The sequence below is a fragment of the Pseudomonas sp. NFPP28 genome, assembly GCF_900115535.1.
GTDB classification, from domain to species: Bacteria; Pseudomonadota; Gammaproteobacteria; order Pseudomonadales; family Pseudomonadaceae; genus Aquipseudomonas; species Aquipseudomonas extremorientalis.
The window spans coordinates 55983-230193 of sequence record NZ_FOWT01000011.1 but is presented as its reverse complement, the minus strand read 5'-3'; the positions used below and the strand labels follow the sequence as shown (position 1 = coordinate 230193).

Sequence of the window (174211 nt, the reverse complement as noted above, 5' to 3'; positions counted from 1 at the left end):
TCAAGTGATTATTTTCAGAAGTTTTCGAAGATTTCTTCAACAACTTCAACCACTTGCGCTTCCGATCTCTCGTTAGCGGGAGGCGAATTCTACAGCGTTACACGCTGCTGTCAACACCTCTTTTTCTCCGCTTTCGACCGAGAAGATCGAAACGTTAATAGAGCCAGACAACACTGCCCTATCAACTGCTTCTGGGCCTCGATGAACTGAAGCAAGTCGCTGTCGAATTCTGCGTAACTCTTTGTTTACCAAGGAGTTTTCCGTTTCGACTGCGCCGGAAGTGGGGCGAATTATAGACTTCCAGAATCTGCCGTCAACCCTTAATTTGGTTTTTCTATCAAAGAGCCTGAAACACTCAAAGTCCGTCCTGTATAACGCATCAAAAAGGATAATTGAGCAATATATTGCTCATCACCAAACAGTTGAGCATCATAGCGCTCTTGCTTCTTTTATATGACTTCGGACGAATTCCCCAATGACCACCTCCCCCCGCAGCCTGGCCTCGACACTGTTCCCTGTCGGCCTGCTGTTGATCGCCATGGCCTCTATCCAGTCCGGCGCCTCGCTGGCCAAGAGCATGTTCCCTGTCGTTGGCGCACAAGGCACAACGGCACTGCGCCTGATTTTCGCCAGCGTGATCATGCTGCTTTTGTTGCGCCCGTGGCGCGCCAAACTGACCTCCAAGTCCTTACGTACCGTCATCGTCTACGGGATGGCGTTGGGTGGCATGAACTTTCTCTTCTATATGTCATTGCGCAGCGTGCCCCTGGGGATTGCGGTCGCCCTGGAATTCACCGGCCCCCTCGCGGTGGCCATTTACGCCTCTCGGCGCGCAGTCGACTTCCTGTGGATTGCCCTCGCCATCATCGGCCTTCTCTTGTTGATCCCGATGGGCGAGGCCAGCAGCGGCATCGACTTGCTGGGGGCAGCCTACGCGCTGGGAGCAGGCGTCTGCTGGGCACTCTACATTCTGTATGGTCAGAAAGCAGGGAATGACAACGGCGTCCAGACCGCCGCCCTCGGGGTGATGATCGCCGCATTGTTTGTTGCACCTATCGGCATCGTCCACGCAGGCAGCGCATTGCTGACTCCCGCACTGATCCCGATCGCCATCGGCGTCGCCATTCTGTCCACCGCCCTGCCCTACACCTTGGAAATGGTTGCACTGACGCGCCTCCCTGCCCGAACCTTCGGCACTCTTATGAGCATTGAGCCGGCTTTCGGCGCGCTTTCCGGCCTGTTATTCCTGCACGAGCACTTGTCCTTCGCCCAGTGGCTGGCAATCACTTGCATCATTTTGGCCTCCGTAGGTGCCACGGTGACGATGCGCAGCGAACCAAAGCCACTGGTTGCCTCGGATTGAAGTCTGATTGAATGTAGCTCTGGTATTTGCCGCACATTTAGGCCATGTTTAGGCCGTAAACGAATGTCATTCATGGAGAACTTCGACAAGGACAGCGCGAACGCTACACCCGAAAGCGAGTAGAGCCGGCCTCTGGCATTGCAAGGCGGCTATTAAGGATAGGAATGAAGCGAATTTTAATACTGTTAATGGTCATGGCCGTTGCTGGTTGTGCCGCGACCACCAAGACAGAAGTGAAACGTGGCAAAAAAGGGTTGCATATCAACTGTTCCGGCCTGTCTTCTTCCTGGGAGCAGTGCTACACCAGTGCGACCAACTCCTGTGGCGCCAAGGGCTACCGAGTAATCGCAAAGTCCGGTGACAATTCTGAGGAACCTGGGGACTACCCATTCGGCCTCAACCCTGCCGGCTACACCAGCCGCAGTATGATCGTCATCTGTAAATAATCGAATGAGCAGTCATCTCTGACTGCTCCTATCAAATCCGGATACAAATCCGGCCCTTCGCGACACGGCGTCTAAACTCCTGCTCGACCATCGAGCCAACGGAGTTCCCATGACACACAACAAAAAAATCGTATTGGTAGTGGGCGCCGGTGATGCAACCGGCGGCGCCATTGCCAGACGCTTCGCCCGCGAAGGCTATGTGGCCTGCGTCAGCCGCCGCAGCGCCGATAAGTTACAGCCGCTGGTGGACAGTATTAACGCAGTGGGCGGCGAAGCCCACGGGTTTACCTGTGATGCGCGTAAAGAAGAAGACGTCATCGCGCTGATCGAACAGATCGAAACTGAGCTGGGCCCGATTGAAGCCTTTGTGTTCAATATCGGCGCCAATGTGCCGTGCAGCATCCTGGAAGAAACCGCGCGCAAGTATTTCAAGATCTGGGAGATGGCCTGCTTCTCCGGTTTTCTGAACGCACGCGAAGTGGCCAAGCGCATGGTCACGCGCAATCGAGGCACCATCCTGTTTACCGGCGCCACCGCCGGATTGCGCGGCGGCGCAGGTTTTGCCGCCTTCGCCGGGGCCAAGCACGGGATTCGGGCCCTCGCGCAAAGCATGGCGCGGGAACTGGGTCCCAGGAACATCCATGTCGCCCATGTCGTGATCGATGGCGCCATTGACACCGACTTCATTCGCGACAATTTCCCGCAGAAATACGCACTCAAAGACCAGGACGGCATCCTCAGCCCCGAGCATATCGCCGATAACTATTGGCACCTCCACAGCCAGCCACGCGATGCCTGGACCTTTGAACTGGACCTGCGCCCCTGGAATGAACCCTGGTAAGCACGCCCCCATAACAATAAGCAGCGAGCATCGACCATGCGTAAAAACCTGGAATTCTTCTTTGACCTGGGCAGCCCCGCCACCTACCTGGCCTACACCCAGCTACCTGCATTGTGCGCGGCAACCGATACACAGCTTGTGTATAAACCCATGTTATTGGGCGGCGTGTTCAAGGCCACCGGTAACGCCTCTCCAATCACCGTTCCTGCAAAGGGTCGCTACATGCTCGATGACCTGGCGCGTTACGCCCGGCGCTACAACGTACCGCTCCGGTTCAACCCGCACTTCCCCATCAATACGCTGGTGTTGATGCGAGCGGTCACCGGCATCCAATTGCACCAGCCTGAGCGTTTCCTGGACTTCGTTGATTGCCTGTTCCATGCCCTTTGGGTCGAAGGCCGTCACTTGGGAGACCCCGCCGTCGTGGCTGCCGTACTCACTGAATACGGATTTGCCGCCAATGAAATCCTGAATTTGGCCAATGACGAAACCGTTAAGGCTGCCTTGAAGGACAACACCGAACAGGCCGTTCAACGCGGCGTGTTCGGTGCCCCCAGTATGTTTGTAGGCAACCAGCTGTTCTTCGGTCAGGACCGTCTGGAATTTGTGCGCGAAGCGTTGAGTTAGAGCTTGATGGCCAAAACGCCCTGGCACGTTACTGCCTGGCAGGTAATCAGATAGCCGCAGTGCGTACTTGCAACCACTCCAGCGCGGCACCGCTGAGCAATGGGCTCAAACGCTTGCGCACCTCAGTGTGGTAAGCGTTGAACCACTCACGCTCGTCTGCCGTGAGCAACGATGGCAACAGGCAGCGCGTGTCGATCGGGCACAAGGTCAGGGTTTCGAACTTGAGAAACTCACCGAACTCGGTCTTGCCCGCTTCGCGGTTCAACACCAGATTCTCGATACGCACGCCCCAACGGCCTGGACGGTAAGTACCCGGTTCAATGGAGGTGATCATCCCCGCTTGCATCGCCGTTTGCGGCGCGGTAGCCGCCTGGTAGGCAATCACTTGTGGGCCCTCATGCACGTTGAGGAAATAGCCTACACCGTGGCCAGTACCGTGGCCGTAGTCCACGCCTTCCGCCCAGATCGGCGCGCGGGCAATCGCATCCAGCAGCGGCGACAGGATCCCTTTCGGAAAGTGGGCACGGGACAAGGCAATCACGCCCTTGAGCACCCGGGTGCAGTCCCGCTTCTGCTCGTCACTCGGCGTGCCGATCGGCACCATCCGCGTGATATCCGTGGTGCCGCCCAGATACTGGCCACCCGAATCGATCAGCAGCAGGCCATCGCCTTCGATCAGCGCGTGCTCTTCTTCAGTGGCGTGGTAATGCGGCATCGCGCCGTTGGCGTTGTAGGCCGCAATGGTGTTGAAACTCAACGACACATAACCAGGGCGGCGGCTGCGTGCAGCGGTCAGGTGTTCGTCGATGGTCAACTCAGTGATGCGTTCACGGCCCAGCGCACTGTCCAGCCAGGCGAAAAACTCGCACAGCGCTGCGCCATCCTGCTCCATGGCTTGGCGGATATGTTCTGCGTCGGCCAGGCTCTTGCGGGACTTGGCCAATGTGGTCGGGTTGAGGCCTTCGACCAGCTTGACGCCGGCATCGAGATTCTCCAGCAAACCCGCGGTAACGCGCGCCGGGTCGACCTGCAGACTGGCGCCCGCCGGCACCGCGCGCAATGCATCCGCCACTTCGCTGTAGTCGCGCAGCGTCACGCCATCCTGCTCCAGCACAGCCCGCAACTCGGCGTCGACTTTGCTCAGTGCCACAAACAGCGTGGCCTGGTGTTGATTGATCAACGCAAAGGACACAAACACCGGGTTGAACGAAACGTCACCACCACGCAGGTTGAACAGCCAGGCAATGTCATCCAGGGTCGCGATGAAATGCCAGTCGGCGCCCTTCTCTTTCAAGGCAGCACGCAGCGAAGCGAGTTTTTCAATACGGCTGACAGTAGCCTGCGGTGGCAGGTGTTGATAGATCGGCTGGTTCGGCAATGCCGGACGGTCATGCCAGACTTCATCAAGCAGGTCGATATCGGTACGCAAGCGCGCGCCGCGCTCCGCCAGCTTACCGGCCAGGGTACGCGCCGAAGCCACGGCCATGACCGCACCATCCACCGCCACCACACCACCTTCCGGCGTTTGCTCGGCCAGCCACTCCAGCGGCCCGGGTTGGCCCGGCTGCAGCTTCACCAATTCGATGCCGCTGCCCTTGAGTTCCTTGGTCGCCTGTTCCCAGTAACGGCTATCGGCCCACACACCGGCGAAATCCGCAGTGACAATCAGCGTTCCCACCGAGCCATGAAACCCCGACAGCCATTGCCGCCCCTGCCAGTAACCCGGCAAGTACTCGGACAAATGCGGGTCGGCCGACGGCACCAGCAGGGCATGAATACCCTCGCGGCTCATCAGTTCACGGGTATGCGCCAGGCGCTGGGGAACCGTTCCATGGGTCAAGGGCTGCGTACTCATTGTGTCTCCTGCTAACCACGAATAATTGTTATGTGTCGCGATAAATGAATCAGACCGCCCAGAACGCCGGTGCGCTGGCGAGGGCCGCCTTGATCAGTTGCACCGCATGGTCGATATCCTGTTCAGTGGTAAACCGGCCGAGGCTCAAGCGAATGGTGCGGCTGGCGCTGCGTGCATCATGGCCCAGGGCGAGCAGCACATGGGACGGTGCATTGCTGGCCGAATTGCAGGCCGAGGTCGCAGAAAACGCGATCCCCGCGCTCAACGCCGCGGCGTTGAATTCGCCTTCACTGAACGTGAGGCTCAGGGTATGGGGAATACGCTGTGTAGCGCTGCCATTGAGGCGCACACCGGCCACCGACTCCAACTGGTCGAGCAGGCGCTGGCGCAGAGCCACAATCACCGCCTTTTCTTCAGAGAAAGACGCCGCCGCCAAGGCGAACGCGGTGCCCATGCCAGCAATCTGATGGGTCGCCAGGGTGCCGGAACGCAAGCCGCCCTCGTGGCCGCCACCGTGAATCTGCGCCAGGACCTTCTGCTGCGCCCGCGGACCGACGTACAAAGCGCCGATACCTTTGGGGCCATAGAGTTTGTGCGCGGAAAACGACATCAGATCCACCGGCCACTGCGCCAGATCGATCGCCACCTTACCCGCCCCTTGCGCCGCATCCACATGCAACAACGCGCCGTGTTCACGCACGCGGGCACCGATGGCAGGGATATCGTTGAGGGTGCCGAGCTCGTTGTTCACCAGCATCAACGACACCAGGAAGGTGTCCTCGCGCAAGGCTTCGCTGACGGCATCGGCGCTGATCAAGCCATCGGCGTCCGGCACCAGGTAGGTCACGGCCACGCCGGCTTCCTGCAATTGTCGCGCGGTATCCAGGGTGGCCTTGTGTTCGATCTGGCTGGTAATGATATGCCCACCCGCCACGCCCCGCGCCTGGGCCACGCCTTTGATCGCAAGGTTGTTGGATTCGGTGGCGCCGGAGGTCCAGACGATTTGCTCCGGGTTGGCACCGACCAGCCCGGCCACCTGACGACGCGCCTGTTCGACCGTCTGCCGGGCCGCCTGGCCGAACGCATGGGAACTGGACGCGGGGTTACCGAAATTGGCGTTGAAGCCCAGACACTCGACCATCACCTGGATGACCCGCTCGTCCACCGGGGTGGTGGCGGCATAGTCGAAATACAACGGACGTTTATTCATGACGTTAGAAACTCGCAGAGCAGGTTCCCGAGAGCAGCGTCTCAGGGGCACGGACCGGGACAGAGGTCGTCAGGTTTAACCGATCACACGCCATTAAAGAAGGACCACTTTATGTAAATGTGCGTAGGAACGCTCCTGAAATTCAGCTTAACAGGCTGAAGTCGCTCCATGGCAAACAAAAAGCCCGAGGATCCTTGTGGATAACCTCGGGCTTTTTGTCGCTGGGCGCGGGTTCAACTGGGACGACCATGCAGGGTCACGCTGCGTTCGGCATTCATTTCGCCCTTGCTATCAAAGTCGAAGGGTTTCTGTGGCTGGCCGGTCAGCGCGGCGCGCTGCTGTTGATATTCGTCAAACGACAAACCACGACGGCTCAATGCTTCAAGGGCCAACTGCTTGGTTTCTTCTGCGGTGTAAGGACGCAATTCAGGCGAAGGATGAGTCGCACATCCGGCAAGGACTGAGCTGACAATCAATAAGGAAACAGCGAGGAATCGGTTCATGGTGGTGGCCCTGCAAAGGAGGTTTCGAGTCAATGAACACAGGCTACTCCCGCCCCTTGATGGTGAAAAATCACCTGCCTTGATAGTTGCTATCAACCGCCAACGCACCTTCGATAGCAGCGCCTTTATATTTCCTTATGATCTATAAATATGGAAATACGTTCATTTACGGAATAAATACAACCCTCTATAACGGGACTACACCGCCTGGCACTGTTGCCCACGCAACTGTTGCCCTGGCAACAGCCAATCAACAAATCACCAGGCAGCCAACACCGGCATTTTTCAGCAGTGAGCCTGCAACCCGCGTCGATCAAGGCTTGCACCCGTTGGTACAGCTCTTGCTCAAGCGGTTGCACTCCACCTGCTATGAACCACTGTTGAAAAAGGAACTGTTCATGACCCGTCCCCTGAATGTTGTTGCCCTCTCCGGCGGAACCTGGCGCCCGTCCCGTACCCTGGTGTTGACCCAGGCGGTGCTGGCTGAGCTGGCTACCTTGCTGCCGATCCAGGCCACCCTGATCGAGCTGGGCGATATCGCCCGGCCGCTGGGCGGTGCGCTGTCCCGTGATGAACTGCCCGCAGAAGTCGAAGCGCAACTGTTGGCCATCGAACAGGCCGACTTGCTGATCGTCGCCGCGCCGGTCTATCGCGGTTCCTACCCGGGCCTGCTCAAGCACCTGTTCGACCTGGTCGGCCTCAATGCGCTGATCAACACCCCCGTGCTCCTGGCGGCAACCGGCGGCAGCGAACGCCACGCGCTGGTCCTCGACCACCAACTGCGTCCGCTGTTCAGCTTTTTCCAGGCGCTGACCCTGCCGATCGGTGTGTACGCCACCGAGGCCGACTTCACCGACTACCAAATAACCAGCGAATTACTGAAAGCCCGTATTCAACTGGCGGCAGAACGCGCAGCGCCTTTGTTCGCCGCGCACTCCCCCTCTCTGCTGAAAATCGCTTAAGGATTGGTCATGGATGTTTTCTGGTTTCTGCCAACGCACGGCGACGGTCATTACCTGGGCACCACCCAGGGTGCACGGCCGGTCACCCTCAATTATCTGAAACAAGTCGCCCAGGCAGCTGACAGCCTGGGCTACCACGGCGTGCTGATTCCTACCGGGCGCTCGTGCGAAGACTCCTGGGTCATCGCCTCGGCCTTGGTGCCGCTGACCGAACGCCTGCGTTACCTGGTGGCGATTCGTCCGGGCATCATTTCGCCGACTGTCTCGGCGCGCATGGCGGCGACCCTCGATCGCCTGTCCAATGGCCGCCTGCTGATCAACGTGGTGACCGGCGGCGACCCCGACGAAAACCGTGGCGACGGCAGTTTCCTCGACCACGCCGAACGCTACGAAGTCTCCGACGAATTCCTACGTATCTGGCGCCGTGTGTTGCAGGGCGAATCGGTGGATTTCGAAGGCAAGCACCTGCGCGTGCAAAACGCCAAGGCCCTTTACCCGCCGGTGCAGAAGCCTTACCCGCCGCTGTACTTCGGTGGATCCTCCGACGCCGCCCACGACCTCGCCGCCGAGCAGGTGGACGTGTACCTGACCTGGGGCGAACCACCCGCCGCCGTTGCGGAAAAACTCGCGGATGTGCGTGAGCGCGCCGCACGCCACGGGCGCACCGTGAAGTTCGGCATCCGCCTGCATGTGATCGTGCGCGAGACCGAAGAAGACGCCTGGAAAGCCGCCGACAAGCTGATCGAGCACATCAGCGACGAAACCATCGCCGCCGCGCAAAAATCCTTTTCGCGCTTTGATTCCGAAGGCCAACGCCGCATGGCCGCCCTGCACGACGGGCGCCGTGACAACCTGGAAATCGCCCCCAACCTGTGGGCCGGCGTCGGCCTGGTGCGCGGCGGGGCCGGCACCGCGCTGGTGGGCAACCCGCAACAAGTGGCCGAACGCATCAAGGAATACGCGGACCTGGGGATCGAGAGCTTCATTTTCTCCGGCTACCCGCACCTGGAAGAAGCCTATCGCTTCGCCGAGCTGGTGTTCCCGTTGCTACCGGAACCCTATGCCAGCCTTGCCGGCCACGGCATCACCAACCTCACGGGCCCCTTTGGCGAAATGATTGCCAACGATGTGTTGCCGACCAAAGCTTGAGATCAATGAGGAACACCGTGTGACCGCCAAACCCCACAGCGTCCTGCCGTCCCCCTTGCAGACCGCCAGACTGCTGGCCGCCGACTTCGCCCTCACCGCCGTCGAACGTGACGAACGCGGCGGCACGCCCAAGGCTGAACGCGACGCCCTGCGCCAGAGCGGCCTGCTGGCCCTGAGCATTCCCACCCAGTACGGTGGCCTCGGCGCACGCTGGAGCGACACCCTGGGTATCGTGCGTGAATTCGCCAAGGTCGACAGCTCCATCGCCCATGTCTTCGGTTTTCACCACCTGATGCTCGCTACCGTGCGCCTGTTTTCACGCCCGGACCAATGGCAACCCTGGTTCGAACAGACCGCGCGCAAAAACTGGTTCTGGGGCAACGCCCTCAACCCGCTGGACACGCGCACCGTGGTCAAGGATTTCGGCGGCTGGCGCGAGTTCTCCGGCAAAAAGAGCTTCTGCTCCGGCGCCAGCGACTCTGAAATGCTGATCGCTTCGGCGGTGGACGAATCCGCCGGTGGCAAACTGCTGATCGCAGCGATCCCCAGCGGGCGCAGCGGCATCACCTTGCACAATGATTGGAACAATATCGGCCAGCGCCAGACCGACAGCGGCAGCGCCAGCTTCGAACGGGTGCGCGTCGAAGAATCCGAGCTGCTGCTCGATCCGGGACCGCTGAGCACACCCTTCGCCTGCCTGCGCCCGTTGATCGCCCAACTGACGTTCACCCACATGTTTCTCGGCATTGCCGAAGGCGCCTTCGAGGAAGCGCGCAATTACACCCTCACCGAAACCCGCGCCTGGCATAAATCCTCGGCCGAAGATGTGCGCAGGGACCCTTACGTACTGCATCACTACGGCGAATTCTGGGTCGCACTGGAAGGCGTGCGCCTGCTGGTGGAGCGCGCTGCCGACCTGCTCGACCAGGCCTGGGCCAAAGGCCCGAACCTCAGCGAAACCGAACGCGGCCAGTTGGCCATTGCCATCGCCACCGCCAAGGTCGCCGCCACCCAGCAGGGCCTGGAGCTGTGCAGCCGCCTGTTCGAAGTCACCGGCGCGCGCTCCACGCACGCATCGCTGCGCCTGGACCGTCACTGGCGCAACCTGCGCACCCAGACCCTGCACGACCCGGTGGACTACAAACTCCACGAACTGGGGGACTGGGCGCTGAACCACTCCCTGCCGATTCCAACGTTCTATTCCTAAGAGAGGTGCCCATGCAGCTGTTGACCCTACCGCCCTCGCCCGCCCTCGCGACCTCGATCCGCGCCACGGCCCAGGTCTTCGAAGACCCCAAATCCCAGGCGTTGCTCGACCACATCCAGCAAGTGGCGCCCAGCGAAGCCAGCGTGCTGATCATCGGCGAGACCGGCACCGGTAAAGAGCTGGTGGCACGCCACATCCACAACCTCAGCGCACGGCGCAACCGGCCGTTCGTGGCGGTCAACTGCGGGGCGTTCTCCGAGTCCCTGGTGGAGGCCGAACTGTTCGGCCATGAAAAAGGCGCCTTCACCGGCGCCCTCAGCGCCAAGGCCGGCTGGTTCGAGGAGGCCGACGGCGGCACGTTGTTTCTCGATGAGATCGGCGATTTGCCGATGGCGATCCAGGTCAAACTGCTGCGGGTCCTGCAGGAACGAGAAGTCGTACGCCTGGGTTCGCGCAAGAGCATTCCGATTGATGTGCGCGTCTTGGCCGCAACCAACGTGCAGTTGGAAAAAGCCATCAACGCCGGGCATTTCCGCGAAGACCTCTATTACCGCCTCGACGTGGTCAGCCTGGAGCTCAGCCCGCTGCGCGAGCGCCCCGGCGATATCCTGCCGCTGACCCGACACTTTATCGAAGCCTACAGCCAGCGCCTGGGGTATGGCCCCATCACCATCAGCCGCGAGGCCGAGCACAAGCTTAAAAGCTACAGTTGGCCGGGCAACATCCGCGAGTTGGAAAACGTAATCCACCACACCCTGCTGATCTGCCGGAACGGCGTGATCGAGCGCGACGACCTGCGCCTGTCTAACATGCGCATCGAGCGCCAGGACGACAGCCAGCACGGCAGCGACAACAGCGCTGAAGCATTGCTTGCGCGGGCCTTCCAGAAACTGTTCGAGGAACAGGCCGGCGCCCTGCATGAAAAGGTCGAAGATGCCCTGCTACGGGCCGCCTACCGTTTCAGCCATTACAACCAGGTCCACACCGCCAACCTGCTCGGCCTGAGCCGCAACGTCACACGTACGCGCCTGATCAAGATCGGCGAGCTGGCGGTGAACAAGCGCCGGCCCGGAGAAAACGTGCAAGGCGAGCGCATGCTGCACCTATCCATTTAGGCGGCAGTGCAACGCGTTGTCGTGGCTGCGCTCGAAACTGCGCAGCACCTGGAACGAACCAAAGGTCACGGCCGTGGCCTGGTGGGCGCGAATCAATGTCCAGAAATCTTCCTCGCCATGCTCAAAACACTGGAAGGCCGCCTCGCCGTCTTCACGCGAGTGCCATTGCAGGTAATTGAGCACCCGCCGTCCGTCATCGCTGACCAGCACACTCGCATTGATAAAGCCGCCATGGCCCTGGGCCAGGCGTTCGCTCTGAAGGGTCAGGGCGGCCACCAGGGCAGATTGTTGCCGGGGTTCGATCTGAAACTCGATCAATTGAGTGAAGCTGCGATTCTTCTCTGATACCTGCATGAACACTCCCCTTCCTCTGTAGGCAGAATCTTGCGATTCGATGCCATGCAGGGTAAAACCTCTAGTTAAGTCAAGGTCAAGCGCTTATCTGGAGTTTTTCATGCTCAACAAGGAACTCACTGTCGGCCAACTGGCCGCCCGCAGTGGTGTGGCGGTCACGGCGCTGCACTTCTACGAAACCAAGGGGCTGATCAAGAGCAATCGCAACGCCGGTAATCAACGGCGTTACCCCCGGGATGTACTGCGGCGCGTGGTGGTGATCAAGATCGCCCAGCGCCTGGGCATTCCGCTGGCAACGATTGGCGAAGCCTTGCAGACATTGCCGGAGGGGCGCACGCCCAACGCCCAGGATTGGGAGCGTTTGTCGGCGCTGTGGCGGCAAGACCTGGATGAGCGCATCAACAAGCTGACGCTGCTGCGCGACAAGCTCAATGGCTGTATTGGCTGCGGATGTTTGTCGATGGAGGCGTGTCCATTGCGCAATCAGGATGACCAGCTTGGTGAGCGCGGGCCGGGGGCACAGTTGCTGGAACCGACACCCCCTGCATGACCTGCGGCCCCAACACTTCGTCGACTGCCCACAGGCCACACGGAACGTGGCCTATAGTGAAGAGGCCGTTTCTCTACAACCACAATCAAGGAGAGCGATATGAGCGTTGAACCTATTCCGGAGGGCTACGCCAGCATCACGCCTTATATGGGCATCGACAAAGCCAGTGAAGCCATCGAGTTCTACAAAAAAGCCTTCGGCGCCACCCAGGTCATGCGTCTGGACATGCCGGATGGCAAAGTCGGCCATGCCGAGCTGCGCATCGGCGATTCGGCCATCATGCTGGGCACGCCCTGCGACGAAATGGCCCTGCGCAACCCGGCCGAACACACCAGTGTCGGCTTGCATCTGTATGTGAGCGATGTCGACGCGCAGTTCAAGCAAGCCGTTGCGGCTGGCGCCAGCGTCGTGTCCGAGCCCAAGGACCAGTTCTATGGCGACCGCTCCGCCAGTGTGAAGGATCCGTTCGGTCATCTGTGGTTCCTGGCGACCCACAAGGAGGACCTGACCGAAGCACAGATCCGCGAACGTGCCGAGGCCCTGTTCAAACAAGGCTGACCCTTTGCAGGAGCGAGCAAGCCCGCTCCTGCATCACACTTCATGAACACCCCCTCCACGTTTTTGCCCTTGCCCCGAATGCCGCGTGATTCCAAGATGCAAGCATTCATCACAAGGAGTCATTCCATGTTCGCCGGATTCCAGAAAGACCAGTGCCACGTCAACGGCGTGGACATCAGCTACCGCAAAGGTGGTACAGGTCCCGGTCTGCTCCTGTTGCACGGGCATCCGCAAACCCACGTCATCTGGCACAAAGTCGCCGACCAACTGGCTGAACACTTCACCGTGGTGGCCGCCGACCTGCGCGGCTATGGCGACAGCAGCAAGCTGCCGGCCAATGACCATCACACCCATTATTCGAAACGGGAAATGGCCCGGGACAACGTCGAACTGATGCAGGCGCTGGGCTTCGACAGGTTCTCGGTGCTGGCCCACGACCGTGGTGCCCGCGTGGCCCACCGCCTGGCCCTGGACCACCCAGCGGCCGTGCAACGCATGGTGCTGCTGGACATTGCCCCGACCCTGTCGATGTACGCGCAGACCAACGAAGCCTTCGCCCGCGCCTACTGGCACTGGTTCTTCCTGATCCGTCCGGCGCCCTTGCCGGAAGCCTTGATCGAGGGCAACCCGGAGCTGTACCTGCGTAGCGTGATGGGCAGTCGCAGCGCCGGGCTCAAGCCGTTCACTCAGGAAGCCTTCGCCGAATACTTGCGTTGCCTGAAATTGCCGGGCGCCGCCACGGGCATCTGCGAGGACTACCGGGCTGCCGCCGGCATCGACCTTGAGCACGACCAGGCGGACATCGACGCCGGCCATCACCTGAGCCTGCCGTTACTGGTGATGTGGGGTGCCGAAGGCACTGTCGGGCGCTGCTTCGAGCCGCTCAAGGAATGGCAGAAAGTCGCCACCGACGTGCGTGGCAAGGCCCTGCCGGCCGGCCATTACATCGCCGAAGAAGCCCCTGAGTTGCTGCTGGGCGAAGTCCTGACCTTCCTTCGCTGAGCAGCGCTGTAACCCCGGTTCTTCCGCATCCTCGGCATTATCTGCCGGGAGGGCACCGATCGGCGCCTTCGCTGCTATCGCGTTCACCGCCGGCAAGCAACCGGGCCTGCCGAAAGGTCTGCCCAACCGGTGCTATTCTGGCGGCTCATGCCGCCAGCCCCGTTTGTGATGACTAACAAGAAAGATACCGTGCCCCTACCCGAAGACCTGCGGGTGTTCCTGACCGTGATCCGCAAGGCCGGTTTCGCTGCGGCGGCCGATGAGCTGGGCTTGTCGCCAGCGTATGTCAGCAAGCGCATCCAGATTCTCGAAACCACCTTGGCCACCCGCCTGTTGCACCGCACCAGCCGGCGCATTGCCCTGACCGAAGACGGTGAACGGGTGCAGCGCTGGGCGGTGCGCATCCTCGAAGATTTCCAGCAACTGTCCGATGAACTCTCCGACGCCCATGACCGCCCGCGTGGCCACCTGCATCTGTGCAGCAGCTTCGGTTTCGGTCGCAACCATGTGGCCCCCGCCGTATCGTTGCTGGCTGAGCAGTACCCGGACCTGGAAATCCGCCTGGACCTGTTCGACCGCGTGGTGGATATCGTCAGCGAAGGCTTCGACCTGGAGATCCGCGTGGGCGACGACATCCCCGGCCAGCACATCGGCCGTCGGCTGGTGAGCAACCGGCGCGTGCTGTGCGCCGCCCCGGCTTACCTGGAGCGGCGCGGCACACCGCAACAGTTGAGTGACCTGGAGCAGCACGACTGCCTGATACTCAAGGAGCGCGATAACGCGTTCGGCATCTGGAACCTGGAGCGCGACGGCATCCAGGAAAGCGTGCGCGTACGCGGGCCGCTGTCGTCGAACAATGGCGAAATTGTGTTGCAGTGGGCATTGGATGGGCGCGGTGTGCTGCTGCGCTCGATGTGGGATGTGAAGCCGCTGTTGGAGCAAGGCAAGCTCGTGCAGCTACTGCACGGTTATACCCAGAGCGCCAACGTGTGGGCGGTGTACCCGACACGGTTGGCGTATTCCGGGAAGCTGCGGGCCTGCGTGGAGTTTTTGCAGGAGCATTTCAAGGGATTGTCGATCTAGCTCAGCCAGGGGTTGGCTTGCAGGTGCCGGCGTTCGAAGGCCTTGATCTCCTCACTGCGCTGCAAGGTGCTGCCGATGGCATCCAGGCCCCGCAACAACGCAGTCTTGCGCAGGGTATCGATCTGGAACGGGATCACCTGGCCATCCGCCAAATGGATCTGCTGGGCTTCAAGGTCGACACTGATCTGCGCCTGGTCCGCCTGGCTGACGGTCTTGCCCAGCTGCTGCAACACCGCCTCATCCAAGGTGATCAACAACACCCCGTTGCGCTGGCAATTGTCATAGAAAATCCCCGCGAAGCTGCTGCCGATCAGCGCGCGGATGCCCATCTGCTTCAAGCCCCATACCGCGTGTTCCCGGCTGGAACCGCAGCCGAAGTTCGGCCCGACCACCATGAAACATGCGCCCTGCCAGGCCGGCAGGTTCAGCACGAACTCGGGGTTGGGCTCGCCGGACGGCAAGAAGCGCAGGTCGAAGAACAGCCCGCGGTCCAGGCCGCTGCGGTCAATACCCTTGAGAAACTGTTTGGGCATGATCACATCGGTATCGATGTTGGCCGCCAGCATCGGCGCGGCCTTGCCGGTGACCAGGGTGAAGGGTTGCAGGCTCATGGGTGCGCTCCAAAGTGGCGGATATCAGTGAGGCGGCCGGTAATGGCAGCGGCGGCGACCATCGCCGGGCTCATCAGGTGGGTGCGTGCGCCCGCGCCCTGGCGGCCTTCGAAGTTGCGGTTGGTGCTGGACGCACAGCGGTCGCCGGGGGCGAGCACATCGTCGTTCATCGCCAGGCACATCGAGCAACCCGACTGACGCCATTCAAAGCCGGCGTCGATAAAAATCGCTGCAAGGCCTTCGGCTTCGGCCTGGTCGCGCACTTCGGTGGAGCCCGGCACGATCATCGCCCGCACGTGTTCAGCGACGCGCTTGCCACGCACCACGCTGGCGGCGTCGCGCAGGTCTTCGATGCGGGCGTTGGTGCAGGAGCCGATGAACGCATGGCTGATGACGATCTCGCTCAACGGCATACCGGCTTCCAGGCCCATGTAGTTGAGGGCGCGGCGCATGTCCTGGCGCAGGATCGGGTCGCTGACGTCCTGCGGGTCGGGCACGCGGGCGCCGATGGGCGCGGCCTGGTCGGGGCTGGTGCCCCAGGTGACCATGGGTTCCAGGGTGCTGGCATCGAGGTGCACTTCCTGGTCGAACACCGCATCGGCATCCGAGTGCAGTTGGCGCCAGCCCACCAGCGCCTGGTCCCACAGCTCGCCTTTCGGCGCACGCGGCTTGCCCTTGAGGTAGGCGAAGACTTTTTCGTCCGGCGCCATGAACGCGCCGCGCGCGCCCGCTTCCACCGCCATGTTGCAGATGGTCATGCGCGCCTCGACGCTCAGCGCATCGATGGTGGAACCACGAAACTCAATGGCATAGCCCGTGGCACCGGAAGCGCCGATCTTGCCGATCAGCGCCATGATCACATCCTTGGACGTCAGGCCGGGTGCCAGGTCGCCCTCAACCGTGACCCGCAGGGTCTTCAGGCGCTTGTAGACCAGCGTCTGAGAGGCCAGCAGGTGTTCGATCTCCGAGGTGCCGATGCCGAAACCGAAGGCACCGAGGGCGCCGTAGGTGGTGGTGTGGCTGTCACCGGCGGCGATCACCATGCCTGGCAGGATAAAGCCCTGCTCCGGGGCGATTACGTGTTCGATGCCCTGGCGCTTGTCGAGGATGTCCAGCAGCTCGATGCCGAAGTCCCGGCAGTTCTCCGCCAGGTAGGACACCTGCCGCGCCCCGCCTGCATCGGGCATCGCCGCGACGCGCTTGGGCGTGGTGGGGTTCACATGGTCGACCACGGCCAGCGCCGTGCCTGGGCGCCACACGTTGCGCCCGGCCTCGCGCAAGCCGCTGAAGGCCTGGGGGCTGGTGTATTCGTTGATCACCTGGCGGTCGATATAAAGCAGCACATGGCCCTGGTCATCCAGGGGGCACACCGTGTGGGAATCGATGTGTTTGTCGTAGAGGGTTCGGGCAGTCATTTTTCTGGGCTCACTTTTGTCGGCGCTCAACGGTATGCGCCCATCCTACGCAGCCGCCTCGCCCCATCAATGGCGCCTGGGTGATGGCTTGGAACATGTTTCGTGTTCGATCAAGGCAATAAAACGCCCCGAATGTGAACCTGAAACATTTTCTTTCATATCCGCCTTAGGGATTTCTCATTCTCATCCGTCTTAACTTAGATACAGCCCGTCGCGTCAGCAAAAGCTACGACTGGCCTTTTCCGGGCCTCCATTGCCCTCCTCCGATCAAGACCCTCATTCACATGTCGAAGAAGTCACGCTCCAAACTCTGGTTTCTCGTACATAGCTGGCTGGCATTGCCTATCTGGTTCTTTGTACTGATCGTCTGCGTCACCGGCACCCTGGCGGTGGTCAGCCAGGAGATCGTCTGGCTGGCCAACCCGGATATCCGTGCGAGCAAGCCCTCGGACGATGCCGAACCGCTGAGCTATGACCAGGTGATCGCCGCCATCAAGCGCGATGAACCCCAGGTATATGTGCAGTCGATCAGCCGGCCCGACGAATCGCATTTTGCATTGAGCGTCGACCTCAGCTACCCCGACGGACGCTCGGTGGAGGTCTACGTCAACCCGTACACCGGGGCGATCCAGGGCATCAGCCCCTCCTTCAACTTCCAGCAGTTCACCCGCGCCCTGCATGGCTGGTGGCTGGTGCCGTTCACCAATGGCTACAGCTGGGGCTGGTACCTGGTGTCGGCACTCGGCATCCCGCTGCTGGCGTCGCTGGTCACCGGGCTGGTGGTGTACAAGCGGTTCTGGAAAGGCTTCCTGCGCCCGACTCTGCGGATCCGCCACGGCGCGCGGATTTTCTGGGGGGACTTCCACCGCTTGAGCGGTATCTGGTCGATCTGGTTCATAGCAGTCATCTCCGTTACCGGCATCTGGTTCCTGATCCGGGCGATTTTGGGCGACAACCAGATTTCGATTTCCACCGAACCGGTCATCCCGGTGATTGCCCGGGAGAAGGTGCCGATGTCGGCGCCCGGCGTGCCGGCCCCCATGATTCCGGTGGACGAGGCGATCAAGATCGCCACCCAGCGCATCCCTGGCCTGGAGGCAAGCTTCATCAGCCTGCCGCTCAATGCCTACAGTCACCTGCAGATCGGCGGGCGGGGCTGGTACCCGTTGATGTTCCAGACCGCGCAGATCAACCCCTATGACGGTGAAGTGGCTGCGGCGCACCTGCTGTCCGACCGTTCGAAGCTGGAGTTCGTCACCGAATCCATGCGCCCCCTGCACACCGGCGACTTCGGCGGCATCTGGATCAAGCTGATCTGGGCCTTCTTCGGCCTGATCATGAGCATGATGGTGTTGAGCGGCCTGCTGATCTGGACCAAGCGCACCGCCCTGGCCACCCTCAATGCCTTCAAGCGTGAAGTCAAGGCACAGCACAAACCGGTTTCCCTCCCCGCCCGGCAGGCGCAAACCTCGGAGGCCAACTCATGAGCAAGGTCGCTGCGGTAAAACCATCGCCTCTGCGGGCGCTCTGGCTGAAATGGCGTTTCCATCTCAATGTGCTGCTGTTGCTGGTGCCGCTGGGCTTCATGCCCAAGTACTTCGCCGATGCAGCGCTGTTTCGCGGCGACACCGGCATCGGCGAACGGGTGGCCGGCGACGTACAGGTCGGACCCTGGAGCCTGAAGCTTGCCGAGTTTCGCAATGAAGGCCCGCGCCCCGACCCGGCCGGCCCGATGAAATTCTTCAACGCCGCCCTGTGCGACAGCTGTGCCAACCAGGTCAAGGCCACCTACCTGCGCATCGGCAAGCCGCGCAGCCTGCGCGCTGCCGGGGTGATCTTCTTCGGTACGCCCTACCGCATGGGCGCCGGCCTGCCGATCCCGGAACGCACGCCCGTCGACGCCGAACTGTGGGTGACCATGGAAGGCTGGGACGGCAGCATGCATCAGGGTTCCATCCCGTTGAGCCAGGCTTCGCCTGCCACGATTGCCTGGCTGAACAAGCAAGGAGTTAAACCATGACTTTGATGCGACTGACCCGCGCCTGCGGCGTCCTGTTGATGGGTGCGGGGTTCAGTACCGTCGCCCTCGCCCACAACCCGATGTGCGAGTGCAAGGAAATCCCCGGTGAGCAGATCCAGTGCAAGGGCGGCTTCTCCGACGGCAGCGGTGCACCCGGCGTGACCCTGGACGTGATCGGCTACGACGAAACCATCCTGGTGCCCGGCAAGCTCGGCCAGGACTCGACCCTGACCTTCAAGAAACCGTCCGCCGAGTTCTACGTGCTGTTTGATGCCGGTCCCGGCCACGTGGTGGAAATCGACCAAGCGGATATCCAGCCGCAATGAGTACCACACAGGTTGTACGCCCGGCCGGTGCCGGTCACGAAACCCTCTACGTGCTGCTGTTGTGCCTGATCATCCTCGCGGTGGCCGGCTCGGTAATAGCGCTGCACGGTGAATCCCAGGAAGTCGCGGCGGTGCCCAGCCACCAATTGGACGCGCGCCGCGACCTGAGCGCCGCCGAGCAAGGCATTTACGCTGACCTGCGGGTGACCCTGGATGAAATCCAGCTGTTGCAGCAGGAACAAAGCGCGCTGCCCAGCCCGGCGCAACTGGCCGAAGAAGGCTTTGCGCCGTTTGCCCAGGACGCCAGTTCGGTCAGCCGCGGCGATCACCGCTGGCAACTGTTGGAACCCTCGGCCTACCTGGGCTTGAGCCAGGCGCCAGCGACCAGCGGTTCATTACTGATGCGCGTGCACGGTGCCGAGCCGGACATCTGGCTCAATCGCCAGGCCAACCTCGCCGCTCCCTCCGACCTCTCCGACCAGGCGCTGATCGCAGCCGGCTGGCGGCAGGTGGTCGCGCAATTCGATGCCGGCGTCACCCGCCAGCACCGTCACTGAACGAGAAGACCGATTGCCCATGTCTATTTCATCGCGCCTGTTGCTGGTTGGCCTGTTCAGCCTGATGCTCGCTCCCCTTGCCAATGCCGAGGCGGCCAAGCGCCTGCGTATCGGCATCACCCTGCACCCTTATTACAGCTACGTGGCCAATATCGTCGGCGACAAGGCCGAGGTGGTGCCGCTGATTCCGGCCGGTTTCAACCCGCATGCCTACGAGCCACGCGCCGAAGACATCAAGCGCATCGGCACCCTGGACGTGATCGTGCTCAACGGCGTCGGCCACGATGATTTCGCCGACCGCATGATCGCTACCAGCGAGCGCCCGGACATCCCGGTGATCGAAGCCAACGCCAATGTGCCATTGCTGGCCGCCACCGGTAACGCCGCACGCGGTGCGGGCAAGGTGGTCAACCCGCATACCTTCCTGTCGATCAGCGCATCGATTGCCCAGGTCAACAACATTGCCCGCGAACTGGGCAAGCTCGACCCGGACAACGCCAAGACCTACACCCAGAACGCCCGCGCCTACGGCAAGCGCCTGCGCCAGATGCGTGCCGATGCCCTGGCCAAATTGACCAGCGCACCCAACCCGGACCTGCGCGTGGCCACCGTGCATGCGGCCTACGACTATCTGCTGCGCGAGTTTGGCCTGGAAGTCACCGCCGTGGTCGAACCGGCCCACGGCATCGAGCCAAGCCCCAGCCAGTTGAAGAAAACCATCGACGAACTGCGCGCCCTGGACGTGAAGGTGATCTTCTCGGAGATGGACTTCCCGTCCACCTACGTCGACACCATCCAGCGTGAATCCGGGGTCAAGCTGTACCCGCTGTCGCATATTTCCTACGGCGAATACAGCGCCGAGAAGTACGAAGTGGAAATGACCGGTAACCTCAACACGGTGGTCCGGGCAATTCAGGAGTCCGGAGCATGACGGCGGCGGAACAGCTGAAGGCGGTCAGCGTCGGCCCGACGCTCGAGTTCGACAAGGTGTCGTTGACCCTGGGTCGCACCGCGATCCTTGATGCGGTGAGTTTCCAGGTACAGCCGGGCAGCGTCCATGCGCTGGTCGGCCCCAACGGCGGCGGCAAAAGCTCGCTGATCAAGACCCTGCTCGGGCAGACACCCCACCAGGGTCGGCTGAGCCTGCATTGGCCGGCCGCGCCCGGCACTATCGGCTATGTACCCCAGGCCCTGGAGTTTGACCGGGGCTTGCCGATGACCGTGGATGATTTCATGGCTGCCATGTGCCAACGGCGCCCGGCGTTCCTGGGCCTGTCCAGGCACTACGCCGGCGCGATCGGGGACGCACTGGAGCGCGTCGGCATGCAGGACAAACGCAAGCGGCGCATGGGCGCGCTGTCCGGCGGTGAACGCCAGCGTGTGCTGCTGGCCCAGGGGCTGATCCCGGCGCCGCACCTGCTGGTGCTGGATGAGCCGATGTCGGCCCTCGACGAAGCCGGTATCCAGGTGTTCGAGCGCCTGCTCAATGACTGGCGCCTGGCCGGGATCACCGTGCTGTGGATCGAGCATGACCTGGAAGCCGTGGGCCGCCTGGCCGACCGCGTCACCGGCCTGAACCGCCGCGTGCTGTTCGATGCCACGCCCAAGGAGGCGCTGACCCCGGATCGCCTGCTGACCCTGTTCTCCACCCACCCTCGGAGCCCGGCGCAATGAGTTATGAAGCCTTTCGCTTGATGGTCCAGGGCTGGGCCTCTTCCGGCTACCTGCCGGAGGCGCTGGCCTACGGTTTTGTGGTCAACGCCCTGCTCGCCGGTCTGCTGATCGGCCCGGTGCTGGGCGGCCTGGGCACGCTGGTGGTGGTCAAGCGCTTCGCATTTTTCTCCGAAGCGGTTGGCCATGCCGCGTTGACCGGCGTGGCAGTCGGGATCCTGCTGGGTGAACCCTACACCGGGCCGTATGGCGCACTGTTCGGCTACTGCCTGCTGTTCGGCATCCTGCTCAACTACCTGCGCAACCGCACGGGCCTGGCGCCGGACACCTTGATCGGGGTGTTCCTGTCGGTGTCCCTGGCGCTGGGGGCGAGCCTGTTGCTGATCCTGGCCGGCAAGATCAACGTGCATATCCTCGAGAACGTGCTGTTTGGCTCGGTGTTGACGGTCAACGGCAACGATCTGCTGGTGCTGGCGGTTGTCGGTGCGCTGGTAATGGCCCTGGCGCTGCCGCTGTACAACCGCATCATGCTGGCCAGCTTCAATCCGCAGTTGGCCGCTGTGCGCGGCGTCGCCGTGAAAACCCTGGACTACCTGTTCGTGATCCTGGTGACGCTGATCACCGTCGCGGCGGTCAAGGTCATCGGGGCGATCCTGGTGGGGGCGCTGCTGGTGATTCCGGCGGCTGCGGCGCGCCTGCTGAGCCAGTCGCTGAAGGGCTTCTTCTGGGTCTCGGTGGCGATTGCCACAGTCAGCACCCTGTGCGGGATCCTGCTGCCGATCATCTTCGACCTGCCCGTGCCGTCCGGCGCCGCCATCATCCTGGTCGCCGGTATCGCCTTCGCCCTGGCCGCCATCGCGCGCGGCACAGTGCCCAGCCTCAAAGGAAATCTTGGATAATGCGCCCTGTACTTCGTCCATTGGCTCTGGCCATCACGTGTTTCATCAGCACTTCGGCCCTGGCGGTCGACGGGGTAGAGCCCAAACCTCTCAAGATCCATCAGGGATTGGGCCACGTCGCACTGAGCAAGGCCACTTCGGTAAAACAGGTGAAGATCCTCGCTTCGCTGCCGATTACCTACGGCCTGGCCGAGGTGCTGCTCAAAGGCACCAACGTACAGCTTGAGCGCGCCGCGCCGGCCAACTTGCCAGGTTCACGCCAGGTGTCCTACTTCACCGGCCGTGGCGCGCCGGCCCTGAGCAAATTGGCGCTGGACGCCGACGCCGCCATCGGCCTGCGCTCATTGTGGGCCGATGACCCGCTGTACCCGGTGGCGCGGCGTAGCAATATCCGTATCGTCGAAGTCGACGCCGCCCGCCCGGTGGATGGTGGCTTGCCCGGCATCGCCGTACAGCCGGGCGTTGCCGATGGCCTGAACAGCCAGCCATGGCAGTCAAGCAACAATATGGGGCGCATGGCCGACGTACTGGCTGCCGACCTGAGCCGCCTGGCCCCGGGCGCCAAGCCGAAGATCGACGCCAACCTCGCCGCCCTCAAGCAGCGCCTGCTCAAACTCACCGCCGACAGCGAAGCGCGCCTGGCCAAGGCGGATAACCTGAGTGTGGTCAGCCTGAGCGATCACTTTGCTTATCTGATCAGCAGTTTGAACCTCGAAGCGCTCAGCACCGATGCACGGCCGGATGCCGACTGGACGCCCGAGGCGCTACAGAAACTCACGGCCGAGCTGAAGGACAACGATGTGGCGGTGGTGCTGCATCATCGCCAGCCGAGTGAGGCGGTGACGGCAGCGGTAACGGCAAGTGGCGCCAGGCTGCTGGTGCTGAACGTGGACGGTGCGGAACCGGTGGCGGAGCTGGAGACCAATGTGGACCAGGTGATCAAGGCGCTGACCCCATGACATCCACACCGACATGAATCGCATCATGCCGCCAGAACTCCAGGTCGCAGTCGATCAACCGCTGGTGCTGGTCATAATTGACCCGGGCGATACGCAAGCCCGGGCTGCCCACCGATACGCGCAACGCCGCAGCAGCCTCCACCGGCAGTGACGTCGGCACGATCTCGAAACGCACCCGCCCGTAGTGCAGGTCGTACTTGCGTGCGTACAGCTCGGTCATCGACTGATTCAAATCACACGCCAGGATCCCCGGGAAATACTGCGGGTTCAGGTAGTGCTCCACATACAACACCAGGCGTCCATCGATGCGCCGACCCCGGCAGATCTGGATCACGCTCGACAGTGCCGGCAGCTGCAACCAGGCGCACACCGCCGCCGACGCCGGTTGCAGCCGCGCGGAGATGACCTCGGTGGACGCCACCCGCCCCTGGTCGCTGACCATCGCGTGAAAGTGGCTGCGTTGCATCAGGTTGTAGGCCAACCGTGGCGGCGAGACAAACCAGCCGCGTCGCTCCTCGCGATAAATCTGACCCTGCGCTTCCAGTTGTAACAAGGCTTCCCGCACGGTAATCCGGGTGGTACCGAACAACTCGCTGAGCTTGCGCTCGGCCGGCAGTTTGCTGGCAGGCGGCAACAGGCCGTGGTCGATCTGCTCTTGCAGCGCCAGGCCGATGGATGTCACCGCCTTGATTGCCTCATCACGCATCAACGTTACCTATCTGGACTAGACCAGCACCGACAAGGTGCACAAACCGCTCCGTAAATGGGCTTGCACGGTTGAGTGCCAGCCTAGGTAGTACAGATGACCGACAGATGACAGTCCGTGTGCAGCCGTCGCAGCACACCCTGCAATACGTCGGCCAAGTCCCTTCCCCACGGGCACTTGAGCATGGTCTACGCTGACTCTGCGACAAGCGACATCAGCATTTTAAAAACGACATCGACATGAAACTGTCATCCATCGAGCCTAGATTGGCTCAGGTATTGCTCTGACCTAGACCAACAACACCGCAGAAACAACCGCCGCGTTGAAAACGCCCAAAGGAGCTTCGGATGAAACAGCTTTTCCTGGCATCACTGTTAGGCTCGACCATTGCCATGTGCACCGCCGCCATGGCCGCTGATACCGATCTAAAAACCCTGGAAGCTGCCGCCAAGGCAGAAGGCGCTGTCAACAGCGTCGGCATGCCCGATGACTGGGCCAACTGGAAAGGCACCTGGGAAGACCTGGCCAAGACCTACGGCCTCAAGCACATCGACACGGACATGAGCTCGGCCCAGGAAATCGCCAAGTTCAAGGCTGAGAAAGACAACGCCAGCGCCGACATCGGCGACGTGGGCGCGGCGTTCGGGCCGATTGCGGTGAAGCAGGACGTGACCCAGCCGTACAAACCGTCCACCTGGGCCCAGGTCCCGGATTGGGCGAAAGACAAGGACGGTCACTGGGCCCTGGCCTACACCGGCACCATCGCGTTTATCGTCAACAAGAAGCTGCTGCACGGTTCTGACGTGCCTACCAGTTGGGCTGACCTGCAAAATGGCAAATACAAGGTCTCCATCGGTGACGTAAGCACTGCGGCGCAAGCGGCCAACGGCGTACTGGCAGCCGCCATTGCCAATAAAGGCGACGAAAAGAACATCGCCCCCGGCCTGCAATTCTTCACCAAGATAGCCCAGCAAGGCCGCCTCTCACTGTCCAACCCGACTATCGCCACAATGGAAAAAGGTGAAGTCGAAGTGGGTGTGGTCTGGGACTTCAACGGCCTGAGCTACAAGGCCAAGATGGCCAACCCGGATGACTACGTGGTGTTAATCCCATCGGATGGCTCGGTGAAATCCGGCTACACCACCCTCATCAACAAATACGCCAAGCACCCGAACGCCGCCAAGCTGACCCGCGAGTACATTTTCAGCGACGCCGGCCAACTCAACCTGGCCAAAGGCAATGCGCGTCCGATCCGTGCTGAAACCGACCTGAAACTGCCGACCGAGATCGCCAAGAACCTGATCCCGGGCGAGCAGTACACCAAGGCCAACCCGCAGCCGATCAAGGATGCCGATGCCTGGGAAGCCACGTCCAAGAAGCTGCCTCAGCTGTGGAACGAGCAAGTCATCGTAGAGATGAAGTAAGCCTGCCACCCCACATTGGACTCCACTGGAGATCCAATGTGGGAGGGGGCTTGCCCCCGATGGCGGTGGATCAGTGACAGATATTCAAACTGACACACCGCTATCGGGGGCAAGCCCCCTCCCACACTTGAACCCAGATGCATCAGGAATATCGAGCCAAGTCCATCGTTGCGGAGCGCCTCCCCCCATGAAGCACAATGTCATCCTTGTCGTGCTCGACGGCCTGAACTTCGAGGTTGCGCGGCACGCCATGGGGCACTTGCAGGCCTATGTCGGCGCAGGACGCGCAGCCCTGTACAAACTGGAATGTGAACTGCCCGCCCTGTCCCGCCCGTTGTACGAATGCATTCTCACCGGTGTACCGCCGATCGATAGCGGCATCGTGCACAACAACGTCTCGCGCCTGTCCAACCAGCGCAGCATCTTCCATTACGCCACCGACGCCGGCCTCACTACCGCGGCGGCGGCTTATCACTGGGTCAGCGAGTTGTATAACCGCACGCCCTTTCTCGCCGCCCGCGACCGTCATACCGACGACCCGGCGCTGGCGATCCAGCACGGGCATTTCTACTGGAATGACCACTACCCGGATTCCCACCTGTTCGCCGACGCCGAAAGCCTGCGCCTCAAGCACGCGCCGAACGTCCTGCTGGTGCACCCGATGAACATCGACGACGCCGGCCACAAGCACGGCCTCGACACCCCGCAGTACCGCAACAGCGCACGCTCGGCCGACATCATCCTGGCCGATTACCTGCACACCTGGCTCGACGCCGGCTACCAGGTAATGGTGACCGCCGACCACGGCATGAACAACGACCGTTCCCACAACGGCCTGCTCCCCGAAGAACGCGAAGTGCCGCTGTTTGTGCTGGGGGCTGCGTTCAGCCAGGACAGCCGCGCCGCACCGAAACAGACCGAGCTGTGCGGCACCGTCTGTGAGCTGCTGGGCGTGCCTCACGACAAACCTGTATGCCGGGAGCTGTTGAAATGATCCGAGGCAAATGGCTGGCGCTGCTGTGCCTGGTGCCTTTCGCACTGTTCTTTATCGTGTTCGAAATCGCCCCGCTGGTATGGGTGCTGATCAACAGCCTGCAAACCGAAGAGGCTGGCTGGGGCCTGGAAAACTTCACGCGCATCTTCAGCTCGAAGTTCTACCTGCAAGCCATCCAGTTCAGCCTGGAGATCAGCTTCTACTCCAGCGTGTTCGGCATCATCATCGCCACCCTCGGCAGTTACTCCCTGCGTCGGGTGGATTCGCCGCTGCGCAACTTCGTCACCGCCTTTGCCAACATGACCAGCAACTTTGCCGGCGTGCCCCTGGCCTTCGCCTTCATCATCCTGTTGGGCTTCAACGGCAGCATTACGATCATGCTCAAGCAGGCGGGGATCATTCAGGACTTCAACCTGTATTCGAAGACCGGGTTGATCATTCTCTACACCTATTTCCAGATTCCCCTCGGTGTACTGCTGCTGTACCCGGCCTTCGATGCGCTGCGCGAGGACTGGCGTGAGTCGGCGTCGCTGCTGGGTGCCAACGGTTGGCAGTTCTGGCGACACATCGGCTTGCCGGTGCTCACCCCGGCCCTGCTCGGCACCTTCGTGATCCTGCTGGCCAACGCCCTTGGGGCCTATGCCACGGTGTATGCGCTGACCACCGGCAACTTCAACGTGCTGCCGATCCGCATCGCGGGCCTGGTCTCCGGTGACGTGTCCCTCGACCCGAACCTGGCCAGTGCCTTGGCCGTGGTGCTGGTGGCGCTGATGACCGTGGTCACCGTGGTCCATCAACTGCTGCTCAAGAGGAGCTACCATGTCTCGCGCTGAAGCCGGCCCGGCCTCCCTCTACCACCGCGCGGTGGTGTGCCTGTTGTTTGCGATCCTGGTGCTGCCGCTGATCGGCACCTTCGTCTATTCCATCGCCAGCAGTTGGTCGGCAACGATCCTGCCCGCTGGTTTCACGGTGAAATGGTATGTGCAGCTGTGGAGCGACCCGCGCTTCCTGATGGCCTTCGGGCAATCGTTGCTGGTGTGCGTGGGCGCCTTGGTGCTGTCGGTGGTGCTGATTTTGCCGCTGCTGTTCGTGGTGCATTACCACTTTCCCAAACTCGACGCGCTGATGAACATCCTGATCCTGCTGCCCTTCGCGGTGCCGCCCGTGGTGTCGTCGGTGGGCCTGCTGCAATTGTATGGCTCAGGTCCCTTTGCGATGGTGGGCACGCCGTGGATTTTGATCGGCTGCTACTTCACCGTGGCACTGCCGTTCATGTACCGGGCGATCACCAACAACCTGCAGGCGATCAACCTGCGCGACCTGATGGACGCCTCCCAGCTGCTTGGCGCCAGCACCTGGCAGGCGGCGATCCTGGTGGTGCTGCCCAACCTGCGCAAAGGCTTGATGGTGGCACTGTTGCTGTCGTTCTCGTTCCTGTTCGGTGAGTTCGTGTTCGCCAATATCCTCGTGGGTACGCGCTACGAAACCCTGCAGGTCTACCTGAACAACATGCGCAACAGCAGCGGCCACTTCACCAGTGCCGTCGTGATTTCCTACTTCTTCTTTGTGCTGGTGCTGACCTGGGCCGCCAATATCTTGAACAAGGACAAAAGCCAATGAGCTTCGTCAGCGTCCAACACCTGCAAAAAAGCTACGCCGGCACCCCGGTGTTCAGTGACATCAACTGCGAAATCGCCAAGGGCGAGTTCGTCACCCTGCTCGGCCCGTCCGGTTGCGGCAAGTCCACGCTGCTGCGCTGCATCGCCGGGCTGACCTCGGTGGACAGTGGCAAACTCCTGCTGGATGGCCAGGACATCGTCCCGCTGAGCCCGCAGAAACGCCATATCGGCATGGTGTTCCAGAGCTATGCGCTGTTCCCCAACATGACCGTGGAACAGAACGTCGCCTTCGGCCTGCGCATGCAGAAGGTCAACGCCGACGACAGCCACAAGCGCGTGCAGGAAGTCCTGCAACTGGTAGAACTCAAGGACCTCGCCGGTCGCTACCCGCACCAGATGTCCGGCGGCCAGTGCCAGCGCGTGGCCCTCGCCCGCTCATTGGTCACGCGCCCGCGCCTGTTGCTGCTGGATGAGCCGCTGTCGGCACTGGATGCGCGGATTCGCAAGCACCTGCGCGAGCAGATCCGCCAGATCCAGCGCGAGCTGGGGCTGACCACGATCTTTGTGACCCATGACCAGGAAGAAGCCCTGACCATGTCCGACCGGATCTTCCTGATGAACCAGGGCAAGATCGTGCAGAGCGGTGATGCCGAGACCCTCTACACCGCGCCAGTGGACGTATTCGCCGCCGGTTTCATCGGCAACTACAATCTGCTGGATGCCGACAAGGCCACCCAATTGCTGCAACGCCCGATCAACAGCCGTATCGCCATCCGCCCGGAAGCCATCGAGCTGAGCCGCAATGGCGAGTTGGACGCCTTGGTTCGCAGCCACAGCCTGCTGGGCAACGTGATTCGCTACCGCATCGAAGCGCGCGGCGTGGAACTGGTGGTGGACGTGCTCAACCGCTCGGCCGACGACTTGCACCCGGATGGGCAACGCCTGGCACTTTCCATCGACCCCAGCGCCCTGTGTGAAGTAGCCTGAGCAGCGACGATTATTGAGAGAGCGTGACGGATGGCATTGGTAATTTTTGATCTGGACGACACCCTGATCCATGGCGACTGCGCCACCCTGTGGAGCGAGCAGATGGGCCGCCTGGGCTGGGTCGACCCTGAGTCGTTCATGCGCAGGAACAACGAATTGATGGCCGCCTACAGCCAGGGCCAGCTGAAGATGGAAGACTTCATGGACTTCAGCCTGGAGCCGATGATCGGCCGCACGCCGGAGGAAATCGAGCACTTGGTGGAGCCGTGGGTCGAGGATGTGATCGAGCCGCTGATCTACAGCGACGCCACCAAGACCATCGCCCGCCACCGTGCGAATGGCGACCGGATCCTGGTGATCTCCGCCTCGGGCACGCACCTGGTTACGCCGATTGCGGCGCGGATCGGCATTGATGAGGTGCTGGGGATTGAGCTTGAAGTAAAGCACGGCGTGTACAGCGGCCATACTCAGGGTGTGTTGACCTACCGTGAAGGCAAGATCACGCGTTTACTGGAATGGCTGGCGCAGGAAGGTGAAACGCTGGACGGTGCGTATTTCTATTCGGATTCGCGCAATGATTTGCCGTTGTTGCTGAAGGTGGAGCATCCACAAGTGGTCAATCCGGACCCGGTGCTGCGCGAGCATGCCGAAAAAGCCGGCTGGCCGATCCATCACTGGATCTGATTGAACCGAGATCAACATCTGGGAGGGGCGGTGCGACGATTCGACTTGCCCCGATGGCAGTGTGTCAGATGAAGAATTCTTCACTGTCCCAGCGCTATCGTCGCATCGCCCCTCCCACATTGACCGCATTCAGCTCAAACTTGCGTCGATCACCAACACCAGCTTTCCGGAAATCCGGTTCGTCGCAAGCTCGGCAAACGCCGCTTCGGCATCCCTGATCGCAAAGGTCCTCGCCAGTTGCGGGCTCAGCCGCCCTTCAACAAACAGCGGCCATACATGCTGGCTCAAGTCGCTGAGCAGGTCGGCCTTGAACTGATCACTGCGGCTGCGCAAGGTCGAGCCCAGCAACTGAATGCGCTTGCCCAGTACCTGGGCCAGGTCCAGTTGCGCGTCACGCCCGCCCATCAAGCCGATCAACACCCAACGACCATCGAGGGCCAGCAGCTTGAGGTCCAGCGCCGCATAGTTGCCACCGACCGGGTCGAGGATCACATCGAACGGCCCGAAATCCCGCAACCCCTCGATGCCGTCGGTACGCACCACGCCGCCCTGTGCACCGAGCTCCTCGCAATAGGTCAGGCGCTCTGCCGAGCCGACGCTGACCCAGCACGGACTGCCAAACGCCTTGCACAACTGGATCGCCGCCGAGCCCACGCCGCTGGCGCCGGCATGCAGCAGTACCTTTTCACCGGGCTTGAGGCCCGCCAACTGGAACAGATTCAGCCACGCCGTGCTGTACACCTCGGGCAGCGCCGCCGCTTCGACCAGCGACAGGCCTTCCGGAACCGGCAGCACGTGGCGCGCATCCACCACCACTTCCTCGGCCATGCCGCCACCGGCGAGCAGTGCGCAAACCCGGTCACCGACTTGCCAGGACGAGCCGGCGCCCACTTCGCTGATCACCCCGGAACACTCCAGGCCCAGCACGTGGCTGGCACCCGGCGGCGGCGGATAGAGCCCCGCCCGCTGTAATAAATCGGCGCGATTGAGGCCCGCTGCCGCCACACGAATACGAACTTGCCCTACATCGCAAGTAGGACCGGGTTCTTCCAACCACTCCACATGACCGTCAACGCCTTGCAATGCTTTCACAGTGCCTCCATAGTGAGTCTGGACTGAGCCCGTAGCTGTATCGCCGGGCTTTTTGCATTATGCGACCGGACCATATGGAACCGGCTCCCTCAAAGACGGCCTAATATGCGTTATCAATTGCCCCCGCGTCGAATCAGCATGAAGCATCTGTTCCCCAGCACCGCCCTCGCTCTATTCATTGGTCTCGGCTTCGCGTCGATGTCGACCAATACGTTCGCAGCCAACAGCTGGGACAATCTTCAACCTGATCGCGATGAGGTGATTGCCAGCCTTAACGTCGTCGAGTTGCTCAAGCGCCATCACTACAGCAAGCCGCCGCTGGACGACGCTCGCTCAGTGATCATCTACGACAGCTACCTCAAGCTGCTGGACCCGTCGCGCAGCTACTTCCTGGCCAGCGATATCGCTGAGTTCGACAAGTGGAAGACCCAGTTCGACGACTTCCTCAAGAGCGGCGACCTGCAGCCCGCGTTCACCATCTACAAGCGTTACCTGGACCGCGTCAAAGCGCGTCTGGACTTCGCCCTGGGTGAGCTGGACAAAGGCGTCGACAAGCTCGACTTCACCCAGAAGGAAAACCTTCTGGTGGACCGCAAGGACGCACCTTGGCTGACCAGCACCGCCGCGCTTGACGACCTGTGGCGCAAACGCGTCAAGGACGAAGTGCTGCGCCTGAAGATCGCCGGCAAAGAGCCCAAGGCCATCCAGGAGCTGTTGACCAAGCGCTACAAGAATCAGTTGGCGCGCCTGGACCAGACCCGTGCCGAAGATATCTTCCAGGCCTACATCAACACCTTCGCGATGTCCTACGACCCGCACACCAATTATCTGTCGCCAGATAACGCGGAAAATTTTGATATCAACATGAGTCTATCGCTGGAAGGCATCGGTGCCGTCCTGCAAAGCGACAATGATCAGGTCAAGATCGTGCGCCTGGTACCGGCAGGCCCGGCCGACAAGACCAAGCAGGTCGCTCCGGCCGACAAGATCATCGGCGTGGCCCAGGGCGACAAAGAGATGGTCGACGTGGTCGGTTGGCGCCTGGACGAAGTGGTCAAGCTGATCCGTGGGCCGAAAGGCAGCGTGGTGCGCCTGGAAGTGATTCCGCACACCAATGCACCGAACGACCAGACCAGCAAGATCGTGTCCATCACCCGTGAAGCGGTGAAGCTCGAAGACCAGGCTGTGCAAAAGAAAATCCTCAACCTCAAGCAGGATGGCAAGGACTACAAGCTGGGCGTGATTGAGATCCCGGCCTTCTACCTGGACTTCAAGGCCTTCCGTGCCGGCGATCCGGACTACAAATCCACCACCCGCGACGTGAAGAAAATCCTCACCGAACTGCAGAAGGAAAAAGTCGACGGCGTGGTCATCGACCTGCGCAACAACGGCGGCGGCTCCCTGCAGGAAGCCACCGAGCTGACCAGCTTGTTTATCGACAAGGGCCCGACCGTGTTGGTACGCAACGCGGATGGCCGTGTCGACGTGCTGGAAGACGAGAACCCGGGCGCCTTCTACAAAGGCCCGATGGCCTTGCTGGTCAACCGCCTCTCGGCCTCGGCCTCGGAGATTTTCGCCGGCGCCATGCAGGACTACCACCGCGCCTTGATCATCGGCGGCCAGACCTTCGGCAAAGGCACCGTGCAGACCATCCAGCCGCTGAACCATGGCGAGCTGAAACTGACGCTGGCCAAGTTCTACCGGGTTTCCGGGCAGAGCACCCAGCACCAGGGCGTACTGCCGGACATCGATTTCCCGTCGATCATCGACACCAAGGAAATCGGCGAAAGCGCCCTGCCGGAAGCCATGCCGTGGGACACCATCCGCCCGGCGATCAAGCCGGCGTCGGATCCGTTCAAGCCGTTCCTGACGCAGTTGAAGGCTGACCACGACACCCGCTCCGCCAAGGATGCCGAGTTCGTGTTCATCCGCGACAAGCTGGCCCTGGCCAAGAAGTTGATGGAAGAAAAAACCGTCAGCCTCAACGAAGTGGACCGTCGCGCGCAGCATGCCGACATCGAAAACAAGCAACTCGTACTGGAAAACATCCGCCGCAAGGCCAAGGGTGAGGATCCACTCAAGGAGCTGAAGAAAGAAGACGAAGATGCGCTGCCGACCGAAGCGGAAAAAACCAAGCCGGAAGACGACGCCTACCTGGCCGAGACCGGCCGGATCCTGCTGGACTACCTGAAGATCAGCAAGCAGGTGGCCAAGCAGTAAATGATGGCGATTTAATGTGATCGCTCCTTGGAGTGTCATCATATAGACATCATTCTGTCGTGAAATGAAGGACCGCAGGTTTCAAGCCTGCGGTCCTTTTTTTTCGATCGAGATCGCCATGACCATGACCGAACAGCTGAATGCATTGGGCTCTATCTTGGCTCAAGGCAGTTTGCACAGCCTGTTCCAACCGATCATCTGCCTGTCTGAACGGCGCATTCTCGGCTACGAAGCCCTCAGCCGCGGCCCGTCCAACAGCCCGCTGCACTCCCCCGTCGCCCTGTTCTCCGTGGCCAGCCAGGCCGGACGCCTGAGTGAACTGGAGATCGCCTGCCGCGAAAGCGCGTGCCGGCGCTTCAGCGAGCAGAAGCTACCGGGCAAGCTGTTCCTCAACGTCTCGCCTCAATCCCTGATGGAAACCGCGCACCAACCGGGACGCACCCTGCAACTGCTGCATGACTACGGCATTCCACCGAGCCAGGTGGTGATCGAACTCACCGAACAAACCCCCACCAACGATATCGACCTGTTGCAAACCGCCCTGCATCACTACCGCAACATGGGCTTCTCGATTGCCCTGGATGACCTGGGCGCCGGTTATTCCAGCCTGCGCTTGTGGTCGGAGCTGCGTCCGGATTACGTGAAGATTGACCGGCACTTTATCGACGGTATCCATCAGGATGCGCTCAAGCGCGAGTTTGTCGGCTCCATCCTGCAGATCGCCAAGGCGTCGCGCGCCCAGGTGATTGCCGAAGGCATTGAGTTGCACGAGGAGTTGGCGGTGCTGACGGAAATGGGTGTGGACCTGGTCCAGGGCTACCTGCTCTGCCGACCGCAGGAGCAACCGCCGCAGGAAGCCCGCCTCATGCTGCCCAAGCCCGACAGTTCCAATGTGGCACTGAACGATGAAGGCAGCGACCTCAGCGCCCTGCTGAGCGAACAGCCGGCGGTGGACCAGGACACCGCCACCGCCCAGGTACTCGAAGCGTTCCGCCGCCAGGCCAACCTCAATTCCCTGGCGGTGCTGGACGGGCGTGGGCACCCGATCGGTATCGTGCACCGGCATTCGCTGTCGGATGCGCTGCTCAAGCCGTTCGCCACCGACCTGTTTGCACGCAAGCCCATCAGCCGCTTGATGAGCACCGACTTCCTGGCGGTGGAGTTGAGCCAGTCGCTGCAACAGGTCAGCCGCCTGCTCACCAGCCGTGCGCGGCAACGTATCGAAGAAGACTTCATCATCACCCTCAATGGCGATTACCTGGGTCTGGGCCGGGTGATCGATGTGCTCAAGCTGATCACCGAACGGAAAATCCAGCAGGCGCGCTACGCCAATCCACTGACTCTGCTACCCGGCAACGTGCCGATCCAGCAGTGCCTCACACGTCTTCTGCAACAGCAGCGCGAGTCGGTGATCTGCTACGTGGATATCGACAGTTTCAAGCCGTTCAACGACATCTACGGCTATGGGCGTGGGGATGAGGTGTTGCTGTGCCTGGCGCAGTGCCTGAACGACCGCGTCGATCCCAGCCGCGACTTTGTCGGGCATATCGGCGGTGATGACTTTTTGCTGGTGCTCGGCCCGCAGGACTGGCGCAAGCGGCTCAACCAGCTGCTGGATGACTTCCACACCCAATGCCGGCGCTTCTACCGCGCCGAGCATCTGGAGGCCGGCTGTTTCGTGGCGTTGAACCGCCAGGGCGTGCGCCAGGAGTTTGCACTGCTGTCGCTGTCCATCGGGGTGGTGCATTTGTATCCACAGGCCTGTGGACAACTCGATGCCAGCCAGTTGGCGGAGTTGGCGTCGCAAGCCAAACACCATGCCAAGGATATGGCCGGCTACAGCATCCATGTGATCGACAGCATGGACGCACTGCCCCAGGCGCTTTAAGCCTCGGCGGACTCGGGATACTCGTATTCAAACACGCGCACCACTTCCGAAGCGTGCCAGGAGGCGGCGGCCACGCCATCGGACGGCCCGCTGAAACGCCCCAGGCGCTCTACGCACTCGAAGAAACCGGTACGCGGCAAACGGCTGGCACCCTGGCTGATCACCAGCGAGCTGCGCAATGGCTGCTCGGCCTTGGCGTCCAGCGCTGCCAGGTGTTCCAGGGCAGCGGCCAGGGTTTGCATGGCCGGAGTGGGAAATTGCAGGCGCTCCAACAGCGCGCGGTAGGTCAGCAAATGGCGCTGGCGGCGCGCCTGGTCCAGTTCGTTGAGTAACCCATCCCAGTGTTGACGGCTGATACGTAGGCTCAAGATTCATCCCTCCAACCTGCAACGCCCAATTCCCAGGCCAGGCTGCGGCGGATCGCGGCATCCGGCTGGCGTTCACCACTTTCAATCAATCCAAGATATGACGGGCTGATGCCCACGGTGCGGGCCAGGGTCTCGATCGCCAGGCCTTTGGCTTCGCGCAAGCCGCGCAGGTCGGCGAGCAGGCGCAGATCCTGCGCAGGGGCGGCTTGGGCAGTCGATACGGAAGGAGGTGGCGTAGGCTGTTGCTGACCGGCCGCTTTTAGCAACGCCTGGTACTGATCCCATGGCAACACCGCGTATTCGGGTTCGCCATTGCGTGAAATTATCTGAATATCCATGACTGCCCCGTAGGATAGCTGCACTTACTAAGTAAGCTCTTTCCTTAGGAGTGTAATCCTAACAGCCACAAAGGTCGCAGGGGATAGCCAGGTCATGGGTTTTTTTGCGGGTTTTCCTGGGCCAGCAGCGCGGGCGTCGCAGGCAGCCGCTCAACCACGGCGAGCTTTTCCGGACGCTGGGCGTCGCGCCAGGCGCGAAACGCGCTCAGTTCGCCGTCCAGGGTTTTCATGACCCATGCCAGCACGGCAATGTCGTCGAGCATGCCGAACATGGGGATAAAGTCGGGGATCGCATCAATCGGGCTGAGGAAATACATCAGCCCCGCCACCACCGAGATCAGCGCCTTGGGGCTGATGGCCCGGTACTCACCGCGCCAGTAAGCCAGGCACAGGGCCTGGAGCAACCTGAGATCATCCTTGAGCTTGCCCAGGCGATTGCCTTGGTTCGAGCCCTTGGCAGCGACCGCGAACAATAGCGTAGGCAAGCGCCCGCGACCCAGAAGGCGTGCGGCCATGGGCAGGAAACGGGTGAAATTGAACGGTGGTTTCATTCGTCACTCCAGTTCCATATGACATAAAAGGTTATCCACACAAATTGTGGATAACCTTGTGAACAGAGCCTGTTTTCCGGGCTGAAAGCCACGTAGTACAAGGCTTGCAGTCAGATCGGGCGTTTTTTGCGCACTGAAAAAAAACCCAAGATTTCATTGACTTGGCGTTGATGTGCGGCTACCCGTACTCGAGTCTTATATCAGACTGTTGCAGGTTGCAGACGTTCGTTTGAATTCGCCAGGCTCTGATGTGGGAGAGGGCTTGCTGACCACAGAAACAACAACGCCCCGTCGAGACGGGGCGTTGTATGTTCAGGCGCCGATTACTTCTTGGCGGCTGGTGCAGCAGGCGCGTCAGCCTTGGCTGGGTCCTTGATGGCCAGCAGTTCCAGGTCGAAGACCAGCACGGAGTTGGCTGGAATCGCCGGGCTCGGGCTCTGTGCGCCGTAGGCCAGGTCGGAAGGAATGTACAACTCGACCTTCTCGCCCACGTGCATCAGTTGCAGGCCTTCGACCCAACCCGGGATCACACCGCTGACCGGCAGGTCAATCGGGCTGCCGCGATCCACGGAGCTGTCAAAGGTGGTGCCGTTGGTGAGCTTGCCGGTGTAGTGAACAGTCACCACGTCGGTCGGCTTGGGCTGGGCGCCATCGCCCTTCTTCACGATCTTGTACTGCAGACCGGAAGCGGTGGTGACGACGCCGTCTTTCTTGGCGTTATCTTCGAGGAATTTCTTGCCGGCGGCTGCCGACTCTTCGCTCATCTTGGTCATGCGTTCTTCAGCACGCTTCTGCAGTGCGGCAAACGCTTCAACCAGTTCGTCGTCTTTGAGCTTCTGCTCTTTTTTGCCGACCGCATCTTCGATGCCCTGGGCTACCGCTTTGGAATCCAGGTCATCCATGCCTTCTTGGGCAAGGCTCTTGCCCATGTTCAGGCCGATACCGTAGGAAGCTTTCTGCGCCGGGGTTTTCAGCTCTACGCTGGTCTGCGAATCACAACCCGCAAGTACCAGGCTAACCAGGGCCACCGCCGCCGCCAACCGATGCTGTTTCATGCTATTTCCTTGTTCATGCGCCAAAAGGGCATTCGAATAAAGTCGCGAGCTTATCAGGCGGCCACGACCAATGGCTACCGGCATGTGAGCAGGAAACTTCCGATAAGTTCACGTGTTTAAAAGCATTTTCATTCATGATGCAGGGCCGCGATGCATCGTGGAGCCACCTACTACCAGGCTCATGGCCACTTGCCGCCCTTGTGGCGTAGTGGCATAACAACGCGACCACTCGACAAGGCCGAGACAAGGATAGCCATCTTGCGCATTTTTTCCCGTGTTTTACTCCTGATATTCGCCCTGTTGGCCCTGGTGCTGGCCGTGGTGCTCTATTACACCATCAACCCCAAGCTGCCGGACTACGTGCCTGTGGAGCAGGTCCACTACCAGGACCAATGGAGTGCCGCCGACCGCCAGACCTATTACTTCACGCCCCAGGGCACGCAAGTGAAAGGCCTGCACTACGACTGGTTCACCGCCCTCGAACTGCCGTTTTCCGAGCGACGTTTTGCCACGCCCGACTACCTGGCGCGCTTCGGTTTCCTGGTCGACCCCAGGCAGGTGCCCACCGTGCAAAACCCCGGCAACTTGCCCGTGGGTTTCGCCCGGCATAAAAACGCCGGCAGCAACGTTGAATACCTGGATATCACCTGCGCCGCCTGCCATACCGGCGAGCTGCACTTCAAAGGCCAGGCCCTGCGCATCGACGGCGGCTCGGCCCAGCATGTACTGCCCTCCAGCGTTCCGACCCTGCGCGGCGGCAGTTTCGGCCAGGCGTTGGTCGCCAGCCTCGCCGCCACCTACTACAACCCGTGGAAGTTCGAGCGTTTTGCCCGCCAAGTGCTCGGCGATCGCTACGACGCCGAACACAAACAACTGCGCCAGGACTTCAAGCAATCGCTGAACCAGTTCCTCAAGGTGGCCTGGAATGACACCCATCGCGGCCTCTACCCCACCGAGGAAGGCCCGGGCCGCACCGACGCGTTTGGCCGTATCGCCAACGCCAGCTTTGGCGATGCGATTTCCCCCGACAATTATCGCGTCGCCAACGCGCCGGTGGACTACCCGCAGTTGTGGGACATCTGGACTTTCGATTGGGTGCAATGGAACGGTTCGGCCCAGCAACCCATGGCGCGCAATATCGGTGAGGCCCTGGGTGTCGGCGCCACGCTGAGCTTTTTCGACGCCGCCGGCCAGCCACTCCAGGGCGATGCGCGTTACCCGTCCAGCGTCCGCGTGCGTGACCTCAACCTCATCGAAGAAACCCTGCAACGCCTCAAGCCGCCGACCTGGCCCGAGGAGCTGTTCGGCGCCATCGACAAGCCCCTCGCCGCCCAGGGCCGTGCACTGTTCGCGGAAAACTGCGCCGGCTGCCATGTGCCCAGCGTCACCCAGGAACACGGCCGCCCGGTGCAGGCGCTTAAAATGCTGCCGGTGGACTACATCGGCACCGACCCCGGTACTGCCAGCAACATTGCCGACCAACGCTACGACCTCAGCGCCCTGCAATGGGACCCGGCGGAACTGGCCACACTCAACGTCGAGCTGCACCCGACGCCGACCGAACCGCTGGACCTGAAAAAGATGTCCGTGGCCAAGGGACTCGCCTACGTCACCGCGTTTGTCGAAGAGCATGCCTACCGTGCCGCCGGCGTGACCCCGGCCGAGCGTCCGCGCCTGGATGGCTACGGCTTGCCCATCGGCGTGCGCGAGCTGCGGGCCTATAAGGCGCGGCCATTGGCTGGCGTATGGGCTACGCCGCCGTTCCTGCACAACGGTTCGGTGCCGACGATCTACCAATTGCTCTCGCCTCAGGACGAGCGCAGCACCACCTTCTATAAAGGCACCTTCAACTACGATCCGCGTCATCTGGGCTTCGAAACCGGTGCGTTCAAGAACGCCTTCCTGTTCGATACCAAAATCACCGGCAACCACAACAGCGGCCACGAATTCCGTGCCGGGCAACGTGGCAATGGCGTGATCGGCCGTTACCTGCAACCGCAGGAACGCTGGGCGCTGCTGGAATACCTCAAAGTGCTGGGCGGCCCGCTGGAGCAACAACTGCCATGATGATTCGATCCCCCTACGACCGACCTTCCCTGCTCGCCCGCCTGTGGCTGCGCATGGGTGCGTTTCTCGGCAAGACCTTAGTCTGGCTGGTGGGCCTCGGCCTGCTCGGCTGGCTGGCCGCCACCGCCTGGTATGCCTGGCAGCACAGCGGGCCGGTGTCGCCGAATGAGCAGGTTCCGCCCGGCGAAGCGGCGATGACCCAGGGCATCATCCAGACGGCGGTGCGCATCGTCGACCAGCACCGCGAAGGGACGCGCTACCTGCGCGACGCCCACGCCAAGGCCCATGGCTGCGTGAAGGCCGAAGTCAGCGTAATGGCCGACCTCGATCCGGCGCTGCGCCAGGGCGTGTTTGCCGAGCCGGGCAAGACCTGGCAGGCGCTGATGCGGCTGTCCAACGGCAACGCCTACCCGCAGTTCGACAGCATCCGCGATGCACGGGGCATGGCGCTCAAGCTGTTGGACGTGCCGGGCAAGCAACTGCTGGCCGACCAGCAGACCCGCACCGAACAGGACTTCGTGATGTTCAGCCACCCGAACTTCTTTGTCAGTGATGTCGCGGAGTACGCACAGAACATCGGCGCCCAGGCGGATGGCAAGAAAGTCCTGGCGTTCTTCCCCAAGGTCGACCCGCGTACCTGGCAGGTCCGTCACCTGTTCATCGCCCTCGCCACCCTGGCGCCGGCACCGGCGAGCCCGACACAGACCACGTACTTTTCGGTCTCGCCCTACAAGTTCGGCGCGGCCAACGCCAAGTTCCGCGTGGCCCCCGACCCACAGAGTTGCCCGGAATACGCACTGCCCAAACAGAATCAGGACCTGCCGAATTTCCTGCGCAGTGCCTTGAGCCAGCAGTTGTCTACCGATCGCGTGCCGGCGTGTTTCGTGCTGCAGATCCAGCGGCAGAACCCGCAGAAATTCATGCCCATCGAAGACACCAGCATCGAGTGGAAGGAAAGCGACGCGCCGTATGAGACGGTGGCCAAGGTGCGGATCCCGGCGCAGGACTTCGATACCCCCGAGCAGAACCTGGCGTGCGACAACCAGTCGTTCAACCCCTGGTTCGGCGTAGCAGAGCATCGCCCCATCGGCGGCATCAACCGCTTGCGCAAGGCGGTGTATGAAGCGGTCAGCGATTACCGCCACAGCCGCAACGCCCCGTAAAAAGTGCGTAACAATAGGCCCGCCCGCATAAGGATTGCGTCGGGTCTATTGAGCCGCTTTCGCCCCGCCTCTACCGTGAAGTCCTACTCCATCACCTGTAGGAAACCACCGTGGAAAGCTCAACCCTCGGCATGCTCGTACTCACCCTGATTGCAGTGTTCGGCACCGCGTCTTTTTGTTTCGAGCACTTGGCGACGCGTCAGACCCGCAAGAAAAAAACCGGCCAACGTTGACCTTCAGCCAAATCACTCGACCTCGGCAGCCTTGGCCAGTAACCATTGACGAAAACTGCGCGCAGCCGACGGCGGGTTGCGGTGGTGGGGTTGCATCAGATGCAGGCGGCCCCGGCTGTGCATGGTATGAGGCAAGGCCATTTGCAGGCGCCCGGACGCCAGATCGTCTTCCAGCAGACTCTTCCAGCCCAGTGCGACGCCGTGGCCCATCACCGCCGACTGCATCAGCAGTTGATAGCTGTTGGTCCGCAACGCGTGGCGCGGGGTGTAATAGTCGGCACCGGCATCGGTGAACCAATCGGCCCAGGTCAGCCAATCGTGGTAGTGGTCCTCCACGATCAGCAAGGTGTGGGCATGCAGCAAATGGTGTATATCGCGAATCGGGCCGTGGTGTTCGAGGTAGACCGGGCTGCACACGGTGATGACCTGCTCGCTGTCGAACACCGGCGAGAGCTCGAGGCCATGGGGCGCGGCCAGTTCATCCAGGTGATAGAACAGGCCCAGGTCATATTCACTGACGTCCAGATGGCTGGGGCTTTCGCTGCACAGGATGCGAATGTCCAGGTCCGGGTGTTCGCGCTGGAATTGCGGTAACAGGCCGGCGAGCCAGATCGTACTGATGGTGGGGGTGCTGGCCAGGGTCAACTGGCGGTCGGCGCCACGCCGACGCAACTCGGCGGACTCGCGATCGAGCTCGCGCAACAGACGCTGGATGGTACGGAAGTAACGCACACCGGCGGGCGTCAGGCTCAGGCCCTGGGCCAGTCGATAAAACAGCGGGCGGGCCAGGTCCTCTTCAAGGCGCTTGACCTGACGGCTGACCGCGCTCTGGGTCAGGTTCAGTTCATGGGCGGCCTGGGTAAAGCTCAAATGGCGGGCAGCCGCTTCGAACGTCTGCAAGCAGTTGAGCGGTGGAAGATCGACGTTTCGGCGCGACATGAACAGTTCCATTGGCAATGGCGAGCCCGAGTTGCCCCAGGCCCGCAGCGATCACGATGGCAAGCATCCTGCCAGTTGCCCGCTTACAGCGCGACCCTCGCCACGCGCTTGCTCCATTGCCGACGATGTTCCAACTGGCCCTGTTCCCAGGCGGTCTGCTCCGCTTCGATGTAGAACCACTCGGCATCGGCGTGCACGCTCAAATGGCTTTCCACCTCCACGGTCCACTGGTCACGGCCGACGCGGTAGTGCCATTCGATATCCGCCCGCGTCGACAGCGGGTCCCAAGGCAAGGTGCGATATTGCTCGGTGCAACGCTGGTCCACCGACAAGCCGTGATCGGTAAACCGTACCGCGCCCAGGTCGTCTTCGATCTTCACGCAGACTTCGCCACTGCCCACATCTTCGATCAGGGTGCGTTTCGGCGCAGCGGCGCGTAGGACTTCCATCGCCACCGGCGTCGCCGATTGCGGCGCCTCGAACGGGCAGTCCACCGCCGCACCGATGAACACCGGCAGTTGCAGGCTTTGCAGGGCCGGCAGCAAGGTCAACGTCGTGAGCTCGCGACTCGGCCACAGCAAGGGGAAGCTCGCAGTGCTCAGGGCCAGGCGCAGACGGTAACCGGCCGGCAGGCGCATGCCGATGTGATCGAGGTTTAGATGCACATCCATCGGTTCATCCGGGACTACAGGTGTTACGCGGGAGAAGTCTTCACGCAGCGTGAGATTAAGCACGCCATAACTGATCTGCGTCACCTGCCCGTCCGGTGCCACGGCATTCAGCCGGGCGACCAATTGGCCGCAGGCCGTGTCACTCGCCAGGCGCAGCTTGAGGCGAGCATCGCCCAGCAACGCCAATGGCTCGGTCAGCGGTTGGGAATCGAAGCACAGCGAGTGGGCGTCATCACGGCGCTGATCCGTCGGGCCGTCCGGGCCAAACCAGATGGCGCAGTATTCGCCCTGGTGCAGGCCCGTGGTCAGCGGCGAGCAAATGCTGCGCGTCGTGACCAAAGGCTGTGCTCCAGGATTCAGGCCATGTTCGCCCAGGCTGAAATCGGTCCATTGCACCTGAGGGTCCGGCCAGCCGGCGGTCTGTACCCAGACGCCCGGCCGTTCGGCATAACTGCCCTTCGGCGGCAGAATATCCTGTAGGTAAAAGGTGCACGCCGCGTCATCCATCACGCCGTTATCCACACCTTTGAGCCAGTGATCCCACCAACGCTTGGCCTCCTGCAGAAAGCCGATGGCCGGATTGGGCACCGCGAAATGCGGGTATTTATGAATCCACGGGCCGAGCATGGCCTTCTTCGGCCCCGGCAGGTTTTCCATCAGGCGCGACACGGTATTGCGGTAGGCATCGCCCCAGCCGCCCACCGCATACACCGCAGCCTTGATTTGCGCATAGCCCTCGCACACCGAGCCATGGCGCCAGTAGTCATCGCGGGTCTGGTGCTGCAGCCAGGTTTCGGCGAGCAACGGCATGGCGTCCAGGCGTTGGTGCCAGAGGCTTTTCCAGTCCTCGACCAACAGCGGATCGGGCACCGCCGCGCTGAAGTTGAGCATGGTGGCGGCCCAACCGAAGTTCTCCATCAGCAGGTTGCCGCCCTTGTAGTGGATGTCGTCGGCAAAGCGGTCATCGGTGGAACACAGCGTGATGATCGCCTTCAGCGCCTCGGGTTGGCGTGCCGCGACTTGCAGGCCGTTGAAGCCGCCCCAGGAGATGCCCATCATGCCGACGTTGCCATCGCACCAAGGCTGCCGGCACAGCCAATCGATCACTTCAAGGGCGTCTTCCTGTTCCTGCAACAGATATTCATCGGCCATCAGGCCCTGGGACTCACCATTGCCGCGCATATCGACGCGTACACACACATAGCCCTGCCCCGCCATCCACGGGTGGGTCAACGCATCACGCACGGCGGTGCCATCGCGCTTGCGATATGGCAGGTATTCCAGGATCGCCGGGAAGGTCTGCGGGTCGGCGACTTCCGGCAGCCAGATGCGTGCGGCCAGTTGGGTGCCGTCCCTCAAGGGGATCAGGCAGTGCTCGATTTCGCGCACGGTGTAAGCAAATTCAGTAACGATTTCCATCAGTAACTCCAACAGCAGTTCAGTCGATCAGCGGGCGAAATCGGGCACAGGGCTGGCGCCACGCAGTTCCGTTTCAGGTGTCCGCTGAAGGCGTTTCACGTCCAGCAAGGCGGGGTTTTTCAACCAGAAGATCAGCGAGGTACTGGCCAGCAACACCAGGATCATGCCCGGCAAACCGCCGAGGTTAGAGAGCATCTTCACCCCGTCCACCCCGACAAACGCGACCATCACCCACGACACCGTCCCGATGATCAGGCCCCAGACAATCTTCAACAGTGGGTTGCCGTCGAGGTCGGAATCGGCAGTCACGCCCTTGCTGCACAGGTTGGCAATCACGTCGGTGCTGGAGTCTGCCGCGGTCACAAAGGAGATGAACGCCACGAACAGCAGGAACGCGATCATCAGGCCGCTGGCTGGCAGTTGCTGGAACATCTGGTACAGCACGTGTTCCACGCCCTGTTCGTTGAGCACACGGTTGAGGCTGCCGTCGCCCAGCGCATCGAAATACAGGCTGGTGCCGGAGAAGATGCAGATCCACACCGCCGTGAACAACGCCGGGTAGAGCATGTTGATGTGGATGAACTCGCGCACGGTATAGCCACGGCCGATCTTGCCGAGGAACAGCGCGCTCACCGGCGCCCAGGCAAACCACACCGACCAGTAGAACACCGTCCAACTGTGCGGCCAGGTGTCGCCACTGGCAGCACCGGTGAACAGGCTGCGGCTGAAGAAGGTGTCGAGGTAGACGCCGAGGGATTCGACGCCGAGGCTGAACATGTACAAGGTCGGCCCGCACAACAGCACGAACAGTCCCAGGGCCAGCATGATCCAGGTATTGAACGAAGACAGCATCACAATGCCTTTTTGCAAGCCACTGGCGGCCGAGGCGACAAAGGTGATGACGATGATTGCAATGATGATGGCCAGGCGGAACGGCGTGGTTTCACCGCCGATGTATTGGGCCAGGCCACCGGCCAGGGTCAGCGCGCCTGTGCCCAGGGACGAGGCCATACCGGCGACCAGGGCGAACATCGCCAGGGTGTCGATCAGCCCGGCATAGCGCCGAACACGCACTTCGCCGAGCAACGGCTCAAGCATGGCGCCGATGGAGAAACGGCTGCGGCGGTTGTAGAACACCAGGGCAAACACCAGCGAGGGCACCAGGTAGATCGCGTAGGGCGTGATGGTCCAGTGCAGGAACATCGTCGACATGGCAAAGCTCTTCGCCGCCGCGCTGCCGGGCTCAATCGGCAGGCTGGTGGGTGGGCCGTACAAGTGGTAGAGCGGTTCGGCGGTGGTCCAGAACAGCACACCCACCGCCAGCGTGGTGCACAACGCCACCATGAACCAGCGCCATTTGCTCAGCAAAGGCTGCGCATCTTCACCGCCGATACGCACCTTGCCCAGCGCGGAGAAGTAGACGATGGCGGTCAGCACCACCATGGCAAACGAGCCGGCGCTGAACAGCCAGGAAAAGTTTTTGAGGATCAGGTTGTTGAGCTGTTTGCTGATCGCCAGGAACGCATTCAGATCAATGTAGCTGGCGATCACCGCCGCCAGCAGGATCAGGAAAGTTGGCCAGAACACCAACGGACGCAGTGGATATTTCATCTAGAGCCATTCCCCTTGCAGACTATTTTTATGTTGGAGAGCGGGCACCGCAGCCTCCTGCTGCCGATGACTCGCCTGGAAGTCTTCGCGTGGCTATAGATAAACGTTTAAGCCGCAAGGGACGCAATCGACCAATGTGCATGGGGGTATTCCCTCACGTCATGACGCACCAGCACAGTTCAGGGCGAATAGGCAGTGCACAACGTCAAGGCAAGGGAGGTCAAATCGCGGACGAAAAAAAGCCCGCTCAATGAGCGGGCTTCCTGGGGTGACCTGGCGTTCAGTGTTCCAGGTGACCGAATATGGCGCAGCGGACGGGACTCGAACCCGCGACCCCCGGCGTGACAGGCCGGTATTCTAACCGACTGAACTACCGCTGCGCGTAACACATGAAGCGAATGGTGGGTGATGACGGGATCGAACCGCCGACATTCTGCTTGTAAGGCAGACGCTCTCCCAGCTGAGCTAATCACCCTTCGTTTCGGTGTGGCGCGCATTCTACGGAGCGACCTTAAGTCTGGCAAGCACTTTCTTAAATCTTTTTTTTGATAGCTTCCAATGGCTTAGGCAGGGTTGGCCTGGGACGTTATCAAGAGAATAATGCCCCCCTTTGTATAAAGGAGAGACTCACCCCATGTGGTTCAAGAACCTGCTTATCTATCGCCTGACCCAAGATCTGCCTGTTGATGCCGAGGCGTTGGAAGCGGCCATGGCCACCAAGCTGGCGCGCCCTTGTGCCAGCCAGGAGTTGACCACTTACGGTTTCGTCGCGCCGTTTGGTAAAGGTGAAGACGCTCCCCTGGTTCACGTCAGCGGCGACTTCCTGCTGATCGCCGCGCGCAAGGAAGAACGTATCCTGCCGGGCAGCGTGGTGCGTGACGCACTTAAAGAGAAAGTCGAAGAGATCGAGGCCGAGCAAATGCGCAAGGTCTACAAGAAGGAACGCGACCAGATCAAGGATGAAATCATCCAGGCCTTCCTGCCCCGCGCCTTCATCCGTCGTTCGTCGACCTTCGCCGCCATCGCGCCAAAGCAGGGCCTGATCCTGGTCAACTCCGCCAGCCCGAAACGCGCCGAAGACCTGCTGTCGACCCTGCGTGAAGTGATCGGCACCCTGCCGGTGCGTCCGCTGACCGTGAAGACAGCACCGACGGCGATCATGACCGACTGGGTCACCACCCAGAAGCCGGCCGATGACTTCTTCGTCCTCGACGAGTGCGAACTGCGCGACACCCACGAAGACGGCGGCATCGTGCGCTGCAAGCGCCAGGACCTGACTAGCGAAGAGATCCAGCTGCACCTGACCACCGGCAAAGTCGTGACCCAACTGTCCCTGGCCTGGCAGGACAAGCTGTCCTTCATGCTCGACGACAAGATGACTGTCAAGCGCCTGAAGTTCGAAGACCTGCTGCAAGACCAGGCGGAACAGGACGGCGGTGAAGAAGCCCTGGGCCAGCTGGACGCAAGCTTTACCCTGATGATGCTGACGTTCGGCGACTTCCTGCCGGCGCTGGTTGAAGCACTGGGTGGTGAAGAGACCCCGCAGGGTATCTAAACCGTGTGAAATTCAAAATGTGGGAGGGGGCTTGCCCCCGATAGCATTCTGTCAGTTAAAACACCTATGACTGACAGACTGCAATCGGGGCAAGCCCCCTCCCACATTTCATCGAATCCAACAAAAAAGGACATCCCATGCGCGCTCTCGCCGCCTTGAGCCGCTTCGTCGGCAATACCTTCGCCTATTGGGTGTTGATTTTCGCCGTCGTCGCTTTCCTCGAACCTGGTTGGTTCATCGGCCTGAAAAGCGCCATCGTCCCTCTGCTGGGCCTGGTGATGTTCGGCATGGGGCTGACCCTCAAACTCGATGACTTCGCCGAGGTCGCCCGCCATCCCTGGCGCGTCGCCCTGGGCGTGGTCGCGCACTTTGTGATCATGCCGGGTGTGGCATGGCTGCTGTGCCAGGCCTTCCACCTGCCACCGGAAATTGCCGTCGGCGTGATCCTCGTCGGTTGCTGCCCAAGCGGCACATCGTCCAACGTAATGACCTGGCTGGCCCGTGGCGACCTGGCGTTGTCGGTGGCCATCGCCGCCGTCACCACCCTCCTCGCCCCACTGCTGACGCCAGCATTGATCTGGCTGCTGGCGTCGGCCTGGCTGCCGGTGTCGTTCATGGAGTTGTTCTGGTCGATCCTGCAAGTGGTGCTGCTGCCGATCGTGCTCGGCGTACTGGCGCAACGCGTGCTCGGTGAGAGGGTCCGCCATGCGGTCGACGTGCTGCCACTGGTGTCGGTGGTGAGCATCGTGATCATCGTCGCGGCGGTGGTTGCCGCCAGCCAGGCGAAGATCGCCGAGTCGGGCCTGCTGATCATGGCGGTGGTGATGCTGCACAACAGCTTCGGTTACCTGCTGGGTTACTTCACCGGCCGTGTGTTCAAGTTGCCGTTGGCACAGCGCAAGTCGCTGGCGCTGGAAGTGGGCATGCAGAACTCCGGGCTGGGCGCCGCGCTGGCCAGTGCGCATTTTTCGCCGTTGGCGGCCGTGCCCAGTGCACTGTTCAGCGTCTGGCACAATATTTCCGGGGCGTTGCTGTCGACCTACTTCCGCCGCATGAGCGAAAAGGAAGACCGTCGCGTGCTGGAGAACACGCCGCAAACTTGATCAGCCGGGCACTTTTCGGCACTCTACCGAGCTTCGCGGGGACGACCCTGCGACGCTCCATAGCGCAGAATCCGGGGACGACCCCATCTATAGAAGGGGAATCACCATGTCCTGGATCATTCTGTTCTTTGCCGGGTTGTTCGAAGTCGGCTGGGCCGTCGGCCTGAAGTACACCGACGGTTTCAGCAAGCCGTTGCCCACCGCCCTGACGATTGCCGCCATGGCCATCAGCCTCGGCCTACTAGGGCTGGCCATGAAGGAACTGCCGCTGGGCACCGCCTATGCGATCTGGACCGGTGTGGGTGCCGTGGGCACTGTGATTGCGGGGATTATCCTGTTTGGTGAGTCCATGGCGTTGTTCCGCTTGGCCAGTGTGGCGTTGATCATCTGCGGGCTTATCGGCCTCAAGCTCAGCACCTGAGCCACTACCGCAATCGGGGGCAAGCCCCCTCCCACATGTTGACTGTGTTCACACATCAAAGGTGGGAGGGGGCTTGCCCCCGATAGGGCCGGTACAGCCAAAACCAAAACTACCTGACACTCCCCCGCAACCCGCCTACCACTTCCTGCAACCTCGCAGGCGTCGGCCCCTCCACCGGCTCCCCCGCCACCAACACCACTCGCGACCAGATCCGATGAAAGAAGCCCTTGTTCGGATCGCGGCTGAAAAAACTCCCCCACAACCCCTGCAACGCCATCGGAATCACCGGCACCACCGTCTCTTCCAGGATGCGCGTCACGCCACCGCGGAATTCGTTCATCTCGCCATCGGCCGTCAACTTGCCCTCCGGGAAGATGCACACCAATTCCCCTTCCTTCAGGTACTGCGCAATCCGCGTGAAGGCCTTTTCGTAGATCTGGATATCTTCGTGACGCCCCGCAATCGGAATCGCCCCGGCGGTACGAAAGATAAAGTTGAGCACCGGCAAGCGGTAGATCTTGTAGTACATGACAAAGCGAATCGGCCGACGCACCGCGCCGCCAATCAACAGCGCATCGACGAACGACACATGGTTGCACACCAGCAACGCCGCGCCTTCATCCGGAATCGCCTCCAGGTTGCGATGCTCCACACGGTACATGGAATGACTGAGCAGCCAGATCATGAAACGCATGGTGAACTCGGGGACGATCTTGAAGATGTAGGCGTTGACCGCGATGTTGAGCAACGACACCACCAGGAACAGCTCGGGAATCGACAGCTTGGCCACGCTGAGCAGCAGGATCGACACGATTGCCGAAACCACCATGAACAGCGCATTGAGAATGTTGTTGGCCGCGATGACGCGCGCGCGTTCGTTCTCGGCGGTGCGCGACTGGATCAGCGCATACAGCGGCACGATATAGAAGCCGCCGAACACGCCCAAACCGAGGATATCGAACAACACCCACCAGGCCTGGCCGTAGCTGAGCACGGCGAGCCAGTCGTTGGCCTGCACGTTCTGCGGGAAGCCGCCGGAGTGCCACCACAGCAACAGGCCGAACACCGTCAGGCCGAATGAACCGAACGGCACCAGGCCGATTTCCACCTTGCGCCCGGAAAGCTTTTCGCAAAGCATCGAGCCCAGTGCGATGCCGACAGAGAACACCGTCAGGATCAGCGTCACCACGGTCTCGTCGCCGTACAACCATTCCTTGGCGTAGGCCGGGATCTGCGTCAGGTAGATCGCACCGATAAACCAGAACCACGAGTTGCCGACAATGGAACGCGAAACGGCCGGCGTCTGCCCCAGGCCCAGGCGCAGGGTGGCCCAGGATTCGCTGAAAATGTTCCAGTTCAGGCGCAACCCCGGGGTCGACGCCGCCGCCCGGGGAATACTGCGACTGGCCAGGTAACCCAACACCGCCACGCCGACAATCGCCGCTGCCACCACCGGCGCATAATGGGTGGACGACATCATGATCCCGGCGCCAATGGTGCCGGCCAGGATCGCCAGGAACGTGCCCATTTCCACCAGGCCGTTGCCGCCCACCAGCTCATCTTCATGCAGGGCCTGGGGCATGATCGAGTACTTCACCGGCCCGAACAGCGCCGAGTGGGTCCCCATGGCAAACAGTGCCAGCAGCATCAATTCCAGGTGATTGAACAGGAAACCGGTGGCGCCCACGGCCATGATCACGATCTCGCCGATCTTGATCGCGCGGATCAACGCATCCTTGTTGAATTTCTCGCCAAACTGCCCGGCCAGCGCCGAGAACAGGAAGAACGGCAGGATAAACAGCAAGGCGCAAAGGTTGACCCAGATGGAACGGTCGCCGTCGATGGTGAGCTTGTAGAGAATGGCGAGGATCAGCGATTGCTTGAAGATGTTGTCGTTGAACGCGCCCAGCAACTGGGTGATGAAAAACGGCAGGAAACGCCGTGTGCGCAGCAAGGTGAATTGCGAGGGGTGGCTCATCGTCCGTGTTCCTGCGTGGCCTAATAGTTATCAGGCCACGACTTTACCTAACTCCGCTTACTTATTCCCTAGTCCCGCAATGCACGGCGAAACAAAAAGCTCACCTTTATAGGCACCCTGCACCGTGCGCTTGGCGACGATCAGCCACATCAGCGCCAGCGCCATCACCAGCACACTGCCGAAGACGCTGAAGAAACCCAGGTGCAACAGGCTCGCCAACTTCAACGTGGCCAGCGCGTACACCCCCAACGGAAAGGTGAAGCCCCACCAGCCCAGGTTGAACGGGATGCCTGCGCGCAGATAACGCAGGGTGATCAACACTGCGATCAGCATCCACCACAGGCCGAAGCCCCACAGGGTAATACCGGCCACCAGCCCCAGGCCGTTGGCCATTTCACCCACGCCCGGCAAGCCGTTGGCCGCGAAGATCGCCGGCGCATCGCCCCCCAGCAGCAGCATGCCCAGCGCACCGGTGCCGATGGGCCCCAGGGCCAGCCAACTCGACGCGGCCATATTGGCATGGGGCAGTTTATGCAAGGCCATGCGCAGCATCAGGATGGTCAGGATGCTGAACGCCACCGGCAGCGAAAACGCCCACAGCACGTAGCTGGTCACCAGCATCACCAGTTGCGAATGCGCATCTGCCAAGTGCGGCGCCAGCAGGCCACCGCTGGCGGCAGCGACTTCGGCGGCAACCACGGGCAGCAGCCACACGGCGGTCATCTGGTCGATGCTGTGTTCCTGGCGGGTAAACATCATGAACGGGATGAGTACGCCACAGGCCATGGCCATGGCCACGTCCAGCCACCACAAGGCCTCGGCCAGCGGTATCACGTCGCTGCCCCAACGCGGCAAGCCGAACAGCAGCAAACCATTGAGAATCGTCGCAAGGCCCATGGGAATCGTGCCGAAGAACATCGACACCGTGGAGTGCCCGAAAATCCGCCGCGCCTCGTGGAAGAACATTACCCAACGGGCCGCATACAGCACGCTGAACAACACGAACAGGCCGATGGTGAACAACCACAGCGCTTCGGCGATGGCGTGCAAACCTGGCAGGTTGACCGGCAGTTGCGCCAGAGCCAGCGCCAGTACGCCGGTGCCCATGGTCGCGGCAAACCAGTTGGGGGTGAACTGGCGAATCACTTCCCGTGGACGGGCCAAGTGACTGAAGGGTTTGTAGCTGAGGGTATTCGTGCAGGGCATGATGGCGTGCCTCTTTCTCGTATGAGGTTGAGGCCATCATAGAACCTGATCGAATATCTATATAACGGGTAATATCTCTAACTGTTATCTGTTTTACCAATATATGCGCAGTAACCATTACCGTCAGCTGTCCGTGGTCACCCGCACCCGCGCTGAATCCTGCCACAACAATGCGACGAGTGCGCCGAGCGCCAGCAGGATGAGGACCGCGCCGTAGCCGTCGGTGGTGGCGATCAGGCCAAAGCTGCGAATCAGGTTGCCTGCCAGCAATGAAGGCAAACAGAACGCCAGGTAGCTGAGCACATAAAACGCCGACATCAGCCCCGCACGTTCATGGGGCAAGGCCAGTGGCACCACACTGCGCAAGGCGCCGAGAAAACCCGCACCAAAGCCGCTGCCGGCGATCAGGGTAGCGATGAAGAACAGTGCCAGGCTGGCGCTGTGCACGGCGGTGAGGATCAGCGTCACGCCGATGGCGAGCAAGCCGGCGCCCAGACGCAGCACCTTGTCGGCCGCACGATTGCGCAGGGTAAAGATCATCAGTGCGCCGCTCAGGGTCAGCACGGCCACCAGGCCGCCACCGATCAGGTTGGAAGTGGAGCCGGTGGCCGCACGCACCAGCGATGGCGCAAGGGACAGGTAGAACCCGCCCATTGCCCAGACGGCGATATCCACCGGCAACGACAGCCACAATGCCCGGCGCGCCTGGGGCGGTACGTGCAACGTCGGGCGCAGCGACGCCAGCGCGCCGGGGATGCGGCTCACGGTCTCCGGCAAACGCCATACGTAGAGGGCCTGCAACAGCATCAAGGCCAGCAGCGCCCAGTAGATCAACTGGGTCGGCAACGGCGCGTACTCCACCAGCAGACTGCTACCCATCGCCCCGCAGGCCATGCCCAGAAGCGGCGCCACGCTGTTGACCAGCGGGCCCTGCTGGCGGTCGGTGTCGAGCAATGCCGCGCCCAGCACGGCGGTGGCCATGCCGGTGGCAAACCCTTGCAGGGTACGGGCGGCAATCAACCAGGTCACGCTGCCTTCATTGATAAACAGCAACATCGCCAACATATTCAGAAGCAGCGCAGCAAAAATCACCGGCTTGCGCCCCAGGTGGTCCGACAATGAGCCAACGGTCAGCAGTGCCGCCAGCAGGCTCAGGGCGTAGACCCCGAAGATCAGCGTGAGCATGCCTGCCGAAAAATGCAGGCCCTCCTGATACAGGTGATACAACGGCGTCGGCGCACTCGAAGCGGCCAGGAAGGTCAGCAAGGTGATCGCGAGGAACACCAGGCTGGAACGATGGGAAACAGGACTGGACATACGCACGCTCCGCTAAAGCTAATATTTTGCTTTTGCAGAGTGTGCTACCGGCCAGCGCTTAAAGCAAATTCTTTGTGTTAAGGTCACCAGCATGGCGATTAAAGAAGGCCTTCGCCCGGGGGGCCGCAGTGCCCGGGTCCAAGAATCAGTGCACAACGCGGTGCGCGAACTGCTGGAAACCCATGAGCGCTCCAGCGTCACCGTGCCGATGATTGCGGCGCGCGCGGGGGTTACGCCCTCCACCATCTACCGACGCTGGGGCGATCTGTCCGTGCTGTTGGCGGACGTGGCACTGGCACGCATGCGCCCCGACAGCGAGCCGGCCAACACCGGCAGCCTGCGCGGCGACCTGCAGGCCTGGGCCGAGCAGTACCTGGATGAAATGAGTTCGGAACCGGGTCGCAACATGATGCGCGACTTGCAGTGCTTGATCACGCCGGGGTACTGCGTGAGCATTCTGAGCGGGCAGTTCCAGGCGATTATCGAGCGCTATCCGGACGAGATGCCACCGAACGTGGACCATCTGATCAACCTGATCGCAGCGCCGACGGTGTTTCGCATTCTGTTCTCGAACGCGCCGCTGACGGTTGAAGAGCTGCACGGGCTGATCGAACTGGCACTGAAAGCCTGACATTACTCAAATACAAATGTGGGAGGGGGCAAACCCCCTCCCACATTTTTGACCGCGTTTACGTACGCATCCCGCGCCCACTCACCAGCAACCGTGCACAACCGATATACAGCACCACGGTGGCAATCAACATGAACGTGATCGCCACGCTGATCTTGATATCCGACACACCCAAAATGCCGTAGCGGAAGGCGTTGACCATGTGCAGCACCGGGTTGGCCAGCGACACGGTCTGCCAGAACGGCGGCAGCAAGGTGATGGAGTAGAACACCCCGCCCAGGTAGGTCAGCGGCGTGAGCACGAAGGTCGGGATGATCGAGATATCATCGAAGTTGCGCGCAAACACCGCGTTGATGAAGCCCAGCAGCGAGAAGATCGTCGCCGTCAGTACCACCACCAGGATGGTGACCCCAAGGTGATGCACCTGCAGGTGGGTGAAGAACAGCGACAGCAAAGTCACGATCACGCCGACCATCAGGCCCCGCAGCACACCGCCCAGGGTGTAGCCGATCAGGATGGTATGGGGCGACACCGGCGACACCATCAGTTCCTCGATGGAACGCTGGAACTTGCTGCCGAAGAAACTCGAGACCACGTTGCCGTAGGAGTTGGTGATCACCGACATCATGATCAGGCCCGGCACGATGTACTCCATGTAGGTGAAGCCACCCATGTCGCCGATCTGCCGGCCGATCAGGTTCCCGAAGATCACGAAGTACAGGACCATAGTGATCGCCGGCGGCAGCAGGGTCTGCGGCCAGATCCGGGTAAAGCGCTTCACTTCGCGGTAGACGATGGTTTGCAGTGCGACAAGGTTGGGTTGCAGTTCGGAACTCATACCGCCACCTTCGTCAGATTTTTCTCCACCAGGGACACGAACAGCTCCTCAAGGCGATTGGTTTTATTCCGCAGGCTCAGTACTTCGATGTTCTGGGTCGCCAACTGCGTGAACAACGCGGTGATGCCCACGGCCTTGTCCACCTGCACTTCCAGGGTGTGGCTGTCCACCAGGCGGCTCGGGTAGCCGAGCAACTGTGGCGCCACCGACAGGTTGTTCTTCAGGTCAAGCAAGAAGGTCTCCACATGCAACTGGCCCAGCAGGTTGCGCATGCTGGTGTTCTCGACGATGGTGCCGTGGTCGATGATGCCAATGTTGCGGCACAGTTGCTCAGCCTCTTCCAGGTAATGGGTGGTGAGGATGATGGTGATGCCCTTCTCGTTCAGCTCGGTGAGGAAGGTCCACATCGAGCGGCGCAGCTCGATGTCCACGCCCGCGGTGGGCTCATCGAGGATCAGCAGGCGCGGTTCATGCACCAGTGCGCGGGCGATCATCAGGCGACGCTTCATGCCACCGGAAAGTGAACGCGAAGGCACATCGCGCTTGTCCCACAGGCCCAGTTGGGTCAGGTACTGCTCGGCGCGTTCCTTGGCGATTTTCGCCGGGATGCCGTAGTAGCCCGCCTGGGTCACCACGATATCGAAGGTCTTTTCGAACTGGTTGAAGTTGAATTCCTGGGGCACCACGCCGATGGAGCGCTTGAGCGCCGCCGGGGATTTGTCCAGGTCGTGGCCGAAGATATTCACCGTGCCGCTGGTCTTGTTGACCAGGGTGGAGAGGATACCGATGGTGGTGGATTTGCCGGCACCGTTGGGGCCGAGCAAGGCGAAGAAGTCACCTTCGGCAACGTCCAGATCGATACCACTCAGGGCCTGGAAACCGTTGCCGTAGGTTTTGGTTAGCTGCCGGATGGACAGAGCGGAACTCATATCGGAATACGCACCAAAGAAGGGAATAGAAAGAGTAGATGGGGGCGCAGCCCAGGTAGTTCAACGGCGGCGCATGACAAGCATGGTGCTTGTCCGCGCCGCACAAGTACAGTCACCCGTATTAATAGTGGGTATTAAGTCAACGCGGTCATGACCGCTTTGCGGTAGGCCGGGCGTTGCTGCAGGCGCTGGTACCATGCCTCGAGATGGGGCATCGCAGGCCGTTCGATAGGCATTTCAAACCAGGCGTAAATAAAGCTGCCCAACGGAATATCGCCCATGCCGATCTCGTTGCCCGACAGATACGGCTGTGTGGCCAGGGCTTGATCAACGGTTTGGAGTACATCGATGCAGGCCTGGCGACCGGCGTGGATGTTGTCCCAGTTCTGTTTTTCCGCCGGGGTGCGCAACACGCCCCAGAACACGATCTTGAACGGTTCGGCGAAGGTGGAGGTGGTCCAGTCCATCCACTTTTCCGCATTGGCGCGAGCCTTCAGGTCGCTCGGGTACCAGCTGGAGGCCTGCCTGGCGCAGAGGTAGCGCACGATGGTGTTGGACTCCCACAGCACAAAGTCGCCGTCCTCGATCATCGGCACCCGACCGTTGGGGTTCAGCGCGCGGTACTGCGGCGTGTCGACCACGCCAAAAGCCCCGCCCGCATCAATTGCTTCATAGTCCAGGCCGAGTTCCTCGGCGCACCACAGTGCCTTCCTGACGTTTGATGAATTTTTACGACCCCAGATCTTCAGCATGACCGCGCCTTTATTGTTGATGAACATGGCTTGATGAAGGCAGCAGCATACGCCGGTTCACGCGCGGCTCAAATCGCTCTGCATATCACCCAGCAGGGGCGGCATTTCCTCGGCAAACAGGTGGGGGTAACACTGCTGGATATGCGCGAAGAAAAACGCCTCGGGCACGTCGGGAAATTGCCCATGGTCGACCACATACTCCATCGAGCGCAGGCCCTGGCGGTTGAACGCATGGAAGACGCTGTCGTGAATTCCATCGAAGTCCAGCGGCGGCACATCGAAGAGATCGCACAGCTGCTGGTTGAATGCGGGCGTGGCCTTGACCCAGCGATGGTTCAGGTAAAGCTCGGTGTAACCGTGCATGGCGAACACATCACTCTTGAGCAAGGCGATCAGGCGCGGTGTCGACAGGTGATTGCGTACATCCGCCAGGCCGATGCGCGCCGGGATGCCGCAGTGTCGGGCGCAAGCTGCGAGCAAGGTGGCCTTGGGCACGCAATAGCTTTCGCCGGTGCTCAACGCGAAGCTGGCACTCAAGGTGTCTGGATCACGGCTGAAGGTGTAGGGGTTGTAGCGAATCGCCTCACGCACGGCGTAGTAAAGGCTGACTGCCTGGTCACTTGGAGCCGCGTGGGTTCCGCGATGTTTTTCGGCGAACTCCACCACCGCAGGGTGGTCACTATCGATGAAGCGGCTGGGACTCAGGTACGTATCCATGAGCTTTATCTCCGAAGGAAGCCTGGAGTCTAACCACAGGTCTGCCGGGGAGATAACGACGAATCGGCCAAATCTCGTTACACCCTGATCACCCCGCTTGTTCGGATGCCGACTAAGCTCCCTGGTGGTTTCGCCCCTGGTTTCACGGAGGATTGAATATGCTGTTGTTGTGGATACTGGTGCTGGTGGTCGGCATTGCCTACCTCGCACACCGCCGCGTCGCCCCCCTGCCCGCCCTGGGCGTGGTCGCCGTCTACCTGCTGGCGATGGGCGCCTGGGGCCACGCACCGGGTTGGCTGCTGCTGGTCTTCTGGGTGCTGATCGCCGTGGTGGCCGCGCCCCTGCTGTTGCCTGACCTGCGCCGCCAATACTTCACCAAGCCACTGTTCAATTGGTTCCAGAAAGTCCTGCCGCCGATGTCCGAGACCGAGCGCGACGCCATCGACGCCGGCACTGTGTGGTGGGACGGCGAGCTGTTCAGCGGTCGCCCCGACTGGGACAAGTTGCTGGCCTATCCCAAGGCCCGACTGACCGAAGAAGAACAGGCCTTCATCGACGGCCCCACCGAAGAACTGTGCGCCATGGTCAGCGACTGGGAAATCGGCCAGGCCATGGACCTGCCGCCCGCCGCCTGGGAACACATCAAGACCCACGGTTTCTTCGCCTTGATCATTCCCAAGGAATACGGTGGCAAGGGATTCTCCGCCTATGCCCACTCCCAGGTCGCAATGAAGCTCGCCACCCGCAGCGGCGACCTGGCCTCCACCGTGATGGTGCCCAACTCCCTCGGCCCGGCCGAGCTGCTGTTGCACTATGGCACCGAAGAACAACGCAACTACTACCTGCCGCGCCTGGCGCGTGGCGATGATATCCCGTGCTTCGCGTTGACTGGCCCGCTGGCCGGCTCCGATGCTGGCGCGATGCCCGACACCGGCGTGATCTGCAAAGGTGAATGGGAAGGCAAGGAAACCCTCGGCCTGCGCCTGAACTGGGAAAAACGCTACATCACCCTTGGCCCGGTTGCGACCTTGCTCGGGCTGGCCTTCAAGGCCCATGACCCGGATCACCTGCTGGGTGACGAGGAAGACCTGGGCATCAGCCTGGCGCTGATCCCCACTGACACCCCAGGCGTGGAAATCGGCCGGCGCCACCTGCCCCTGGGCGCCGCGTTCATGAACGGTCCCAACTCCGGCAAGGACGTGTTCATACCCCTGGAGTTCCTGATCGGCGGCCAGGAAATGCTCGGCAAGGGCTGGATGATGTTGATGAACTGCCTCTCCGTGGGTCGTTCGATTTCCCTGCCGGCGGTCGGCACCGGCGCGGCCAAGTTCACCAGCCTGGTGACCGGCCAGTACGCCCAGGTGCGCGAACAATTCAACGTGCCACTGTCGGCCTTCGAAGGTATCCAGGAAGCCCTCGCCCGCATCGGCGGCAACGCCTGGCTGATGGACAGCGCGCGCATGCTGACCGCCAATGCGGTGGACCTGGGGGAAAAACCGTCGGTACTGTCGGCGATCCTCAAGTACCACCTCACCGAGCGCGGCCGCGAGTGCATCAGCCACGCCATGGACGTGCACGGCGGCAAGGGCATCATCATGGGCCCGAACAACTACCTGGGCCGCAACTGGCAAGGCGCGCCGATCTTCATCACCGTGGAAGGCGCGAATATTCTGTCGCGCAACCTGATGATCTTCGGCCAGGGCGCGATCCGCTGCCACCCATTCGTGCTCAAGGAAATGGCCCTGGCCGGTCGCGAAGACCATGACCAGGCGCTGAAGGAATTCGACGGCCTGCTGATGCAACACATCGGTTTTGCCGTGAGCAACGCCGCCAGCACCCTGGTGCTCAACCTCGGCGTCGGCCATTTCGAAAAAGCGCCAGGCAACCGTTTGAGCCAGGGTTATTTCCGCGCACTCAACCGCCAGGCCGCCGCGTTCGCACTGCTGGCCGACCTGAGCATGATGCTGCTGGGTGGCGAGTTGAAGCGTCGTGAACGCCTGTCGGCGCGCCTGGGTGATGTGTTGAGTCATATGTACCTGGCGTCGGCCGCACTGAAGCGTTACCACGACCTGGATTCGCCGGATCACCTGGAACCGCTGTTCGCCTGGGCCATGGAAGAAAGTCTGGGCGAATCGGAGCGCGCACTGGATGAGCTGCTGAGCAACTTCCCGAACAAGGTGCTGGGCTGCCTGCTGCGGGTGATCGTGTTCCCGTTCGGGCGTCGCCATACCGGGCCGTCCGATGCGCTGGACGCCGAAGTGGCCGCGGTGATCGGCCGCGCCAAAGGCGATCCGACCCTGGAAGAGTTGCTGGCCGGCTGCTACCGCCCGCAATCGGCGGAAGACCCGGTGGGTGCCCTGCAACATGCCTACGACCTGCTGGGCGCCAGCCATCCGCTGCAAAAGAAACTGCACACCGCGCTCAAGAGCGGCCAGATCAGACCTGCTGCCGGCGAGCATGCCATTGATGCGGCATTGCACGCCGGCGTGCTGCAACCCGCCGAAGCGCAGACCCTGCGTGACGCTGAAGCAGCGCGGCGCAAGGTGATCGACGTGGATGACTTCAGCAAGGAAGAGTTGACCCAGGCTGAGGGTAAAGTCCGCTGAGTCGAGTGGTCATATAAAAACGGGCGCGAGGGGCATATACTCTCGCGCCCGTTTTTGCTTTAGAGGACTTATCTCGTGTCCAACGTCGTTGCCGATCATCTCGTCTTGCTCGACCACTTGCGCAGCATCCTGGTTGCCGTCGGCGAAGCCGAACAGGTGCCCGAGGAAAGCCATTCCCTGTTCCTGGAGCGCTTCGACGAACTGCGCGCCCTGCTGCCAATCGACCCGATCGAAAGCCAGTACCTGGGCCAGGACCTGATGAGCCAGGTCATCCTGCGCTACCCACAGATCGCCCACCTGGTGCCACGCGACCTGCTGTGGTTCTTTGGCGGTGACTGCCTGCACTTCATGCCCGATGAAGAACTGGACCTGTACCAGGCCCTGGAAGAGCGCCGCTTCGAAGCCGAACAGAACGACGAACCGTTCGACTGGAACCAGGAAAAACAGCTGCTGGCCATGCCCGACGACCAAAGCAAGCACTGATCAGCGATCCGGAATGGGCCGTCGCAATGTCGGCTCCTTCGCCATGCACTCCACTAGATAATCAATAAACACCCGCAACTTCGGCGGAAGATAGCGCGTGGGCGAATGCAGCAACCACGCCTCGCCATGATAGGACGCGATAAAGTCCCACGCCGGCAACACCTGCACCAAACGCCCCTCCTCCAGCGCATGGCGCGCCGTAAAGTACGGCAGGCTGCCAATCCCCACATGCTGCAACACCGCATCCAACCGCACCCCGGTGTGGTTCGCCGCATACCGCCCGCGCACCACCACCGTCACCGCCTTGCCCGCCTGGCGGAATTTCCAGCGCGAGTCCCCTGGCGTTTCCCCCAGGTAGATACAGCTGTGTTCCAACAGATCATGGGGATGGCCCGGCACTCCATGCTCGGCCAGGTACTGCGGCGTCGCGCACAACAAATGCTCGATGGGCAGTAACTGCCGGCCAACCAACCCCGGCGGCGGGCTGTCGGTGATGCGGATGCTCAGGTCGACATTGTCATCAATCATGTCCACCTGCCGATCCTCCAGGAGCAACTGCACGTCGACCTTGGGATAGCGCCGCAGGAACTCCGGCATATGCGGGTGCACCACAAACCGCCCCACCGCCTTGGGCACGCTGACCCGCACCAGCCCTTCAGCTTCGTGGGTGAACTGGCCGCTGATCTCCATCACCGAACGCGCCGCGTTGACCATCTCCTGGCAACGCTTGAACACCTCTTCCCCGCCCTCGCTCAGACGCAATTTGCGCGTGGTGCGTTGCAACAAACGCGTGGCCAGGGCCTTTTCCAGGCGCGAGATGCTGCGGCTCACCGAGGACGGCGAAGCGCCCAGTTGCCGGGCGGCTTCGGAGAAGCTGCCGGTTTCCACCACTTTGACGAAGATCGCCATCTCGCCCAGCAGTGGCAACGGTAGATTGATGCTCATGGTGCACAGGTCCATTGATAATTGAGCGGATTATCACCCATCTGCGCACTATTTATACTGCCCGCAGAACCCTGATGCGGATGTAGATCATGACCGAACGCCTGTTTTTCACCCACGACCACCTGACTGCCGAACTGGAGGTGCTGAGTTGCACGCCCCACGAAGACCAGTTCGCGGTGATCCTGCAGTCGACGATTTTTCATCCACAGGGCGGCGGGCAACCTTTCGATACCGGTTGGCTCGGTGAAAGCAGCGTGCTGCGCGTGACCCAGGAAGCCGATCATGTGGTGCATTACGTCGACCGCCCGCTGGCGCCGGGCCCCGCCACCGCACGGGTCGATGAACAGCGCCGGGCGTTGCACACCCGTCTGCATTCCGCCGGGCACTTGATCGGCAACGTGGGCGAGACCCTGGGCTGGATGCCCATCAAGGCTCATCACTGGCCAGGCGAAGGCAAGATCACCTTTATCCGTGGTGAAGCCGCGCAGAGCATGGACGCCGAGACGATCCAGCAACAGGTCAACCAATGGATCGCCGCGGACTACCCGCGCCATATGAACCTGGAAGACGGTACCCGCCAGGTCGGCTTTGGCCAGTTGCCTGCGTATGCCTGTGGGGGTACTCATGTGCAGACCTTGGGTGAACTGGGTCGGGTCACCATCCTGGCGTTATCGGAGAAAAAGGGCGCGTTGTCGGTACGCTACGAAATCACCTGAACCAGCCGCATTCACCCTTGTGGCGAGCGGGCCTGTTGTGGCAAGCCCGCTCACCACAGAAAATCGGCTTGTCAGAACAAACTTCCCTACACCTCAACCGCCCCCGCCCGCCCCGACTCCACCACAAACGACTTCAGCGTCGACACCCTGGCCGCCGGATCACGCGGGTCGGTAATCACGCGCAAGTGCGTGAGCATCCTGCCCGCCTCCACCTCCACCGACACATACCCCCGCTGGCGACTGTCAAAGAATTTCACATGAGGGTTAAGCGGCAGGATCTTGCTGAACGCCTCAAATGGCGGCCCGTCGGACGTCACCGACGTACCGACGAACTCCGTGGCGACCACAGGCGAATCCGGGTTGTTGCCATCGGCATGCAAGTCCGTCACCCAGAACGAATGGATATCGCCGCCCCAGAACACCGGATTGTTGACCCGGTTGCGCTCGAGGGAAGCCAGCATCCGCGAACGATTGGCCATGTAGCCATCCCAGCCATCGGTCCAGCGCCCCGGCTTGTGGTTGGTCAGGTCGCGCTGGGTCAACGGCGCCACCAGCAAGTCCTGGGCGATGATGTCCCACTGTGCCTTCGATTGGGCAAAGCCCCGGTCCAGCCAGGCCTCCTGCTGCCAGCCGAGCAGGGTGCGGGCAGGGTCGCGCAAGTCGTGGCAGAGGTTATCGGCGATATGCCCCTGGTGGCTGCCATTGGCCAGGACGCACGGTTGTTCGGAGCGATACTGTCGGCCGTCCAGCACGTGGAAACGGGCCAACCGGCCGTAATCCATACGCCGATAAATGCGCATGTCCGGCCCTTTCGGCAAGCTGCTGGCACGCAGCGGCATGTGCTCATAAAAGGCCTGGTACGCCGCCGCCCGTTGCTGTAGAAACTGCCCCACCGGGATCTTCGGGTCCTGGGACCAGCGATTGGCGTAATCATTCTGCACTTCGTGATCGTCCCAGGTCGCCACGCTCGGTGCAGCAGCGTGAAGGGCCTGTAGATCAGGATCGGTTTTGTACAAGGCATAGCGGTTGCGGTAGTCGCTGAGGCTCACCGCGTTGCCGCTGCCATGGGGACGAATGATCTTGCCCGAGTCCGCTGCGTAGGAACTGTCGTAGATATAGTCCCCGAGAAAAAACACCAGGTCGGGTTGCTCCTGCGCCAGGTGGCGATACGCACTGAAATAGCCACGCTCCCAATGGGAGCACGAGACAAACCCCAAGCGTGCCGACACCATGGCATGCACCGCCGGTGCCGTGCGCGACTGCCCCACCGGACTTTGCGCGCCGAGCCCTTCGAACTGGTACCAGTACGACCTGCCCGGCTCCAGGCCCGCCACCTCCACATGCACCGAATGCCCCCAGCGCTCGCTGGCCATGACCTCGCCCTGGCGCACCACGCGGGTCATCGCCGCATCGTGGGCAACCCGCCAACGCACCGGCACCGGGCGGCTCAAGCCACCCCGGCCATCGCCAGCATTGAACAGCGGCGCCAGGCGCGTCCAGATCACAAACCCGTCAGGCAATGGATCGCCGGAGGCCACGCCCAAAGTGAACGGGTAGTCCACCCCGGCACTGCGCGCAAACGGGCTGAGGATCGAAAAGGTGGTGGCAACGGCCAGCCCGGCGAGGACCCGCCGCCGACCGTGATCGACGTCGCCGCTCACGGCCGAAACTCCCAATCCTCACGCAGGGTGGCGAACACCAGCATGTCTTCATGCACCCCATTCTTGAGGAACGCCCCGCGCAGGCAGCCTTCGTACTGCAGACCGATTTTCTCCATGACCCGCGCCGATTCCTTGTTGCGACTGAAACACTGGCTGCCCACACGGTGCAGGCCCAGTTCGCCAAAGCCGTAGTCCATCAGCGCGGTCGCCGCCTCGGTCGCATACCCCAGGTTACGTGCATCCGCCGCCGTCCAGCCGCCAAGGTGCCCATAGTGATGAGCCGCATTGATGCGCAGGCTGGCGATGCCGATCAGTTCGCCGCTGTCGCGCACATGCACGCCCAGGCTCAACAACCCCACCGAGCGAAATTTCTCCTGCATGCCGTCGATAAAATCCTGCGCCGTTTGCAGGGTATAGGGCGACGGAATGCTCGCCGTGTTATCGGCGATCTTCGGCCCGTTGGCGAGGGTGCACAACGTCTCGGCCTGGTGCTTTTCCAGTGCTTTCAATAGAAGTCGCGGAGTTGAAAGACATGGCAATTCGCTACTCATCTTTGGGGGCCCTCGATGTAAAGTTTTTGAGAATGCCCCTGTCGGGTTTCAATTCTGTTACGTCACAAAAATGACCCAAGAGTCGCCTGTAATACCCGTCCTAGAGGCCTCAAAACGTCAATTAAAGTTAACCAATCGGTCATTTTTGGTTGTTAGCGTGTCGCCCCTAATTCAATAACGGGGTAGCGGAATGAGAACCTGGGACGAACCGAAAAAACGCAAGGCGCACATCGAACTGATCCCGATGATCGACGTGATGATGTTCCTCCTGGTGTTTTTCGTACTCGTGAGCCTGAACGTGATTCCGGCCCTCGGCATGAAGACCCAACTGCCGAGCGCCAGCAGTTCGCAGCAGCTCAAGCCGCAGAACAAATTCATCCTGACCCTGGGCCTGGAAGGCCAGTTGCAACTGGATGGCAAGGACCTCACGGTCGATGGGCTGGTGCCGGCGTTGAAAGCGGCCGAAAAGCCTGACACCAAGTCGACCATCATCGTGAACAGCGACAAAGGCGTCGAGGTTTCGCGCCTGGTGGAGGTGATGGACACCCTGCGTCTGGGTGGCTTTACCTCCGTGTCCATTGCCACGCGTAAGTCCTGATCATGTACGTATTGTTTCGTGCGCGTCAGCTGCTGGGCAGCGTCCCGGCCCTGATCGCTCTGGTGCTGATTGCACTGGGTATCCAGTCCCAGACCTTGAAGGTCGAACCGGTGTATGACGAGTCCGCCGTCGAGTTGGCGCTGGTCGAACCGGAGCCGGAGGTGATCCCGGAACCGGTGGTGGAACAAGAGCCGCCACCGCCGGTGATCGAGGATGAAGAGGCCGAGCCGGCCCCGCCGCCGCCGCCGCCCAAGCCGCTGCCAAAACCCAAGCCTGAGCCCAAACCCAAGCCCGTGCCCAAACCCGTGGTGGCCAAGCCAACGCCTGCGCCGACGCCGCCACCGGTCGCCGCCAAACCGGCGCCTGCGGCCGTGGCCCAGGCCGCGCCGACACCCGCGCCGCCCGCCCCTCCCAAGGTCGACGGCCAAGCGCTGGAAGGCAGTTACCTCAAGGGGCTGCGCAACGAGTTGGACACCTACAAACAGTACCCCACCGGGCGCCAGGCCTCCCTCGAACGCCCGAGCGGCGAAGTGGTGGTCTGGTTGCTGGTCGACCGCCAGGGTCGGGTTCTCGACTCCGGCTTGCAAACCCAGGCCTCGAGCATGTTGCTCAACCGGGCCGCCACCAACAGCTTGCGTCGCATCAAGCAAGTCAAGCCGTTCCCCGAGCAAGCCTTCGGGGGCCGCAATGAGCAGCGCTTCACCGCCACCTTCAACTACAGCGTGCAATAAGCACCCGACACCAGGACGACAGAGATGAGGTTCACACGGATTCATCTGGCACTTGTTGCCGCAAGCATGGGCCATGGAATGGTCATGGCCGATACCAGTGACAGTGACGTCGGGACCATTGGGGTTCAGGGCAAGGCCACGGCAGGTGGCGGCTACATGGTGCAGGAAGAAAGCATCAAGGGCCGCTCCACCGTGACCAAGGAAGCGCTGGATAAACAGACCGCCACCGGCAACGCCGTGGACAAGCTCAAGTACACCCCGGGCTTGAACATTTCCAGCGAAGACAACACCGGTCTGTCGGGCTTTCGCTTTACCATGCGCGGCCTCAACTCCGACCAGGTGGGGATGTCGGTGGACGGCATGCCGATCAACGACTCCGGCAACTACGCGTTGTACTCCAACCTGCTGGGCGACCCGGAAAACATCGAGCAGATCTTCGTCACCCAGGGCTCTTCGGAAGCCGACGGCCCGCACATCGGCTCCAGCGGCGGCAACATCGGTATCGTGACCATTCGCCCGACCAAGGAAACCGGTGCGTTCGTCAAACAGATCATGGGCAGCAACGCCACCCGCAAGACCTTTGCCCGCCTCAACACCGGCGAGATCAACGGCCTGAGCAACTGGCTGTCGGCCTCCCATACCGAAGGCCAGATGTGGCGCGGTTCGGGTGCCGTGCGCGCGGACAAAGTCGAGTGGAACAGCTTCTTCGACGCCGGCGATGGCAACACCGCCAACCTGATCCTCAAATACCACGAGCAGGACAACAACAGTTACAGCCAACTGACCAAGGCCCAGTTCCAGCAGAACGGCCGCAAATACGACCCTTACCCCGCCACCCCCACCGTGGGCAGCAACGGCAAGTACAACAGCTACTACGCCCTGGCGCAGAACCCGTTCCAGACGTTTACCGCGGTGCTCAACACCCAGTTCAAACTGGCCGACAACCTCGCGCTGTCGGTGATCCCGTATTACTACTGGGGTAACGGCAGCGGCGTCGGCTCGTCCAGCTATGCCCTGAACCGCGGCTCGAACCAGGGCGGCGTGTTCGACCTGGGCAACCTGCCCACCGGCGCTCAATACAACGCCGACGGCACCCCGAACAGCGGCGTGTACTATCGCCCTTCACGCACCCAGACCTGGCGTCCGGGCATCACCACCAAGCTTAACTGGGACCTGGGCGATCACAGCCTGCAAGTGGGCTACTGGTACGAGCGCGCACGCCAGAGCCAGACCCAGCCGTTCATTCCGCTCAAGGCCAGTGGCAAGCCGGTCGACACCTGGCCGGACGCTAACGAGGCGGTGGTGGATGCCAATGGCAACACCATCCAGGGTCGCGACCGCTTCACCATCACCCCGGCGCAGAAGGTCTGGGCCCAGGACACCTGGTACATCAACTCGGACTGGACCCTGATCGGCGGCCTGGCCTATATGAACGTCAAGCGTGACGGCACCAACCATGGCAGCCTCACCGAGCAAGCAGAAAAACGTAACCAGACCTACAACAAACTGCTGCCCAACGCCGGCCTCAAATACCAGGTGGATGAACGCGACCAGGTGTTCTACAGCCTGTCGCGCAACATGCGCATCCCGCAGAACTACGTGCTGTACGACAAGGGCGCAGGCTCCATCGACGCCAAGCCGGAAACCAGCTGGAACCACGAACTGGGCTGGCGCTACACCGATGAAGACATGACCGTGGCCGCCACCTTGTTCTACATGCAGTTCAAGGATCGCCAGGTGTCGTCGCGCGATATCAACGGCGACTTCGCCGACATCAACGCCGGCTCCGTCAACAACAGCGGCCTGGAACTGGAGTGGAGCGGCCTGTTGCCCAATCACTTCAACTACTACACCTCCTACACCTACACCAAGGCCGAGCAGCAAGACGACTTGACCGTGTACAACGCTGGCAAAGCGATCGTACTGCCCACCAGCGGCAAGCAGTTCGCCAACGTGCCGAAAAACATGCTGGCCGCCAACATCGGCTACGACGACGGCCGCTTCTACGGCACCTTCGGCGGCAAGTACACCAGCAAGCTCTACGGCGATTTGACCAACGACGAAGCCATCTCCGGGCGCACCGTATTCAACGCCGGCGCCGGTATCTACCTGCCGGTGGACAAGAAAGTGGTCAAGGACGCGACGCTGCGCCTGAACGTCGACAACCTGTTCGACAAGAAGTACCTGGACGGCGTGTACACCACCAAGACCAACGCGGCCACCTACGGCGGTTTCCGTGACGGCGACCCGGCCTACATCGTGGGCCTGGAACGCACCGTGACGGTTTCCCTGGAAGCCAATTTCTAATTGCGAGGTAAGTGAACATGGACATGAACCTGCTCCACGACATCACCTTCTATGTGATGTATGCCGCGATGGCCATCGCGATCTTCATCACCATCGAGCGCGGGATTTATTTCGCGTATGTACGCCGCCAGGCCCATGCACTCACCGAAGTGCTCGGCGCCAACGTGCACAGCGAACGCGACCTGCCGGAGAGCCTGACCCGTCGTGACAGCCTGCCGTTGAGCATGGTGCTGCCGGTGCTGGCACAGAAGGCGTCGAACGGCTCGCGCAAGGACCTGGATGACGTCATCGAGACCCAGTACCTGACCACCCGCGCGCCGCTGGCCCGCAGCCTGTGGATCATCGAAACCATCACCACCGCCGCGCCGCTGTTGGGTTTGCTGGGTACCATCCTCGGCATCATCGACACCTTCAAGGCGTTGGCGACGGCAGGCGTGTCGGACCCGGGCCAGATCTCTGGTGGCATCGGTACGGCCCTGTTCGCCACCGGGTTGGGGATCGCCATTGCGCTGTTCTGCGTGGTGTTCCACAACTTCTTCCAGGACCGCCTGGAGCGCATCAACGACCAGCTGAAAATCCTGCTGATCTGCGCCGCCACCGGTGCCCGTGTGCAGAATGAAGTGCCGCACTTGGTACCGACGCCGCTGCACAGCCGCACCGCATAAACCTGTGGTGAGCGGGCTTGCCCCGCGTTGGGTGGCGCAGCCACCCCATATCCAGGCACCTCGGTCTTTCTGGGACAACGCGGTGGACTGTTTGGGGCGGCTGCGCCACCCAGCGCGGGGCAAGCCCGCTCACTACATCAGTGAAGAGAGTGTTATGTCCGTCTCCTTGAAATTGCGTATCGCCGGCCTTGCCGGCTTGCTCCTCAGTCCGCTGGCCCAGGCGGACTTTTCGATTCCGGGGTTTGAACTGGTACACACCGTACAGGTGGACACCGCCCTCGGCACCGACGACCTGCGCCAGCCCGGCCCGGTATGGAGCGAACTGTTCGACGGCGCCAAAAGCCGCATCGATATCGGCCAGTTCTACGCCGCCGATCACCCCGGCTCGGTGATGGACCGTGTGATCGAGCGCCTGGAAGCCGCCGGCAAACGCGGTGTGAAGATTCGCTTTTTGCTCGAAGAAAAAGGCATCAAGTTGTCGGAGGCCTCCACCCTGGAACGCCTGCGCGCGATCCCCAACCTGACCTTTCGCGTCTTGCCCTACGCCCGTGTAAGCGGCGGGATCATCCACGCCAAGTACCTGGTGGTGGATGGCAAGCAGGCGTTTGTCGGCAGCCAGAATTTCGATTGGCGCTCGCTGGAGCACATCCACGAAACCGGCCTGCGCATCACTGATCCGACGGTCGTGGGGCAGGTGCAGGCCATCTTCGAACAAGACTGGAAAGCCCAGCAGGCCTTGGCCGACAACCAGCCGGTGCCACTGCCCGTCGTGGGTAAAGAACCACCGCGCACCGGCAACTACCTGGTCGCCAGCCCGCAGCGCTACAACCCGCGCGGCGTGGGCGACTCGCAGCTGGAACTGCCGCGCTTGTTGAGTGAAGCCAAACAGGAAGTGCGCGTGCAACTGCTGGACTACGCACCGTTGTCCTACGGACCGGACAAGACCCGTCCGTACTACGCGGTGATCGACAACGCCGTGCGCGCGGCGGCGGCGCGTGGGGTGTCGATCAAGCTGATGGTGTCCAACTGGAACACCGACAAGCTGGAACTGCCCTACCTCAAGAGCCTGGCGGTGCTGCCCAACGTGCAGATCAAGATCGTCACCCTGCCCGAGGCCAGGCAGGGATTCATTCCTTATGCGCGGGTGATCCACAGCAAGACCATGGAGATCGACGGCCAGGTGGCGTGGGTCGGCACCAGCAATTGGCTGGGTGGCTACCTGGATAATTCGCGCAACCTGGAAGTGGTGATGCGCAACGAAGCGATGGCCAGGCGTGTCGGGGAGTTGCATGAGCAGCTGTGGGATGGGCCATATGCCAAGGCATTGGATGTGACAGCTGAATACGCGGCTGCGCACCCGGGTACTTTGTAATACACCATCAGTTGCGGACATTTGAATTCTTGAGATTGGCAGCTAGCCTTCTCAGGCTCCGGACGCAGCTTTAGCGGTGCTGCGGCTGGAGCCCACTGACATGAGAGCATTGCCATGAAAACCGCACCCTTTCGCACCTTGTGTACATTGCTTCTGCTTATTCCACTCAGCGCCTGCGTCAACAGCCCGCCAACACTCACTCTGGTGACCTTTGCCGACGGTACACGGGGCCTCAAGACGCCCGTGGATACTGGCGCACCGGGGCCTTCCCAAGGCGACCTGTTTGTCTTCGCTCAACCCCTGATGGATCAGGATCGCCAGGACATCGGACACAACAATGGCTATTGCGTCACCACGCAGCCTGGCGTTCACAGCCAATGCCAATGGACACTGATGTTCGTGGATACCGCCGGGCAGATCACGGGCACCCTTGTCGTCGGCGGACAGGAGTACGAAACCGGCTTATCCACCGTCGCACTCCTGGGCAGTACCGGCAAGTATGCCGGCTTCACTGGCCATATGACTTCCGAACCCATGCCCGACGGTACATTCAAGCAAACCTTGTATCTGACTCCTCGCTGAACCCGCAAAACGCCGCTCATCAACGCGCGGCGTTTTCTTATTGAAGTAGGACATTTCACTGATCCGCACCTCCCATCTCACGCCTTCACAGTGTTAGTGTGTGGAAATGTTTCTGACAGATCGATCAGAAACCTCCTACTTACTACCTGCAAAGGAATGCGTCTCTCCATGCACTTTCCACTCAAGCAATTGGCGGCTGCCACCCTGTTTGCGGCGAGCCTTTCGGCTGTTACCTGCCCCGCCTTCGCCAACATCACGCCCGAGCAAAGCACGGCGATTCTCAAGAACTTCAACGAAACGTCCGTCACCGATTTTCGCGGTTTCCTCGGCGCGCTGGCTAAAGGCGACCTGGGCAAGACCAGCGACGTCGGCCCGGCAATCAGTGCCTTTCTCGACAACAAAACCCTGAGCGCCGACCAGCAGAACGAAATCAATCGCCTGCTGGGCATCTACACCCGGGTGAAGTACGGCAAAGCCGCCCTCGAAACCCTGCGCGAGCTGGTGGAAATCCCGACCTTCAACGTGGATGGCCTGCCGCAGTACAAGAACCCGGAATTCATCAAGATCGCCGGCAAGCTCCAGGACCTGGCCAAGGCCTTTAACCTGAACTTCCGCAACATCGACAACCGCGTGTACGAAATTTCCCTGGAAGGCAGTGGCGACGAAGTCGTCGGTATCCACGCCCACGCCGATGTGGTGCCGGTGACGCCGGAAAATTGGGTGCTCAAAGATGGCACCAAACTCGACCCGTTCAAGGTCACCCTGATCGGCAACCGCATGTATGGCCGTGGCACCGAAGATGACAAGAACGGCATCGTCGTGGCGATGTATGCCATGAAGGTGATCAAGGAAGAAAAGCTGCCACTGGCGCGCAATTTCAAGCTGCTGGTCGACACCACCGAAGAAACTTCCGGCGACGCGACCCCCTACTACTTCGAAAAGAACCCGACACCGCAATACAACCTGGCGCTGGATGGCGGCTACCCGGTGGTGATTGCCGAGAAAGGCTACGGCACGGTGATGGCAACCTTCCCGCGCCGCAAGGGTGAAGGCAAAGGCGCGGAAATCATCGCGATGACCGGCGGCATGGCCACCAACCAGATTCCGTCGGCATCGGTGGCGACCTTCGTCAGCGACAAGCCTGCCGAGTTGGCCGCCAGCCTGCAAAAGGCCGGCAGCGAATACGCCAAGCGCAACGGCGGCGATTTTGCAGTGGCCGCCAAGGTCGACGGCAAAGACGTCAAGCTGACCGTCACCGGCGTGTCCGCTCACTCCTCCGAGCCGGAGTCCGGGGTCAACCCGGTGGCGCGCATGCTGGAGCTGATCCACAGCGTCGACGGCAAGATCGCCCTCAAGCACAACCACATCACAGACGCGGCGCGGTATGCCTCCGACAACTGGGGCCTGGACTACCTGGGCGGCAAGTTGGGCGTGGGCTTCTCCGACGAGTTCATGGGGCCACTGACTACCTCGCTGACTTTTGTCGGCCTGGATGAAAAAGCCTTCAAGCTGGCGGTGAACCTGCGGGTGCCGAAGGGCAAGTCGCCAGAGAAACTCAAGGCCGAGATCGCCGACAAGCTGAACGCCTGGGACAAGAAAGCCAAGGTCAAGGTGGACTTCGCCTACTCGGTGGCCGAGCCGATGTACCGCAACCCGGAAGGTGAATGGGTCAAGGCACTGCTGGCAGTCGCCACGGAAAACCTCGGCATGGAGCACAAGTTCGGCACCTCCGCCGGCGCAACCTCCGTGCATGAACTGCCCAACGGCGTGCAATTCGGCCTGGCGCGCCCGGAAGTCAAGTACACCGGGCACACCGACGGCGAGTTCAAGACCGTCGACCAGTTCCTGCTCGACCTGCAGATCGTCACCGAAATGATGGGCCGTATCGGTCAGCTGCCGAAGCTCTGAGCCCAAAGCACTGATGCAAAGGAGCCCGCCGCAACGGCGGGCTCTTCAGGCTTGCAGCCTCAACATATCCTCGAAAAAACCACCGACCGGTTCCGTGGGATGGCACAGCTGGATTTCCAGCACCCAGGCCATTTCACTCGGTGGGATGTCCAGATCCGCCAGTTCCTTGTTCTCGAACAACGCGTGGGGGAAATCCGCCAGGCGATGCCCCGCAAGGTTGCGCGCCAGCCTCCAGCCTTTTGCCACGGCGCTCTGCTCGGCGAAATCATACAGCTCTCGACCGGTGAGGCCTCGCAACCAGGCGTCGCGGGTCTCGTCGAACACCTCGTGCAGCGCGGTCGTGCAGGCCAGGTGCAACGGCGCGTCACCGAACACAAAGGTATCGCCGTAGTCGCCTTCATAGCCGTCCCACACCGGGCCCAAATCAACCACGACGATATCGCTGGCGCGCAGCCTGCGCTGGCGGTCGATCCCTTCGCGGGGTGGGCGGACCGTGTCGGCGCCAAAGCGGATATAGGTCGGGTGCCAGGTGTGCGATGCGCCCATGGCCTGCAGTTGTTCGGCGGCCATGTCGAGGGCTTCGCCGGTGGTCATGCCCACCCGCAGTCGGCTGGCAATGGCCGCCAGGGCGCGGATGGATTGGTCACGGGCCGCCAGCATGCCGTCAAACGAATAACGGGGGCCGACTTTTTCCCAGATCGGGTCGAACGCAGGTGTAGGCGCTTGCGTGCCTGCGCCACCACTGGGCACAAAGGCTTCGGCGACAAACCGGTGAGCCGGCAAGCCCGCGTCTAGGCACTGCTCGCGGACCTGGCGGATCATTGCGCCGTTGCCGCACGCGTACACCTGGGCAACTTGCCAACGATGCCCATGGCTCAGCGCAACGTCCTGCACGCGCCCCTGCGAAGCCAGCACCGGGTGCCAGTGAAAACGCGGGTGATCGATGACGGACTGGTCCAGGAACACGCGATCATAGAAGTCTGCCGGCTGCGCGCCGCCCCAGTACAACGTCACCTCGACATTGCGCTTCAAGGCGCTCAGCAGGATCGGTTTGATGCCGGCGTAGCCGGTGCCCGTAGCGAACAGGACCACAGGGCTGTCATCCACGTCCTGCCAGGTGCAGGCACCAAAAGGCCCCTCCAGTTGCAGCACGTCGCCGGCCTCCAGGTCGCCCAGAACAGCCTCAGAAAACAGCCCGCCGCGCACCTGGCGAATCTGAAAGACCAGGCGCCCGTCATCTTCGGCCGGCAGGTTGGCGATCGAGAAACACCGCGAGTCACCGTCGACCAGACGGAACTTGAGGTACTGGCCGGCACGCACCGCCAATGGCAGGTCCGGCATCAGCACCAGCTCAATGATGTCAGGGCTCAATGCGCACTTGCTCAGCACTTGCGCCTCGACACTCAGCGCGGGGGTGTCCAGGGACCAGCCGGGAATTTCCAGGCGCATATCGCCGCAAGCGTGGCTCTGGCACAACAACATTTCATTCGCCGCCAACGGATAGCACGGCGCGGGGGCGTTCGGCGCCAACTGCCTGGCCCGGTACTGCCCTTCTGCGACTACCACCTTGCACGATCCACAGGCACCGCGCCGACAGGAAAACGGCACGGACAGGCCACTGGCGAGCATCGCATCGAGCAACAGCTCATCACCGGCCTCAAAGGTTTTCCCCGAGGGGGACAGTTCGATGACATGACGTGTATTCATAACAACCTCGGGGGTGAGTGAGGCTTGATTGTTGCGCTAGACTAGGCCCATTAAAACCTCCAGTTTTGGATACTTCAGATGGTCCAGATGCGTAAATGGCGGCCGCTGCTCAAGCTGGACGAGAGCGCCAGCCAGGCGTCCTACCGCAAGATCGCCGAAGGCCTGGTGACGGCAATCGTCGAGGGTCGCTTGCCGCCCGGCACCTTGCTGCCGGGCACGCGGGAAATGGCGCAATTGCTCGACGTCAACCGCAAGACCGTGATCCTGGCCTACGAAGAAGCCATGACCAAAGGCTGGCTGGTCAGCGAGCCGCGACGCGGGACCTTCGTCAATGTGCAATTGGCGCCCAAGCCAGTGCCGAATCGCGCGCAACCGTCCTTCGCACCGCCCATCCTGGCCCAGGCGAACGCGCCGTACTTCACCCAGAACGCCCAGGCGATGGCACTGCAACATCGGCGTGGCGCACTGTTTTTCGACAACGGCACCAGTGACCACCGCCTGCTGCCCCAAGCCGTGCTGCACCGCCACTACCGCAATGCCCTGCGCAACAGCTTCGCCTCCAATACGGTGCGCTATGGCAGTGAGGGCACCGGCTATGAGTTGCGCTGCGCCCTGGCCGAAATGCTGCGCAACAACCGCGGGCTGACGGTCAGCGCCGAGAATATCTGCCTGACCCAAGGCACCCAGATGTCGCTGTACCTGAGCGCCAGCCTGCTGCTCAAACCTGGCGACGTGGTGCTGGTGGAACGCCTGAGCTACCCGCCGGCCTGGGAGATTTTCCGCAAGCTGGGCGCGCAGTTGGTCACCGTGGATGTCGACGACGAAGGCTGCCGCACGGACCAGATCGATCGTCTGTGCCGCGAGCACAAGGTGCGGATGATCTATCTCACGCCGCACCACCAATTCCCCACTACCGTGAGCCTGCACGCAGCGCGGCGGCAACAGTTGCTGGCATTGGCGGCACTGCATGAGTTCTGCATCATCGAAGAAGATTACGACCACGAATATCACTTCAACGGGCGACCTTACCTGCCGCTGGCCAGCGACCGTTCACAGCGCCATGTGCTCTACGTCGGCTCGTTGTCCAAGGCGCTCGGCTCGACGTTTCGCTGCAGCTATGTGGTGGCTCCCACACCCGTCATTGAAGCCCTGCACGGCAACGCTGCGTTGATGCTGGGCGATGCCGACGCGGTGGCGCAGAAGATGCTCGCGGACCTGATCAACGCGGGTGAATTGAAGAAACACCTGCGTCGGGTATCCAAGGAATACCGCGCCCGCCGCGAAACCTTGCAGGGCTGTCTGCATGCGGCATTCGGTGATCGGATCATGGTGCGCGAACCCGAAGGCGGGCTGGCGCTGTGGGTGCGTTTTGAAGATCGGATAAACGTCGATCAGATGGTGGCCACCGCATTGGAGCATGGGCTGGTCGTACGCAGTGGTCGGCAGTTTTCGCCGATGGACCGGCCGGAAAATGCGTTGCGCCTGGGCTTTGCCTCACTCAATCAGGCGGAAATCGGTGAGGCCACGGTGCGCCTGGCCAAAGCGGTGAACCTGTGCGCACACAAAAATGCCGATCATCGCTGATCGGCATGGGGTTAGAGCGGCAACAGGAAGCGGGATTTCTCTTCGGCCCGGGCCAGTTCCGGGAACTCCAGCAGCAGCGCCCGGTTGCCCCGGCCAATATGCTCCATCACCGCCCGTGTAATGTACTCACGCACCATGCCGGTCGAGACGTAATACATGGCCCAGGCTTGTTCGGGCGTACAGTGGCCGATCTGTTCTTCGATTTGCGTGTACGCCTCGTCATCGTCCGACTTCACGTCGCGCTGATATTCCGCTTGGCCCATGATTGATCTCCTTCAACGGCACGCCTGCAACAGCCCGGCATGCCTGGTCATTCAGCCGGTCACGTGCCGCTCTTCACTTTGGTCCACACACGCGTGCGGATTCGCTCCAACTTCAAGGGCAGCGGTTCAAGGGGAACCAGTGTGGCAATGGTCTCTTTGGACGGATAAATCCAGGGGTTGTCGCGCAGCTTCTGCTCGACCAACTCGGTAGCGTCCTTGTTGGCGTTGGGGTAAAGCGTGTGGTTGGAACTCTTGGCAATCACTTGCGGCTCAAGCATGTAGTTGATAAACGCCAGACCCTGCCTGGCATGCGGCGCATCCTTGAGCAGCACGAAGTTTTCCGACCACACCAACCCGCCCTCGCGCGGCAGGCTGTAGGCAATCTTGCGCCCGGTGTTGTTTTTTTCATTGATGGCCTGTGCCGTCAGCGCCCCGCTCGCCCAGCCCACCACCACACAGATGTTGCCATCGGCAAAGTCGGCATCCGTCCTGGATGAATCAAAGTAAAGGACGTAAGGGCGGATCTTCAGCAGCAGCCCCTGGGCTTTCTGGTAATCCTCAGGGTTCTGGCTGTTGCTGGGCAGCCCGAGATAATGCAAGGCGATCGAAATGATTTCACTCGGGGAATCGAGCATCGCCACGCCACACGACTTGAGCTTGCTGATGTTCTCTTCCTTGAAGATCAGGTCCCAGCTGTCCACCGGGGCATTCTCGCCCAGGTCGGCCGGGACGCTGATCATGCAACTGAACCGACCGGCGTTCTGGAGCTCACTGGTTCGCGTGCTAAAGGAATACGTCCAGATCGACAACTGGGTCGTGCTGATCTTCAGCGACCACCAGGTACGGGTGGTCAGCGTGACTGAGGTCGCCGATGCGGACGAAGTGGACGCGTTGACCCAGCGCTACGTAAAAGGGCTGTACCTGCTCGACCCGTTCTACATTGCCAACCGCGAAAACCCGCAGAGCGGCTTTTTTCATCTGTCCGACATTGCGCCGGAGCACTTCCTGACCACCGAGTATTACCACCAGTATTTCGCCCAGTACATCAGCGTGGATGAGGTGCAGTACAACGTACAACTCGACGCCGACAGAACACTGTGCATTTCATTTGGCAGCAACGCGCGATACAGCCCGCAGCAGATCGCGACCCTGGACATTATCAAGCCATGGGTGATGGCGTTGATGCATCAACGCATGTGCTTTGAGACTGATGCGGAAAAAAGCCAGGACGAACCGCCACCCTGGTCAGAGGCCATCGTGCAACTGGGCACACAAATCACTGCGCGCGAAAAAGATGTGCTCAAGTTGCTGTTGAGCGGTTTTTCCAACAAAGAAATCGCCGGCAAGCTGAACCTGTCGGCAGAGACCATCAAAGTTCACCGTCGCAACCTCTACAACAAACTGAACATCAAGTCTCAGTCCGAGTTGTTTGCGCGTTTTTTCATGCCGGCGCAGGAGGCCCAGACGGCGCAGTGAACGCAGCCGCAGCGGGCCTGCGGCGGCTCTGCACAAATCACGCACAAACAAAAACGCCGATCATTGCTGATCGGCGTTTTTGTCGAATATGGAGCGGGAAACGAGACTCGAACTCGCGACCCCGACCTTGGCAAGGTCGTGCTCTACCAACTGAGCTATTCCCGCAAATGGCGTCCCCTAGGGGACTCGAACCCCTGTTACCGCCGTGAAAGGGCGGTGTCCTAGGCCACTAGACGAAGGGGACACACAACTGAAACACATGGTGTGCATTTCAGTGTCCAGGGATTAGATCCGAAGATCATGCCCTGGTTTCACTCAGTGCCGCCCGAGGGCCACACTGCTTAAATTGGAGCGGGAAACGAGACTCGAACTCGCGACCCCGACCTTGGCAAGGTCGTGCTCTACCAACTGAGCTATTCCCGCAAATGGCGTCCCCTAGGGGACTCGAACCCCTGTTACCGCCGTGAAAGGGCGGTGTCCTAGGCCACTAGACGAAGGGGACACACAACTGAAACACATGGTGTGCATTTCAGTGTCCAGGGATTAGATCCGAAGATCATGCCCTGGTTTCACTCAGTGCCGCCCGAGGGCCACACTGCTTAAATTGGAGCGGGAAACGAGACTCGAACTCGCGACCCCGACCTTGGCAAGGTCGTGCTCTACCAACTGAGCTATTCCCGCAAATGGCGTCCCCTAGGGGACTCGAACCCCTGTTACCGCCGTGAAAGGGCGGTGTCCTAGGCCACTAGACGAAGGGGACACACGTACAACATTCACTGCTTAACCGCGTTTTGCTGTGTGCTTTACGCGTTAAGTGGCGCGCATTCTATGGACGGATTGAAAGATCGTCAACCCCCAAGGATAAATTTATTAAAATCAATGACTTCCCCCAGCTTTTCGGGCTCATGGGGGGATTGTGCGCGTCCGGGCTTTGACGCCTATATTCTGGCGCCCGACAAGACGCTATAGTTCGCTCCAGCAAATGATGGCAATGTGCATCCATGCAGGGAGCGCCTATGCCTGTAGAAGCAAACTACCCGGGCAACTGGTCGATCAGTCCTATCCGCCGGATGGCCCAGTCACTACACTCCACTGTAAACCCTATAAAGAGGTCACACCGGTGACACCACTCATGATCACCCTGCTGGTAATAGCCGGGATCGCAATACTGATCGCCATTGGCTACATGAACCACGTGGTGGAAAACAACAAGCTGGAAAAGAAGCGCACCGAGATCGAGCTTAACGATCGCCTGCGCCGTTGCGGTGAAATCACCGAGACCTTCCCTGGCCAGTTGATGACCCCAGCGCTCAAGCTGTTGCTGACCCGCCTGGAACTCAACGTCAACCAGCGCCTGCTGAACCTGAATAAAGGCAGCATGGCGCTCAAGGCCCGCATCGCCGAGCTGAATACGCTGGTCGCCCAGGGCGAATCGATCCCGGTGAACAACCCGCCTGCGCCAATCCAGACCGAAGCCAAGGCCAAGGATGTGCGTTTCCTGCTCGAAGCTCTGCACGGCCAGGTCACCCGTGCGGCCCAGGATGGTTTCCTGCCGGCCAACGAGGCCAAGCACTGGATCCGCGAGATCCGCCATATCCTGGTGTTGCTGCATATCGAGTTCTTCAACAACCTCGGCCAGCACGCCCTGCAGCAAGGCCAGCCGGGCCAGGCGCGGCTGGCATTCGAGCGTGGCGTGCAGTACCTGCGCAAACAGCCGGAGCCGGTGATCTACAGCGCACAGCTGCAACACCTGGAGGCCCAACTGGGACGCGCCAACTCCACGGTGCTGACCAACAGTAAGCCGGCCGAAGACGAAGTCAACGAACTGACCGAAGGCCTCAAAGTGGTCGACGCCGACGCCGAGTGGAAGAAGAAAGTCATCTACGACTGATTCGCCGGCTGGAAGACTGGCCTGGCTTTTATTGCTGTGGTGAGCACGCTCACCACAGCAATAAAAGCCAGGCCAGTACAAACCACCTCGCTGCTTCACGAGATGCCATCACTTTGCATCTATCCCCCCGCCCCCGACTAGCGTAAAAAAGTGCCCCTCACTCCATGAAGTCAGAGGCCCGCTATGCCTGTCGCCGTCATTGATGGACAACCGCTGCACTACGTCGACCAGGGTTCCGGCCCCGTCGTCCTGCTGGGCTCAAGCTACCTGTGGGACCGCGACATGTGGGCGCCGCAGATCGAAGCCCTGTCGCAACAGTACCGGGTGATCGTGCCCGAGCTGTGGGGCCATGGCGAATCCGGCCCGCTGCCCGCACCAACCCGCTCCCTCGACGACCTCGCGCGCCAGGCCCTGGCCCTGCTGGACCAGTTGGATATTCCACAGATCAACCTGGTCGGCCTCTCGGTCGGCGGCATGTGGGGGGCACGCCTGGCGCTGCTGGCTCCCGAGCGCATCAACAGCCTGGTGCTGATGGACACCTACCTGGGTGCCGAGCCCGAAGCCACGCGCCAGTATTACTTCTCGCTGTTCAAGATGATCGAAGACGCCGGCGCTATCCCCGGGCCGTTGCTGGACGTGGTCGCGCCGATCTTCTTCCGCCCGGGTATCGACCGCGAATCCGCGCTGTATCAGGATTTCCGCAAGCAATTGCAGGGCTACTCCAAGGAGCGCCTGCTGCAGAGCATCGTGCCCCTGGGTCGCTTGATCTTCAGTCGCGAAGATGTGCTGGGACAGTTGCCCAAGCTGGACGCCGACACCACCCTGGTGATGTGCGGCGAACAGGACAAACCGCGCCCACCTGCCGAATCCGAGGAAATGGCCGGCCTGATCGGCTGCAGCCTGATCCTGATCCCGCAAGCCGGGCATATCAGCGCCAGGGAAAACCCGGACTTCGTCAACGAAGCCCTACTGACCTTCCTCGCCAACAACGCCTGACCGCCCTCCCCTGTGATCGCCGCATGAACGCTGCGATCACAGGCGGAAGTGCCCGACCATCCCCTTGAGTTCCGCGCCCAGCTGCGCCAGCTGAATGCTCGATGCGGCGTTGCCCTGCATGCTCAATGCCGACTGATCGGCACTGGCACGGATACTGGTGACACTGCGGTTGATCTCCTCGGCCACCGAGCTTTGCTCCTCGGCCGCCGCGGCAATCTGCTGGTTCATCTGCTGGATCAGCGACACCGCCACCGCGATGCTGCCCAAGGCGCTCTCGGTCTCCAAGGCATCGCTCACCGCCAGCTTCACCAGTTCGCCGCTTTGCTGGATCTGCTGCACCGAGGACTGGGCCGCGTTGCGCAACGTACTGACCAGCCGCTCGATTTCTTCGGTCGATTGCTGGGTACGCTTGGCCAACGCCCGCACTTCATCCGCCACCACCGCGAAACCACGGCCCTGCTCGCCGGCACGGGCGGCCTCGATAGCCGCGTTGAGGGCCAGCAGGTTGGTCTGTTCGGCCACGCTTTTGATCACACTCAACACAGTGCCGATGTTCTGGATCTCGGCGCTCAGGCTCTCGATGCTGGCGCTGGCACTGGTGCTGGAGGTGGCCAGCAATTCAATACGCTGCAAACTCTGGCGCACCACACGCTGGCCGCTGTCGACTTTGTCGTCCGCTGTCTGTGCGGCTTGCGCGGCTTCTTCGGCGTTGCGCGCCACGTCATGCACGGTAGCGGTCATCTGGTTCATCGCCGTGGCGACCTGCTCGGTTTCTTCTTTCTGGCTACTGACTTCGACATTGGTTTGTTCGGTGACGCTGGACAATGAGTGAGCCGAGCTGGCCAGTTGCTCGATACCGGCCTGCAGGCCGCTGACCATATGGCTCAGGCCATTGCCCATCTGCTGCATCGCCTGCATCAGTTGGCCGATCTCATCGCGGCGACTGACCTCCATGCGCCCGCTCAAATCGCCGGCCGCAATCTGCTGGGCAACCGCAATCACGCTGCGCAGCGGCGCGACGATCAAGCGGGTGATCACCCAGGCCGCGATCAACCCCACCAACAGCGCCAGGGCCGAAGAGCCGATGATCAGCATCGCGCTTTTCTTCAACTGTGCCTGCATCGACAGGTCTTCAGTGTCGTACGCCTGGTTGACCCGGCCGACCACTTGCTCGGCCCGATCATGCAACTGCTTGTAGACCACCTTCTCCTGGGCCAGCAGGCCGGTGTACTCGCCGAGTTTTTCACTGAACGAAGCAATATGCCCGGAGACCTCATTCAACACCGTCTGGTAACCGGGGTCCTTGACCGCGGTTTTCAGTGTTTCAACCTGGGCCAGCGCCTGGTCGGCCTGCTCGATCTTGCCTTGCTCGGCGTCATCGGCGTCTACCTTGCGGCTCTGGTCCAGACGTATGTGGGCTTCGTTCATGGCTTGCAACATCAGCCGTGAAACCTGGCTGACCTGCCCTGCCTGCTCGATAAACTCGGCGCCCTCCTTGCCCTGGCTTTCCTTGAGGCCATAGGCACCGTCGTCAGCCAGCCCGGCCTGCAGCACATCGAGATTATTGGCCACGCTGGACACTGACCAACTGGCCATTTCCAACGCCAGGTCCTTGGTCTGGGTCAATTCGACAAACTCATCGAACGCCTTGCGGTAGGCGGCCAGGGCCTGTTCGACATCCGTCATGACGGGCACGTTGGCCGCCGACTGGGCCTTGAGGCTCGCCGCGAGCGCGGCCAAGCCATCGACACTTTCATGCAGGGCGTCGACGGCCTTGGGGTCGGCATGCAACGCGTAGTCCTGCTCGATCAGGCGCACCTTGAGCAAGCCACTGTTGAGCGACGACATGGCCTTGAGGCCTTCGAAGCGCTGGCCAACGGATTGCAGGGACCACACGCCGATGGCCGCGACCAGGGCGGTCAACAGCAATACCAGGGTGAAGCCCAAGCCCAGTTTTTTTGCCATACCGAGGTTGGCGAAGCGTCGTTGCACGGCCGAAATCATTGCACTTGCATCCTCTTGCAATGGCAGATGCCATCAAGCCCGGTTTACACAGGCGAGATTGGCAACCACAAGGCACCGAACACAAGTCATTGGCGCCACAATAATGGCAAAAAGCTACACGCTCGTCGTTTTCAGAATGGTCGAGGTCGATCTTGCAGGTCCCATGGCGCGGAATAACGCCAGTGCCCGTTGATCATCAGCATAGGCCACATTGATTCGCAGCCACTCACTGGGCTCATCCGTTGGACTGAACAGTGCCCCCGGTGACAACAAAACCCCCAGCCGCCGGGCATACGCCTGCAACCGCGACCGATCCCCAACCCCTGGCCGCGCCCACACGAACATCCCGCCGGCAGGGTTGGCGAACACCTCCCATTCCTCATCTTCCAGCACCTGCAAGGTCGCAGCCATTTGCGCGCTCAGCCGCTTGCGCAGGCGCTGCACCCACTTGCGATAAGTGCCATTAGCCAGCAGCGTCGCCACTACGGCCTCGGCAAACCGCGAAGTGCCGAAGCCGGTCAGGGTCTTGAGGCTGGCCAATTGCTCGATGATCGCCGTGCTCGCACTGAGATAACCCACGCGCAAGGCACTGCTCAGGGTCTTGGAAAAGCTTGCGACGTAGATCACCCGGTCACCGTGGGGTAACGCCGAGAGCCGCGTGCAACTGGCGTGTTGCAGATCGCCAAACACGTCCTCTTCGATAATCAAAAAGTTCTCGCGGTGCGCCAGCTCCAACACACGCTCCGCCACGGTGCGGCTCAGGCTGGAACCGGTGGGGTTGTGATACAGGCTATGGATGAACAGGCATTTGGGCCGATGACGCTGCAGCAAGGCCTCAAGCGTCGCGATGTCCGGCCCGCCACGGGTGCGTGGCACCTGCAGCAGTTGCACACCATGAAAGACCAGTTGCCGATAAAGGTTGCCGTACCCCGGCGTTTCAACCATCACGCAATCGCCGGCCTTGAGCAGGGTGCGTATCAGCAGGTCCTGTGCATGGCTGGCGCCCGCCGTGGTGAGGATGCCGTCAAGGTGGGTGGGGATGTGGACCTGTGTCAGGCGCTTGAGCAATTGCTCACGCAATGCCGGAAGCCCCAATGGGGTGCTGTAGTTGAACAGCGCCGCCGTGTCGCAGCGGGTGACTTCGCGAATCGCGTAGCTGATGTCATCGCTTTCGCGCCAGGCATCAGGCAGCCAGCCGCAGCCCAGTTTCAGCTCGCCCAACGGGTTATCGGCAAAGGCGCCCCAATCTCGCTCGGCACCTTCATACCACTGGTTTTCGTGCACCGTCGGTGGCTGGGCCACGCAGAAACCCGACCCCTGTTTCGAAACCAGCACGCCCTGGGCGACCAACCGCTCGAATGCCTCGATCACACTGGACTGGCTGAGCAGGTTATCGAGGGCCACCTGGCGAACGGAGGGCAAGCGTGTACCAGGGCTCGCCCCACTCGTGCGAATCCATTGCGCCACCGCGCTGATGATTTGCTGCACCACCGGTACAAGGGCTTGTCGATCGATCCCTAAATCCATGCGCCACTCACTTCAACTGTCTGTAATTCAACCCGGGACAGTTAAGCACAGAAGCCCATGTCGGCCCCTCGCCAACTTTTATTAAATTATTGATTTTATTGAGTTATTTACCTGCTGATACACATTCTGACAAGGCACCGTGCCAGCTATGGAAAAACCTCACACCCTCCCAGGCCTTTTCGAATGGAGGGCGACCTGAGGTCCTAGATAGCCGTCGCGCCACCGTCCACTGCCAAGGCGTGACCGGTGGTAAAGGCCGCACCGTCGCTGCACAGGTACAGCACCGCGCTGGCGATTTCCTCGACCTTGCCGATGCGCCCCACCGGGTGCATGGCAGCGGCGAATTCGGCCTTGCGCGGGTCGGCTTCATAGGCACGCCGGAACATATCGGTGTCGATCACGGCCGGGCAGACCGCATTGACGCGAATGTTCTTCTTCGCATACTCGATGGCCGCCGACTTGGTCAGGCCGATTACCGCGTGTTTGGACGCGGCATAAATGCTCATCTTCGGCGCCGCGCCCAACCCCGCGACCGACGCGGTGTTGACAATCGCCCCGCCGCCCTGGGCCAACAGCAGTGGCAATTGATGCTTCATGCACAACCACACACCTTTGACGTTCACGCCCATGATGGCGTCAAACTCGTCCAGGGTCCCATCCGCCAGCTTGCCCTTCTCGATCTCGATCCCGGCATTATTGAAGGCGTAGTCCAGGCGGCCATAGGCGGCGAGGGTCTGGGCCATCAATTGCTGAACATCCGCCTCCAGCGTGACGTTGCAGCGCACAAACAGCGCTTCGCCGCCGGCCTGGCGGATCAGCGCGACGGTGCCTTCGCCGCCCGCAACGTCCAGGTCAGCGACCACCACCTTCAACCCTTCGGCGGCGAACGCCAGTGCGGTAGCGCGGCCGATACCGGCGGCGGCACCGGTCACCAGGGCGACCTGGCCGGAAAACGTCATGCTCATGAGGGATGTCCTGTGAGGGAAAGTCGTGGGTCGAGTCTAGCCAACGCCGCACCAGACGCGTCAGCACTATCAAAAGGCCGGTTGAAACTGCATGAATCGTAGTGATAACAGCCGCCGCCTGACTATCAGCAACACCTATCGACCGGCATTCGCACGCTCGGTGAACCTTGCTCCCAGCCCGTTCAAGGTCTATCACTTCAGGTTCATTTCCAGAAGAGTCGCTGCCATGACCGCCCAGACCAACCGCCAATTCCTGCTCGCCAAGCGCCCGGTCGGCGCGGCCACCCGGGACACCTTCACCTACCAGGAAGTCCCGGTGGGCACGCCCCGGGACGGCCAGGTGCTGGTGCGCAATGAATACCTGTCCCTCGACCCCGCCATGCGCGGCTGGATGAATGAAGGCAAGTCCTATATCCCGCCGGTCGGTATCGGTGAAGTAATGCGCGCCCTGGGCGTGGGCAAAGTGATTGCCTCGCACAACCCGGCATTCGCAGTCGGGGACTACGTCAACGGCGCCCTGGGCGTGCAGGATTACTTTCTGGGCGAGCCGCGGGGTTTCTACAAGGTCGATCCGAAACTGGCGCCCCTGCCCCGTTACCTGTCGGCACTCGGCATGACCGGCATGACCGCCTACTTCGCACTGCTGGACACCGGTGCGCCGAAGGCTGGCGAAACCGTGGTGATCTCCGGCGCGGCCGGTGCCGTGGGCAGCATTGCCGGGCAGATCGCCAAGCTCAAAGGCTGCCGTGTGGTGGGCATTGCCGGCGGCGCCGACAAGTGCAAGTTCCTGGTGGATGAACTGGGCTTCGATGCTGCTATCGATTACAAAAGCGAAGATGTGCCTGCCGCACTCAAGCGCGAGTGCCCCAAGGGCGTGGATGTGTATTTCGATAACGTCGGCGGCGATATCCTCGACGCCGTGCTCAGCCGCCTGGCGCTGAAGGCACGCGTAGTGATCTGCGGCGCCATCAGCCAATACAACAACAAGGAAGCCGTGAAAGGTCCGGCCAACTACTTGTCACTGCTGGTCAATCGCGCGCGCATGGAAGGGTTTGTCGTGATGGATCACGCCGTAGGCTTTGCCGCTGCCGGACAGGAAATGGCCGGCTGGATGGCCCAGGGCAAGCTCAAGAGCAAGGAAGATATCGTGGAGGGGCTGGAGACGTTCCCGGAAACGCTGATGAAGCTGTTCAACGGTGAGAACTTCGGGAAGTTGGTGCTCAAGGTCAGCTGACCACCCATAGATCTAAATGTTGGAGATCTGAATGTGGGAGGGGCAAGCCCGCTCCCACATTCGAAAATCAGGCGATTTCGGCGACGACTGCCGCCAATGCCTTGGCCGGATCGGCCGCCTGGCTGATCGGGCGACCGATCACCAGGTAATCGGAACCTGCATCCAACGCCTGGCGCGGGGTCAGGATACGGCGCTGGTCATCCTGGGCACTGCCCGCCGGACGAATACCCGGGGTCACCAGTTGCAACGACGGGTGCGCGGTTTTCAGGGCCTGGGCTTCCAGCGCCGAACACACCAGGCCATCCAGGCCGGCTTTTTGCGCCAGGGCAGCCAGGCGCAGTACCTGCTCCTGGGGCTCGATATCCAGGCCGATACCGGCCAGGTCTTCACGCTCCATGCTGGTGAGCACGGTCACACCGATCAACAACGGTTTAGGCCCGCTGCGCTGTTCCAGCACCTCACGGCAGGCACTCATCATGCGCAGGCCGCCGGAGCAGTGCACGTTGACCATCCACACGCCCATTTCGGCGGCGGCCTTGACCGCCATCGCGGTGGTGTTCGGAATATCGTGGAATTTCAGGTCGAGGAACACTTCGAAACCTTTGTCACGCAGCGTACCGACGATTTCCGCCGCGCAACTGGTGAACAATTCCTTGCCGACCTTGACCCGGCACAGCTTCGGGTCCAACTGGTCAGCCAGCTTCAGTGCGGCGTCACGAGTGGGGTAATCCAGGGCGACGATGATAGGAGTCTGGCAGACGGACATTGGAATGGGCTCTCAGGCAAGTCGAAATCGGCGCGGATTGTAGCGCAAGCGGCGGCGTTGCGGGATCCGATGATCGGTAAATACTGACCAAGCGCTATCGGGCAGGCATTTCAGGGAATTATTTCAAAGCCGATACATTCACGACATGCCCCCAACACGCCTCACGGCTAGCCTCGCTTGCACGACCCACCGACCAGCACTTCCAGCCATGGGGCTGGGCGCCTATGCTGAGCGCAACAACAGGGCAGATGATCGCACTATGCATACCCCTTCCGTCTCCATGAACGACGAGCAAAAAGGCGCGGTGATCGCCGACGACAAACGCTGGAACACCCGCGCGCTGATCGTTGACGACGATGTGCCGATCCGTGAACTGCTGATCGACTACCTGGCCCGCTTCGGCATTCTCGCCAGCGGCGTCACCGACGGTACGGCGATGCGCCAGGCCATGCAGGCCGAAACCTTCGACGTGGTGGTGCTCGACCTGATGCTGCCGGGCGAAGATGGCCTGTCGCTGTGCCGCTGGCTGCGCGCGGAATCGGATATCCCGATCCTGATGCTCACCGCCCGCTGCGAACCCACTGACCGCATCATCGGCCTGGAGCTGGGCGCCGACGATTACATGTCCAAGCCCTTCGAACCCCGCGAACTGGTAGCGCGCATCCAGACCATCCTGCGCCGTGTGCGTGACGACCGTACCGAACAACGCGCCAATATCCGCTTCGACAATTGGCGCCTCAACAGCGTGCTGCGCCAACTGGTCGCCGACGATGGCCTGGTGGTGCCGCTGTCCAACGCGGAATTTCGCCTGCTGTGGGTATTCATCGAACGTCCGCGCCGGGTGTTGAGCCGCGAACAACTGTTGGATGCCGCCCGTGGCCGCTCCATCGAAGCCTTTGATCGCAGCATCGATTTGCTGGTGTCGCGCCTGCGGCAAAAACTCGGGGATGATCCCAAGGCGCCCCAATTGATCAAGACCGTGCGGGGTGAAGGCTACCTGTTCGACGCCCGGGATATCGGTTGATGCGCAACGCCTTCAACACGCTGTTCGGTCGACTGTTTGGCGTGTTGCTGGTGGCGATTGTGCTGGCTCATGTGCTGGCCATTTCCTGGTTTCGCTATTACGGCCCGCCTCCGCCGCCGCCTCAGGAGACCTTTGTCGAGCAGCCGGACGGCACGATGAAACACCTGGCCAGGCACAAGCGACCATGGTTTGGTGGCCCGGTGGTGCCACTGACGTTCCAGTTCATCTCGTTGATCATCGCCGCCTGGTACGGTGCCAAGCTGCTGAGCCGGCCGATCCAGCGCCTGAGCGAAGCTGCCGAGCGCCTGAGCCTGGACCTCGACAGCCCGCCCCTCGACGAATCTGGCCCGCGTGAGGCACAGCAAGCGGCGTCGACTTTCAACCTGATGCAGCGACGCATCCGCGAGCAAGTCAGCCAACGCGCCCGTATGCTCGGCGCTGTCTCCCATGACCTGCGCACCCCGTTGTCACGCCTGAAGCTGCGCCTGGAACAGATCGAAGACACCCGGCTGCAAGGCCAGATGCGCCAGGACCTGGACGACATGATCGGCATGCTCGACGCGACCCTGAGCTACCTGCACGAACAACGCACCAGCGAAACCCGGCATTGGCTGGACGTGCAGGCGCTGGTCGAGTCGATGAGCGAAAACGCCCAGGACCAGGGTTCCGATGTGCAGTTCGGCGGGACCTGCGCACCGCTGCAAGTGCAGCCGATGGCCTTGCGATCGTGCCTCAACAACCTGATCGACAACGCCCTGCGGTACGCCGGTTCGGCGCGCATCGAGCTGACAGACAGCCGCGAGGCGCTGGTCATCCGTGTCATCGACCATGGCCCCGGGATTGCCGCCGACCAGCGTGAGGCGGTGTTCGAACCGTTCTATCGGCTGGAAGGCTCACGCAACCGCAACTCTGGCGGGGTCGGCCTGGGCATGACGATTTCCAGGGAAGCGGCGGAACGCCTCGGCGGTCGGCTGCACCTGGAAGAAACCCCCGGCGGTGGTTTGACCGCCGTGATGTGGTTACCACGCGTCTAGAGCGGCTTGTCTTCCCGCCGCCCCTGGGCCTGGGTTGCACTCCAGTCCATCAACAGGCTGTAGGCCACCGCCAGTAGGGTCGGGCCGATAAACAGGCCGATGAAACCAAAGGCAATCAAGCCGCCGAACACCCCGAGCAGCACGATGACCAACGGCAGGTTGCCGCCGCGGCTGATCAGGTAAGGCTTGAGCACGTTGTCCACGCCACTGATGATGAACGTGCCCCACACGCCGAGGAACACCGCGTAGGTGTAATCGCCCTTCCAGGCCAGCCACGCCGTGGCCGGGATCCACACCAGTGGCGGGCCCATGGGAATCAGGCTGAGCAGGAAGGTGACGATGCCCAGCACCAGCGCACCCGGCACCCCGGCGATCAGGAAACCGATCAGCGCCAACAGGGCCTGGGCGGCGGCCGTGCCGATCACGCCGTTGACCACGCGCTGCACGGTGCCGGCCACCAGTTCGATGTAATAGCCGGCACGCTCGCCGATCAAGCGCTCCAGCAGGCGGTGAACAAACATCGCCAGGCGCGGCCCGTCCCGGTAGAAAAAGAACACGAAGACCAGGCTCAGGGTCAGTTCTAGAATCCCACCACCGATTTGCGCACTGCGCGCCAACAACCAATTGCCGACCTGCCCCAGGTAGGGCTTGATGCTGACCATCAAGGCCGCGCCCTGTTGGTCAATGCTGTCCCACATGGCCACCAGCCGCTCACCGACTAAGGGGATCGAGCCGAGCCAGGCAGGTGCCTCCGGCAGGCCGTCAACCTGGATATCCTTGATCAACGCCGTCGCATCGCGCACGTGATCCGCGAGGTTGAAGCCCAGCCACACCAGCGGCAGCGCCACCAGCAGCATCCAACCCAACGTCAGGATGCCGGCGGCCAGGGATTCGCGCCCCCCCAGCCAGCGGGTGAGCAGGACCATCAACGGCCAACTGGCAAATGCCAGTACCGCGCCCCAGAACAGCGCCGACCAGAACGGCGCCATCACCCAGAAGCTGGCACCGAACAGCACCAGCAGCAGGATTTGCACCAGTAGGCGATCGTTATTGAGCATGGAGTATCTCTAGAAGAAGGCTATAGGAAGAGAGCTTAGGCGAACGGCGCGGGTCCGTTCGCCTTGTAACGGTCAGCGTATCAGATGCAGGTGCAGGCCTTTGGTTTCAGCGGAGCCGGTTTCCATGCGCGCAGCGCGCACACCTTTGTCGACCAGGGCCTGGCGCCAGGCTTCGGCGTTCGGGCCGGTAAGGCTGACGCGCAAGGTGGTATCAAGGTTCAACCCACGGGAAATCAGGGTCAGCCAGGTGTCGTCAGGGTCACCGCCCAGCGCGGGAAAATCCAGCTCGCCGGTGCTTTTCAGCTCTCGCAGCAGCGTTGCGGAGGTGGGCAGAAGTTCGGCCAGCGGCGCGTTGGCATCCAGTTGCTCCACGTGCAGATAGGCGCGACGGTTGCCACGGGTGATGCCATACAGCGCCACCAGGGAGTTTTCCTGGGGGGCTGCCAGGCGCAGCAGCAGGTATTCCTGCTGGCCGTCGGCGCCGACCAACTTGGCGTTGCCGAACACTTCATTGGCCCACAGGCTGCTTTCGCCGCAATCCCGGGCCTGGCACCAGAACAGCAACTGCGCGCCCTTCGCCTGCAATGCTTCGCGCGTCGCAGTAAATGCGGCACTGGAGCTGTGTTCGGCAGGTAATTCATAGGTGATGGCGGTGGCTTGGCCCCGTGCGGTGGCCTGGCCTTCATAACGCAGCTGGCCGCTGATCTTGCGGATGGCACCCATGGGGTAGATGCGTTCTTTTTCTTCGGTGGGACGGTAGTCGACGATTTGCGCGTCGACCTGGCGGGCCACGGTGGGTAGGTCCTGGCTACCCGGTATGTCGGCGGCAAATACCAGTGGGCTCAGCAGGCCCAAGCCCAGGATACGGATACATCCGTTACGCACGCTCATAGGATCAACGAGCCCTGGCCATCGGCGGTCACAGCGGTGTTGAAGTAGTTCATGGTTGACTCCCTTTCAATCCGCCCAGCCTCGGCAGTTGACCGCCCCAAGTCAAGGCGCGCAGAAGAACCGATTGAAACAGTCTGCAACAAGGACCGCGCCGGGCTCGTCATTCAGGTGTAAATGATGGCCGCCTGGCAGCGTGGTCACGGTAAAGGGTAGCTGGGAAAGCAATTCGGAATGTTTCGCCAGCATGCCATCAGCCGCGACCACCAACTGTGTAGGGCAACCCACACGCCGCACGAAAGCCATTGCCTGCTCATCGGTCAGACGCATCGGCGAAGCCAGGGTCAGGCGGTTGTCGGTGCGCCAGGTGTAACCGCCCGGCACTGGCATCAGACCGCGTTGGGCCAGCAGTTCCGCGGCTTCGCGACTGACCGCCACCACGCCTTTCATGCGCGCCTCGACCGCTCGATCCAGGGTGCTATAGACCGGCTTGCGTTTGTCCTGCAGGTTCAATTGCGCCTGCAACGCCATGCCCAAGCGTTCGGCGGCGTTGTCACCGCTGGCAGTGGGCGGGATCACCCCGTCGATCAATCCCAGGTGCGTCACCCGTTCCGGCAGCGCACCGGCCAGCACCAGGGAAACGATGGCGCCGAGGGAGTGGCCAAGTAATGCAAAACGTTTCCAACCCAGTTGCTCGGCGACGTGCAGCACGTCGTACACGTAATCCCACAAGGCGTAACCGGCGCCGATAGGACGATGCGCCGAATGCCCATGCCCGGCCATATCCAGTGCAACGATGCGCAAGCCCTGGAGTTTCGGCGCCAGTCGCGCAAAGCTGTTGGCATTGTCCAGCCAGCCATGCAGCGCGATCACCGGCAAACCGTCCTCGGGCCCGAACAGATGGGCCGCCAACTCGATATGCGGCAGGCTCAGGCGCACTTCTTCGACCGGTGTGCTCATGCGCAACTGCGCTCGCGGGCTTCCCAGCGGGAGAACAGGTTCTTGATCAAGGTCGCGGTGTCCTGGGGGCGTTCAAGGGGGAACATGTGGCCGCCGGGCATGGTGAGCATTTCGCCCATGGGCAGGCGACCGACGCCGCTGGCGTGGTGACGCATCACCACCCGGCTCTGCCGGCCGCGCACCACCGCCAGCGGCACCTTCATCTGGCGCACCTGACCGGGGCTGGTGTGGGGCACGCCCCGGTAGATGCTGATCTCGGTAGCCGGGTCGAAGCGCAGGCGCAGGCGGTCACCGACCTGGTGCAGGCCGTGTTGCAGGTAAGCGTCGAAGCATTCCGGGTCAAAGCCACGGAACAAGGTCTTGCCGGCGAAATAGCTGCGCGCGGCGTCCAGGTCGCTGAACTCTTCGCGGCGTCCCAGGGTGCGCCCGGCGGGGGTCAGGCGGTCAATAAAACCAAAGCGCTTGGCCGCGCGGATCACCCAGCGGTCGGCGCGGGTCAGCACCGGCGAATCGAGCATGACCACTCCGCGATATAACTGAGGGCAACGCATGGCTGCATGCAGATGCAAAACGCCACCGAGGGAATGCCCCACACCCCACACCGGTTCCGGCTGCCGCTCCAGGTGGTGGATCAGCTCATCCACCAGGTTCTGCCAGTTATCGTCCACCGGAAACCTGGGGTCGTGACCGTGCTGCGGCAGGTGCGCCACTGCATATTCCGGGGCCAGGGCGGCAAACAGCTTGCCGTAGGTGGCCGAGGGGAAACCATTGGCGTGGGCGAAAAACACATGCTGCGACATACCGGATCCATCGACAAAAACAGAGATTGATTGTCACCAGCCCCGACCGCCACAGCAATGACTGAAACTGCCAGGAATGATGACACTCACGCCACGCCTATCGCGCCGGCGGGTTCTCGCCCAGCGGCACCACCGCCATGGTCAGGCGCGACACGCAATTGGCCTTGCCATCGTCGCTGGTCAGGCGAATGTCCCACACCTGGGTGGTGCGGCCGATATGGATCGCCTTGGCCACCGCCGTCACCCGCCCACTGCGCACACCGCGCAGGTGGTTGGCGTTGATCTCCAGGCCCACGCAGTAGAACTTGCTCGCGTCGATGCAAAGATAGGCGGCCATGGAGCCGACGCTTTCGGCCAGGACCACCGATGCGCCGCCGTGCAACAAGCCGTAAGGCTGATGGGTGCGATGGTCGACCACCATGCTGGCGGTCAGCGATTCGTCATCGAAGCGTTCAAAACGGATATCCAGCAATTCACCGATTGTGTTCTTCTGGATCGCATTGAGTTGGTCAATATTCGGTTGAGTGCGCCACAGGCTCATACGGTTGTCCTTGTTGGTTTTATGATGGCCCTAATCCTGCCACAGAACGGTTTCGGAACGCTCGCTCCACGTCTGGAAATGTTCACCGTAGGTCGATTCGATCACATTGCGTTTGATCTTGAGCGTCGGGGTCAGAAAGCCGTTTTCCACCGCCCAGTTGTCTTTCACCACCACCAACTGTCGCAGGCGTTCATGTTTATCCAATGCTTGATTGACCTGCTCCAGCCAGCGTTCAAGGCTGCTGCGCAGCACATGCGGTTCTTCGCTCATTGCCGACAACACGCAAAGCCCCATCGGCGCGGTCAGGCCATCGCCCACCACGCACACCTGTTCGATGCGCGCATGTTCAGCCAGGCGGTTCTCAATCGGTGCCGGGGCCACGTACTTGCCTTTGCTGGTCTTGAAGATCTCCTTGAGGCGCCCGGTCAAGCGCAGCCGACCGTCGGCAGCCTGCTCGCCCTTGTCGCCGGTGCGCAGGAAGCCGTCGGCGGTGATGGTCTCAGCGGTTTTGTGCGGGTCCTTGTAGTAGCCGAGCATGGTCGCACCGCTGCGCACTTGCACTTCGCCCGCAGGATCGATGCGCACCTCGACACCAGGGCACGGCAGGCCGATCCAGCCGATGGACTGTTGCCCGGGGCGACACACATGGGAGTAGCCGCAGCTCTCGGTCATGCCGTACACCTCCAGTACGTCCAGGCCCAGGCGCTGATACCAGCGCAGCAGCGCCTCGGGCACCGGCGCCGCCCCGGACAGTGCGATGCGCAACGCATCCAGGCCCAGCCCGGCGAGCACCTTGTGGCCCACGCGCTTGCCGATGAAGGGTAGACGCAGCAGGGTGTCCAGGCGTTTTTCCGGGATTTTGGCGTAGACGCCCATCTGGAATTTGGTCCAGATACGCGGTACGCCAAACAGGGCGGTCGGACGTGCCCTGCGCAGGTCGGTCAGAAACGTCTCCAGGTTTTCGGCAAAAAACACTGTCTGCCCGGTGTAGATCGCCGCCATTTCCACAAACATGCGCTCGGCCACATGGCACAGCGGCAGGTAGGACAGCAGGCGGTCGCCCTCCCCCAACCCGAATAATTCGGTGCCACGGGTGGCGGCAAACCCCAGCGCGCCGAAGCTGTGCATCACGCCTTTGGGTAGGCCGGTGGTGCCAGAGGTGTAGATGATGGTGGCCAAGTCCCAGTCCGCAGGCGCCGGGTCATCCTGGATCGGCGAACAGGCTTGCAGGTCGGCCCAGCTGAAATCGAACGCGCCGGCTGGGCACAGCGGCAAGCTGATGGTCGGGACATTGGACGGCACGCCGGGCGCCATAGCGGGCCAGTCGTCGAGCTTGCCGATGAACGCCAGCGCCGCCTCGGAATGGGCGAGCACATGGGCCACGGAGTCGGCAGTGAGGTTGGGGTACAGCGGCACCGAGACATGCCCGGCCATCCAGATCGCCAGGTCGGCAATGATCCAGTGCGCACAGTTTTTCGAAATCAGGGCAATGTGCGAGCCTGGGGGCAGCTCGCGGGCGCGCAGCCAGCGCGGCACACCGGGCCTGTTGGCCGACATCGCCCCAGGTGAGGCGCTGCACCTCACCGCCGCCCACGGGCTGCACCAGAAAGGTCTGGCGCGGGTGCCGCGCTTCACGTTCGAAGAACACCTGCAACGGCAATCGAAATGCGACGGGCATGGGACGCGCTCCTTTGTGGTCCGACGATAGCCAACCAAGCACTTGCTTGGTTGACTATATAGCACACACAAAGCCGCGATAACGCCTACGGATTCTTCACGCTGACCAGGCTCATCAGCCCCGCCAGCGGGAAATCCCCTTCCAGTTCCGCCAGGCTGGCGGTGTGCATCGGCTGAGGCTGGCGCTGATGACCATGCTGCAGAAAGCTGATCAGGCTGCCCACCAGGGGCTGATGGCTGACCAGCAGCACATTGTCGTCGGTGTCGAGCTTTTCCAGCACCTGCAACGGGCTGCCATCGGGGGTCAGCCACGGCACCGTGCGAATCTGCGCCTCGAAGCCCAACGCATCACGCACCAGATGCGCGGTCTGCTGCGCCCGCACATAGGGGCTGGCGATGATCGCGCTGAGGGGCTGGCCGATCAGGTGCGCGGCACTGCGCAACACTTCGCCACGGCCATGCTCGGTGAGGTTGCGTTCGGCATCGGTGCGTGCATGCCCTTCGGCCTCGCCGTGGCGCAGTATCCACAACTTCATAGTTTCGGCTCTTCATCACGCACCGGGTGCGGCGCCGGCGGCACGCTGTGGGCGGCTTCGCCCTCGGGTGCGCGCGGGGTCGGCCAGTCGGCGAACGGCCACGGTTTTTGCTCGGTATGGAAGCTGCCGAAACGACCGATCTGCGCCAGGAACTGGCTGAGGCTGTCGCCGAAGTTCATCAGGCCCAGGTTCGGGGCGCCGTAGACCAGGCGGTAGATCAGTTGCACCACCACCAGCGCGCCGAGCAGGAACTGCGCCACTTGCCAAACCAGGGCAAACACCAGCATCCACAGGATGCGCAGGGCAATGGATTCGTACTTGGGGGCTGCTTGCGGATCGTTCATGACGCGTTCCTCAGTTGAAACCACTGGTGGAAATAAAGTCGACATCGGTCTTGGGCTCGGCGCGCATCAGCAACTCGATGACCTGGTTCAAGGTGCGCCCTTCAAACAGGATCGCGTGCAGCCCGGCGACCAACGGCATATACACGCCGACTTCCTGGGCCTTGGCCTTGAGCACCTTGAGGGTATTGACGCCCTCGGCCACTTCGCCCAGGCGCGTGACCGCGTCTTCCAGGCTCAGGCCCTGGCCGAGGGCGAACCCGACCTGATAGTTGCGGCTTTTCGGCGAGGAGCAAGTGACGATCAGGTCGCCCACGCCCGCCAGGCCGAGGAAGGTCATCGGGTTGGCCCCCTGGTTGACCGCAAAGCGGGTCATCTCGGCCAGGGCGCGGGTAATCAACATGCTTTTGGTGTTCTCACCCATGCCCAGCGCCACGGCCATGCCGGCGATGATCGCGTAGACGTTTTTCAGCGCACCGCCCAGCTCGACGCCAAAGCGGTCGCTGCTGGCGTAGACCCGGAAGGTACGGCCGTGCAATACAGCCTGGACCCGTTCGCACAGCTCTTCGTCTTCACTGGCGACTACGGTGGCGGTCAGCGCGTGCTCGGCGACCTCCCGCGCCAGGTTCGGCCCGGATAACACGCCAATGCGCGCCTGGGGCGCGATCTCTTCGAGAATTTCGCTCATCAGCTTGAAGGTCTGCGCCTCGATGCCCTTGGTCAGGCTGACCAGCAGCTTGCCCACCAGGCGTTCGGCGTGGGGTGCCAGCACCGAGCGCAAGGCGCTGGACGGCAGCGCGACGAAGCACAGGTCGCAGGCCGTGAGGGTGTCCAGCAGGTCGGTAACCGGCTCGACCGCCGGATGAATCTTGATGCCTTTGAGGTAACGCGGATTTTCCCGGTGCACCCGAATGGCCTCGGCCTGTTCGGGATCGCGCATCCACTGGCGCACAGCGTGACCGTTCTCGGCCAGCAGGTTAGCCACGGCGGTACCAAAACTTCCGCCTCCCAGGACCGCGATAGGGCGCTGTTCAGTCATATGCAATCCGTTAATCCATACCAGTGGCGATGGCGGCATTATACGGGCCGACCCGTCGGCAGCCAGCCCCCGTATCAATTCGTGCGCTTGTCGGAAAATGCCACACTTACATGAAGTAATTGCAAGTCCGGCGACTGGCAAATGGCCCCACCTCAGTTAACATGGGCGGCTATCCGTAATTATCAAGGCCGTGCCGTGTATTTGGGCCCTCCTCCCCGTTCATCTCTGTGGTTGATGCTGCTGTGCAGTGCGCCTGTCATGGCCGACGACCTGTTCCTCGACAGCCAGCCGCTGCCCCAGGTATTGACCGCCACGCGTCTCAAGCAATCGGCCGCCGCCGTGCCCGGCAGCATGACCGTGATCGACAGCGAGTTGATCAAGGCCAGCGGCGCGCGGGATATCAGCGAGTTGCTGCGCCTGGTGCCGGGGATGATGGTCGGCTACACCTCCGGCAACCAGGCGGCGGTGAACTACCACGGCACCAGCGCCAGCGATGCGCGGCGCATGCAGGTGCTGATCGACGGCCGCTCGGTGTACCGCGCCGGCCTGGCCACCGTGGACTGGAGCGACATTCCAGTAGCGATGGAAGATATCGAGCGCATCGAAGTCTTCCGCGGCCCCAACACCGTCAGCTACGGCGCCAATGCCTTGATGGCGGTGGTCAACATTCTCACGCGCTCGCCGGCTAACAGCCACGGCACCCGGGTCAAAGTGGTGCGTGGCGAGCGTGGCATCAATGACTTCTATGCCAGCCAGGGCATCGGCTGGGAAACCGGCGATTTGCGCCTGTCGCTGTCCGGCCAGCAGGACGATGGGTTCGACAGCGACGCCGCTGGCGCCGACCGCCGCGACGGGCGTCGTCTCAATCGCTTCAGCCTGGCGGTGAGCCAGACGTTGAACGCGCAGCAGAGCATCGACTGGCAACTGGATGCGAAGGAAGGCACCAACCAACGTCCGTATACCTACAGCCCGGTATTCGCCGGGATTACCGAAGGTGGCAACAACTCCGACGTCACGGCCAAGGACTACGCCGGCTCGCTGCGCTGGAATTTCGATTTCAACCCTGAACACAGCCTCTACATCCAGGGCTCGGCCCAGCAGTGGGACCGCCGGCAAATCTGGAAGGCCTGCGACGCCAAGGTGTCGTTCAGCCCGGAATTGACCCAGCTGTGGCAGATGAACCCCAACTACGCCGAGCTGCTGGCCCGCCACATGGACACCTACAGCCAGGGCAGCGCACCGCCGGGTAGCGCTGCCGAGCAAGCGCTGGCCAACCAGGTGTTGCAGCAGTGGCGCGACGGTGCCAGTCAAAGCGTGTGCGGCGACATCGACCAGAGCACCCGCGAAAGTCGCTATGACTTGGAAATCCAGGACACCCTCAGCCTGTCCGACAGCCTGCGCCTGGTCAGCGGCATGAACTACCGCTACGACCGCGCCGACTCCGATACCTACTTCAATGGCACCCTGGACGACACCACCTGGCGCCTGTTCGGCCAGTTGGAATGGCGCGCCAGCGAACATTGGCTGCTGCAAGGCGGCGCCATGTATGAAGACACGCACCTGAGCGGCAATTCGCTGACGCCACGGGTGGCGGTCAACTACCTGATCAACCCGCGCCATGGCTTGCGCGCGGTGTACTCCGAAGCCATCCGCTCCCCGGACATGTTCGAGAACAACGTCAACTGGAGTTATCGCGTCACCAACCTCAGCTCCCCGGCCTACGGTCAGACCACCGGGCAATACTTCGTAAAGACGCGGGGGCCGGGCAACCTCGATAAAGAGATGATGAAGTCGCGGGAACTGGGGTACAACGGCTTCTTTGCCGACATCGGGCTGAACATGGACGTGAAACTGTTCTACGACGAAATTACCGACATGATCAGTTCGCCGCTGCGCAATAACCAGTACATTGCCAGCAACGCCAACAGCGCACGCTTCACCGGTGCCGAAACCCAGTTCGACTGGCGCGTGAGCAACGCCGACCGCTTGCGGCTGACCTATGCTTATGTCGATGCCAGCGCCAGCAACCCGCTGGACAAGGCACAGACCGCACGCAACAGTGGCTCTGCCGGTTGGTTGCGTGAATGGGGCCAAGGCTGGTCCAGCGCGCTGTTCTACTACGGCGATGACGCACTCAACCAATATCGCTTCGAACGGGTCGACCTGCGGGTGGCCAAGCGCATTGCCCTGGGCAAAGCCAACGTGGAGCTGGCCGGCATGCTGCAAGAACGCCTGGATCACCAGCCCACCACCTGGGCCGATAACAATTATGACCATCGCCACGTGCTCTACTTCAGCGCAGAGTTAGAGTTCTGACATGGGCGACTCGTCACGGATGACCTGCTTTTTTATCCACACGCTCTGGCGACGCATTGTGCTGTTCGCTTGCCTGCTGTCTGCCGCGCCGGCCTGGAGTGCCGAGATCCTGCTGACCGCTGCCGAAGACAGCGCCGGCGTCCAGGCCTTCGCCCAGGCCCTGGCCCAGCAACGCCCCGAAGACCACATCACCTTCACCCCGCTCAAAAACCTGCCAGCCCCTGGTCGACTGCCGGCCAACACACGTCTGATCCTGCTCGACCTGCCCAGCCTCGACTGGCGCCTGCAGGAGACCCAAGGCCCGCCGACCCTGGTGCTGCGTATCAGTCGGTTGCAGGCCCATCAACGCCTGGGCACCACACCTCACCCGCACATCAGCCTGCTGTGGAGCGACCCACCGCTGGAACGCCAACTGCGCCTGATCGCCGCCATCCTGCCCCAGGCGCGGCGCATCGGCGTGCTCTACGGCGCCGACAGTGAGTTCCTGCTGCCCGAACTGCGCCAGCACGCCACACCCCTCGGCCTGGAAATCGTGCCACAGCTCTGGGACAACATTAATGACAGCCGCCCGCTGCAAAACCTGTTCAGGAGCAGTGACGTGCTGCTCGGCCTGGATGACCCGCAGTTGTACAACTCGAAAACCGCGAAGAACCTGTTGCTGAGCAGCTATGCCCAGCAATTGCCGCTGGTGGGCCCGAATGCAGGCTTTGTGCGGGCCGGCAGCCTGGCCAGCACCTACAGCGACCAGACCGACTGGCTGGCCGTGCTTGACCGTTTGCTAGACCACCCGCCGGCCAACTGGCCGCGCTCGCTGTACCCGGAACACTTCAAAGTCGTGGGCAACCCGCAAGTCGCGCGCTCACTGGGGATCGAACAGGTGGACGAAGCCGGCGTCGCGATCCGCCTGGCCGAAGGAGAAAAACGCCCATGACCTTGCGCCGTCGTTGGGACATCAACACCCGCACCCAGCTCATCACCCTGGGCCCGGCGCTGTTGCTGACGTTGCTGCTGATCAGCTTTTTCACCTTCGTGCGGATCCAGGACTTGCGCCAGGAACTGGACCACACCGGCCAGTTGATCGCCAACCAACTGGCGCCCGCCACCGAGTACGGGGTGATCTCCGGCAACAACGAAGTGCTCGACAGCCTGCTGCGCGCCACGCTCGCTACGCCCCATGTGCGGTTCCTGGAGATCCAGGACAGCAGCGAGAACATCCTGGTGTATGTCGAGCAGCCGTCGGAAAAACACGACCGCTCGTTGTCCGTCAAAGTGTTCCAGGCACCGATTCGCCTGCAACACATCCAGTTGGGCAATGATTTTTTCCAGGACAACCTCAACGAACCCAAGGCACCGCGGGCCGACTACCTGGGCCGGGTGATCGTCGGCATGTCCAACGACGCATTCAGCCAGCGCCAGCAGGAAATCCTGTTCAAGGCCGGCATCCTGGCGCTGTTCGCCCTGCTGTTTACCTTCCTGCTCGCGCGGCGCCTGGCCGCCAGCCTGTCTCAGCCGATCAGCGCCATGGGCCACGCGGTAAAAGCCATCCAGCAAGGTGACTACAAGACGCCGCTGCCGATCGTGGACGACTCGGAACTGGGCGACCTGTCGCGACACATCAATAACCTGGCCGAAGGCCTCAACCAGGCCAGTCGCGAACAGCAGCAGGCCATGGCCCAGTTGATCCAGACCCGCGAAGAGGCCGAGCGCGCCAACAACGCCAAGTCGGATTTCCTGGCGATGATGAGCCATGAACTGCGCACGCCCATGAACGGCGTGCTGGGCATGTTGCAGTTGCTGGAAACCACCGAGATGACCGAGGAGCAGACCGAGTACGCGGCGCTGGCCTCCGAATCCACCGAGCATTTGCTCAAGGTCATCAACGACATCCTCGACTTCTCGCGCATCGAACGCGCTGCCCTGGAACTGGAGCATATTCCGTTCAACCTGGCGGACCTGATCAACAGCTGCGCCCAGGCGTTCCAGCACAGCGCCCAGCAGCGCGGGCTGGCGTTGAAACTGTCGATACCACCGGGGTTGGACGCCTTGCGCGTGCAGGGCGACCCGACGCGAATCCGCCAGATCCTGGTGAACCTGATCGGCAACGCGCTGAAGTTCACCGAGCAGGGCAGCGTCAGCGTCGAACCCCATTGGCAGACCCTTGACCATGAACTGGTGTGGTTCACCTGCACCGTGCGCGACAGTGGCATCGGAATTTGCGCCGAACGCCTGGAGTTGATGTTCGACGCGTTCCAGCAGGCCGACAGTTCCATTTCAAGACGTTACGGCGGCACCGGCCTCGGCCTGCCCATCGCCCGTACCCTGGCCGAACGCATGGGCGGCACCCTGCGCGCGCAAAGTGAAGAAGGCCGCGGCTCGGTATTTACCCTGGAAATTCCCCTGGCCATCGACCAGCAGAGCGTGCCGGCCATCGCGCAAGGCGCCGACGGCAAAGCCAACGCCGGCGCTGGCCGCCATGTATTGCTGGTGGAGGACAACCCGGTCAACCGCACCGTGGTCGAAGCCATGTTGCGCAGCCTGGGCTTTGAAGTGAGCCTGGCCACCGACGGTGCCGAGGCGATCCGCAGTGCCGAGAGCCTGATTTTCACCGCGATCCTGATGGATTGCCGGCTGCCGCTGATCGACGGCTACGAGGCCACCCGCAAGATCCGTCAACTGCCGGGCTGCGCCGACCTGCCGATCATCGCCCTGACTGCCAACGCGTTGCAGGGCGACCGTGAAGCCTGCCTGGCAGCCGGAATGAACGATTACCTGGCCAAGCCGTTCAAACGTACGGATTTGCAGCAAATCCTGCAGCGCTGGGTGCAATAGCGCCGCGCCATCAGCCAACTCCGACTGGCGTGAAAGACGAAAGTGCGGCAGTCTTAGGCACCCGAACGGGCCCATAAACGGGCCCGGTTTAAAATTTCAGTGAACAAGTGTACATTCAGTACCTTGCCGCTGTGACTTTCACTACAACGCAATAGTCTACGTGTAGGCTGCCGACATGAGGCATGAACGCTTCATTCGGTTCGGGAAGATTTGCCCTACCCTGCCGCATGGGATTATTGAGGAGCTCGCATGACCAAACAAAACGCCTTTACTCGGGAAGATCTGCTGCGCTGCAGTCGCGGTGAGCTGTTCGGCCCAGGTAACGCGCAACTGCCCGCCCCGAACATGCTGATGGTGGATCGCATCACCCATATCAGCGAAGAGGGTGGCAAGTACGGCAAAGGTGAATTGGTCGCCGAGCTGGATATCACCCCGGACCTGTGGTTCTTCGCCTGCCATTTCGAAGGCGACCCTGTGATGCCGGGCTGCCTGGGCCTTGACGCCATGTGGCAGCTGGTCGGTTTCTTCCTGGGCTGGCAAGGCCTGCCGGGCCGCGGTCGCGCCCTGGGTTCGGGCGAAGTGAAGTTCTTTGGCCAGGTCCTGCCGACCGCCAGGAAAGTCACCTACAACATTCAGATCAAGCGCGTCCTCAAGGGCAAGCTGAACCTGGCCATCGCCGATGGTTCGGTGAGCGTCGACGGTCGCGAGATCTATACTGCCGAAGGCCTTCGGGTCGGCGTATTCACTTCCACTGACAACTTTTAAGGGTTATCCGCATGCGCCGCGTCGTTATCACTGGTCTGGGCATTGTTTCTTGCCTGGGCAATGACAAAGAGACCGTCACCGCTAACCTGCGTGCAAGTCGCCCTGGCATCCGCTTCAACCCGGAATATGCCGAAATGGGTCTGCGTAGCCAGGTTTCCGGCTCCATCGACCTGCCCCTCGAAGAACTGATCGATCGCAAGATCTATCGCTTCGTCGGCCACGCTGCCGCCTACGCCTACCTGGCGATGAAAGACGCGATCGCCGACTCCGGCCTGAGCGACGACCAGGTATCGAACGTACGCACCGGCCTGATCGCCGGCTCCGGCGGCGCATCGACCCTCAACCAGATGGAAGCGCTGGACATCCTGCGCGAAAAAGGCGTGAAGCGCGTTGGCCCGTACCGTGTCACACGGACCATGGGCAGCACCGTTTCGGCCTGTCTGGCCACGCCGTTCCAGATCAAGGGCGTGAACTACTCGATCTCCTCCGCGTGCGCCACCAGCGCTCACTGCATCGGGACTGCCGTTGAGCAGATCCAGCTGGGCAAGCAGGACATCGTGTTCGCCGGCGGCGGTGAAGAAGAACATTGGAGCCAGTCGTTCCTGTTCGACGCCATGGGTGCACTGTCCACCCAGTACAACGAAACCCCGGAAAAGGCCTCCCGCGCCTACGACGCCAAGCGTGACGGTTTCGTCATTGCCGGCGGTGGCGGCATGGTGGTGGTCGAGGAGCTGGAACACGCCCTGGCCCGTGGCGCCAAGATCTACGCGGAAATCGTCGGCTACGGCGCGACCTCCGACGGTTACGACATGGTTGCCCCAAGCGGTGAAGGCGCCATCCGTTGCATGCGGATGGCCATGTCCACCGTGGACACCCCAATCGACTACCTGAACACCCACGGCACCTCGACTCCGGTCGGCGATGCCAAGGAAATGGAAGGCGTGCGTGCGGTATTCGGCGACAAGGCCCCGGCCATCAGCTCTACCAAGAGCCTGTCCGGTCACTCCCTGGGCGCCGCCGGCGTTCACGAAGCGATCTACTGCCTGCTGATGATGGAAGGCAACTTCATGGCCGGCTCAGCCAACATCGACGAGATTGATCCGGTCGTGGCGGATATGCCAATCCTGACCAAGACTGTCGAGAATGCAAAAATCGACACCGTGATGAGCAACAGCTTCGGCTTCGGTGGCACCAACGCCACCCTGGTGCTGAAACGCTGGCAGGGTCAGTAAGACCTGTAGCTTGACCGCATGAAAAAGCCCCGACTGGTTCGGGGCTTTTTGCTTTCAGAGCTATAGGTTTCAAGCTATAGCCGCAAGAGAAGAGCACTCGAACCACTTGCAGCTTGTCGCTCAAGGCTTGCAACTGCCTGTGCCCTATACCGACGCAAGAGCAAAACGCGATATCAATCAGCGGCGCCATCGCGAGTCGACTCAGGCAGGATCGCCAGGAAGTTATCGCGGGCCACTTTGCGGGCGACCCCTTCGGAGAGTGCATCGAGGAACGGGTCGAAGCTGCGCATTTGCTTACCCAACTTGTTGAAGCGCCCTACGACGTCCGAGCCGAGCATAAAGCGCTCGGGAAAGCGCTCCACCAGTTTTACCCACTCGGGGCGAGGCTGGCCTGCATCATCCAGCAAGTAGGGCGTGAGCACGCTCCAGGACAGATCGATGTAAAGGTTGGGGTACGCCTCCAGCATGCGGCTCAAGGTGGGCAGCAAAAAGTCCATCTGTACCTGGTGACGATGGATCTCCTTGCTGGTGCCCGCATGGGCCCAGATAAAACGGGTGTGCGGATGGTTGCGCAGGGGTTCTTCGACCTCAGCCAGGTACAGCGGGTTGCGCTCGCGCTTGGAGGTGATGTTGGAGTGCAGCATCACCGGCAAGTCATTTTCCGCCGCCAGGTGATAGATGCGGGTCATGGCTTCGTTATTGGCCCGTGGTGTGTCACCAGCAGTGATGGCCGTGAGGTCGTCATGTCGGGTAAAAACCTCGCCGATGCCCTGCCACAGTCCTGGATTGAGATCGAGCATACGTTGGATATGGGCGGCCGAGTTCTTGTCGTTGGGGTTGAAGCCGGACAGGAACGGATGAAAGTGCTGGCGCTGCCCAGGGGTCAGCTTGTTGACCGCTGCGGCCACGATCACATCGGTGGCGCTGTACCAATAGGCATCCGCGTCGTCGCCAGCGTAGTAGCGCGGTCGCTTGGGTTCGTCCTCGTGCCATTTCTTCGCAACGGGAATACCAGAAATCATCACGTGATCGATGCGATTGTCGGCCATCGCCTTGAGCAGCTTGTCCATGCCCGCCGTTTCCTGGAAGAAGTCCACGTAATGCAGGTGCGCATCGCTGTAGGCATAGTCGCGGGCCTGCGCGGCCAGGCTGCCGGCGGCGAACAACAGGGCAAGGGTCAGGCGAGTCCAGGGCACGGTAACACCTCGATAGGGGCTGATACGGGTAGACCTTGAACGCCTTGCCGGGGTTCATCCGGCAAAAACAAGGAACACCGAAGTGCCAGCATGCTCTATAACTGCATGACCTTCATCCTGCCACCCTGTGAGGTTTGCCATGCCTGTTACCGTAAACACCCTGAACCAGGACAACTTTCGCCATAGCCTCAATATCGACAACCACGAGTTGTTCACCGACCTGCCCAAAAGCCTGGGCGGTGACGATTCGGCGCCCTCCCCCCATGACTACTTCGACGCCGCCCTGGCCTCATGCAAAGCCCTGACCGTGAAGCTCTACGCCCAGAAAAAAGACATCCCGCTCACCGGCGTGACCGTGGAAGTCAGCCACGACGCCACCGAAGAACAAAAGGGCAAATACAGACTCAACGTCAAGCTCACGCTCAAGGGCGTACTCACTGACGAACAACGCGATGAGCTGCATCGCGTAGCGGATCGCTGCCCGGTGCACAAGCTGATGACTACCGCCGAGATCAGCATCGACACCAAGCTGTCGGAAGGCGCCTTCAGCCAATAGCGGCAACCTCCCGTCGAGCGGGTTATGCTCAGCAGCATCCAACCCGCTCAGACTGGGACGCACCATGACCACCCTCACCGTGATCCGCCCTCGCCCCGAAGATGTCGAAGGGCAACCGATCCTGCGCCCGTTGCCGTCGCGCGAATGCCGCAGCGTCGGGCCTTTTGTGTTTTTCGACCACATGCTGCTGACCCGCTATGCACCGGGCGATGGCATGAATATCCGCCAACACCCGCATATCGGGCTGTCCACCCTCACCTATCTGTTCGAAGGCGCGTTGCAGCACAAGGACAGCCTGGGCTCGGACCAGGTGGTGCAGGCCGGCGACGTCAGCTGGATGACCGCCGGCAGTGCCATCGCTCATGTCGAACGCACACCCGAAGCCCTCAGGGCCGAGGGTTTCAGCCTGCACGGGCTGCAAGTGTGGCTGGCCTCGCCCAAAGACCACGAGACCGGGCCGGGACATTACAGCCATCACCCGGCGGCGAGTCTGCCGGTGAGTGAGAACCTGGGCGTGCAGATACGCCTGATCGCAGGGGATGGGTTCTGTCTCAAGTCACCGGTGCCGGTGCTGTCGCCCACCCTGTATGCCGAGGTGCGGATGCAGACGGCTACGACCCTGCTGGTGCCTGAAGAGCATGAAGAACGTGCGGTGTATGTATTGGAGGGTGAAGCTCAGTTGGACAGCGTGGCGCTGGAAGTGCACAGCCTGGTGGTATTGCCGACCGGGCAGGAGATGACGTTGTTTGCGGACAGTGATTGCCACTTGGTGGTGTTTGGTGGCGCGCCGCTGGATGGGCCACGGCGGATCAATTGGAATTTTGTCGCGAGTGATCCGGCGGTGATTGAACAGGCCAGGCAGCGCTGGGCAGCCGGGGATTGGCCGACGGTGCCGGGTGAGTCTGAAAGAATTGAGTTGCCATTGAGATAGCCATCGGGGGCAAGCCCCCTCCCACATTTGATCAGTGATTGCATCCAAGTGTGGGAGGGGGCTTGCCCCCGATTAGGCCCGGACAGGCGCTGAAAAATCAGCCCTTGAACACTTCATCCAGCAAGTTATGCATCGACTGGAACGCCCGCTTGGCGGTCTTGGCGTCGTACATCATCTTGCCCGGCACATTGGCATGGGGGTCGGTGAAGGAATGCACCGCGCCGCCATAGCTCAGCAGTTGCCAATCCACGCCGGCTGCGTTCATTTCATCTTCGAACGCCGGCAGTTGTTCCTTCGGCACCAGCGGGTCGCAAGCGCCGTGCAGCACCAGCACTGAGCCCTTGATGTTCTTTGCGTACGCCGGGTTTGGCGTGTCGAGGGTGCCGTGGAACGAGATGGCCGCCTTGACCGGCGCACCGGTACGCGCCAGCTCCAGGGAGCAGCAACCACCGAAGCAGAAACCAAAGGTCGCCAGTTTCGACGTATCGACAGCGGCCTCGGTCTGTCCCTGCAACTGCTCGAAGGCCGCCTGCATACGCTTGTTCAACAACGCACGGTCGTTCTTCAGCGGCATCATCGCTGCGCCGGCTTCATCGCCATTCGACGGGCGTACGGTCTGCCCGTACAGGTCGGCAATCAGCACCACGTAGCCCTTGCCGGCCACGCTTTTGGCGATCTCTTCGGCACCCGCACTCACCCCCATCCAATTCGGAGCCATCAACAGCCCCGGCAGCGGGCCTTTATGATTGGCGTCGAACGCAAGGCGGCTTTCGTAGGACTGGCCATCAATCTGATAGACCACGGAACGTACAGTGACTTGGCTCATCATTTACTCCAGTTGAGGTGCGTTAGAACGAAAAAACCCGCCGAAGCGGGTTTTTCTACATCAGGGTCAAACCGACAGTTCAACCAACAGCTTGTTCAGGCGGCGCACATAGGCAGCCGGGTCTTTCAAGCTGTCGCCAGCGGCCAGGGCCGCCTGGTCGAACAGGATGTGCGACAGGTCGCCAAAACGCTCTTCGCTCTGCTCGCCATCGAGTTTCTCGATCAGCGGATGAGCCGGGTTGAATTCGAAGATCGGCTTGGAATCCGGCACCTTCTGCCCGCTGGCTTCGAGGATCTGGCGCATCTGCATGCCCAGGTCCTGCTCGCCGATGGCCAGGATCGCCGGGGAATCGGTCAGGCGGTGCGAGACACGCACTTCGCTGACGGCATCGCCCAAGGATGCCTTGATGCGCCCGACCAGGCCCTCTTTGGACTTGGCGACTTCTTCGGCTTTTTTCTTCTCTTCCTCGGAGTCCAGGTTACCCAGGTCCAGGTCACCACGGGCCACGTCGACAAAGGCCTTGCCGTCGAACTCGTTGAGGTAGCTCATCAGCCACTCATCGATACGGTCGATCAGCAGCAGCACTTCGATGCCTTTCTTGCGGAAGACTTCCAGGTGCGGGCTGTTCTTGACCTGGGCGTAGGTTTCGCCAGTGAGGTAGTAGATCTTGTCCTGACCTTCCTTGGCGCGCGCCAGGTACTCGGCCAGGGACACAACCTGCTCGCCGTCGTCGCCCTGGGTGGAAGCAAAACGCAGCAGGCCGGCGATTTTTTCCTTGTTGGCAAAGTCTTCCGCCGGGCCTTCTTTCATGACCTGGCCGAAGTTTTTCCAGAAGCCCTTGTATTGCTCAGGCTCGTTCTTCGCCAGTTTTTCCAGCATGTCGAGCACGCGCTTGGTCAGCGCCGACTTCATCGAGTCGATGATCGGGTCTTTCTGCAGGATTTCCCGCGACACGTTCAGCGACAGGTCGTTGGAATCGACCACACCCTTGATGAAGCGCAGGTACAGCGGCAGGAACGATTCCGCCTGGTCCATCACGAACACACGCTGCACGTAGAGTTTCAGGCCTCTTGGCGCTTCACGCTGGTACAGGTCGAACGGAGCACGGGCCGGCACGTACAGCAGCGAGCTGTATTCCAGATTGCCTTCGACCTTGTTGTGGCTCCAGCTCAGCGGGTTTTCGTAGTCGTGACCGATGTGCTTGTAGAACTCCTGGTATTCCTCGTCCTTGATCTCGGTACGCGGACGGGTCCACAGCGCGCTGGCACGGTTGACCACTTCCCATTCCTGGGCAGGGACCTCTTCGCCTTCAGCAGCCGCTTGTTCTTTCGGCAATTCGATCGGCAGGGCGATATGGTCGGAGTACTTCTTGACGATATTGCGCAGGCGCCAGCCATCGGCGAATTCGTCTTCACCGGATTTCAGGTGCAACACGATACGGGTGCCACGGTCAGCCTTGTCGACGGTGGCGATTTCGAACTCGCCCTCGCCTTTGGAGGACCAGTGTACGCCTTCGCTGGCGTCGAGGCCGGCACGGCGGCTGAATACTTCAACCTTGTCGGCAACGATGAAGGCCGAGTAGAAGCCCACGCCGAATTGGCCGATCAGGTGCGAATCTTTCTTCTGGTCGCCCGAGAGGTTCTTCATGAAATCGGCGGTGCCAGATTTGGCGATGGTGCCCAGGTGGGCGACCGCATCGTCACGGCTCATGCCGATACCGTTGTCTTCGATCGTGACGGTCTTGGCGTCCTTGTCGAAGCTCACACGGATCTTCAGTTCGGCGCCACCTTCCAGCAACTCAGGCTTGGACAGGGCTTCGAAACGTAATTTGTCGACAGCGTCAGAGGCGTTCGAGATCAATTCGCGAAGGAAGATTTCCTTGTTGGAATACAGCGAATGGATCATGAGGTGCAGCAGTTGCTTCACCTCGGTCTGGAAGCCCAGGGTTTCCTTTTGAGTTTCCACACTCATGGTCATCAAACTCCAATTGGATGGCAATGGCCGCGCCCTAGAGGGTTGGCGGCGGGTTGTCATCAAAGTTGGGGGCTAAGAGCAGGATTTCAAGGGCGACCTGGTTCCTCGATCTTGAAATGCGCGCGAGCCGTGGCAATGGGCTCGGCCGCGGTGCTCTGCCAGGCGGTGATCGCCACATTCGCCACCCGTCGGCCCTGGCGCCATACCTGGCATTTGGCGTAAGTGTCGCGAAATTGCCCGGCGCGCAGGTAATCCAGGGAAAAATCGATGATTTTCGGAATGCCCGGCGCGCCCGTGAACACCAGCAGGTGCAGCGCCGCCGACAGTTCCATGAAACCCGCGATCACCCCGCCGTGCAGCGCCGGCAATATGGGGTTACCAATATTGTCCTTGTTGGCCGGCAGGCGAAACAGCAGCTCATCCCCCAGCCGGGTGCATTCGATGCCAATCAGCCTGGCGTAGGGGATCAGGTTGAGCAGCGCTGCGTAATCGCCGCGCCCGTGGGCCTGCTCCAGGCGGGTCTTGAATCGGTGCGTCATGCCTGCTCCCCCTTGATCGTGCTGCCCAGTCCTTGCGTGCCCTTGAGGCGCTTGCCCATGCGCATGAATGTACCAACCACATGGGCGATGGGTTGCTGCGGGTCATCCTGGTAGGCGAAGCCACGGGTGAAGATCACGTCGGTGGTCACCCTGTAGCATTGGGCGAAGCCGTACACCGGTTTGTGTGGGGTAGCGGGATGCATGTAGTCGACGCGCAGGTCGAGGGTCGGACAAACCTCGAATTCCGGCAATACGCACAGGGTGGCCATGCCGCAGGCGGTGTCCATCAGGGAAGTGAGCGCACCGCCGTGGATCACCCCCGATTGGGGATCACCGACCAGATGGGGCGCATAAGGCATGATCAGCGTGATGCCCTCCTCGCTGGCCTGATGAGCGGTAATGCCCAGCACCTGACAGTGGCGCAAGGCCGATACAAAGCGCTTCGCACGCTCTAACAGGGGATTTTCGCTCATTCGTTCCAGACTCTTATTAGTGTTGATCCGCAGAATGGCCGCCAGGACAAAAGTTCCTGTTAGTCAGCGATTTATATATCTACCAAATAAAAGGAACTAATGCCGAAGCGCCATGCTCGAAAGGCCAGTAGATATCTTCAATAAGGAGAAACACCCATGCGCAAGACTTTAGCTATTTCCATGATGCTGGCCGCTGCCCTCGGTCTGGCTGCCTGCGACAAGAAATCCGAAGACAAAGCCCAAGACGCTGCAGCCCATTCTGAGCAAGCTCAGAAAGATATGGCCAAGGCTCAGGATAAAGTGAACGACGCTGCGAAAGAAAACGCCGAAGCTGCCAAAGCTCAGGCTGAATCGAACCAGGCCGCCGCAAAAGAAGCAGCACCTGCTACCGGTTCTTGAGACCGCGGCGTGTAACAGCTTCGCTGCAAAAAGAAAGCCCGCTTAGATAGCGGGCTTTACTTTGCCTGGTGTTTTTACTTGAAGGGTTGATCAAACTGCTTCTTTAACCGGTTCCGACGGCGGTGTATCCGTCTGGGTAAACACCATCACTTGCAGCACGTCGGAATGAAACTCCCGCCGATACAGCACCAACACCACCCCGGCGCTCATCAACATGAATAGCCAGGGGCTGACAAACCACGCCAGCATGGTCATGCCGAAGTAATAAGAGCGCAGGCCAAAGTTGAACTGGTTGGCTGCCATGGAGATGACTCGCGCCGCACGCAGAGCAAATGCCTTGCGCTCCTGCTCCGACACCTCCCGCTCGCCGATCATCGGCGCCGAGCCGACCAGTACCGCCGCGAAGTTGTACTGACGCATGCACCAACTGAACGTAAAGAACGCATAGACGAACACCAGCGCCAGGCACAGCAGCTTGATCTGCGACATGCCTTGGGACGCTTGTTGCACCATCGGTATGTCCGCCAGCAACGACACCGCCCGCTCTGAAGCACCCAACACCGTGAGAATGCCGGCGAGGATGATCAACGTGCTGGAGGCGAAGAACGAAGCATTGCGCTCCAGGTTGCCGATCACACTGGCGTCGGCGATGCGGTTGTCGCGCAGCAGCATGCGGCGCATCCAGTCTTCGCGGTACAGGTGCAGCACGCTGGCGAGGCAGGCCGTGTCGCGGGCCTTCCAAATGGCGTATCGGGTATAGCCACCCCAGCAAAGGGCGAACCATAGGGCGGCAAGCAGGTGGATCTGATTGGTTTCGATGAACGACATGCGGGTCCTTTGCAGAATGAGGGCTGAAAAGCATTTGCGTCAGTTCGACGTTAGCGCACATAAAAAGACACTGCCGTTCACCCATAAAAAATGCCCCGTATCGATTGATACGGGGCATTTCAGTACAGCGAGAAATGTGGGTTATGCGATAGCTTCGCTGCGCTTGCCGAGCATGCGATCGACCCCGAACGCCACGACCAGTGTCATCACTGACGGCACCAGCCACGCCAGGCCCTGCTCGCTCAATGGCAGGTTGGCCAATTGCGAAGGCATCCAGCCCGCCAGGCCAGCGCCCTTGAGCGCATCGATGCAGCCAAAGATGAACGACACCAGCATTACCGGGCCAACGATACGGCCCTGCTCCTGCCAGAAGTCTTTGCAGAAACTCAGCGCCACCAGCACGATGCACGGCGGATAGATCGCGGTCAGCACCGGGATCGAGAAGGCAATCAGCTTGGTCAGGCCCAGGTTCGAGACGAACAACGAGAACAGCGCCAGGATCACCACCAGGGTCTTGTAGGACAGCGGCAGGATCTTGCTGAAATACTCGGCGCAGGCACAGGTCAGGCCTACCGCGGTCACCAGGCACGCCAGGGAGATCAGCACGGCCAGGAAGCCACTGCCCAGGGAGCCGAAGGTGTGTTGCACATAGGCGTGCAGCACCGCAGCACCGTTAGTGGCACCGGCAGCCACTGCATGGCTGCCCGAACCCAGGCGGAACAGGCTGAAGTACACCAGGGCCAGGCCCACGCCGGCAATCAAGCCCGCAATGATGGCGTAACGGGTGATCAGCTTGGGCGACTCGACGCCACGGGAGCGGATGGCATTGACGATCACGATGCCAAACACCAGGGCACCCAGGGTATCCATGGTCAGGTAACCCTGGATAAAGCCTTGGGAAAACGGTGCGGCGACATATTCCGGGGTAGCGACGCCCACATCACCGGCCGGCAAGGCAAACGCGGCGATGCCGAGAATGGCCAGGGCGATGATCTTCAGCGGCGCCAGGAAACGCCCCACGGTGTCCAGCAGCCGACCGGGGTACAGGGAGACAAAGAACACCACGAGGAAGTACACCGAGCTATAGAGGAACAGCGCCAGCGGGCTTTCACCGGTCAGCGGCGCCAGGCCCACTTCGAAGGACACGGTCGCGGTACGCGGGGTGGCGAACAGCGGCCCTACCGCCAGATACGCCGCCGCCGCGAGCAGGCCACCGGCGATCTTGCCGATCGGGCTGCTCAACGCGTCCATGCCACCACCGACCTTGGCCAGGGCGATCACGGTGACCACCGGCAAGCCGACTGCGGTGATCAGGAAGCCCAGCGCTGCCATCCAGACGTGAGGCCCCGACTGCAGTCCAACGATAGGCGGGAAGATGATGTTGCCGGCGCCCACGAACAGGGCAAAGGTCATAAAGCCCAACGCCAGGATGTCCTGGCTTTTCAACACTTTCATTTCGGGAAATACCACACTACTGAATCGGAATTTAGAGAGGGATTCCCTGTGGATGAGGGAAATACTGCCGGCCCTTATGGGAGCCGACCGGTCTAGCGCGAGGCTTCCTTTTGGGAGGCGCACGCATAAAGAGGCGGCTAGGTTACAGAAATTGGCTGACGAACGCACTGTTGCGGGGCGTACTGTCCGATAAGCGACATCTGCATGTCGCATTTTCATACCTAATTTGGCAATACAGGCAAATGTGGGAGGGGGCAAGCCCCCTCCCACATTTTGATCTTTATTAAACCCCGGAAAGCACAAAGGCCACCCGAAGGTGACCTTTGTGTGGTGAAGCGTCAGCCAAGCACGAGGCTTACTTGACAGCCCAACCGGTCAGCTCGGCCAGGGCCTTGCCGATGTCTGCCAGCGAACGCACGGTTTTTACACCGGCGTCTTGCAGCGCAGCGAATTTCTCGTCTGCAGTGCCTTTGCCGCCAGAGATGATTGCGCCAGCATGGCCCATGCGCTTGCCCGCAGGGGCAGTCACACCAGCGATGTAGGAAACAACCGGCTTGGTCACGTGTGCCTTGATGTAGGCAGCCGCTTCTTCTTCAGCCGAACCGCCGATCTCACCGATCATCACGATCGCTTCGGTCTTCGGGTCTTCCTGGAACAGCTTCAGGATGTCGATGAAGTTGGAGCCCGGGATCGGGTCACCGCCGATGCCGACGCAAGTCGACTGACCGAAACCGGCGTCAGTGGTCTGCTTCACAGCTTCGTAGGTCAGAGTGCCGGAACGGGAAACGATACCGACCTTGCCTGGCAAGTGAATGTGACCTGGCATGATGCCGATCTTGCATTCGCCTGGAGTGATCACGCCTGGGCAGTTAGGGCCGATCAGGACTACGCCCAGCTCGTCGCACTTAACTTTAGCGTCCAGCATGTCCAGGGTAGGAATGCCTTCGGTGATGCAGACGATCAGCTTGATGCCGCCGAATGCCGCTTCCAGGATGGAGTCCTTGCAGAAAGGTGCTGGAACGTAGATCACGCTGGCGGTGGCGCCAGTGGCAGCTACAGCGTCTTTCACGGTGTTGAACACTGGCAGGCCCAGGTGCTCGGTGCCGCCTTTGCCCGGAGTTACGCCGCCAACCATCTTGGTGCCGTATTCGATGGCTTGCTGGGTGTGGAAACTACCTTGCGAACCGGTAATACCCTGGCAGATAACTTTGGTGTCTTTATTGATCAGGACGCTCATTATTTGCCCTCCGCAGCTTTGACAACTTGTTGAGCAGCGTCGGTCAGGCTGGTAGCCGCGATGATGTTCAAACCGCTTTCTGCCAGTACTTTAGCGCCCAGTTCAGCGTTGTTACCTTCAAGGCGAACAACAACCGGGATTTTAACGCCGACTTCTTTCACTGCACCGATGATGCCTTCGGCAATCATGTCGCAACGAACGATGCCGCCGAAGATGTTGACCAGTACTGCTGCGACGTTGGAGTCGGACAGGATGATCTTGAAGGCTTCGGTCACGCGTTCTTTGGTAGCACCACCGCCCACGTCGAGGAAGTTGGCTGGTTTGCCGCCATGCAGGTTGACGATGTCCATGGTACCCATGGCCAGGCCGGCACCGTTGACCATGCAGCCGATGTTGCCTTCCAGGGCTACGTAGTTCAGTTCAAACTTGGCAGCGTGCGCTTCGCGCGGATCGTCTTGCGACGGATCGTGGAAAGTCTTCAGCTTAGGCTGACGGTACATGGCGTTGGCGTCGATGTTGATCTTGGCGTCCAGGCAGTGCAGATCGCCGTCAGCCTTGATCACCAGCGGGTTCACTTCCAGCAGGGCCAGATCGTGATCCTGGAACAGTTTGGCCAGACCAACGAAGATCTTGGCGAACTGGGCAACTTGCTTGCCTTCCAGGCCCAGCTGGAAAGCCAGCTCGCGACCCTGGAATGGCTGAGCGCCAACCAGTGGGTCGATGGTGGCTTTCAGAATTTTTTCTGGGGTTTCGTGAGCGATCTTCTCGATGTCCACGCCACCTTCGGTGGAAGCCATGAACACGATGCGACGGCTCGAACGGTCAACGACAGCGCCCAGGTACAGCTCTTTAGCGATATCAGTGCACGATTCAACCAGGATCTTGGTGACTGGCTGGCCATTGGCATCAGTCTGGTAAGTCACCAGACGCTTGCCCAGCCACTGCTGTGCGAAGGCCTTGGCGTCTTCTTTGCTGCGAACCAGCTTAACGCCGCCCGCTTTACCGCGACCACCGGCGTGGACCTGGGCTTTGACAACCCACTCGCTGCCGCCGATTTTGTCGCAAGCTTCTGCTGCTGCTTCCGGGGTGTCTACTGCGTAGCCCTTGGAAACTGGCAGGCCGTATTCAGCGAACAGCTGCTTACCCTGATACTCGTGAAGATTCATGCTTTTTACCGTCTTCGTTAGGTACTGCGCATTCGGCGCTGCGCTCATTATGAGTGCCGCGCCACCTGTGACTGCTGCTTGCGCAACTTGCGGGGCTCAAGGCCCGTAAAGCTGCGCAAGGCTGCGTCCAGCGGATATTCCGCGGTGAGTCTTGCGCGCAAGGCTCACGACGGGCAACTCCGCCGTGGTTTCTTATTATCTCGCTTAGCGCTTCTTGCGGTTGGCGATGTGGATGGCGCCGCCATTCACTGCCAACGCTGCTTCGTGCAACGCTTCGGACAGGGTCGGATGGGAGAAGACCATCATGCCCAGGTCCTCGGCACTGGTGCCGAATTCCATACCGATCGCGCCTTGCTGAACCAGTTCTGCAGCGCTCGGGCCAATCACGTGGACGCCCAATACGCGGTCAGTCTTGGCATCAGCGATGACTTTGACAAAACCACCGGTGTCGTTGGCTGCCATGGCACGGCCAGAAGCGGCAAACGGGAAGGTGCCGACGTTAACTTCAACGCCTTCAGCTTTCAACTGCTGTTCGTTCTTGCCGACCCATGCAATTTCCGGGTGGGTGTAGATAACCGATGGGATCAGGTCGTAGTTCATCTGGGTTTTGTGACCCTTGATGCGCTCGACAACCATGATGCCTTCTTCGGAAGCCTTGTGCGCCAGCATCATGCCGCGAACCACGTCGCCGATGGCGTAGACGCCCGGCACGGTGGTCGCGCAGTGATCGTCAACGTGGATGAAACCACGCTCGTCGATGTTCACGCCACTGTCGGCAGCCAGCAGGTCGGTGGTCACTGGACGGCGACCCACGGCTACGATCAGCTTGTCGAAAGTGATGGTTTTTTCGCCATCCTTGTCGGTGTAGTTGACGACAACTTCTTCGCCGTTGACTTTCGAGCCGGTGACGCGAGCGCCCAGCTTGATGTCCAGACCTTGTTTGGTCAGGGTTTTCAGCGCTTCCTTGGAAACGGCGGTGTCGGCAGCCAGCAGGAACGTGTCCAGGGCTTCCAGCACGGTCACTTCAGCACCGAGGCGGGACCACACCGAACCCAGCTCCAGGCCGATCACGCCGGCGCCGATCACGCCCAGGCGCTTAGGCACAGCCTGGAATTCCAGGGCGCCGGTCGAATCAACGATCACGTTGTTGTCGACTGGAGCAGGCGGAATGTCGATTGGACGCGAACCTGGAGCCAGGATCACGTTCTCGGCTTCGATGATTTCGGTCGAGCCGTCTGGCTTGGTGATTTCAACTTTCTTGCCAGCCAGCAGCTTGCCGTGGCCTTGCAGGGAAGTGACGCCGTTGGCCTTGAACAAGGTGGCAACGCCGGAAGTCAGGCCCTTGACGATGTTGGCTTTACGGCTGACCATCGCTGGCACGTCCATGGTCACGCCAGCATGGTTGATGCCGTGGATCGCGAAGCCATCCTGGGCTTCGTGGAATTTCCAGGAGCTGTCCAGCAGCGCCTTGGAAGGAATGCAACCGACGTTCAGGCAAGTACCGCCCAGCGCCAGCTTGCCTTCCTTGTCGGTGTATTTTTCGATGCAAGCAGTCGAGAGGCCCAGTTGTGCAGCCTTGATCGCGGCAACGTAGCCGCCAGGACCTGCACCAATCACTACGACGTCAAATTTCTGTGTCATGAAAATAGATCCTCTATTTGCGACAAGCTTTTAGCCGCAAGCTGCAAGCCAAGCTGCTTTTTCTTACAGCTTGTAGCTCGCAACTTGCAGCTGCTTCAATCAGATATCCAGCAACAGACGAGCCGGGTCTTCCAGCAGGTTCTTGATGGTCACCAGGAAAGTCACGGCTTCTTTACCGTCGATCAGGCGGTGATCGTACGACAGCGCCAGGTACATCATCGGGCGGATCACGACCTGGCCGTTGATGGCCATCGGACGCTGGATGATGTTGTGCATGCCCAGGATCGCGGCTTGCGGCGGGTTGACGATCGGGGTCGACATCATCGAACCGAAGGTACCACCGTTGGTGATGGTGAAGGTACCGCCGGTCATCTCGTCGATGGTCAGCTTGCCGTCACGGGCTTTCTTGCCGAAGGTGGCGATGCCGCCTTCGATTTCAGCCAGGCTCATCAGTTCGGCGTTACGCAGTACCGGAACCACCAGGCCACGGTCGCTGGACACGGCAACGCCGATGTCTGCATAGCCATGGTAAACGATGTCGTTGCCGTCGATGGAAGCGTTGACTGCCGGGAAGCGTTTCAGCGCTTCGGTGGCCGCTTTCACGAAGAACGACATGAAGCCCAGGCGCACGCCGTTGTGGGACTTCTCGAACAGATCCTTGTACTTCGAGCGCAGCGCCATGACTTCGGTCATGTCGACTTCGTTGAAGGTGGTCAGCATCGCCATGTTCGACTGGGCTTCAACCAGACGCTTGGCCACGGTGGCACGTACGCGGGTCATCGGTACGCGCTTCTCGGTGCGGTCGCCGGCAGCGAACACAGGCGCAGCGGCAGCCGGGGCAGCCGCCTTGGCAGGTGCGGCAGCCGGAGCGTTTTTCTTGGCTTCAACAGCCGCAACCACGTCTTCCTTGGTCACACGGCCGTCTTTGCCGGTGCCTTTGACGGAAGCCAGGTTGATGCCGTTCTCTTCAGCCAGCTGACGGGCAGCCGGTGCAGCGATCGGGTCTTCAGCGCCAGCAGCCGGAGCGGCAGCAGGAGCAGCAGCGGCGGCGGCCGGTGCAGCAGCAGGCGCAGCGGCAGCAGCACTGCCCTCTTCGATCGAGCCCAGCACCTGGTTCGACAGAACGGTAGCGCCTTCTTCGGCAACGATTGCGCCCAGCACGCCGTCAGCTTCGGCCAACACTTCCAGCACGACTTTGTCGGTCTCGATGTCGACGATCAGGTCGTCACGCTTTACAGCGTCGCCTGGTTTCTTGTGCCAGGTGGCAACGGTGCCATCGGCAACCGATTCCGGGAATGACGGGGCTTTGATTTCGATAGCCATTATCTGTGGGTCCTTAAAATTCGGTTTCAGTCAGCGCGAAGGCGTTAAACAGTGAAAGCATCTTGCAGCAGTTTTTCCTGCTGCTCGGCGTGCATCGACGCATAACCACACGCAGGTGCAGCGGAAGCATCACGGCCGGCATATTCCAGGCCCAGGGCCTTGTTGTGGTTGCCGATGCTGCGACGCAGGTGATGCTGGCTGCTGTACCACGCGCCCTGGTTCATCGGTTCTTCCTGGCACCACACTACGTTAGTGAGGTTGGTGTAAGGCGCGATGGCCTCCATCAGGTCGTCTTCCGGGAACGGGTAAAGCTGCTCGATACGCACGATGGCGATGTCTTCGCGGCCTTCGGCACGACGTTTTTCCAGCAGGTCGTAGTAGACCTTGCCGCTGCACAGGACCAGGCGAGTCACCTTGGCCGCATCCAGCGCGTCGATTTCTGGAATAACGGTCTGGAACGAACCATCCGCCAGATCTTCCAGGGTCGAGATGGCCAGTTTATGACGCAGCAGCGACTTCGGTGTCAGTACTACCAGCGGCTTGCGCAGCGGGCGGATCACCTGGCGCCGCAGCAAGTGGTAGATCTGGGCCGGGGTCGTCGGCACGCACACCTGGATGTTGTGCTCGGCGCACAGCTGCAGGTAACGCTCCAGACGGGCCGAGGAGTGCTCAGGACCCTGGCCTTCATAACCGTGTGGCAGCAGCATGGTCAGACCGCACAGGCGACCCCACTTGTGCTCGCCGCTGGTGATGAACTGGTCGATAACCACTTGGGCACCGTTGGCGAAGTCACCGAACTGGGCTTCCCAGATCACCAGCGCGTTCGGCGTGGTGGTCGAGTAACCGTATTCGAACGCCAGCACGGCTTCTTCGGACAGGAACGAGTCGTACAGGTCGAAACGTGGCTGGCCTTCGTACAGGTGCTTCAACGGAACGTAGGTACTGGCGTCTTTCTGGTTGTGCAGGACCGCGTGACGGTGCGAGAACGTACCACGGCCGATGTCCTGGCCGGTCATGCGGATCGGGTGACCTTCGAACGCCAGGGTCGCGTACGCCATGGTTTCGGCGTAACCCCAGTTGATCGGCAGGCCGCCGGCTTGCATCTTCTGACGGTCTTCGTAGATCTTCGCAACCTGGCGCTGCACCACGAAGCCTTCCGGGATTTCCAGCAGCTTGGCGGACAGTTCCTGCAAGGTCTTCAGGTCGAACGAGGTGTCGTGACGCGCCGTCCAGGCGTGGCCCAGGTATGGACGCCAGTCAACGAACAGCTCTTTGTTCGGCTCTTTGACCAGGCTCTTCACTACATGCAGGCCGTTGTCCAGCGCGTTGCGGTATTCGTCGACTTTCGCCTGAACACGCGCATCGTCAACCACACCGGCCTTGGTCAGGCTCTCGGCGTACAGTTCACGAGTGGTGCGCTGCTTGGTGATCTGCTGGTACATCAGCGGCTGGGTGCCGCTTGGTTCGTCGGCTTCGTTGTGACCGCGACGGCGGTAGCAAACCAGGTCGATCACCACGTCACGCTTGAACTGCATGCGGTAGTCGACAGCCAGTTGGGTCACGAACAGCACGGCTTCCGGATCATCCCCATTCACATGGAGGATCGGCGCCTGGATCATCTTGGCAACGTCGGTGGCGTACTCGGTGGAGCGCGCATCCAGCGGGTTGCTGATGGTAAAGCCAACCTGGTTGTTGATGACGATGTGAACGGTACCGCCGGTCTTGAAGCCGCGGGTCTGCGACATCTGGAAGGTTTCCAGGACCACGCCTTGACCGGCGAATGCCGCGTCACCGTGGATGGAAATCGGCAGGACCTTTTCACCCGTGGTGTCGTTGCGACGATCCTGGCGGGCACGCACCGACCCCTCAACCACTGGAGAAACGATTTCCAGGTGGGATGGGTTGAAGGCCATGGCCAGGTGAACTTCACCGCCGGTGGTCATCACGTTGGACGAGAACCCTTGGTGGTATTTAACGTCACCGGAGCCCAGCTCGACCTTCTTCTTGCCTTCGAACTCGTCGAACAGCTCACGCGGGTTCTTGCCGAAGGTGTTGACCAACACGTTCAGGCGACCACGGTGGGCCATGCCGATCACGATTTCCTTGGTGCCGTAGGAACCGGAACGCTGGATCAGCTCGTCGAGCATCGGGATCAGGCTTTCGCCGCCTTCGAGGCCGAAACGCTTGGTGCCCGGGTATTTGGTACCCAGGTATTTTTCCAGGCCTTCGGCAGCGGTGACGCGCTCGAGCAGGTGGCTGCGTACATCGGCGGACAGCACCGGACGGCCACGCACACCTTCCAGGCGATGCTGGAACCATTGGCGTTGCTCGGAATCGGTGATGTGCGTGAACTCAGCGCCGATGGTGCGGCAATATGTCTGCTGCAACGCTTCGTGAATTTCGCGTAGGCTCGCTTCCTCTTTGCCGATGAACAGGTCGCCGGCACGGAAGGTCGTATCAAGATCGGCATTGGTCAAGCCGTAATGATTGATCGACAGGTCTGCAGGTGCAGGACGCTGCCAGAGCCCCAGCGGGTCAAGCTGGGCCGCCTGGTGGCCGCGCATCCGGTAGGCCTGGATCAGTCGCAATACTTCAACTTGCTTCTTCTCGTGCTCACTGCTCACGCTGCCGGCGGAAACCGGTTGGGCGCGGCGCTGGTTCTTTGCCAGCAGCACAAACTGATCGCGAATTGTTGCGTGCGATACATCGGTGGCAGCGTTGCCGTCTGAAGACAACGTCTGAAATTTGGTGCGCCATTCTTCTGGCACAGCGTTAGGGTCGTGCAGGTAGAGCTCATAAAGCTCTTCCACATAGGCAGCGTTACCACCTGAAAGATAGCCGCTGTTCCACATGCGCTGCATCACGCTTTCTTGCATGCTTGGTCACCCTCGATTTGGGGACACCACCGGCGAAAACACCGAGTTTGCTTGCAAAAGGCCAAGTGCAGCGACCAAAACAAGCCACTTAGGATCACGCTGATAGTTCGGGTACCAACCCGAATGCCCCTGCTTGTCTCATTTCTTCAAAATAAGAGCCGCGGCTTTGTAAGTCGCTGCTCAAGTTAAAACTACGGCGCCGGTTGAAGCCTGCGCCGTAGCATTTACGGGCACAACGGTCCTGCTTTTACTACAACGTCAGTTACACGCCGCTCTGCAGCAGCATGTTACGGATGTGACCAATGGCCTTAGTCGGGTTCAGGCCTTTGGGACATACGTTGACGCAGTTCATGATCCCGCGGCAGCGGAATACGCTGAACGGGTCATCCAGCGAAGCCAGACGCTCGGACGTCTTGGTGTCACGGCTGTCTGCCAGGAAGCGGTACGCTTGCAGCAGGGCAGCTGGGCCCAGGAACTTGTCCGGGTTCCACCAGAAGGACGGGCACGACGTCGAGCAGCAAGCGCACAGGATGCACTCGTACAGACCGTCGAGCTTCTCGCGCTCTTCCGGGGACTGCAGACGCTCGATGGCCGGAGCCGGCGTGTCGTTCTGCAGGAACGGCTTAACTTTCTCGTATTGCTTGTAGAAGATGCTCATATCAACGACCAGGTCACGGATAACCGGCAAACCTGGCAGAGGACGAACGATCAGCTTGTTGCCTTTGACCACGGCGGACAGCGGCGTGATACACGCCAGGCCGTTTTTGCCGTTGATGTTCATGCCGTCGGAACCGCATACACCTTCACGGCAAGAGCGACGATAGGAGAAACCTTCGTCCTGCTCTTTGATCAGTGCCAGTACATCCAGCACCATCAGGTCTTTACCACCGGTATCGACCTGGAATTCCTGCATGAACGGCGCAGCGTCCTGATCAGGGTTGTAGCGATAAACACTGACTTTCAACATGGCAGCCACCCTTAGTAAGTCCGAATCTTCGGTTCAAACGTCGGAACCGTCTTCGGCGAGAAGTTCACGGCACGCTTGGTTACGCGCTTGTCACCCGGGAAGTACAGGGTGTGGCACAACCAGTTTTCGTCGTCGCGATCTTCAAAGTCTTCACGGGCGTGGGCACCACGGGATTCCTTGCGAACCTCGGCAGCGATGGCAGTCGCTTCGGCCACTTCCAGCAGGTTCTGCAGTTCAAGGGCTTCGATACGAGCAGTGTTGAACGCCTGGCTCTTATCGTTGATCTTGACGTTGGCGATGCGCTTGCGCAGATCGGCCAGCTGGGCAATACCCTTCTGCATGTATTCGCCGGTACGGAACACACCGAAGTAGTTCTGCATGCAGCTTTGCAGCTCGCGACGCAGGGTTGCCACGTCTTCGCCATCGGTACGCTCGTTCAGAGCGTTCAGGCGTGCCAGGGCAGCCTCGATGTTGGCGTCGGTCGCGTCATCGTATTCGATGCCGTCGGTCAGCGCTTTTTCCAGGTGCAGGCCGGCAGCACGGCCGAAGACCACCAGGTCGAGCAGCGAGTTGCCACCCAGGCGGTTGGCACCGTGAACCGATACGCACGCCACTTCGCCTACGGCGAACAGACCGTGGATGATCTCGTCCTCGCCTTCGGCATTCTGGGTGATCGCCTGGCCATGGATGTTGGTCGGCACGCCGCCCATCATATAGTGGCAAGTCGGGACAACCGGAACCGGAGCAACCACCGGGTCAACGTGAGCAAAGGTCTTGGACAGCTCGCAGATACCTGGCAGGCGGCTGTGCAGTACTTCTTCGCCCAGGTGATCGAGTTTCAGCAGTACGTGGTCGCCATTCGGGCCACAGCCGTTGCCGGCGATGATCTCTTTAACCATCGAACGGGCCACAACGTCACGACCAGCAAGGTCTTTCGCGTTCGGCGCATAACGCTCCATGAAACGCTCGCCGTGCTTGTTGATCAGGTAGCCACCTTCACCACGGCAACCTTCGGTCACCAGTACGCCGGCGCCGGCGATACCGGTCGGGTGGAACTGCCACATTTCGATGTCTTGTACCGGCACGCCCGCACGCAGTGCCATGCCGACGCCGTCACCGGTGTTGATCAGGGCATTGGTGGTGGACGCGTAGATACGACCTGCACCGCCGGTCGCCAGCACGGTAGCCTTGGCGCGGATGTAGGTGGTTTCACCGGTTTCGATGCAGATCGCGATCACACCGACGAACTCGCCTTGTGCGTTCTTGACCAGATCAACGGCGTAGTACTCGTTCAGGAACGTGGTACCGGCTTTCAGGTTGCCCTGGTAAAGGGTGTGCAGCAGCGCGTGACCGGTACGGTCGGACGCGGCGCAGGTACGGGCAGCCTGCCCGCCTTTGCCGTAATCCTTCGACTGGCCGCCGAACGGACGCTGATAGATACGGCCTTGCTCGGTACGGGAGAACGGCAGACCCATGTGGTCCAGCTCGAACACTGCAGCCGGGCCTTCCTGACACATGTATTCGATCGCGTCCTGGTCACCGATGTAGTCGGAACCCTTGACGGTATCGTACATGTGCCAGCGCCAGTCATCGTTCGGGTCGGCGGAGGCGATGGCGCAGGTGATGCCACCCTGGGCCGATACAGTGTGGGAACGGGTCGGGAACACCTTGGTGATCACGGCAGTCTTGTGACCGCCCTGGGCCAGCTGCAGCGCAGCGCGCATGCCAGCGCCGCCGCCACCAATAATGATGGCGTCGAATGAAATAGTTGGAATGTTAGCCATGAATCAGATACCCCAAAGAATCTGCACACCCCAGACGAAGTAAGCGAACATCGCGACGCCGCAGACTGCCTGGAAGAGGAAACGTACTGCAGTCGCGGACTTGCCCAGCGCCATCGGCGTCAGGTAGTCGGTCGCGATGGTCCACATGCCTACCCAGGCGTGTGCGCCCAGGGCAACAAGGGCCAGCAGACTGAAGATTCGCATCGCATTGTGGGAAAACAGGCCGTGCCATTGCTCATAGCCAATGCCCGGATTTGCGACGAGGTATCCGATCAGGAAAATGAAATAAGCCGCGAGAACGACCGCAGACACACGCTGTGCCATCCAGTCATAGAGGCCCGAACGCGACAGATTCGTAACGCTGGTTACCATATCCAAACTCCTGCCAGAACGATCAGCACCACGGAAATGGCGATGATGATTTTCGAGCCCAGGCGGCCGCCTTCCAGCGTCTCACCGATGCCCATGTCCATGATCAAGTGGCGCACACCGGCTACCAGGTGATACAGCAGAGCGGACAGGAGGCCCCATGCTACGAACTTGGCCAGCGGGCTGGTCAAGCATGCCTTCACCTCGGCGTATCCTTCCTCGGAACCCAGGGATTTGCTCAATGCATAAAGCATGATGCCCAAGCCCAGGAACAGGATGATGCCGGAAACACGGTGCAGGAACGACGTAACGCCGGTGATGGGGAGTTTGATGGTCCTTAGGTCTAGGTTTACAGGTCGTTGGCTATTCACGGCTTTTTTTCACACTGAAGAGCCCCTAACAATCAGGGCAAAGTTGTTGGGGAGTGCGACTGGTCAGGTAAGCACCACCCAGGGAGTGCGACCCCCAATGAAAGCAAGCCCAAAAGCCCTTGGCGGTCGGTGGCCGAGTATAGACAGTTAGGTTACTAATGACAACGCGCACTCCTCACCCTAATAGCGGATTGCGCTGGGGGAATAAAAGGCGTAAATGGCAGGCAATTTCGAGGAAAAAGTACGGTTAAAGCCTTCTGGTGCAAGACTTTAGGCAAATTGACATCTGGATTTATATCAATATAGTGGTGCGGGCCCTGCGTGGGGGGTCTGTCTGATGATTTGAAGCATAAATAGGAGGCCACATGGCTGACAAAAAAGCGCAGTTGATCATCGAGGGCGCAGCCCCCGTCGAGCTGCCCATTTTAACCGGCACCGTTGGTCCCGATGTTATCGACGTACGGAACCTGACGGCCACGGGCCGTTTCACATTCGACCCAGGCTTCATGTCGACCGCCTCTTGCGAGTCGAAGATCACCTATATCGATGGCGACAATGGCATTTTGCTGCACCGCGGCTACCCGATCGAGCAACTGGCCGAGAAATCGGACTACCTGGAAACCTGCTACCTGCTGCTAAATGGCGAACTGCCAACAGCCGAGCAGAAAGCCCAGTTCGTCAGCACCGTGAAGAACCACACCATGGTTCACGAGCAGTTGAAGACCTTCTTCAACGGCTTCCGTCGCGACGCCCACCCGATGGCCGTCATGTGCGGTGTGGTCGGCGCCCTGTCGGCCTTCTATCACGACTCCCTCGACATCAATAACCCGCAGCATCGCGAAATCTCCGCGATCCGCCTGGTTGCCAAGATGCCGACCCTGGCCGCCATGGTCTACAAGTACTCCATGGGCCAACCCATGATGTATCCGCGCAACGACCTGACGTACGCGGAAAACTTCCTGCACATGATGTTCAACACGCCGTGCGAGATCAAACCGATCAGCCCGACGCTGGCCAAGGCCATGGACCGGATCTTCATCCTCCACGCCGACCACGAGCAGAACGCCTCTACCTCCACCGTACGCCTGGCCGGTTCTTCGGGTGCCAACCCGTTCGCCTGTATCGCCGCCGGTATCGCCGCACTGTGGGGCCCTGCCCACGGCGGTGCGAACGAAGCGGTATTGACCATGCTCGATGAAATCGGCGATGTGTCCAACATCGACAAGTTCATCGCAAAAGCCAAGGACAAGAACGATCCGTACAAGCTGATGGGCTTCGGTCACCGGGTCTACAAGAACCGCGACCCGCGCGCCACCGTGATGAAGCAGACCTGCGACGAAGTGTTGAAGGAGCTGGGCATCAAGAACGACCCGCAACTCGAACTGGCCATACGCCTGGAAGAGATCGCCCTGACCGACCCGTACTTCATCGAACGCTCGCTGTACCCGAACGTCGACTTCTACTCGGGGATCATCCTCAAGGCGATCGGCATTCCAACCAGCATGTTCACCGTGATCTTCGCCCTGGCGCGGACCGTGGGCTGGATCTCCCACTGGAAAGAAATGCTCTCCAGCCCGTACAAGATTGGCCGTCCGCGCCAGCTGTACAGGGGCTACAAGTCGCGTGACATCACCCAGTTGGAAGATCGCAAGTAAGCATCGCTGAGTTGCACCGAAGACGGCCTCCCCTAGTGGAGGCCGTTTTTGTTTGTGCCGACTGGGCGACCGCTATCGGGGGCAAGCCCCCTCCCACACTGGGCTCGGTTTACACATGTCTATTTGTGAATACAGTCAAATGTGGGAGGGGGCTCGCCCCCCGATGACGCGGGTACCCATAACGCAGAACACCAGGTAAAAAAATGCCCCGGCCTTTCGACCGGGGCATTTCCTTATCGGGCTACAACCTTAGTGATTCACCGCCCCACTCGCCCCCAGTCCAGTCTGCGAACGCACAAACTGCGGGAAGTACAGCGCACGCTCTTTCTCTGCCGCCGCCGACTTGTCGGTGATGGAGAAGAACCAGATGCCGACGAACGCAATGATCATCGAGAACAGCGCCGGGTATTCGTAAGGGAAGATGGCTTTTTCGTGGTGCAGGATCGAGACCCAGATGGTCGGGCCAAGGATCATCAGACCAACCGCACTGACCAGGCCCAGCCAGCCGCCGATCATCGCGCCACGGGTGGTGAGGTTTTTCCAGTACATGGAAAGCAGCAACACCGGGAAGTTACAGCTGGCGGCAATGGAGAACGCCAGGCCGACCATGAACGCGATGTTCTGGCTTTCGAACAGGATACCCAGGCCGATCGCCAATACGCCCAACGCGATGGTGGTGATCTTCGAGACGCGAATCTCATCCTTGTCGTTGGCCTTGCCTTTCTTGATCACACTGGCGTACAGGTCATGGGACACCGCCGACGCACCGGCCAGGGTCAGGCCTGCAACCACCGCAAGGATGGTGGCAAAGGCCACGGCCGAGATGAAGCCCAGGAAGATACTGCCGCCCACCGCGTTGGCCAGGTGCACCGCCGCCATGTTGTTGCCGCCAAGCAAGGCACCAGCCGCATCCTTGAACGCCGGGTTGGTGCTCACCAGCAGGATCGCGCCGAAACCGATGATGAAGGTCAGGATGTAGAAGTAGCCGATAAAGCCAGTTGCATACAGCACGCTCTTGCGCGCTTCCTTGGCGTCGCTCACGGTGAAGAAACGCATCAGGATGTGCGGCAGGCCGGCGGTACCGAACATCAGTGCCAGGCCCAGGGAGAATGCCGAGATCGGGTCTTTCACCAGGCCGCCAGGGCTCATGATCGCTTCACCTTTAGGGTGAACCTTGATCGCCTCGGAGAACAACATATTGAAGTCGAAGTTGACGTGCTTCATCACCATCAGCGCCATGAACGAGGCACCGGACAGCAACAGCACCGCCTTGATGATCTGCACCCAGGTGGTCGCCAGCATGCCGCCGAACAGCACGTACATGCACATCAGGATCCCCACCAGGATCACCGCTACATGATAGTCCAAGCCGAACAGCAGCTGGATCAACTTGCCCGCGCCCACCATCTGCGCGATCAGGTAGAACGCCACCACCACCAGCGAGCCACAGGCCGAGAGGCTGCGGATCTGGGTCTGGCCCAGGCGATAGGACGCCACGTCGGCAAAGGTGTACTTGCCCAGGTTACGCAGGCGCTCGGCGATCAGGAACAGAATGATCGGCCAGCCCACCAGGAAGCCGATCGAGTAGATCAGACCGTCATAGCCGGAGGTGTAGACCAGTGCGGAAATCCCCAGGAAGGACGCCGCCGACATGTAGTCGCCGGCAATGGCCAGGCCGTTCTGGAAACCGGTGATCTTGCCGCCGGCCGCATAGTAGTCGGCTGCCGACTTGTTGCGCTTGGAAGCCCAGTAGGTGATGCACAGGGTCGCACCGACAAACGCGATAAACATCACGATGGCCGATATGTTCAGGGGTTGCTTGTGCACTTCACCGGTCAATGCGTCTGCCGCCCAGACGGCCGGAGCAAAGAGCGAAGCGCCGAATATTGCCAGTAGACGACGGATCATTGCGCAGCCTCCTTGAGAATCGCATTGTTCAGGTCGTCAAACTCGCCATTGGCCCGGCGCACGTAGATGCCGGTCAGGATGAAGGCGGACACAATCAGCCCGACGCCCAGGGGAATGCCCCAGGTAATCGACGAACCAGGGCTGAGCTTGGCCCCCAGCACTTGTGGCCCGTAGGCGATCAACAGGATGAAAGCGGAGTAAAGCCCTAGCATGATCGCCGAGAGAATCCAGGCGAACCTTTCCCTTTTTCTCACCAGCTCCTTGAAACGCGGGCTGTTTTGAATCGAGAGGTAAATGCTGTCGTTCATTGTTTTTATCCTCGCAGCACAGCTTTTTTATTATTGGAACGTATCCACTGTATGCGGCTGCCGTAGAGGTTCCAGACGACCTTAGTCTTAGATCGAGTGTAGCGAGGGTTTGCGGGGGCGCAGGGAGATTTGCGGGAGGCAAAATTAATGTGGGAGGGGGCTTGCCCCCTCCCACAAGGGCATATCAGGGGCTGTTACTTACCGGTCCACTCGGCTACGCGCTCAGGGTGCTTGGCGACCCAATCCTTGGCCGCTGCATCAGGCTTGGCGCCTTCCTGGATAGCCAGCATGACTTCGCCGATTTCGTCCTTGGAGGCCCACTGGAATTTCTTCAGGAAGGCCGCGACTTCCGGCGCTTTCTTCTCCAGGCCCTTGCTGCCGATGCTGTTGACGGTTTCAGCAGCACCATAAATCCCTTTTGGATCGTCCAGGAAACGCAGTTTCCACTTGGCGAACATCCAGTGTGGCACCCAACCGGTGACCGCAATGGATTCCTGTTTGTCTTCGGCGCGGGTCAGCTCGGCGATCATCGCCGCACCCGAGCTGGCTTGCAGTTTGTAGTCGAGGCCGTACTGCTTGATGGCTTCGTCGGTCTTGAGCATCACGCCCGAGCCGGCGTCGATACCGACGATCTTGTTCTTGAAGGTGGTGTCGGTCTTGAGGTCTTCGATGGACTTGGCCTTGACGTACTCCGGCACGATCAGGCCGATCTTGGCATCCTTGAAGTTGGGGCCGTAGTCGACCACCTTGTCCTTGTTCTTGGCCCAATACTCACCGTGGGTCACCGGCAACCAGGCGGACAGCATGGCGTCGAGCTTGCCGGTGGCCACGCCCTGCCACATGATCCCGGTGGCTACCGCTTGCAGTTTCACGTCATAACCGAGCTTGGCCTTGATCACCTCTGCCGCCACGTGCGTGGTGGCAACGCTGTCGGACCAGCCGTCCACATAGCCGATGCTCAGGGTTTTGCTGTCGGCGCTGGCCAGTGTGGAGCTCATCGCAACTACCAGAGTGGCAGCTGCGCCCAAGAGTCGTCGCATCTTCATCGTACTTCCCCGAAAGTGCTGCGCCCGACGGATGCCGAGCGACGTCAACCTGTTGTTATGTGGTGCACCGCGCCCCCGTCACGCGCATCGATCCGGTGTCTGCGGCATCAGTGGAGTGCTGACAGTTCGATCATCAACCTGCCGCGCCCTTCGACCTGCTCTGTCAGCGACCTCATACAAGCAAGAAACGACATCACATAGCCAGCAGGGCATTTTGTAGGACTTGACGCCAAAATCCCGCCCGAACTTTGCATGTCAAAATTATGCGGCCCCACTGGGACGGCCCAAATCCGGGTAAGATGCGCGCCTTTGCTCTCCAGATAAGCCGACCATGCCCGCGACTGCCCGCTTCCCTGCCCTGCCCTATTTCTGCGCCCTGCTCCTCGGCCTACTGGCCCTGATCGGCTACTGGTATGGCCTCGGCCGCCCCGTAGTGCTGCCCGATGTCGCCAGCGCCACGCACAAGATGCAGTGCGCGTCCTACACGCCGTTCGATAAAGACCAATCCCCGTTTGACCAGCCCTTCACACTGCGCCCGGAACGCATGGACGCCGACCTGGCCCTGCTGGCTACCCGCTTCGAATGCATTCGCACCTACTCCATGACCGGCCTGGAAGCCTTGCCGGAGATGGCACGCAAGCATGGACTGAAGGTGATGGCCGGCGCCTGGGTCAGCAGTGACCCGGTGGCGACCGAGAAAGAAATCGAAGAGTTGATCGCCGCAGCAAACGCCAACCCTGACGTAGTGACCTCGGTGATCGTCGGCAACGAAGCGCTGCTGCGTAAAGAAGTCACCGCCAAACAGCTGGTGACGCTGATCCAGACCGTGAAAAGCCGGATCAAGCAGCCGGTGACCTATGCGGATGTGTGGGAATTCTGGCTGCAACACCCGGAAATCGCGCCGGCGGTGGACTTCCTGACCATCCACCTGCTGCCGTACTGGGAAGATGACCCTTCCGGCATCGACCAGGCGCTCAAGCACGTGGGCGATGTGCGCCAGACGTTCGGCAACAAATTCGCGCCCAAGGACATCCTGATCGGTGAAACCGGCTGGCCCAGCGAAGGTCGCCAGCGCGAAACCGCCGTGCCGAGCCGGGTCAACGAAGCCAGGTTCATGCGGGGTTTCGTGGCCATGGCCGAGGCGAATGGCTGGCGCTACAACCTGATCGAGGCCTTTGACCAGCCGTGGAAGCGTGCGAGTGAAGGTGCCGTCGGTGGTTATTGGGGCCTGTTCGATGCCAATCGGCAGGACAAGGGCATCCTCGCGGGGCCCGTGACCAATGTGCCGTACTGGCCGCTGTGGCTCGGCGTGGGCGGGATCATCCTGCTGGGCACCCTGGTTCTGGGTGGCCGTGTGCACAGCACGCGCACCGCGATCGCCCTGCCGTTGCTGGGCGCCGTGGCAGCCTGCTCCATCGGCACCTGGGCCGAGCTGACCCGCGTCACCGCGCGGTTCAACGATGAATGGGTGTGGGCAGGCTTGCTGGTGGTGTTGAACCTGCTGGTGCTGGCTCATGCCGCCCTGGCCTTGAGCGCACGGCAAGATTGGCGCGCACGCGCATTCAACTGGCTGGAGCAGCGCGCTGGCTGGCTGGTGGCGACTGCCGGTTTTGCGGGGGCGGTAATGATGCTGGCGCTGGTGTTTGACCCGCGCTACCGCAGCTTCCCGAGCGCCGCGCTGGTGTTGCCAGCCCTGGTGTACCTGGTGCGTCCGGTGACCGGACCGCGCCGGGAGATTGCCTTGCTGGCCTTCATCATCGGTGCGGGTATTGCGCCGCAGTTGTACCGTGAAGGGTTGTTGAACCAGCAGGCTTGGGGTTGGGCGGTAGTGAGCCTGCTCATGACGGCAGCCTTGTGGCGCTGCTTGCGAGTGCGCAAGGTCTAAAACCGCTATCGGGGGCAAGCTTCCTCCCACAGGTGAATGCATTACCAATGTGGGAGGGGGCTTGCCCCCGATGAGGCCCTATCAGGCAATGCGGGGCTTCCTGACCAACCGCAACCCCGCGATAACCACCGCAAACACCGCAAACGTGGTGTTATACAACGCCAATGCCGGCAACCCGAACGTCATCCCCAGCACCGCCACCCCCCAACCCACGCGGCCAGGCACAAAAAACGCCAGCACCGACGTGATCAGCGCGATCCAGCCCAGCACCTTGAAGTGGATCATCAGGCCAAGGTTCGAACGCAATTGGCATTCCCAGCGGCTGGCTTCATCCACGCAAATGCCCACCCACTGGCCGTCCTCCATAAAGCCATAGCGCGCACCGTAACTGGCAGCCAACCATAGTGGCAGGGCAATAAGCAGCAAAATCAACGGTAAACGACGGGACATGGGCCACTCCGATAGGCAAAAACGGCGCTCAGCTTAATGCTCCGACAGCCGTTAGCAAGGCGCATACACACAATTAGTATTCATCAAAGCGCGGCAAAGTGTATCTTCTCGCTACTATTACCCCGATTCCGACGTTATTTACCGACTTTTCGTGCCGAGTGCTGGCACTTCGGCGACGACGCGGTGGTCATAGCCTGCGAACTTCATTAAGCACGTTTCCTCCTAGGGATTAAGTCATGCTCCGTTCCTTGCGCTGTGCTGCCCTGCTGGGCAGCCTATTTCTGAGTGCGTCAGCACTGGCCGTCGATATTGACCAGGCCAGCTATGGCTACCCTTTGACCAACCCGTTTGAAGCGACCATCGCCACCACACCGCCCGATCTTCGGCCAAAGTTGCCGAGCGATGACGAGATCAACCAATCCGACTACACCCTGAACATGCGCCCCGAGCGCGAGTTCAGCCTGCCGGACAACTTCTGGGCGGTGAAGAAACTCACCTACCGCATCGCCAAGCAGGACCGAGCGGCGCCGCTGATCTTCCTGATCGCCGGTACTGGCGCGCGGTTTGACAGCAGCCTCAACGAATACCTGAAGAAACTGTATTACCAGGCCGGCTACCATGTGGTGCAACTGTCGTCGCCCACCAGCTTCGACTTCATCAGCGCCGCCTCGCGCTTCGCCACCCCCGGGATCACCCAGGAAGACGCGGAAGACATGTACCGCGTGATGCAAGCCGTGCGCGCGCAGAACGCCTCGTTGCCGGTCACCGACTTCTACCTCACCGGCTACAGCCTGGGCGGCCTGGATGCGGCGTTTGTGGCCAAGCTCGACGAGACCCGTCGCAGCTTCAACTTCAAGAAAGTCTTGCTGCTGAACCCGCCCGTCAACCTCTATACCTCGATCACCAACCTCGACAAGCTGGTACAGACCGAGGTCAAGGGCATCAACAACACCACCACCTTCTATGAGCTGGTGCTGAACAAGCTGACCCGTTACTTTCAGCAAAAGGGCTACATCGACCTCAACGACGCCCTGCTGTACGACTTCCAGCAGTCCAAGCAGCACTTGACCAACGAACAGATGGCCATGCTGATCGGCACCTCGTTCCGTTTTTCAGCGGCCGACATCGCCTTTACTTCGGACCTGATCAACCGCCGTGGCCTGATCATCCCGCCGAAGTACCCGATCACCGAAGGCACCAGCCTTACGCCGTTCCTCAAGCGTGCGCTGCAATGCGACTTCGATTGCTACCTCACCGAACAAGTGATCCCGATGTGGCGCGCGCGCTCCGATGGCGGCAGCCTGTTGCAACTGGTCGACCAGGTCAGCCTGTACGCCCTCAAGGACTACCTGCACAACAGCCCGAAAATCGCCGTCATGCATAACGCGGACGATGTGATCCTCGGCCCTGGCGACCTCGGTTTCCTGCGTAAAACCTTCGGCGATCGCTTGACCGTCTACCCGCTGGGCGGCCACTGCGGCAACCTCAATTACCGCGTCAACGCCGACGCCATGCTGGAGTTCTTCCGTGGCTAAATATCTTCTGCTGCTTGCCGCCTTGATGTGCGCAGGCGTGGCCAATGCCGACAACAGCAAGGCCCATGAGCCGGTCAACGTGGATGCCGACGGTTTCAAGGAACCGCTGAGCAAGCTCAAGTTCAACCCAGGCCTGGACCAGAGGGAGTTCGAGCGCTCATCGCTCACCGCACTCAACGTGTATGACCCGCTGGAGTCGTGGAACCGCCGCGTGTACCACTTCAACTACCGCTTCGACCAATGGGTGTTCCTGCCGGTGGTCAACGGCTACACCTATGTGACCCCCAGCTTCCTGCGTACCGGCGTCAGCAACTTCTTCAATAACCTGGGCGACGTGCCCAACCTGTTGAACAGCCTGCTGCAACTCAAGGGCCACCGCTCCCTGGAAACCACCGGGCGCCTGCTGGTCAACACCACCCTCGGTATTGCCGGCCTGTGGGACCCGGCCACCGCCATGGGCCTGCCGCGCCAGAGCGAAGACTTCGGCCAGACCCTGGGCTTCTACGGCGTGCCTGGCGGGGCGTATCTGGTGCTGCCGATCTTCGGTCCATCCAACCTGCGCGATACCACTGGCCTGATCGTCGACTACGGCGCGGAAACCCAGATCAACTTCCTCAACGTGTCGGAAGTCAGCTCCAACCACCCGGAAATATGGGCGTTGCGTGCGGTGGATAAACGCTATCAGACCAGCTTCCGGTACGGGCAGATGAACTCGCCGTTTGAATATGAGAAAGTGCGGTATATATATACTGAGTCTCGAAAGTTACAAATAGCCGAATAACATAAATTCAGCAAATACAGGGCTACCCGGTTATTCGGGGAGCCCTTTTTTATTGCCAAAGAATTTCAACATAACCAGTAAAAACCTCGCCTCGCGCCGTGCCGTTTTCATGGAACCGCCCAGCCATGCAACGCACTAATACTGCGCAACCGATACATTTTTCGGCCTCGCCAGAAAAACAGAAAATATACTTAATCAAATGGAGTTGTTTATTTATGACCACTATTAGAAACGACCACAGCGCATCCAGTTTTACCCCTCCACCTCCGGCTACGATTTCAACAGCCCCAGTTCATCTCGGGCATGTGACCAGTCATGACCAAGACACATTCCATCTTCGTCTCCTTAAACAGGTCCTTGAACACCCTCTTTTTTCAACTCTAGACAAAAGCGGAAAACCAGAGGGGGCTCACTTCCTGGACCTTAATAAATTTTATAAACAATTGGGTGGCAATTGGAACGACAAATCTCTAAGTCCGCTTCAGCGATTAAGCCTTGCGTTCAAGGCACTGGTTGTGCTTGAAAGTATTGACAGCATGGGCGGCGCTCACTCCAAGCAAAACGACAATAAAATCGATGGCGTCATGCGCAATCGACAGACGTTAGAGTCTCGCTATATTTCCAATACCGTACACGCAAATTCGGAATTCATGCGTTTATTGGATTATTGCGAAAGGGGAGAAGAAGCGTTGTCGGGAACGACGACACTCACTGAAATACCCCGCACGTCTGAAGAAATAAAAAATGGGTCTTATTACTCGTCAATCAAGCACCGTATGAACGAGGAAATCGAGTACATAGATCCTCAAACAAAGAAATTAACAATAATTCGTTTAATCGACGCGATTAAGGCGCGAATAGGTGACTGGGACGCGACGGGGCTCAGCAAGAAGGCGCAGGCGAAAATATTGGACCGATTTGAAAAAGAGATTCTTATCCCAATCGATAAAAAAGGCGGAACGTCTTCTACCGCAGGTAACCAAGAAATCGACTTCCCTCCTCCTAATAGACCAATAGACAGAATGATACGTCCCCACAGTATTGACGAACTGACCCTGCCGGGCTCAGAAGCAGATGTTCTTATGAGCTGGGCGATTTTTGGTGACCCTGTAAAGTAACGCCAGACGACTTCTTAACACCAATGGAGTTTTACTCTTTATTTGGCAGGTCCGGTTGTGAAGCTGAAAAACTCCTTGAATGGGTCCCCCACCAGGATTGAGCGCGTCCCGTCTTGATGAGTGGAAGCCTGCGCCAGCAACACCTGACGGGTTCAGCACGCCACTCAGAAAACCTGTCCGCCAAAAAGGCCATTCGATTGAATGGCCTTTTATTGCCCACGGATCAAGCCCTCGCGGCGTTCCAGAGCTTGCCCACTGCGCTGACCACCGCCAGCACCACCGCCCCCGCAACAATTCCCGCAATGCCGTTGAGCACCACCGGCACCAACCACGCCACCCCGCCCGCACCCTGGCTGACCGTTTCAATCCAGTGATGCACCACCGGCACGCCATGAGTAAGAATCCCACCGCCGACCAGGAACATCGCCGCCGTTCCGATCACCGACAGGCTTTTCATCATGTACGGTGCCGCTTGAAGGATGGCACCGCCGATACTGCGCGCCACCTGACCGGGCTTGCGGGTAAGCCACAGGCCCAGGTCATCCAGCTTGACGATACCGGCCACCAGTCCGTAGACGCCCACCGTCATGACGATGGCAATGCCGGACAGCACGATCACCTGCTGCATCAGCGGCGCATCGGCCACTGTGCCGAGGGTGATGGCGATGATTTCGGCGGAAAGGATGAAGTCGGTACGAATGGCACCCTTGATCTTGTCCTTTTCGAAGGCCACCAGGTCGGTTGCCGGATCGACCACGGCCTCGACCAACTGCGCATGTTCAGCCTGGTCCTGATCCTTGCTGTGCAGAAACTTGTGCGCGAGTTTCTCGAAACCTTCGAAACACAGGTAGGCACCGCCGAGCATCAATAAGGGCGTCACCGCCCACGGCGCGAACGCACTGATCAACAGCGCTGCGGGCACCAGGATCAACTTGTTGACGAAGGAGCCCTTGGCCACCGCCCACACCACGGGGATTTCCCGTTCGGCGCGCACGCCGGAGACCTGCTGGGCATTGAGCGCGAGGTCATCGCCCAGCACCCCGGCGGTCTTCTTCGCCGCCATCTTGGTCATCAGGGCAACGTCATCGAGTACCGCGGCGATATCGTCGATCAACACCAACAAGCTGCTTCCTGCCATGAATCGGGCTTCCGTAAGAGTGAGATGGCGCGAGCATAACGCGGCGCAAGGCCCGACGGGCAGATTGTTGAGGCGTGCGGATAGCCGGTGCTACCATGCGCAACCGCCAGTCTTGGCAAGGAAACTCCAGGTTTATGAGCACCATTCGCGAGCGCAACAAAGAAAAGATCCTGCGGGCGGCGAGCGAGGAGTTCGCCGACAAGGGCTTCGCCGCGACCAAAACCAGCGACATCGCCGCCAAGGCCGGGCTGCCCAAGCCCAACGTCTACTACTACTTCAAGTCCAAGGACAACCTCTACCGCGAGGTGCTCGAAAGCATCATCGAGCCGATCCTGGCCGCCTCCACGCCATTCAATCCGCAGGGCGACCCCAAGGAAGTCCTGAGCAACTACATCCGCTCGAAAATACGCATTTCCCGCGACCTGCCGTTTGCCTCCAAGGTGTTCGCCAGCGAAATCATGCACGGCGCGCCGCACCTGAGCGCTGATCAGGTCGAGCAACTGAATGCCCAGGCCAAACACAACATCGCGTGCATCCAGGATTGGGTGGATCGTGGCCTGATCGCGGCGATTGACCCCAATCACTTGATGTTCAGCATCTGGGCGGCCACACAGACCTACGCGGATTTCGACTGGCAGATCTCGGCAGTGACCGGCAAGGCCAAGTTGGATGAAGCGGATTACGAGGCGGCGGCGCAGACCATTATCCGGTTGGTGCTCAAGGGCTGTGAGCCGGACTGACACACCGTGTGTGTGTGCCAATCGGGGGCAAGTCAACACAAAATCAAGCTGACACCCCGGCATCCGCCATCAACCCCACCCCCTCGATCGCTGTGATCGCACACTGCTCATCAATATCCGACGTATCCCCGCTGATCCCGATCGCGCCCAGCACCACACCTTCCTGACTTCGAATCAACACCCCACCCGGCGCTGGCACCACACTGCCCTGCCCCAGGCTGTTCAATGCGGCGATAAAGGCCGGGCGTTGCTGCGCGTCCAGCGCCAGCAGGCGTGACCCCTTGCCCAGGGCAATCGCCCCCCAGGCCTTGCCAATGGCGATCTGCGGGCGCAGCAAGCTCGCGCCGTCCTCCCGTTGCAGGGCGATCAAGTGACCGCCGCTGTCGAGTACCGCGATGGTCAGCGGCGCCGCCGCAACACTGCGCCCTGCAGCAAGGGCCTGACTGGCCAGTTGGGTGGCAATTTTCAAGGTTAAAGCGCTCATGGTGCCGTCCTTCTTTTGTTATTGGGAACGCGGTGCAGGTCTGAATGATCAGATGCTCCACCCGGCAAATAGAACACAATGACTTTTATTTTTGTATACAATATTTTCGCACAAAAGCTCCATACGTCGAAAAAAGCCGTTCCGACGAACGCAAAGGCCAGTTTATAAAATGCATTGACCTGCGCAGCCCGCCGTGAATACACTTTGGACAGACACCACTTGTATACAATTACAAAACGCAAGAGGCACCAAAATAATGAGCAAAATGAGAGCAATCGAAGCCGCCGTCCTTGTCATGCGCCGTGAAGGCGTAGACACCGCCTTCGGTATCCCAGGCGCCGCGATCAACCCGCTGTATTCGGCCTTGCAGAAGGTGGGTGGCATCGATCACGTCCTTGCTCGCCACGTTGAAGGCGCCTCCCACATGGCCGAGGGCTACACCCGCACCAAGGCCGGCAACATCGGCGTGTGCATCGGCACGTCGGGCCCGGCGGGCACCGACATGGTCACGGGTCTTTACAGCGCCTCGGCCGATTCCATCCCGATCCTGTGCATCACCGGGCAAGCGCCCCGCGCCCGCATGCATAAGGAAGATTTCCAGGCCGTGGACATCACCAGCATCGTCAAGCCGGTGACCAAGTGGGCAACCACTGTCCTGGAACCCGGCCAAGTGCCGTATGCCTTTCAGAAAGCCTTCTATGAAATGCGCTCCGGCCGCCCCGGCCCGGTACTGATCGACCTGCCCTTCGACGTGCAGATGGCCGAGATCGAATTCGACATCGACGCCTACCAGCCGCTGCCCCTCGCCAAGCCTTTGGCCACCCGCTTGCAGGTGGAAAAAGCCCTGGCCCTGCTGGACCAGGCCGAGCGCCCGCTGCTGGTGAGTGGCGGTGGCGTGATCAACGCCGACGCCAGCGAGCTGCTGGTGGAATTCGCTGAGTTGACCGGCATCCCAGTGATCCCGACCCTGATGGGCTGGGGCACCATCCCTGACGATCATCCGCAGATGGTCGGCATGGTCGGCCTGCAAACCTCCCACCGGTATGGCAACGCGACGCTGCTCAAGTCGGACGTGGTGCTGGGCATCGGTAACCGCTGGGCCAACCGTCACACCGGTTCGGTGGAGGTGTACACCGAGGGCCGCACGTTCATTCACGTCGACATCGAGCCCACGCAGATTGGCCGCGTCTTCACCCCGGACCTGGGCATCGTCTCCGACGCCGGCTCCGCCCTGACAATGTTCATTGAAGTGGCCCGCGAGTGGAAAGCTGCCGGCAAACTCAAGGATCGCAGTGCCTGGCTGCACGACTGCCAGCAGCGCAAGGCCACCCTGCACCGCAAGACGCACTTCGACAACGTACCGGTCAAGCCACAACGTGTGTATGAAGAAATGAACCAGGTGTTCGGCAAAGACACCTGCTACGTCAGCACCATCGGCCTGTCGCAGATTGCCGGCGCGCAGTTCCTGCACGTGTACAAGCCACGCCACTGGATCAACTGCGGCCAGGCCGGCCCATTGGGCTGGACCATCCCCGCCGCCCTCGGCGTGGTCAAGGCCGACCCGAGCCGCAAGGTGGTGGCGCTGTCCGGCGACTACGACTTCCAGTTCATGATCGAAGAACTGGCCGTGGGCGCGCAGTTCAAGCTGCCGTATATCCACGTGGTGGTGAACAACTCCTACCTGGGCTTGATCCGCCAGGCCCAGCGTGGGTTTGAAATGGACTACTGCGTGCAGCTGTCCTTCGACAACCTCAACGCCCCGGAGCTCAACGGTTATGGCGTAGACCACGTGGCCGTCGCCGAAGGTCTGGGTTGCAAGGCCCTGCGCGTATTCGAGCCAGGCCAGATCGCGCCGGCACTGCGCCGCGCCGAGGCAATGATCGAAGAATTCAAGGTGCCGGTGATCGTTGAGATTATTCTGGAGCGCGTGACCAATATTTCCATGGGCACCGAGATCAACGCCGTCAATGAATTCGAAGATCTGGCGCTGGTCGGCAATGATGCGCCGACTGCCATTTCCCTGCTCGATTAAGGAGAACCCTATGCCGCGTTTCGCCGCCAACCTGTCCATGCTGTTTACCGAACAGGACTTCCTTGCCCGCTTCAAAGCGGCTGCCGATTCCGGTTTCCAAGGGGTCGAATACCTGTTCCCGTATGAATTCAGTTCCGCTGAAATCAAGGCGCAGCTCGACGCCAACGGCCTGACCCAGGTGCTGTTCAACCTGCCGGCCGGTGACTGGGCCAAGGGTGAACGCGGCCTGGCGTGTCACCCGGACCGCGTCGAAGAGTTTCGCGCCGGGGTCAAGCTGGCCATCGCCTACGCCCAGGTGCTGGGCAACACCCAGATCAACTGCCTGGCAGGCATCCGCCCACACGGCGTTGATGACGAAACCCTGGAAAAAACCTTCGTCGCCAACCTCAAGTACGCCGCTGAAAAACTGCAAGCGGTGGGCATCAAGCTGGTGATGGAAGCGATCAATACCCGCGACATCCCTGGCTTCTACCTGAACAACACGGCGCAGGCCCTGTCGATTCGCGAACAGGTCGGCAGCGACAACCTGTTCCTGCAGTACGACATCTACCACATGCAAATCATGGAAGGCGACCTGGCCCGCACCATGGCCGCGCACCTGGGCGAGATCAACCATATCCAGTTGGCGGACAACCCGGGGCGTAACGAGCCGGGCACCGGTGAGATCAACTACCGCTTCCTGTTCGAGCATCTGGACCGCATCGGCTACACGGGTTGGGTCGGCTGTGAATACAAGCCGTTGACCACCACCGAAGCGGGTTTGGGTTGGTTGAAAACCCATAACGCCATCTAATAAAAAGAGGATTCTTTCATGGCTAAAATCGGATTCATCGGCACCGGCATCATGGGCCAACCCATGGCCGCGAACCTGCAGAAAGCAGGCCACCAACTGTTCCTCTCCGAGCACCACGGCAAGGCCCCGCAAGCGCTGATCGACGCTGGCGCCGTGGCCCTGGCCAACCCGCAGCAGGTGGCGCAGGAAGCCGAGTTCATCATCGTGATGGTGCCGGATACACCTCAGGTGGATGACGTGCTGTTCCGCAAGGACGGCGTCGCCGCAGGCCTGTCGCCGAACAAGGTGGTGATCGACATGAGTTCGATCTCCCCCACTGCCACCAAGGCATTCGCCGCGAAGATCAACGAGACCGGCGCGCAGTACCTGGACGCGCCCGTGTCCGGTGGCGAAGTCGGCGCCAAGGCCGGCACCCTGAGCATCATGATCGGTGGCGAGCCGCAGACCTTCGAACGCGCCTTGCCGCTGTTCCAGGCCATGGGCAAGAACATCACGTTGGTGGGCGGCAATGGCGATGGCCAGACCGCCAAGGTCGCCAACCAGATCATCGTGGCGCTGAATATCCAGGCGGTGGCCGAAGCATTGTTATTCGCGTCCAGGAACGGTGCCGACCCGGCCAAGGTGCGTGAAGCCCTGATGGGCGGCTTTGCCTCGTCGAAAATCCTCGAAGTGCATGGCGAACGCATGATCAAGGGCACCTTTGATCCGGGCTTCCGTATCAACCTGCACCAGAAAGACCTCAACCTGGCACTGGCCGGGGCCAAGGAGCTGGGCATCAACCTGCCGAACACCGCCGGTACGCAACAGGTGTTCAGCACTTGCGCCGCGATTGGCGGCGGCAACTGGGACCATTCGGCGCTGATCAAGGGCCTGGAGCATATGGCGAACTTCTCGATTCGCGATAAATAACCCCTGATGAGCTGCAGTCAAATGTGGGAGGGGGCTTGCCCCCGATAGCGGTGTATCAACCGACAAAAATGTTGAATGAAAGAATGCCATCGGGGGCAAGCCCCCTCCCACCATTTGACCCCATTCCAAGCCTGAAATTGACGCACCTCTAATAACAAAAATCCCCGGGAGCCCGCTTATGTCGGTCGATCCGCAACACCTGCTTCGCGCGCTGTTTGCCACAGCCATCGACGCCGCCCACCCCCGGCAAGTCCTCGAACCCTACCTGCCCGCCGACCGCAGCGGCCGTGTGATCGTGATCGGCGCCGGCAAGGCGGCCGCCGCCATGGCGCTGGTCGTGGAGAACTGCTGGCAGGGCGACGTCAGCGGCCTGGTGGTCACCCGTTACGGCCACGGCGCACCCTGCAAAAAAATCGAAGTGGTCGAAGCCGCGCACCCGGTGCCCGATGCGGCGGGCCTCGCGGTGGCCAAGCGCGTTCTGGCATTGATCGGTAACCTCGGTGAAGACGACCGCGTGATCTTCCTGCTGTCCGGTGGCGGTTCCGCCTTGCTGGCACTGCCCGCCGAAGGCATCACCCTGGCCGACAAACAGGCCATCAACAAAGCCCTGCTCAAATCCGGCGCGACCATCGGCGAGATGAATTGCGTGCGCAAGCACCTCTCCGCAATCAAGGGCGGCCGCCTGGCGAAAGCCGCATGGCCGGCGACGGTCTACACCTATGCGATTTCCGACGTACCCGGCGATCAGGCCACGGTGATTGCCTCCGGGCCCACGGTGGGCGACCCGAGCACCTCGCAACAGGCCCTGGCGATCCTCAAGCGCTACCACATCGACGTTCCCGCCTCGGTGCGCAATTGGTTGCAAGACCCGGCCTCGGAAACCGTCAAGCCCGGCGACCCGGTGCTCTCGCGCAGCCACTTCCAATTGGTCGCCCGCCCGCAGCAATCTCTCGAAGCCGTGGCGGTGAAAGTGCGCCAGGCCGGGTTCAGCCCATTGATCCTCGGCGACCTGGAAGGCGAAGCGCGGGACGTGGCCAAGGTACACGCCGGCATTGCCCGGCAAATCGTGCAACACGGCCAGCCGCTGGCGGCGCCATGCGTGATTCTCTCCGGTGGCGAAACCACCGTCACCGTGCGCGGCACTGGCCGTGGCGGGCGCAACGCGGAGTTCCTGCTGAGCCTCACCGATAGCCTCAAGGGCCTGCCCGGCGTATACGCCCTGGCCGGTGATACCGACGGTATCGACGGCTCGGAAGACAACGCCGGCGCCATCATGACCCCCTGCAGTTACCGCCGCGCCGAAGCCCTCGGCCTGTCGGCCAGCGACGAATTGGACAACAACAACGGCTACGGCTATTTCGCCGCCCTCGACGGGTTGATCGTCACCGAGCCGACGCGCACCAACGTCAACGACTTCCGCGCCATCCTGATCCTTGAGACTGCCCAACATGACGCCTGACAAGAAGGTCAAAATCCTCGCCACCCTGGGCCCGGCCACCGACGGTATCGATGACATCCGCGAACTGGTGGAAGCCGGGGTGAATATCTTCCGGCTCAATTTCAGCCACGGCGACCATGCCGACCACGCCCAGCGCTACCAATGGATCCGCCAGGTCGAGCGCCAGCTGAATTACCCGTTGGGCATCCTCATGGATTTACAGGGGCCGAAGCTGCGAGTCGGGCGTTTTGCCGAGGGCAAGGTGCAACTGGTGCGCGGCCAGGCCCTGCGCCTTGACCTGGATCCGACGCCGGGCGACCAGCGCCGGGTCAACCTGCCCCACCCGGAAATCATCGCGGCGCTGGAGCCGGGCATGGACCTGCTGCTGGATGACGGCAAGCTGCGTCTGCGGGTCATCACCAAACATACTGACGCCATCGACACCACCGTGCTCAATGGTGGCGAACTGTCGGACCGCAAAGGCGTGAACGTCCCACAAGCCCTGTTGGAACTCAGCCCACTGACCGCCAAGGATCGGCGCGACCTGAGCTTCGGCCTGGAACTGGGCGTGGACTGGGTGGCGCTGTCGTTTGTGCAGCGCCCGGAGGATATCCGCGAAGCCCGCGAGCTGATCGGCGACAAGGCCTTCCTGATGGCCAAGATCGAAAAGCCCTCGGCTGTGCAGCACCTGCGAGAAATCGCCGAACTGAGCGACGCCATCATGGTGGCCCGGGGCGACCTGGGCGTGGAAGTGCCAGCCGAGAGCGTGCCGCAGATCCAGAAAGACATCATCCGTACCTGCCGCCAACTGGGCAAACCGGTGGTGGTGGCCACACAGATGCTGGAGTCGATGCGCTTCTCGCCGGCGCCGACCCGTGCCGAAGTCACCGATGTCGCCAACGCCGTGGCCGAAGGCGCGGACGCGGTGATGCTGTCGGCGGAAACGGCGTCCGGCGAGTACCCGCTGGAAGCCGTGCAGATGATGAGCAAGATCATCCGTCAGGTGGAAAACGGCCCGGACTACCAGACCCAGCTCGACGTCAACCGGCCCAAGGCGGATGCCACGGTGTCGGACGCACTCAGCTGTGCGATCCGCCGCATCAGCAGCATCCTGCCGGTGGCGGTGCTGGTGAACTACAGCGAGTCGGGCAGTTCCAGCCTGCGCGCGGCCAGGGAGCGGCCAGTGGCGCCGATCCTCAACCTTACGCCGAACCTGTCCACGGCGCGGCGCTTGAGCGTGGCGTGGGGCGTGCACTCGGTGGTCAATGACCGCCTGCGCCAAGTGGATGAGGTGTGCTCCACGGCACTGGAGATAGCCCAGGCACAGGGCATGGCGGAGCGTGGGGATACGTTGGTGATTACGGCGGGGGTGCCGTTCGGGCAGCCGGGGTCGACCAATTCGCTGCGTATCGAGACGCTGATTTAGCGTCTGTAAGGCCCTCATCGGGGGCAAGCCCCCTCCCACATTTGAATCTGTGAACCCAATCAAGTGTGGGAGGGGCTTGCCCCCGATGGGAACAACTCGGTCCCACTGATTAATCACCATGCACAACCCATCCTGCCCTGACTGGGCCGAAGCGCTGCTCAACGGCTTCAGCCAGATCTTCCTGCAGCGCCAGCCGCTGTGCGGCCTGCTGTGCCTGCTGGCGATCCTGATCGGCGCCCCGGCCTTGTTCGGCGGGGCGCTGCTGGGTGGCGTGGCGGGGTTGCTCACGGCCCAGCGTCGCGGTTATCCCAAGGCCGAACGCCAGGCCGGCCTTTACAGCTACAACGGCGTTCTGCTGGGCTTATTGATCAGCCAGCACTTTGCCTGGTCGGCGTTGTTGCCGCCGCTGATCCTGGCGTGCGGCGGACTGGCGGCGATGTTGACACGGCAATGGTTGAAACACGCCGACCAGCCCAATGACTTGCCCGCTTACACGGTGCCTTTTGTCGGCCTGGGCTGGTTGTTGCTGGGCACGGTGCCGCAGAACACGTTTGCCCTGGGCGAACCCGACACCTTGGCTATCCTCACGGCGCCTTTTACCGGGCTTGCGCAGATCATGCTGCTGGACCAACCAGTGGCGGGCGCGCTGATTGCACTGGGTCTGTGGCTGGCCAACCGCCGCGCCGCTGTATGGGCGCTGATCGGTGCCAGCGTCGGTGTGCTGCTTGCGCTGTGGCTGGACGAACCTGCGGGCGCCCTCCTCGGCCTGCACAGCTACAACCCGGCATTGGCGGCCATGGCATTGAGCCAGATGCGTCGCCAACCCTGGTTGCCGCTGCTCGGTATCCTGCTGGCGATCCTCCTCACACCGGGCTTTGCGGCCCTGCACCTGCCCGCGTTGACCGCGCCATTCATACTCGCCTGCTGGCTGATACGCGCAGGTGTTCGAGTGCTTCAGAAACCCCGCATGGACAGCCCCTTCGAATCCCCCTAGGCTTGCTCGATATTCGATTCAGGCGGGCTTTATGGACAGCAACAACGACTGGCGCCAACGGCTCTACGTCATGGTATTTCAAAGTGACACAGTCGCCGGGCGACGCTTCGATGGCATCCTGCTGCTGATCATCCTCGCCAGCCTGGTGATCGTGATGCTCGACAGCATTGACCAGATCCACCAGAACTACGCCGACGTGCTGGCGTACATCGAGTGGGGGTTTACCCTCATCTTCCTGATCGAGTACGGGCTGCGGCTGTACTGTTCGCCCAAACCCTTGCGCTACGCCTTCAGCTTTTATGGGTTGGTGGATTTGCTGGCCATCGTGCCCGGTATCCTTGCGCTGTATTACAGCGACGCGCAGTACCTGCTGATCGTCCGCATCATCAGGATGTTGCGGATCTTCCGCGTGCTCAAGCTCAGCCCCTACCTCAAGCAGGCCAACTACCTGATGGCGGCGCTGCGCGGCAGCAAGCAGAAGATCGTGGTGTTCCTGGTCAGCGTGTGCACCCTGGTGACGGTGTTCGGCACCCTGATGTACGTGATCGAAGGCCCGGAGCACGGCTTTACCAGTATTCCCAAGGGCATCTACTGGGCCATCGTGACCCTGACCACGGTGGGCTTTGGCGACATCGTGCCCAAGACCCCGCTGGGCCAGGTGATTTCGTCCCTGGTGATGATCACCGGTTACTCGATCATCGCCGTGCCCACCGGGATTTTCACCGCCGAACTGGCCAGTGCCATGCGCGGTGAACAATTGCAGCATGACTGCCCGGTGTGCAAGAAAGACAGTCATGAGCCAAACGCAGCGTTCTGCTCACGCTGTGGCAGTCATCTTTTCAAGAAAGTGGAATAAGCAAAGTTCGTTTTAATCTTTAAGCGTCTATGCGACGCCAGCTATAGTCGCTGGCAAATTGCCCCTACTCAATCAGCAACCTTCTCGAACAACAAGGAATGAGCAGTGAAAAAACTCCTTAGCGCCTCCCTTCTGGCCGCCGGCCTTGCCCTGGCGGGCGCCGTCCAGGCTGCCCCCGTCACACTGCTCAACGTCTCCTACGACGTGATGCGCGACTTCTACAAGGACTACAACGCCGCCTTCCAGAAACACTGGGAAGCCGAGCACCCGAACGACAAACTGACGCTGCAGATGTCCTTCGGTGGCTCCAGCAAGCAAGCACGCTCGGTCATCGACGGCCTGCCGGCCGATGTGATCACCATGAACATGGCCACCGACATCAACGCCCTGGTGGACAACGGCAAACTGGTGCCGGACAACTGGGTCACCCGCCTGCCGAACAACAGCGCGCCGTTCACCTCGGCCACCGTTTTCATCGTGCGCAAAGGCAACCCCAAAGCCCTGAAAGACTGGCCGGACCTGTTGAAGGATGGCGTTCAAGTGATCGTGCCCAACCCGAAAACCTCGGGTAATGGCCGCTACACCTACCTGTCGGCCTGGGGTTATGTGCTGAAGAACGGCGGTGACGAAAACAAGGCCAAGGCCTTTGTTGGCAAGCTGTTCAAGCAAGCGCCGGTACTGGACACCGGTGGCCGTGCCGCCACCACCACCTTCATGACCAACCAGATCGGCGACGTGCTGGTGACCTTCGAGAACGAAGCGGAAATGATCGCCCGCGAATTCGGCCGTGATCAGTTCGAAGTGATTTACCCGAGCGTCTCCGCCGAAGCCGAGCCGCCGGTGTCGGTGGTCGACAAAGTGGTCGAGAAGAAAGGCACCCGCGTGGCGGCCGAAGACTACCTGAAGTACCTGTGGTCGCCGGAAGGCCAGGAAATCGCGGCCAACAACTACCTGCGCCCGCGTGATCCGAAGGTGCTGGCCAAGTACACCGACCGGTTCCCGAAAGTCGACTTCCTGTCGGTGGAGAAGACCTTTGGTGACTGGCGTACCGTGCAGAAGACCCACTTCAATGATGGTGGGGTGTTCGACCAGATCTACAGCGGCCAGTAATTGATATGTGGGAGGGGCAAGCCCCCTCCCACATTTGGCTCTGTGTCTGGCCGTTACATCGGTGGTGTCACGCCATCCTTACCGGCGGAGATTGCCTGGGCCGTGATCGTCCCATCCGCGCCCTGCGCGGCAAACAGTACCACCTTCACGCCCGGCTTGAGCAGGCTGCGGTCACCCGGCTCCAGGTTCACGATCGGCACATCTTCCGGCACCACGATCTTCTGCTCGCCGCCTTTGTATTTCACCGTCAGCGTGCGCCCGTTGCTCACTACCAGGTCGCCGACGGTGCCGTTGGTCATGCTGCTGCCTTCTTTCAAATCAAACGCGCGGTGCCCGTCGCCGGTGCCGGCCATGGCTGGCGGGAACACGTGCACTTCGAGCGCGGTAAGGCTGCCATCGTCGTTGGGCATCGCGGCCGAGCCGATGTAGCTGCCCGGCTTGATCTCATCGATTTTGGCCAGGGTGACCGCGCGCACCTGGGTGTCTTTGGTCAAGTGCACGACCACCTCTTCGCCGCTGTTGACCTTGACGTGCATCGCATCGCCGTCCATCGCCGTGATGGCGCCGCGTACGCCCATGCGAGGTGTCTCGGCAGCCTGGGCCAGGCCCACGGCCATGGCAGCGGCCAGCGTGGAAGCCAGGAGCATCTTGTTCAACGTGATCTTCATTGCAATGGATTTCCTGTTTCAGCAGTGGTGCCTGAATGTATCATCAGCCTTCGCGCAGAAAGTTAACGATTCACTCATCATTACCGGGCATGAGTGTTATCACTGCCAGCGGCCTACCCGGGCTACGGTGTTGTCTTTAGGCTCGCCCCACTTCCTTCGCTTTTATGAGAACACCATGAACGCTACTTCCCACGCTACAAGCACCATGACCCGGAGCATGGTGATGCTGTTTGCGTTTTGCTGCGGCGCCATCGTTGCCAACATCTACTACGCGCAACCCATCATCGAGCTGATCGCGCCGGACATCGGCCTTACGCCGGCCATGGCCAGCCTGATCGTTTCACTGACGCAAATCGGCTACGCCCTGGGGCTGTTTTTCCTGGTACCCCTGGGCGACCTGTTGGAAAACCGCAAGCTGATGATCGCCACTACCGTGATCGCTATCGCCAGCCTGCTGGGCGCAGCGGTCACCGAGCAGCCGAACCTGTTCCTGCTGGTGTCGCTGCTGATCGGCTTCAGTTCGGTGTCGGTGCAGATCCTGATTCCGCTGGCCGCGCACCTGGCGCCCGCCGAATCCCGGGGCCGTGTGGTCGGCAGCATCATGGGTGGCCTGTTGCTGGGCATCCTGCTGGCGCGGCCGGTGTCCAGCGTGGTCGCGGACCACTTCGGCTGGCGGGCGATGTTCATGGCGGCGGCGGCGCTGATGGCGTTTATCAGTGTGGTGTTGATGCTGACCATTCCCAAGCGTCAGCCGGATCACTCTGCCAGCTATGGTCAACTGCTGCGCTCCCTCGGCACCTTGCTGCGTGAGCAACCGGTGCTGCGTCAACGGGCGTTCTACCAGGGCTGCATGTTTGCCACCTTCAGCCTGTTCTGGACCGCCGCCCCACTGGAACTGGCGCGTAACCATGGCCTGAGCCAAAGCGAGATCGCCCTGTTCGCCCTGGTCGGCGCACTGGGCGCCATAGCCGCACCCATCGCCGGTCGCCTGGCCGATGCCGGTCACACCCACCGCGCTTCGCTGCTGGCCATGTTGTTCGCCGCGTTGAGCTTCCTGCCGGCCTTCGTGCACCCGCTGTACAGCGTGATTGGCCTGGCCGTGACTGGCGTGGTCCTGGACTTCTGCGTGCAGATGAACATGGTGCTCGGCCAGCGCGCCATCTACGCCCTCGACGCCAACAGCCGCAGCCGCCTGAACGCGTTGTACATGACCAGCATCTTCATCGGCGGTGCCTTCGGCTCGGCGATTGCCAGCAGCGTGTATGAACACGGCGGCTGGATGGGTGTAATGCTGGTGGGCAGTGCGTTCCCCTTGATCGCGCTATTACGGTTCCTGAGCGCTTCACGCGAAGCCTCGGTGGCCACTGCCTGAGGCGCTTGTTTCGCTATGCCAAAGCCGTCCGCCAGCAATGACGGACGGCTTTGACTGGATGCCGTTTCAAACGGCGACGCGCCTTTTGCAAGACCATCAGTTACGTCGGGATAACTGCTGATCGTAGGCCTGGTTCACCTTCATACCCACCACGTCTGCGGCGCTTATCACGTTAGGGCTATTGACGACAAAATCACTGCATTTGTCCCCGTCCAGGTCAACGGCTACCCAGTACAGGCCATCACAGTCTGATTTCATGATGAATGCCTCACCGGCCTTTCCCGTGAACCTGTCTACCTGTGTCAGCGAAACACCCGACTTTTCAAGCATCCTGGATAAATCGATTTTATCCTTGCCACTGGTGAAATCCTCCAAGGTGTCGACCTTTTGGCAGTTCGATTCAGAAGCCGAACTGTAAGAGTGCGTTTTGCCGCCCCCCTGCTCTTTTGCTGCGTTCTCTCTTTTAGTCCTCGGCGGGCTGGGCTCTGGTTCCGGAGCTGTCGTCAAATCGGGCTCTGGTTCAATTGAGGTGGGAGGTTCAGGGTTGACCATCAAATCCTTGTAGTGGATTTTCCCGTTACAGCTCACCAGAAAATCAGGCTTCCCATTACCTGTCAGGTCAAGCGCCAGGCGTCCCTGCCCGTTGCTCGCGTCGTGGCTCAATACCGCCTCGCCCGCACGCCCGCTGAATCGGTCAACAATGTAGAGGACCTTCACAGCAGCGCGCTTCAATAGCGTGGAGATGTCGACTCTGTCAGTACCGCTGGCAAAATCCATGATCAAATCAGGGGACTCAGGCGTGGAGTCTGCGATGCTGTCATAGACAAACGTATCCGCACCGCCGCCGCCCTCGAGCTTGTCCGCCCCGCCACCGCCCTTGAGGCGGTTGCCGATAGGGTTACCGATCAGGCTGTCATCACTGAAACCACCCACCGCATTTTCCAACGTGACGCCCTTGGCGATGGAGACGTTGTTTTTCAGGCCGCCAACATCCGAAAAGGACTCAGCATTCAGATTGATTTTCTGTTTCTGGCGGAAACCGGAAAAGTCCAGGGTATCGGTTCCACCTGCATCCCAGACGCAAAAAACAGGTTTGTCCTTGGCGCTCTTCAGGCTGTAGAAATCTCGACCGGTGTTGGAGTTGAAGCCGTAGACCGTGTTGGTTTTTCGGGTGTGGGTGTTCGCCCCGTACAACCTCTGCGCAGCGGCGATATCGTGCATCATGGGGGCCGCGATTTTTTTGCCGCCGTAAGGATAATCGCCAAAGGATGAATCGTGGTAGCTCATGGCGGTGTAGGTGGTTGAGTCCTCTCGGTAAGCCGGACCGTCGTCGTGGGGATGCTCAAGACCGATGGAATGGCCAATTTCATGGACTGTTACCTTATCAAACAAAGTCCCGTGTTCCAGCTTTCCATCAGCCCCCTGAGTGCCGATGTCGACCGTACCGATCGAAAAGCTATTGGGCAGACTCGCTTCTCCCCCTGTATCGCCCGCTAAGGGTGAGATACGGAGGGAGGCATCGGCCCCCTTGGCATTTTCCTTGAACGACAGGTTGGTCACCTCCGCCCACGACCGAAGCCCCTCCTTGATCCGCGATTTCTGGTGAGGGGTGAATCTGGAATCCAAGGTATACGAAAGATCTATTTTCCCGTCGTTATTCCGATCTCGCCATTTGTAACCGCCTCGCGTGAGATGTTTCGCCGCTTGATCCGTCGTGTATGAAGTGAGATGACCATCTGTTTTTAAATTGTCAGAACCCATAATCCTGCTACTGCTCGCAACAGGGGAAACATTTGATATCTTCATGAGCAACTCGCTAGACTTTTAAAAAAGGAAACAACAACTAATACTCACACCAATTACTTGCAAACAAACAAACCATGAACACACAAGCAAAATCGCACAGAGAAGTACGCCAAGCAAGTACGTGAGTCATACCAACTGAAACGCCGTGCATGCGCCATAAACAAACCTATAAAAACTCACACTCCAATACTTGCAATTGACAACAGTTTCCAAGCGTTCACCGGAACCAGCTGAATATCCAGTTCGCGAAGCGCGAGACCCCTGAAACGATCTGTTTGCCCACCCGCGATCCAAACCAGGGTGTGGGCCCGGGCGTTGGAAGCGGATCCGGCTCTGAAGTCGAGTCAAGCACAGGATCCTGTTCAGGCTCCGGCTCGGGGTCAGTGGCTGGAGTGGACGTCACCGCCACGACCTCTCTCTCACCGCTCCAGATCACATCTTCCTGTTTGATTTGGCCTTGGCTGCTGATCAACAGATCTGCCGTGCCATCTCCCGTGGTATCCACCGCCAGTGTGGAGCGCCCGGTTGCCGTGTCATGCCTGAGCACCGCGTCGCCGGCACGACCACTGAAGCTATCCGTGAAGTTCAGCGACGTGAGCCCCGCCTCGCGCAGTACGCCGGCCACGTCGATTTTGTCGCTACCGCTGGTGAAGTCCTGAATAAAGTCGGGAGCCTGGGGCGTTGAGTCGCTGACGCGGTCGTATACAAAGGTGTCGGCGCCGGCACCGCCGCGCAGCGTGTCGCTGCCGCCAGCCCCTTTCAAGCGGTTATTGGCGCTGTTACCCGTCAACACATCGCTGTTGGAGCCCCCAATAGCGTTCTCAACGATCACGCCCTTGGCGATCGACACATTACCCCGCAGCCCCCCCACATCGGAAAACGCCTCGGCATTGAGGTTGATGTTTTGTTTATTGCCAAAGCCGGAAAAATCCAGGGTGTCCTCGCCTCCACCATCCCAGACGCAGAAGACGGGCTTGTCGCGGGCGCTCTTGAGGCTGTAGTGCGCACGATCGGTGTTGGAGTTGAACCCATACACGGTATCGGTGGCACGGGTGCGCGTATTCGCCCCGTATGAGCGCTGGAGCGCCGCGATATCGTCCATCATGGGCGCTGCGGGTTGTTGTTCGTTGAAGTCATGACCCGGTTGCTTGCGCTCCGACCAATAGCTCATGACACTGCGGGCCTTGGTGTCCTGCGTATAATCGGCATTGGCCTCGTAAGTGCCACCGCCGTCGTAACCGCCCGGATGTTGCAGGCCCAGGGTGTGCCCCAACTCATGGGCCAACAGGAACATGAAATGACTGCCCACTCCAGGATTGGCGCCCGCGCCTGCCGTCCCAACTTTCGCCGTTACGTTCGATTGGTATCGGTTGGGAAATTCTCCGTGGCCCGACCAGGAGCCTGGCATGCCTCTGATGACGATAGAGCCATCGACCTGGGCACCGTTTTCAACAAAGGAAATGTTGGCGACATCGGCATAAGCCTTCAATGCCTGCCTGGCGCGCTCTTTCTGGGCCGCAGTAAAGACGCCGGAAAAACTAAAGCCCACCACGACTTTATTGTCTCGATCTCGATCATGAAACTTGAAGTTACCTCGAGTGATATGTTTCGCTGCCTGCGCGGTGCTGAGCGACCTCTTTTTGCTGGTCCAGTACGAGGCGCCGTTATCGAACGCAGACAAAAGGGAATGCGACGAGTGAACAGGGGGTTGCTGTGAAGTTTGTCGGACAGGAAAGTGCATGATCATGAATACTCTGAACAGTGAACAGCCATTCGTCCATGTATGAGAAATATCAACGCTGACCAGTCCATTGGCAGCCCATTAAATTCTCAAATTGACGACTTCTTCACCAGCGCGAGTTCTTTTCAACAATACTTAATGAACACACCTGTAAAGTAAACACACAAAATCAGTTAACAGCCGACTATTCCCGACATACCAACAACACTATGAAGTTGATTTTTCTAGGCAAAAATCTTGTAAAACACCCCTTTAACTTAATCAAAATCTTAATTTAAAACATGAGGAAACTCACTCAAACATGCCTGAAAAAAGGCGGGCAGAAAAACCGTGCTCATCCGACAACGCACGCTTCCAACCCTGACACCGCCTGATAGCCCTAGGATCGCACCAGTTTTTCCAACGCCGCGTCCGCCAGGAATGACGAGCGGCTTTTGACCTTGTGCTCCCGCACATAGCGGTCGATGCGCTGGATGACATAACCGGGCAGGGTCACATTGACCTTCTCGGTCTTACCCAGGTAGGGCGTGACGTCCAACTCCAACATGCCCCAGCCCATCCCGGCGTAGTCCTCATGGGCATGATAACGGGCGACCGACGTTGGCATCGGAATCGTCCCACCTTCTGCGGCGATCTCTTGCAGCATGATGTGCGCAACTTCCACGGCGGCTTTGTAGGCCTCTTCAAAACTGTCCCCGGCGGTGACTGCACCGGGGATATCGGGGATCTGGATACCGGTGGCGGTGAAGTCATCGCCCCATTCGATACAGATTGGGTATTGCATGAATGCTCTCCTTGAAAATCAAACAGCCCGGCGCGTTTCCTGATGCTTCTGAGGGTGCCCAGTGGCAGGTCCTTCTTGGGGTGGGGTACCGGGATTGTGTACGGGCTATAACGATGGATAAAAATGTGATGACTGCCCGTTACCCGATCCAATACCCAACCCGCCTCTTGCAGTTCCTTGATCAATAGCCTGCTTTGCACCCCAGCCTCCTTGGCTTGGTCCGAATAAAAGTAACTCTAGAGTTATCTTTACTCAAGCACAAAATGCGCATGTCTGACTGACGGCTGTTTTACCGAATATTGAAAACTCAACGGCTCCCCACGGGAAACGCATGACACCGCTAGCCCAGCGCCTTAGGCTTGAGCGCCGCCCAGTCAACAGGAACATCCGATGGACCGTCTCACTGCCATGGAAACCTTCGTTCACGTCGTCGAGACCGGCTCCTTCTCGGCCGCCGCCAAACGACTGGGCGTAGGCCAGCCCGCCGTTTCCAAAAGCATCGCGCAGTTGGAAGCCCGCCTGGCCGTGCGGTTGTTACTGCGCTCGACCAGGGGCCTGACCCCTACCGAGGCAGGCCTGGCATTTTTCGAGAAAGCCAAGAGCGCCATTTTCGAAGCCGACGAAGCTGACGAGGCCGCCCGTGGCGCAGGCGCTGGCTTGACGGGCAACCTGCGGGTCAGCGCCGGCGTGACGTTCTCCCGCATGCGGATCATTCCCAACCTGGGACCGTTCCTGGACCAACACCCCGGCCTGAACATCGACGTGTTGCTTGACGACCGCCTCCTCAACCTGGTTGAAGACGGCATCGACGTTGCTCTGCGTATCGGCAACCTGAGCGATTCCGGCCTCACTGCTCGCCGGCTTGGCCAAAGCCCGAGCCGGGTGTTCGGTACACCGGCCTACTTCGAACGTTTCGGCGAGCCACAAAGCCCGGCGGATATCCTCAACCACCAGGCCGTGATCTACAGCCTCGGGGAAAGCCCGCTCTGGTCGTTCAAACAAGGCCCACACGAACACACCATTGCCGCTCGCGGGCGCTTGCGTGTCACCTCTTCCGAAGGCTTGCGCGCAGGCGTACTCGCCCACCATGGCCTGGCGATGACGTCCGAATGGATGTTCTCGCCGGAATTGGCCAGGGGGGAGGTGAAAGCTGTGTTGACCGATTGGGAACTGCCTCCCAAGGATCTCTGGGCGGTATTGCCGACGGGTCGGATGCCGAGTGCCAAGGCCAAGGCGTTTATCAGCTATGTTGAAGGGTTAATGACCTAGCGCCATCCGTAGGCCGGTGCAGCGCGAGGTCAAGCGCATGCCGAATGCCCGTGGTCGAGGCAGCACAGCAGGCGCTCGACCGTGTGGTCCAGCGGCCCGGAGTTATCCAGCACGAACAACCCCGCGCCATTACCGGCGATCAGCTCGGCGGTGAACCGCGCATTGCGTGCCAGGCGCGCTTCGATATCCGCCAACGCCTCACGGCCCCGTGCGATCAAGCGTTGGCGCAACACGGCCTGGTCCACCGTCAACAGCAACACCAGCGACGTCGGATAGCGCTCGCGGGTCTGCGCCAGGTGTGCACGGGAGCCGTTGACCAGTACGTCGTCCCCCGCTGCCAGCCAGTCGTCAATCACCCTGGGAATGCCGTAGGACAAGCCATTCGCCTGCCAACTGAGGGCAAACGCACCCTCGGCCTGCATCTGCGCAAACCGCTCCGGGCTCACCCCTTGCGCCGCTTCGCCCACCGACTCCGGCGAGCGAGTGATCACGCGGCGTACAATGCGGCAGCCGCGCTCGGCTAAACGTGGGCGTGCGGCATCCAGCAGGCTGTCCTTGCCCGAGCCCGAAGGCCCGATGAGATAGATCAACCTGCCTGGCATCAGAACACCCTCTTCGCTTGTCGTCATACGTATTGCGCTACAGGCGACCCTTCGCGGCTGCGGGCCTGGACCCGGTCTTCGCGCGGGCCGAGGGCAGTCTCGCCACGGTCCTTCAGCCCTGCCGCTAAGTATATCCAGCAAGCCCCCGGCCGCCAGCCCGGAGGCAGTCACATTACCGGAGAGCGACGCGTCGCGCACCACGTTCGGCGCCCCCCCTCGACACTTTCATGTTCAGCGTCTGGCAGCCCTTCGCCGCCTCAGGCGTAGTGGGGTGCCGCATTCTTTCCATCGGGGGCAAGCCCCCTCCCACCTTTCTTTGATCTCCAGTGTTTGAAAGAGCGGATTTCAAAGCGCAAAAAAAGGCGACCTGTGTAATAGGTCGCCTTTTGTCATTGCGCGTACTGCTTGCTCAACCCCGGCGGCACACCCTGCACATCGGTGTCTTCCCACGGCCCGTTCGGGCTGATCGAGCGGCTCCAGCCGTTGCTCCAGCGGTAATACGTGCGCTGGCGATAGAAGGTGTCGGGCTGGTCGTCCAGTACATACACCTGCATCTTGCCGTCCCAGTGGCTGGCAGCGCCTGGAGGTGGCGCAAACGTCGGCGACTTGGTCGGCACGGGCTTCGGCGGCGGGGTCACCGGGCCGGACGGTTTGGTGCTCGGTTGGGTCGACGGGGACGGTGGAATGGTCGGGCCGGTAGGTGCCGGAGGTGGGCGGTGGACCGCACAAGCGCTCAGGCCCAATACCAGGCTGAGCAGGGTGATGCGTGCAAATGCGGTCATGGGCGTTTCCTCGATTTACTGGTCCGGACTGTCGATGGTCAGCTGCTGCAAGGCAGTGGTACTGCTGGCCAGGGGTTGGCTGCGGCCGATCCACTCGCCAGTGGTCGGCTGACCGGCCCGGGATATGCGCGCAACCAGTTGGACTTCGGGGAAGTTGGACAGTTTCAATTGCGGCATCATCGCGTCGGCATCGCCCAGTTCGACGGTGATCGGCAGTTCGGCGACAGTGACGCGCTTGGCCGCCAAGGGGGCCGGCGGGCCACTGACGGCGCGAGCGAAGATGAACACGCTGTCGGTGGGCAGGGCTTTGGCCTTCGCCTCGGCGGACAGGTCCACGCGGACTTTCATCACGGTCTTTTGCGCAACCGTGCCGCCGCTTTCCTTGAGCTTCTCGGCCGCGCGGTCGATACCGCCTTGCAGGGCGGCGCGGGAGTTGTCTTGCGGTGGCAGTTGGGCCAGCAATCGATTCCAGTAGTCGATCGCCTCTTGATAACGCTGACCTTCAAAGGCGGCGATACCCAGCAGGCCGAGGCTGGTGACTTCCTTCGGATCGAGCTTCAAGGCTTCGTCGGTCAGGGCCTGGACCTTGGGCGACCACTGTTTGTTGTCGGCAAAGTACTGCGCCTGGGCCCACTGGCCGAGCAACTCCGGTTGACGCCCGGCCAGGGCCACGGTGCGCTCGAAGACTTTAGCGGCATCGGCGGAGCGGTCCTGGGCCATGTAGGCGCGACCGAGGAAGTACAGGCCTTCCGCCGAATCAGGCTGGGCAGCGGCGGCCCGCTCCAGGCGCTGGGTCATGTCTTCCATGGACACCGGCGGCTGGGAGAATTCGCGGGTCAGTTCGACCTTGTCGCTGGCCCCATAGTGCAAGTACAGGGCAACGCCAAGGACCGGCACCAGAAACGCCGCCAACAAGGGCAGCGGCTTGCCCAGGCGCGACTCACGGGGCTTTTCCACGCCTTCGGTATCGGCCAGCAATTCGCGGGCAGCTTCGGCGCGGCCGGTGTCGAGTTGCGCAGGATTCAATACGCCTTCGTCCTGCTGCACTTGCAGCTCGGCGACGCGTTCCTGGTACAGCGCCACGTTCAGCGCGGTGCGGTCCTCTTCACGTTGGGCACGGCGACCGCGCAGGACAGGGATCAACAGGAAACTCAGGGCAATCAGAAGCAGCAGGCCGGCTGCGAGCCAGAAATCAATCATCAGTCTTGGTGTCCAGCAATTGGTCGAGGCGTTTACGCTCATCCAGGGACAGCGCGTCGGAACCATCGGTTGGCGTGGCGCGGCGGCGGCGCACGATCACGGCCATTACGACAACGCCGGCCAGCAACAGCCCGGCAGGGCCGAACCAGAGCAGCGCGGTCTTGCCGGTGAGGGCCGGTTTGTAGCGCACGAAATCACCGTAGCGGTCGACCATGAAATCGATGATCTGCTGGTTGTCCTTGCCCTCCCCCAGCATGCGGAAAATCTCTTTGCGCAGGTCGGCGGCAATCGGCGCGTTGGAGTCGGCGATGTCCTGGTTCTGGCACTTGGGGCAGCGCAGTTCCTTGGTCAGGTCGCGAAAACGCTCGCGCTCGGCGTCGTTGGCGAATTCGTAGGTGTCGATGGCGGCGTGGGCCACACCGGCCAATCCGAGCGCCAGGACCGCAGCAGCTAACAGACGCTTCATGGCTTGGCCTCATCGACCAAGGCCTGGTACTTGGCGGCCAGTTGCTCGCGCCAGACCACCTCGTCGATCACGCCGACGTACTTGTCGCGGATCACGCCCTTGGCATCGATAAAGAAGGTTTCCGGAGCGCCGTAAACACCGAGGTTCAGACCGAGGTTGCCGTCTTCATCGCGGATATCCAACTGGTACGGGTTATGGAACTCCGCCAGCCATTTCAAGGCGGCGGCATTGTCGTCCTTGTAGTTGATGCCGTAGATCACCACGCCCTTCTCGGCCAGCTTGTTCAGCACCGGGTGTTCGACGCGGCAGGAGATGCACCAGGTGCCCCACACGTTGACCAGCGCCGGTTTGCCCAGCAGGTCGGCCTGGGTCAGGGTCTTGTCGCCCTGCACGGTCGGCAGGCTGAACGCCGGGAACTGTTTGCCGATCATCGCCGAAGGCAGCTCGGCCGGGTCCAGGTACAGCCCGCGATACAGGAATACCGCCACCACCAGAAACATCGCCAGCGGTACCACCATCAACCAACGCTTCATGCCGCCGCTCCTTGCAGGCCGAGAGCTTCACGCACCCGGCTTTTCACTTTGACCCGATAACGCCGGTCCAGCGCGGCGAGCAAACCACCAAAGCCCGTGAGCAAACCGCCGAACCAGATCCAGCGCACAAACGGCTTCACATGCACCCGCACGGCCCAGGCGCCGTCGCCCAGCGGTTCACCCAATGCGACGTAGAGGTCACGGGTGAAACCTGCGTCAATCCCGGCTTCGGTCATCATCGAGCTCTGCACGGTGTACAGGCGTTTTTCCGGGTGCAGCACCGCCACCTCCTTGCCGTTGCGCACGACGCGCACGGTGCCTTTGTCGGAGGTGAAGTTCGGCCCTTCGAAGTGCCTGGCGCCTTCGAAGATGAAGTGGTAACCGGCCAGGTCCATGGACTCGCCCGGCGCCAGGCGCAGGTCGCGTTCAGCGCTGTTCTGGCTGGACAGCACCACACCGAGGGCGCACACGGCGATGCCGATGTGGGCGACCTGCATGCCCCAGTAGCTGCGGGTCAGGGTTGGCAGGCCCTTGATCAGGCCTTTGTGACGGGTTTTGTCGAAGATATCGCGCACGCCGGCCAGCAACACCCAGGCGGCGAGCAGGAAGGTGGCGAGCACCGCCCAGTTGAAGTCGCCGTAGGCAACCCCGGCGATCACCGCCAGGGCCACACTGCCCAGCAGAACCGGCATCAGCATGCCGGCCAGCCATTTGACCGGGGTGTCTTTCCAGCGCACCAGCACGCCGACCGCCATTACCACCATCAGCAGGCCCATCAGTGGGATGAACAATGCGTTGAAGTACGGCGGGCCGACCGACAATTTGGCGCCACTCAGGGCATCCAGCACCAGCGGATACAAGGTGCCGAGCAGGATCATCGACGCGGCCACCACCAGCACCAGGTTATTGCCCAGCAGCAGGGTTTCCCGCGACCATAGGTTGAAGCCGACCTGGCTCTTGACCACCGGGGCGCGCAGGGCGAACAGGGTCAGGGAGCCGCCGACCACAAACAGCAGGAAGATCAGGATGAACACGCCGCGCTCCGGGTCGGACGCAAACGCATGCACCGACGTCAGCACCCCCGAACGCACGAGGAAGGTGCCGAGCAGGCTGAGGGAAAACGCGGCGATGGCCAACAACACGGTCCAGCTCTTGAACACGCCACGCTTCTCGGTGACGGCCAGCGAGTGAATCAGCGCCGTACCCACCAGCCATGGCATGAAGGAGGCGTTTTCCACCGGGTCCCAGAACCACCAACCGCCCCAGCCGAGTTCGTAGTAAGCCCACCACGAACCCAGGGTGATGCCGATCCCGAGGAACGCCCAGGCGACGATGGTCCAGGGCCGCGACCAGCGCGCCCAGGCCGCATCGAGGCGCCCACCCAGCAAGGCGGCAATGGCGAAGGCAAAAGCCACGGAGAAACCCACGTAGCCCATGTAGAGCATCGGCGGGTGCACGATCAGGCCGATGTCTTGCAGCAAAGGGTTGAGGTCATGCCCGTCCGCCGGGATCTGCGGCAGGATGCGGCTGAACGGGTTGGAGGTCATGATCAGGAACAACAGGAAGCCGATGCTGATCATGCCCATCACCGCCAGCACCCGGGCCAGCATCACTTGCGGCAGTTGGCGCGAGAACACCGACACGGCAAAGGTCCAGCCGCCGAGGATCAGCGCCCACAGCAGCAGCGAGCCTTCGTGGGCGCCCCACACGGCGCTGAACTTGAAGTACCAGGGCAACGCGCTGTTGGAGTTGTTGGCCACATAGGCGACGGAAAAGTCGTCGGTCATGAAGGCATAGGTCAGGCAGCCAAACGCGAACAGCAGGAAAGCAAACTGGCCCCAGGCCGCCGGCTGCGCCAGGCTCATCCACAAACGGTCGCCACGCCAGGCACCGAGCAACGGCACCACGGCCTGGACGATGGCAAAGCACAGCGCGAGGATCATCGCCAACTGGCCCAACTCCGGAATAAACAGTGCGGACGTCATGGCTTAGCCCTCCTTGGCAGGTGTTGGAGCCGACTGGCCGCTGTCTTTCAACGCCTTGGTGACTTCCGGCGGCATGTATTTCTCATCGTGCTTGGCCAGCACTTCATCAGCCACCACTACACCATCCGCGTTGAGCTTGCCCAGGGCGACGATGCCCTGGCCTTCGCGGAACAGGTCCGGGAGGATGCCGCGGTAGGTGATGGTCACGGCTTTATTGAAGTCGGTGACCACGAAGGTGACGTCGAGGGAGTCGGCAGAGCGTTTCAGCGAGCCCTTCTCCACCATGCCGCCGGCGCGAATCCGCGTGTCCACCGGCGCTTCGCCGTTGGCGATCTGAGTCGGGGTGTAGAACAGGTTGATGTTCTGTTGCAAGGCGCTCAAGGCAAGGCCCACGGCAATGCCGACGCCCACCAGGATGGCAAGGATGATCAACAGACGCTTTCTACGCAGCGGATTCACTTTTCGGTCTCCCGGCGCAGACGACGCGCCTCTTGTTGCAGGTAACGCTTGCGGGCCAGGATCGGCGCGGCGACGTTGAGGGCCAGCACCGCCAGGCAGATGCCATAGGCGGTCCAGACGTACAGGCCGTGATGGCCCATGGCGAGAAACTCGCTGAAAGAAGCAAAACTCATCCACGCGCTCCCAGGCTGCTTTGCACTTCGGCCTTGACCCAACTGGTACGGGCTTCACGCTTGAGCACTTCGAGGCGCATGCGCAGCAGCAGCACGGCGCCGAAGAAGCAGTAGAACCCCAGCACCATCAATAGCAGCGGCGCCCACATCTCTACCGGCATCGCCGGTTTTTCGGTGAGGGTGAAGGTGGCGCCCTGGTGCAGGGTGTTCCACCACTCCACCGAGTATTTGATGATCGGGATGTTGATCACGCCGACAATCGCCAGCACCGCGCAAGCCTTGGCGGCGCTGTCACGATTGCTGATCGCGTTGCCCAGGGCAATCAGACCGAAGTACAGGAACAGCAGGATCAACATGGACGTTAGTCGCGCATCCCACACCCACCACGAGCCCCAGGTGGGCTTGCCCCAGATCGCGCCGGTGACCAGCGCCACGGCGGTCATCCAGGCGCCGATGGGCGCGGCGCATTGCAGGGCCACATCCGCGAGCTTCATCTTCCACACCAGGCCGACGATGCCGCACACCGCCAGCATCACGTAGCAGGACTGGGCCAGCATCGCGGCAGGTACGTGGATATAAATGATGCGAAAGCTGTTGCCTTGCTGGTAATCCGGCGGCGCGAAGGCCAGGCCCCAGACCAGGCCGATGCCGATCAGCAACACGGCGGCTACGCTCAACCACGGCAACAGCTTGCCGCTGATGCCATAGAACCATTTGGGCGAGCCGAGCTTGTGAAACCAGGTCCAGTTCATTGCTGTTTCCATCACGGTTGCTTTTCGTCGTTGCGAAAAGCTTAGGGTCTTTACTGGTTAAGACAACGCTTAACCAGACCTCATTATTCGCCGACGCTGATCTTCAGGCCGGCCGCTATAGCAAAGGGTGTCAGGGTGACCGCCAGGGCGGTCAGGCTACCCAGCCACAACAGGTAACCGGTCGCTGGCATGCCCATGAGCGCGGCTTGCAAGGCACCGCTGCCCAGGATCAATACCGGGATGTACAAAGGCAGAATCAACAGGGCCAGCAGCAGGCCGCCCCGCTTCAAACCCACGGTCAATGCCGCGCCTACCGCGCCCAACAGGCTGAGCACCGGCGTACCGAGCAACAGGCTCAGCAGCAGGATCGGCAGGCATTCGGTGGGCAACCCGAGCATCATCGCCAGCAGCGGCGAGAGCAAGACTAGCGCGAGGCCGGAAAAAGCCCAGTGTGCCAGTACCTTGGCCAGAACCAGAAGTGGCAGGGGGTGCGACGAAAGGACCCACTGTTCCAGGGAACCGTCTTCGAAATCACTGCGAAACAGCCCGTCCAGCGAGAGCAGGACCGATAAAAGCGCGGCCACCCACACCAGTCCTGGGGACAAGGTTTGCAACAGTTTAGTCTCGGGGCCAACCGCCAGCGGGAACAGCGCGATGACAATCGCGAAGAACACCAGCGGATTGGCCAGTTCGGCGGGGCGACGGCAGAGCAAGCGTGCTTCGCGGGCAACCAACAGGCCGAATACGCTCATAGCGACCACCGCCCCAGGTCCAAGTCACGATAACCGGCGGGCACGCGATTAAGGGTGTGATGAGTGGTGAGAACGACCAGACCGCCCTGCTCGCAATGCCGGGCCAGGTGCTCTTCCAACTGGGCGACGCCCTGTTTATCGAGGGCGGTGAAGGGTTCGTCGAGAATCCACAGCGGCGGGCCGGGCAGATACAAACGCGCCAGGGCCACGCGGCGCTGCTGGCCGGCGGACAAGGTGTGACAGGGAACGTCCTCGAACCCCTTGAGGCCGACAGCGGCCAGGGCCTGCCAGATGGCATCGCGGGAAGCGGGATGATGCAGGGCGCTGAGCCAACTGAGGTTTTCCTCGGCGGTCAGTACGTCCTTGATGCCGGCGGCGTGGCCGATCCACACCAGGTTGCGGGCAAGTTCGCTGCGTTGTTCGTTGAGGGGCTTGCCGTTGAGTCGAACCTCACCGGCGGTCGGCTGCATCAGCCCGGCCAGCAGGCGCAGCAAACTGGTCTTGCCGCTGCCGTTGGGGCCGCTGATCTGCACCATGTCGCCGCCCTTGAGCCGCAGTTCGAGGTGCTCGAACAGCAGGCGCAGGTCGCGTTCACAGGCAAGCGCTACGGCTTCAAGAAGAGGGCTGGTCAAAAGATCGCGGGCCTTTACGGTTCAAGTCGGCGGTGCAGCGGCCGTTAAAGAGAAATGCACAATAACGGCTTTGGCGACCGATTTTAGAGAGCTGGATCAAATAGTTGTGAGGTTTTTACCGCTCTCGTTGCAGACGGGCGGCATTATACATGTGATGCCCTACTCTAAAGAGGGCAATTTCCCCAGAGACGACGCGCGCGATGACCGGTGAGATCAACCTTCCTACGCTTGCACCCGCCCCGACAGCCGGGCCTGGCCCCGCACCCGCGGCCGGCGAGCTGCTGAAACTGCTGGAGCCGCAGATCGGCCTGATCGACCCTGGCAAAACCGCGAACGCTGAAGTCATCGCCCTGAAACAAGGCGGGGAAGCCTTCCAGTTGCTGCTCAAATTGACCCTGGAAGGCGGCCGCCAGACCCTGGTACAGGCCAGCAGCCCCCAACCACTGCCGCTGGGCAGCAATGTGGCAGTGAGCCAGACGACTGCGGGCAACCTGACCCTCAGCCTGCAGCAGGCCTTGAGCGCCAATGTCGCCGCCCTCACCCGTATTGACACAAACCAGATGCCGGTAGGCACGCTGTTGCAGGCCAAGGTGCTGACCACCCAGATGCTGCCCCAGGGCACGGCGCAGCCGGCGATCTACCGCTCGCTGGTCACTGTGCTCAACAACGCCCTGGCGGGCGCGACCCTGACCGTGGAAAGCCCTCAGCCCCTGCGCGTCGGCAGCCTGCTCAGCGCCGTGGTGCAGAACGCGCAGACCCTGAGCTTTGTGCCGCTGAGCGGGCTCAAGGATCAACTGGCCGTCAGCCAGCAACTGTCGACCCAACAGAGTCGCCAGGGCTCGCTGGATGCAGTCGTCACCGCCCTGCAAAACCTGCCACGCGGCGACAGTACTTCCGCCGACCTGCGCGCCGCCGCCGACCGCCTGCTGGCCGCCCTGCCGGACCTGGCGCAGGTCAGTAACCCCAAGGTACTGGCGCAAGTCATCCAGAACAGCGGCGCCTTCCTTGAAGCCAAGCTGCTCGCCGGGCAGAACCCGCAAATTCCGCCGTTGGACATGAAGGGTGCGTTGCTGCGCCTGGTCGCGGACCTGTTGCCCGCCCTGCCCGCCAGCACCAACATGACAGCGATCCTCGCCGCCAACACCCTGGCCCAGGCGCTGCCCAACTTCGTGCGCAGCCCTTTGAATACCCTCGGCCAAGTCAGCGCCCGCCAGATACCTGCCAGCTTCCCGCTGCCCGAACGGCTGATGGCGAAACTGGAAGGCGAAGGCGACCTGGAAAACCTGCTGCGCCTGGCCGCCGGAGCCATCTCACGCCTGCAAAGCCATCAGCTGTCGAGCCTGGAACAGACCGGCACGACTGCCGACGGCCGCTTGCAAACCACCTGGCAACTGGAAATCCCCATGCGCACGTTGCAGGACATCGTGCCGTTGCAGGTCAAGTTCCAGCGCGAAGAACCGGCACCGGACAAGGACCAGCCCGAACGCAAGGAGAAAAAGGACGCCAAGCAGATGCTCTGGCGCGTCGAACTGGCTTTCGACATGGAGCCGCTCGGGCCATTGCAGGTCCAGGCACAATTGAGCCAGGGCAAACTCTCCAGCCAGCTGTGGGCCTCCCGCCCCTTCACCGCCAGCCTGATCGAAAGCCACCTGGGCACCCTGCGCGAACGCCTGGTGACCTCGGGCATCAACGTCGGCGACCTCGACTGCCACCTCGGCACCCCACCGCGCGGGCCGAAAACCGGACTGGAACAACGCTGGGTGGATGAAACCGCATGAAGAACCCGACACCGCCGCGCCAGGCGATTGCCCTCAAGTACGACGGCCAGCAGGCACCCACGCTGACGGCCAAGGGCGATGACGCCCTGGCCGAAGCAATCCTGAAGCTGGCGCGGGAAAATGAAGTACCGATCTACGAAAACGCCGAACTGGTCAAGCTGCTGGCACGGATGGAGCTGGGCGACAGTATTCCCGAGGAGCTGTACCGCACGATTGCCGAGATCATTGCGTTTGCCTGGACGTTGAAGGGCAAGTTCCCGGTGGGGTATGACCCGGATGCGGGGCAGGTGGAGCGCGACATCACCGAACGCGGCGACGATTACTGAGGCATATGAAGATCCAAATGTGGGAGGGGGCTTGCCCCCCTCCCACATTTGGATTGGGTCAGTTCAGGACTTCACTGAGCGGGATGAAGTTGACCCGATCGCCGATCGCCAGCGTCGTGCCTTCCAACACCTCGACAAACCCCTCCGCCCACGCCGCGCTGCGCAGCACACCGGAGCTCTGGTTGCGGTAGATGATCGCCTTGCCCTGTTCGATGCGACCACGCAGGTACTCGCGACGGTTGCCAGGTTTAGGCCAGGTGAAGCCCACCGGTACTTCGAAACGCAACGGCTCGACATCCTGCACACCTTGGCGGCGCAGCAGATAAGGCCGGGCCAACAGCGCAAAGGTCACCAGCGTCGACGCCGGATTGCCTGGCAGGCCGATCACCGGCACGCCACGAAAATGCCCGAACGTCAGCGGCTTGCCCGGTTTGATCGCCAGTTTCCACAGGGCCAGTTCGCCCTCTTCGCGCAGGGCAATGCCGAGGAAATCCGCCTCGCCCACCGACACGCCGCCGGTCGACAGGATCAGGTCGACACTGCCCAGGTCGCCCAGGCGCGTACGGGTTTGCTCAAGGTCGTCGGGCAGGATGCCGGCGTCGATCACTTCACAGCCAATACGGGTCAACCACGAGCACAGCACCCGCCGATTGCTGTTGTAGATCTGTCCCGGCCCCAGTGGCAGGCCCGGCTCGATCAATTCGTCACCGGTGGACAGCACCGCCACACGCGGGCGGCGCACCACGTCCAGGCGGTCACGACCCAGGGAGGCGGCAAGTCCGAGTTCAATCGGACCCAGGCGCGTACCTGCCGACAAAACCAGCTCGCCTGCAGTGGTTTCCTGGCCTTGTGGACGGATGTTCTGGTCGAGGTGCAGGGGTTCGGTGAAGCTCACGCGCTCGTCGGCATGGACCACAGCGTTTTCCTGCATCTCCACGCAGTCGGCGCCTTCGGGTACCGGGGCGCCGGTAAAGATGCGCGCGCAGGTGCCCGCAGCCAAGGGTTGCGGCGCCTGGCCTGCGAAGATGCGCTGACTGACCACCAGGGGCTCGCCGGTCCAGTCCGACAGACGCACGGCATAGCCGTCCATGGCGCTGTTCGGCCAGGGTGGCAGGTCGAGGGTGGAGACCAGGTCCAAGGCCAATACACGCCCGTCGCAGTGCGCAAGGGGCAAGGTTTCCTGCTCGCGGATCGGTGCGGCTTCGGCCATGGCCAGCAGTTGCGCCAACGCGTCCTCCACCGGCATCAGGGCGCCGGTCTTGCCCGGCTTACCCACGGGATTCACAAGGCTCGGCCTGTTTCAGGTGCGGGACGAAGTTGCATGGGCGGTGACGGTTGTCCAATTGCTCGGCGAGGATACCGTCCCAACCGGTGCGCACGGCATTGGTGGAACCTGGAAGGCAGCACACCAGGGTGCCATTGGCCAGGCCGGCCAGGGCGCGGGACTGCACCGTAGAGGTGCCGATGTCCGCCACGGAGATCTGGCGGAACAGTTCGCCAAAACCATCGACCTGCTTGTCCAGCAGGCAGCTCACGGCTTCGGGGGTGCTGTCACGGCCGGTAAAGCCGGTGCCGCCGGTGATCAGCACGACTTGCACCACGTCTTCGGCGATCCAGTGGGCGACCTGGGCGCGGATCTTGTAGAGGTCGTCCTTGAGCAGCACGCGTTCGGCCAGGTTATGGCCGGCAGCGGTGAGGCGGTCGACAAAGACCTGGCCGGAGGTATCGGTGTCGAGGGTGCGGGTGTCGCTGACGGTCAATACAGCGATATTCAGGGGTACGAAGGGCGCATCTGCCTTGGCTTTCATGGCACGGTCCGGTTGTCGAAGGAACAGCCCGATGTTATATCACAGCCCCCCCTTTTACTGCCGCTGCGGAACCGCCATGCCTATCGATTCATCATCACTCCCCTGTTCGGTCTTGCTGCTGTCCGGTGGGCGTGGCCAGCGTATGGGCGGCCAGGACAAAGGCCTGCTGGAATGGCATGGCCAGCCCTTGATCGCCCATCTGCAGCGCCTGGTGCGGCCGCTGACGGATGACCTGATCATCTCGTGCAACCGCAATCCGCAACGCTACGCCGCGTACGCCGACCAACTGGTGAACGACGACAGCCCGGACTTTCCCGGCCCGCTTGCCGGTATCCGCGCGGGACTCGCGGCAGCACATCACATGCACCTGCTGATATTGCCGTGCGATGTGCCGCATATCGACGCACGACTGATCAACGACCTGTGTGTGACCGCACGGCGCAACCCGCTGCTGCCGGTGATGGTGCGCCATGGTGAATTCTGGGAACCCCTGATCTGCATCCTCCCCACCGCCCTGCGGGACGCGGTGGAAAACGCCTGGCACGCCGGTGAACGCAGCCCGCGCAAGCTCTTCCTGCAACTGGGCGGCGTGGGCCTGGAGTGCCCGGCGGATGACCCGCGCCTGGCCAACCTTAATACGCCGGAGCTGTTACAGACGCGCCCGGGCGTGTCAGAATGAACCTCGCACCTGGAACTTTGTCGACGCCATGAGCGTCACAAGGTCAGCTATTCAAAAGAATTATCTCGGAGACAAACTCATGACTCAACGGACCATCGCCGCTCTCATGCTTGCACTGGGCCTCGCCACCCTCGCCGGTTGTGCCTCGCCGACAGTGATCACCCTGAATGACGGTCGCGAAATCCAGGCCGTCGACACCCCTAAATACAACGAAGATTCGGGTTTCTACGAATTCGAACAGCTTGACGGCAAGCGCACCCGCATCAACAAAGATCAGGTTCGCACCGTCAAAGACTTGTAAGTCTTAGCGTTTGCCATCAAGGCCCGCCTCGCGCGGGCCTTGTCGTTTCTGGCAGTTACCAGTCGAGGGTGATCTGGCTGCGCAAGTTGCGCTCGACACCTGTGACCGGGTCGATAAACCGTACGCCCTGGGCCAACAGTTTGAGGGGGTTGGCGTAATCGTCCACGGCGTCCTTGATCACGTCCGGGTAGAACGGGTCGTTGCAGATACTCGCACCGAGTGCGGTCATGTGCACACGCAACTGGTGTTTCTTGCCGGTTACGGGAAACAGGCCATAGCGCCATAGATCGCCGTTTTTTTCGCGCACTTCCACCGCCGTTTCGGTGTTACTCGCGCCAGGCCCTTCCTGCATGCGAAAGAACGGCTCGCCATCGACAAGGCGGCTTTTATGCACCAGGGGGAACGTCAGGTTCGGCAGGGCCGGAGCGATGGCTTCGTAGAACTTGTCGATCTGGCGTGTGGGAAACAGTTGCTGATACGCCGAGCGGCTGGCCGGGTTGGCCGAGAACAGCACCAGCCCCGCCGTATGCCGGTCGATGCGGTGCAGGGGCACCAGCGATGGGTTATCCAACTGGCGAATCAAGCGCCGCAGCAGCGTTTGCTCGACGTATTCACCGGCGGGGGTCACGGGCAGGAAGTGCGGTTTGTCAGCGACCACCAAGTGCTCGTCGGCGTACAGGATGGTTTCCTGCACCGGGATGACTTTCTCGTTGGGCACTTCGCGGAAGTAATAGATGCACAGGCCTTCCTTGTAGACCAAGTCCAGCCTGATGGGGCTGCCGTTGATGTCCAGCACCCTGCCACGGGCGATGCGGTCAAGCCACTGTCCACGGCCGATCGCCGGGAAGTGCTCGCAGAGGCAATCGAGCACCGTCGCCCAAGGACCGGGCGGCAAATACAGGGTGCTGGCTTGGTGCTCGGAGGCGATAAAAACGGAAGTGGACATGAAATGCTCGAAGCCTGGGAAAACCGGCGGGCATTATCCCGCATCGGGCGGGCTTGAGCCTAGGGCGGATCTCAAGCCTTGGCCAGCTCCGCCCGCAGAATCGGCGAGGCACTGGCGGCCTCGGTGAATTCCTTGAGCCAGCGCAGCACGTCCACCGCTTCCCAGCGGCCTGGATCGTACAACGCGTACAACAAGCCCTGGTAACCCACCACATCCAATTGCTTGTGGTAACCGGCACGCTGGAACAGCGCCTCGATCTCGGCAAAGCAGGTATTGAAATGCACCTTGTTAAAAGGCGTCTTGCCTTCTGTGACCAGGCCATCGAGGCGCAGCTCGTTCACCGCGTCGCGCACGACATCGGCGGACATGCGATTGACGCTGCTTTTCAGTTGTTCAACATTCACCACGGGCGTTCCCTCTACTCAATCGCTGTACAAACATACAGTAACTTAATATTTGGAAACCTGCCATCGCATAAACTCAACGAAGGAAGGCCACGACCTGTTGTGAGTCAAATGGCCAATCCAGTTCCGCCCCGGTGTCCACTCTGCGAAGTACCGGAATCCGCAGGCCGTAGGCTTCGGTCAGGTCGTCGGGGTCGGCGATATCCACCAGTTCCACCAACAACCCGTGTTCGACGAGCGGCATGATTTCGGCTTCGGCGATTTCACACAGATGGCAACCCAGGGTGCCGAATAGCTGGCATTCAGGAAGCATGACGAATGGACCTGATCAGAAAGTAGGCCAACATTCTAAGCCTGACGAAAATCTGTGGCGAGAAACCAGCCCCCAAAAACCCTGACCCAGGTCACCATGGCCTATAACTGTTTCAGCGATTCTCGCGGCTTTTTGCCTGCCCCCTTGCAACGGAGATGCGTGTGTTTGCCAACCTGCTGATCATTCTGGCCTCATCCCTGGTGGTGATTGCGCTGTTTCGCCGGCTGCAGCTGCCGCCGGTGCTGGGCTACCTCTGCGTCGGCCTGGCCGTAGGCCCCACCGCGCTGGACTGGGTGAATGACAGCGAAGAGCTGCCCGACCTCGCCGAACTGGGCGTGGTGTTCCTGCTGTTCTCCCTGGGCCTGGAGTTCTCCCTGACCAAGATGCTCGCCCTGCGCCGCGTGGTGTTTGGCCTGGGCAGTTTGCAGGTATTGGGCTGCGGGGCGCTGCTGGGCATCTTGTTGATGATCCTGGGTGTGGCGCCAGGCGTCGCGTTGTTACTGGGCGCAGGGCTGGCGCTGTCATCCACGGCCATCGTCAGCAAGGAGTTGACCAGCCTCGGTGAAATCTTCAGCAGCCATGGCCAGAACGCGATTGGCGTGTTGCTGTTCCAGGATGTGGTAGCGGTGCTGTTGCTGACCCTGGTGCCGGTGTTTGCCGGCACCGGTGAACAAGCCTGGTACTGGGCGCTGCCACTGACCCTGGGCAAGACCGTGGTGTTGTTTGTCGGCTTGCTGCTCGCCAGTCGCTGGTTGTTGCCGCGCTTGTTTCATGAAGTCGCCGCCTCCCATTCGGCCGAGTTGTTCGTACTGCTGGCGCTGGTGATTGTGTTGCTGACCGCCTGGCTCACCCACCTGCTGGGGCTCTCCCCTGCCCTCGGCGCGTTCCTGGCCGGCATGCTGTTGGGAGAAAGCCACTACCGCCATCAGATCGAGGCAGATATCCGTCCGTTTCGCGACATCCTGCTGGGGCTGTTTTTCGTCAGCATCGGTATGCTGATCGACCTGCAACTGTTCGTCAGCCACAGCCTGTTGATCCTCGCCCTGACCCTCACCCTGATGCTGGTCAAGGGCTGTGTGGTCGCCGCGCTGGTCAAGCTGCGCGGCAGCGACAGCGAAACCGCCTGGCGCAGCGGCCTGGCGCTGGCCCAGGGCGGCGAGTTCTGCTTTGCATTGATGGCACAGATGCAACAGAGCCGGTTGATCCCGGATGAATTCAACGGCTTGCTGCTCGCCGCCACCTTCTGCTCGATGCTACTGACGCCGCTGCTGCTGCGTGCCGCGCCGGGCATTGCCCTGCGCCTGCACCGCAAGCCCAACCAGCAAGTACAACTGGAAGCCATCACCGCGCTCAACGCCGAGCTGCACGGTCACGCGGTGATCTGCGGCTATGGTCGCGTCGGCCAATCCATCGGGCGCTTTCTGCGCCAGGAACAACAGGCATTCATCGCTCTGGATGACGACCCGGAACGGGTACAGGAAGCCGCCACCGAAGACAGCAGCGTGCACTACGGTGATTGCCGGCGTGGCGCCTTGCTCAGTGCGGTCGGCCTGGAACGCGCGCGGTTGGTGGTGATTGCGGTGGACAACACCGATGTCGCGCTGGTGGTGTTGAAGGAAGCACGCCGGATCAACACCGAAGTGCCGATCCTGGTGCGCACCCGCGATGACAGCCAACTGGCTGAACTGAAGGCCGCAGGCGCCAGCGAAGTGGTGCCCGAACTGTTGGAGTCAAGCCTGATGCTCGCCTCCCACGCCCTGATCCTGCTGGGCCTGCCGGACCAACAGGTGCAGGCGCGGGTTGACGATGTGCGACACAACCGCTACCGCCTGCTGCACGGTTTTTATCGCCAGGCAGACGAGCCGATCAATCCTGACTGACCGCGCCGATCTTGTGGATCGACAGGTCCGCGCCGTAATACTCCTCTTCCTGGCTCAGGCGCAGCCCGTGCACGCGCTTGATCACGCCGTACACCAGCAGGCCACCGACCAGCGCGACCAGCACACCAAGGGCAGTGCCGATCAGTTGGCTGACCAGGCTGACACCGCCCAGGCCCCCCAATGCCGTCTGGCCGAAGATGCCGCAGGCAATGCCACCCCACACGCCGCACAGGCCGTGCAGCGGCCACACGCCCAGCACGTCGTCGATCTTCCAGCGATCCTGGGCGGCGATAAAGAACCACACGAACAAACCACCGGCGACTGCGCCAGTGACCAGTGCGCCCACCGGGTGCATCAGGTCGGAACCCGCACAGATGGCCACCAGCCCGGCCAGCGGGCCGTTATGCAGGAAACCCGGATCGTTGCGGCCGATGATCAAAGCCGCGACGGTGCCGCCAACCATGGCCATCAGCGAGTTGACCGCCACCAGGCCACTGACGCCATTCAACGTTTGCGCACTCATCACGTTGAAACCAAACCAGCCGACAATCAGGATCCACGACCCCAATGCCAGGAACGGAATGCTCGACGGCGCGAACGCCACCAGGCGCCCTTCGCGGTAGCGCCCGTTGCGCGGGCCAAGCAGCAACACCGCCGCCAGCGCCAGCCAGCCGCCCATGGCGTGGACCACCACGGAGCCGGCGAAATCATGGAAGCTGGCGCCGAAGGTTGCGAGCAGCCAAGCCTGCAGGCCGAAATTGCCGTTCCACACCACGCCTTCGAAAAACGGGTAGATAAACGCCACGATCAACGCGGTTGCGCAGAGTTGCGGCGCAAACCGTGCACGCTCGGCAATCCCCCCGGAAATGATCGCCGGGATTGCTGCCGCGAAGGTCAGCAAGAAGAAGAACTTCACCAGGCCGTAGCCATGGTCGGCGCTGATCACCGCCGCCGGTTGCATGAAGCTCACCCCGTAGGAGATCCAATAGCCTATAAAGAAATAGGCCAAGGTGGAGATGGCGAAGTCGCTGAGGATCTTCGACAGGGCGTTGACCTGGTTCTTCTGGCGCACCGTGCCGACTTCGAGGAACGCGAAGCCAGCGTGCATGGCCAGGACCATGACCGCACCGATCAGGATAAACAGGGTGTTGGAGCTGTGGACAAGCGTGTCCACTGCACTTTGCACATTTTCCATGGAAGTTGGCAGGCCTGCAGTAGGGCAAAAAGCACCAAAGCGGTTCAAGCCCGGGTTGCGCGCACTAAATTGGCACCGCCGGTCCCGCCCCTCTGCAGAGGGCATGAACCGATTTAGCGCAGCGATCAACACAACAGGCCGTTGCCGACAGGGTTTTTCCGCGAGTTTCAGTTATTTAGGGTAAGGTTTTTCAAGGCTTCCTGCCCCACCGCCCGGATTCGGCGCAGGCCCCGGGGCCTGCGCACCAAGGCAAAGCAAAAGCTGTACCACACAATTGCACTGAACCTTCACCGACGCCGGTGACTCGAAACCACTAAGTACAAAACAGCCCATCACGGAGATAACCATGGCCAGAAGAACTGCAAAGACTGCTCAAGAAATATTGATGGCGGATTTTCAAACCCTGGTGACTGATACCGAAAGGTTGCTGGACGACACCAAAGTGCTCGCCGGTGACCAGGCTGATGAGCTACGGGCCAAGATCCACGATACCCTGCTCCAGGCCCGCGAAACCCTCAAGCAGACTGAAGACTCGCTGCGTGAACGCGGCCAGGCGGCGGTCACTGCGACTGAAGATTACGTGCAAGCCAACCCTTGGCAGTCGGTGGGCATTGCCGCCGGCGTGGGCTTTCTGATCGGCCTGCTGGCCACAAGGCGCTAATCATGTCTATCGGCGAAACCGGCTCGTCCACGGGGACGACTTCAAGGCGCCTGGGCGCAGCCGTGCTGGGCTTGCTGCACAGCCACGTCGAGTTGTTCGGCATCGAATTGCAGGAACAGAAGGCTCGCACCGTCAGCCTGCTGCTGTTTGCCGGCCTGGCGCTGGTGTTTGCACTCCTGTTGCTGGTGGGGTTGTCGACACTGGTGATGATCCTGGTCTGGGACACCGGCTACCGCCTGACCGGAATCATCTGCCTCTGCGTGTTCTACAGCCTGGCCGCAGCCTTTTGCGGGGTACGCTTGAAAGCGGCGGTGTTCGATGAATCCACGCCATTCCACGCCACCCTCGAAGAGCTGGCCAATGACCGGGAGCGTCTGCTGCCATGAGCCTGACTGAAATGCCAAAAAACACGTCACGGCGGGAAATGCGTAAAGCGTTGATCAGGCTGCGCATGGAAATGCACCGTCAGGAAATCCGCCACGAGTCCCAGCAACTGATGCTGCCGTTGAACAAGGTGCGCAACCTGGGCAGTAACTGGCAGGACAGCCTTGGCATCAAGCACGCGCCGCTGTGGGGCGTGGCTGCGGTGACGCTGATGGGCTTTTTCACCGGCAAAGGTGCCAAGGGCGGCGGTATCAGCAGCCTGACACGCCTGGTGCGTCTCGGTGCCGGGTTGATCCCGCTGATCAAATTGGCCATGCAGGGCACTTCGCGCAAAAGTTGAGCCTGGCTGGCTGCATTCTTGCTAACAGAATCGGCCCGGCCCTCGTTTTCGAGGGCCGGGCCTTTTTTCAGCCACCTCGCTTAAGGAGGCCCCGTGATCGACGGGCAACCGCTCGCCTGCTTCCAGCCTTTTATCGATACCGCCACCGGCCGCATCGCCGGTGTCGAGGCCCTCGGCCGCCTGCGCCAGGCCGACGGGCGCCTGCAATCGGTGGGGCCGCTGTTCGCCGACCCGCGCACCCCAGGCGTGACCTTGCGCCGTCTCGATCGGCAGATTCGCGACAATGCCCTGAGCCGCTTGCATGAAGCACCCGCCGACTGGTTCCTGAGCCTGAACATCTCGCCGCGCTGGATCAACCGCCTGCGT

The 174211-nt window shown here is 61.1% G+C and carries 167 protein-coding genes, 8 tRNA genes and 4 pseudogenes (1 of these 179 running past the window's edge); 85 read left to right on the top strand and 94 right to left on the bottom strand.

Annotation, left to right across the window (positions count from 1 at the left end):
• Positions 1 to 475: 475 nt before the first annotated feature.
• The 4 genes from rhtA to BM110_RS26865 all read left to right on the top strand — a co-directional run bounded on the left by rhtA (position 476) and on the right by BM110_RS26865 (position 3277).
• Entirely contained in the window at positions 476 to 1363 is an 888-nt protein-coding gene (gene rhtA / locus BM110_RS26880; protein ID WP_071492290.1) for a threonine/homoserine exporter RhtA, read from the top strand.
• A 164-nt stretch (positions 1364 to 1527) separates the two neighbouring features.
• Complete coding sequence (locus tag BM110_RS26875; RefSeq protein ID WP_058426920.1) at positions 1528 to 1809, top strand: hypothetical protein; 282 nt, start codon at positions 1528 to 1530, stop codon at positions 1807 to 1809.
• 109 nt (positions 1810 to 1918) lie between these two features.
• On the top strand, positions 1919 to 2650 hold the full coding sequence (locus BM110_RS26870; protein WP_092248073.1) for an SDR family oxidoreductase: 732 nt from the start codon (positions 1919 to 1921) through the stop codon (positions 2648 to 2650).
• 36 nt (positions 2651 to 2686) lie between these two features.
• Positions 2687 to 3277 carry a 2-hydroxychromene-2-carboxylate isomerase gene (locus BM110_RS26865; protein WP_093514464.1) on the top strand — a complete coding sequence of 197 codons (591 nt, stop codon included), beginning with the start codon at positions 2687 to 2689 and terminating at the stop codon, positions 3275 to 3277.
• Between the two features lie 46 nt (positions 3278 to 3323).
• Here the strand turns inward: BM110_RS26865 and BM110_RS26860 are convergent, their stop codons facing one another.
• From BM110_RS26860 to BM110_RS26850, 3 genes are all read right to left on the bottom strand, one after another.
• A complete protein-coding gene (locus tag BM110_RS26860; RefSeq protein ID WP_093514463.1) occupies positions 3324 to 5132 on the bottom strand; it encodes an aminopeptidase P family protein in 1809 nt (602 codons plus the stop codon).
• A 49-nt stretch (positions 5133 to 5181) separates the two neighbouring features.
• Positions 5182 to 6342, bottom strand: coding sequence for a cysteine desulfurase family protein (locus BM110_RS26855; protein WP_093514462.1), 1161 nt, complete (start codon positions 6340 to 6342; stop codon positions 5182 to 5184).
• Between the two features lie 233 nt (positions 6343 to 6575).
• Entirely contained in the window at positions 6576 to 6845 is a 270-nt protein-coding gene (locus tag BM110_RS26850; RefSeq protein WP_092248061.1) for a hypothetical protein, read from the bottom strand.
• A 398-nt stretch (positions 6846 to 7243) separates the two neighbouring features.
• On the opposite strand from BM110_RS26850, the gene msuE reads away from it, so the two are divergent.
• From msuE to BM110_RS26830, 4 genes are read left to right on the top strand one after another with little or no spacing between them, the layout of a single operon-like run.
• Entirely contained in the window at positions 7244 to 7807 is a 564-nt protein-coding gene (msuE, locus tag BM110_RS26845; RefSeq protein ID WP_058426944.1) for an FMN reductase, read from the top strand.
• A gap of 9 nt (positions 7808 to 7816) precedes the next feature.
• Positions 7817 to 8956, top strand: a complete 1140-nt coding sequence (gene ssuD / locus BM110_RS26840; protein ID WP_071492284.1) for an FMNH2-dependent alkanesulfonate monooxygenase — start codon at positions 7817 to 7819, stop codon at positions 8954 to 8956.
• A gap of 19 nt (positions 8957 to 8975) precedes the next feature.
• Entirely contained in the window at positions 8976 to 10163 is a 1188-nt protein-coding gene (locus BM110_RS26835; RefSeq protein WP_093514461.1) for an acyl-CoA dehydrogenase family protein, read from the top strand.
• Between the two features lie 11 nt (positions 10164 to 10174).
• Positions 10175 to 11278 (top strand): sigma-54 interaction domain-containing protein, encoded by a 1104-nt coding sequence (locus BM110_RS26830; RefSeq protein WP_071492282.1) that lies wholly within the window; start codon positions 10175 to 10177, stop codon positions 11276 to 11278.
• Here the strand turns inward: BM110_RS26830 and BM110_RS26825 are convergent.
• Entirely contained in the window at positions 11267 to 11632 is a 366-nt protein-coding gene (locus BM110_RS26825; protein ID WP_071492281.1) for an antibiotic biosynthesis monooxygenase, read from the bottom strand. The genes BM110_RS26830 and BM110_RS26825 overlap by 12 nt on opposite strands.
• A 100-nt stretch (positions 11633 to 11732) precedes the next feature.
• Here BM110_RS26825 and soxR point away from each other — a divergent pair, with 100 nt between their 5' ends.
• From soxR to BM110_RS26805, 4 genes are all read left to right on the top strand, one after another.
• Positions 11733 to 12182, top strand: coding sequence for a redox-sensitive transcriptional activator SoxR (gene soxR, locus BM110_RS26820; RefSeq protein WP_071492280.1), 450 nt, complete (start codon positions 11733 to 11735; stop codon positions 12180 to 12182).
• Positions 12183 to 12281: 99 nt separating this feature from the next.
• Positions 12282 to 12740 carry a VOC family protein gene (locus tag BM110_RS26815; protein ID WP_092248052.1) on the top strand — a complete coding sequence of 153 codons (459 nt, stop codon included), beginning with the start codon at positions 12282 to 12284 and terminating at the stop codon, positions 12738 to 12740.
• A gap of 126 nt (positions 12741 to 12866) precedes the next feature.
• The gene (locus tag BM110_RS26810) at positions 12867 to 13742 is read left to right on the top strand and encodes an alpha/beta fold hydrolase (RefSeq protein WP_093122604.1); all 876 of its coding nucleotides are present in this window, start codon (positions 12867 to 12869) and stop codon (positions 13740 to 13742) included.
• Positions 13743 to 13910: 168 nt separating this feature from the next.
• On the top strand, positions 13911 to 14825 hold the full coding sequence (locus BM110_RS26805; protein ID WP_218189520.1) for a LysR substrate-binding domain-containing protein: 915 nt from the start codon (positions 13911 to 13913) through the stop codon (positions 14823 to 14825).
• Here the strand turns inward: BM110_RS26805 and leuD are convergent.
• Together leuD and leuC are read right to left on the bottom strand one after the other, a co-directional pair.
• Positions 14822 to 15436 carry a 3-isopropylmalate dehydratase small subunit gene (leuD, locus tag BM110_RS26800; RefSeq protein ID WP_093514459.1) on the bottom strand — a complete coding sequence of 205 codons (615 nt, stop codon included), beginning with the start codon at positions 15434 to 15436 and terminating at the stop codon, positions 14822 to 14824. The two genes, BM110_RS26805 and leuD, sit on opposite strands and share 4 nt — an antisense overlap.
• A complete protein-coding gene (gene leuC, locus BM110_RS26795; protein WP_093514458.1) occupies positions 15433 to 16851 on the bottom strand; it encodes a 3-isopropylmalate dehydratase large subunit in 1419 nt (472 codons plus the stop codon). Before leuC ends, leuD begins: the two co-directional genes overlap by 4 nt.
• 284 nt (positions 16852 to 17135) lie before the next feature.
• Between leuC and BM110_RS26790 the strand changes: the two genes are divergently transcribed.
• The 8 genes from BM110_RS26790 to BM110_RS26755 are packed head-to-tail and all read left to right on the top strand — an operon-like array spanning position 17136 to position 23283.
• On the top strand, positions 17136 to 18338 hold the full coding sequence (locus BM110_RS26790) for a PepSY-associated TM helix domain-containing protein (protein ID WP_092248037.1): 1203 nt from the start codon (positions 17136 to 17138) through the stop codon (positions 18336 to 18338).
• Positions 18335 to 18871, top strand: a complete 537-nt coding sequence (locus BM110_RS26785; RefSeq protein WP_092248034.1) for a thiamine pyrophosphate-binding protein — start codon at positions 18335 to 18337, stop codon at positions 18869 to 18871. Before BM110_RS26790 ends, BM110_RS26785 begins: the two co-directional genes overlap by 4 nt.
• Positions 18868 to 19197 carry a hypothetical protein gene (locus tag BM110_RS26780; RefSeq protein WP_071492272.1) on the top strand — a complete coding sequence of 110 codons (330 nt, stop codon included), beginning with the start codon at positions 18868 to 18870 and terminating at the stop codon, positions 19195 to 19197. The genes BM110_RS26785 and BM110_RS26780 overlap by 4 nt, the downstream gene beginning before the upstream one ends.
• The gene (locus BM110_RS26775; RefSeq protein ID WP_071492271.1) at positions 19194 to 19754 is read left to right on the top strand and encodes a DUF6162 family protein; all 561 of its coding nucleotides are present in this window, start codon (positions 19194 to 19196) and stop codon (positions 19752 to 19754) included. Before BM110_RS26780 ends, BM110_RS26775 begins: the two co-directional genes overlap by 4 nt.
• Positions 19755 to 19773: 19 nt before the next feature.
• The gene (locus tag BM110_RS26770) at positions 19774 to 20685 is read left to right on the top strand and encodes a metal ABC transporter substrate-binding protein (protein ID WP_093514457.1); all 912 of its coding nucleotides are present in this window, start codon (positions 19774 to 19776) and stop codon (positions 20683 to 20685) included.
• Positions 20682 to 21428 (top strand): metal ABC transporter ATP-binding protein, encoded by a 747-nt coding sequence (locus BM110_RS26765; RefSeq protein ID WP_093514456.1) that lies wholly within the window; start codon positions 20682 to 20684, stop codon positions 21426 to 21428. Before BM110_RS26770 ends, BM110_RS26765 begins: the two co-directional genes overlap by 4 nt.
• On the top strand, positions 21425 to 22324 hold the full coding sequence (locus BM110_RS26760; RefSeq protein ID WP_071492268.1) for a metal ABC transporter permease: 900 nt from the start codon (positions 21425 to 21427) through the stop codon (positions 22322 to 22324). The genes BM110_RS26765 and BM110_RS26760 overlap by 4 nt, the downstream gene beginning before the upstream one ends.
• Complete coding sequence (locus BM110_RS26755) at positions 22324 to 23283, top strand: metal ABC transporter substrate-binding protein (RefSeq protein ID WP_092248023.1); 960 nt, start codon at positions 22324 to 22326, stop codon at positions 23281 to 23283. The genes BM110_RS26760 and BM110_RS26755 overlap by 1 nt, the downstream gene beginning before the upstream one ends.
• Here the strand turns inward: BM110_RS26755 and BM110_RS26750 are convergent.
• A complete protein-coding gene (locus BM110_RS26750) occupies positions 23264 to 23989 on the bottom strand; it encodes a UTRA domain-containing protein (protein ID WP_033900319.1) in 726 nt (241 codons plus the stop codon). The two genes, BM110_RS26755 and BM110_RS26750, sit on opposite strands and share 20 nt — an antisense overlap.
• A 347-nt stretch (positions 23990 to 24336) precedes the next feature.
• Between BM110_RS26750 and BM110_RS26745 the strand changes: the two genes are divergently transcribed.
• The 6 genes from BM110_RS26745 (at position 24337) to BM110_RS26720 (ending at position 29697) form a co-directional block, all read left to right on the top strand.
• A complete protein-coding gene (locus tag BM110_RS26745) occupies positions 24337 to 25413 on the top strand; it encodes an ABC transporter substrate-binding protein (RefSeq protein ID WP_093514455.1) in 1077 nt (358 codons plus the stop codon).
• Positions 25414 to 25600: 187 nt separating this feature from the next.
• Positions 25601 to 26407, top strand: coding sequence for an alkaline phosphatase family protein (locus BM110_RS26740; protein ID WP_093514454.1), 807 nt, complete (start codon positions 25601 to 25603; stop codon positions 26405 to 26407).
• Positions 26404 to 27240, top strand: coding sequence for an ABC transporter permease (locus BM110_RS26735; protein ID WP_093514453.1), 837 nt, complete (start codon positions 26404 to 26406; stop codon positions 27238 to 27240). The genes BM110_RS26740 and BM110_RS26735 overlap by 4 nt, the downstream gene beginning before the upstream one ends.
• Positions 27227 to 28027: an ABC transporter permease gene (locus BM110_RS26730; RefSeq protein WP_093122642.1), complete on the top strand. Its 801-nt coding sequence runs from the start codon at positions 27227 to 27229 to the stop codon at positions 28025 to 28027. Before BM110_RS26735 ends, BM110_RS26730 begins: the two co-directional genes overlap by 14 nt.
• On the top strand, positions 28024 to 29013 hold the full coding sequence (locus tag BM110_RS26725; protein ID WP_093122645.1) for an ABC transporter ATP-binding protein: 990 nt from the start codon (positions 28024 to 28026) through the stop codon (positions 29011 to 29013). Before BM110_RS26730 ends, BM110_RS26725 begins: the two co-directional genes overlap by 4 nt.
• 30 nt (positions 29014 to 29043) lie before the next feature.
• Complete coding sequence (locus tag BM110_RS26720; RefSeq protein ID WP_092248005.1) at positions 29044 to 29697, top strand: HAD family hydrolase; 654 nt, start codon at positions 29044 to 29046, stop codon at positions 29695 to 29697.
• Positions 29698 to 29826: 129 nt separating this feature from the next.
• Here the strand turns inward: BM110_RS26720 and BM110_RS26715 are convergent, their stop codons facing one another.
• On the bottom strand, positions 29827 to 30789 hold the full coding sequence (locus BM110_RS26715) for a zinc-binding dehydrogenase (protein ID WP_093514452.1): 963 nt from the start codon (positions 30787 to 30789) through the stop codon (positions 29827 to 29829).
• A 138-nt stretch (positions 30790 to 30927) separates the two neighbouring features.
• Between BM110_RS26715 and BM110_RS26710 the strand changes: the two genes are divergently transcribed.
• Positions 30928 to 33009: a carboxy terminal-processing peptidase gene (locus BM110_RS26710; protein ID WP_170856108.1), complete on the top strand. Its 2082-nt coding sequence runs from the start codon at positions 30928 to 30930 to the stop codon at positions 33007 to 33009.
• Between the two features lie 118 nt (positions 33010 to 33127).
• Complete coding sequence (locus BM110_RS26705) at positions 33128 to 34897, top strand: bifunctional diguanylate cyclase/phosphodiesterase (RefSeq protein WP_071492291.1); 1770 nt, start codon at positions 33128 to 33130, stop codon at positions 34895 to 34897.
• On the opposite strand, the gene BM110_RS26700 is transcribed toward BM110_RS26705, so the two are convergent.
• From BM110_RS26700 to BM110_RS26685, 4 genes are all read right to left on the bottom strand, one after another.
• Positions 34894 to 35265 (bottom strand): hypothetical protein, encoded by a 372-nt coding sequence (locus tag BM110_RS26700; RefSeq protein WP_005786715.1) that lies wholly within the window; start codon positions 35263 to 35265, stop codon positions 34894 to 34896. The genes BM110_RS26705 and BM110_RS26700 overlap by 4 nt on opposite strands.
• Positions 35262 to 35603 (bottom strand): helix-turn-helix domain-containing protein, encoded by a 342-nt coding sequence (locus BM110_RS26695; RefSeq protein WP_093514451.1) that lies wholly within the window; start codon positions 35601 to 35603, stop codon positions 35262 to 35264. Before BM110_RS26695 ends, BM110_RS26700 begins: the two co-directional genes overlap by 4 nt.
• 92 nt (positions 35604 to 35695) lie before the next feature.
• Positions 35696 to 36154, bottom strand: a complete 459-nt coding sequence (locus tag BM110_RS26690; protein WP_093514450.1) for a YkvA family protein — start codon at positions 36152 to 36154, stop codon at positions 35696 to 35698.
• Positions 36155 to 36477: 323 nt separating this feature from the next.
• Positions 36478 to 37209, bottom strand: a complete 732-nt coding sequence (locus BM110_RS26685; protein WP_071492256.1) for a BamJ family beta-barrel-assembly machinery protein — start codon at positions 37207 to 37209, stop codon at positions 36478 to 36480.
• 258 nt (positions 37210 to 37467) lie between these two features.
• Here BM110_RS26685 and BM110_RS26680 point away from each other — a divergent pair, with 258 nt between their 5' ends.
• The 3 genes from BM110_RS26680 to BM110_RS29955 all read left to right on the top strand — a co-directional run bounded on the left by BM110_RS26680 (position 37468) and on the right by BM110_RS29955 (position 40672).
• Positions 37468 to 39276, top strand: coding sequence for a di-heme-cytochrome C peroxidase (locus tag BM110_RS26680; protein WP_093514449.1), 1809 nt, complete (start codon positions 37468 to 37470; stop codon positions 39274 to 39276).
• A complete protein-coding gene (locus tag BM110_RS26675; RefSeq protein WP_093122660.1) occupies positions 39273 to 40439 on the top strand; it encodes a catalase family protein in 1167 nt (388 codons plus the stop codon). Before BM110_RS26680 ends, BM110_RS26675 begins: the two co-directional genes overlap by 4 nt.
• 110 nt (positions 40440 to 40549) lie before the next feature.
• The gene (locus BM110_RS29955; RefSeq protein ID WP_256572963.1) at positions 40550 to 40672 is read left to right on the top strand and encodes a hypothetical protein; all 123 of its coding nucleotides are present in this window, start codon (positions 40550 to 40552) and stop codon (positions 40670 to 40672) included.
• Between the two features lie 12 nt (positions 40673 to 40684).
• Here BM110_RS29955 and BM110_RS26670 read toward each other — a convergent pair whose 3' ends face one another.
• The 5 genes from BM110_RS26670 to BM110_RS26650 all read right to left on the bottom strand — a co-directional run bounded on the left by BM110_RS26670 (position 40685) and on the right by BM110_RS26650 (position 45787).
• On the bottom strand, positions 40685 to 41611 hold the full coding sequence (locus BM110_RS26670) for a LysR substrate-binding domain-containing protein (RefSeq protein WP_058427309.1): 927 nt from the start codon (positions 41609 to 41611) through the stop codon (positions 40685 to 40687).
• 83 nt (positions 41612 to 41694) lie between these two features.
• Positions 41695 to 43701 carry a CocE/NonD family hydrolase gene (locus BM110_RS26665; RefSeq protein ID WP_093514448.1) on the bottom strand — a complete coding sequence of 669 codons (2007 nt, stop codon included), beginning with the start codon at positions 43699 to 43701 and terminating at the stop codon, positions 41695 to 41697.
• 27 nt (positions 43702 to 43728) lie between these two features.
• Positions 43729 to 45312: a BCCT family transporter gene (locus BM110_RS26660; RefSeq protein WP_093514447.1), complete on the bottom strand. Its 1584-nt coding sequence runs from the start codon at positions 45310 to 45312 to the stop codon at positions 43729 to 43731.
• Positions 45313 to 45615: 303 nt separating this feature from the next.
• Positions 45616 to 45692: transfer RNA gene (locus BM110_RS26655), tRNA-Asp, on the bottom strand.
• Positions 45693 to 45711: 19 nt separating this feature from the next.
• A tRNA-Val gene (locus BM110_RS26650) sits at positions 45712 to 45787 on the bottom strand.
• Between the two features lie 159 nt (positions 45788 to 45946).
• On the opposite strand from BM110_RS26650, the gene rdgC reads away from it, so the two are divergent.
• The 3 genes from rdgC to sugE all read left to right on the top strand — a co-directional run bounded on the left by rdgC (position 45947) and on the right by sugE (position 48391).
• On the top strand, positions 45947 to 46867 hold the full coding sequence (gene rdgC, locus BM110_RS26645; RefSeq protein WP_012723141.1) for a recombination-associated protein RdgC: 921 nt from the start codon (positions 45947 to 45949) through the stop codon (positions 46865 to 46867).
• A 137-nt stretch (positions 46868 to 47004) separates the two neighbouring features.
• Positions 47005 to 47970 carry a bile acid:sodium symporter family protein gene (locus tag BM110_RS26640; RefSeq protein WP_071492251.1) on the top strand — a complete coding sequence of 322 codons (966 nt, stop codon included), beginning with the start codon at positions 47005 to 47007 and terminating at the stop codon, positions 47968 to 47970.
• Between the two features lie 106 nt (positions 47971 to 48076).
• On the top strand, positions 48077 to 48391 hold the full coding sequence (gene sugE, locus BM110_RS26635) for a quaternary ammonium compound efflux SMR transporter SugE (protein WP_071492250.1): 315 nt from the start codon (positions 48077 to 48079) through the stop codon (positions 48389 to 48391).
• A gap of 109 nt (positions 48392 to 48500) precedes the next feature.
• Here sugE and BM110_RS26630 read toward each other — a convergent pair whose 3' ends face one another.
• From BM110_RS26630 to BM110_RS26620, 3 genes are all read right to left on the bottom strand, one after another.
• Entirely contained in the window at positions 48501 to 50369 is a 1869-nt protein-coding gene (locus BM110_RS26630; RefSeq protein ID WP_092247978.1) for an MFS transporter, read from the bottom strand.
• A gap of 57 nt (positions 50370 to 50426) precedes the next feature.
• Positions 50427 to 51575, bottom strand: coding sequence for a TDT family transporter (locus BM110_RS26625; protein WP_093514446.1), 1149 nt, complete (start codon positions 51573 to 51575; stop codon positions 50427 to 50429).
• A gap of 123 nt (positions 51576 to 51698) precedes the next feature.
• Positions 51699 to 52892 (bottom strand): MFS transporter, encoded by a 1194-nt coding sequence (locus BM110_RS26620; protein ID WP_093514445.1) that lies wholly within the window; start codon positions 52890 to 52892, stop codon positions 51699 to 51701.
• Between the two features lie 91 nt (positions 52893 to 52983).
• On the opposite strand from BM110_RS26620, the gene BM110_RS26615 reads away from it, so the two are divergent.
• Positions 52984 to 53523 (top strand): TetR/AcrR family transcriptional regulator, encoded by a 540-nt coding sequence (locus tag BM110_RS26615; RefSeq protein WP_092247969.1) that lies wholly within the window; start codon positions 52984 to 52986, stop codon positions 53521 to 53523.
• Positions 53524 to 53581: 58 nt separating this feature from the next.
• On the opposite strand, the gene BM110_RS26610 is transcribed toward BM110_RS26615, so the two are convergent.
• The 4 genes from BM110_RS26610 to BM110_RS26595 form a co-directional block, all read right to left on the bottom strand.
• The gene (locus BM110_RS26610; protein ID WP_025858807.1) at positions 53582 to 54361 is read right to left on the bottom strand and encodes an ABC transporter permease; all 780 of its coding nucleotides are present in this window, start codon (positions 54359 to 54361) and stop codon (positions 53582 to 53584) included.
• Positions 54358 to 55290 carry an ABC transporter ATP-binding protein gene (locus BM110_RS26605; protein WP_058427204.1) on the bottom strand — a complete coding sequence of 311 codons (933 nt, stop codon included), beginning with the start codon at positions 55288 to 55290 and terminating at the stop codon, positions 54358 to 54360. Before BM110_RS26605 ends, BM110_RS26610 begins: the two co-directional genes overlap by 4 nt.
• 134 nt (positions 55291 to 55424) lie before the next feature.
• A complete protein-coding gene (locus BM110_RS26600) occupies positions 55425 to 56042 on the bottom strand; it encodes a glutathione S-transferase family protein (protein WP_058427209.1) in 618 nt (205 codons plus the stop codon).
• Positions 56043 to 56099: 57 nt separating this feature from the next.
• Positions 56100 to 56759 carry a transglutaminase-like domain-containing protein gene (locus tag BM110_RS26595; RefSeq protein ID WP_093514444.1) on the bottom strand — a complete coding sequence of 220 codons (660 nt, stop codon included), beginning with the start codon at positions 56757 to 56759 and terminating at the stop codon, positions 56100 to 56102.
• A gap of 158 nt (positions 56760 to 56917) precedes the next feature.
• On the opposite strand from BM110_RS26595, the gene BM110_RS26590 reads away from it, so the two are divergent.
• Together BM110_RS26590 and BM110_RS26585 are read left to right on the top strand one after the other, a co-directional pair.
• On the top strand, positions 56918 to 59365 hold the full coding sequence (locus tag BM110_RS26590) for an acyl-CoA dehydrogenase (RefSeq protein ID WP_093514443.1): 2448 nt from the start codon (positions 56918 to 56920) through the stop codon (positions 59363 to 59365).
• Between the two features lie 75 nt (positions 59366 to 59440).
• Positions 59441 to 59848 (top strand): PA2817 family protein, encoded by a 408-nt coding sequence (locus BM110_RS26585; protein WP_010211653.1) that lies wholly within the window; start codon positions 59441 to 59443, stop codon positions 59846 to 59848.
• Here the strand turns inward: BM110_RS26585 and BM110_RS26580 are convergent, their stop codons facing one another.
• A complete protein-coding gene (locus BM110_RS26580) occupies positions 59849 to 60793 on the bottom strand; it encodes a LysR family transcriptional regulator (protein ID WP_092247960.1) in 945 nt (314 codons plus the stop codon).
• 89 nt (positions 60794 to 60882) lie between these two features.
• Here BM110_RS26580 and BM110_RS26575 point away from each other — a divergent pair, with 89 nt between their 5' ends.
• Positions 60883 to 61509, top strand: a complete 627-nt coding sequence (locus BM110_RS26575; RefSeq protein WP_093123064.1) for an alanyl-tRNA editing protein — start codon at positions 60883 to 60885, stop codon at positions 61507 to 61509.
• A gap of 86 nt (positions 61510 to 61595) precedes the next feature.
• Here BM110_RS26575 and BM110_RS26570 read toward each other — a convergent pair whose 3' ends face one another.
• Together BM110_RS26570 and BM110_RS26565 are read right to left on the bottom strand one after the other, a co-directional pair.
• The gene (locus tag BM110_RS26570; RefSeq protein ID WP_093514442.1) at positions 61596 to 63170 is read right to left on the bottom strand and encodes an alkaline phosphatase D family protein; all 1575 of its coding nucleotides are present in this window, start codon (positions 63168 to 63170) and stop codon (positions 61596 to 61598) included.
• Entirely contained in the window at positions 63167 to 63721 is a 555-nt protein-coding gene (locus tag BM110_RS26565; protein WP_092247951.1) for a GNAT family N-acetyltransferase, read from the bottom strand. The genes BM110_RS26570 and BM110_RS26565 overlap by 4 nt, the downstream gene beginning before the upstream one ends.
• Before the next feature lie 190 nt (positions 63722 to 63911).
• On the opposite strand from BM110_RS26565, the gene BM110_RS26560 reads away from it, so the two are divergent.
• The 7 genes from BM110_RS26560 to BM110_RS26530 all read left to right on the top strand — a co-directional run bounded on the left by BM110_RS26560 (position 63912) and on the right by BM110_RS26530 (position 71884).
• Positions 63912 to 64319, top strand: a complete 408-nt coding sequence (locus BM110_RS26560; protein ID WP_071492239.1) for an ExbD/TolR family protein — start codon at positions 63912 to 63914, stop codon at positions 64317 to 64319.
• A gap of 2 nt (positions 64320 to 64321) precedes the next feature.
• On the top strand, positions 64322 to 65050 hold the full coding sequence (locus BM110_RS26555) for an energy transducer TonB family protein (protein WP_093514441.1): 729 nt from the start codon (positions 64322 to 64324) through the stop codon (positions 65048 to 65050).
• A 24-nt stretch (positions 65051 to 65074) separates the two neighbouring features.
• On the top strand, positions 65075 to 67357 hold the full coding sequence (locus tag BM110_RS26550; protein WP_093514440.1) for a TonB-dependent receptor: 2283 nt from the start codon (positions 65075 to 65077) through the stop codon (positions 67355 to 67357).
• A 17-nt stretch (positions 67358 to 67374) separates the two neighbouring features.
• Positions 67375 to 68022 carry a MotA/TolQ/ExbB proton channel family protein gene (locus tag BM110_RS26545; RefSeq protein WP_093514439.1) on the top strand — a complete coding sequence of 216 codons (648 nt, stop codon included), beginning with the start codon at positions 67375 to 67377 and terminating at the stop codon, positions 68020 to 68022.
• A gap of 154 nt (positions 68023 to 68176) precedes the next feature.
• The gene (locus tag BM110_RS26540) at positions 68177 to 69394 is read left to right on the top strand and encodes a phospholipase D-like domain-containing protein (RefSeq protein ID WP_093514438.1); all 1218 of its coding nucleotides are present in this window, start codon (positions 68177 to 68179) and stop codon (positions 69392 to 69394) included.
• 114 nt (positions 69395 to 69508) lie between these two features.
• Positions 69509 to 69976, top strand: coding sequence for an allene oxide cyclase barrel-like domain-containing protein (locus BM110_RS26535; RefSeq protein WP_092247936.1), 468 nt, complete (start codon positions 69509 to 69511; stop codon positions 69974 to 69976).
• Positions 69977 to 70144: 168 nt separating this feature from the next.
• A complete protein-coding gene (locus BM110_RS26530; protein WP_093514437.1) occupies positions 70145 to 71884 on the top strand; it encodes a dipeptidase in 1740 nt (579 codons plus the stop codon).
• A gap of 45 nt (positions 71885 to 71929) precedes the next feature.
• Here BM110_RS26530 and BM110_RS26525 read toward each other — a convergent pair whose 3' ends face one another.
• A complete protein-coding gene (locus tag BM110_RS26525) occupies positions 71930 to 73591 on the bottom strand; it encodes a M24 family metallopeptidase (RefSeq protein WP_093514436.1) in 1662 nt (553 codons plus the stop codon).
• A 78-nt stretch (positions 73592 to 73669) separates the two neighbouring features.
• Between BM110_RS26525 and BM110_RS26520 the strand changes: the two genes are divergently transcribed.
• On the top strand, positions 73670 to 75175 hold the full coding sequence (locus BM110_RS26520) for a MocR-like pyridoxine biosynthesis transcription factor PdxR (RefSeq protein ID WP_093514435.1): 1506 nt from the start codon (positions 73670 to 73672) through the stop codon (positions 75173 to 75175).
• Between the two features lie 11 nt (positions 75176 to 75186).
• Here the strand turns inward: BM110_RS26520 and BM110_RS26515 are convergent, their stop codons facing one another.
• Positions 75187 to 75438, bottom strand: coding sequence for a hypothetical protein (locus tag BM110_RS26515; protein WP_071492230.1), 252 nt, complete (start codon positions 75436 to 75438; stop codon positions 75187 to 75189).
• Positions 75439 to 75497: 59 nt separating this feature from the next.
• A pseudogene (locus BM110_RS26510) lies at positions 75498 to 76169 on the bottom strand (extracellular solute-binding protein); the annotation flags it as partial.
• A gap of 7 nt (positions 76170 to 76176) precedes the next feature.
• Between BM110_RS26510 and BM110_RS26505 the strand changes: the two are divergent.
• Positions 76177 to 76914: a response regulator transcription factor gene (locus BM110_RS26505; RefSeq protein ID WP_371914800.1), complete on the top strand. Its 738-nt coding sequence runs from the start codon at positions 76177 to 76179 to the stop codon at positions 76912 to 76914.
• Positions 76915 to 77003: 89 nt separating this feature from the next.
• On the opposite strand, the gene BM110_RS26500 is transcribed toward BM110_RS26505, so the two are convergent.
• The 6 genes from BM110_RS26500 to BM110_RS26475 all read right to left on the bottom strand — a co-directional run bounded on the left by BM110_RS26500 (position 77004) and on the right by BM110_RS26475 (position 77674).
• Positions 77004 to 77079: transfer RNA gene (locus BM110_RS26500), tRNA-Gly, on the bottom strand.
• A gap of 3 nt (positions 77080 to 77082) precedes the next feature.
• A tRNA-Glu gene (locus tag BM110_RS26495) sits at positions 77083 to 77158 on the bottom strand.
• A gap of 103 nt (positions 77159 to 77261) precedes the next feature.
• Positions 77262 to 77337: transfer RNA gene (locus BM110_RS26490), tRNA-Gly, on the bottom strand.
• Between the two features lie 3 nt (positions 77338 to 77340).
• Positions 77341 to 77416: transfer RNA gene (locus BM110_RS26485), tRNA-Glu, on the bottom strand.
• A 103-nt stretch (positions 77417 to 77519) separates the two neighbouring features.
• Positions 77520 to 77595, bottom strand: a tRNA-Gly gene (locus BM110_RS26480).
• Positions 77596 to 77598: 3 nt separating this feature from the next.
• Positions 77599 to 77674: transfer RNA gene (locus tag BM110_RS26475), tRNA-Glu, on the bottom strand.
• A gap of 360 nt (positions 77675 to 78034) precedes the next feature.
• On the opposite strand from BM110_RS26475, the gene BM110_RS26470 reads away from it, so the two are divergent.
• Together BM110_RS26470 and BM110_RS26465 are read left to right on the top strand one after the other, a co-directional pair.
• Entirely contained in the window at positions 78035 to 78805 is a 771-nt protein-coding gene (locus BM110_RS26470; RefSeq protein WP_092247910.1) for a hypothetical protein, read from the top strand.
• Positions 78806 to 78988: 183 nt separating this feature from the next.
• Positions 78989 to 79801 carry an alpha/beta fold hydrolase gene (locus BM110_RS26465; protein WP_093123095.1) on the top strand — a complete coding sequence of 271 codons (813 nt, stop codon included), beginning with the start codon at positions 78989 to 78991 and terminating at the stop codon, positions 79799 to 79801.
• 36 nt (positions 79802 to 79837) lie between these two features.
• On the opposite strand, the gene BM110_RS30250 is transcribed toward BM110_RS26465, so the two are convergent.
• From BM110_RS30250 to BM110_RS26450, 4 genes and pseudogenes are all read right to left on the bottom strand, one after another.
• Entirely contained in the window at positions 79838 to 80680 is an 843-nt protein-coding gene (locus tag BM110_RS30250; RefSeq protein ID WP_371322049.1) for a methyl-accepting chemotaxis protein, read from the bottom strand.
• Positions 80681 to 80698: 18 nt separating this feature from the next.
• Positions 80699 to 80896: pseudogene (locus BM110_RS30245) on the bottom strand (HAMP domain-containing protein); the annotation flags it as partial.
• Positions 80897 to 81919: 1023 nt separating this feature from the next.
• Positions 81920 to 83332 (bottom strand): aminotransferase-like domain-containing protein, encoded by a 1413-nt coding sequence (locus BM110_RS26455; protein WP_093514433.1) that lies wholly within the window; start codon positions 83330 to 83332, stop codon positions 81920 to 81922.
• Between the two features lie 203 nt (positions 83333 to 83535).
• A complete protein-coding gene (locus BM110_RS26450; RefSeq protein WP_092247898.1) occupies positions 83536 to 84297 on the bottom strand; it encodes an SDR family oxidoreductase in 762 nt (253 codons plus the stop codon).
• A 226-nt stretch (positions 84298 to 84523) separates the two neighbouring features.
• Here BM110_RS26450 and BM110_RS26445 point away from each other — a divergent pair, with 226 nt between their 5' ends.
• Positions 84524 to 85531, top strand: coding sequence for an NADP-dependent oxidoreductase (locus BM110_RS26445; RefSeq protein WP_093514432.1), 1008 nt, complete (start codon positions 84524 to 84526; stop codon positions 85529 to 85531).
• 67 nt (positions 85532 to 85598) lie between these two features.
• On the opposite strand, the gene pyrF is transcribed toward BM110_RS26445, so the two are convergent.
• The gene (gene pyrF, locus BM110_RS26440) at positions 85599 to 86297 is read right to left on the bottom strand and encodes an orotidine-5'-phosphate decarboxylase (RefSeq protein ID WP_010211681.1); all 699 of its coding nucleotides are present in this window, start codon (positions 86295 to 86297) and stop codon (positions 85599 to 85601) included.
• Between the two features lie 259 nt (positions 86298 to 86556).
• On the opposite strand from pyrF, the gene BM110_RS26435 reads away from it, so the two are divergent.
• Entirely contained in the window at positions 86557 to 87321 is a 765-nt protein-coding gene (locus BM110_RS26435; RefSeq protein ID WP_058427191.1) for a response regulator, read from the top strand.
• Positions 87321 to 88355: a sensor histidine kinase gene (locus BM110_RS26430; RefSeq protein ID WP_071489560.1), complete on the top strand. Its 1035-nt coding sequence runs from the start codon at positions 87321 to 87323 to the stop codon at positions 88353 to 88355. Before BM110_RS26435 ends, BM110_RS26430 begins: the two co-directional genes overlap by 1 nt.
• Here the strand turns inward: BM110_RS26430 and BM110_RS26425 are convergent.
• From BM110_RS26425 to BM110_RS26385, 9 genes and pseudogenes are all read right to left on the bottom strand, one after another.
• A complete protein-coding gene (locus BM110_RS26425) occupies positions 88352 to 89413 on the bottom strand; it encodes an AI-2E family transporter (protein ID WP_071489561.1) in 1062 nt (353 codons plus the stop codon). The two genes, BM110_RS26430 and BM110_RS26425, sit on opposite strands and share 4 nt — an antisense overlap.
• Positions 89414 to 89485: 72 nt before the next feature.
• On the bottom strand, positions 89486 to 90304 hold the full coding sequence (locus tag BM110_RS26420; RefSeq protein ID WP_093514431.1) for a DUF4892 domain-containing protein: 819 nt from the start codon (positions 90302 to 90304) through the stop codon (positions 89486 to 89488).
• Between the two features lie 102 nt (positions 90305 to 90406).
• Entirely contained in the window at positions 90407 to 91261 is an 855-nt protein-coding gene (locus tag BM110_RS26415) for an alpha/beta hydrolase (RefSeq protein ID WP_093514430.1), read from the bottom strand.
• On the bottom strand, positions 91258 to 92061 hold the full coding sequence (locus BM110_RS26410) for an alpha/beta fold hydrolase (RefSeq protein WP_071489564.1): 804 nt from the start codon (positions 92059 to 92061) through the stop codon (positions 91258 to 91260). Before BM110_RS26410 ends, BM110_RS26415 begins: the two co-directional genes overlap by 4 nt.
• 97 nt (positions 92062 to 92158) lie before the next feature.
• Positions 92159 to 92602: a hotdog fold thioesterase gene (locus BM110_RS26405; protein WP_092247882.1), complete on the bottom strand. Its 444-nt coding sequence runs from the start codon at positions 92600 to 92602 to the stop codon at positions 92159 to 92161.
• A gap of 30 nt (positions 92603 to 92632) precedes the next feature.
• Positions 92633 to 94280, bottom strand: a pseudogene (locus BM110_RS26400) (AMP-binding protein).
• Between the two features lie 85 nt (positions 94281 to 94365).
• Positions 94366 to 94815, bottom strand: coding sequence for a phosphohistidine phosphatase SixA (gene sixA / locus BM110_RS26395; protein ID WP_092247876.1), 450 nt, complete (start codon positions 94813 to 94815; stop codon positions 94366 to 94368).
• Entirely contained in the window at positions 94812 to 95159 is a 348-nt protein-coding gene (locus tag BM110_RS26390; RefSeq protein WP_071489568.1) for a DUF4389 domain-containing protein, read from the bottom strand. The genes sixA and BM110_RS26390 overlap by 4 nt, the downstream gene beginning before the upstream one ends.
• A 10-nt stretch (positions 95160 to 95169) precedes the next feature.
• Entirely contained in the window at positions 95170 to 96195 is a 1026-nt protein-coding gene (locus tag BM110_RS26385; RefSeq protein WP_093123120.1) for an NAD(P)H-dependent glycerol-3-phosphate dehydrogenase, read from the bottom strand.
• A 195-nt stretch (positions 96196 to 96390) separates the two neighbouring features.
• Between BM110_RS26385 and BM110_RS26380 the strand changes: the two genes are divergently transcribed.
• The 5 genes from BM110_RS26380 (at position 96391) to fabB (ending at position 103337) form a co-directional block, all read left to right on the top strand.
• The gene (locus BM110_RS26380) at positions 96391 to 98511 is read left to right on the top strand and encodes a TonB-dependent receptor plug domain-containing protein (RefSeq protein WP_331459194.1); all 2121 of its coding nucleotides are present in this window, start codon (positions 96391 to 96393) and stop codon (positions 98509 to 98511) included.
• A 1-nt stretch (position 98512) separates the two neighbouring features.
• Positions 98513 to 99442 carry an ABC transporter substrate-binding protein gene (locus BM110_RS26375; protein WP_093514429.1) on the top strand — a complete coding sequence of 310 codons (930 nt, stop codon included), beginning with the start codon at positions 98513 to 98515 and terminating at the stop codon, positions 99440 to 99442.
• Positions 99439 to 101340, top strand: a complete 1902-nt coding sequence (locus BM110_RS26370) for an ATP-binding protein (RefSeq protein ID WP_093514428.1) — start codon at positions 99439 to 99441, stop codon at positions 101338 to 101340. Before BM110_RS26375 ends, BM110_RS26370 begins: the two co-directional genes overlap by 4 nt.
• 249 nt (positions 101341 to 101589) lie before the next feature.
• Complete coding sequence (gene fabA, locus BM110_RS26365) at positions 101590 to 102105, top strand: 3-hydroxyacyl-[acyl-carrier-protein] dehydratase FabA (protein ID WP_071489573.1); 516 nt, start codon at positions 101590 to 101592, stop codon at positions 102103 to 102105.
• A gap of 11 nt (positions 102106 to 102116) precedes the next feature.
• Positions 102117 to 103337 (top strand): beta-ketoacyl-ACP synthase I, encoded by a 1221-nt coding sequence (fabB, locus tag BM110_RS26360; RefSeq protein WP_093514427.1) that lies wholly within the window; start codon positions 102117 to 102119, stop codon positions 103335 to 103337.
• A gap of 173 nt (positions 103338 to 103510) precedes the next feature.
• On the opposite strand, the gene BM110_RS26355 is transcribed toward fabB, so the two are convergent.
• Entirely contained in the window at positions 103511 to 104533 is a 1023-nt protein-coding gene (locus tag BM110_RS26355) for an amidohydrolase family protein (protein ID WP_071489574.1), read from the bottom strand.
• Positions 104534 to 104672: 139 nt separating this feature from the next.
• Here BM110_RS26355 and BM110_RS26350 point away from each other — a divergent pair, with 139 nt between their 5' ends.
• Both BM110_RS26350 and BM110_RS26345 read left to right on the top strand, forming a co-directional pair.
• A complete protein-coding gene (locus tag BM110_RS26350; RefSeq protein ID WP_092247858.1) occupies positions 104673 to 105089 on the top strand; it encodes an OsmC family protein in 417 nt (138 codons plus the stop codon).
• Positions 105090 to 105153: 64 nt separating this feature from the next.
• Entirely contained in the window at positions 105154 to 106020 is an 867-nt protein-coding gene (locus BM110_RS26345; protein ID WP_093123133.1) for a pirin family protein, read from the top strand.
• Between the two features lie 97 nt (positions 106021 to 106117).
• Here the strand turns inward: BM110_RS26345 and BM110_RS26340 are convergent, their stop codons facing one another.
• From BM110_RS26340 to BM110_RS26325, 4 genes are all read right to left on the bottom strand, one after another.
• Positions 106118 to 106846, bottom strand: a complete 729-nt coding sequence (locus tag BM110_RS26340; protein WP_093514426.1) for a dienelactone hydrolase family protein — start codon at positions 106844 to 106846, stop codon at positions 106118 to 106120.
• Positions 106847 to 106912: 66 nt separating this feature from the next.
• Entirely contained in the window at positions 106913 to 108817 is a 1905-nt protein-coding gene (gene htpG / locus BM110_RS26335; protein ID WP_093514467.1) for a molecular chaperone HtpG, read from the bottom strand.
• A gap of 89 nt (positions 108818 to 108906) precedes the next feature.
• Complete coding sequence (locus BM110_RS26330) at positions 108907 to 109359, bottom strand: PaaI family thioesterase (RefSeq protein ID WP_071489578.1); 453 nt, start codon at positions 109357 to 109359, stop codon at positions 108907 to 108909.
• Complete coding sequence (locus tag BM110_RS26325) at positions 109356 to 109832, bottom strand: PaaI family thioesterase (RefSeq protein WP_071489579.1); 477 nt, start codon at positions 109830 to 109832, stop codon at positions 109356 to 109358. Before BM110_RS26325 ends, BM110_RS26330 begins: the two co-directional genes overlap by 4 nt.
• 156 nt (positions 109833 to 109988) lie before the next feature.
• Here BM110_RS26325 and BM110_RS26320 point away from each other — a divergent pair, with 156 nt between their 5' ends.
• Positions 109989 to 110231: a hypothetical protein gene (locus tag BM110_RS26320; RefSeq protein ID WP_058427885.1), complete on the top strand. Its 243-nt coding sequence runs from the start codon at positions 109989 to 109991 to the stop codon at positions 110229 to 110231.
• A 90-nt stretch (positions 110232 to 110321) separates the two neighbouring features.
• On the opposite strand, the gene BM110_RS26315 is transcribed toward BM110_RS26320, so the two are convergent.
• The 11 genes from BM110_RS26315 to sdhC all read right to left on the bottom strand — a co-directional run bounded on the left by BM110_RS26315 (position 110322) and on the right by sdhC (position 124248).
• Positions 110322 to 111059 (bottom strand): DUF599 domain-containing protein, encoded by a 738-nt coding sequence (locus BM110_RS26315; RefSeq protein ID WP_092247844.1) that lies wholly within the window; start codon positions 111057 to 111059, stop codon positions 110322 to 110324.
• A gap of 141 nt (positions 111060 to 111200) precedes the next feature.
• Complete coding sequence (gene brnQ, locus BM110_RS26310) at positions 111201 to 112514, bottom strand: branched-chain amino acid transport system II carrier protein (protein ID WP_092247841.1); 1314 nt, start codon at positions 112512 to 112514, stop codon at positions 111201 to 111203.
• A 355-nt stretch (positions 112515 to 112869) separates the two neighbouring features.
• Positions 112870 to 113751, bottom strand: a complete 882-nt coding sequence (sucD, locus tag BM110_RS26305) for a succinate--CoA ligase subunit alpha (RefSeq protein WP_003172813.1) — start codon at positions 113749 to 113751, stop codon at positions 112870 to 112872.
• Complete coding sequence (sucC, locus tag BM110_RS26300; RefSeq protein WP_003190011.1) at positions 113751 to 114917, bottom strand: ADP-forming succinate--CoA ligase subunit beta; 1167 nt, start codon at positions 114915 to 114917, stop codon at positions 113751 to 113753. The genes sucD and sucC overlap by 1 nt, the downstream gene beginning before the upstream one ends.
• Positions 114918 to 115121: 204 nt before the next feature.
• On the bottom strand, positions 115122 to 116558 hold the full coding sequence (lpdA, locus tag BM110_RS26295; protein WP_092247838.1) for a dihydrolipoyl dehydrogenase: 1437 nt from the start codon (positions 116556 to 116558) through the stop codon (positions 115122 to 115124).
• A gap of 99 nt (positions 116559 to 116657) precedes the next feature.
• The gene (gene odhB / locus BM110_RS26290) at positions 116658 to 117881 is read right to left on the bottom strand and encodes a 2-oxoglutarate dehydrogenase complex dihydrolipoyllysine-residue succinyltransferase (RefSeq protein ID WP_093123151.1); all 1224 of its coding nucleotides are present in this window, start codon (positions 117879 to 117881) and stop codon (positions 116658 to 116660) included.
• A gap of 44 nt (positions 117882 to 117925) precedes the next feature.
• Positions 117926 to 120757, bottom strand: coding sequence for a 2-oxoglutarate dehydrogenase E1 component (locus BM110_RS26285; protein WP_092247832.1), 2832 nt, complete (start codon positions 120755 to 120757; stop codon positions 117926 to 117928).
• Positions 120758 to 121019: 262 nt separating this feature from the next.
• Entirely contained in the window at positions 121020 to 121724 is a 705-nt protein-coding gene (locus tag BM110_RS26280) for a succinate dehydrogenase iron-sulfur subunit (RefSeq protein ID WP_003172807.1), read from the bottom strand.
• 11 nt (positions 121725 to 121735) lie between these two features.
• Entirely contained in the window at positions 121736 to 123508 is a 1773-nt protein-coding gene (gene sdhA, locus BM110_RS26275; RefSeq protein ID WP_010211741.1) for a succinate dehydrogenase flavoprotein subunit, read from the bottom strand.
• 3 nt (positions 123509 to 123511) lie between these two features.
• Positions 123512 to 123880 (bottom strand): succinate dehydrogenase, hydrophobic membrane anchor protein, encoded by a 369-nt coding sequence (gene sdhD / locus BM110_RS26270; protein WP_003172805.1) that lies wholly within the window; start codon positions 123878 to 123880, stop codon positions 123512 to 123514.
• On the bottom strand, positions 123874 to 124248 hold the full coding sequence (gene sdhC, locus BM110_RS26265) for a succinate dehydrogenase, cytochrome b556 subunit (protein WP_003172804.1): 375 nt from the start codon (positions 124246 to 124248) through the stop codon (positions 123874 to 123876). The genes sdhD and sdhC overlap by 7 nt, the downstream gene beginning before the upstream one ends.
• 365 nt (positions 124249 to 124613) lie before the next feature.
• Here sdhC and gltA point away from each other — a divergent pair, with 365 nt between their 5' ends.
• Positions 124614 to 125903: a citrate synthase gene (gltA, locus tag BM110_RS26260; RefSeq protein ID WP_092247829.1), complete on the top strand. Its 1290-nt coding sequence runs from the start codon at positions 124614 to 124616 to the stop codon at positions 125901 to 125903.
• Between the two features lie 249 nt (positions 125904 to 126152).
• Here the strand turns inward: gltA and BM110_RS26255 are convergent, their stop codons facing one another.
• From BM110_RS26255 to BM110_RS26245, 3 genes are all read right to left on the bottom strand, one after another.
• Positions 126153 to 127811, bottom strand: a complete 1659-nt coding sequence (locus BM110_RS26255) for a cation acetate symporter (protein ID WP_071489586.1) — start codon at positions 127809 to 127811, stop codon at positions 126153 to 126155.
• Positions 127808 to 128119 carry a DUF485 domain-containing protein gene (locus tag BM110_RS26250; RefSeq protein ID WP_016972153.1) on the bottom strand — a complete coding sequence of 104 codons (312 nt, stop codon included), beginning with the start codon at positions 128117 to 128119 and terminating at the stop codon, positions 127808 to 127810. Before BM110_RS26250 ends, BM110_RS26255 begins: the two co-directional genes overlap by 4 nt.
• Positions 128120 to 128313: 194 nt before the next feature.
• Entirely contained in the window at positions 128314 to 129165 is an 852-nt protein-coding gene (locus BM110_RS26245) for a glycine betaine ABC transporter substrate-binding protein (RefSeq protein WP_025857941.1), read from the bottom strand.
• Positions 129166 to 129496: 331 nt separating this feature from the next.
• Here BM110_RS26245 and BM110_RS26240 point away from each other — a divergent pair, with 331 nt between their 5' ends.
• On the top strand, positions 129497 to 131050 hold the full coding sequence (locus BM110_RS26240) for a glycoside hydrolase family 17 protein (RefSeq protein WP_093514425.1): 1554 nt from the start codon (positions 129497 to 129499) through the stop codon (positions 131048 to 131050).
• An 81-nt stretch (positions 131051 to 131131) separates the two neighbouring features.
• On the opposite strand, the gene BM110_RS26235 is transcribed toward BM110_RS26240, so the two are convergent.
• Complete coding sequence (locus BM110_RS26235; protein ID WP_093514424.1) at positions 131132 to 131500, bottom strand: hypothetical protein; 369 nt, start codon at positions 131498 to 131500, stop codon at positions 131132 to 131134.
• A 236-nt stretch (positions 131501 to 131736) separates the two neighbouring features.
• Here BM110_RS26235 and BM110_RS26230 point away from each other — a divergent pair, with 236 nt between their 5' ends.
• From BM110_RS26230 to BM110_RS29455, 3 genes are all read left to right on the top strand, one after another.
• Complete coding sequence (locus BM110_RS26230) at positions 131737 to 133035, top strand: serine/threonine protein kinase (RefSeq protein WP_071488466.1); 1299 nt, start codon at positions 131737 to 131739, stop codon at positions 133033 to 133035.
• Positions 133028 to 133816 (top strand): MlaA family lipoprotein, encoded by a 789-nt coding sequence (locus BM110_RS26225; RefSeq protein WP_092247818.1) that lies wholly within the window; start codon positions 133028 to 133030, stop codon positions 133814 to 133816. Before BM110_RS26230 ends, BM110_RS26225 begins: the two co-directional genes overlap by 8 nt.
• Before the next feature lie 125 nt (positions 133817 to 133941).
• Positions 133942 to 134934 (top strand): hypothetical protein, encoded by a 993-nt coding sequence (locus BM110_RS29455; RefSeq protein WP_139220349.1) that lies wholly within the window; start codon positions 133942 to 133944, stop codon positions 134932 to 134934.
• A gap of 223 nt (positions 134935 to 135157) precedes the next feature.
• Here BM110_RS29455 and BM110_RS26215 read toward each other — a convergent pair whose 3' ends face one another.
• Positions 135158 to 136072, bottom strand: a complete 915-nt coding sequence (locus tag BM110_RS26215; protein ID WP_093514422.1) for a DUF808 domain-containing protein — start codon at positions 136070 to 136072, stop codon at positions 135158 to 135160.
• A gap of 134 nt (positions 136073 to 136206) precedes the next feature.
• Between BM110_RS26215 and BM110_RS26210 the strand changes: the two genes are divergently transcribed.
• On the top strand, positions 136207 to 136812 hold the full coding sequence (locus BM110_RS26210) for a TetR/AcrR family transcriptional regulator (protein WP_092247810.1): 606 nt from the start codon (positions 136207 to 136209) through the stop codon (positions 136810 to 136812).
• 43 nt (positions 136813 to 136855) lie between these two features.
• Here the strand turns inward: BM110_RS26210 and BM110_RS26205 are convergent, their stop codons facing one another.
• Positions 136856 to 137296 (bottom strand): GlcG/HbpS family heme-binding protein, encoded by a 441-nt coding sequence (locus BM110_RS26205; RefSeq protein WP_092247807.1) that lies wholly within the window; start codon positions 137294 to 137296, stop codon positions 136856 to 136858.
• A 256-nt stretch (positions 137297 to 137552) separates the two neighbouring features.
• Here BM110_RS26205 and gcl point away from each other — a divergent pair, with 256 nt between their 5' ends.
• From gcl to BM110_RS26165, 8 genes are all read left to right on the top strand, one after another.
• Entirely contained in the window at positions 137553 to 139328 is a 1776-nt protein-coding gene (gcl, locus tag BM110_RS26200; protein ID WP_093514421.1) for a glyoxylate carboligase, read from the top strand.
• 10 nt (positions 139329 to 139338) lie between these two features.
• Positions 139339 to 140121 carry a hydroxypyruvate isomerase gene (gene hyi, locus BM110_RS26195; protein ID WP_093514420.1) on the top strand — a complete coding sequence of 261 codons (783 nt, stop codon included), beginning with the start codon at positions 139339 to 139341 and terminating at the stop codon, positions 140119 to 140121.
• Positions 140122 to 140139: 18 nt separating this feature from the next.
• Positions 140140 to 141030: a 2-hydroxy-3-oxopropionate reductase gene (locus BM110_RS26190; RefSeq protein WP_071488472.1), complete on the top strand. Its 891-nt coding sequence runs from the start codon at positions 140140 to 140142 to the stop codon at positions 141028 to 141030.
• Positions 141031 to 141208: 178 nt separating this feature from the next.
• Complete coding sequence (locus BM110_RS26185) at positions 141209 to 142489, top strand: glycerate kinase type-2 family protein (protein ID WP_093514419.1); 1281 nt, start codon at positions 141209 to 141211, stop codon at positions 142487 to 142489.
• Positions 142479 to 143894, top strand: a complete 1416-nt coding sequence (gene pyk, locus BM110_RS26180) for a pyruvate kinase (protein WP_093514418.1) — start codon at positions 142479 to 142481, stop codon at positions 143892 to 143894. Before BM110_RS26185 ends, pyk begins: the two co-directional genes overlap by 11 nt.
• Before the next feature lie 118 nt (positions 143895 to 144012).
• Entirely contained in the window at positions 144013 to 144888 is an 876-nt protein-coding gene (locus tag BM110_RS26175) for an urea transporter (protein ID WP_092247794.1), read from the top strand.
• A gap of 31 nt (positions 144889 to 144919) precedes the next feature.
• A complete protein-coding gene (locus BM110_RS26170) occupies positions 144920 to 145744 on the top strand; it encodes an ion transporter (protein ID WP_092247791.1) in 825 nt (274 codons plus the stop codon).
• Between the two features lie 105 nt (positions 145745 to 145849).
• The gene (locus BM110_RS26165; RefSeq protein WP_071488477.1) at positions 145850 to 146854 is read left to right on the top strand and encodes a sulfate ABC transporter substrate-binding protein; all 1005 of its coding nucleotides are present in this window, start codon (positions 145850 to 145852) and stop codon (positions 146852 to 146854) included.
• Between the two features lie 53 nt (positions 146855 to 146907).
• On the opposite strand, the gene BM110_RS26160 is transcribed toward BM110_RS26165, so the two are convergent.
• Positions 146908 to 147522: a DUF5666 domain-containing protein gene (locus tag BM110_RS26160; protein WP_093514417.1), complete on the bottom strand. Its 615-nt coding sequence runs from the start codon at positions 147520 to 147522 to the stop codon at positions 146908 to 146910.
• A 175-nt stretch (positions 147523 to 147697) separates the two neighbouring features.
• Between BM110_RS26160 and BM110_RS26155 the strand changes: the two genes are divergently transcribed.
• Positions 147698 to 148894: an MFS transporter gene (locus tag BM110_RS26155; protein ID WP_093123209.1), complete on the top strand. Its 1197-nt coding sequence runs from the start codon at positions 147698 to 147700 to the stop codon at positions 148892 to 148894.
• Between the two features lie 96 nt (positions 148895 to 148990).
• Here BM110_RS26155 and BM110_RS26150 read toward each other — a convergent pair whose 3' ends face one another.
• From BM110_RS26150 to BM110_RS26135, 4 genes and pseudogenes are all read right to left on the bottom strand, one after another.
• Positions 148991 to 150700 carry a M10 family metallopeptidase C-terminal domain-containing protein gene (locus BM110_RS26150; RefSeq protein WP_139220348.1) on the bottom strand — a complete coding sequence of 570 codons (1710 nt, stop codon included), beginning with the start codon at positions 150698 to 150700 and terminating at the stop codon, positions 148991 to 148993.
• A 217-nt stretch (positions 150701 to 150917) separates the two neighbouring features.
• On the bottom strand, positions 150918 to 152447 hold the full coding sequence (locus tag BM110_RS26145) for a M10 family metallopeptidase C-terminal domain-containing protein (protein ID WP_256575469.1): 1530 nt from the start codon (positions 152445 to 152447) through the stop codon (positions 150918 to 150920).
• A 373-nt stretch (positions 152448 to 152820) separates the two neighbouring features.
• Positions 152821 to 153225, bottom strand: coding sequence for a type II toxin-antitoxin system HicB family antitoxin (locus tag BM110_RS26140; RefSeq protein ID WP_092247779.1), 405 nt, complete (start codon positions 153223 to 153225; stop codon positions 152821 to 152823).
• 20 nt (positions 153226 to 153245) lie between these two features.
• A pseudogene (locus BM110_RS26135) lies at positions 153246 to 153425 on the bottom strand (type II toxin-antitoxin system HicA family toxin); the annotation flags it as partial.
• A 190-nt stretch (positions 153426 to 153615) separates the two neighbouring features.
• Between BM110_RS26135 and BM110_RS26130 the strand changes: the two are divergent.
• Positions 153616 to 154494 carry a LysR family transcriptional regulator gene (locus BM110_RS26130; RefSeq protein WP_092247774.1) on the top strand — a complete coding sequence of 293 codons (879 nt, stop codon included), beginning with the start codon at positions 153616 to 153618 and terminating at the stop codon, positions 154492 to 154494.
• Positions 154495 to 154523: 29 nt separating this feature from the next.
• Here the strand turns inward: BM110_RS26130 and phnN are convergent, their stop codons facing one another.
• From phnN to ccmA, 11 genes are all read right to left on the bottom strand, one after another.
• A complete protein-coding gene (gene phnN / locus BM110_RS26125) occupies positions 154524 to 155096 on the bottom strand; it encodes a phosphonate metabolism protein/1,5-bisphosphokinase (PRPP-forming) PhnN (RefSeq protein ID WP_092247771.1) in 573 nt (190 codons plus the stop codon).
• Positions 155097 to 155485: 389 nt separating this feature from the next.
• Positions 155486 to 155878 carry a hypothetical protein gene (locus BM110_RS26120; RefSeq protein WP_071488485.1) on the bottom strand — a complete coding sequence of 131 codons (393 nt, stop codon included), beginning with the start codon at positions 155876 to 155878 and terminating at the stop codon, positions 155486 to 155488.
• 15 nt (positions 155879 to 155893) lie between these two features.
• The gene (gene ccmI, locus BM110_RS26115; RefSeq protein WP_092247768.1) at positions 155894 to 157078 is read right to left on the bottom strand and encodes a c-type cytochrome biogenesis protein CcmI; all 1185 of its coding nucleotides are present in this window, start codon (positions 157076 to 157078) and stop codon (positions 155894 to 155896) included.
• On the bottom strand, positions 157071 to 157544 hold the full coding sequence (locus BM110_RS26110) for a cytochrome c-type biogenesis protein (RefSeq protein ID WP_093514415.1): 474 nt from the start codon (positions 157542 to 157544) through the stop codon (positions 157071 to 157073). The genes ccmI and BM110_RS26110 overlap by 8 nt, the downstream gene beginning before the upstream one ends.
• Complete coding sequence (locus tag BM110_RS26105) at positions 157541 to 158077, bottom strand: DsbE family thiol:disulfide interchange protein (protein ID WP_071488488.1); 537 nt, start codon at positions 158075 to 158077, stop codon at positions 157541 to 157543. The genes BM110_RS26110 and BM110_RS26105 overlap by 4 nt, the downstream gene beginning before the upstream one ends.
• Positions 158074 to 160062, bottom strand: a complete 1989-nt coding sequence (locus BM110_RS26100) for a heme lyase CcmF/NrfE family subunit (RefSeq protein ID WP_093123229.1) — start codon at positions 160060 to 160062, stop codon at positions 158074 to 158076. Before BM110_RS26100 ends, BM110_RS26105 begins: the two co-directional genes overlap by 4 nt.
• 3 nt (positions 160063 to 160065) lie before the next feature.
• Entirely contained in the window at positions 160066 to 160521 is a 456-nt protein-coding gene (ccmE, locus tag BM110_RS26095) for a cytochrome c maturation protein CcmE (protein WP_092247762.1), read from the bottom strand.
• A complete protein-coding gene (gene ccmD, locus BM110_RS26090) occupies positions 160518 to 160694 on the bottom strand; it encodes a heme exporter protein CcmD (protein WP_061435869.1) in 177 nt (58 codons plus the stop codon). Before ccmD ends, ccmE begins: the two co-directional genes overlap by 4 nt.
• On the bottom strand, positions 160691 to 161446 hold the full coding sequence (locus BM110_RS26085) for a heme ABC transporter permease (RefSeq protein ID WP_071488491.1): 756 nt from the start codon (positions 161444 to 161446) through the stop codon (positions 160691 to 160693). The genes ccmD and BM110_RS26085 overlap by 4 nt, the downstream gene beginning before the upstream one ends.
• An 83-nt stretch (positions 161447 to 161529) precedes the next feature.
• Positions 161530 to 162198, bottom strand: a complete 669-nt coding sequence (gene ccmB, locus BM110_RS26080) for a heme exporter protein CcmB (RefSeq protein WP_092247759.1) — start codon at positions 162196 to 162198, stop codon at positions 161530 to 161532.
• Positions 162195 to 162830 carry a cytochrome c biogenesis heme-transporting ATPase CcmA gene (gene ccmA, locus BM110_RS26075; RefSeq protein WP_092247756.1) on the bottom strand — a complete coding sequence of 212 codons (636 nt, stop codon included), beginning with the start codon at positions 162828 to 162830 and terminating at the stop codon, positions 162195 to 162197. Before ccmA ends, ccmB begins: the two co-directional genes overlap by 4 nt.
• A gap of 200 nt (positions 162831 to 163030) precedes the next feature.
• On the opposite strand from ccmA, the gene BM110_RS26070 reads away from it, so the two are divergent.
• Together BM110_RS26070 and BM110_RS26065 are read left to right on the top strand one after the other, a co-directional pair.
• A complete protein-coding gene (locus BM110_RS26070) occupies positions 163031 to 164608 on the top strand; it encodes a flagellar hook-length control protein FliK (RefSeq protein ID WP_093514414.1) in 1578 nt (525 codons plus the stop codon).
• Positions 164605 to 164934, top strand: a complete 330-nt coding sequence (locus BM110_RS26065) for an EscU/YscU/HrcU family type III secretion system export apparatus switch protein (protein ID WP_093514413.1) — start codon at positions 164605 to 164607, stop codon at positions 164932 to 164934. Before BM110_RS26070 ends, BM110_RS26065 begins: the two co-directional genes overlap by 4 nt.
• Positions 164935 to 164992: 58 nt before the next feature.
• Here the strand turns inward: BM110_RS26065 and glp are convergent, their stop codons facing one another.
• Positions 164993 to 166219, bottom strand: coding sequence for a molybdopterin molybdotransferase MoeA (gene glp / locus BM110_RS26060; RefSeq protein ID WP_093514412.1), 1227 nt, complete (start codon positions 166217 to 166219; stop codon positions 164993 to 164995).
• Positions 166203 to 166742, bottom strand: a complete 540-nt coding sequence (gene moaB, locus BM110_RS26055) for a molybdenum cofactor biosynthesis protein B (RefSeq protein WP_056857153.1) — start codon at positions 166740 to 166742, stop codon at positions 166203 to 166205. The genes glp and moaB overlap by 17 nt, the downstream gene beginning before the upstream one ends.
• A gap of 76 nt (positions 166743 to 166818) precedes the next feature.
• Between moaB and mobA the strand changes: the two genes are divergently transcribed.
• On the top strand, positions 166819 to 167421 hold the full coding sequence (mobA, locus tag BM110_RS26050; protein WP_093514411.1) for a molybdenum cofactor guanylyltransferase MobA: 603 nt from the start codon (positions 166819 to 166821) through the stop codon (positions 167419 to 167421).
• Between the two features lie 79 nt (positions 167422 to 167500).
• On the top strand, positions 167501 to 167722 hold the full coding sequence (locus BM110_RS26045; protein WP_010211805.1) for a YgdI/YgdR family lipoprotein: 222 nt from the start codon (positions 167501 to 167503) through the stop codon (positions 167720 to 167722).
• Between the two features lie 55 nt (positions 167723 to 167777).
• Here the strand turns inward: BM110_RS26045 and BM110_RS26040 are convergent, their stop codons facing one another.
• The 3 genes from BM110_RS26040 to BM110_RS26030 form a co-directional block, all read right to left on the bottom strand.
• Positions 167778 to 168668, bottom strand: a complete 891-nt coding sequence (locus BM110_RS26040) for a pseudouridine synthase (RefSeq protein ID WP_093123258.1) — start codon at positions 168666 to 168668, stop codon at positions 167778 to 167780.
• Between the two features lie 71 nt (positions 168669 to 168739).
• Entirely contained in the window at positions 168740 to 169075 is a 336-nt protein-coding gene (locus tag BM110_RS26035) for a hypothetical protein (RefSeq protein ID WP_010565034.1), read from the bottom strand.
• 73 nt (positions 169076 to 169148) lie between these two features.
• Positions 169149 to 169385: a glutaredoxin family protein gene (locus BM110_RS26030; RefSeq protein ID WP_058427940.1), complete on the bottom strand. Its 237-nt coding sequence runs from the start codon at positions 169383 to 169385 to the stop codon at positions 169149 to 169151.
• 155 nt (positions 169386 to 169540) lie between these two features.
• On the opposite strand from BM110_RS26030, the gene BM110_RS26025 reads away from it, so the two are divergent.
• Positions 169541 to 171265 carry a cation:proton antiporter gene (locus BM110_RS26025; protein WP_083351560.1) on the top strand — a complete coding sequence of 575 codons (1725 nt, stop codon included), beginning with the start codon at positions 169541 to 169543 and terminating at the stop codon, positions 171263 to 171265.
• Here BM110_RS26025 and BM110_RS26020 read toward each other — a convergent pair.
• On the bottom strand, positions 171252 to 172460 hold the full coding sequence (locus tag BM110_RS26020; RefSeq protein WP_071488501.1) for an ammonium transporter: 1209 nt from the start codon (positions 172458 to 172460) through the stop codon (positions 171252 to 171254). The two genes, BM110_RS26025 and BM110_RS26020, sit on opposite strands and share 14 nt — an antisense overlap.
• A gap of 346 nt (positions 172461 to 172806) precedes the next feature.
• On the opposite strand from BM110_RS26020, the gene BM110_RS26010 reads away from it, so the two are divergent.
• The 4 genes from BM110_RS26010 to BM110_RS25995 all read left to right on the top strand — a co-directional run.
• Positions 172807 to 173121, top strand: a complete 315-nt coding sequence (locus BM110_RS26010; protein WP_012723021.1) for an ElaB/YgaM/YqjD family protein — start codon at positions 172807 to 172809, stop codon at positions 173119 to 173121.
• 2 nt (positions 173122 to 173123) lie between these two features.
• A complete protein-coding gene (locus tag BM110_RS26005) occupies positions 173124 to 173507 on the top strand; it encodes a phage holin family protein (RefSeq protein WP_012723020.1) in 384 nt (127 codons plus the stop codon).
• On the top strand, positions 173504 to 173845 hold the full coding sequence (locus BM110_RS26000) for a hypothetical protein (RefSeq protein WP_092247738.1): 342 nt from the start codon (positions 173504 to 173506) through the stop codon (positions 173843 to 173845). Before BM110_RS26005 ends, BM110_RS26000 begins: the two co-directional genes overlap by 4 nt.
• A gap of 93 nt (positions 173846 to 173938) precedes the next feature.
• Positions 173939 to 174211 carry the start of an EAL domain-containing protein gene (locus tag BM110_RS25995; RefSeq protein ID WP_071488502.1) on the top strand. It continues 891 nt past the right edge of the window, so 273 of the gene's 1164 nt are visible here — the first part of the coding sequence; its start codon is at positions 173939 to 173941; its stop codon lies off the right edge, out of view.

Excerpts from the sequence above, each read along its gene's own strand:
- BM110_RS26000 (WP_092247738.1), top strand. The coding sequence starts at position 173,504 with ATGAGCCTGACTGAAATGCCAAAAAACACGTCACGGCGGGAAATGCGT.
- pyk (WP_093514418.1), top strand. The coding sequence starts at position 142,479 with ATGACGCCTGACAAGAAGGTCAAAATCCTCGCCACCCTGGGCCCGGCC.
- moaB (WP_056857153.1), bottom strand. The coding sequence starts at position 166,742 with ATGAAAGCCAAGGCAGATGCGCCCTTCGTACCCCTGAATATCGCTGTA.
- ssuD (WP_071492284.1), top strand. The coding sequence starts at position 7,817 with ATGGATGTTTTCTGGTTTCTGCCAACGCACGGCGACGGTCATTACCTG.
- BM110_RS26660 (WP_093514447.1), bottom strand. The coding sequence starts at position 45,312 with ATGAAATATCCACTGCGTCCGTTGGTGTTCTGGCCAACTTTCCTGATC.
- BM110_RS26755 (WP_092248023.1), top strand. The coding sequence starts at position 22,324 with ATGCGCCCTGTACTTCGTCCATTGGCTCTGGCCATCACGTGTTTCATC.
- BM110_RS26350 (WP_092247858.1), top strand. The coding sequence starts at position 104,673 with ATGCCTGTTACCGTAAACACCCTGAACCAGGACAACTTTCGCCATAGC.
- BM110_RS26045 (WP_010211805.1), top strand. The coding sequence starts at position 167,501 with ATGACTCAACGGACCATCGCCGCTCTCATGCTTGCACTGGGCCTCGCC.
- BM110_RS26590 (WP_093514443.1), top strand. The coding sequence starts at position 56,918 with ATGCTGTTGTTGTGGATACTGGTGCTGGTGGTCGGCATTGCCTACCTC.
- BM110_RS26435 (WP_058427191.1), top strand. The coding sequence starts at position 86,557 with ATGCATACCCCTTCCGTCTCCATGAACGACGAGCAAAAAGGCGCGGTG.
- BM110_RS26455 (WP_093514433.1), bottom strand. The coding sequence starts at position 83,332 with ATGGATTTAGGGATCGATCGACAAGCCCTTGTACCGGTGGTGCAGCAA.
- BM110_RS26370 (WP_093514428.1), top strand. The coding sequence starts at position 99,439 with ATGACCTTGCGCCGTCGTTGGGACATCAACACCCGCACCCAGCTCATC.
- BM110_RS26170 (WP_092247791.1), top strand. The coding sequence starts at position 144,920 with ATGGACAGCAACAACGACTGGCGCCAACGGCTCTACGTCATGGTATTT.
- BM110_RS26030 (WP_058427940.1), bottom strand. The coding sequence starts at position 169,385 with ATGCTTCCTGAATGCCAGCTATTCGGCACCCTGGGTTGCCATCTGTGT.
- BM110_RS26535 (WP_092247936.1), top strand. The coding sequence starts at position 69,509 with ATGAAAACCGCACCCTTTCGCACCTTGTGTACATTGCTTCTGCTTATT.
- BM110_RS30250 (WP_371322049.1), bottom strand. The coding sequence starts at position 80,680 with ATGGTCAGCGGCCTGCAGGCCGGTATCGAGCAACTGGCCAGCTCGGCT.
- BM110_RS26420 (WP_093514431.1), bottom strand. The coding sequence starts at position 90,304 with ATGAGCGTGCGTAACGGATGTATCCGTATCCTGGGCTTGGGCCTGCTG.
- BM110_RS26210 (WP_092247810.1), top strand. The coding sequence starts at position 136,207 with ATGAGCACCATTCGCGAGCGCAACAAAGAAAAGATCCTGCGGGCGGCG.
- BM110_RS26765 (WP_093514456.1), top strand. The coding sequence starts at position 20,682 with ATGACGGCGGCGGAACAGCTGAAGGCGGTCAGCGTCGGCCCGACGCTC.
- BM110_RS26705 (WP_071492291.1), top strand. The coding sequence starts at position 33,128 with ATGACCATGACCGAACAGCTGAATGCATTGGGCTCTATCTTGGCTCAA.
- BM110_RS26730 (WP_093122642.1), top strand. The coding sequence starts at position 27,227 with ATGTCTCGCGCTGAAGCCGGCCCGGCCTCCCTCTACCACCGCGCGGTG.
- BM110_RS26875 (WP_058426920.1), top strand. The coding sequence starts at position 1,528 with ATGAAGCGAATTTTAATACTGTTAATGGTCATGGCCGTTGCTGGTTGT.
- BM110_RS26205 (WP_092247807.1), bottom strand. The coding sequence starts at position 137,296 with ATGAGCGCTTTAACCTTGAAAATTGCCACCCAACTGGCCAGTCAGGCC.
- BM110_RS26020 (WP_071488501.1), bottom strand. The coding sequence starts at position 172,460 with ATGGAAAATGTGCAAAGTGCAGTGGACACGCTTGTCCACAGCTCCAAC.
- BM110_RS26855 (WP_093514462.1), bottom strand. The coding sequence starts at position 6,342 with ATGAATAAACGTCCGTTGTATTTCGACTATGCCGCCACCACCCCGGTG.
- BM110_RS26340 (WP_093514426.1), bottom strand. The coding sequence starts at position 106,846 with ATGAGCCAAGTCACTGTACGTTCCGTGGTCTATCAGATTGATGGCCAG.
- msuE (WP_058426944.1), top strand. The coding sequence starts at position 7,244 with ATGACCCGTCCCCTGAATGTTGTTGCCCTCTCCGGCGGAACCTGGCGC.
- rhtA (WP_071492290.1), top strand. The coding sequence starts at position 476 with ATGACCACCTCCCCCCGCAGCCTGGCCTCGACACTGTTCCCTGTCGGC.
- BM110_RS26825 (WP_071492281.1), bottom strand. The coding sequence starts at position 11,632 with ATGCAGGTATCAGAGAAGAATCGCAGCTTCACTCAATTGATCGAGTTT.
- BM110_RS26320 (WP_058427885.1), top strand. The coding sequence starts at position 109,989 with ATGCGCAAGACTTTAGCTATTTCCATGATGCTGGCCGCTGCCCTCGGT.
- BM110_RS26105 (WP_071488488.1), bottom strand. The coding sequence starts at position 158,077 with ATGAAGCGTTGGTTGATGGTGGTACCGCTGGCGATGTTTCTGGTGGTG.
- BM110_RS26780 (WP_071492272.1), top strand. The coding sequence starts at position 18,868 with ATGACTTTGATGCGACTGACCCGCGCCTGCGGCGTCCTGTTGATGGGT.
- BM110_RS26215 (WP_093514422.1), bottom strand. The coding sequence starts at position 136,072 with ATGGCAGGAAGCAGCTTGTTGGTGTTGATCGACGATATCGCCGCGGTA.
- BM110_RS26345 (WP_093123133.1), top strand. The coding sequence starts at position 105,154 with ATGACCACCCTCACCGTGATCCGCCCTCGCCCCGAAGATGTCGAAGGG.
- BM110_RS26685 (WP_071492256.1), bottom strand. The coding sequence starts at position 37,209 with ATGAAACAGCATCGGTTGGCGGCGGCGGTGGCCCTGGTTAGCCTGGTA.
- sdhD (WP_003172805.1), bottom strand. The coding sequence starts at position 123,880 with ATGGTAACCAGCGTTACGAATCTGTCGCGTTCGGGCCTCTATGACTGG.
- BM110_RS26385 (WP_093123120.1), bottom strand. The coding sequence starts at position 96,195 with ATGACTGAACAGCGCCCTATCGCGGTCCTGGGAGGCGGAAGTTTTGGT.
- BM110_RS26615 (WP_092247969.1), top strand. The coding sequence starts at position 52,984 with ATGGCGATTAAAGAAGGCCTTCGCCCGGGGGGCCGCAGTGCCCGGGTC.
- BM110_RS26230 (WP_071488466.1), top strand. The coding sequence starts at position 131,737 with ATGCTCCGTTCCTTGCGCTGTGCTGCCCTGCTGGGCAGCCTATTTCTG.
- BM110_RS26550 (WP_093514440.1), top strand. The coding sequence starts at position 65,075 with ATGAGGTTCACACGGATTCATCTGGCACTTGTTGCCGCAAGCATGGGC.
- BM110_RS26580 (WP_092247960.1), bottom strand. The coding sequence starts at position 60,793 with ATGAGCATCAATCTACCGTTGCCACTGCTGGGCGAGATGGCGATCTTC.
- BM110_RS26010 (WP_012723021.1), top strand. The coding sequence starts at position 172,807 with ATGGCCAGAAGAACTGCAAAGACTGCTCAAGAAATATTGATGGCGGAT.
- fabB (WP_093514427.1), top strand. The coding sequence starts at position 102,117 with ATGCGCCGCGTCGTTATCACTGGTCTGGGCATTGTTTCTTGCCTGGGC.
- BM110_RS26555 (WP_093514441.1), top strand. The coding sequence starts at position 64,322 with ATGTACGTATTGTTTCGTGCGCGTCAGCTGCTGGGCAGCGTCCCGGCC.
- odhB (WP_093123151.1), bottom strand. The coding sequence starts at position 117,881 with ATGGCTATCGAAATCAAAGCCCCGTCATTCCCGGAATCGGTTGCCGAT.
- BM110_RS26710 (WP_170856108.1), top strand. The coding sequence starts at position 30,928 with ATGAAGCATCTGTTCCCCAGCACCGCCCTCGCTCTATTCATTGGTCTC.
- ccmB (WP_092247759.1), bottom strand. The coding sequence starts at position 162,198 with ATGAGCGTATTCGGCCTGTTGGTTGCCCGCGAAGCACGCTTGCTCTGC.
- BM110_RS29455 (WP_139220349.1), top strand. The coding sequence starts at position 133,942 with ATGCAACGCACTAATACTGCGCAACCGATACATTTTTCGGCCTCGCCA.
- BM110_RS26285 (WP_092247832.1), bottom strand. The coding sequence starts at position 120,757 with ATGCAAGAAAGCGTGATGCAGCGCATGTGGAACAGCGGCTATCTTTCA.
- BM110_RS26155 (WP_093123209.1), top strand. The coding sequence starts at position 147,698 with ATGAACGCTACTTCCCACGCTACAAGCACCATGACCCGGAGCATGGTG.
- BM110_RS26430 (WP_071489560.1), top strand. The coding sequence starts at position 87,321 with ATGCGCAACGCCTTCAACACGCTGTTCGGTCGACTGTTTGGCGTGTTG.
- gltA (WP_092247829.1), top strand. The coding sequence starts at position 124,614 with ATGGCTGACAAAAAAGCGCAGTTGATCATCGAGGGCGCAGCCCCCGTC.
- BM110_RS26425 (WP_071489561.1), bottom strand. The coding sequence starts at position 89,413 with ATGCTCAATAACGATCGCCTACTGGTGCAAATCCTGCTGCTGGTGCTG.
- mobA (WP_093514411.1), top strand. The coding sequence starts at position 166,819 with ATGCCTATCGATTCATCATCACTCCCCTGTTCGGTCTTGCTGCTGTCC.
- BM110_RS26690 (WP_093514450.1), bottom strand. The coding sequence starts at position 36,154 with ATGAAACCACCGTTCAATTTCACCCGTTTCCTGCCCATGGCCGCACGC.
- sdhA (WP_010211741.1), bottom strand. The coding sequence starts at position 123,508 with ATGGCTAACATTCCAACTATTTCATTCGACGCCATCATTATTGGTGGC.
- htpG (WP_093514467.1), bottom strand. The coding sequence starts at position 108,817 with ATGAGTGTGGAAACTCAAAAGGAAACCCTGGGCTTCCAGACCGAGGTG.
- BM110_RS26410 (WP_071489564.1), bottom strand. The coding sequence starts at position 92,061 with ATGTCGCAGCATGTGTTTTTCGCCCACGCCAATGGTTTCCCCTCGGCC.
- BM110_RS26595 (WP_093514444.1), bottom strand. The coding sequence starts at position 56,759 with ATGGATACGTACCTGAGTCCCAGCCGCTTCATCGATAGTGACCACCCT.
- BM110_RS26415 (WP_093514430.1), bottom strand. The coding sequence starts at position 91,261 with ATGAGCACACCGGTCGAAGAAGTGCGCCTGAGCCTGCCGCATATCGAG.
- brnQ (WP_092247841.1), bottom strand. The coding sequence starts at position 112,514 with ATGAAAGTGTTGAAAAGCCAGGACATCCTGGCGTTGGGCTTTATGACC.
- BM110_RS26025 (WP_083351560.1), top strand. The coding sequence starts at position 169,541 with ATGCGTGTGTTTGCCAACCTGCTGATCATTCTGGCCTCATCCCTGGTG.
- BM110_RS26150 (WP_139220348.1), bottom strand. The coding sequence starts at position 150,700 with ATGAAGATATCAAATGTTTCCCCTGTTGCGAGCAGTAGCAGGATTATG.
- BM110_RS26785 (WP_092248034.1), top strand. The coding sequence starts at position 18,335 with ATGAGCAAGGTCGCTGCGGTAAAACCATCGCCTCTGCGGGCGCTCTGG.
- BM110_RS26515 (WP_071492230.1), bottom strand. The coding sequence starts at position 75,438 with ATGGGCCAAGCGGAATATCAGCGCGACGTGAAGTCGGACGATGACGAG.
- BM110_RS26560 (WP_071492239.1), top strand. The coding sequence starts at position 63,912 with ATGAGAACCTGGGACGAACCGAAAAAACGCAAGGCGCACATCGAACTG.
- BM110_RS26520 (WP_093514435.1), top strand. The coding sequence starts at position 73,670 with ATGGTCCAGATGCGTAAATGGCGGCCGCTGCTCAAGCTGGACGAGAGC.
- BM110_RS26145 (WP_256575469.1), bottom strand. The coding sequence starts at position 152,447 with ATGATCATGCACTTTCCTGTCCGACAAACTTCACAGCAACCCCCTGTT.
- BM110_RS26775 (WP_071492271.1), top strand. The coding sequence starts at position 19,194 with ATGAGTACCACACAGGTTGTACGCCCGGCCGGTGCCGGTCACGAAACC.
- BM110_RS26565 (WP_092247951.1), bottom strand. The coding sequence starts at position 63,721 with ATGAGTAGCGAATTGCCATGTCTTTCAACTCCGCGACTTCTATTGAAA.
- BM110_RS26575 (WP_093123064.1), top strand. The coding sequence starts at position 60,883 with ATGACCGAACGCCTGTTTTTCACCCACGACCACCTGACTGCCGAACTG.
- BM110_RS26465 (WP_093123095.1), top strand. The coding sequence starts at position 78,989 with ATGCCTGTCGCCGTCATTGATGGACAACCGCTGCACTACGTCGACCAG.
- leuD (WP_093514459.1), bottom strand. The coding sequence starts at position 15,436 with ATGAGCCTGCAACCCTTCACCCTGGTCACCGGCAAGGCCGCGCCGATG.
- BM110_RS26545 (WP_093514439.1), top strand. The coding sequence starts at position 67,375 with ATGGACATGAACCTGCTCCACGACATCACCTTCTATGTGATGTATGCC.
- sugE (WP_071492250.1), top strand. The coding sequence starts at position 48,077 with ATGTCCTGGATCATTCTGTTCTTTGCCGGGTTGTTCGAAGTCGGCTGG.
- BM110_RS26445 (WP_093514432.1), top strand. The coding sequence starts at position 84,524 with ATGACCGCCCAGACCAACCGCCAATTCCTGCTCGCCAAGCGCCCGGTC.
- hyi (WP_093514420.1), top strand. The coding sequence starts at position 139,339 with ATGCCGCGTTTCGCCGCCAACCTGTCCATGCTGTTTACCGAACAGGAC.
- BM110_RS26540 (WP_093514438.1), top strand. The coding sequence starts at position 68,177 with ATGTCCGTCTCCTTGAAATTGCGTATCGCCGGCCTTGCCGGCTTGCTC.
- BM110_RS26750 (WP_033900319.1), bottom strand. The coding sequence starts at position 23,989 with ATGCGTGATGAGGCAATCAAGGCGGTGACATCCATCGGCCTGGCGCTG.
- BM110_RS26695 (WP_093514451.1), bottom strand. The coding sequence starts at position 35,603 with ATGGATATTCAGATAATTTCACGCAATGGCGAACCCGAATACGCGGTG.
- BM110_RS26100 (WP_093123229.1), bottom strand. The coding sequence starts at position 160,062 with ATGACGTCCGCACTGTTTATTCCGGAGTTGGGCCAGTTGGCGATGATC.
- ccmI (WP_092247768.1), bottom strand. The coding sequence starts at position 157,078 with ATGATTGATTTCTGGCTCGCAGCCGGCCTGCTGCTTCTGATTGCCCTG.
- BM110_RS26735 (WP_093514453.1), top strand. The coding sequence starts at position 26,404 with ATGATCCGAGGCAAATGGCTGGCGCTGCTGTGCCTGGTGCCTTTCGCA.
- sucC (WP_003190011.1), bottom strand. The coding sequence starts at position 114,917 with ATGAATCTTCACGAGTATCAGGGTAAGCAGCTGTTCGCTGAATACGGC.
- BM110_RS26870 (WP_092248073.1), top strand. The coding sequence starts at position 1,919 with ATGACACACAACAAAAAAATCGTATTGGTAGTGGGCGCCGGTGATGCA.
- BM110_RS26190 (WP_071488472.1), top strand. The coding sequence starts at position 140,140 with ATGGCTAAAATCGGATTCATCGGCACCGGCATCATGGGCCAACCCATG.
- BM110_RS26620 (WP_093514445.1), bottom strand. The coding sequence starts at position 52,892 with ATGTCCAGTCCTGTTTCCCATCGTTCCAGCCTGGTGTTCCTCGCGATC.
- BM110_RS26040 (WP_093123258.1), bottom strand. The coding sequence starts at position 168,668 with ATGTCCACTTCCGTTTTTATCGCCTCCGAGCACCAAGCCAGCACCCTG.
- BM110_RS26675 (WP_093122660.1), top strand. The coding sequence starts at position 39,273 with ATGATGATTCGATCCCCCTACGACCGACCTTCCCTGCTCGCCCGCCTG.
- BM110_RS26810 (WP_093122604.1), top strand. The coding sequence starts at position 12,867 with ATGTTCGCCGGATTCCAGAAAGACCAGTGCCACGTCAACGGCGTGGAC.
- BM110_RS26065 (WP_093514413.1), top strand. The coding sequence starts at position 164,605 with ATGAAGAACCCGACACCGCCGCGCCAGGCGATTGCCCTCAAGTACGAC.
- BM110_RS26605 (WP_058427204.1), bottom strand. The coding sequence starts at position 55,290 with ATGAGTTCCGCTCTGTCCATCCGGCAGCTAACCAAAACCTACGGCAAC.
- leuC (WP_093514458.1), bottom strand. The coding sequence starts at position 16,851 with ATGACTGCCCGAACCCTCTACGACAAACACATCGATTCCCACACGGTG.
- BM110_RS26450 (WP_092247898.1), bottom strand. The coding sequence starts at position 84,297 with ATGAGCATGACGTTTTCCGGCCAGGTCGCCCTGGTGACCGGTGCCGCC.
- BM110_RS26790 (WP_092248037.1), top strand. The coding sequence starts at position 17,136 with ATGTCGAAGAAGTCACGCTCCAAACTCTGGTTTCTCGTACATAGCTGG.
- BM110_RS26610 (WP_025858807.1), bottom strand. The coding sequence starts at position 54,361 with ATGAGTTCCGAACTGCAACCCAACCTTGTCGCACTGCAAACCATCGTC.
- BM110_RS26390 (WP_071489568.1), bottom strand. The coding sequence starts at position 95,159 with ATGAACGATCCGCAAGCAGCCCCCAAGTACGAATCCATTGCCCTGCGC.
- BM110_RS26185 (WP_093514419.1), top strand. The coding sequence starts at position 141,209 with ATGTCGGTCGATCCGCAACACCTGCTTCGCGCGCTGTTTGCCACAGCC.
- BM110_RS26085 (WP_071488491.1), bottom strand. The coding sequence starts at position 161,446 with ATGAACTGGACCTGGTTTCACAAGCTCGGCTCGCCCAAATGGTTCTAT.
- BM110_RS26770 (WP_093514457.1), top strand. The coding sequence starts at position 19,774 with ATGTCTATTTCATCGCGCCTGTTGCTGGTTGGCCTGTTCAGCCTGATG.
- BM110_RS26815 (WP_092248052.1), top strand. The coding sequence starts at position 12,282 with ATGAGCGTTGAACCTATTCCGGAGGGCTACGCCAGCATCACGCCTTAT.
- BM110_RS26525 (WP_093514436.1), bottom strand. The coding sequence starts at position 73,591 with ATGAATACACGTCATGTCATCGAACTGTCCCCCTCGGGGAAAACCTTT.
- BM110_RS26240 (WP_093514425.1), top strand. The coding sequence starts at position 129,497 with ATGCCCGCGACTGCCCGCTTCCCTGCCCTGCCCTATTTCTGCGCCCTG.
- BM110_RS26725 (WP_093122645.1), top strand. The coding sequence starts at position 28,024 with ATGAGCTTCGTCAGCGTCCAACACCTGCAAAAAAGCTACGCCGGCACC.
- BM110_RS26640 (WP_071492251.1), top strand. The coding sequence starts at position 47,005 with ATGCGCGCTCTCGCCGCCTTGAGCCGCTTCGTCGGCAATACCTTCGCC.
- BM110_RS26375 (WP_093514429.1), top strand. The coding sequence starts at position 98,513 with ATGGGCGACTCGTCACGGATGACCTGCTTTTTTATCCACACGCTCTGG.
- BM110_RS26720 (WP_092248005.1), top strand. The coding sequence starts at position 29,044 with ATGGCATTGGTAATTTTTGATCTGGACGACACCCTGATCCATGGCGAC.
- BM110_RS26760 (WP_071492268.1), top strand. The coding sequence starts at position 21,425 with ATGAGTTATGAAGCCTTTCGCTTGATGGTCCAGGGCTGGGCCTCTTCC.
- BM110_RS26625 (WP_093514446.1), bottom strand. The coding sequence starts at position 51,575 with ATGCCCTGCACGAATACCCTCAGCTACAAACCCTTCAGTCACTTGGCC.
- ccmD (WP_061435869.1), bottom strand. The coding sequence starts at position 160,694 with ATGAGTTTTGCTTCTTTCAGCGAGTTTCTCGCCATGGGCCATCACGGC.
- BM110_RS26740 (WP_093514454.1), top strand. The coding sequence starts at position 25,601 with ATGAAGCACAATGTCATCCTTGTCGTGCTCGACGGCCTGAACTTCGAG.
- rdgC (WP_012723141.1), top strand. The coding sequence starts at position 45,947 with ATGTGGTTCAAGAACCTGCTTATCTATCGCCTGACCCAAGATCTGCCT.
- BM110_RS26850 (WP_092248061.1), bottom strand. The coding sequence starts at position 6,845 with ATGAACCGATTCCTCGCTGTTTCCTTATTGATTGTCAGCTCAGTCCTT.
- BM110_RS26070 (WP_093514414.1), top strand. The coding sequence starts at position 163,031 with ATGACCGGTGAGATCAACCTTCCTACGCTTGCACCCGCCCCGACAGCC.
- BM110_RS26245 (WP_025857941.1), bottom strand. The coding sequence starts at position 129,165 with ATGAAGATGCGACGACTCTTGGGCGCAGCTGCCACTCTGGTAGTTGCG.
- pyrF (WP_010211681.1), bottom strand. The coding sequence starts at position 86,297 with ATGTCCGTCTGCCAGACTCCTATCATCGTCGCCCTGGATTACCCCACT.
- sucD (WP_003172813.1), bottom strand. The coding sequence starts at position 113,751 with ATGAGCGTCCTGATCAATAAAGACACCAAAGTTATCTGCCAGGGTATT.
- BM110_RS26250 (WP_016972153.1), bottom strand. The coding sequence starts at position 128,119 with ATGAACGACAGCATTTACCTCTCGATTCAAAACAGCCCGCGTTTCAAG.
- BM110_RS26120 (WP_071488485.1), bottom strand. The coding sequence starts at position 155,878 with ATGACCGCATTTGCACGCATCACCCTGCTCAGCCTGGTATTGGGCCTG.
- BM110_RS26860 (WP_093514463.1), bottom strand. The coding sequence starts at position 5,132 with ATGAGTACGCAGCCCTTGACCCATGGAACGGTTCCCCAGCGCCTGGCG.
- BM110_RS26865 (WP_093514464.1), top strand. The coding sequence starts at position 2,687 with ATGCGTAAAAACCTGGAATTCTTCTTTGACCTGGGCAGCCCCGCCACC.
- phnN (WP_092247771.1), bottom strand. The coding sequence starts at position 155,096 with ATGCCAGGCAGGTTGATCTATCTCATCGGGCCTTCGGGCTCGGGCAAG.
- BM110_RS26665 (WP_093514448.1), bottom strand. The coding sequence starts at position 43,701 with ATGGAAATCGTTACTGAATTTGCTTACACCGTGCGCGAAATCGAGCAC.
- lpdA (WP_092247838.1), bottom strand. The coding sequence starts at position 116,558 with ATGACACAGAAATTTGACGTCGTAGTGATTGGTGCAGGTCCTGGCGGC.
- BM110_RS26235 (WP_093514424.1), bottom strand. The coding sequence starts at position 131,500 with ATGTCCCGTCGTTTACCGTTGATTTTGCTGCTTATTGCCCTGCCACTA.
- BM110_RS26630 (WP_092247978.1), bottom strand. The coding sequence starts at position 50,369 with ATGAGCCACCCCTCGCAATTCACCTTGCTGCGCACACGGCGTTTCCTG.
- soxR (WP_071492280.1), top strand. The coding sequence starts at position 11,733 with ATGCTCAACAAGGAACTCACTGTCGGCCAACTGGCCGCCCGCAGTGGT.
- BM110_RS26315 (WP_092247844.1), bottom strand. The coding sequence starts at position 111,059 with ATGTCGTTCATCGAAACCAATCAGATCCACCTGCTTGCCGCCCTATGG.
- BM110_RS26255 (WP_071489586.1), bottom strand. The coding sequence starts at position 127,811 with ATGATCCGTCGTCTACTGGCAATATTCGGCGCTTCGCTCTTTGCTCCG.
- BM110_RS26130 (WP_092247774.1), top strand. The coding sequence starts at position 153,616 with ATGGACCGTCTCACTGCCATGGAAACCTTCGTTCACGTCGTCGAGACC.
- BM110_RS26280 (WP_003172807.1), bottom strand. The coding sequence starts at position 121,724 with ATGTTGAAAGTCAGTGTTTATCGCTACAACCCTGATCAGGACGCTGCG.
- BM110_RS26505 (WP_371914800.1), top strand. The coding sequence starts at position 76,177 with ATGCAACTGAACCGACCGGCGTTCTGGAGCTCACTGGTTCGCGTGCTA.
- BM110_RS26110 (WP_093514415.1), bottom strand. The coding sequence starts at position 157,544 with ATGAAGCGTCTGTTAGCTGCTGCGGTCCTGGCGCTCGGATTGGCCGGT.
- BM110_RS26175 (WP_092247794.1), top strand. The coding sequence starts at position 144,013 with ATGCACAACCCATCCTGCCCTGACTGGGCCGAAGCGCTGCTCAACGGC.
- fabA (WP_071489573.1), top strand. The coding sequence starts at position 101,590 with ATGACCAAACAAAACGCCTTTACTCGGGAAGATCTGCTGCGCTGCAGT.
- BM110_RS26830 (WP_071492282.1), top strand. The coding sequence starts at position 10,175 with ATGCAGCTGTTGACCCTACCGCCCTCGCCCGCCCTCGCGACCTCGATC.
- BM110_RS26805 (WP_218189520.1), top strand. The coding sequence starts at position 13,911 with ATGACTAACAAGAAAGATACCGTGCCCCTACCCGAAGACCTGCGGGTG.
- BM110_RS26600 (WP_058427209.1), bottom strand. The coding sequence starts at position 56,042 with ATGCTGAAGATCTGGGGTCGTAAAAATTCATCAAACGTCAGGAAGGCA.
- BM110_RS26530 (WP_093514437.1), top strand. The coding sequence starts at position 70,145 with ATGCACTTTCCACTCAAGCAATTGGCGGCTGCCACCCTGTTTGCGGCG.
- BM110_RS26140 (WP_092247779.1), bottom strand. The coding sequence starts at position 153,225 with ATGCAATACCCAATCTGTATCGAATGGGGCGATGACTTCACCGCCACC.
- BM110_RS26745 (WP_093514455.1), top strand. The coding sequence starts at position 24,337 with ATGAAACAGCTTTTCCTGGCATCACTGTTAGGCTCGACCATTGCCATG.
- sixA (WP_092247876.1), bottom strand. The coding sequence starts at position 94,815 with ATGAAGTTGTGGATACTGCGCCACGGCGAGGCCGAAGGGCATGCACGC.
- BM110_RS26405 (WP_092247882.1), bottom strand. The coding sequence starts at position 92,602 with ATGAGCCTGTGGCGCACTCAACCGAATATTGACCAACTCAATGCGATC.
- BM110_RS26670 (WP_058427309.1), bottom strand. The coding sequence starts at position 41,611 with ATGTCGCGCCGAAACGTCGATCTTCCACCGCTCAACTGCTTGCAGACG.
- gcl (WP_093514421.1), top strand. The coding sequence starts at position 137,553 with ATGAGCAAAATGAGAGCAATCGAAGCCGCCGTCCTTGTCATGCGCCGT.
- BM110_RS26330 (WP_071489578.1), bottom strand. The coding sequence starts at position 109,359 with ATGACGCACCGATTCAAGACCCGCCTGGAGCAGGCCCACGGGCGCGGC.
- BM110_RS26005 (WP_012723020.1), top strand. The coding sequence starts at position 173,124 with ATGTCTATCGGCGAAACCGGCTCGTCCACGGGGACGACTTCAAGGCGC.
- BM110_RS26325 (WP_071489579.1), bottom strand. The coding sequence starts at position 109,832 with ATGAGCGAAAATCCCCTGTTAGAGCGTGCGAAGCGCTTTGTATCGGCC.
- BM110_RS26160 (WP_093514417.1), bottom strand. The coding sequence starts at position 147,522 with ATGAAGATCACGTTGAACAAGATGCTCCTGGCTTCCACGCTGGCCGCT.